At 69.9% G+C, this 173,867-nt stretch carries 137 protein-coding genes and 5 pseudogenes (1 of these 142 cut by a window edge); 56 read left to right on the top strand and 86 right to left on the bottom strand.

Translation table 11 applies throughout. The annotated features are described in order from the left end of the window. Positions 1-649: 649 nt before the first annotated feature. Positions 650-1,669 (top strand): hypothetical protein, encoded by a 1,020-nt coding sequence (locus WMF39_RS12110; protein ID WP_437745687.1) that lies wholly within the window; start codon positions 650-652, stop codon positions 1,667-1,669. Between the two features lie 119 nt (positions 1,670-1,788). Further along, on the top strand, positions 1,789-3,069 hold the full coding sequence (locus WMF39_RS12105; RefSeq protein WP_437745686.1) for a sigma 54-interacting transcriptional regulator: 1,281 nt from the start codon (positions 1,789-1,791) through the stop codon (positions 3,067-3,069). Between the two features lie 68 nt (positions 3,070-3,137). On the opposite strand, the gene WMF39_RS12100 is transcribed toward WMF39_RS12105, so the two are convergent. From WMF39_RS12100 to WMF39_RS12090, 3 genes are all read right to left on the bottom strand, one after another. Beyond that, positions 3,138-4,217, bottom strand: a complete 1,080-nt coding sequence (locus tag WMF39_RS12100; protein ID WP_437745685.1) for a hypothetical protein — start codon at positions 4,215-4,217, stop codon at positions 3,138-3,140. Positions 4,218-4,236: 19 nt separating this feature from the next. Continuing rightward, positions 4,237-5,520: a glucuronyl esterase domain-containing protein gene (locus tag WMF39_RS12095; RefSeq protein ID WP_437745684.1), complete on the bottom strand. Its 1,284-nt coding sequence runs from the start codon at positions 5,518-5,520 to the stop codon at positions 4,237-4,239. A 639-nt stretch (positions 5,521-6,159) separates the two neighbouring features. Beyond that, complete coding sequence (locus WMF39_RS12090; RefSeq protein WP_437747968.1) at positions 6,160-7,668, bottom strand: FAD-dependent monooxygenase; 1,509 nt, start codon at positions 7,666-7,668, stop codon at positions 6,160-6,162. A 370-nt stretch (positions 7,669-8,038) separates the two neighbouring features. Here WMF39_RS12090 and WMF39_RS12085 point away from each other — a divergent pair, with 370 nt between their 5' ends. Next, positions 8,039-8,494: a GNAT family N-acetyltransferase gene (locus WMF39_RS12085; protein WP_437745683.1), complete on the top strand. Its 456-nt coding sequence runs from the start codon at positions 8,039-8,041 to the stop codon at positions 8,492-8,494. Positions 8,495-8,681: 187 nt separating this feature from the next. On the opposite strand, the gene WMF39_RS12080 is transcribed toward WMF39_RS12085, so the two are convergent. Together WMF39_RS12080 and WMF39_RS12075 are read right to left on the bottom strand one after the other, a co-directional pair. Next, complete coding sequence (locus tag WMF39_RS12080) at positions 8,682-9,749, bottom strand: glycoside hydrolase family 16 protein (protein ID WP_437745682.1); 1,068 nt, start codon at positions 9,747-9,749, stop codon at positions 8,682-8,684. Positions 9,750-10,118: 369 nt separating this feature from the next. Next, the gene (locus WMF39_RS12075; protein ID WP_437745681.1) at positions 10,119-11,027 is read right to left on the bottom strand and encodes a LysR family transcriptional regulator; all 909 of its coding nucleotides are present in this window, start codon (positions 11,025-11,027) and stop codon (positions 10,119-10,121) included. Between the two features lie 105 nt (positions 11,028-11,132). Here WMF39_RS12075 and WMF39_RS12070 point away from each other — a divergent pair, with 105 nt between their 5' ends. After that, entirely contained in the window at positions 11,133-11,330 is a 198-nt protein-coding gene (locus WMF39_RS12070) for a hypothetical protein (RefSeq protein ID WP_437745680.1), read from the top strand. Further along, positions 11,327-12,190 (top strand): NAD(P)-dependent oxidoreductase, encoded by an 864-nt coding sequence (locus WMF39_RS12065; protein ID WP_437745679.1) that lies wholly within the window; start codon positions 11,327-11,329, stop codon positions 12,188-12,190. The genes WMF39_RS12070 and WMF39_RS12065 overlap by 4 nt, the downstream gene beginning before the upstream one ends. Positions 12,191-12,319: 129 nt before the next feature. Here the strand turns inward: WMF39_RS12065 and WMF39_RS12060 are convergent, their stop codons facing one another. Further along, entirely contained in the window at positions 12,320-13,288 is a 969-nt protein-coding gene (locus tag WMF39_RS12060; protein ID WP_437745678.1) for a LysR family transcriptional regulator, read from the bottom strand. Positions 13,289-13,345: 57 nt separating this feature from the next. On the opposite strand from WMF39_RS12060, the gene WMF39_RS12055 reads away from it, so the two are divergent. After that, the gene (locus WMF39_RS12055) at positions 13,346-13,885 is read left to right on the top strand and encodes a peroxiredoxin-like family protein (protein WP_437745677.1); all 540 of its coding nucleotides are present in this window, start codon (positions 13,346-13,348) and stop codon (positions 13,883-13,885) included. 42 nt (positions 13,886-13,927) lie between these two features. Here the strand turns inward: WMF39_RS12055 and WMF39_RS12050 are convergent, their stop codons facing one another. After that, positions 13,928-14,329, bottom strand: coding sequence for a YciI family protein (locus WMF39_RS12050; protein ID WP_437745676.1), 402 nt, complete (start codon positions 14,327-14,329; stop codon positions 13,928-13,930). A gap of 238 nt (positions 14,330-14,567) precedes the next feature. Beyond that, entirely contained in the window at positions 14,568-15,482 is a 915-nt protein-coding gene (locus WMF39_RS12045) for a helix-turn-helix domain-containing protein (RefSeq protein ID WP_437745675.1), read from the bottom strand. Positions 15,483-15,605: 123 nt separating this feature from the next. On the opposite strand from WMF39_RS12045, the gene WMF39_RS12040 reads away from it, so the two are divergent. Next, positions 15,606-16,211, top strand: coding sequence for an ATP-dependent Clp protease proteolytic subunit (locus WMF39_RS12040; RefSeq protein WP_437745674.1), 606 nt, complete (start codon positions 15,606-15,608; stop codon positions 16,209-16,211). A gap of 84 nt (positions 16,212-16,295) precedes the next feature. Here the strand turns inward: WMF39_RS12040 and WMF39_RS12035 are convergent, their stop codons facing one another. The 5 genes and pseudogenes from WMF39_RS12035 to WMF39_RS12015 form a co-directional block, all read right to left on the bottom strand. Further along, positions 16,296-17,933: a basic secretory protein-like protein gene (locus tag WMF39_RS12035; RefSeq protein ID WP_437745673.1), complete on the bottom strand. Its 1,638-nt coding sequence runs from the start codon at positions 17,931-17,933 to the stop codon at positions 16,296-16,298. 755 nt (positions 17,934-18,688) lie between these two features. Then, a pseudogene (locus WMF39_RS12030) lies at positions 18,689-18,769 on the bottom strand (DUF899 domain-containing protein); the annotation flags it as partial. A gap of 94 nt (positions 18,770-18,863) precedes the next feature. After that, positions 18,864-19,355, bottom strand: coding sequence for an SRPBCC family protein (locus WMF39_RS12025; protein WP_437745672.1), 492 nt, complete (start codon positions 19,353-19,355; stop codon positions 18,864-18,866). Further along, complete coding sequence (locus WMF39_RS12020) at positions 19,352-19,681, bottom strand: ArsR/SmtB family transcription factor (RefSeq protein WP_437745671.1); 330 nt, start codon at positions 19,679-19,681, stop codon at positions 19,352-19,354. Before WMF39_RS12020 ends, WMF39_RS12025 begins: the two co-directional genes overlap by 4 nt. A gap of 125 nt (positions 19,682-19,806) precedes the next feature. Continuing rightward, positions 19,807-20,799, bottom strand: a complete 993-nt coding sequence (locus WMF39_RS12015) for a quinone oxidoreductase family protein (RefSeq protein WP_437745670.1) — start codon at positions 20,797-20,799, stop codon at positions 19,807-19,809. 91 nt (positions 20,800-20,890) lie between these two features. Here WMF39_RS12015 and WMF39_RS12010 point away from each other — a divergent pair, with 91 nt between their 5' ends. Beyond that, the gene (locus tag WMF39_RS12010; RefSeq protein ID WP_437745669.1) at positions 20,891-21,829 is read left to right on the top strand and encodes a LysR family transcriptional regulator; all 939 of its coding nucleotides are present in this window, start codon (positions 20,891-20,893) and stop codon (positions 21,827-21,829) included. Between the two features lie 118 nt (positions 21,830-21,947). Here WMF39_RS12010 and WMF39_RS12005 read toward each other — a convergent pair whose 3' ends face one another. The 3 genes from WMF39_RS12005 to WMF39_RS11995 form a co-directional block, all read right to left on the bottom strand. Then, positions 21,948-22,325 carry a hypothetical protein gene (locus tag WMF39_RS12005; protein WP_437745668.1) on the bottom strand — a complete coding sequence of 126 codons (378 nt, stop codon included), beginning with the start codon at positions 22,323-22,325 and terminating at the stop codon, positions 21,948-21,950. 314 nt (positions 22,326-22,639) lie between these two features. Next, positions 22,640-23,737: a DUF1552 domain-containing protein gene (locus WMF39_RS12000; RefSeq protein ID WP_437745667.1), complete on the bottom strand. Its 1,098-nt coding sequence runs from the start codon at positions 23,735-23,737 to the stop codon at positions 22,640-22,642. Positions 23,738-23,781: 44 nt separating this feature from the next. Beyond that, positions 23,782-24,183 (bottom strand): DUF1585 domain-containing protein, encoded by a 402-nt coding sequence (locus WMF39_RS11995; protein ID WP_437745666.1) that lies wholly within the window; start codon positions 24,181-24,183, stop codon positions 23,782-23,784. 584 nt (positions 24,184-24,767) lie between these two features. Between WMF39_RS11995 and WMF39_RS11990 the strand changes: the two genes are divergently transcribed. Further along, a complete protein-coding gene (locus tag WMF39_RS11990; RefSeq protein WP_437745665.1) occupies positions 24,768-26,543 on the top strand; it encodes a rhamnogalacturonan lyase in 1,776 nt (591 codons plus the stop codon). Positions 26,544-26,787: 244 nt separating this feature from the next. Here the strand turns inward: WMF39_RS11990 and WMF39_RS11985 are convergent, their stop codons facing one another. Further along, complete coding sequence (locus tag WMF39_RS11985) at positions 26,788-28,812, bottom strand: bifunctional serine/threonine-protein kinase/formylglycine-generating enzyme family protein (protein ID WP_437745664.1); 2,025 nt, start codon at positions 28,810-28,812, stop codon at positions 26,788-26,790. Positions 28,813-29,017: 205 nt separating this feature from the next. Beyond that, complete coding sequence (locus WMF39_RS11980) at positions 29,018-31,408, bottom strand: glycoside hydrolase family 9 protein (protein ID WP_437745663.1); 2,391 nt, start codon at positions 31,406-31,408, stop codon at positions 29,018-29,020. 331 nt (positions 31,409-31,739) lie between these two features. Between WMF39_RS11980 and WMF39_RS11975 the strand changes: the two genes are divergently transcribed. After that, positions 31,740-32,006: a hypothetical protein gene (locus tag WMF39_RS11975; RefSeq protein WP_012234867.1), complete on the top strand. Its 267-nt coding sequence runs from the start codon at positions 31,740-31,742 to the stop codon at positions 32,004-32,006. Positions 32,007-32,128: 122 nt separating this feature from the next. Here the strand turns inward: WMF39_RS11975 and WMF39_RS11970 are convergent, their stop codons facing one another. Continuing rightward, positions 32,129-33,445 (bottom strand): metallophosphoesterase, encoded by a 1,317-nt coding sequence (locus WMF39_RS11970; protein ID WP_437745662.1) that lies wholly within the window; start codon positions 33,443-33,445, stop codon positions 32,129-32,131. 258 nt (positions 33,446-33,703) lie between these two features. On the opposite strand from WMF39_RS11970, the gene WMF39_RS11965 reads away from it, so the two are divergent. From WMF39_RS11965 to galK, 3 genes are all read left to right on the top strand, one after another. Beyond that, the gene (locus WMF39_RS11965; protein WP_437745661.1) at positions 33,704-34,606 is read left to right on the top strand and encodes a bestrophin family protein; all 903 of its coding nucleotides are present in this window, start codon (positions 33,704-33,706) and stop codon (positions 34,604-34,606) included. A 176-nt stretch (positions 34,607-34,782) separates the two neighbouring features. Beyond that, on the top strand, positions 34,783-35,607 hold the full coding sequence (gene aroE, locus WMF39_RS11960) for a shikimate dehydrogenase (RefSeq protein WP_437745660.1): 825 nt from the start codon (positions 34,783-34,785) through the stop codon (positions 35,605-35,607). Between the two features lie 134 nt (positions 35,608-35,741). After that, complete coding sequence (gene galK, locus WMF39_RS11955; protein ID WP_437745659.1) at positions 35,742-36,854, top strand: galactokinase; 1,113 nt, start codon at positions 35,742-35,744, stop codon at positions 36,852-36,854. A gap of 76 nt (positions 36,855-36,930) precedes the next feature. Here the strand turns inward: galK and WMF39_RS11950 are convergent, their stop codons facing one another. Genes WMF39_RS11950 through WMF39_RS11930 form a run of 5 tightly spaced genes read right to left on the bottom strand, consistent with a single transcriptional unit; the run spans position 36,931 to position 42,588 of the window. Continuing rightward, positions 36,931-37,923 (bottom strand): NAD-dependent epimerase/dehydratase family protein, encoded by a 993-nt coding sequence (locus WMF39_RS11950; protein WP_437745658.1) that lies wholly within the window; start codon positions 37,921-37,923, stop codon positions 36,931-36,933. 27 nt (positions 37,924-37,950) lie between these two features. Next, positions 37,951-38,952: an ABC transporter permease subunit gene (locus WMF39_RS11945; RefSeq protein WP_437745657.1), complete on the bottom strand. Its 1,002-nt coding sequence runs from the start codon at positions 38,950-38,952 to the stop codon at positions 37,951-37,953. Positions 38,953-38,954: 2 nt separating this feature from the next. Next, a complete protein-coding gene (locus WMF39_RS11940) occupies positions 38,955-40,037 on the bottom strand; it encodes an ABC transporter permease (RefSeq protein WP_437745656.1) in 1,083 nt (360 codons plus the stop codon). Further along, positions 40,030-41,550 (bottom strand): sugar ABC transporter ATP-binding protein, encoded by a 1,521-nt coding sequence (locus WMF39_RS11935; RefSeq protein ID WP_437745655.1) that lies wholly within the window; start codon positions 41,548-41,550, stop codon positions 40,030-40,032. Before WMF39_RS11935 ends, WMF39_RS11940 begins: the two co-directional genes overlap by 8 nt. Positions 41,551-41,559: 9 nt before the next feature. Further along, positions 41,560-42,588: an ABC transporter substrate-binding protein gene (locus WMF39_RS11930; protein WP_437745654.1), complete on the bottom strand. Its 1,029-nt coding sequence runs from the start codon at positions 42,586-42,588 to the stop codon at positions 41,560-41,562. A gap of 611 nt (positions 42,589-43,199) precedes the next feature. Here WMF39_RS11930 and WMF39_RS11925 point away from each other — a divergent pair. Continuing rightward, on the top strand, positions 43,200-43,331 hold the full coding sequence (locus WMF39_RS11925) for a hypothetical protein (RefSeq protein WP_437745653.1): 132 nt from the start codon (positions 43,200-43,202) through the stop codon (positions 43,329-43,331). A gap of 80 nt (positions 43,332-43,411) precedes the next feature. Here WMF39_RS11925 and WMF39_RS11920 read toward each other — a convergent pair whose 3' ends face one another. Continuing rightward, positions 43,412-43,552, bottom strand: a complete 141-nt coding sequence (locus WMF39_RS11920; RefSeq protein WP_437745652.1) for a hypothetical protein — start codon at positions 43,550-43,552, stop codon at positions 43,412-43,414. Between the two features lie 280 nt (positions 43,553-43,832). On the opposite strand from WMF39_RS11920, the gene WMF39_RS11915 reads away from it, so the two are divergent. After that, positions 43,833-44,837 carry a vWA domain-containing protein gene (locus tag WMF39_RS11915; RefSeq protein WP_437745651.1) on the top strand — a complete coding sequence of 335 codons (1,005 nt, stop codon included), beginning with the start codon at positions 43,833-43,835 and terminating at the stop codon, positions 44,835-44,837. A gap of 92 nt (positions 44,838-44,929) precedes the next feature. On the opposite strand, the gene WMF39_RS11910 is transcribed toward WMF39_RS11915, so the two are convergent. Then, positions 44,930-45,457, bottom strand: a complete 528-nt coding sequence (locus WMF39_RS11910) for a hypothetical protein (protein WP_437745650.1) — start codon at positions 45,455-45,457, stop codon at positions 44,930-44,932. Positions 45,458-45,566: 109 nt separating this feature from the next. Continuing rightward, positions 45,567-48,092: a DUF3656 domain-containing U32 family peptidase gene (locus WMF39_RS11905; RefSeq protein ID WP_437745649.1), complete on the bottom strand. Its 2,526-nt coding sequence runs from the start codon at positions 48,090-48,092 to the stop codon at positions 45,567-45,569. Positions 48,093-48,409: 317 nt separating this feature from the next. Between WMF39_RS11905 and WMF39_RS11900 the strand changes: the two genes are divergently transcribed. Together WMF39_RS11900 and WMF39_RS11895 are read left to right on the top strand one after the other, a co-directional pair. Then, positions 48,410-51,178 carry an MXAN_6577-like cysteine-rich protein gene (locus WMF39_RS11900; RefSeq protein WP_437745648.1) on the top strand — a complete coding sequence of 923 codons (2,769 nt, stop codon included), beginning with the start codon at positions 48,410-48,412 and terminating at the stop codon, positions 51,176-51,178. Positions 51,179-51,427: 249 nt separating this feature from the next. Next, positions 51,428-52,306 carry an alpha/beta fold hydrolase gene (locus WMF39_RS11895; RefSeq protein ID WP_437747967.1) on the top strand — a complete coding sequence of 293 codons (879 nt, stop codon included), beginning with the start codon at positions 51,428-51,430 and terminating at the stop codon, positions 52,304-52,306. A gap of 393 nt (positions 52,307-52,699) precedes the next feature. Here WMF39_RS11895 and WMF39_RS11890 read toward each other — a convergent pair whose 3' ends face one another. From WMF39_RS11890 to WMF39_RS11880, 3 genes are all read right to left on the bottom strand, one after another. Beyond that, positions 52,700-53,803, bottom strand: a complete 1,104-nt coding sequence (locus tag WMF39_RS11890) for a glucuronyl esterase domain-containing protein (RefSeq protein ID WP_437745647.1) — start codon at positions 53,801-53,803, stop codon at positions 52,700-52,702. Between the two features lie 617 nt (positions 53,804-54,420). Then, entirely contained in the window at positions 54,421-55,125 is a 705-nt protein-coding gene (locus WMF39_RS11885) for a glutathione S-transferase family protein (protein WP_437745646.1), read from the bottom strand. After that, a complete protein-coding gene (locus WMF39_RS11880) occupies positions 55,122-56,639 on the bottom strand; it encodes an isochorismatase family protein (RefSeq protein ID WP_437745645.1) in 1,518 nt (505 codons plus the stop codon). Before WMF39_RS11880 ends, WMF39_RS11885 begins: the two co-directional genes overlap by 4 nt. Positions 56,640-57,403: 764 nt before the next feature. Here WMF39_RS11880 and WMF39_RS11875 point away from each other — a divergent pair. From WMF39_RS11875 to WMF39_RS11850, 6 genes are all read left to right on the top strand, one after another. Then, positions 57,404-57,772 (top strand): response regulator, encoded by a 369-nt coding sequence (locus WMF39_RS11875; RefSeq protein ID WP_437299247.1) that lies wholly within the window; start codon positions 57,404-57,406, stop codon positions 57,770-57,772. 85 nt (positions 57,773-57,857) lie between these two features. Then, positions 57,858-58,535: a GAF domain-containing protein gene (locus WMF39_RS11870; protein ID WP_437745644.1), complete on the top strand. Its 678-nt coding sequence runs from the start codon at positions 57,858-57,860 to the stop codon at positions 58,533-58,535. Continuing rightward, positions 58,532-59,056: a chemotaxis protein CheD gene (locus tag WMF39_RS11865; protein ID WP_437745643.1), complete on the top strand. Its 525-nt coding sequence runs from the start codon at positions 58,532-58,534 to the stop codon at positions 59,054-59,056. Before WMF39_RS11870 ends, WMF39_RS11865 begins: the two co-directional genes overlap by 4 nt. A 5-nt stretch (positions 59,057-59,061) precedes the next feature. Then, positions 59,062-60,780, top strand: a complete 1,719-nt coding sequence (locus tag WMF39_RS11860) for a chemotaxis protein CheA (protein WP_437747966.1) — start codon at positions 59,062-59,064, stop codon at positions 60,778-60,780. Next, entirely contained in the window at positions 60,777-62,543 is a 1,767-nt protein-coding gene (locus tag WMF39_RS11855) for a methyl-accepting chemotaxis protein (RefSeq protein ID WP_437745642.1), read from the top strand. The genes WMF39_RS11860 and WMF39_RS11855 overlap by 4 nt, the downstream gene beginning before the upstream one ends. Beyond that, entirely contained in the window at positions 62,540-63,127 is a 588-nt protein-coding gene (locus WMF39_RS11850) for a chemotaxis protein CheW (RefSeq protein WP_437745641.1), read from the top strand. The genes WMF39_RS11855 and WMF39_RS11850 overlap by 4 nt, the downstream gene beginning before the upstream one ends. 93 nt (positions 63,128-63,220) lie before the next feature. On the opposite strand, the gene WMF39_RS11845 is transcribed toward WMF39_RS11850, so the two are convergent. The 7 genes from WMF39_RS11845 to WMF39_RS11815 all read right to left on the bottom strand — a co-directional run bounded on the left by WMF39_RS11845 (position 63,221) and on the right by WMF39_RS11815 (position 67,334). Beyond that, entirely contained in the window at positions 63,221-63,775 is a 555-nt protein-coding gene (locus tag WMF39_RS11845; RefSeq protein ID WP_437745640.1) for a hypothetical protein, read from the bottom strand. Positions 63,776-63,890: 115 nt separating this feature from the next. Then, on the bottom strand, positions 63,891-64,457 hold the full coding sequence (locus WMF39_RS11840) for a hypothetical protein (RefSeq protein WP_437745639.1): 567 nt from the start codon (positions 64,455-64,457) through the stop codon (positions 63,891-63,893). An 11-nt stretch (positions 64,458-64,468) separates the two neighbouring features. Next, positions 64,469-64,672: a hypothetical protein gene (locus WMF39_RS11835; protein ID WP_437745638.1), complete on the bottom strand. Its 204-nt coding sequence runs from the start codon at positions 64,670-64,672 to the stop codon at positions 64,469-64,471. Positions 64,673-65,136: 464 nt separating this feature from the next. Beyond that, positions 65,137-65,514: a hypothetical protein gene (locus WMF39_RS11830; RefSeq protein ID WP_437745637.1), complete on the bottom strand. Its 378-nt coding sequence runs from the start codon at positions 65,512-65,514 to the stop codon at positions 65,137-65,139. 303 nt (positions 65,515-65,817) lie between these two features. Beyond that, the gene (locus WMF39_RS11825; protein ID WP_437745636.1) at positions 65,818-66,177 is read right to left on the bottom strand and encodes an immunity 8 family protein; all 360 of its coding nucleotides are present in this window, start codon (positions 66,175-66,177) and stop codon (positions 65,818-65,820) included. 137 nt (positions 66,178-66,314) lie between these two features. Next, a complete protein-coding gene (locus WMF39_RS11820; protein WP_437745635.1) occupies positions 66,315-66,860 on the bottom strand; it encodes a hypothetical protein in 546 nt (181 codons plus the stop codon). 132 nt (positions 66,861-66,992) lie between these two features. Next, positions 66,993-67,334: a hypothetical protein gene (locus WMF39_RS11815; RefSeq protein WP_437745634.1), complete on the bottom strand. Its 342-nt coding sequence runs from the start codon at positions 67,332-67,334 to the stop codon at positions 66,993-66,995. Positions 67,335-67,965: 631 nt separating this feature from the next. On the opposite strand from WMF39_RS11815, the gene WMF39_RS11810 reads away from it, so the two are divergent. From WMF39_RS11810 to WMF39_RS11760, 11 genes are all read left to right on the top strand, one after another. After that, complete coding sequence (locus WMF39_RS11810; protein ID WP_437745633.1) at positions 67,966-68,586, top strand: glutathione S-transferase family protein; 621 nt, start codon at positions 67,966-67,968, stop codon at positions 68,584-68,586. Between the two features lie 468 nt (positions 68,587-69,054). Further along, complete coding sequence (locus WMF39_RS11805) at positions 69,055-70,002, top strand: hypothetical protein (RefSeq protein WP_437745632.1); 948 nt, start codon at positions 69,055-69,057, stop codon at positions 70,000-70,002. Positions 70,003-70,052: 50 nt separating this feature from the next. After that, positions 70,053-71,522, top strand: coding sequence for a serine/threonine protein kinase (locus WMF39_RS11800; protein WP_437745631.1), 1,470 nt, complete (start codon positions 70,053-70,055; stop codon positions 71,520-71,522). Between the two features lie 19 nt (positions 71,523-71,541). After that, positions 71,542-72,462, top strand: coding sequence for a hypothetical protein (locus WMF39_RS11795; RefSeq protein ID WP_437745630.1), 921 nt, complete (start codon positions 71,542-71,544; stop codon positions 72,460-72,462). A gap of 508 nt (positions 72,463-72,970) precedes the next feature. Further along, positions 72,971-73,357: a hypothetical protein gene (locus WMF39_RS11790; protein ID WP_437745629.1), complete on the top strand. Its 387-nt coding sequence runs from the start codon at positions 72,971-72,973 to the stop codon at positions 73,355-73,357. Between the two features lie 469 nt (positions 73,358-73,826). Then, complete coding sequence (locus tag WMF39_RS11785) at positions 73,827-74,450, top strand: hypothetical protein (RefSeq protein WP_437745628.1); 624 nt, start codon at positions 73,827-73,829, stop codon at positions 74,448-74,450. A gap of 118 nt (positions 74,451-74,568) precedes the next feature. Continuing rightward, a complete protein-coding gene (locus WMF39_RS11780) occupies positions 74,569-75,939 on the top strand; it encodes a DDE-type integrase/transposase/recombinase (protein WP_437745627.1) in 1,371 nt (456 codons plus the stop codon). After that, complete coding sequence (locus WMF39_RS11775; RefSeq protein WP_437745626.1) at positions 75,936-76,751, top strand: ExeA family protein; 816 nt, start codon at positions 75,936-75,938, stop codon at positions 76,749-76,751. Before WMF39_RS11780 ends, WMF39_RS11775 begins: the two co-directional genes overlap by 4 nt. Before the next feature lie 437 nt (positions 76,752-77,188). Next, complete coding sequence (locus WMF39_RS11770; protein WP_437745625.1) at positions 77,189-80,602, top strand: DNA methyltransferase; 3,414 nt, start codon at positions 77,189-77,191, stop codon at positions 80,600-80,602. Beyond that, entirely contained in the window at positions 80,599-81,285 is a 687-nt protein-coding gene (locus WMF39_RS11765; protein WP_437745624.1) for a hypothetical protein, read from the top strand. Before WMF39_RS11770 ends, WMF39_RS11765 begins: the two co-directional genes overlap by 4 nt. 3 nt (positions 81,286-81,288) lie before the next feature. Beyond that, positions 81,289-81,933, top strand: a complete 645-nt coding sequence (locus tag WMF39_RS11760; RefSeq protein ID WP_437745623.1) for a hypothetical protein — start codon at positions 81,289-81,291, stop codon at positions 81,931-81,933. A 10-nt stretch (positions 81,934-81,943) separates the two neighbouring features. On the opposite strand, the gene WMF39_RS11755 is transcribed toward WMF39_RS11760, so the two are convergent. Together WMF39_RS11755 and WMF39_RS11750 are read right to left on the bottom strand one after the other, a co-directional pair. Beyond that, positions 81,944-82,444: a hypothetical protein gene (locus WMF39_RS11755; RefSeq protein WP_437745622.1), complete on the bottom strand. Its 501-nt coding sequence runs from the start codon at positions 82,442-82,444 to the stop codon at positions 81,944-81,946. Positions 82,445-82,814: 370 nt separating this feature from the next. Beyond that, on the bottom strand, positions 82,815-83,312 hold the full coding sequence (locus tag WMF39_RS11750) for a hypothetical protein (RefSeq protein WP_437745621.1): 498 nt from the start codon (positions 83,310-83,312) through the stop codon (positions 82,815-82,817). 879 nt (positions 83,313-84,191) lie between these two features. On the opposite strand from WMF39_RS11750, the gene WMF39_RS11745 reads away from it, so the two are divergent. Continuing rightward, positions 84,192-85,322, top strand: a complete 1,131-nt coding sequence (locus tag WMF39_RS11745) for a hypothetical protein (protein WP_437745620.1) — start codon at positions 84,192-84,194, stop codon at positions 85,320-85,322. 115 nt (positions 85,323-85,437) lie between these two features. On the opposite strand, the gene WMF39_RS11740 is transcribed toward WMF39_RS11745, so the two are convergent. Next, positions 85,438-86,136, bottom strand: a complete 699-nt coding sequence (locus tag WMF39_RS11740; RefSeq protein WP_437745619.1) for an alpha/beta hydrolase family protein — start codon at positions 86,134-86,136, stop codon at positions 85,438-85,440. Between the two features lie 332 nt (positions 86,137-86,468). Between WMF39_RS11740 and WMF39_RS11735 the strand changes: the two genes are divergently transcribed. Both WMF39_RS11735 and WMF39_RS11730 read left to right on the top strand, forming a co-directional pair. Beyond that, a complete protein-coding gene (locus WMF39_RS11735; protein WP_437747965.1) occupies positions 86,469-87,302 on the top strand; it encodes an L-type lectin-domain containing protein in 834 nt (277 codons plus the stop codon). 378 nt (positions 87,303-87,680) lie between these two features. After that, positions 87,681-89,024 carry an endo-1,4-beta-xylanase gene (locus WMF39_RS11730; protein WP_437745618.1) on the top strand — a complete coding sequence of 448 codons (1,344 nt, stop codon included), beginning with the start codon at positions 87,681-87,683 and terminating at the stop codon, positions 89,022-89,024. A 317-nt stretch (positions 89,025-89,341) separates the two neighbouring features. On the opposite strand, the gene WMF39_RS11725 is transcribed toward WMF39_RS11730, so the two are convergent. The 7 genes from WMF39_RS11725 to WMF39_RS11695 all read right to left on the bottom strand — a co-directional run bounded on the left by WMF39_RS11725 (position 89,342) and on the right by WMF39_RS11695 (position 97,094). Continuing rightward, positions 89,342-90,484, bottom strand: a complete 1,143-nt coding sequence (locus WMF39_RS11725) for a hypothetical protein (protein ID WP_437745617.1) — start codon at positions 90,482-90,484, stop codon at positions 89,342-89,344. A 156-nt stretch (positions 90,485-90,640) separates the two neighbouring features. Further along, complete coding sequence (locus WMF39_RS11720) at positions 90,641-91,882, bottom strand: FecR domain-containing protein (RefSeq protein WP_437745616.1); 1,242 nt, start codon at positions 91,880-91,882, stop codon at positions 90,641-90,643. Beyond that, on the bottom strand, positions 91,879-92,577 hold the full coding sequence (locus WMF39_RS11715; RefSeq protein ID WP_437745615.1) for an RNA polymerase sigma factor: 699 nt from the start codon (positions 92,575-92,577) through the stop codon (positions 91,879-91,881). The genes WMF39_RS11720 and WMF39_RS11715 overlap by 4 nt, the downstream gene beginning before the upstream one ends. A 120-nt stretch (positions 92,578-92,697) precedes the next feature. Next, positions 92,698-93,861, bottom strand: a complete 1,164-nt coding sequence (locus WMF39_RS11710; RefSeq protein ID WP_437745614.1) for an NAD(P)/FAD-dependent oxidoreductase — start codon at positions 93,859-93,861, stop codon at positions 92,698-92,700. Next, positions 93,858-94,592, bottom strand: coding sequence for a methyltransferase domain-containing protein (locus tag WMF39_RS11705; RefSeq protein WP_437745613.1), 735 nt, complete (start codon positions 94,590-94,592; stop codon positions 93,858-93,860). The genes WMF39_RS11710 and WMF39_RS11705 overlap by 4 nt, the downstream gene beginning before the upstream one ends. Before the next feature lie 4 nt (positions 94,593-94,596). Next, positions 94,597-95,712 (bottom strand): type III polyketide synthase, encoded by a 1,116-nt coding sequence (locus WMF39_RS11700; protein ID WP_437745612.1) that lies wholly within the window; start codon positions 95,710-95,712, stop codon positions 94,597-94,599. Positions 95,713-95,912: 200 nt separating this feature from the next. After that, positions 95,913-97,094, bottom strand: a complete 1,182-nt coding sequence (locus WMF39_RS11695; RefSeq protein WP_437745611.1) for a hypothetical protein — start codon at positions 97,092-97,094, stop codon at positions 95,913-95,915. A 601-nt stretch (positions 97,095-97,695) separates the two neighbouring features. Here WMF39_RS11695 and WMF39_RS11690 point away from each other — a divergent pair. Next, a complete protein-coding gene (locus tag WMF39_RS11690; RefSeq protein WP_437745610.1) occupies positions 97,696-99,171 on the top strand; it encodes a basic secretory protein-like protein in 1,476 nt (491 codons plus the stop codon). Here WMF39_RS11690 and WMF39_RS11685 read toward each other — a convergent pair. Together WMF39_RS11685 and WMF39_RS11680 are read right to left on the bottom strand one after the other, a co-directional pair. After that, complete coding sequence (locus WMF39_RS11685; protein WP_437745609.1) at positions 99,072-99,746, bottom strand: hypothetical protein; 675 nt, start codon at positions 99,744-99,746, stop codon at positions 99,072-99,074. The two genes, WMF39_RS11690 and WMF39_RS11685, sit on opposite strands and share 100 nt — an antisense overlap. Positions 99,747-100,009: 263 nt before the next feature. Beyond that, positions 100,010-100,732: an SAM-dependent methyltransferase gene (locus WMF39_RS11680; protein ID WP_437745608.1), complete on the bottom strand. Its 723-nt coding sequence runs from the start codon at positions 100,730-100,732 to the stop codon at positions 100,010-100,012. Between the two features lie 362 nt (positions 100,733-101,094). Between WMF39_RS11680 and WMF39_RS11675 the strand changes: the two genes are divergently transcribed. The 3 genes from WMF39_RS11675 to WMF39_RS11665 all read left to right on the top strand — a co-directional run bounded on the left by WMF39_RS11675 (position 101,095) and on the right by WMF39_RS11665 (position 103,183). Further along, positions 101,095-101,451 carry a YciI family protein gene (locus WMF39_RS11675; protein WP_437745607.1) on the top strand — a complete coding sequence of 119 codons (357 nt, stop codon included), beginning with the start codon at positions 101,095-101,097 and terminating at the stop codon, positions 101,449-101,451. A gap of 80 nt (positions 101,452-101,531) precedes the next feature. Next, a complete protein-coding gene (locus tag WMF39_RS11670; protein ID WP_437745606.1) occupies positions 101,532-101,951 on the top strand; it encodes a DoxX family protein in 420 nt (139 codons plus the stop codon). After that, a complete protein-coding gene (locus WMF39_RS11665; RefSeq protein ID WP_437745605.1) occupies positions 101,951-103,183 on the top strand; it encodes an RNA polymerase sigma factor in 1,233 nt (410 codons plus the stop codon). The genes WMF39_RS11670 and WMF39_RS11665 overlap by 1 nt, the downstream gene beginning before the upstream one ends. 173 nt (positions 103,184-103,356) lie before the next feature. On the opposite strand, the pseudogene WMF39_RS11660 reads toward WMF39_RS11665, so the two are convergent. From WMF39_RS11660 to WMF39_RS11650, 3 genes and pseudogenes are all read right to left on the bottom strand, one after another. Continuing rightward, positions 103,357-103,587, bottom strand: a pseudogene (locus WMF39_RS11660) (NAD(P)H-binding protein); the annotation flags it as partial. Between the two features lie 62 nt (positions 103,588-103,649). Further along, positions 103,650-104,123 carry an SRPBCC family protein gene (locus tag WMF39_RS11655; protein WP_437745604.1) on the bottom strand — a complete coding sequence of 158 codons (474 nt, stop codon included), beginning with the start codon at positions 104,121-104,123 and terminating at the stop codon, positions 103,650-103,652. Between the two features lie 44 nt (positions 104,124-104,167). Then, a pseudogene (locus WMF39_RS11650) lies at positions 104,168-104,311 on the bottom strand (NmrA/HSCARG family protein); the annotation flags it as partial. Between the two features lie 140 nt (positions 104,312-104,451). On the opposite strand from WMF39_RS11650, the gene WMF39_RS11645 reads away from it, so the two are divergent. Then, a complete protein-coding gene (locus WMF39_RS11645; protein ID WP_437745603.1) occupies positions 104,452-105,345 on the top strand; it encodes a LysR family transcriptional regulator in 894 nt (297 codons plus the stop codon). 21 nt (positions 105,346-105,366) lie between these two features. Here WMF39_RS11645 and WMF39_RS11640 read toward each other — a convergent pair whose 3' ends face one another. The 3 genes from WMF39_RS11640 to WMF39_RS11630 form a co-directional block, all read right to left on the bottom strand. After that, entirely contained in the window at positions 105,367-105,630 is a 264-nt protein-coding gene (locus WMF39_RS11640; RefSeq protein WP_437745602.1) for a hypothetical protein, read from the bottom strand. Positions 105,631-106,486: 856 nt separating this feature from the next. Next, on the bottom strand, positions 106,487-109,471 hold the full coding sequence (locus WMF39_RS11635; RefSeq protein ID WP_437745601.1) for a penicillin acylase family protein: 2,985 nt from the start codon (positions 109,469-109,471) through the stop codon (positions 106,487-106,489). A gap of 519 nt (positions 109,472-109,990) precedes the next feature. Further along, the gene (locus WMF39_RS11630) at positions 109,991-110,197 is read right to left on the bottom strand and encodes a hypothetical protein (RefSeq protein WP_437745600.1); all 207 of its coding nucleotides are present in this window, start codon (positions 110,195-110,197) and stop codon (positions 109,991-109,993) included. A gap of 72 nt (positions 110,198-110,269) precedes the next feature. On the opposite strand from WMF39_RS11630, the gene WMF39_RS11625 reads away from it, so the two are divergent. Then, the gene (locus WMF39_RS11625) at positions 110,270-110,464 is read left to right on the top strand and encodes a hypothetical protein (protein ID WP_437745599.1); all 195 of its coding nucleotides are present in this window, start codon (positions 110,270-110,272) and stop codon (positions 110,462-110,464) included. 102 nt (positions 110,465-110,566) lie between these two features. Here the strand turns inward: WMF39_RS11625 and WMF39_RS11620 are convergent, their stop codons facing one another. Together WMF39_RS11620 and WMF39_RS11615 are read right to left on the bottom strand one after the other, a co-directional pair. Next, on the bottom strand, positions 110,567-111,469 hold the full coding sequence (locus WMF39_RS11620; protein ID WP_437745598.1) for an SDR family NAD(P)-dependent oxidoreductase: 903 nt from the start codon (positions 111,467-111,469) through the stop codon (positions 110,567-110,569). Positions 111,470-111,500: 31 nt separating this feature from the next. Then, the gene (locus WMF39_RS11615) at positions 111,501-112,490 is read right to left on the bottom strand and encodes an AraC family transcriptional regulator ligand-binding domain-containing protein (protein ID WP_437745597.1); all 990 of its coding nucleotides are present in this window, start codon (positions 112,488-112,490) and stop codon (positions 111,501-111,503) included. Between the two features lie 893 nt (positions 112,491-113,383). Between WMF39_RS11615 and WMF39_RS11610 the strand changes: the two genes are divergently transcribed. Further along, a complete protein-coding gene (locus WMF39_RS11610; RefSeq protein ID WP_437745596.1) occupies positions 113,384-113,602 on the top strand; it encodes a hypothetical protein in 219 nt (72 codons plus the stop codon). 440 nt (positions 113,603-114,042) lie between these two features. On the opposite strand, the gene WMF39_RS11605 is transcribed toward WMF39_RS11610, so the two are convergent. The 3 genes from WMF39_RS11605 to WMF39_RS11595 are packed head-to-tail and all read right to left on the bottom strand — an operon-like array spanning position 114,043 to position 118,570. Then, positions 114,043-115,728, bottom strand: coding sequence for a hypothetical protein (locus WMF39_RS11605; RefSeq protein WP_437745595.1), 1,686 nt, complete (start codon positions 115,726-115,728; stop codon positions 114,043-114,045). Further along, on the bottom strand, positions 115,725-116,579 hold the full coding sequence (locus WMF39_RS11600) for an RNA polymerase sigma factor (RefSeq protein ID WP_437745594.1): 855 nt from the start codon (positions 116,577-116,579) through the stop codon (positions 115,725-115,727). The genes WMF39_RS11605 and WMF39_RS11600 overlap by 4 nt, the downstream gene beginning before the upstream one ends. After that, complete coding sequence (locus tag WMF39_RS11595) at positions 116,576-118,570, bottom strand: CHAT domain-containing protein (protein ID WP_437745593.1); 1,995 nt, start codon at positions 118,568-118,570, stop codon at positions 116,576-116,578. Before WMF39_RS11595 ends, WMF39_RS11600 begins: the two co-directional genes overlap by 4 nt. Positions 118,571-118,794: 224 nt before the next feature. Between WMF39_RS11595 and WMF39_RS11590 the strand changes: the two genes are divergently transcribed. Continuing rightward, positions 118,795-120,042 carry a hypothetical protein gene (locus WMF39_RS11590; protein ID WP_437745592.1) on the top strand — a complete coding sequence of 416 codons (1,248 nt, stop codon included), beginning with the start codon at positions 118,795-118,797 and terminating at the stop codon, positions 120,040-120,042. Between the two features lie 25 nt (positions 120,043-120,067). On the opposite strand, the gene WMF39_RS11585 is transcribed toward WMF39_RS11590, so the two are convergent. The 23 genes from WMF39_RS11585 to WMF39_RS11475 all read right to left on the bottom strand — a co-directional run bounded on the left by WMF39_RS11585 (position 120,068) and on the right by WMF39_RS11475 (position 146,863). Beyond that, the gene (locus tag WMF39_RS11585) at positions 120,068-120,610 is read right to left on the bottom strand and encodes a hypothetical protein (protein ID WP_437745591.1); all 543 of its coding nucleotides are present in this window, start codon (positions 120,608-120,610) and stop codon (positions 120,068-120,070) included. An 8-nt stretch (positions 120,611-120,618) separates the two neighbouring features. Then, positions 120,619-122,304 (bottom strand): hypothetical protein, encoded by a 1,686-nt coding sequence (locus WMF39_RS11580; protein ID WP_437745590.1) that lies wholly within the window; start codon positions 122,302-122,304, stop codon positions 120,619-120,621. Positions 122,305-122,315: 11 nt separating this feature from the next. Next, entirely contained in the window at positions 122,316-123,659 is a 1,344-nt protein-coding gene (locus WMF39_RS11575) for a metallophosphoesterase (protein ID WP_437745589.1), read from the bottom strand. Between the two features lie 17 nt (positions 123,660-123,676). Further along, positions 123,677-124,921, bottom strand: a complete 1,245-nt coding sequence (locus tag WMF39_RS11570; RefSeq protein WP_437745588.1) for a hypothetical protein — start codon at positions 124,919-124,921, stop codon at positions 123,677-123,679. Next, positions 124,918-126,633 carry a peptidoglycan-binding domain-containing protein gene (locus WMF39_RS11565; protein WP_437745587.1) on the bottom strand — a complete coding sequence of 572 codons (1,716 nt, stop codon included), beginning with the start codon at positions 126,631-126,633 and terminating at the stop codon, positions 124,918-124,920. The genes WMF39_RS11570 and WMF39_RS11565 overlap by 4 nt, the downstream gene beginning before the upstream one ends. Before the next feature lie 188 nt (positions 126,634-126,821). Then, a complete protein-coding gene (locus tag WMF39_RS11560; protein WP_437745586.1) occupies positions 126,822-127,901 on the bottom strand; it encodes an eCIS core domain-containing protein in 1,080 nt (359 codons plus the stop codon). 333 nt (positions 127,902-128,234) lie between these two features. Next, positions 128,235-129,782, bottom strand: coding sequence for a contractile injection system tape measure protein (locus WMF39_RS11555; RefSeq protein ID WP_437745585.1), 1,548 nt, complete (start codon positions 129,780-129,782; stop codon positions 128,235-128,237). Beyond that, complete coding sequence (locus WMF39_RS11550) at positions 129,779-131,371, bottom strand: hypothetical protein (protein ID WP_437745584.1); 1,593 nt, start codon at positions 131,369-131,371, stop codon at positions 129,779-129,781. The genes WMF39_RS11555 and WMF39_RS11550 overlap by 4 nt, the downstream gene beginning before the upstream one ends. A 4-nt stretch (positions 131,372-131,375) precedes the next feature. Then, entirely contained in the window at positions 131,376-133,367 is a 1,992-nt protein-coding gene (locus WMF39_RS11545) for a hypothetical protein (RefSeq protein WP_437745583.1), read from the bottom strand. Positions 133,368-133,432: 65 nt separating this feature from the next. Next, the gene (locus WMF39_RS11540; protein WP_437745582.1) at positions 133,433-134,632 is read right to left on the bottom strand and encodes a hypothetical protein; all 1,200 of its coding nucleotides are present in this window, start codon (positions 134,630-134,632) and stop codon (positions 133,433-133,435) included. Between the two features lie 70 nt (positions 134,633-134,702). Beyond that, the gene (locus WMF39_RS11535) at positions 134,703-138,926 is read right to left on the bottom strand and encodes a baseplate J/gp47 family protein (RefSeq protein WP_437745581.1); all 4,224 of its coding nucleotides are present in this window, start codon (positions 138,924-138,926) and stop codon (positions 134,703-134,705) included. 87 nt (positions 138,927-139,013) lie between these two features. Beyond that, positions 139,014-139,451: a hypothetical protein gene (locus tag WMF39_RS11530; protein ID WP_437745580.1), complete on the bottom strand. Its 438-nt coding sequence runs from the start codon at positions 139,449-139,451 to the stop codon at positions 139,014-139,016. Between the two features lie 7 nt (positions 139,452-139,458). Then, positions 139,459-139,875 carry a GPW/gp25 family protein gene (locus WMF39_RS11525; RefSeq protein ID WP_437745579.1) on the bottom strand — a complete coding sequence of 139 codons (417 nt, stop codon included), beginning with the start codon at positions 139,873-139,875 and terminating at the stop codon, positions 139,459-139,461. Next, positions 139,865-140,053, bottom strand: coding sequence for a hypothetical protein (locus WMF39_RS11520; RefSeq protein WP_437745578.1), 189 nt, complete (start codon positions 140,051-140,053; stop codon positions 139,865-139,867). The genes WMF39_RS11525 and WMF39_RS11520 overlap by 11 nt, the downstream gene beginning before the upstream one ends. Then, complete coding sequence (gene vgrG / locus WMF39_RS11515) at positions 140,050-141,702, bottom strand: type VI secretion system tip protein VgrG (RefSeq protein WP_437745577.1); 1,653 nt, start codon at positions 141,700-141,702, stop codon at positions 140,050-140,052. Before vgrG ends, WMF39_RS11520 begins: the two co-directional genes overlap by 4 nt. A gap of 4 nt (positions 141,703-141,706) precedes the next feature. After that, complete coding sequence (locus tag WMF39_RS11510) at positions 141,707-142,426, bottom strand: CIS tube protein (RefSeq protein WP_437745576.1); 720 nt, start codon at positions 142,424-142,426, stop codon at positions 141,707-141,709. Between the two features lie 2 nt (positions 142,427-142,428). Continuing rightward, positions 142,429-142,599: a DUF5908 family protein gene (locus WMF39_RS11505; protein WP_437745575.1), complete on the bottom strand. Its 171-nt coding sequence runs from the start codon at positions 142,597-142,599 to the stop codon at positions 142,429-142,431. A gap of 2 nt (positions 142,600-142,601) precedes the next feature. Continuing rightward, positions 142,602-143,078, bottom strand: a complete 477-nt coding sequence (locus tag WMF39_RS11500) for a phage tail protein (RefSeq protein ID WP_437745574.1) — start codon at positions 143,076-143,078, stop codon at positions 142,602-142,604. A 102-nt stretch (positions 143,079-143,180) separates the two neighbouring features. After that, positions 143,181-143,630, bottom strand: coding sequence for a phage tail protein (locus WMF39_RS11495; protein WP_437745573.1), 450 nt, complete (start codon positions 143,628-143,630; stop codon positions 143,181-143,183). 9 nt (positions 143,631-143,639) lie between these two features. Continuing rightward, positions 143,640-144,113: a phage tail protein gene (locus tag WMF39_RS11490; protein ID WP_437664836.1), complete on the bottom strand. Its 474-nt coding sequence runs from the start codon at positions 144,111-144,113 to the stop codon at positions 143,640-143,642. A 3-nt stretch (positions 144,114-144,116) separates the two neighbouring features. Then, the gene (locus WMF39_RS11485) at positions 144,117-145,463 is read right to left on the bottom strand and encodes a phage tail sheath family protein (protein WP_437745572.1); all 1,347 of its coding nucleotides are present in this window, start codon (positions 145,461-145,463) and stop codon (positions 144,117-144,119) included. 12 nt (positions 145,464-145,475) lie between these two features. Further along, positions 145,476-146,288 (bottom strand): hypothetical protein, encoded by an 813-nt coding sequence (locus WMF39_RS11480; protein WP_437745571.1) that lies wholly within the window; start codon positions 146,286-146,288, stop codon positions 145,476-145,478. Continuing rightward, positions 146,285-146,863 (bottom strand): DUF4255 domain-containing protein, encoded by a 579-nt coding sequence (locus WMF39_RS11475; protein ID WP_437745570.1) that lies wholly within the window; start codon positions 146,861-146,863, stop codon positions 146,285-146,287. The genes WMF39_RS11480 and WMF39_RS11475 overlap by 4 nt, the downstream gene beginning before the upstream one ends. A gap of 337 nt (positions 146,864-147,200) precedes the next feature. On the opposite strand from WMF39_RS11475, the gene WMF39_RS11470 reads away from it, so the two are divergent. Beyond that, entirely contained in the window at positions 147,201-148,544 is a 1,344-nt protein-coding gene (locus tag WMF39_RS11470; protein ID WP_437745569.1) for an ATP-binding protein, read from the top strand. 184 nt (positions 148,545-148,728) lie between these two features. On the opposite strand, the gene WMF39_RS11465 is transcribed toward WMF39_RS11470, so the two are convergent. Beyond that, positions 148,729-150,156: a hypothetical protein gene (locus tag WMF39_RS11465; protein WP_437745568.1), complete on the bottom strand. Its 1,428-nt coding sequence runs from the start codon at positions 150,154-150,156 to the stop codon at positions 148,729-148,731. Further along, on the bottom strand, positions 150,153-159,062 hold the full coding sequence (locus WMF39_RS11460) for a LamG-like jellyroll fold domain-containing protein (RefSeq protein WP_437745567.1): 8,910 nt from the start codon (positions 159,060-159,062) through the stop codon (positions 150,153-150,155). The genes WMF39_RS11465 and WMF39_RS11460 overlap by 4 nt, the downstream gene beginning before the upstream one ends. A gap of 332 nt (positions 159,063-159,394) precedes the next feature. Here WMF39_RS11460 and WMF39_RS11455 point away from each other — a divergent pair, with 332 nt between their 5' ends. From WMF39_RS11455 to WMF39_RS11430, 6 genes are all read left to right on the top strand, one after another. Continuing rightward, the gene (locus WMF39_RS11455; protein WP_437745566.1) at positions 159,395-159,838 is read left to right on the top strand and encodes a hypothetical protein; all 444 of its coding nucleotides are present in this window, start codon (positions 159,395-159,397) and stop codon (positions 159,836-159,838) included. Positions 159,839-159,895: 57 nt separating this feature from the next. Next, on the top strand, positions 159,896-160,882 hold the full coding sequence (locus WMF39_RS11450; RefSeq protein ID WP_437745565.1) for a hypothetical protein: 987 nt from the start codon (positions 159,896-159,898) through the stop codon (positions 160,880-160,882). A 25-nt stretch (positions 160,883-160,907) separates the two neighbouring features. Beyond that, on the top strand, positions 160,908-164,468 hold the full coding sequence (locus WMF39_RS11445; protein WP_437745564.1) for an nSTAND1 domain-containing NTPase: 3,561 nt from the start codon (positions 160,908-160,910) through the stop codon (positions 164,466-164,468). After that, a complete protein-coding gene (locus WMF39_RS11440; RefSeq protein ID WP_437745563.1) occupies positions 164,465-165,214 on the top strand; it encodes a hypothetical protein in 750 nt (249 codons plus the stop codon). Before WMF39_RS11445 ends, WMF39_RS11440 begins: the two co-directional genes overlap by 4 nt. Positions 165,215-165,279: 65 nt before the next feature. Further along, positions 165,280-166,647 carry a PEGA domain-containing protein gene (locus tag WMF39_RS11435; RefSeq protein ID WP_437745562.1) on the top strand — a complete coding sequence of 456 codons (1,368 nt, stop codon included), beginning with the start codon at positions 165,280-165,282 and terminating at the stop codon, positions 166,645-166,647. 526 nt (positions 166,648-167,173) lie between these two features. Further along, the gene (locus WMF39_RS11430; RefSeq protein WP_437740889.1) at positions 167,174-169,297 is read left to right on the top strand and encodes a recombinase family protein; all 2,124 of its coding nucleotides are present in this window, start codon (positions 167,174-167,176) and stop codon (positions 169,295-169,297) included. 314 nt (positions 169,298-169,611) lie between these two features. Here the strand turns inward: WMF39_RS11430 and WMF39_RS11425 are convergent, their stop codons facing one another. Then, a complete protein-coding gene (locus WMF39_RS11425) occupies positions 169,612-170,550 on the bottom strand; it encodes a hypothetical protein (RefSeq protein ID WP_437745561.1) in 939 nt (312 codons plus the stop codon). Positions 170,551-170,706: 156 nt separating this feature from the next. Between WMF39_RS11425 and WMF39_RS11420 the strand changes: the two genes are divergently transcribed. From WMF39_RS11420 to WMF39_RS11405, 4 genes and pseudogenes are all read left to right on the top strand, one after another. Further along, positions 170,707-170,919, top strand: a complete 213-nt coding sequence (locus WMF39_RS11420; protein WP_437748165.1) for a hypothetical protein — start codon at positions 170,707-170,709, stop codon at positions 170,917-170,919. Positions 170,920-172,129: 1,210 nt separating this feature from the next. Continuing rightward, positions 172,130-173,095: pseudogene (locus WMF39_RS11415) on the top strand (arabinofuranosidase catalytic domain-containing protein); the annotation flags it as partial. Positions 173,096-173,139: 44 nt separating this feature from the next. Continuing rightward, positions 173,140-173,253: pseudogene (locus tag WMF39_RS11410) on the top strand (DUF6194 family protein); the annotation flags it as partial. Positions 173,254-173,372: 119 nt separating this feature from the next. After that, positions 173,373-173,867, top strand: partial view of an AraC family transcriptional regulator gene (locus tag WMF39_RS11405; protein ID WP_437745560.1) — the 5' portion only. It continues 354 nt past the right edge of the window; 495 of the gene's 849 nt are visible here — the first part of the coding sequence; the start codon lies at positions 173,373-173,375; its stop codon lies off the right edge, out of view.

The following is a 173,867-nucleotide window of genomic DNA, read 5'->3' as shown; positions in this document are numbered from 1 at the left end:
CACGGCCGTCGACTCGATCGAGGAGCGCCCGTCGAGCGGCTAGGAGATGCGCGAGCTTCGCTCGCCGACTCTCCGCCTCCGCCGACGCGGGGGGCCCTATCTAGAGCCCCTTCGCGAACCTGTCAACCTTCTCTTTCGACTCTTTTTGGGAGTGTTCGGCGCGTGTTCTTCGCCGAGCTGATCGAGGAGGTCACGGTGCCAGAGGGCTGTCGGCCGAGGTGGCCGACTGTTCCGCCGGTTCGCGAGGGGCGGACCCTATACGGGCACCTCATGGCTGTCAACGCTAATGGTCGAGCGCAATTGCGGTCGGGGAATGGCTGGGACGAGGCGGGCGAACTGAAGAGGAGTTCCTCGTCGCGCAGGGCGCGCTCGGTTCGGCGGGTCGGCGCGGGGGAGGTGGTTCCGGGCTGCCCTCCCCTCGGGCCTACCGTGGGAGCCGGCCGCGCGGACCGTGAAGAGGCCCAGCGACGCCCCGTGGTCGCGGGTCCACCTGGAGCGCGCGGACGTCGCGCGATCGCGATCGCGATCGGGAGCGCCGGGCGCGATCGCGATCGCCCGCTCGGGCCGAATCGTGGGCCTAAGTTGCCGAATTTACATTGGATATCGTCGGCACGCGGGCTGCTACGGGGGCGCTCGGAGAGGAGCCCCGATGCCGATGATGAGCCGAGATACCTCCGATACGTCCGTCACGTTCTCCCTCGCGGAGCTCGCGAAGCTCGAGGAGGCGCGCGTGCGGGAGGAGCACGTCCAGCGCGCGAGAACACGCGAGAAGGAAGCCCGCGAGCAGCGCGAGGAGGAAGCGCGCCGGCGCGCCGCGGATGCGGCTCGGGCCGCGGCCGAGGCAGAGACGCAGGCGCGGCGCGAGCGGGAGCAGGCCGAGGCGGAGGCGCGCGCGGAAGCGCGGGCGCGGGCGGCGCTCGAGGTGGCACGCATCGAGGCCGAGGCGAAGGCGCGCCTCGAGGCGGATAACGCGGCGCGCGCGCACGAGCTGGCCGTCACCCGCGCGCGCGCCGAGGGACGACGCCGCAGCCTGACGCACGCGCTCGCCGCCGCGCTCGGCCTGGCGCTGTGCGGCGGCGCAGCGGCCGCCTACGGGGTCGCGCAGCACGTGGCAGGCCTGGAGCAAGAGGCCCAGCGGCTCCGTGATGCACAGGCGGCGCTGGCAGACGAACGCGAGAGCGCGAGGGCGGCCGAGCTCGCGGCCCTCGACAGGCGCCACGCGGCGCTGCGCGGCAGGCCCCTCGCCCGCGACGCCGAGGAGGCAACCGCGACCGCGGAGGCGGCGCGGAGCGCCCTCGATCCGCGGGCGCTGGACCACAACCGGCTGCGGGCGTTCGGGGACGCGCTCGACGCGCTGGAGACACGGCTCGACGCGCTCGAGAGGATCGCGGCGCTCGATCGGCGCCACGCCGACCTCGCCGCATGGGCCGCGGAGCGGCGGCGGCCCGAGGCCACGGCGGCGGCCCAGGTCGCCGCGGCGCGCGCGAGGACGCCCGGCGCCGACGAGGGCGCGCTCCGCGCTTACGAGGGCGCGCTCACCCACCTGCGGGAGGCGCTCGCCCGACCTGCGGCGTCGGGACCGCGACCGCAGGTGGGGGTGGGGCCCCAGCAGCCCAGGTGCACGAACCCGGGCGACCCGATGTGCGGGTTCGACGGGCGGTCTCTCTGAAGCGCTGAAGCCGCGCTTCTCTGCGGGAAGCTCGGCGGAGCTCCGGGCGAACGACACAACCGTCGCCCCCCAGCGCCGCGCTTCCACGCTCCGGAGGTGCATGGCACCCTGCGAGGAGAATGGCCAAGGACGTGTCGAGCACCGTCGAGCACCGGAGCCCGGTGCGGCCCGAGGCCGGGAGGCGGCGGCCAGCGCTTGTGTGCGCGTTCCCGCGGCCCATGGCGTTCGCGCTGCCCGACTCCGGGACCGTCATCGGCCGCGCCTGGCTCGCCGAACGCGGCCTCGCCGACGCGGAGGTGTCAGGCAAGCACCTGCGGATCGATCGCGCCGGCGGCGCGCTGCGCGTCGCGGACGTCGGGTCGCGCAACGGCACGTGGGTGAACGGGTCGAGGCTCGCGCCACGCGACCTCACGCCGCTCGACGACGGGGCGGTGCTGAGGCTCGGGCGCGTCCTGTTCGTCTTCCGCGAGGAGCTCCTCGGCCCGCTCGATCCGGCGCCGCCCGTGGGCGGGCTCGTCGGGCCGTACGGCCTGCGCACCGTGGCGCAGCCCCTCGAGGGCCTGCCGCGGAGCCGCCCCGGCAACGTGCTCATCGAAGGGGAGACGGGCGTGGGCAAGGAGCTCGTCGCGCGCGCCACGGCGGCGGCCCTGGGGCGCGCAGCGCCCTTCGCGGCGGTGAACGTGGCCGGCGTCGCCCGCGGCGTGTTCGAGTCCCAGATGTTCGGCCACGTGGCGGGGGCGTTCTCGGACGCGCGCAGCGCCGCGCCCGGGATCGTCGTGGCCCACGACGGCGGGACGCTGTTCCTCGACGAGATCGGCGAGCTGGATCCCGATCTCCAGGCGAAGCTGCTGCGGCTCCTGGAGAACCGCGAGGTGCTGCCGGTCGGGGCGCAGCGGCCGGTCCACGTGAACGTGCTGGTCGTCGCCGCGACCCACAGGGACCTCGAGGAGATGGTGGAGCGCGGGGCGTTCCGGCGCGACCTGTTCGCGCGGCTCGCGATGGCGCGCATCCACGTGCCGGCGCTCCGCGAGCGGCGCGAGGACCTCTTCAGCGTGGCGGGCGAGCTCGCGCGGCGCGCGGGCGTCGCGCTCCCGGCCGAAGCGGTCGAGGTCGAGGCCATGGAGCGGCTGCTGCTCGATCCCTGGCCGAGCAACGTGCGCGGGCTCGACGCGGCCCTCGCGGAGGTGCGCCGCCTCGATCACGAGCCCGGGCTGCGGCTGTGGCCGGTCGAGGAGGTGCTCGGGAAGGCGCCGGACGACCAGAAGACCGCGCTCACGCAGGAGCGCGTCGAGTCCGCCCTCGCGGCCGCCGGGGGCAACGTGACGTCGGCCGCGGAGCGGCTCGGCGTCTCGCGCGGGAAGCTGCTGCGCTTCCGAAAGCGCACACAGCAAGGGGAGTGATCAAGCCTGGTTCGGTGCGTCGGAAATCCCGCCAGGCGGTTCGACGCGAGCGGCGAGGGAGGTCGCCATCACTCCCAGCCGGACACGCCGTTCGTGTCGCGCAGGATGGCGTGGACGGCGTGCACCTGACCGCCGGACATCTTGATCATATGCATGTCCAGATGCCCGTCCGTCATGAAGTCGAAGATGGTGAGACCGATGGCGATGCCACGCACCTCGTCGGCCAGGATGACGCGCGGGACGAAGGTGCCGCCGGACCCAGGATCGCTGGCGCTGCAGGATGCTCCGGTGCGGCAAGAGAAGTTGCCGCCCCCGTTCTCCAGGCGCTTGCAGGCTCCCGTGACGTCGCAGACGCCGGAGGGGAACGAGCGGAAGTACTTGTCGATCCAGCTCGTCAGCTCTTCCCGGGTGGCCCGCTCGGCCTCCGGGACCTCGTCGTGCCAGCCGATGTCGTCCGAGATGGCGATGATCGCGGCGGGATCCGAGGCGACCGCGAAGGATGCCGTGTAGTCGCCCGGGCGGACGACGATCGTCTCGATCTCCGTGATCTCCGAACCTTCCACCTTGATGCGGAGGGCGACGGGAAGATCCCTCCCGCCTTCCGGAATCACCGCCTGAGCGCCGGCGCTGCACGCCTCGGTATCCAGGGCACGCTGCGAATGCTTCACCTCGCCAGCGTCCCTCCAGAAGGCCGTCGTGCCGATCTCGGCCTGCATGCCGTTTTCGGTGAACTTCACGCCTTCTGCCAGGGGTAGGCTGGAAGGATCCCCGGCGGCGAGGGCGGCGAAGTAGTCGTCCAGGAGGCCATCCAAGAGCTCGCGCGTGCAGTCGCCACCCGGAGCGCCGCCCGCCCCCGTCGCTCCGCCGGTGGCCGCTCCGGGCCCACCGCCGGTGGAGGTGCCGCCGCTCGGCCCCGCGCCGCTGCTCGGCCCCGCGCCGCCGCTGGCGCCGCCCGATGAGGCGCTGCTGGTCTCTTGCGGCGTGCCGCCGGCGCCTCCCGCGGGGCTCTGGCCGCCAGAGCCCGCCGCGCTGCCCGAGGCTCCACCACCTCCGGTGCCGCCCGTGGCGTCATCGTTTTGGCCAGGGTCGCAAGCGCCCAGCGTCAGCGCCAGGGCGACCCCGAGAGAGAGGAACGAGCTAGGATTCATACGTTACCTCTGCGCTGGATCAAAGCTCGCCGGTGAGCGTCGGCGGTGTCCAGTCGATGTGGTCCAGGTGGTTGGGCTTGTTGGGCAGGTCCGTAGCGAAATTGCCCGTCGCCGTGGCGGCGTTGCCCTTCAGGAACTTGTCGACCATGGCGTTGAGGGATGCAGTGTACTGCGAGCGCCAGCTGCAGTGGCTCCCACCTGCGCCCGTGTAGGCGATGTGGTCTCCGACGCCGAGCGCCTCGAAGATCATCTTGCCGACGTTGGCGGTGACCCACGCCGAGTTCCGATCGAGCCCGTTGTACATGGTGCTCGGGTTGTCCACGATGTAGAGGCCGCGCGGAGCGATGAGGCCCATCATCTCGTGCATGTCGACGGGCAGCTTGTTCGTGTTGTCGGCCCCAGCGTTGTTGCCCGTGGTGAACTGACCGAGCGCCACCTCCGAAAGCCAGCGGACGTAGCTGATGCCATGATAGGGCCATTCGGAGCCGCTGTAGCTATCGAGCACCTCGACGAGGCGCAGGCCGATCGTGCCCCCGAGACCCGACTCCACCGGGATGGTCAAGGCGATGCGGTTGTCGAGCACGCCGGCGACGAAGGCACCCTTGCCCCAGCGTGAGCAACCCGTCACACCCACCCGGCGCGGATCGATGACGCCGGGGTTCTGCTCCAGGACGTCGAGGACGCGACTGATCTGCCAGGCCTGTGCCGTGAGGTAACCCGCAGGATGGTCCGAACCGTACGCGCTGTAGAACGGCCCGTTCTTCGCGCCGCTGGTGCCTTGCGACTCGACCGCGGTGAAGGTGATCGTCGCGACGCCGCTCGGAACTGGCATGCCGCTCAGGCCGCCGTAGCCGATGATGGCCGGGGCGGGCGCCGTCGCCCCGTTCATGTTCACGGTGAGGTTGAACGAGGCGGTGCCGCCGCCATCCTTGACCTCGACGGTGATCCTGCTGTTGCTCACGGTGCCGGACACGGCGCCCTTTGCCGGGACGGGCTTGTCGCCGTAGATGAACTTGTAGGCTTGCTGGAGGATCTCTTCGCGCCGGCAGGCCCACTCGCTCTTGCTGGCGATGCGGCTGCCGTCCATCTTCTTGAAGGGGTCCGGCAGCTTCGAGTTCGCCGTGAGCGAAGCGACGCTCGGCATCGCTCCGACGGTGCACCCGGCACCAGGGTTCTCCACCTCACCCCACTCGGCGCTCACGGCGTTGCCGCCGTCGCCGTTGCCTCCGGCACCACCGGTTCCCGGCGCTCCGCCCGTTCCGGCCGGGCCCCCGCCACCGGCGCTGGCTTCGCCCGTCGTCACGTCGCCGCCCGTCCCGGTCGGGGTACCGCTCGAAGAGGACGGTCCACCAGTGCCCGTCGGCGTCCCTCCGGTGCCGCTGCCGCCGACGCCCCCCGTGCTGGCTGCAGGGCTTCCTCCTGAACCGCTGGGATCCTCCGATCCGCCTTCGCTGCCGCAGGCGGCGAGCACCCAAGGCAGCACTGCGAACAAAGCCAAAGAGATCGTGGGACGTGCAGTGCGTAGACGCATGTTGAGCGCTCCTCGTGAGGGGTCGTGAAACAGGATCCCGCTGGGGTCGGGCGATGGGATGGCGGACGAGGGCCCGACCCGCGAGTGCCGCAGAAGTTATTCCCCACTTTGCCGGTCGTCTTCAAGCTGATTTTGTGCTACTTTTCGTAACGTTCGTGCGCCGCGCGTACCGCTCAGGTGGACTGTTCTCGGCTCTTGCAAAATGTCGATTCTTGCGAGATGCGCACGGGCGTGCAGCCGGTGCGCTGCTTTGACGGCCTGCCGCCGAACGAGCTCTTGCGTGCTTTTCGATGGCCTCGATCCGTCCGGCCGCAGCTGGTAATCGTCCCCTTCGCCCACGCCAGGGCCAGGAGCAGGCCGAAGCCGATTTCCTGTTTGCCCCTCGACGGCACGTCCTCCCCCGCTGAGCGCCTACGCGGAGGCAGTGTGCCGGGAGAGCAGGTGTGCCGCGGCGCTCCGCTGGGTGGGCGGTCCGAACCAGGTGGTGAGGGCGTCGCGAAGGCCGTGGTCCGTCCCTTCTCCGACCCACGCGACGTGTCCGTCGGGTCGAATCAAGACGGCAGTCGGCGCAGGTACCGCGCCGAGCACCGGGAGCTCCCACACACCAGCGGGGCGAGCTTCGAGCAGCCGAACACGAGCGGCCCAGGGAGCGATGTCGAAGGCACCCGGCTCGCCGAGGTTGAGCAAGACCGGTCTTGCCTCGTGCAGCAGCGTGAATACGCGCAGCGGTCCGCTCTCGGTGACCAGGTCGAGATCGGGCATCCGGCGTCCGAGCAGCGGGTGTCCTTCACCGAGGTCATAGCGAATGTCAAGACCAGACATCATCGCGGCGTAGCGCTTGCGGGGCTCGTCGATCTTGAGCAGCTCGGTCACGGTCTCGCGCAGGGCCTCCGTTCGATCGTCGCCGCGACCGAGCGCGGTTTGTGCCATGGTCAGGCGCAGCACGCGGGCAGCGATGGGGTGCCGCTCGGCGTGATAGGTATCGAGCAGGCTGTCGGGCGATGTGCCGCTCACCACCTGGGCGAGCTTCCATCCCAGGTTCACGGCGTCCTGGACGCCGATGTTGAGCCCCTGTCCACCTGCCGGCGCGTGCACGTGCGCCGCGTCGCCCGCCAGGAGGACACGCCGGTCTCGGTAGGACGCCGCTTGCCGAGCCATGTCGCTGAATCGGGATAGCCAGGTCGGGTTGTGAACACCGAAGTCGGTGCCGTAGACCGCGACGAGCGCATCGCGCAGGTCCTGGAGCGTCGGCTTGTCGGCTTTGCCGACGTGCGGCTCCACGAGCACGACGCCAACACGCTTTCCGTCTTCCAGCTTACCCAGCGCGTTGACGCCCTTTTCGCCGCGGCGGACGCCCCACGCGGGCTCGTCCACCATGTCCACCTCCGCGATCAGGTAGCTCGTCGACGCGTCCCATCCGGCGAAGTCGATGCCCGCCTCCTTGCGGACCAGGCTGCGACCGCCGTCGCACCCGACGAGGTACTTCGCTCGTAGCGTCGCGCCGTCAGACAGCTCGACGTCGACGCCCGTGTCGTCCTGCGCAAACCCCGTCACGTCACGCCCGCGATAGAACTTCACCGGCAGCTCGGAGACCCAGTCGGCCAGGATGCGCTCGATCCGGTTCTGGCGGAGCGCGAGCCCGTGGTTGTGGCGAACCGGGAAGTCGCTGATGTCGAGAGGGATGAACGAGAAGCCCGCGACCTGCATCACCTGCCCTTGTGAGAGAAAGCGCTCCGCGACGCCACGCTGATCGAAGACCTCGATCGTGCGTGCGTGCAGACCGCCCGCGCGCGAGCCGGCGAGGTCCTGGTTTTCGCGCCGCTCGACGACGGCGACGTCGATCCGCGCCAGCGCTAGCTCGGCCGCCAACATGAGCCCCGTCGGACCTCCACCCGCGATCACCACGGCGTGCTTCGGCATCTTCATGGTGCAGCATGGTGCGGCACGCCTGGGGGCTTCCGGCAAGCCCCCATGTCTGGTATACGCTGGGGCTGGAGATGAGCGGGAGGCTCGCTCGTTTCCTCGCTGCACGCGCGCCTCGCGGCGCACGGCGGCGCGCCGAATTTTTTCGCTCGTCCGACGTTCGTTGGTGATCCTCTGAGACCCCTCGATGGAGGCCGGCCTGCCATGACCCGCAGCGAGGACGAGCGCGCCATCGACGCCGTCGTGCGTGCGTTCTTTCAGGCCTTTGGACCGGAGCCATGCCCTTGCGCCAGCAGACACCGCCCGGCGGAGACCGGCGCGCCGCCGTCCCCGGCGCGCCCGGTCGGCTCGCCTGCCCGAGGTCCCCGTGATCCGGGCCGCTCGCCCCGAGGAGGCTGAGCTCCTCGGCGCGCTCGCCCTTCGTTCCAAGGCGCACTGGGGCTACACGCGCGAGTTCATGGAGGCGTGCCGCGCGGAGCTCTCGATCTCGCCGGCGTACGTGGCGCGGCATCCGACCTTCGTCCTGGTGCGCGGAGACGAGGCGCTCGGGTTCTACACGCTCGAGGCCCTGAGCCCGACCCGGGTGGAGCTCGGCCACCTCTTCGTCGAGCCGGAGGAGATCGGGCGCGGTCATGGCCGCGCGCTCCTGGCGCACGCGCGCAACGAAGCGCGGCGACGCGGGTACCGCGTCCTCGTGATCCAGGGCGATCCGAACGCCGCGCGGTTCTACGAGGCCTGCGGCGCGCGACGCGTGGGCAAGAAGGGCTCTGCCAGCATCCCTGGCCGGCTGCTCCCGCTCTTCGAGCTCGACCTGTCTCGTTGACGCGCCGCCGCTCGCGCTGGCCGAGCGTCCACGATATCGGCCCGCCTGTTTCGCCGCCGAGGGTGGCTCCGGTGTGGCCCAACGGGGCGCCCTCCGCCGCCGCGTCCAGGTCCGCCTGTGCCTTGCCGGGAAGAATGGAAATACAGAGGAGGAAAAGTAAAACAATCCCTCGCCCTGAGCGGGAGTGCTAGGGCAGGGTGTCCACGAGGGCGAGCGAGGACGCCCGGAAACCGGCCACCTGCGCGTCCACCTCGGCCTGCGACAAGAGCACGTCCTTCGCGAAGTAAACCCAGTCGACGTCCTCGGCGTACGTCCGCGAGCCGGTCTGTCCAGCGGCGAGCTCGTCGAACCATAGGTTGAAGTCGAGGTGCTGGTCCGTCTCGGGGACGTACGTGGCGTCGTGCGTGCAGAGCCGCGCGCCGTCGACGTAGTAATGGATACCGGACGCGTCGATCTGGAGGAGGAGCCTCTTCCAGCCCGACTGGTCCCCCGCGACCTGGTTCGACTGCGTATTCTCGAGCGTGGCCGTCTCCCACGAGGTCAGCCACAGCGTGCTGTTATCGCCCTGCCCCCACCCGCCGTTGGGCATGTACTCGAAATCCTGCTCCGAGTAGTTGGGATCGGCCTCGGGGTCGTTGATCCATGGGCTGATCGTGAAGAACGTCTCGACCAGCTTGTCGCCGAGGTGCCGGGTCCCGGTCAGGGGCGTGTTGCGGAATCTCACCCTGGCGGAGTAGGTCCCGAGGCGGAACCTGTCGTCGTTGGACTGGATCTCCGCGTGCGAGGTGCTCGCTCCCGATCCGCGCGAGGTCGCTTCGAGCCGCAGCAGCCTGTTCGAGGCGAGATCGGGATCTTCGATGAACGACACATTGGACGAGAGCCATTGTGCGCCGGCGACTCCGGGCGCTCCGTCGGTCGTCCGTACCCACCACCGGCTCTTGAGACCGTCGTCGGCGATGCCGCTGTAGCTGAAGTCGTCGAAGAACTCGGCCGACACCGCGACCCCGCCGCCGCCCTCGCCGCCAGCGCCGCCGCTCTCGCCGCCAGCGCCGCCGCCCTCGCCGCTGCCGCCCTCACCGCCGCTCCCTCCGCCAGCGCCGCTGCCGCCATGGCCGGCAGGGACGTCGAGCTCGTTCGAGCAACCCACCAGCGCATGCACCGCAAGCAGCGCCGCCCCCGCGGCGTGGATGAAGCGCGCGCCGCGGGGCGCCTCGTTCGAAGCAGCGATCCTCTGGCCTTCGCGATCCGTTTTCATCGAGACTGTTCCTTTCGGGATGAGCGTCCCATCGCGGGCAGCTCCGAGGAGACCATGATGATGCTCCGCCCCCGGTTCGCGAGGTCGGCTCGAGGATCACGGCCTCCAAGGCGTAGCCCTACCCGACCACGAAGTACGGGAAGGCGTGCCGCATGGTCCAGAGCCTCGCGAGCCCGGGTCGAGCCCTCCGCAGGCTGTGGAGTGAAAGCGGCCCGTGACGAACACACGGAGGAGCGCACCTCCTGCATTTCCGCCGCTGCCACCCTTCAGCGAGGCAGCAGTAGAAGCGTTCGTGCTGGTCGGGAGCCTGAAGGACGCTGACAGCTTGAGCAGCGCCAAGAAGATGGAGGCCCTGCGCGCCACCCTGATTCAACCCGTTTTTCGCTCCAGTCGCGCGGCGAGCCCTGCGGCGAGGTGCTCGGTCAGCGCGCGGACCGTCGTCGATGAAAACCGTCCAGGTGGGCTCAGCGCAAAGACGGGAGCCGGCGGCGTCACGAAGTCCTCGAGCAGCGGGACGAGTCGGCCGCGCTTGATATCGTCGCGCACGAGCCAGTCGGCGAGCAGCGCCACCCCGAGGCCCTGTCGCGCCATGAGCGCCACTGCCTCGCTGTTGTTGGCGGCGAAGCGACCACGGACCGGCACCGGGACGCCTTTGCCAGGCTCCCTCCCAAAGCGCCAAACGGTCGGCGCGTTCGCCTCGCCGTGAACGAGGCACTCGTGGGTCCGTAGGTCGCTCGGGGCGTTCGGGCGGCCGCGCGCTCCGAGGTACGACGGCGCGGCGACGAGCACGCGACCGCTGTCGGCGAGCTTCCGCCCGCGGGCGCTGGTGTCAGCGGGGAAGCCGACGCGAATCGCCAGGTCGAACCCCTCGTCGACGAGGCTCACGTACCTGTCGGTCATCACGAGCTCTGCGCTCACCGCGGGGTGGCGTCTCAGGAAGTCGCCGACCGAAGGGACGATGAAGAGCCGACCAAAGACGACGGGGATGCTCACGCGGACACGGCCGCGCGGCTCCCGGTCGCTCTCGTTGAACTCGCCGCTCAGCTCGTCGAACGCCGCGAGCAGCTCCCGTGCGCGGGCCATCAGACGCTGACCGGCCTCCGTGACGCGAACCGATCGCGTCGTGCGCTCGACGAGGCTCGCGCCGAACTGCGCCTCGAGCTCGGCGACCCACTTGCTCGCGGTCGACTGCTTGATCTTGAGGTCCCGGGCGGCGGCCGAAAAGCTGCCTCGCTCGGCGAGTCGCGAGAACAACCGCAGCGCTTCAAGTCGATCCATCATGCCCCTTTCGGAATAATTCCTAGCACGAATGCGACATTTCGTCCCCTCCTGGAATGAGTCATTCCTGCCCCTCGATGACGGCGACCCACCAGGAGGCAATCCGTGACGACCACTGTTGACGAGCTCGACCCCACGCACACCTACGTCGACCTCAGCGTCCGGCGCATGACGGTCACCGGCCTCGCGCGGAGCACGACGCTCGAGACCGGTGTCGTCGCCGTCGGCGACGAGGTGAAAATCACGACCTGCGGTTCCAGCGAAAGGGGCGAGCGGCGGAGGACCCTATGTGCAAGCGCATGAGGGTGGCGTTCCTCGGCCTCGGTGCGATGGGCGGGCGGATGGCCTCTTGCCTCGTGAACGACGACATCGAGCTGAAGGTCTGGAGCCGTTCGGGAGTACCGTCGTGGGCGCCGTCGCTGGGCGCGTTCGCCGCGCGAACGCCGGCCGATGCCTCCAGAGACGCCGATGCCGTCTTCGCGATGGTCACGGACGACGAAGCGTCGCGCTCCGTGTGGCTCGACGACGACGTCGGCGCTCTGCGCGGGATGCGCAGCGGAGCGGTCATCGTCGAGTGCAGCACGCTGAGTCCAGGTTGGGTGTCGACGCTCGCCGGGCGCGCGAAGGACGCTGGGCTCGAGTTCATCGACGCGCCCGTCGTCGGCTCTCGCCCACATGCCGAGAGGGGTCACCTGATCTTCCTCGTCGGCGGAGACGCCGCGGTGCTGGAGCCGCTCCGTCCGATCCTCGGTCGCATGGGCGGCGCGGTAAAGCACGTCGGCGCCTCGCCCGCGGGAGCGTACGCGAAGCTCATCGTGAACACCTTGTTCGGCGTCCAGGTCGCGGCGCTCGCCGAGATCCTCGGGTTCGCGGCGCGAGCGCGGCTCGACACGGCGGCGCTGATGCACGCGCTGGAGGGGCTCCCGGTCCTGAGCCCCGCCGCCAGCAGCGCCGCGACGGGGATGCTGGGTCGTCGATTCGAGCCGATGTTCCCGGTGTCGCTCGCCGCCAAGGACCTGCGATACGCGCTCGAGGCAGCGGAGCGCGCCGGCGGCGAGCTGCCGGTGAGCCGGGGCGCGAGCGAGGTGTTCGAACGCGGCCTCGCGGGCGGACTCCGCGACGAGAACCTGACGGCCGTCGCCAAGCTCTACGACGAGGAGTGAACCTCGCGCCGAGCTCTCCGTGTCCGACAAGGTCCATCGCTGCTCCTCACCTGCAGGTGGAGCCCCCGCGACAGCACGAGCTCCAGCATCATCGGCGCGTGGTCGAGAGGGTCGCCGCGTCGCGCGTGATCACCGGGCGCGGCGCGACCGGGGAGCGGCGCGCCCCGCCGCGTCGTCGAGCCCGAGGCGACGACGCATCGCCGCGGCGACCCGCTCGCGTGCCCAGCGGTGCGCGGGATCGGCCTGGAACCGCTCGTGCCACAGCAGCGCGAAGGGGACCGGCGGCAGGGCGATCGGCGCCTCGCGGACGACAAGCCCCAGGACCCCGGCCACCGCGTGCACGAGGGGCATCGGCGCGTTCATCAGGAGATCCGAGCTGGCGACGATCATCAGGCCGGCGAGGAACGACGGCACCTCGACGCTCACCCGGCGGACCAGCCCACGCCGCGCGAGCTCGTCGCTGATGACGTTCGGGCGCTCGTTGCCGATCCGCACGACCACGTGGGCGTGCGCCAGCCAGCGCGCGACCGTGAGCGGGCGGTCGAGCGCCGGGTGTCCGCGCCGGGCCGCCACGCCGAAGCGCAGATCGCCGAGCGGGCGGGCGATGGCGCTGTCGTCGACGAATCCCGCCGGGGCGAGCGCGAGCGGCGGATCACCCGCCGCGAGCGCCCGCCCGAGATCGGGCGTGACGCTGGAGACCCGTAGGTCGACGCCGGGTGCGTCGGCGGCGAGGTCGGCGAGCAGCCCCGGCACGAGCGGGATGAGCAGGTCCGGCATCGCCAGCGCCAACGTGTGGCGGCTCGTGGCCGGGTCGAAGCACGACGGCGGCGCGACGGCGGCGTCCAGCGCCCGCAGGGCCGCCGCGAGCGGCCCGGCGATCGCCTCGGCGCGCGGCGTGGGCACCAGCCCTTCGTCGCCGCGCACCAGCAGCGGGTCGGAGAGCGCCTCGCGCAGCCGCCGGAGCCGATGGCTCATCGACGACTGCGTGAGGCCCATGCGCTGGGCGGCCCGGGTCACGTGGCGCTCCTCCAGGAGAACGTGCAGCGCGTGCAGATGGCTGGGGTCGAGCCCGTCGAACATCTCATCGAGTACTACCATGATTGAGATGAAAATCATCGATGAGCACCATGACGCCGGCCCGCTAGAGTCGAGTCCATGGCCGAAAACGTTCGCTCTCATCGCCTGCGCCCCGGAGACCACCTCGCCCCGTCGACCCTCGAGACGCTGTGCCACGGGCCGCTCCGGATCCCGTCGGGGGGCCTCCTCCACCTCCAGTTTCGCCGCTTCGCCGGCTGCCCGGTGTGCAACCTCCACCTCCGCTCGTTCGCCCGGGGGCGCGAGCAGCTCGCGGCGGCGGCGGTGCAGACCGTCGCCTTCTTTCACTCCTCCGCGGAGACGATGCGGCCCTACCACGCCGATCTGCCGTTCCCCGTCGTCCCCGATCCGGAGCGCCGCTGGTACCGGCAATTTGGCGTCGAGCGCTCCGCGCTGGCGGCCGCGCATCCGAAGGTCGCGTGGTCGGCGATCCGGGGCATGGTGAGCGCGCGGTCCAACCCGTTCCACGGAGAAGGGGGCAAGGATGGGCTGCCCGCCGACTTCCTCGTCGGCCCCGACGGCGCGCTCCTCGATGTGCACTACGGAGCTCACGCCGCCGATCACTGGGAGCTCGAGCAGGTGATCGCCCTCGCGCGCTGAAGCGGCGGAACCGCCCGATCAGCGCGCCGAGCGAGGGTGAGCTCACAGGAGCTCTTTGGGGAGCTCGCTCCCGCTCATCACCTGCCGCACCTCGATGGCCATGTTGAGCGGCTCGCCGCCGAGCCCGGGCGCGGCGGACGCCTGCGCGGCGAGCTCGTAGGCGCGCTCGGGGCTCCCGACGTCGACTACCCAGAAGCCGGCGAGGAACTCCTTGGCCTCGGGGAACACGCCGTCGGTGATGGGCCTGCCGTCCTTGCCGGCGCGCACGAGCCTGGCCTGGTCGGGCGCGGTCAGCGCCTCGATCCCCACGAGCTCGCCCGACTCGCGGAGCTTCTGGTTGAAGCTGTTCAGGAACGCGAGGTGCGCCTGCAGGTCCTTCGACGGCCAGCTCATCAACTCGTAGGGCTCTCGGGTCGGCACGTGCATCATCAGGAGGTATTTCATCGTCAGCTCCCTTTCAGCGTGCGCGCCCCGCGTCGGGCGCGCGTTCACAGAGGAGTCGAAGCCCAGGCGGCGTTCTCGACATCGCGGAGGACGATATTCGAAACAATCTCTTGGCGGCCGGCAGACGACGCGGGCGAGAGGAAGGCGTGCCCCCCCACATCGGAACAGCCCTCCACGCCGCTCGGGAACCGCGGCCGTTCGCCATGTCCTGGGCTCGCGCTCCGCCCAGGCGGAGCGCTCACGCCGCCGCGCGGACCGGCGGCAGGCGGAACGCGGCCCCCTCGGAGCGGCTGCGCCGGCGGAACGCGCCCGGCGCCTCGCCCGTGTGCCGCTTGAACGCGCGGCTGAACGCGAACTCCGAGTCGTACCCGACCTCGGCCGCCACGGCGGCCAGCGAGCCGTCGCCCTCGGCGAGCAGCTCGGCCGCCCGCTGCATGCGGAGCTCGGCGAGGTAGCGGAGCGGCGGGACCCCCAGCTCGGCGAGGAACCGCCGCGCCAGCGCGGCGCGGGAGAGGCCCGCCGCCTTCGCGAGCGCCTCGACGCTCCAGCGCTCGGCCGGCTTCTCCTGCATGAGCCGCAGCACGCGCGCGACGCGACGGTCGAAGGCGCGCGCGCCGCGCCGGTCGAGCGCGCGCGACGCGCGCCCTTCGCGCGCATGCTCGTGGCAGTGCAGCGCATAGGCGAGCAGCGGCTCGAGGAGCGAGCGCGCCAGCTGGGCCTGCCCCGGGGAAGCCTCCGCGAGCGCGGCGCGCAGCAGGCCCACGACCGCAGAGAGCCCCGGCGCGCGCCGCACCTCGCCGGCAGGCAGGTGGACCACGGGCGCGAGCGACGCGAGCGCCCCGCCGGGCGCGGCGGCGTAGGTCGCCGAGATCAGCTCCGCCTCGGCGGGAGCGCGCCCGGGCGGCGGCGCGACGCAGCGGAGGCTCTGCTCGCGGGGCCCCGCGCCGCGCGGGCCGAACCCGAGGAGCACGACGTCGCCGGCGTCGAGCTCCAGCGCGCATACGCCGTCCTGCGAGAGGCGAAAGGCGCCCTGCACGACGACGTGGAGGCTCGGCGGATCACCCGCGCCCGCGCGCCAGGGCGCGCCAGGATGGCCGTGATGCCGGGAGACCACCACGCCGCGGGGAAGCAGCCGCTCCAACTCGTCCGCCATGCCCCATGGTTGCCCGCGCCGAGGCCGCTCGTCCAGCGCTCGCTCGCGGATCGAGACGCGCGAGCATGACTCCGCGCCTCGCGGTCATGGCGCGCGGGCGAGGGCCGCCGGAAGCTCGGGGCCATGACACGCCTCGATTCCACGCCGGATTCCACGCCGAACGAAGAGCCGCACCCGCGCGCGCTGTCCGAGAAGGTCCAGAGCAGCCTGCTGAGGAGCCGGACCGTCCTGATCTTCGGGGAGATCACCAGCGAGCTGGCGCAGGCGACCACCGCGCAGCTCCTCGCCCTCGCGAGCGATGATGGCGAAAAGCCGATCCGGATCCTGATCCACTCGCCGGGCGGGCACGTGGAGTCGGGGGACACGATCCACGACGTGATTCGCTTCATCCGGCCCGAGGTCAAGGTGATCGGCACCGGCTGGGTCGCCAGCGCGGGCGCGCTGATCTTCGTCGCCGCGCGGCGGGAGAACCGGTTCGCGCTCCCGAACACGCGCTTCCTCCTGCACCAGCCGCTCGGCGGCGTGCGCGGCCCCGCGTCGGACATCGAGATCGAGGCGGCCCAGATCATGGCCGCGCGCGAGCGGCTCAACCGCATCTTCGCGGAGGCGACGGGGCAGCCGGCCGCGAAGATCGCGCGAGAGACCGAGCGCAACCTGTGGATGACGGCGCCCGAGGCCCAGGAGTACGGCCTCGTGCATCGCATCGTCGAGAGCGCGCTGGAGGTCTGAGCGCGCCGACGTGCTGGTCGCGGAGGATGGGTATGCTGCGCCTCGCGCCGCGAGGGCGCGCGGCGCGGTCAGGGGCGGTATCCCTCAGAGGCTGCCGGGGCCGGGGAAGTCCACGCCCCACCAGTAATGGTCACGGAACTCGTTCCAGAGCGCCGCGCGCGTCTGCCCGGTCTCCGTGACGAAGACGCTCTCGTCGTACGGGAGCGCGTCGTAGGGCGCGAGGCTCCTGTTGAAGGCCGGGATGAACCCGGGCTTCTTGAACTGCTCGATCCAGAGGAGGAACGTCGCCATCTCGCCGTCGTTCTGCATGAAGTTCCCGGCGGTCCGGACGGTGAGGTCGTGATGCCCGGCGCGCAGGCGCAGCGAGTCTGCGAGGCCCTCGATGATGTATCCGTTGCCGGTCCCCACGTCGTCGAGCTGATAAACGTGCGCGAGCTCGTGGTAGAGCGTGCCGATGATGACGCGCCGCACGTCGTCGCCGCTGTTGTACACATCGTTGATCCAGAACGCGCTGAACGACACCGTGGCCACATCGCCGCTGTACTCCGCCCAGGCGTACCCCGACTGGTCGACCACCCTGATGTTCAGGGTGTTCCTCCGCTTCCAGAAGGCGCCGGGCTGTGTATAGAGCCCCTCGACCACCTCGCGCGAGATCTCGCGCACGTCCCGCACGAGGGTGCTGCCGATCGCGTCGTTGAAGCGCTGTCCGCCCGTGGTCGTGGACTGGTTCTGGTACTGGACCGTCTGCGGGAGGACGGCGCGGTACGGATCGTCGGTCCGGAGGAGCTCGATCTCGCTGAGTTGCAGGACGGAGGTGTCGCTGGTGAAGTTGAACCGGTAGTTCTTGTACGCCGTGGCGTTGTTGATGAAGTAATGGTTGCGCTGGAACCTGTTCGTGAAGCTCTGGCCCGCGCGGGTGTCGAGCGTTGTCCAGGTGACGCCGTCGTTGGAGCCCTGGAGCGTCCAGGACCTCGGGTCGCGCGCCGGGGAGTCGTTCGCAGAGGAGATGGCGTACCCGTCGATCGTGAACGCGGTGGGCAGCTCGTAGCGGATCCAGCCGGTGCTGCTGAACGTGAGCCACTTGCTGATGGGGCGGCCGTCGAAGGCCCTCGCCGCGGTCTCCTGCGGGCCGTTCTCCCCGCTCGCGGTGATCACGGGCGGCATCGGCAGGATCGGCGTGCCCGGCGACCCGAAGAGCGCGAACTCGGAGAGCTGGATCTGGGCCCAGCCCCCGAGATTCTGCTGGATCTCGAGGCGGAACTTCCTGTACGCCTGCGCGCCGGCGACCGTGTACGATTTCGTCTGGAAACGCGCCGAGAAGCTCTCGTTCGAGCGCGTGTCGAGCACCGTCCACGTCATGCCGTCGTTCGAGCCGAGGAGCCGCCAGGCGCGCGGATCGCGCTCCGGGAAATCGTTCGCCGAGGAGATGCTGTACGAGCCGAGCACGTACGCCTCATTGTTCGGCGAGTCGTACTGGAGGAAGCCCTGGCCCGCGAAGATGAGCCATTTCGTCCCGACATCCTCGTCGAAGGCGTTGTCGAGCCGCTCGCCCGCGGGAGAGTCGTAGGTGCTTGCATAGAAGGTGCCGCCCTCGAGCCGCGCATCCACGAGCGCCTGCTCGGCGGCCTCGATATCGCCGTCGCCGAGCTCCTCGCCGAGGGCGCACGCCGAGAGCGCCGCCATGGCTACCAGGGCCGCGGTGTGTTGAAGAATCTTCGTCATCGCGTTTGCCTTCCTTTCCTGTTCGGATCGCTCGGGGCCAGGACGAGCGACGTCGTCGCACGCCAGGCCAAGAGCGCCGGGCTGCCTCAGGTCAGCCAGACACGCCCCGCGGGCCGCGCCGCCTCGACGAGGCTCGCAGATCCCTGGGATTGTCCCGTGGATGCATGCCCACCGGGCGCGACGAGCTTCAGCCGTCCCGTGTTCTCCCGGAGACGCCTCTCGAGCTAACGAGATGATCGCCGCGCTGCGCGAAGCGCGCTGTCCAACCTGGCAGGGCGGCAATATGGCACCTCTTGTCGGGGGCGCAAGGCGGCACCGGCGCGAGGCCCGTTGAGCTACACGATCTCGGCGTGAACGCGCGCCGATCCCCACGTCTCATACAGCTCTCAACAAACCCGCTTCACACTTCTTAACGCGAGCGCCAGATATAGAGAGTAGAAGTCCCCCGCCAATCGGCAATACCCGGCGCCCTCATGACGCCGCTTCCTGGAAGGGAGTACCGCGCTCGACGAGATGTACGGAATCCGGGATCGGGGGAGGGCTGGACTCCGGCGCTCGCGGCGAGGCGTCGTGGAGGAGCAGCTCGCAGGGGCGAGACCCCTCCCGCCATGGCGGAGAGCCCTGGCGGGAGCGTCCGGCTCACCAGCCCGTGGTACTCGTGGATCGCTGCATATCCCCGCTGTGGCCGCCGGCGCCTTGGCGACGCTCGATCTCGAGGCGTGCCACGTGTGGATTCACGTGGACCGGCCACCGGCTCAGCCCTTGTCGTACTCGTCGTGGCGGCGAGACCAGGCACCCGTCTCGTTGCGTCCCTTGGGGGCGCGGTCGAGCCCCTGCGCGGGAGCCTCAGGGCCGTTTGGACGCGGCCCTCACCGAGGCCAGGCTCAGGCGGCGAACGGCGGGGCCCAGCGGAACCCCGTGACGGTGATCCTATCCATTCGAGGCCTCCGCCGGCGCGGCGCCGTTCTCGCCGGTGATGGCGTCGATCTTCTGGAGGACCTTCGGCCATCCCTCGCTCATGTTGCGGAACGCATGGTCGTTCTTCGGGGTCTGGAAGCCGGAGTGCACGAGGCGCAGCCGGGTGCCGCCGCTGACCTTGGTGAGCGTCCAGGTAACGACCGTCTCCAGACGCGAGCCATAGCCGGCGTTGGCGACGTGTCCGCCCTTCCAGGAGTAGACCAGGCGCTCGTTCGGCGTGACCTCCAGCACTTCGCACTGGATGACGCCATCCCACTCGCCGGCCGGCGTGGTCTGGTAGGTGAAGCGGGCGCCCTTGGTCGGCTCGAAGCCGATCGGCTTCATCAGCCAGCGGCCCATCAACGCGGGCGTGGTCAGCGACTTCCACACCATTTCGGGCGTGTGGGGAAACACCTCGTCAACGACTATCTCTCGGCTGTCGGCCACGATGGCGGCACTGTTCATGGATCAATCTCCTTCAGGAGGGTTCTGAGGTCGGCGAACCGGTCGCGCCAAAAGACGCCGTAGTGGCTCATCCAGTCGACCAGCGGCGCCAGCCCCTCCGGCTGGGCGCGGTAGTAGACCTTGCGCCCCTCGGGGCGCTCGGCGACCAGGCCGGCCTGCTTCAGCGACTTCAGGTGCTGGGAAATGGCGCCCTGGGTCACGCCGCTGCCCCGCGTCAGCTCCACCACGGTGATCTCGTCGGAGCTGACGATCCGCTCGAACACGGCCCGCCGAGTGGGATCGGCAAGCGCGCGCATGACGGCGTCGATCGCAGCGGCTTCAGCCATGCCCCATACATTAGTCACTACTAATCAATTAGCAAGTGCTAATTGATTCTGTCACACCTCAGGCGCGGCCTGAGCCGGCACCTCTGCGCCCCGGCCCCCGGCGCGGAGCCTCCGTCGCCGCGTCCTCAGGCAGCGCAGCGCAGCAGGATCTTCCCCTGAACAACGCGCGCCCGCAGCGCATCGAGCGCGTCGCCGACGCGCTCGAGCGGCCATGTCGCGTGAACGACCGGCTCGAGCGCTCCGCTCTCGACGAGCGAGAGCACCTCTTCCATCGTGCGCGAGAACCGCTCCGGCGCCTCATTGACCACCGTGAACAGGTCGCTCATCGCGAGCGATACGCTGCGTCCGAAGCCGTCCGCGAGCGCGGCGCCGAGCTCGGCGCCTGGCGGCCCTTCGAGGAAGCCAAAGGACACGAGGCGGCCGAAGGGCGCGAGCAAGCCGAGATCGCGCGCAAGCGTCACGCCGCCGGTCGCGTTGAGCGCCGCATCGACGCCGCGCCCATCGGTCTGCGCGCGCACCCGCGCCGCGACGTCCTCGCGGCCGTGGACGATCGCAGCGACGGCGCCGTTGCGCGCCGCATGATCCACCTTGGAGGCGTCGCCGACGAGCGCCACCGCGCGCACGCCGAGGTGCCGCGCGAGCTGCAGAGCGGCGGTCCCAACGCCGCCGGCCCCGCCGTGCACGAGCACCGTCTCGCCGGGGGCGATCCGGGCGCGCTCGCGCAGGAGCACCCACGCCGTCGCGTAATTGACGATCGACGCGGCGGCGCGGTCGAGCGGCACACCGTCGGGCACGATCGCGGCGCGGCGCGCCTCGACGTCGGCGAGCTCGGCGAACGCGCCGGTGTGCGGCGTGCCCATCGCGACGACGCGCGCGCCCACCGCCGGCCCGCGCGCGCCCTCGCCGAGCGCCTCGACCGTGCCCGCGAGCTCGAGGCCGAGCCCCACGGGCCTCGGCGTGAGGGGGAGCTTCCCGTCGGCGAGGAGCAGATCGATGTGGTTCACCCCGGCGAACGCGACGCGCACGCGCACGTGCCCGCGTGGAACGGGGCCGAGCTCCCGCTCGCCGATCACAGCGCCGCCCGCGCCCGGGCCCGGCCCCAACAATGCAGCTCTCATCCGTGCTGTCCCTCCGCGTTGAACAGGCCCGAGCGTGCGGGTGCGCGGTCCGCCAGTCCAATGGATGCACCGGATGCTATGCATTCACGCAGTGAATCTCTCTGCGCTCGACCTCAATCTTCTCGTCGTCCTGGAGGCGCTGCTCGAGGAGCGCAGCGTGACCGCCGCCGGCAAGCGCGTGGGCCTGAGCCAGCCCGCGACGAGCAACGCCCTCGGCCGGCTCCGCGCACTGCTCGGCGATCGCCTGCTCGTCCGGCGCGGCCGCGCGCTCTTCCTGACGCCCCGCGGGGAGCAGCTCCGGCGCGACGTGCGCCCGGCCCTGGACCGCCTGCGGGCGGCGCTCGCCCGCCGCCCGGCGTTCGACCCCGCGGCGCTCTGCGACGAGCTGCGGGTGGGCATGAACGACTACGCCGCGTACGTGCTGCTGCCGCGGCTCGTCCGGCGGCTCCGGGCGCGCGCGCCGAGGGCCAGGCTCGCGGTGCTGCCGTTCGAGACGCGCGACGCCGCCCGGGCGCTCGACGCGGGCGAGGTCCACGTCGGCCTCGCGGTGGAGGGGCCCGGGCTGACCGGGCTCGAGTCCCGGCCGCTCCTGCGCGACGACTTCGCCCTCGTCTGCCAGCCTCCCGCGCCGCGCACGCTGCGCTCGTTCCTCGCGCGGCCGCACCTGCTCGTCTCACCGCACGGCGGGCGCGTCGGGGTGGTCGATCGCGCGCTCGCCGCCCAGCAGCTCGAGCGCGACGTCCACGTCACGCTGCCGCACTTCCTGATGGCGCCGCACCTGCTTTCGGGCACCGACCTCATCGGCGTCCTGGCTGGCGAGGTCGCGCGGGACATCGCCCCCGCGCTGAAGCTCGTCGTCGCGCCGCCGCCGCTCGCGCTCCCGGGTTTCACGCTCTCGGCCGTCTGGCACCCCAGGCTCACGGACGATCCGGCGCACGCTTGGCTGCGCGAGCAGCTCGCGGAGGCCGCGGCGGAGCAGCAGGCGTCGCGGCCGGCCTCCGCGCCCGCCCGGCGGTCGCGCGACGCCTGACGTGGCCCTCCATGGATCGACGATGAGGCAGCCTTCGCTCCACGGCCTGCGGGTACATCTTCTCGGCGCGCCGGGGCGGCCCGCCTCGGCGCGGTGACGCCGGGTCGCGCGACGTCGCCTACAGAGGGGCGAACGTGCACGCACCGCCGGCGCAGACGGGCCTGGACGCGAGGCACGCAGGCGTGCCGTAGGGGCAGCCCATCCTCCGATGCTCGCGACATACGGTCGCGTCGAGGTGGGAGATGACGCGCCTCATCTGCTGGACGCCCGCCCGGTTGACCACCTCACCACAGGTGCCGCCGCAGTCGGTGCTCGTATCGACGATGGCGCAATCGTTGTCGGTACCGCATGCCCGGTAAGCGGCCCGGACACGCTCCACCTGGCCGGAGGCGCGGGCATGCAGCTGCTGACAGGCCCTCCAGTCCACCTCTCTCTCGTCCTCCGTGCGTTCCATCGTGTCGGTGAAGCCCGCGATCGCGAGCCCGAATGAAGCCATGGCAAAGAGCGCAGAGATCCCCAGACGAGTCCGGTTCGTTTTCATGCTGCCTCCATCGCGCGCGTGCTCGTGTTCGCCGGCGACGCGGGCGCGTCGCGCGGCGACTCGCCTGTCATGAGGCTCCACCCGCGGGAACGGAAGGCGCTCGACGGCGTGTGCCCCGGCGCAACCTGGGCGGGCAGGAAGTCCAAGCGCTTTTGTGGATGTCAGGAAACGTCAGTCTTTCCAGCCCACGAGCTCGTACTCGTCGATCCATCCCGGCTCCGCCGAGGCGAGCCAGCAGCGGTGCTCGGCCTGCCTCGGCGTCCGGCGCATCACACGAGGCCGGAGAGCGGGCCGGAATCGCGCTTGCGGTTCCCGATGCTGCTGGTCTCGAGGCCCATGAGCTGGGTGTGGTGATCGCTGGTGTGTCCGAGCCACGAGTGCAGGATATGGCTGAAGGCGTAGCTGAGCTGGAGGCTCATGACGCGCGTGACGTCGCAGGAGAACGCGGCCACCGCGATGTCCATCATGCTCCTGATCTCCGCCGGATAGTCCGAGCCGCGGCCGCTGGTCTCCACCGGTGCCTCCGGGACCGTGCAGCTCAGCGCCGGGTCGGCAGGCCCCGCCGGCTGGTTCAGCCTGCGCTCCATGGCCAGCAGCCCCTCGAGGTGCGCGTCGAGCTTGTGGTAGTCCTCCTTGCCCACCCGCCTGCGGATCCTGGTGAGATCGCTCTTGAGCAGATCGACGATCGCCTTGCGCTCCGTCCGCTCCTGCTCCGCCCCCTGATCGATCGCGGGCGCCTCGCCGGTCGGCGTCACCCCGGCGAACAGCCGATTGAACGCGGCCCTCGGGTTCGTCTCGGGGTGAATCGGAGAGTTCTCGCCGGCGTAGATCATCCGGTTCAGGCTGTTCGGATTCAGGCACTGGACACCGAGCTCGACGGTGCGGTACGGCGTCTCCTGCATGGGGTCGTCCGGAGCGCGCTCGTACGGCATGCCGCTGCCGTGGGCGCCGGCGATGATCTGGTCGATGGACGCGCCGCTCCCCCAGCCCGTGCGGCTTCCGTTGCCGCCGTCGAAGTTCGCTCCGGAGGACGGACCGTTCAGCGTCGATGCCGTCCAGAGCCCCGCCATGCCGTAGGCGTGCGCCTCGCCGGCCCCGCCGGCCGTCATCGTGAGCCCCCACGGGATCACCAGCTTCGACTTCCAGGGTTCGAGCGGCGCGTGAATGGCGTGCAGCGAGAAGCTGCTCTCCGAGCCCTGCGGCCTCCAGTCGATCACGTTGTTCCAGTCCCGCGCCGGCGCGCCGTCGGGCTGGAAGATGAGCAGGAGGCGCCTCGGGCGCACCTTCTCCTGCCCGGAGGCGTTCATCAGCGGAAGCAGCGATCCCATCGCCGCCGCCCCGGCGCCGAGGCCGAGGGCCTGAAGCATGCTGCGGCGTGAAGCTCCGAGTTGCGTTCGACGATTCATCACGGTCACTCCTCGCTGGCGGTGAGCCGCACGTGGCGGAAGGCGTCGCTCAGCGCCACCTGAGACAACAGGGTCCGAATGCTCCCACCCGACGCCTTGAATTCGTCGTGGAGGGTCTGGATCGAGCAAGCGTCGTCCAGGCTCTCGATCCGGCCGAGGGCGAAGCGGAACCACTGGTTCGCGACGCATTCGGCCACCTCCGAGCTCCCCGCGAGCTTCTTCGCGAGCTCCACGCCGCCGTAGTACGGACCCGCGAGGTCCTCGCGTGCGCCCGTGATCTCGCCCGCCGCGTTCACCTCGCCGAGGCCGTCCATGGCGCGGTACTTGCCGATGGCGTCGTAATGCTCGAAGCCGAGGCCGATCGGATCGATGAACCGGTGGCAGCTAGAAACACAGCAGCAGTACACTCGAGTTCCCGAGGCGCGCCAGGCCACAAAGTTGCACTCCTGTGGTTCTTCCGGGATGCGCCATCGAAAAAAAACGGGTGGACGCCTCAGAGTGGTGACCGAAAGCCAGCACCTCGTCCCACATACCCGTCGAGCTCTGGAAACGGTGATCTCGGACGTTCCGTAGCGGCGGCTCCGCGGCCGCTCGGTTGCGGGGTGATCCGCGACCCGCTCACGCACGCCACGTCCGGCAGTGCCGGCGTCGGCGTTCGGCTTATTCTCGATTGGCTTGAAAGGCGAACACTATAATGAGAGACATTGCGTATGGGACCATGGCTCTGGTCGTGGCGGGAGCCCTGAGTGCGTGCAGCGGGTCCGAGTCGGGCGATGACGGCTCCGGTGGCGCTCCGAATGCAAGCGGCGCGGCGGGGCAGACTTCCAGCGGCGCTTCGGGGCAGACTTCCAGCGGCGCTTCGGGGCAGACTTCCAGCGGCGCGGCGGGGCAGACTTCCAGCGGCGCTTCGGGGCAGACTTCCAGCGGCGCTTCGGGCGGTGGAGCCTCCGGCACGGGCGGCACCGACAATCCAGGCGAGTCGATCTGCGGAGTGACGCCGGCCGCCGCGGCTGGCCACGTCACGCTGGAGAACCTGTGCCGCGGCGTGGTGGCCGTGCGCTCGGGCGAAGGCAACTTCATCAGCTGGCGGTTGATGGGCTACGAGGATCCCGAGATCGGGTTCAACGTCTACCGCGACGGCGCCAAGGTGAACGAAACGCCCATCACCGACTCGACCAACTACTTCGACCCGGGGGCCCCCGGAGACGCGAAGTACACCGTCCGCGCCGTGATCGATGGCGCCGAGCAGGGCGACTCGGCCAACACGCGCGACGGGGACATGGGCACACCCACGTGGGAGCGAAACTACCTGACCATCCCGCTCAAGACGCCCGACAACTACGAAGCCGGTGATGCCTCTCCCGGCGATCTCGACGGCGACGGCGATTACGAGCTCGTGGTCAAGGAGCAGGACACCCCGCGCGATCCGTCGCAAGACGGCCGCACCGGCCAGCCCAAATTCGCGGCCTACGACACCGACGGCACCTTCTTGTGGCGCATCGACCTGGGCATCAACATCCGCGAGAGCGAGCACACCACGCCCTTCGTCGTGTACGATCTGGACGGCGATGGTCGCGCCGAGATCGCCATCAAGACCGCTCCTGGCACCCGCGACGGGAAGGGAGCGTTCCTGCACACCGGTCCCGCCGCCGACGATGACGACTCCCGAGACTATCGCAACGGCGCGGGCAAGATCTTGAGTGGGCCGGAATATCTCACGATCTTCAGCGGCGTCGACGGCTCGGAGCTCGCGACCATCGCGTACCACGCCCCCATCACGAGCGGCAGCTTCGGCGACAACAACGGCAACCGCTCGGATCGCTACAACGCCACGCTGGCGTTCCTCGACGACTCCGGCCAGCCGAGCGTCGTCATGCAGCGGGGCTACTACGCCCGAACGACGTTCGGAGCGTACAACTACCGCGACGGCAAGCTGAGCCTGATGTGGAGCTTCGATTCGTCCGCGAACGGCAACGGTGCCTACGCCAGCAAGGGCACTCACAGCGTCATGGCAGCGGATACGGACGGCGACTTGAGACAGGAGATCATTCCTGGTGGCGCGACGATCGGCCCCGACGGCAAGGGCAAGTGCGCCGTCAACTTCGGCGCGCACGGCGACGCGCTTCACATCACCGACCTGGTCCCCTCACGCCCAGGGCTCGAGGTGTTCCAGCCGACCGAATCGAACGGCGTGCCCTCCTACTTCCTCCGAGACGCGGAGACCTGCGAGATCCTGTGGCGCGGCCCCAACAGCGACGGCGAGGGACCGGGCCGCGGCGCCGCCGACGACATCTCTCCCGACAACCCCGGAGGTGAGGCCTGGACCAACACCGCCGGCCTGTTCAACGCGGCCGACGGTCGCAACATCGGCTCCCGTCCCCGCCAGGTGAATTTCCTGATCTGGTGGGACGGCGACGAGAGCCGCGAGCTGCTCGACGGCAACACCGTCACGAACTTCGACGGCGAAGGTCGGGGCTTCACCGCGAACGGTTGCACCTCCATCAACGGCACCAAATCGGTGCCGACGCTCAGCGCGGATCTGTTCGGCGACTGGCGCGAGGAGGTCGTGTTCCTGTGTGGCGACAGCCTGCGCATCTACACCACCGATCAGATCACCGAACGCCGCATCTACACGCTGATGCACGATCCGCAGTACCGCGCGAACGTGTCGGCGCAAAACGCGACTTACAACCAGCCGCCGCACACGAGCTTCCACATCGGCGACGGCATGAGGGAGCCCCCCAGACCCGACATCACGGTGCGGTGATGCCCGAGCGCCGTCGTGCGGCCGGACCAGCCTGAGGCGTTCGCCGCCCTCAGTGGCGACGAGAAACACGGCATCACTGGCCAGGGGAGCAAGGACTCCACGATCATGCAGAAGCTCCTGGTACGCCCGCGGGCGACCGTCGAGGTCACGCCGGCTGCGAGCGCTGGGCGCATCGAGATCGATGACGTGAGGTCGAGCGGCGGCTCCGCCAGGTCGCGCTCGGCAGGAGCTCTGACCCGCGGACCTACGGTGCCTTGGCGCAGCGGAAGCCGATGCTCCAGCCGCGCGCCGTGGAAGCGCTCGGGCGGCGGTGCGCGGAGCGCACATACTGGCTCTCGACCGTATCCCACCCGCCGCCGCGGAGCACACGGCGGGAGTCGTCGCAATCGTCCCTGTCGTAAGGGCAATAATGGCTCTCGGTCCACTCCCAGACGTTGCCGGCCAGGTCCAGGGCGCCGGCGGGCGATTTCCCGGCCGGCGATCGTCCGACGGGGGCGGTCGCCGGGGCCGCGTCGCCGTCGTTGTACATGCGAGGCCACGGCCCCTTCCCCACCTTCTCCAGCCGCTCCGTCAGCATCCGGCTGCACTCGGGCCCGCAGGCGTTCAGGCGCTCGCCCGAGGGAGGCGCGTGGCCCCAGGGGTAGGTCCGAGCGTCCTTGCCGCGCGCCGCGAGCTCCCACTCCGCCTCGGTGGGCAACCGCTTGCCGGAGGCGGCGCAATACGCCTTTGCCTGGTACCAATCGACGCAGTTGATGGGGTGGTCCGGCGCCTCGGGGCCGTTGCAGAACTGGCTCCAGAAGGAGCGGCCGCTGGGCGTGAGCCCCTCCGACTCGACGGTTTGCCGCGGCCGCTCGCAGGCCTTGCAGTCCGAGTAGGCCTTCACCGTCACCTCGGTGACGTCGAGGCAAAACCGACCCACGGTCACGCCATGTCGCGGCGTCTCGTCGCTGGGCGTCTCCGCGTCCGCGTCGGAGCCCATCTGGAACTCGGTGTCTTCGATGAGCACCATGCCGGCCGGGCAGCCGCCCGATCCGGCCGACGGCTCGCGCAGGAAGAGGTACACCCCCGCGCCCGCGGCGCACGCGGCGGCGGCGAGCGGCACGGCGCGGCGGAGGCGCCTTTCGCGCGCGCGCGAGCCGCCCCCGCGGCCCCGCGCCGCGGGCCGCTCCGCGGCGCGCTGGTGGAGCACGGTGTGGCCGGCCGCGGTGTCAGGGACAGGGGCCGCCGTCACAGGGTCACCCGCGAGCGCGCCTGAGCTCGCGAGCGCGCCTGAGGTGACAGGCTCTCTCGCGAGCTCGCCGGCGCCGTGGGCCGCGCCCAGAAGAGCGACAGGCGCGGCCACGGTCGTGGCGAACGCGGTCGGGTGATGGCGGCCCGCGGGGGCGTCGACATCCGCCGTCCGGACCTCCAGGCTCAGAAACGCATCGACCATCTCGCGCGCCGACTGGAATCGGCAGGTCGGATCGACGGAGAGCGCCTTGGAGAACCAGTCGTCGATCGACGCTGGCAGGCCTTTCCTCTGCTCGCTGGCGGGGCGGAACCTCCCCCTCAGGACCGCCGCGCCGACGGCGACGAACGAGCTGCCCTGGAACGGCTGCGCGCCGGTCAACGCCTCGTAGAGGATGACGCCGAGCGACCAGAGATCGGAGCGGAGATCGACGTCCTTGCTCCCCTCGAGCTGCTCGGGGCTCATGTACGGAGCCGATCCGATCACCATCCCGGTCTCGGTGAGCGCGGGGTTCGCCGCCGGCGCCGCCGCGTCGCCCGCCACCTTCGCGACGCCGAAGTCGAGCACCTTGACGAAGAGCGGGTATCCCTGGCCCCCCTCCGTGATGAAGACGTTGTGGGGCTTGATGTCGCGGTGCACGATGCCGAGCTCGTGGGCGCTCTCGAGCGCGCTCCCCACCTGCCGCGCGAGCGACCTCGCTGTGGCGAAGCTGAGGCGGCCGCCGCGCTCGAGGAGCTCGGCCAGCGAGAAGCCGCGCAGGAGCTCCATCACGAGGTACGGCACGGCGCCGTCGACGACGCCGTAGTCCATGACCTGCACCACGTGCGGGTGCGCGATCCGCGCCGTGGCCCTCGCCTCGCGCTGGAAGCGCGCGACGAGGGCAGGACGCTCCGCCGCCCGCTCGGGGCGGATGAACTTCACCGCGACGTCGGTGTCGAGGGCGAGGTGCCGCGCCGCCCACACGACGCCCATCCCGCCCTGCCCGAGAGGCCTCAGCAGGTGCAGCTTGTCCGCGATGACGGCGTCGGGTCGGAGCTCCACGAGGTGACCGGGCGATGGTACCACCGGCGCGCCAGCGGCCGCATCGTGGCCGGCGGGAGCCTGCCCTCAGGCGGTGGGGGAACTCCCCCACCCTGCCGGAAGGTTGGAACCGCCAGGGCGCCATGAGACGCCACTATTCTTGTGGTTTACCTGGCGTCCTTGGCGCGCTTGGCGGTTCAAACGACCCCGCCTTCGGCCAACGCGGCTACGGCTTCGCCTTCTCGTCGAGGAAGCCGGTCACCCACGCGAACGGCGCGTTCCAGTTGATCGTGATCTCGTTCACGCTCCAGGCCTCGATGTTGTCCACGAAGCACCGCTGCGCGACGCACCCCTTGAGGCCGGCGCTCTGGACGTGAGGATCCTGGAGCGAGGAGTTCGGGCCGCCGGAGACGGCGCCGGGCGGCGCCTTCGGGTACTTGCTGTTCGCCTGGTGCGACCAGAACCGATGGTGCGGGTTCTCGAGCGGCTTGTCGCCGTAGCCGGTCACGTACGACTGCCCTAGCGGGTTGCGCCCGAGGAGGTAGTCCATGCCCAGCACCACGCCGTCGAGGTACTTCGGCTGCTTGGTGAAGTCGTGGGCGAGCGCCACCACGAGCATGTTGTTCAGCACGCCCGAGTTCGAGCCCCAGTCGTACTTGCCTTCACGCGTCCGAGCGATGAGCGTCCGGTACCCCTCCTTGTCGGCGATGGCGAGGTACTGGTCGGCCGCCTTCGCGATGCGGCCGCGGATCTCCTTCTGCCACGCCGCGTCCACGTGGCCGGGCACGATCGCCATCGAGATCTGGCCGAGCCCGTCCGTGACCCGCCAGTTCATCGACGCCGCGCCCCCTTCGATCTCCGTCGGGAACCGGGCGTTGAGCGGCGAGGCCTGCAGGAACTGCTTGTACTCCGGCTTCCCCGTCGTGACGAACAGCTCCGCCGCGGCCCAGTAGAACTCGTCCTTGGCGTCGGTGTCGTCGTAGGGCCCGCCGCCCTTGTCGCCGCCGGGCGGCGCGTAGAGGGCCGGGTTCTGCTTCGCCGCCGCCCAGGCGCGCTCGGCGGCCTTCAGGCACTTGGCCGAGAACGCCGCGTCCACCGTCTTCCAGATGCGCGCGCACTGCGCCCCCGTGGCCGCGACGTTGAGCGTCGCCGCGGTGCTCGGCTTGTGGAGGAAGCGCGCGAGCTTGTCCTCGTGCGGCGCGAGGCCGAGGCCCGTCCACGACTCGTCGTGCATCTTGTGGTGGACCATGCCGGCGAGCGGCTTGCCTTCCGGCACCTGCATGCCCATCAGGAACTCGAGCTCCCAGCGCGCCTCGTCGAGGATGTCGGGCACGCCGTTCTTGCCCTCGGGGATGTTGAGCTTGCCGTCCGCGAAGTCGGCGCTCGAGGCGCCGACGTGCTTCGTGCGCTCGTACCAGTTGAGCAGCGTCCACACCGAGATGCCGCCGTTGACCACGTACTTGCCGTGGTCGCCGGCGTCGTACCAGCCGCGGGACGCGTCGAGCGCATAGTCGCAGCCGCTGTCCTTCAGGCAGCGCGTGCTCTTGTCGTGGAGGTGCCCCGCCGGGCGCGCCAGCTCGGGTTTGCCGGCGAACGGCATCTTGATCTCGATGCCGCTCCGGTTGTGGTAGAAATACGCGAGCGCGTCGTACTTGAGCTTCTGGTAAAGGCCCGTTCCAATGTCGAACGGGAAGCTCTTCTCCTCCCCCACCTTGAGCACGTAGCCCTGGCCAGGCGCCTTGAAGGCCGTGAAGTCGACGAGGTGGACGTGATCGCCGGAGGCGCCGTCCTTCCCGAAGACCTTGGTCTGGCCGCGGGCGACCGACTTGCCGGAGGCGTCGAGCAGCTCCCAGGCGACCGGCGCGGTCGCGGCGCTGTTCACGCTGGCGATCTTGATGGCGCCGGGCAGATACCCGACCTGGTTCACGGCGACCTTCGGCGCCGCCGCCTCGGTCACGGGCGCGGCGGCCTCGAACTGCGGGTCGTCCAGGCGGATGTCGTCGATGCAGACCTCGAACGGCTCCTTGGCCGACGCCATGGCGCCGCCGATGTGGAACGCGAGCTCCGCCGTGGCGTCATCGGCCTTCCCCATCGTGAACTTGCCGGAGAAGGTCTTGGGCTCGGTCCCGAGGATCACGGTGTCCGACCAGTACTCCTCGTAAGGCGGCCCCGACATGCCGACCTTCGGGCGCGCCTTCGTGGGCGAGGAAGCCCAGGCCTTGTACTGAAGGGTGTAGCTGTGCCCCTTCTGGATCACCATCTCCCGGTGGCGGAACTGGGCGTCCCAGTTGTTTGACCCCTTGTTCGTCACCGTGACGCAATAGGCCCCCTTCTTCACCTCGGCGCTGCCAGCGCCAGGCGCGGTGAACGAGGTGGTCCAGGGCAGGCTCTTGTTGTCGTCGAAGTTGGATGCCTTGAGCAGGTTGGTCTGCGCGGGCCCTTCGCCCCCCGCCGCGCTCGCGTCAGCGCCCGCGCCGGGGCTCGCGCCGGCAGGAGCGGCCCCCGCTCCGGGGCCCTGCGTGACCACGCATCCAGCGCTCAGCCCGAGCGCGAGCGCGAGCACGGAAACCCGCCCCGCTCGGCGGAGGATCGACTGCTTGAGAAAAAGGTCGTTCATAAGTCCTCGGTTCACGGCTGGGAGCAATCGGCGCATAGAAAGCGGCGATTCCGTCCGTCTTGTCAAGCGCAATCCTTACGGACGCGCGGGTTCGAGCCGTCGCGGCGGCCGTCCCGTCGACCTTCGCCAGCCAGCGACGCGCGACCAGCCATCACCCGCCATCCCGCGCGCCGCTGCGGCGCGACCCTGCGTCGCGCAGCGATCCCGCGTGATCTGCGGCGCGCGGAAGGCCCAGCAAGTTCGCGCTGGTACCCGTCGCGAGGCCGCACTAACCTCCGCCGCACCTCGCGCCGTACCAGGATGGCGATCGAGCACCCCACCAGGAGACGACATGGCAAAGCACAGCTTCTCAGTCCCCTTCAACGGTCCCTCTCAAGACATCGTCGCGAAGGCCAAGGCGGCGATCGAGAAGGCCGGCGGCAAGTTCACGGGCAACGAGGGCAAGGGCGACTTCTCGGTGCCGACGCCGGCGGGGACCGTGAAGGGGACGTATGCCGTCTCGGCTCAGAGCTTCTCCGTGGACATCACGGACAAGCCCTTCATCGTGCCCGGCAGCGCGATCGAGTCCCAGGTGCGCAAGTTCCTCGAGACGGCCTGAGCCCTCTCGGAGCGCACGCCGGCGAGCGCGCCCGCCCCGGATTTTGCGTCTTTGCGTTTTCGCGTCTTTGCGTTGAAATCCGCCCCGTGACCGCCGCGTTCAAGGCGGCGGCGCCTGGCCCGTCAGACGCCGTCGCCGGCGAGGTGGACCTTGAGAACGCTCTCTTCCGCCGGCACGCCGAGCCGAAGGGGGAACCCGTAGTGTCCTGTCCCGCGGTGCACGTAGAGCCGATCGGGGCCGCGGGCCCACAGGCCATGATCGGGCATCTTCACGAAGAGCTGGAGGGCGGTCCAGGAGCCTCCGAGGCTGACCAGGCCGAGCTGCCCGCCGTGGGTGTGGCCCGAGAGCACGAGATCACCCTCCCCCTCGCCGAGGTGGCGGAACGCGCCCGGATCGTGGAGCAGGACGAGCCGTAGCGCGCCCTTGATGCGCGGGTGACGGGCGCAGACGGCCGCCATGCGCTCGGCGCGATCGCGGTAATGGAAGTCCATCCCGAGGACCTGGACCGGCCCGGCGGCGGTCTCGACGAGCGCCGCGTCGTCCACGAGCAGGCGCGCCCCTGCGCGCTCCAGCGCGGTCGCTACGTGGCGGGGCGACTCGTGATCATGGTTGCCGTGGCACGCGAACACACGCCCCTCCAGGGCGCGGAGCGGGGACAGGGCCTCGGCGAGGTGATCCGCGGTGTCCTGCGATTCCATCGTCAGGTAATCGCCGGTGAGCACGACGAGATCGGGATCGCGCTCCACCGCGCGCTCGCAGATGCCGCGGAGCCGAGCGACCGACATGAACGGACCGAGGTGCGGATCGGTGATCTGGACGATGCGGAGGGCCCGGCGCGCGCCGGGCGCCCCCTCGCGCGGGAGCGGGTGGCGGCGCAGCCCGTCGACGGGGGCGCGGTCGACGACGAGCTCGATCTCCTCGCGGCGGGCGGTGAGCGACTGGAGGATACCGACGACGGCGAGCGCGAAGGGCACCCAGAGGCCGTACGGCGTGGCCCCGAGCCCGCTCGCGATGGCCCACGGGAACGACAGGAAGATCGCCGCCACGAAGTAGGACGCGGGGATGCTCACGAGCGCGCGGTAGGCGAGCGGCCGCATCCGGGGGCGCGAGAGCAGGAGGAAATGCAGGTACACCGCGCCCTGGAGGTAGGCGAACCCCGGCGCGAGCGGGCCGACATGGCGGAAGAGCGCGCACGAGATCAGGGTGTGGATGCCGAGCAGCACGCCGACGAAACGCGCGTAGAGCCCGCCCCGGCGGCGCCTCGCCGCTGCCACGACGACGAGCCAGGCCAGGGCGGAGGCCGCCCAGAACAGGACGATGGGGGACACGAACTTCAATCGACGGCTCCAGGCGATCCAGGCGCACAGGACCACCGTGGTCTGCTCTGCCTGGACGGACGCGGAGTGTCCCGCGTCCAGCGCGTCCGCGCCAGGCGCCACCGGAGGCCGACCGCCTGGCGTGTGACGCGCGTGCGCCCGCGCCGCCCGGCGGCGTTGCGGCACAGGCACCTCGCTGGTAGGGAGGCGCGATGCTCCTCTTCGTGAGCCACGCGCTGCGCGCGCTGGATCCCGGCGATCAGGGCGGCGATCCTGACAGGGCCACACGAGGATTGGCACGTTCGATGACAGGCTGAAGCCTCTTCACGTCCATGGCTCCTTCCGGTGCTCCGGGAGGGCATCGCCACGAGGGTCGCCCCGATGATCCCCTACACCAGGCGCACTTGGCTTCAGATGCTCGTCTCGCCGCGGGGCTCCCTGTCGCCGGGCGTGATGCGTCGCGTGCTGGCCTTCGGGGTCATCGCCGCCGCGCTCTGGCTCGCGCACAGGCACATCCCCCGCGTGTCGCTCTCGATCGGCATTCACGAGGTCGCCGGCGCGGTGATCGCGCTCATCCTCGCGTTCCGGACGAACACCGCCTATAACCGCTTCTGGGAGGGTCGCACCCTCTGGGGCTCGATCGTGAACGCGAGCCGCAACATCACGCGCATCGTGAACGCGCACGCCGCGGTGGACCCGGGCGCGGCGCGCGAGGTCGCCGTCTGGGTGGTGGTGTTCGTCCACGCCGCGCGGCGCTCGCTGCGCGGGCAGGCCGAGCGCCCGGAGATCGAACGGCTGCTCCCGGCGGAGCAGATCGAGGCCCTCGCGGCGCACCCTCACCCGCCGCTCCGCGCGGCGCAGCAGGTCTCCGAGCGCCTCGCGGCCTTCGTCCGGGCGGGGAGCCTCGAGCGCAACATGGCGGTGTGCGCCGAGGAGCAGCTGAGCGTCCTGGTCAACTGCCTGGGGGGCTGCGAGCGCATCCTCAAGACCCCCACGCCGCTCGGCTACATCCTGCTCCTCCAGCGGGGCGTGGCGCTCTACCTGGCCACGCTGCCCCTCGCCCTCGTCGAGGCGCTCGGGGTGCTGACGCCCGTCGTGACGATGATGGTGGCGTATCCCGTCCTGATGATCGAGGCGCTCGGCGGGGAGCTCGACGACCCGTTCGGCCACGAGCCGAACGACCTGCCCCTCACGCGCATCTGCGACACCATCGAGCGCGACCTCCTGGGGTCGTCGCCGCTCAATCTGGTGATGGCGTCGAAGGCCGAGAGCTACCAGGACTGAGCGCGGCGCGCCGATGGCGGCGCCTTGCTCGCCTCTTCCCGGGGAGGGCGGTGGAAGGCGCTCTGCACCTCGGCCGCCATGGCGCCGCCGCGCGCTCCTGGCAATTGGCTGGACACCATCGTAGATCTGCGGCGCTCGCGGGCGTGGCCCCGCGTCGCTGAGGCCTGGACGCACCCATGACCGATCGCTACGCCATCATCGGCAATCCCATCTCCCAGACCAAGTCGCCGGCGCTGCAGACCGCCTTTGCCAGGCAGTGCGGGCAGGACATGGTGTACGGCGCGATCCTCGGCGAGCTGGATGGCTTCGCCGCCGCCGTGCGCGAGTTCCAGAAGAGCGGCGGCAAGGGCATGAACATCACCATGCCCTTCAAGCTCGAGGCCTTTGCGCTGGCCGACGAGCTGACGCCGCGCGGCCGAGCCGCCGGGGCGATCAACATGTTCACCTTGCGCGCCGACGGCACCGTCCTCGGCGACAACACCGACGGCTTCGGCATCGTGCGCGACATCACCCATAACCTCGGCCGCCGCCTCGAGGGCGCGCGCGTGCTGCTCCTCGGCGCGGGCGGCGCGGTGCGCGGCACGTTGTTGCCGCTCTTCGATGAGCAGCCGGCCGAGATCTTCGTCGCCAACCGCACCGCCAGCAAGGCCGTGGAGCTCGCCGCCGAGTTCGGCCCGCATGCCGGCGCCGTCCGGCTCGCCGGCGGCGGCTTCGCCGACATCGCCGGGCGCTTCGACGTGATCATCAACGGCTCCGCCTCCTCCATGACCAACGAGGTGCCGCCCCTGCCCGCCGGCGTGTGGAGCGAGGGCTCGCTGGCCTACGACATGGCCTACAAGAAGGAACCGACCGCCTTCGTGCAGGCCGCGCGCGCGGCCGGCGTGGGTCAGACAGCCGACGGCCTCGGCATGGTGGTCGAGCAGGGCGCCGAGTGCTTCACCCTGTGGCGCGGCCTGCGGCCCGACACCGCGCCCGTCATCGCTGCGCTGCGGGCAGCCTGAGCGACGCGCCCGGCATGGATGAGCGATGAGCGAGCCCCTCGAGCTCAACCAAGGACGGCGATCTCCCGCAGTTGTGGCTTGACGTCTCCGAACCATTTGGGTTCCCTGTGCCCCGTGAACATGGGTGCGCCGCGATGACGGTGAAGGAGAATGGCTTCGAGGTCGTCTTCGGCCGTCCGGCGAAGGTCCTGGCCGAGGCGCCGGGGCGCGTGAACCTGATCGGCGAACACACCGATTACAGCGGCGGCTACGTGCTGCCGACGGCGATCCCGCAGAAGACGCGCGTCGAGCTCGCGCCCCGGGAAGACAGGCTCATCCAGGTCGCGACGGCGAACGTGGACGGCGGCGCCCGGCTCTCGTTCCGCGCCGGCGAGGAGGCGCGCCGCGGACTGTGGCTCGACTACGTGCAGGGCATCACCGCGGTCCTCCGCAGCCGTGGCGCATCGATCCCCGGCTTCGACGCGAGGATCAAGTCGACAGTACCGCTCGGAAGCGGCCTGTCATCGAGCGCCTCGCTGCTCGTGGCGCTCGCCCGCGCCCTGCGGTCGATGCTCGGCCTGTCCATCGACGACGTGGAGATCGCCCGCATCGCGCACGCCGCGGAGCACGACTTCGTGGGCGCGCCGGTCGGGACGATGGATCAGATGGCCGCGAGCCTCGCCGACGAGAGCACGGCGCTCTTCATCGACACGAGGACGCTCGCGTTCGAGCGCATCCCGCTGCCCGCGGAGGCCGAGCTGCTCGTCGTCGACTCCGGGGTGGCTCACCAGCACGCGAGCGGCGACTACAAGACGCGGCGCGCGGAGTGCGAGCGGGCGGCCGCGGCGCTCGGCGTCCCGGAGCTCCGGGACGTCGACGCGACCGTGGAGCCGCGCATCGCGTCGCTGCCGGCGCCGCTCGACCGGCGCGCGCGCCACGTCGTGACCGAGAACGCCCGGGTGCTCGCCGCCGTGGCCGCGCTCCGCGCCGGGGATCTGGGCCGCCTGGGCGAGCTCTTCGACGCGTCCCACCGGTCGATGCGCGACGATTTCGAGGTGTCCGTGCCGGCGGTCGACGATCTGGTGGAGAGCGCTCGGGCGCAGCCGGACGTCTTCGGCGCCCGGCTGACCGGCGGCGGCTTCGGCGGCGCGATCGTGGCCCTGGTGAAGCGCGGGCGCGCGGCGAGCGTGGGGCGGGCCGTCGTGGAGGCCTACGCGCGCACGCCGGGCCGCCGGGCGACGGTGCTTGTAGGCGGGCCCGTCCCCTAGCAGCGAAGCTCGGCGTCGGCGTGATCGCCAGGCTCGCCCGCCACGGGAACGGGCCGCCGCGGGGAGGCAGGGCCCATCAACCAGGGTACCAGGTGACGCGCGGGTCATCGGGCGCGCGCACGTGGTCGAAGGCGGCGTCCGTGAGCCGCGCCAAATCGTACTGCGGCCGCCAGCCGAGCAGAAACTTCGCCTTCGAGTTGTCCAGCCAAGTCGAATGGAACGGCGTCTTCACCCTCACGCTCGGCAGGCCCCGCGTCGCCTCCAGGTAACGCGCCAGCTCCCCGTAGTCCACCGGCTCGTCCATGCAGATGTTGAAGGTCTGCTGGCGAGCCTTCTCATGATTGATGGCCTTCTGGATCGCGGTGACCAGATCGTCCACATGCACGAAGTTACGCTTCACCGGCTCGCCGCGGCGGTCGAGCATCACCGGCACGGCGCCCGAGCGGACGTACCCCTCTGCCGCCTCGGCGCCGACCAGATCGCGCCACCTCGGCCCTCCGAACACGTCGTCACCGAAGGATAGCTGCGCCTTGAAGTCGTCTTTCTCCATGATCCACGGCGCGCGCAGGCAGCATCCGTTGAGCTCATATTGAATATAGTACTGCTCGAGCATGACCTCCTCGAGCACCTTGGACAGCGCGTAACAGCCCGGGTAGGCGCTGTGCCGCTGCGCCTCCGTGACGGGGACGGGGTGCGGATAAAAGAAGTGGCCCATCCCGGCGTCGCCCCCGACCAGGATGAATTGCTCGAACGCAGGGCTGGCGCGGCAGGCCTCCAGCAGCCAGAACATGCCTTTGACGGCCACGTCCATGATGCTCTCGGGGGTCTCCTTGCTGGTCGCCAGGTGCAGCACGTGGCTCACCCCCTCCATCGCCTCGTTGACGACGGTCCTGTCCTCGATGGCCCCACGCAGCACCTCGACGCGCGCCGACCGCTCCAGCATGCGGTTGTGGCACAGCGCACGGACCTTCCACCCCTCGAACGCGGGGTTCGACAGGAACCTGCGGATGAATGCCTGGCCGACCTTGCCCGCCGCCCCGGTGACCAGAATTCGCTTGGTCTCGTTCATTCTATCGCTCCTCGCTCTCCACATTCATCAATGACGACCGTACTCCCCCCCCCTGGCTGCGGGGGCCGAGCGGATCAGTACCTGCTGCATGACGATGAAGACGAGCAGCAGCAGCCCGATGCTGATGTGGTGCCAGGGCGACGGCAGCCGTCCATCCAGGTTGATCACCGCCCGCACGATGCCCGTGATCATCACGCCCATCACGGTGCCGACGACGCTGCCAGCCCCCCCGGTCAGCAGCGTTCCGCCGATCACCACCGAGGCGATGGCCTCGAGCTCCAGGCCGGCGCCGATGTTCGGCTTTCCGGCGCTGTCGATCAGCGCCGTCGTGACCCCGCCGAGGCCCGCGCACAAGCCGCACAACGCGTACAGACCCACCGTCGTGGCGCCCAGCGGCACCCCCATGAGCAGCGCCGCCTGCCTGTCCCCGCCGATGGCCAGGACGTTCCGGCCGAAGCTCGTGCTACGGCCGAGGATCACGCCGAGCACGAGGACGACCAGGAACAAGAGCGCCGTCGCCGGGACCCAGGTTCGGTCCAGGCCCGGGATCGTCAGCGCGAAGCCGAGCTCATCGACGATCCAGTCCAGCACAGGGTGATCGATGCCGATCGGCTGCATGCTGACGAGGAACGCCGCGCCGCGGGCGAAGAACATGCCCGCGAGCGTCACCAGGAACGGGGGCAGAGAGAAACGATGGATCAGGTGCCCCGTCATGGCGCCGAACGCGACCGACACCGCGAGGCCGATACAGAACGCCAGCAGCGGGTGGCAACCACCGGCCACCAGCGTACCGACGAGCACGGTCGTGAGCGCGACGACGGAGCCGACCGAGAGGTCGATCCCCCCCGACAGGATGACGAAGGTCATGCCCACCGCGCAGAGGCCCATCGCCGCGTTCCCCTTGATCAGGTCGACAAGGAAACGCAGGCTACGCGCCGTGTCGTAACAGACCAGCACCCCCGAGTAGAGCGCGATCAGGAGGACCGCGGTCACCATGAGCGGCAGATCCCGCCGATCCCAGCTGAGCATCGCTACTGCCACCGCTTGAGCCCGAGCAGCTCGACGAGCCGCCGGCGCGACTCCTCCGAAACCAGCAGACAGCTGAGCAGCATCACGCCGGCCTTGGGCATCGGCTCGATCTCCGAGGGGACATGCTGGATGTACATCGTGGTGGAGAGCGTTTGGATCAACAACGCTCCTATCAGGGTGCCCCCCAGATAGAAGCGCCCGCCGGTGAGCGCCGTACCGCCGATCACCGCGGCGAAAATGGCGTCCAGCTCCCGCAGGCGCCCCACGCGATCGGGGTCGGCCGTGGAGATGTACGAGGCGGCCACGAGCCCGGCGATGCCGGCGCACAGGCCCGAAAAGCCGTACAACCAGAGCTTGATGCGGCGGTCGCCGACGCCTGCGAGCCGGCTCGCCCGCTCGTTGTCGCCGATCGCTTCCATGAACAGACCGAGCGCCGTCCTCCGGCAGAGCAGCGCGGCGACGACGAACACGGCGGCCACAAGCACCATGGAGAAGGGCAAGCCACCGACGTGACCGTTGCCGATGAACGCAAACGTCGCATCCGTGTGCGTCACGGGCTCGGCGCGGGTGATGAGCATGGCGACGCCGCGGACACCGACCATGCTGATCAAGGTCACGATGATGGGCTGGATGTTCAGCGCCGTCACCAGCGCGCCGTTGAACAGACCGACGCCGCCGGCGACGGCGAGGGACAAGAACGCAGCCAGGAGCGGCCCGCAGTGAGCCTCCTTCATCAGGATCACGCAGGTGGCCCCGGACAGCGCCATGACCGAGCCGACCGACAGGTCGATGCCCCTGACGGCGATCACCAGGGTCAGGCCGATCGCGAGGAGCATCACCTCCGAGCCCTGGTTGAGCAGGTTGATGGGCGTCCCGTAATAAGCCCCGTCGCGCTCGACGATGGAGAAGAAATTCTTGGACAGGACGGAATTGAACAGAAGGAGCGCCAGGAGGCCGAGCAAAGGCCAGGCCTCGCGGCGCCCGCGCATGAGCAGCAGAGCGCCCGCGCACCCGATGAAGAGGAGGATCCCGATGCCCGTGGGGGTGGCGTTCGTGCGCGCCGCTTCCGTGATCTTCTCAAGCATCGGGCGGCGTCTCCTTCTGATGGGCGATAGCCTGGATGATGGACGAAGGCGTCACGGAGTCTCCCGCGAGCTCGCCCTGCTGCTTGCGGTCTCTCAAGACCACCACCCTGGAGCAGTTGCGCGCGATCTCCTCGAGCTCCGACGAGATCAAGACCGTGGCGACCCCCTTCTCGCTGAGCGACCTCACCAGCGCCTCGATCTCCAGCTTGGCGCCGATGTCCACGCCGCGCGTGGGCTCGTCGAGCAGCATGATCCGTGGCTGCATGGCCATCCAGCGCGCGAGCAGCACCTTCTGCTGATTGCCGCCCGACAGCAGCTTGACGGGCGTCTCGGGGGACGGCGTCTTGATGCTCAGGGCCTTGATGTAGTGCTGGACCAGACGATCCCGCTCGTGGCGCGGGAGCACCCGCAGCGCCCCCTGGGAGGCCTGCAAGGCGAGCACGAGGTTCTCTCGCACGGAGAGGTTCGGGATGATGCCATCCACCTTGCGGTCTTCCGGGCAGTACGCGAGGCCGGCCCGGATCGCGTGCCGTGGCGTCTTGATCTCGGTCGCACGTCCGTTCACCGCGAGCTCACCGCGATCGGCGGGCTCGATCCCGAAGAGCATCCTGGCGGTCTCGCTCCGGCCAGAGCCGAGCAGCCCCGCCAGCCCCACCACCTCGCCGGGCCGCAGCGCGAGCTCGATCGGCCCGATGACCCCCGTTCTCTCGAGGCCGCGCGCGGCGAGCGCCGGCTCCGCGGCGCTCGCCGCCCCTCCCGGACCGGCGGAGCCGCCTGGCGCGGCGCTGCCTTTCGCGCCGAGCTCGACGCCCAGCATCGCCTGAACGAGCTCCAGGCGAGGCAGCGCGCTGCTCGCGTACTGCCCGACCAAGCAGCCATTCCTGAGCACCGTGATCGTATCGCTGACCGCGTAGACTTGATCCAGGAAGTGAGTCACGAAGAGGATCGCCAACCCCTGGGCCTTCAGCCTCTGCATCACGTCGAAGAGCCGCAGCGTCTCCGCTTCATCCAGGCTGGAGGTGGGTTCATCCAGGATCAGGATCCGCGCGTCCACGGCGAGCGCGCGGGCGATCGCGACCATCTGCTGCAGCGCGGTGGGCAGCGCCGCCACCGATCGCGACACGTCGAGGTCCAGCGAGAGGCGCGCGAGGGCCTGACGAGCCTTCGCGCGGACAGCGCGCCCGTCGATCAGGCCGAAGCGCCGAGGCTGCCGGCCCAGCATGATGTTGTCCGCGATCGAAAGGTGCGGGATCAGGCTGATTTCCTGGTGCACCGCGCTGATCCCCAGCGATTCCGCGTGGCGGGGAGAGGTCGGCCGGATCACCGCACCGCCGAGGCGCAAGGTCCCGGCGTCGGGAGGATAGACGCCGGTGAGCAGCTTGATCAGCGTCGACTTGCCGGCTCCGTTCTCCCCCATCAACGCCTGGATCTCGCCGGCGCGCGCTTCGACGTGCACGTCGTGCAGCGCGCGAACGCCGGGGAAGGACTTGCTGAGGCCCTCGACAGAGAGCAAGGCCTTCCCTCAGTAGGGCCGCGAGCCGATGGCCGTCGCTGCCTGCTCGCGTTCGAAGATCTGGCCAGGGACGATCGTGCGCTTCGGCACCTTCTCACCACGCACGATCTTGTCGATCGTGTCGAAGAGCAGGGGGCCGTGCATGGGGTTGCACTCGACCGTCGCGTTCAGCTTCCCCTCCATCATGGCCTCGAACGCCGGCTTCACGGCGTCGATCGATATCACCAGGATGTCCTGCCCGGGCTTCAACCCTGCCGCCTGGATCGCCTGAATCGCCCCGAGCGCCATGTCGTCGTTGTGAGCGTAGACGGCGTTGATCTCGCCCTTGTGGGCCGAGAGCAGCGTCTCCATCACCGTTTTTCCCTTGGTGCGCGTGAAGTCACCGCTCTGGCTCGCGATGATCTTCATGTCCGGATGCTTCGCGATGGCCTCGGCGAAGCCGGTCTTGCGCATCACCGCCACGTCCGCCGCCGGCGTGCCCACGAGCTCGATGATCCGCGCCTTGCCGTTCGTCTGCTTTGCGAGCCACTCCCCTGCCCGGCGCCCCTCCCAGACGAAATCCGCGACCATCACCGTCTCGTACAGATCTTCCTCCGCGTCCACGCCCCGGCTCGTGAGCACCACCGGGATCCCGGCGCGCTTGGCCTCCTTCAATGTGGGCTTCCAGCCCACGGATTCTTGCGGCGCAATGACGATGACGTCGACGCCCTTGGTGATGAACCCGTTGACGGCGTTGACCTGGTTGTTGTGCACGTTCTGACCGTCTGCGAAGAGGAGCTGCACGTGGCGCTTCTCCGCCTCCGCCTGGATCGACTTGCTGTGCGCGATCCTCCAGGAGCTCTCGGCGCCCGTCTGCGAGAAGCCGACAACGATCTCGGTCAGCTTCTTCGGCTTCCGCCCCGCGGTATCGGCGCCAGGCGCCGGCGTCTGGGCGGCGCGCGCGGCGTCGCTCTCCTCGCGGGAGCAGCCGGCGACGACGGACGCCGAGCCCAGGATGGCCAGGAACATCCTCCGTGACACGTGGTTTTGTGGGTTCATGCTCTTCAACATAGATCACGCCGCCCCCGGTTGTCATCCGGCAGCGTCGCCAGCACCGCCGGATCTTTGAAGGAATCATCTCCGGTGAACAGCACTCGAGATTTCACGACAGCCGCCGAACAAGCGCGGGATGCGGTGTTCTCTGGTGGAGCCCCCTCGGCCAGATGCCAATCCCCATCGTTCGGCGATCGCTTCCGCGACGACCGAGCGAACGGAGCTGGTGCAAAAATCGATCAGACGAAGAATGCCTCGGTACGCGTGGTGACCCGAGCAAGGCGTAGCAACAAGGATACCCCTGGGCGGTAATGTGAACGATCACATGGGCAGCGTCAATTCCAATCGACCGGTCCGCAAGGTTCCCGAGCCCGAGGGAGCACGAGGCTGGCGGGGCTCCTCCGGAGCGCCGCGGCAAGAGGCGCGGGCGCCTTGCCGCGATCATCGCCGACGGCGGCCCGATGCCCGCCCCCGTTGACGCGGCGCTCCGGAGGAGACCTGTCTGCCATGGGGGCACAAGGACGGTCGCTGGCGGTCGTTTCGAGTTGACATCGGTTATGTGAACGTTCACACGTCGTCTTCGGGGCCCCGCCTCGACCCGTTCTGCCAGGAGCCGGATGGCCGACCGCCACGCCATCATCGGCAATCCCATCTCCCAGACCAAGTCGCCGACGCTGCACGCCGCTGCTGCCTGGGAAGCAGCAGATCAGCAACTCCGCTGCTCAAGGCGCAAGACGGTCATGGAGTGATCGGTCATCTGGACCGAGAAGGGTTCAGCCGAGATCCGGAGTTCCGCAAGCCGTGGCAGCAGAAGTAGTTTCTGCGGGGTCTACAGCGGGGAGCAGGTCCCCGGCGTGGCGACATCACCCACAACCTCGGCGGCGATCCCGAGGGCGCGCGCCTGCTGCTCCTCGGCGCGCTCCGGCGCGCCTTGGCACAGAACGCACCACGTGTAGCCACGTAAGTACATGAAATCACGTGGTTCTGACCCGGTACGCGCCGTGCATCGCAGCCTCCCCGGCCGCGTCCGACGTCGGCGCGTGACGACCCTGGCGGCCGAGGAGATCCCGATGCACACCCGTTTTCGCTTCGCTTTCATGGTGGGAGGCCTTCTCGCGCTGGGAGCGTGCTCGGGCGGATCGAGCTCAGCAGAGGGCGGTGACGGGGAGATCCCGGGGAGGGGCGCCGGCGCTGACCCCGATACGAGCTTCGGCTCAGGCCCTGCGGTCGGCTCAGCCGCTTCGGGAGGTGTGTCGGATGGAAGCGGGCCTCCGAGCGAAGGCTCCCCCGGTGGAAGCCTGGGCACAGGAGGCGGCGGAGGCGCAGGCGGCGGAGGCGGCGCAGGCGGCGGAGCCAGCATCGATCCTGGCACGCTCACCGCGGGCGTCTGGGACGACAATCGCAACTTCGACTTCTTCCTCTCTTACCGGAGCACGCTCTATTCGCAGCAGCTCCCGGGCGTCTTGCCCTTCACCGAGGCCGACCACCAGGCCGCGCACAGCCTCTTCGCGGCGCCTCCAGGAAAAAAGGAGACGCTCGACGTCTCGCTCATCATCGACACCACCGGCAGCATGGGCGACGAGATCACGTATCTACAGACGGAGTTCATCGCGCTTTCCGACTCCATCTTCGCCAGGTACCCGAACGCCCAGCAGCGCTGGTCGCTCGTCCTGTACAGAGACACCGAGGACGACTACATCGTCCGTTGGTTCGACTTCCGCACCGATCCCGACGAGTTCCAGGAGAAGCTCGCCGAGCAGGCAGCCGACGGCGGCGGCGACTTCCCGGAGGCGCCGGACATGGCGCTCTCCAAGACGGCCGACCTCTCCTGGCGCACGGGCGACGACACCGCGCGCCTCGCCTTCTGGGTCGCGGACGCGCCCCATCACGGGGACAACGCCGCGGCGATGGCAGGCGGGATACGAGCCCTGAAGGACCTTGGGGTGGCTGTCTATCCCGTCGCGTCGAGCGGCGTGGATGAGCTCACCGAGCTCAGCATGCGCTCTGCCGCACAGCTGACGGGCGGCCGATACCTCTTCCTGACGGACGACTCCGGGGTTGGCGGGGCGCACAAGGAGCCGACGATCCCCTGCTATTTCGTCACCAAGCTCGATCGCGCGATCCTGCGCATGGTCGACATCGCGCTCTCCGGCGTCTACCGCGAGCCGGAGCCGTCCGAGATCCTCCGCACCGGCGGTGATCCCCAGGACGGCGCGTGCCAGCTCGCGTCAGGCGGCGAGGTGCTCGTGTTCTGATCGGACCGCCGCTCGTCGCCCGCGCTGGTAGAGCGCAGGGCGGGCGACGAGCGGCGCGCCCCGGGTGTCGATCGTCGCGCTGCTCGCCGCGCTCACTCCGCGCAGCGCGTCACGTCGCTCGTGTCGGCCTGGAAGCAGGTGACTTCCTCGCCGCCCCCTTCTTCACCGCAGTCCCGATAATAGTCCGCCACATAGCCGTAGCGATCATCGAAGAGAACGCTGTCGAGCTCGCAGTCATCGCTCTCGCGCGCGGCTCGGTCGAACAGGGCTTCTACCGGATCCGCTTGTTCGGGCGCCTCAGCGAACGTCCAATCGCCGCGCGGAGTGTCGATCCCGCTGTGGGCGGTGGCGACGACGGTATCGCCGGAGACCGCGGCGAGCGTACACCCACCGTCGAAGCCCGTGCCGCAGATCGAGATGACATACTCCGCCGGGCGGTCGGAACGCCACTTCTCGCGGTTTGCGTCGAAATCAGGGCCGCTGCAGCCAGCGAGCAGCCAACACCCCACCGCCATCAAACCCCATGTTTTCATGCCGACGAAGCTCAGCAACTCACATGCCAGCTCACATGCCAGCGCGAAATGCGAGTGGGAGTGGCCGGCGACGAGGGCGCCATGCATGACACTCCGGTCATGGCCGCTGGCCACCGTGCAGGGCCTGCCGTCCCGGAGGTTGGGTGTCCTTCCCCCCTCAAGCGATGATCAGATCGACGGCCCATGGCCGTTCCGCTCACGCCTGCAGCACGCGCAGCGACCCCCGCACCACCCCGTAGCTCCCCTCGGCCCGCAGCCCGCGCGCGACCTCGGCCGGCGCCACCTCCCCGGCGAGCAGCCGCCGGTATGCCTCCACCACCCGCCGCGCCCCCTCGGCGTCCTCCCGCACCAGCTCGATCCGGAACCGCCGCACGCCGCAGCTCGCGAGCCTCGGCACGAGGTGCGCCGCGCTCTGCGGCGCCGCGTGGAACACCGTGTTCCGACACCCCACGTCCGCCTCGAGCGGGTGATCCATGCCCGCCCGGTCCCGCAGCGACAGCGCGTGCTGCTCGCACGGGCGGCCGCAGGTGAGGTGATCCTTGCCCTCGGACAGCGTCGCCGCGATCACGCAGTGCTCCATGTGGAAGAGCGGCATCGGGTGGTGCACCACCACCTCGGCGAACGGCCCGAACGGCGAGTCCAGCAGCGACTCGAGCTGGGCGGCGTCGAGGTCGAACGACGGCGTGAACGCGGCGAGCCCCCGCGAGAGCACCTCGCGCGCGGCCAGCTTGTTCGTGACGTTCAGCGAGAAATCGCCGATCCGGGGCACGCCCGGCGTGGCGTCGAGCAGCGCGCCGAGGCTGCGGACCAGGATCGCCGCCGGCCCGAGCGAGAGCAGGTACCGGTCGATCTTCTCCTCGCCCGGCTTGCGGATCCGCGGCGGCGCCACCCCGACGGAGGCCCCGGCCGCCATCAGCTCGCGCGCTGCGGCGCCGAGGCCGACCATCTCCAGGAAATCGAGGTAGACGCCGCTCGCGCCGGCGTCGAGCGCCGCCCGCGCCTGCGCCACGTTGCGGCACAGCACGAAGAGGCCCGGCGCCGGCGGCGGCGCGTCCGGCGGAGCGACCCCGGCGACGAGCCCCTCGGCCGAGAGCGGCGCCGACGGATGGGGGCGGTGCGACGCCTCGATCAGCGCCGCGACGAGCGCCCGGCGCGCGCGGTTGAGCGCCGACGGCGGCACGAGCGCAGGCCCGTCGAGCGACAGTTCGACGCCGCGCAGGGCGAACGGCGTGTCGCCCAGCCGATCCAGCTGCTTCCGCAGCGTGGCCTCGTCGAGCGGCGATCGATCGGCGCGGCCGAGCGGGGCGTCGACCTCGACCGAGGCCGACGCCCCGCCCTCCGTCGCCGCCGAGAGCCGCGGGCGCTCGCCGAGGCGGCCCTCGAGGCGGACGTCGATCGCCACCCGGCGCGGGGCGCGGTCGAGCGCCTCGCGGACCGCGCGCGTGGCGACGGGGTCGCTCGTGCGAAAGACCCGGCGCCCGCGCAGCCCCCGCGCGCCGCTCAGCACGTCCTCCGGCAGCCGCCGGTCCGGGCCGAGCCACACCTCGACGTCGCCCCCCGCCGGCGCGCGCTCGACCTCGCGGCCAGCGACCCACAGGCCCCAGATGCGGCCGCCGATCTCGCCCTCGCCGGCGAACCCGCCCTCCACGAGGATCCCCTCGCCGCGCGCGAGCGGCCGGGCGGCGCGGACGACCACGACCTCGTGGCCGCGCCGGCGCGCGGCGCCGCGCGCCTCGCCGACCTCGATGCCGCGGTGATCGCAGGTGCGGCCGTCGACCAGGCGCTGGTGGTCGACGCCGCGCAGGAAGCCGGGGCCCGAGCCCCGCGAGAACGCCTGGAGCGCCGCCTCCCGGTCCGTGGCCCCGGGGCCCGCCCCCTCGCCCAGCGCCGCGTCGATCGCGGCGCGGTAGAGCCGCGCGGTCGCGCCGACGTACTCCGGGCCCTTGAGGCGCCCCTCGATCTTCACCGAGGCGACGCCCAGCGAGATGAGGTCGGGGATGACGTCGGTGGCGTCGAGGTCCTCCGGCGACAGGAGGTAGGCCGCGTCGCCGAGGTCGCGCAGCGCGCCGTCGACGACGAGGCGGTACGGCAGGCGGCAGGCCTGGGCGCAGGCGCCGCGGTTGGCGCTGCGGCCGCCGATGGCCTCGCTCGTCAGGCACTGCCCCGAGTAGGCGATGCAGAGCGCGCCGTGGACGAACACCTCGAGCTCGACGTCGGTCGCCCGGCGGATGGCGGCGATGTCGTCGAGCGAGAGCTCCCGGGCGAGGATGACGCGCGCGGCGCCGAGCGATCGCGCGAGCTCGACGCCGGCCGCGTCGGTGCAGGTCATCTGCGTGGAGGCGTGGATCGGGAGCCCGGGCGCGAGCGCCCGCGCGAGGCGCATCACCCCGAGGTCCTGGACGATGACCGCGTCGACGCCGGCCGCGGCGCACGCCTCGATCGCGCCGCGGACCGCCGGGAGCTCGTCGTCGAACACCAGCGTGTTCAGGGTGACGTAGCCCTTCACGCCGTGGGCGTGGAGGAAGCGCACCGCCTCCTCGAGCTCCGCCGCGTCGAAGTTCGCGGCCCGCGCGCGGGCGTTGAAGGGCGACGCCGCGCCGCCGCCCGCGGCTCCCCCCCGGAGGCCGAAGTAGACGGCATCGGCCCCGCCGCGCACGGCGGCTTCCATGGCGGCGCGATCACCGGCGGGAGCGAGGACCTCAGGGCGCGCGGGCCGCGACATGCGGGCGGTTCTAGCAAGGGGTGGCGCGGTTGTCGCTCTCTACCTGGCGCGGGCTCGCCCTCCCGAAGAGCCTGCCGGACGGCGCGCCTTGACCTCGCTTCGCGACGTGAGGCACGATCGTGCAGCGGCCCACCCGGCCGAGGTGCCGTCGGGTCGCCGGCCGGCGCAGCGAGGCCTCGATGGCAGGGTCGGATGAGCGGAGCGGCCACGTCAGCCATTAACGACCAGCGCGGAGCCCGGGAGCCGAACGTCGGAGAGGCGCTCGCATTCTCCGCCGGCTCGCGCGCGTCGACGGCGCGTGCCGCAGGGGGATGTCGATGAACAGACACGGATTTCGCTTCGGGCGCGCGCTCTCGAGGGGCGCGCTCTGGCTGCCTGCCGCGCTCCTCTCGGCGGCGTCTGCGTGCGGCGGCGACGACGACGCCCCGGCGCCGCGCTGCGAGGCTCCCTACTCGGTCTGCGGCGGGGCCTGCGTGGCGCTGCACGCCGATCCGGAGCACTGCGGCGCGTGCGGCCAGCAATGTCCGGCCGGGGAGGCGTGCTTGCAGGGCGCCTGCGAGCCGCTGGGGACCGGCGGTGAGGGTGGCGGCGGCGGTGGCGGCGGGGGTGACGGCGGTGGCGGTGACGGAGGCGGGCCATCGGAGTGCCGCGAGGGCCGCTACGTGAAGCGCTGCGGCGACGAGTGCGTCGACACGCGCACCGACCCGGACCATTGCGGCAAGTGCGGCGCGCCGTGCCCGCCTGGCCGCGCGTGCTCCGGATCCGTCTGCCGGCAGACCTGCCTCCCGGGCCTCACCGACTGCGCCGGCAGCTGCGTGGACCTCGCCGCAGATCCGCAGCACTGCGGCCGGTGCGATCGCGCCTGCGACCCCGGGCGCCCCTGCGAGGGCGGCACCTGCGCGTGCAGCGCGGAGCCCTCCCAGGACATCGGCTCCGCCGTCCCGCAGCGGGTGAGCGGCACGACGATCGGCGCCGACGACGGCCGCTGGCTGACCTGCTCGGAGCCTGGCGCGGTCGATCAGGCGTTCCTGTTCACGGCGCCTCACGCGGGGACATACCTGTTCGACACCTTCGAGGCCTCGTACGACACGGCGCTCGGCGCGCTGCGGGCGGACACGTGCGAGGAGCTGGCCTGCAACGACAACGCGGGGAGCGTCCAGTCGCAGATCTCCGTCGATCTCGCCGAGGGCGAGCGCATCCTCGTGGTGGTGAGCGGCGCGCGCGGCGCGCAGGGCGACTTCACGCTCCGCGTGGCCGAGCCCGGGCCGGTCCAGTGCGCGCCGACCGCCCTCGATCCCGTCGTCCCGCAGACGGTGACGGGCACGACTGTCTTGCGCGAGGACACGGTGTCCGCCGACTGCGACATCAGCGCGACCCCGGACGCCACGTACACGTTCACGGCCCCGTCGGACGGCACGTACGTGTTCAGCGGGCGCGCCCCGTCGGACCTGATCGTCGAGGTCCGCGACGGCGGCACGTGCACGGGCCGCTCGCTCTACTGCCGCTACGGCGCCGGCGAGTCGAACGCGTTCGCGACGCTCGAGGCCGGTCAGACGGTGCTCGTCGCGGTGGCGGATCCGGCCGGCCCGCTGGCGAGCTTCACGCTGGAGATCGTCGAGGCCCCTCCGTGCCCGGGCGTCCAGATCGGCGCGACCCTGCCGCAGACGGTGACCGGGAACAACGAGCACCTCCGCAACCTGATCTCGGCCTGCGCGACCTTCTCGACCGGGGGCGAGGCGACCTACGGCTTCACCGCGCCGCGCGAGGGCATCTACACGTTCGACGCGACCGGCTCGAGCTTCCCCGTCCTCATGGAGGCGCGCCACGCCTCGTGCGCCGGCGATCTCATCGCGTGCGTCGACGGCCTGTTCGAGCCGGCGCTCATCACGCTCTCGCTCGCGGCCGGCGAGACGGTCATCCTCGTGGTGGACACCGCTGGCCCGACGGGCGACTACCGGCTCGAGGTCGACGAGGTGCGGTGCCCGCTCATCGATCTCGGCTCGACGGTGCCGCAGACGGTCACGGGCACGACCGCGGATCTCGCCGATCACCTCGCGCCGGACTGCGCCTCTCGCGGGGCCCCCGAGGCGACCTATCGCTTCACCGCCCCGGCCGACGCGCTCTACATCTTCGACACGGACGGCTCGGCGCTCGATACGGTCCTGGAGGTGCTGGACGGCTCGTGCTCTGGCCCCTCGCTCAGGTGCAATGACAACGTGGACCCGGCGGGGGTCGTCACCCACTCGCGGGCGAGCCTGTTCCTCTCCGCCGGCCAGACGGTGATCGTCTCCGTGGACAGCGCGTCGACGAGCGGCGATTACACGCTCAACATCACCCAGCGGGAGGCGCCGCAGTGCCCTCTCTTCGCGCTCGACGCCGTGGTCCCGCAGTCGGTCACGGGCAGCACCGAGGGGTATCCCGATCTCCTGGCGCCCTCCTGCGCCTCGGTGCCCGGCGGCGAGGCGACGTACAGCTTCACCGCGCCTGCAGATGGCTTCTACCGCATGAACACCGTGGGTTCCACGATCGATACGATCCTGTCCGTGCGCGACGGCGGGTGCGAAGGCGACGAGATGGCCTGCGTCAACGATAGCAGGGACTCGAGCAAGCTCGTGTGGCTCGACGCCGGCCAGACCGCCCTGATCAGCGTCGACAGCCACGGCGCGGAGGGCGACTACATGCTCAACGTGGACCTGTTCGACGGCACCGGCACGTGCGATAAGCCCATCGAGCTCGCGCCCCTCGCCTCCCAGACCGCGACGGGGACGACCAAGGGGAGCCTCGCCAAGGTGGACGCGAGCTGCGGCGGCATCGACGCGCCTGAGGTGGCCTACCTGTTCACCGCGCCGGAGGCGGGGACGTACACGATCGATACGGTCGGCTCCGACTACGACACCGTGCTCGCCGTCTTCGACGGGGACTGTTATGGCGAGGAGATCGCGTGCAGCGACGACGTGCTCGGGGAGGACCTGCACCTGTTCACGTCGGAGGTCACGGTGTCGCTCGACGCAGGGCAGAGCATCGTCATCGTGGTCGACGGCGCGATCGATGAATCCGGCGTTTACGAGCTCAACATCCACCCCTGACCGCGCACCGTCGAGCAGCGTCGCGAGTCTCCTCGTGAGAGGGAGGCTCCGCCGGACGAGCTGCTGTTCAGGAGCAACGTTCCGCAGGAGCGCTGCTGGTTCCGGCGTCCCTTGAGCCCCGCCGGGGGCTGGAGCCGATAAACGGATGGGGCGACGCATCGCACGCGGGTATCCGTCCTCGATCTCGGCGCCTTCCCGACACGCGTGGAGCGCCTGGCATCCTCGGTGCAGGTCAACTACCTTGGGGCCATGATCAGCGGCGTGGTGGAGCCGGTCCGGCTCGGGGAGACGGCGCTTCCAGACGGCCGGCGGCTGGGCTGGGCGGAGTGGGGACCGGAGGGCGGCATCCCCGTGCTGCTCTGCCCTGGCGGCGCCACGAGCCGGTCGATGGGGTTCGGGGGCGATGTCGTCGACGGGCTCGGCGTGCGGCTGATCTCCGTGGATCGCCCGGGGCTCGGGGCGTCGGACCAGGCCCCGGGCCGCACGCTCGGCGACTGGGCGCAGGACATACGGCGCTTCCTCGAGGCGCGGCAGCTGTCCGGCGTGGCGGCCGTCGGGTTCTCGGCGGGCGCGCCGTTCGCCCTGGCCTGCGCGGCGGCCAGCGTCGTGGCTGGCGTGGCCGTTGTCGCGGGGACCGATGAGCTGGCGAATCCGGTGTTCGCCGATGCGCTGGCGCCCGACGTGCGGCGGCTCGTGGAGCTGGTGGCGACCGACCCTGCGCGCGCGGAGGCGTTCTTCGGCGGGTTCAGCGCCGAGGCGATGTGGAGCTTCGTCCTCTCGACGCTCGCGGACGTCGACCGCGCGGTGTACACCGCCCCGGTGTTCGAGCGCGCTTACCGGCGCGCGATGGATGAGGCGTTCTCTCAGGGGCCGGCCGGCTACGCGCGCGACACGGTGCTGACGATGAGCCCGTGGCCGTTCGATCCGGGGAGCATCCGCGCGCCGGTCGACCTGTGGTACGGCGCGCGGGACACGAGCACGGTGCACTCACCGGACTTCGGGGCGTCGCTCGCCGGGCGGCTGCGCGCGGCAGAGAGGCGCGTGCTCCCGGAGGCGGGAGGCTCGCTGCTGTGGACGCATACAGAGGAGATCCTGCGCTCGCTGCTCGGGCGCACGCGCGGGCGGTGAGCCCCACGCGGGATGCCCTTGGGGAGGAGGGCTACTTTGGCCGAAGGTGGGGTCTTTTGAACCGCCAAGCCGCCACGGACGCCAATAGAGTCACGAAATCTTGGCGCTATATGGCGACTTCGCGGTTCCATCATTTGACCCGGCTGGTTCGCCCGATGGGTGAAGCGGGGACGACCCCGCGCTGCCCGGCCGCGGCCACGGGGAACATCCTGCGCGCGCCGCTGTCCCGCCGGTCCATGCCTCGTCCGGTGGCCCGGTTCTTCCTCCTCGCGTACGCCATCAAGATCTCCTCGAGGGGCGTCCGCCTTCATGAGATCCAGGAGCGCGGGCCAGAACGCAGCCTCCGCGTCGATGCCGGCGTCTCCTATCGCCGCGCTCCCCGAAACAGCGCCATCATTCCAGCGCTGGGGCTTGCCAGTCCACCCAGTCCGCCATGCTGAGGGAGCCGCCCGAGCCCACGACGAATTCTCCGGGCGCCTCGCCCTCGTGCTTCAGAAACCTGGCGATATTCTTGGCGAGGAGATCGGTGTATTCGTTCTTGTAAGAGCAATGCGCCGTCTCGGCGACCTTCGAGTGGTAGCTGACATTCTTCTCGACGCCCAGCGCCTTGTAGACCTCTGCTCCGGCCGCTGTCGCCGTATGACCGGCGGGGGCGCCCATCTGAGCCTGGTGCGGGTTCTCGAGGACGAGCAGGCCGCGCGGCGCCATCATCGCGATCAGGGCGTGGGTGTCGATCGGGAGCTTGACGGCGTTCGAGGCATTGTTCTTGAAGACGAACGGCTCGAAATTGTTGCTGAGCCAGTTCAGCCCGAAGTAGTTGTGGTCCGTCCGCTCCTTGCCCAGCACGTCGGCGATGCGGTAGGCCGGGACACCGGCGGTGCTCGTCTCGTGGGGGATCGTCAAGGCGATCCGATCATCGAAGACGCCGATGGCAAATGCTCCCTTGCCGTTGCGCGAGCACCCCGTGACGCCGATCCCGGTCGGATCGATGATGTCGCCTCCCGACGCCTGGATGACGTCGAGGATCCGACTGGCGCCCCAGGCCCATGCCATCAAGAGGCCTGCGGAGTGATTTCCGCCGTAGATATCATAGAACTTTCCTGGGTTGGGCTTTCCTCTGGATTGCTCCGCGGTGCCCTCCCTGCCGATCTCGTTGTGGTTGTAGTAGATGACGGCGACACCTTGATCCAGGATGCGGCTTTCACCTAGCGTGATGCCGCCGAACCCGCCTTTCCCGCCCACGTTGATGATCGCGGGAAAGGGCGCTTCCCCCTTCGAGGGCAGCACGATGTCGGCGCTGAAGTCGATTTTCTTGCCCTGGGCCTCGACGTGGACAGAGACCTTGTTCTCGGTGACGGTGCCGGTCACCACGTCGGGCGTCGGCTTCTCGCCGTAGATGTACTTCTCAGCCTGCTTGCGTATCTCCTGCCTTCGGCAGTGCCATTCTGCTTTCGTGAAAACGCTGGTTCCGTCGAGCTTCGTGAACGGGTTGGGCAACTTGGAGACCTTGGGTAGAGCGCTCGCTTCCGGCAGGGCGGCGACCTCGCAATCGGCGCTCGCGTTCTCGACAGGGGTGTCGTCCGGACCCGTGCCCGAGCTGGAGCTCGACGTCGTATCGACGCCCGAGCTGGAGCTCGATGTCGTGCCGCCGATCGAGCTGGAGCTCGACGCCGTGCCGCTGCCCGAGCTGGAGCTCGACGTCGTGTCGCCGCTGCTGGTCGCGCTCTCGCCGCCCGCACCTCCTTGCCCGGAGTTGTTCGGCTCAGACTGCCCGCAGGCAGCGGCTGTGAGGCAAAGACCGAGGGCAGCGCGGGCGGCTCGAGTGGCAAGCGTTCGCATGGATGGACCTCCTGGAGCGAGCATAATCAACGTTCATCGGTTGGATTTGCACTCACCGGAACGGCAGCTGGGATCGCGGCGCAATGAGACGTCCAAAGGCGCTTTCATGTCAAGCACAGGGTGGTGCAACTATTCAGCTCACCGCGCAACGGACGGCGGTCGATCCTGTCCGATGAGTCCCGGTCGAATGACGGCTCTGGAAGGTTCAGTGATAATGGCCAACTTCAGCCCGGATGACGTGCCGCGTTCACACAACGGCCAGCGGGGCGGCCGCGTTACGTCGCGGCGGCGAGCGCACGCGCCTGCGCGAACAGGTCGGGGCGCGCCCGGTCGTGGGACCAGCCCTCGGGGTACGAGGCAACCGCCGCGGGGCGACCGCGCACGCGGCGCTCGTAGGCGTCGAGCGCCGGATAACCGGCGAGCGACAGCCCGCGCCGCTGCATGTAGGCGAGCACCGGGTAGAGCGCGCAGTCCGCAAGCGTGAAGGCGTCCGACGCGATGAACCGCGTCTTCTGGGCCCGCGCATCCCACAGCGCGAGCTCTCGCTCCACGCCAGAGAGCGCGCCCAGGATGGCTGCTCGCCGGTCCGGCGACACGGCCTCCGGGCCGGCCTCGAAGAGGCCCTCCAGCGGGTCGTAGACACACGCCGTGGCCTCGGACTCCTGCGCGAAGGCGAGCGCGCGGGCGAGCGCGCCGGGCTCGGCGAGCGGCGGGAGGAGCGGCGGGTCGGGATACCGCAGCTCGAGGTACGTCAGGATGGCCAGCGACTCGTTCATGACGGTGCCGTCGGGCTCCACGAGCACCGGGGCCTGGCCGCGCGGGTTGAGGGCCAGGAACTCCGGGGTGCGCGTCTCGCGGGGCTCCCGCATCACGCGCAGGCGGCGCGGCTCGAAGGCGAGTCCCTTCTCGTGAGCCGCCATCAGGACGCGCCAGCTCGAGATCGAGCCGTTCACGAAATACACCGCGCGCCGCGCGCTCATCGGTCGCCCCCGGGCTCCTGCGACGCGCGGAGCGTGCGAAAATTGAGCGCCTCGAAGCCGGGGCGGTACGCGGCGACATCGAAGGTGGGGTCGATGTTCTCGGCGCGGAAGAGCTGCAACATCCGCTCTGCCTCGCCGCGCTCCTCCGCCTCGCGCTCCGGCTCGGGGACCGCGGATCGGGCTCGGGCGCGCGCCTCGGCGTCGGCGCGCTCGGACGCGGGCGCGCCGACGCCCCAGACAGCCCCGGTCGCCGGATCGTGAAACGTGCCGATGTGCCGGAACGTCAGCGAGATGCGCGATGGCGGCGTCGGGCCGCCGCCCTCACCCTCCGTGTCCCCCTCCTGGCGAATGGCGTGATAGAATCGGCGGTTCGTCTCCAGGTCCATGACGAGCAGCGAGCCGTGCGGCAGAGGGACCTTCTGGATGGCATCCCCGTCCTCGGCGCGCTTGGGCCGGAGCACCATGGTGCGCTGTCGTCCGAGCGAGACATTGACGATGAACGACGGGCGCACGAGGTCGAGCGTCTTGTCGGAGTGCTCGCTGATCCAGTCGCGCCCCGTGCGGTAGAGCTGGAGCAGGCAATGGTTGAGCGGATGTCCGACGCGGCGCTCGACCTCCCTGCGAATGCGGTCGACGGCGGGGGTGAAGGGGCAGAGCTCGGGCTGCTCGTCGACCGGGTGTCGATAGAGCGGCATCGCGCCGTCGGGCGAGCGCTCGCCCTGGATGGCGACCAGGCGGGGCACCTCCCCTCCGCGGTGGCGCATCGTCGTCCAGGCGACCTCGCGCTCGACGGCGGCGAAGGCGCCGGCGTCCCCGGCGAGGCGCTCGTCGAGGGCGCCGCACCACAGCGCCGTCTCGCCCGCGCCGATGCCGGCGATGTGCACGGGCCCGGGTCCGTCGGAGAGCAGGTCGGCCCAGCTGCGGCGCCGGCCGCCGAGACCCTCGATCTCGCGCAGCGCCACGGCGTGTTTGCCCGCGGTCCCCGCCGCTGTCGCGTCCCCGAGGATGTCGACGTCATAGCCGAGCCGGCGCGCGTCGCGGGCCGCGGCGAGGACACACACGTTGGTCGCGACGCCGCACAGGACCACGGCGGTCACGCCCGCCTGCGCCAGCCGGGCGTGCAGCTCGGTGTCGCGAAACGCCGAATACCAGCGCTTCTCGACGTGCCATTCCGCGGTCCCCGCGGGGCGCTCGGCGCGCACCGGGACGAGCGCGGGGAACAGCTCGGCGCCCCACGTGCCGCGGGCGCAGCACGCGCTGCCGGTGTGCGTCTGCCCGCGGAGCGCGTCCGGCGCCGCGTCGATCTCGCCGTAGGCCGAGGTCACCCACACCACGACCCGCCCCTGCGCTCGCGCCGCGCGCGCGAGCCAGGCCACGGTCTGCGCGAGCTGGTGCGGATCGCAGTGGCGCTTCGAGAACGCGCCGCCCTCCGCGAGGAAGTCGTTCTGCATGTCGATGATCAGCAGCGCCGTGCGCGCAGGATCCCGGGAGGGCGCCCCAGCTCTCACGTCCATCGTGCCCTGGTACCACCGGCCGGTCGCTCGGCCAAGCTCCGGGGCCGCGACGCGGGGCGCGGAACAGAGCGCGCCAGGCCGAGCTCACCCGGGATCACCGAGGTTCCAACGTCGAACAGGGTAGCGTGGGCCTCCATGACGATCGAAGAGGTCGACGCTGCGACGATCGAAGAGGTCGACGCTGCGACTCGACAGCTCGTCGAGAGAGCCAACGCTGCCAGGCCACTGCCCTGAGGCGACGCAAAGCGCGCCTGCTCTATCGCCTCCGCCCCTGACGGCTCGCCGCGCTTCGATCTGGCCACGGCGCACGTGCGCCGCGCGGGCACGTCCACGTCGAACACCACAACTGACCGCCTGCGCTCACCAGAGAACACCGTCTCCCGACCCATGGGAGCCCGGAGCTCTGGCGTGTCCGCCCACGTCGTAAGCGGCCGTACAACACGATGGCTTTGTTGCGTCCCCTTCCAAAGGGTCTCTGCACCTCCGCCAGACACAGACGCTCGCGCCGTGGCGTCCGGCCCTCGCACCCGCGCTGTCGAGAAGGTCGAGGCCGGCGGGCCGATCTGCCGGCCCGTTGGCCCGCCGGCCCGCCAGCCCAATAGAAAGATGCTGTATGTCCGAGTGTTCTTGCCTCGATTGATGTTTACTTGGGGCGTGACCCGAGCGTACCTTGGGCAAAGGCGACGCCCCTTGGGGAGAGCGGGCGTTCGAGCCGCGCGGGCGAGCGCTCGAGTGGCCTTCGTTGCCTGCGAGGGGAGGCGGTGGTGTCTCGAAAGAAGATCCTGCTGGTGGACGACTCGGAGACCGTCCTGATGATGGAGCAGATGATCCTCCGGAAGAGCTATGACGTGGTCACTGCCAAGGACGGCAGCGCGGCGGTGGCCAGGGCGCTCGCCGAGCGACCTGATCTGATCCTGCTCGACGTGATCATGCCGGCCATGGATGGATTCGAGGCCTGCCGGAGGCTGCGATCGGAGGAGGCGACGCGGGAGACGCCCATTGTCCTCGTCACGAGCCGAGGCGAGGTCTCGCACAGGGAAGAGGGGTTTCGCTGTGGCTGCTCCGACTACATCACGAAGCCCATCGACTCCCTGGAGCTCCTCGAGAAGGTCAAGAGCTGTCTCGGCGAATGAGGTGAAGACCGACATGTCGCGTGATGGACAAGCGGAACGCGGGGTGGAGCGCGCGGTGCGCCGCGAGCGATCGTCACGAGCGCACGTGAGCGCGCTCGAAGGGCAGAAGAAGCGGCTCGCGCGGCGCGCCCGCGCGCTCGGCCGGCTGCTCGTCCGGGTTCGGAGGGCCCGCGGGCGCCTCGAGGCCCGCGCCGTCTGCGCCGAGGCGGCGCTCGCGCTCGCCGCCGCTCGATGCGCCGAGGAGGAACAGCAGCGCTCGCAGCTCGCGAGCCTCTATGTCGCGAGCCGCCGGCTCCTGCCGCTCCGGACCCGTGAGGAGGCGTGCCGCGCCCTCCAGGACATCATCGCGAACCTCGTCGGCTCCGAGGAGATCGCCGTCTTCGAGATCGACGGCAGCGGGGCGGTGAGGGTCGTCGCGGCCTACGGCGTCGCGCCGTCGTCCGCCGTCCTCTTGGCGCCGGAAGAGGGCATCGTGGGGCGCGTGGCGCGGCGGATCGAGCCGTATTTCCGGCAGGGCGCCGCGCTCGGCAGCGACCCGGCCACCCCCCAGGCCCCCTGCGCGCGCGGCGAGGGCGACGTCATGGCCTGTGTCCCGCTCACGATGGACGAGCGCGTGGTCGGCGTCATCGCCGTCTTCCACCTGCTCTCGCAGAAACCCGAGCTCGGGCCGATCGACAAGGCTCTTCTCGAAGCGCTCGGCACGCTGGCGGCCGGGCCGTTCTGCGCGGGGCGGGAGCGCTGCGGCGCCCTGGAGATGCGATGACGATGCTCAAGCCCCCGTCGCAGCGGTACGGCGCTGGAGGAGCGCGGCTGAGCGCGCCCCCCCCGCGCAGCCCGCAGCCCCACTACCTCACGCCGGGCAACGTCTTCGCGTCGGGCGAGCCGACGATCATCACCACGATCGTCGGCTCGTGCGTCGCGATCTGCCTCTGGGAGCCGGCGCTCGGCGTGGGCGGCATGAACCACTACGTGCTCCCCAGCTGCCCCAACCTCAAGCTGCCGCTCGGGCGCTTCGGAGACACCGCCTTTCAGCAGCTCCTCGATCGTCTGGCGGCCCTCGGCGCCACGCCCCGCTCGCTCCAGGCCCGGATCGTCGGCGGCGCCTGCATGATCTCCGCCTTCCGGGAGCGGGACTCGCACCTCGGACACCAGAACGTGACGGTCGGGGTCATGGTGCTGCGCGCCGCCGGGATCCGGGTCGTCCAGCAGGACACGGGCGGCAGCCAGGGCCGGAAGCTCATCTTCCGCACCGACGACGGCAGCGCCGCCATCCAGCCCTTGTGACCGCGATGGATGCCGAGCGGGCCGCGCTCATGCAGATGTTCGCCGCCGAGACGGCCGAGCACCTCGACGAGCTCGAGAGCGCGCTCCTCGAGCTCGAGCGGCGTCCCGACGCCGGCCACCTCCTGGAGCGCATCTTCCGCGTCGCCCACACGATGAAGGGCAACGCCAGCTCCGTCGGCGCCCACGGGCTGAGCGAGCTCACCCACGCCGCCGAGGACGTGATCGAGGATCTGCACCGGGGCACGCTGCCGGTGACCGGCATGGTGGTCTCGCTGCTCCTCGAGACGGTCGACTCGGCGCGCCGCCAGCTCGCGGAGATGGACGCCGGAGAGGAGCCGCCGGGGTCGACCTCGCTGCCCGCGAGCGTGCTCGAGCGGCTCAAGAGCGCCCGGCGCACCGAGCGCGAGGGCACCCCCTCGACGCCGAAGGGGGCCACCGCGAGCGCCGCGGACGAGGGCGACCGGAGCTCGGGCGCGAAGACCGTCCGCATCACCGTCGAGAAGCTCGATTGCATGGTCGATCTCATCGGCGAGGTCGCGATCACCCGGAACCGGATCGCGCGCGAGGTCCAGCTGGCGGGCGGCGCCGTCGGCGCGGCGCTGCGGGACGGCCTCGAGGAGCTCGACCGGCTGAACACCAAGCTCGAGGAGGCGATCCGCCGCGCGCGGATGGTGCCTGTCGGCCCCTGGTTCCGGCAGTACGAGCGCGCCGTGCGCGATCTCGCCCGGTCGCACGGCAAGCTCGCGCGCCTCGTGGTCGTGCACGGCGACGTCGAGGTGGACACCGCGGTGATCGAGCGCCTCCGCGACGTGCTGACGCACCTCATCCGCAACGGCATCGATCACGGCCTCGAGCCGCCCGAGGTGCGGAAGGCGTGCGGCAAGGACGCGCGCGGGACGATCACCCTGCGCGCGACGCACGAGGGCGGCGGCATCGCGCTCCGCGTCTCCGACGACGGCGCCGGGATGAACCGCGCCCAGATCGCGGCGCGGGCCAGCGCGCAGGGCAGGTGCACGGACGCCGACGCGCTCTCCGACAGCGAGCTCTATGACCTGGTGTTCGAGCCGGGCTTCTCCACCGCCACGACCGTCTCCGATCTGTCCGGCCGGGGGATGGGCATGGACGTGGTGCGGCGCCGCGTCGAGTCGCTGGAGGGCTCGATCGGGATCGAGAGCGCCGCGGGGGTCGGCACCACGCTGATCCTCCGGCTCCCGCTCACCCTCGCGACGATCGAGGGCTTCTCGGTGAGCGCCGCCGGCGAGCGTTATGTCATCCCGCTCGGCGCGGTCGTCGCCTGCGTCGGGCTCCCGCGCGGCGCCCTCGCCGCGGGCCCGGGCGGCGTCCTTCACGTGCACGGGCGCGCGCTGCCGTGCGTGCGGCTCCGCGACCTCTTCGGGCTCTCCGGGCCTGCGCCGGCCCGCGAGAGCGTGGTCGTGGTGGCCCACGAGGGGGGCCAGGCCGGCCTCGTCGTCGACTCGCTCGACGGCGAGGGCAGGACGGTCATCAAGCCGCTCGGCCGGCTCTTCCGCCGCACCCGGGGCATCACCGGATCCACGGTCCTCGCCGACGGCAGGCTCGCGCTGATCCTCGATGTGGACGCGCTGATGCACGACCTCACCCGCGGCCGCGCCAGCGGCGGCGAGCTCGCGCCCAGGGCTCGATGGCGGGCTCCCCCCTCGGAGGCGCGGGGAGGGGCGATGGATTCGGAGGGGAGGACACGATGAACCGGCTCAGGATTGCGCTGCGTCTCTCGCTCTCGCTCGCGTTCATGGCGATGCTCATGGTCGCCATCGCGATCTCGGGGCACCTCGGCCTGACCTCCGTCGCGGAGAAGACGCACGAGATCCTGGTGTCGGACGTCCGGGAGCTCGCGATCGCGATGCAGCTCGAGCGGGACCTCCTGGAGCTCCGCCGCTACGAGAAAGACTGCTTCCTCAGCATGGGCGATCGCCCGATCCAGCAGGGGTATCAGGAGAAATGGAACGAGGCCGAGGCGCAGATCCAGCGCCGGCTGAACGAGCTCGACCGCCTCGTGACGCTGCCCCACGAGCGGGAGTCGGTCGCCGCGATGCGGCGCGATCTGGCGAGCTACATCGTCGGCTTTCGCCGCGTGATGCAGGACGTGCTTTCCGGGCAGCTGCCCACGTCCCAGGCGGCGAACAACGTGATGACCGGCTTCAAGGACGAGATCCATCGGTTCGAGGAATCGGCCGAGGGCTTCGCCCAGGCGAGCACGAGGCACATGAAGGCGATGCAGGCGTCCCTGAGCGGCGACGCGCAGCGCGCCTCGCGGGACATGGGCCTCATCGCCTTCGTGGCGCTGGCGGTCGGCGTGCTCGTCAGCGTCCTCCTCTCGCGCAGCATCACGGGTCCGCTGAGCTCGGCCGTGGGGCTCGCCAGGCGGATCGCCGACGGCGATCTGCGGCACCGGGGCGTGGCCGCGGGCCGCGACGAGCTCGGGCAGCTGGAGGAGGCGATGGGGGAGATGGCGGACAAGCTCTCGACCGTCCTCCTGGAGATCCGCACGGGCGCCGAGTCGCTCGCCGCGGCCTCGACGCAGATCTCGGCCACCTCGCAGAACCTGTCGCAGGGCACGAGCGAGCAGGCGGCCGCGGTGGAGGAGACGTCGGCGAGCCTCTCGGAGGTGAGCGGCTCGATCCAGAAGAACGCCGAGAGCAGCCAGCAGACCGGCGAGCTCGCCACCGGCGCCGCGGCCGCCGCGGAGCAGAGCCTCACGGCGGTCCAGCGCACCGTGGCCGCGATGCGCGACATCGCCGAGAAGGTCTCGATCGTGCAGGAGATCGCGTACCAGACCAACCTGCTCGCGCTGAACGCGTCGATCGAGGCGGCCCGGGCCGGCGAGCACGGCCGCGGCTTCGCCGTGGTCGCGAGCGAGGTCCGCCGCCTTGCGGAGCGGAGCCAGGCCGCCGCCAAGGAGATCGGCGCGCTCGCGTCGACGAGCGTGCAGGTCGCCGATCGCTCGGGGCGGCTGCTCGAGGAGATGGCGCCCTCGATCCGGCGGACCTCGGCGCTCACGCAGGAGGTGGCGACCGCTTCGCTCAGCCAGGCCGACGCGGTCGGCCAGGTGAACAGCGCCATGCGCCGCGTCGACGAGGTGACGCAGCGCAACGCCGCGATCAGCGAGGAGCTCGCCAGCACGGCCGAGGAGCTCGCGGCCCAAGCGGACGCGCTCTCGGGCATGCTGCGCTTCTTCCAGGTGGGCGACGAGCACGCGTTCCCCGAGCGCACCCGCGTGCCGCGCGCCCCCGGCGCGGGCGACGCGCGGCGCCTCCCGCCGCCGTCCCGGGAGGGCTCTCCGGCCTCGCCGGGCGCCTCGAACGGCGCCGCCATGCTCGCGACGCTCGCCCGGGCCAGGACGAACGGGGCCCTGCGCTCCCCCGCGGCGCTGCACGAGGACGCCGAGTTCGAGCGCTTTCCGCCGCGGGGCGCGGATCGGGCCGCCTCTGCGCGCGCAGAGGTCCCGTGAGCGCCGCGCCGGAGCCTCGATCGTCGCAGTACATCTCGTTCTTCGTGGGCGGCGACGAGCTCGCGGTGGACATCCTCCGCGCGCGGGAGATCGTCGAGATCACCGCGATCACGCGGGTGCCGAGGATGCCGCAGGCCGTGCTCGGCGTGCTCAACCTGAGGGGGCGCGTGATCCCGGTCATCGACCTCGCCGTCCGGCTCGGGCTCCCGGCGTCGGTGATCACGCGGCGGAGCTGCATCCTCATCGTCGAGACGGAGTTCGACGGCGAGCTCACCCGGATGGGCCTCTTCATCGACGCGGTGGGCGACGTCGTGGACCTCGACGCGGCGGCGATCGAGCCGCCGCCCCCGTTCGGCACGCGGGCCCGCCAGGGCCACCTCGTCGGCCTCGGCAAGGTGGGCGACAGGCTCCTCTTGCTGCTCGACATCGACCGGATCCTCTCGCCGGAGGAGCTCTTCGCGGCCGCGTCGCTCGAGGCCGAAGGCGGCGCCCGCGCGGCGCTGCCGGGCGCGCCGCCGCGGGGCGAGCCCGCGGGGGCCGGCGCGCTCGGCGCCGGCGAGGGCAGGCCGCGGCCTTCCCCGTAGGCGTCCGCTGCCAGAGGGGGAGAGCAGCCGTGGCTGCTCAGTTGCCGAAGCCGTGGCATGCGCGCCGCTCATCGCGAGCGACAACGTTCGCGCTCAGCGGCGAGGGCGGTGCAGAGCCCCGGCCTCGTCCGCCGCAGCAGGTTGTCCGGCCACGCCGGCCGCCGCGGCGCGCAGCTCGGACATCGCTTCGTTGTATGCCGGACTGCCGGGGGCGAAGGGCGCTACATTCCGCGGCCCCGACAACGGATTGCTCTCCAGCGCGCGGATGGCGCTGTCGATCGTGTCGAAGTGAGAGAACCACCGCTTTGCGGCCGCCACGACCCGAGGGGCGAGTAGCCGAAGGACCTCGACCTGCTCCGATTCCGACAGGCGAAACGACCAGGGTAGTTCCTCCCAGTTGAACGAATGCGCCGGCTGCGTGCGGAGCTGGCAATGCCAGGGAGCCGGATTGTTTCGGACGGCTTTGCGCAGCCCACAGCCAAACTCGACCTGGAAGATGCCGGCGCGAGGGCAGTGAAACCAGACGACGTCGACGAAGTACGGGCGAAGCCGCCACATGGCACGGCCTGGGTTGTGGAACCCGAGATCGGCAAGTCGCGGGCCGACGATCTGCGAGATCAGAGGCTTCACTTCAGCCCATGAAAGCATCGCCTCCCCTTTGCTGCCGAACGGGGCCTCTGCCGCGAGCGGGGACGCGTGCTCACCCTCTCATCGGCAGCAGACCCAGGTCGGCCAGCGTCGGCGACACCGAGAGCCACCGCGATCACGGGTCGTCTCCGGGCTGGAGCGGAAACTCAAGCCAATCGAAGCGAGCGAGCAGCGCTGCCTCCGTATCGTCATACTCGGGATTGAAGCAGTGATGGTGCGGGACAGGGATCTCGATCGCGCGCCGTGCCAGGCCGCGCGCCTCAGCATGGCCGACAAACTGCTCGAGCGGGCCGTAGGCGTAGACAATGTTGTGGTTGTCGTAGACGATCGTGCTCTGCGAGGGCAACGATGTGACCCAGACGTGATGGCGGCCATCGCGCTCGAAGAACTCTTCGAATTCGCGAAGAAAGCCGGCCACATCTCGCAACTGCATCGGGGCTGGTTCCTGCCGCCGAGCAGCCGCGTTGCCGCAGCGGGACACCACGAGCACGTGGAGAACACCGAACGGCGCCGGCAACGGTCGCAGGAGATCGAGGATGAGGTCGATCTGGCGTTCGGCCGGCGCGAGCACCAGGCGATCGGGGCCCGTGGTGCGCTGGAGATCCCACGCGTCCGGGTATCGATGCTCGACCCAGCGGCTATCGGGTGCCAGCGAACCGAGCTTGTAGGGTTGTACCTTCATGGCGAACGGCCTCAATCGAGCACCGCCGGGGCGCTCACGTAGACGTGCTCGACCGGGATGCCGCGCGCCTCCAGCTCGACCAGCAGCCCACCGAGGTCGGCTGCCGACCCGGGCAGGCGCTCGATCTCGCGTCCATCCAGCGCGAAGAGCCCCAGCGCATCCTCCAGCATCTTCGACTCCGTCCAGTTGTCGTTCCGCGCGAAGCGCGCGCGCACGATGATCCCCAGCGCATGGATCGAGCACGTGTCGCCTCGCCTGACATGGAGGGCCCCGTCCGAGAGCGACACCCCGCACGGGACACGACTCCGGGGAATGAGACCACGACGCCTGGCGATGAAATGCCATGGGATGAGGGCCAGCAGAGGCAGGAACGGTCCTACAACCGCAAGGACGTAGACGCCCGCGCGGAGCCAGCCCGGTGAGCGATCATGCAGGACGATGGCGAGCGCAGCCACGCTGATCGTCAAAGCGGCAAGCACCTCCTTCCAGCGCCACCAGGACCCTCTGGCCATTCGCACGTCTCCCCGGGCACCTCTACGTTCCCCGTCCTCCTACCGTGGGTCCTCTCGCTCGCGCCACGTCGCGTTCGAGCGCACGTCACGTTGGTCCGCCCGGCGCTCGGCTTCAGCGGCGGCGCGAAGCGCCGTCCGCCGCAGACCGTCGTCAGGCGCTCCACCCGTCAAGTCTGTGGCTTCTGGCATCGCGGATCCCATCTTCGATCCTCTGTTCCGTCGAGGTCGGCTCTGACCTCCCCGGACTCGTCGAATTGCCAGGCTGAATATCCATAGAAGAACCACTTCTTGATCGGGATCGGTCGCATCTCGCGAAGCTCCTCCGGCGTGTGATGCCAGTGAGGTGGAATCACCGAGAAGAAGAGGTCGTTCGCGATTCGCCTTGTTCGAAGGGACATCGACAAGAAACAGTGCTTGACCGTCCCTCGCGGCGCGACATCATCACAGTCCGGATGGGAGTAGAAGTACCGGACGCCCTGCATCACTTGCCCGACGTTGAGCGCCGTGTGCTTCGCGTACTCCTCCAGAAAGACTGTCAGCCTCATTTCTCTATCCTCGGACAAGCGGCGCAAAGGTCAGCAGATTCGACCGAAGCCGCGGGACCAGCGCTGTCCAGTTCGTCACCTTCTGGGACCTCCCCCACACAAAATCTCACGGACCGGCTCTGCGCCGCAAGGCCCAAAGGGTGTCCAGCGCGGTGGCGTAGATGCGCCTGACACTGGCCGCGATCGCCGCCTTTCCGGGGGCCTCGAGCGCCGGCTGGGCCGCCGGGCCGGAGGAGCCGCCGCACGCGCCGAACGCCGGCGCTGCGGCGCGCAGCGGGGGCGAACAGGAGAGCGCGCGCCGTGTCACGGCTCCCGGTAGTTCTCGTACTCCCAGGCGAAGTAGCGCCGGAGGTTCTCGACGCAGGCGGGCCAGGTCTCGGCCTCGCAGGACGCGACGGTCTGCTCGAGCCAGCGCCAGAGATCGTCGACGTCGTACCGGCGCATCACGAGCAGGGGGCGGGTGGCCAGGATGCCATCGCGAGCCTCCAGCCGGTCCAGCCCGGCGGGCGTGGCCACCCTGAGGGTGAAGGAATCCGCGCCCGCCCCCTTTCTGGGCCCGATGTCCAGCATCACGAGCTCGGCGAACGCGTCGGGATCGTCGGGCGCCCACGTCCGGAGATTGGGATGCCCCCAGACGCCAGCGGAGCGGATGACGAGCTTCATGGTCGGGGAAAACGAAGAGCAAACCGGCCCTCTGGTCAAGGGCGTCCACGGCGTCACGCGTGTTTCGCCGCTGAGGCGCTCGACTCGACCTGCGCGCGAGGCGTGGAGCGCGGAGCCACGACGGGTTCATCCGGGAGTCAGCCCGCATCGATCCAGCCGCGCGCGTCGCACTCGTTGCAGGGGAGCTCGACTCCGAATCCGGGGGCCGGTTCAGCTACGCGTTTGCCGTTGCACTTCGAGCAGACCGACGACCCCGGAGGTGGCCGCGGGATCAGCTCGAGGAGCTCGACGATGCCCGTCTTCCGGGCGCCGACGATCAGCGCCGAATGTGCGTGCAAACCGCCGACCTCGACGATCTCATCGCCGTCCCAGCCACGGAGGTCCTCGAGAACGCGGCCGTCGGAGGTCAGGTAGGTCATCGGTCCCATGCCGGGGTCGAGCAGGAACGCGTCGTACTTCTCTTCAACCTCGTCCTGCCAGGAGCTCATGGCCGCGACGTACCGCCCGGCCGCCTGATCGACGGAAGAAGCGCCGGAGAAGAGGTGTCGAATGGAATCGATGAAGTTGCCGCCCGCCTGCTCGCGCGGCGCGCCGGCAGCACTGCGGGTCGCCCGCAGCTGACGTTGTTCAAGACGTCGAGCGCGCAGGCGTTCGAGCAGGGGCGGTGGGATTTCGAAGGGCATTCGAGAACCTCCTGCGGGGTTGCCGTGTCTGCCTGACGACTGGCGTTCTGCTGCGCGGTCCCGAGCGGAGCGAGGGCCACATCAGCAGCGACGACCTGGTTAGCCAGCTTCTCGCCTTCCGATCGTGCGTGTTCAAAGCTCACCGCGCTGACGCCGAGCAGCGGCTCCGTCGAATCGATTGACTGCGCAACTGCGCGACACCGTGCTTCGGCGCCATTGCAATCTCCTCCTCGATCGCCCGCGCGGCGACAACGAGGACCATCCCGTCGAGGCGTCGATGCCCGGAACCTCATGCGCGCCGTGCGCGATCAGATGGCGCCCGAGATACCCCTCGCCGCAGCATAGATCACAGACGCGCGCGCCGTTCAGATCGGTCATGAGCGTGAGCAGCGGCAGATAACGATTCGACTTCAGCCCGCGATCGACGAAGTCGATGTAGAAATCGACGTTTCGGTCATAGACGGTCGCGCTCATGTGCTCGCCTGACACTCCTTTTCGTTGATCGACCGAAGACGCGGGGCCAGGTCTGTCTGGTTCGTTGCCTTTGGGGCCTCCTTCACAAAAAAAAATCTCACAGACCGGCTCTGCGCCGCAAGGGCCAAATGCTGCCCAGCGACGTAGGCTAGATCCGTCTAGCCGGGCGCAATCGCTGCCTTTCCGGGGACCTGGGTCGCCTGGAGGGGGCGCGGCGGACGTGCGGCCGGAGGCGCCGCTCCGCGTCGCGCCTGGCTGACACGGCGCGGCCGCCTGATCGGGAGGTTGCCGACACCTACCGGTCCGTTCACAACCTCGGACCGAAGGGGCATCGAGGGGCTGCGGGCGCCCAGGCCGCCGCGGTCGGAAAGACCCTTCTCGGGTGGGTTCGCTCGGGTGTAATCGATGTGCTGCGCGATGGGGAGCGCGAGGACATCGGCGTCGACGAAGAAGTGGGCGCATCCCACGTGACATGCGGGCGTATGTCCCGAGTTTATCCAGACGTCGACACTACGTGGCGCTCGGCCGTGCCGTTCAGCCCTCGCTTGACCTTCGCGGGTCACCCGGGGAGCATCCCCCTGCAGATACCGGGACAGGTGCCGGGGGCACCGCGGATGGGAGGGAGCACCAGATGATCGACCTGTACACGTGGACCACGCCGAACGGCTACAAGCCCGTGATTCTCCTCGAGGAGTTCGGGCTCGCCTACCAGATCAAGCCCATCGACATCGGGTCCGGCGCGCAGAAAAAGCCGGAGTACCTGCGCATCAACCCCAACGGGAAGATCCCCGCGTTGCAGGATCACGACCACCCGAACGGGCCGGTCACCGTCTTCGAGTCGGGCGCGATCCTCATCTACCTCGCCGAGAAGACGGGCAAGCTCTTGCCCGCGAGCGAGCCGGGCCGGTCGCGCGTCATCGAGTGGCTGATGTTCCAGATGGGCGCGGTGGGGCCGATGCTCGGCCAGCTCGGCCATTTTCGCAGCGCCGCGCCCGAGAAGATCCCTTACGCGATCGAGCGCTATCAGCAGGAGCAGGACCGCATCTACAAGGTGCTCGACGGCCGCCTCGCCGAGTCCGAGTACCTCGCCGACGAGTACTCGATCGCGGACATCGCCACGTTTCCGTGGATCTCCGGGGCCGCGCGCATGGGGGTAGCGATCGAGCCCTATCCGAACCTCGCGCGCTGGGAGAAGGCGATCAAGGCGAGGCCGGCGGTCACGCGAGCGTTCGCGGCGAAGATCAAGCCCTGAACGCCGCGCGCAGGTAGAACCTGCAGCAAAGCACGCCGCGTTCGCGTACACTCCGGGCGCTCGGCATGGATCAGCCCGTCCCCTGGGACAGCAGGGCGCAGCAGGCAGACGTCGCGGGCGCGCTCGCGGAGCGGGCCTTCGACGCGCTCGGCGTCCTGCTCCGCGGCTTCGAGGACGCGGCCGAGCGCGACGGGGCGGGCGCGCTCGAGGACGCGCTGCGCTGGCTGCCCCTGGGCGGGGCTGGCAGCGATTCCCGGCGACCGTTGGAGTTGCACAGAGGTGCGGCGGTCTCTTTTTTATGGCGATCCATGAGAATTTTTTGCGCACGCAGGCAATGCGACGACTGGGGTCGTGCGCGGAGGCAGGCAACATCCGCGTTCGCTCGTGTTGCAACATGGTGTAGAAGAGCCCCCCGCGCTGGTGCTGTAAGCGCCGCGTCGTGGTCCCTTCATGCCGGCACGGTGAACGGTGGGTGATCGTCTCCTCTTCGTCCATGCAGCGCGAGCCGCCACCCTGTCCGTGGTCCTTGCCGGCGCCGTCCCTCTCGCGGCAGCGGAGCCTCCCCCGCGGTCCCGCGAGGTCCAGGAGCTCATCGATGAGGCGGAGAGGGCCGCCAAGCGGCTCGAGCTCGCTCGCGCTCGCGAGCTCTGGGCGCGGGTCAACGCCATCGCTCCATCGACGATGGCCGTGTGTCAGCTCGGGCAATTCGATCTGCGCCTCGATCGCCTTGAGGAGGCCGCGGCCGAGCTCGAGGAGTGCGTCGAGAAGATGCCAGCGCCGACCGATGACGTCGAGCGCCGCCGCTACGAGGTGAGGCACGCCGATCTCGCAGCGGTGCGGCAGCGCGTGGCGGAGCTCCATGTGAGCCCCCCGCCGGGCACGGCACGGCTGCTCGTGGACGGTCGCGAGGTGAGCGCGGGCGGCCCTGTCTTCGTCGCGCCTGGACTGCACGAGGTCACGGCGATGGACGAGCAGGGGCAGGTCGTCCGTGCGCTCGTGAAGGTCGCGGCGGGGCAGTCGCGCCGCGTCCCCCTGCCCCTCTTCGAGGCGCCCAAGGCTCCCGTCACAAGCGCCCGCGCCCCCTGGATCATCACCGCCGGCGCCGCCGCCACGATGACCCTGCTCCTCACCGCCGTCGAGCTTCGCGAGGCCGGCGACTTCGCCGAGCACGAGACGTCCGCCAAGGTGGCCCGCCTGTCGGACGGCTCGATGGCCCCGAGCAGCGCGCAGTTCCGCGAGGTCTACGGCGAAGCCAGCGCCGCCGACTCACGAGCAAGCCTGTTCCATGGCTTCGGCACGGCAGCGCTCGTCGCCGGCGCAGCGCTCGGCGCCGCGACGGTCGCGTACGTCGTCTGGCCGCGGAAAGCCGAGATCCGCCCTCGATGCGCCGGCGCGGAAGTCAGGCTCGTATGGTAGCCGCCGGCGAGATCTGGGAAGGCCACGAGCTGCTCAGAGAGGAGCGCGGCATGGTCCGTCACTTCCTCGCTCGGCAGCTCGGCGACACGGGAGCCCTCGTCTGGTTGCACGTCCGCGAGGGATCGAGCCTCGATGAAGGCGCGTTCACCGAAGAAATGGCGCGCCTTCAACGCCTCTCCGACGACGTCCCGGAGGTCGTCCGCGTGCTCTACGGCGGGGTGAACGGCTCGGTGGCGTGGGCAGCGACCCCGGTGCTCGGCGGCGCGGTCCCGCTCATCGACGCCGTGCGCGGGAACGACCTCGGGCCCGCTGCGCTCAAGGTGCTGATCGACATCGGCCGTTGCCTCGTGCGCGCGCATGAGCGCTCTGTCATCCACGGCGCCATGAGCCCGGACCGGGTCTTCGTCGTGGACGGTGACCGGTACGCGATAACGCACTTCGGCTTCGTTCGTCTCTTTCAGCTCGGCGCGGAGGAAGCCAATCAAGATCCGTACGGGTATGCGCCGCCGGAGCTCATCGGCGGTGGACGCGTGGGACGCCGGACCGACGTCTACGGCTTCGGCACCATCCTGTACGAGCTCTTGTGCCAGCGCCCCCTCTCGACGTGGACCTGGCCCCCGAGCCTTCCCGCCGGGATGCCTCCGCTGCTTCAGTGGATGATCAAGTTCTCCCTCGCGGAGAACCCCGAGCGACGGCACCCGAGCATCGACGAGATGCTCGCTGCGCTGACTCCCTTCGCCCGAGCGTGGGAAGAGCTCGGCGAGCCTCCGCGGCCTGCCCGTGACGTCCCCGCGGAGCCGTCCGGCGCCCGGTGCGAGCCGGACGAGGGCGCGCCGATCCCCGTGGAGGACGAGGCGGAGGCGTTCGCCTCGGGTGAGGAGGGGGGACGAGCCGTCACGCCACCCACACCGCGCCCTTCCGACGCGCCCGATACGGTCAAGAGCGCGATACCGCGGGACGCGCGGGCCGGCGTCACCCACGCGCCTCCGGTCGCCACGCCGCGCTCTTCGGAGGCGCCCGACACGCTCCAGAGCGCGGTGCCACCACGGCACGCGCGGGGTGACGTCGCCCACGCGCCTCCGGTCGCACCGCCGTCGCCCCCGGCGCCCGACCTGCCGGACCTCGATCCGATGCTGCCGGTACCGCCGCCGCCCTCGATCCCTACGCGTCCGAGCGGCACGCCAGCGCGGCGCTCCAGCCCACGCTCGATCGGCCCGGTGCTCGCGCTCTTGCTGGGCAGCGCGGCGGCGGTCCTCCTCTGGTGGAGGCAGCCCCCCCGCGCAGCCGCGCTGCACCTGGCACGGGGCGTCCTGGTAGCCACCCTCCGAGCCAGCCAACTGCCGTCTCCTCCGCCTCCCGAGCGGCGCCCCGAGCCGCCACCACCGGCTGCCGCGCCGCCCGTCGCGCCGCGGCCCCGCACAACCCGCCCCGCCGCTCCCCCACCGCAGGCCATGACGCCGCCGGAGCGGGAGTTCGATCCCTGCGACGGCATCATCCCTTGTCAGAAGGTCGATTACTGAGCAGCGGAAGGGCTTCACGATGCGATCAACCTCTTGTCTCGTTCTCAGCGCGGCGGCGCTGCTCGGCTGCGGGGATGGCATCGAGATCCCCAGGCCCCGGGCCAATGCTAACCCGGTGATGTTGTGGGTAGGTGACACGCCGGATTTCCCCATCTGTCCCGATGGCCGACTCGACTATTGGGATGGCTGGGCCGATGTGTCCATGAATCCTCAGTACCAGAACGTATGCGGGCCGTGCGCCTGCGGCCCTGCCGCGTGCGCGCTGCCGGACAGGATGCTGGTGCACGAGGCGCCTCTCTGCGCAGGCGAAGGGATGAAGATCGACCTCGCCGGTGCAGCCGACCCGCCAGGGCACTGCGCCGAGATCTCGTCACCTGTCCCGGGCGACGCGTTCACCGCGGTCACCCTCAAGCCACCTACGATGGCTGACAAGTGCCACCCCTCGAAGGACCTTAATCCGCCGCCCCTCAGCGGGAAGTTTGCACGAGCTTGCCCGTGGACCGATGAGTATGTGACAGACTTCAAAGGGCTCGCGTGTATTACCCCTGAAGACGATGGCTCGTGCCGCTTGGGCTTCGACACGCGCTTCGAGTTTCAGGAGAAGCTCCGAGACGCGCGCACCTGCACGCCCTGCGAGTGCGGTAAACCCGTTGGCGGAAGCTGCATAGCGGACGTGCTGCTCTTCAGCGACGCGAGCTGCTCGAACATGCTGGCCTCGATCAACGAAGTCCGTACAGAAGAGGAAATCTGCCGTGAAGCACACGAAGCTTTGCCTCTGGCAGCGGTGCGTGTGGTGTTCGCACAGGACGAGCCGGGGACGTGCTCGCCAACAACCGCTGTCTCCCTGGTGGACGGCACGATCGAGAGCGGCGAGACCCGAATTTTCTGCTGCTCCAGCGTGGAGCTTGTGGAGGTGATTCATGCCAGTGCTGATAATTGACCAAGGCCGTGAGGTAGCCGCCGCGATGCGCTCGGTTGCGCTCTCCATGCTGGCCACGTGGGTGCTCATCGGCTGCTCCTCGCCGGTCCCCGCCGACAACCTGCCAGAGCCAGATCCGAGCCAGCTCATCCTGCTCTATAGCGGTCACCCCGAGTATGCTCCGCGATGCGACCCGCACGGCGACGGCAACCTCTTGTGGGAAGGGTGGATGGGGACGCCCGGGCAGGAAGAATGCGAGCCCTGCACGTGTGGACCGTCGCGGTGCGTGCTCCCTCACACAGTGCGCGTACACTCCTCGTCCGTTTGCGCCCTCAGCGACGCCGTAGCCACGATCGATCCGGGCAGCGCCTGGAATGGGACCTGTTTTCCTCTTCCCGAGTCCATTCCCAGCGATTCCTATGCCTTTGTGAGCTTCGACTATCCTATTGCGACGGACTGCCAACCTATCCCCGAGGTTCCTGCGTTGCGGCACACAAACATGCACTTCGTCCGGGCTTGTGGTCCAGACATGGAAGTCGTGTTCACGTCGTTCAGCCGTTGTTATCCGCCGCAGCCGAACGGAGAGTGCTGGGCCGGCCACGAGATACAGTGGGAGTTCCCCATCTACAACGACACGCGCAAGTGCAGCCCGTGCTCCTGTGGCGAGCCGAGCCTCGGCGATTGCCGCGTGCAGACCACGTTGCACCGGCAGGTAGACTGCTCCGAAGATCTCGGATCCGTTCTCATCTCCGGGCTGGATAAGCCGCTCTGCACGAACACCATTCAGGGGCGAATCGGCGCGGTACGGTCGATCTTCACAAAGGACGAGCCTACCTGCGCCCCCTCGACCGATTCCACGGTGGTGAGCGGGGAAATCGTACCCGGTGACACGCACGTGCTCTGCTGCAACCGTTGAGGCGAGCGTCGTTCCATCCTTACGTCGCGCGCCGCCGGCGGCTCACGCCCTCCTGTTAGCGCCCAGCCTCAATAGGGCTTCAGGCCGACATCTCGCTCAAGCTCCTTGATGGAGGAGGGTACGCATCCCCGCACGAGGCATCGTCCACCGTGAGTGCAGGGGCGCCTCCTCGTGCCCGCCGGATGCATTCCCGTGACCTATCTCAAATTCTCACGCCGTCTGCTCCTCCCTGCGCTTTTTCTCAGATCATGGGTAACGCGGACGTTCGCGTCGCCGCCCCGGCTTGCCACGCCGAGATGCATTGCTTCGTGCCGACCGAAATTGTCATGCTCATCGTCGCTTTTCCCGCCGCCCACGGGTGTAGGAGCGGCCGCGGAGTGGGAGCGGAGCATCGGCGCGGTGCCAGCCACAAAAGGCGACGAGGAGGCCCAGTCTTGGCGGACAACCTCCTCGTCGTGCTCCGGTTCGCGTGTCGAGGAATCGAAGCGGTCACAGTCTCGTCCACAGCGCGCTCGATATCAAGAGCTGGCAGCAGCAGGTGCCCACGGTCGAGGCGGTGCGCCCCGCTCGCTGCCCTGCGTGCGGAGCGGCGAGCCAGCCCGTCGGGGGACCTCTTGGCCTCCACGGCCATGGCCTTCGCGAGCGGCAGGTGCGTGGCCCGGCCGGCCCGAACGCGCCCGCCGTTCTTCTCGTGCTCCAGCTGCGCCGCTACCGCTGCCTGCCCTGCGGGGCGGTGATCCTCGTCGGTCCACGCGAGCTGCTGCCGCGGCGGCACTACAGCGCCGCGGCGATCGGCTTCGCTCTTGCGCTCTACGGGCTCGTGCTGGCGACCGCCCGCGAGGTGCGCCGGCGGATCAGCCCGCAGACGATCCTGGGCGCCACGGCCTTCACCGGCTGGGCCACGCTCCGCCGCTGGACGCGCGACGTCGCGCATCGACGCCTCTTTCCCGCACTGCCGTCGTCTGATCCCGGCGCGATGCTGCGCCGCGTGGCAGCGAGCGCGGCGGCCTCGCTCGCCGCCTACGCGGATCCGACCTCCCGGGGCGAAGCGCTGGAGCACCGAGCGTTCCTCGGCGCCGCGCACGCAGCGTGAGAGCGGCTGTCAGCGACGAGCCCAGAGAACAAGGCCCACCCGAGAGGATCCCTCCCTCGACGAGCCTCGGTGGCGCACAAGGGCCCCGCGCCGCAGGGCGCAGAAAGGACCCTTCGATATGGATCTCGGACCTGCCGATCACGCCGAGGCCGTCGCGATCTTTCGCGCTTCGGTCATCGGCCCCGTCATGCACCGCGAGCTCGGCCGCGGACGGCTCGCCGCCGAGCTGCGCGCCTTGAGCGCCCAGCGCTTCCGGCCGCCGGGCGCCGACAGCACGCGCACCTATTCGGTCCCCACGCTCGAGCGCTGGCTGTACGCGTACCGCGCCGCAGGCCTCGCCGGCCTTCGTCCCGAGCCGCGCTCCGATCGCGGCTTCGCGCAGGAGCTGCGCGCCGAGCTGCGCGAGCTCTTGCTCGACATCCGGCGCGAGCATCCCGCCGCCTCGGTGTCGCTCATCCTGAGCACGCTCGTCGACGAGGGGCGCATCGATCCGGCCCAGGTCTCGGCGCCGACAGTGCGACGGTTGTATGCGGCGGCGGGTCTGTCGCGTCGGGCGGAGCGCTCGGAGCAACAGCCGAGGACACGGCTGCGCTGGCAGGCCGAGCGGCCCGGAGCGCTCTGGCACGGTGACGTCTGCCACCTGCCGCAGTGCAACATGGGCGGTCGGACGGTGCCTGTCCGCATCCATGGCTTGCTCGACGATGCCTCTCGCTACGTCGTCGCGCTCGAGGCGCACTCGACCGAGAGGGAGGTCGACATGCTCGGGCTGCTCGTGGACGCGCTTCGCCGTCACGGCAAACCGGATGCCCTTTACCTGGACAATGGCTCCACCTACCGGGGCGAAGTCCTCCGGACGGCGTGCTCGCGACTCGGTATCACCCTGCTGCATGCGAAGCCCTATGACCCGCAGGCGCGCGGCAAGATGGAGCGCTTCTGGCGGACGTTGCGCGAGGGGTGCCTGAGCTTCCTCGGCGAGGTCGCGTCGCTCAAGGACATCGACGCACGGCTCAAGGCCTTCCTCGAACGGCGTTATCACGCGGCGCCGCACGCCGGGCTCATGGGCAAGAGCCCCGCGAAGCTGTACGCGCAAAAGCCCGCCGGCGAGGGCGCGGTCGAGGAGCGGGCGCTGCGCGCCGCGCTGACCGAGCGCAGCCGGCGGCGCGTGTCCAGCGACAATGTGATCTCCATCGACGGCGAAGCGTGGGAGCTCGACCAGGGCTACCTGGCTGGCCAGCTCGTCACAGTGGCTCATTGTCACGTCGCCCCGGACGCGACCCCGTGGGTCGAGCACGAGGGCAAGCGCCTGCCGCTCCGCCGCCTCGATCCGGCGAAGAACGCGCGGCGCCGGCGGCCGCCACGCAGCGGTCCGCTCTCACAAGGGCCGAGCCGCCCCACCGACTTCGCTCCGACGAGGGCGCTGCTGCGGGCTGGAAGCGAAAGGCCGGAGGCCTCGGATCCCGACGACAGCTCCGAGGGAGGTGCTCGATGAGCGAGTCTTTCATCCGATTCTTCGGGCTCTCCGAGTCGCCCTTCTCCAAGGAGATCCCGGACAGCGACCTCTGGCTGCCGCCCTCGAAACATGAGCTCGTCGAGGAGCTGTGCGACGCGGTCCACGAGCGCTCCCAGGTGCTGCTCGTCGGCGAGCCGGGCGCCGGCAAGACGTGCGTGCTGCGCGCGCTGCGCCATCGCTTGCCGCAGGCCGGATTCCGCCTGACCTACTGCCACAACGCCACGCTCGGACGCCGCGACTTCTACCGGCAGCTCTGCCAGGCCCTCGGCCTGACCCCTGCTGCGACCGCGGCCGCCGTCTTCTACGCGATCAGCGCGCACGTCGAGAACCTCGGACGAGAACGGATTCACCCGGTCTTTCTGCTCGACGAGGCGCACCTACTTCATCAGGACACGTTGGACCATCTTCACATCTTGGCAAATTACGAATGGGACAGCCGGGCGCTGCTGAGTCTGATTCTGGTGGGGCTGCCCGACCTCAAGGACCGGCTTGAGCTGCGCAAGAACCGCTCCCTGTACTCGCGGATCGACCGGCGCCTGTCGATCGGACCGATGACGGCGGATGATACGAGCGAGTATGTCCGCCTGCGGCTCGGCCGTGCCGGCTGCGATCGCGATCTCTTTACCTCCGAGGCGCTGACCTCGCTGCACGAGGCCGCCGGCTCGAGCCTGCGCGAGATCGACCGCGTGGCCACCGCCGCGCTGCGCGAGTCGGCTCGGCGGAAAAAGAAGCTCGTCGAGCGGGACGTCATGGCCCGGGTGATCGGCGACGTGAAAAGTGACGCCGACTGAACGGCGTCTACGCTCACGCGTGGCAGGCGCCGGCAGCCATCGCGCCGTCGGCGCCTACGGGTCATCCGACGCGATGGCCATCGCGCGTTGCGGGCCCCCGTGCGCCGGAGATGGCCATCGCCCAGCGGCGCGGCCCGTGCAGGCGGGTGATGGCCATCGCCCTCCTCAACCTCGCCCGCGCAGGCTCGTGATGGCCATCAACCAGGCGGCGCGCAACGCCATCAATCAGCCTGAGCGTCAACACCGTGGATCTCCGGGGCCGCGCGCATGGGGGTAGCGATCGAGCCCTATCCGAACCTCGCGCGCTGGGAGCAGGCGATCAAGGCGAGGCCGGCGGTCACACGAGCGTTCGCGGCGAAGATCAAGCCCTGAACGCCGCGCGCAGGTAAAACCTGCAGCGGACCGCGCGGCGCTCGCGTACACTCCGGGCGCTCGGCATGGATCAGCCCGTCCCCGGGGACAGCAGGGCGCAGCAGGCAGACGTCGCGGGCGCGCTCGCGGAGCGGGCCTTCGACGCGCTCGGCGTCCTGCTCCGCGGCTTCGAGGACGCGGCCGAGCGCGACGGGGCGGGCGCGCTCGAGGACGCGCTCGCCCGCGGCCCGGAGCACCTCCACGGCGGCCTGCTCACCGCGATCCTCCGGCTCGTGTTCCTGCTGCACGCCGAGGACCGCGGGCTCCTGCCGGCCTCGGACCCGTACTACGCGGCGCACCTCGGCGTGCGCCCGCTCTTCCAGGAGCTCGCGGCGGAGCGCGGCGCGCGCCCGGGCGCGTTGCGGCGGCGCTTCGGGGCGTGGCCACGGCTCGTCGCGCTCTTCCGCGCCGTGTTCCACGGGCTCCGCCGCCCCGAGCTGACCCTGCCAGCGCGAGGAGGGCAGCTCTTCGACCCCGAGCGATACCCGTTCCTGGAGCACGCGGGGCCGGCGGCACACGCGGGGCCGGGGGAGCGCGCGAGGCCGCCGGAGGACCGCGCGAGGCCGCGGATACACGCGGCCCCGGACGACCCCGCGGCGCCGCGCGCGCCGTCGGTGGACGACGGCACGGTGCACGCGGTGCTCGAGCGGCTCCTCGTGCTCGATGGGCGCCCGCTGTCGTACCGGGCGATCGACGTCGAGCAGCTCGGCGGCCTCTACGAGGCGCTCATGGGCTACCGGGTCGAGCGCGCCGCCGGACCGACGGTGTGCCTCCGGCCCGACAGGGTCTGGGTGGGCGCGGCCGAGGCGCTCGCGCAGCCGACGGCGCGACGGGCGGCGTGGCTCGCCGAGCGGGCGGGCATCTCGCGGCGGGAGGCGGGAAAGCTCGGGGAGGCGCTCGTCGCCGCGGAGACCGCGGCCGGCGTCCTCGAGGCGCTCGGACCGCTGCGCGCGAGGGACACCGACGTGCTCGGGGCGGGGCGGCTGTTCCTCCAGCCGATCGCCGAGCGGCGGCGGACGAGCTCGCATTACACCCCGAGGAGCCTGTCCGCGCCGATCGTCGCGCGGACGCTCGAGCCGCTGCTCCGGCAGCTGGGCGAGGAGCCCGCGTCCGAGGCGCTCCTCCGGCTCGCGATCTGCGATCCGGCGATGGGCTCCGGCGCGTTCCTCATGGAGGCGTGCCGGTACCTGGCCGACCAGGTGGTGGCCGCCTGGACGCGCGAGGCCGCGCGCGGCGACGCGGCGGCGGCGGCGCGGCTCGCCCTGCAGGGCGAGGGCGCCGTGAGCCACGCGCGGCGGCTCGTCGCGCGGCGCTGCCTCTACGGCGCCGACAAGAACCCCTTCGCGGTGAGCCTGGCGAGGCTGTCGCTCTGGCTCGTGACGCGCGCGCAGGACGAGCCGTTCACGTTCGTCGATCACGCCCTCCGGCACGGCGACTCGCTCGTCGGCCTCGACCTTGCCCAGCTGCGCGGCTTCCACTGGAAGCCCGCGGCGCCGGCGCCGCCGTTCTGCGAGGCGATAGACGCCGCGCTGGCGCGGGCGCTCGAGCTGCGGCGGCGGCTCGCCGAGGAGGCGGAGCATCCGGCGAGGCTGCGAGACCCGGGAGGGTCGGACGTCCCGGAAGGCGACGAAGCGCAGCTCCCGGCGAGCCTGCGAAACCCGGGAGGGCCGGGCGTCCCGGAAGGCGACGACGCCGACGCCGCGCGCCGGCGAGCGCGGCTCGCCGAGGAGGCGGACGAGGCGATCGCCCGGGCGCGGCTGCTCGGCGACCTCGTCGTGGGGGCGTTCTTCGCGCACGAGAAGGACCGTGACCGGCTGAAGGAGCGCGATCGGCGGGCCGAGCTCGCGATCGCATGGCTCCGCGGCGGCGGGCCGCCTTCGGAAGAGCTCCTGTCGATGCAGCGGGCGCTCCGCGAGGGGACGCCCGGGGGGCCGCCGCCGCTGCCCGCGTTCCACTGGCCGCTGGAGCTCCCGGAGGTGTTCGAGGAGCCGCGCCCGGACGGGCCGCGCGGCGCCCGCGAGCCGCGGCCGGCGCGGCTCGGCGCGTTCGTCGGGAACCCGCCGTTCCTGGGCGGGAAGCGGATCTCGACGGATCACGGCGAGCTCTACGCCGCGTGGCTCGAGCAGCTGCACGGCGCCACGAAGAACACCGATCTGGCGGCCCACTTCTTCCGCCGCGCGGCCGCGCTGCTCGGGCGCCGCGGGACGGTGGGGCTCATCGCCACGAACACGATAGCTCAGGGCGACACCCGGCGTTCGGGCCTCAGGCCGCTCGTCGAGGCGGGGGGCGCGATCATCTACCACGCCGTGCGCAGCGTCCCGTGGCCTGGAGACGCCGCGGTCCACGTCGCCGTCGTCCACCTCGCGCTGGGCATGTCGCCGGGCGACGGCGTGCCGCCGCCGCGGCTCGACGGCGTGCCCGTGGGCCACATCAACTCGCACCTGCGCGCGATGCCCGAGCGCCCCGACCCGCGCCCGCTCGGGGCCAGCCGGGATCTGTGCTTCATCGGCTGCTTCCTCCGGGGCGACGGCTTCGTCCTGACCGAGGGCGAGGCGCGGGCGCTCTCCGCGGGTGATCCTGCGGCCGGCGAGGTGCTCCGCCCGTTCCTCGGCGGCGAGGAGGTCAACTCGTCCCCTTCGCACAGCCCGCACCGTCACGTGATCGACTTCGGCGAGCGCGGGCTCGAGGAGGCCGGCCGGTGGCCCGCGCTGCTCTCGATCGTGCGGAGCCGGGTGAAGCCGGCGCGGGATCGCCTGAAGGGCACCGGGATCGACGCCGGCCACCGGGCGCGCTGGTGGCAGTTCGCCAACACGCGGCCTGAGCTCCGGCGCAGGATCGCGCCGCTCGAGCGGTGCCTCGTCGCGGCGCGGGTGACGAAGCACCTGTGCTTCGCCTTCCAGCCCGCGGGCCGGACGTTCTCGGACCAGCTGTGTGTGTTCGCGATCGACGACCATGCGCGCTTCGCCGTCCTCCAGTCGCGCGCGCACGAGACGTGGGCACGGCTGCTCTCCTCGACGATGGGAGAGGGCCTCCGGTACGCGCCGTCGGACTGCGTGGAGACGTTCCCCTTCCCTCGCCCGGACCACCTCGCCGAGGGCGGCCGCGTCGAGGCCGCCGGCGAGCGCCTCTACGCGGCCCGCGCGCGGTGGATGCTGGCGTCGCGGCTGGGGCTGACGGAGACGTACAACCTCATCAAGGACCCAAGGTGCAACGAGCCGAGCATCGTCGAGCTGCGCGGCCTCCACGAGGAGATGGACCGGGCCGTCCTGGCGGCCTACGGGTTCGACGGCGTGGAGGTCCCCCCGTACGCGGCGCCCGCGAGCCCGGGAGAGCGGCAGGCGCGGAGCGCGTTCGAGGACGCGCTGATCGACCGGCTGTTCGCGCTGAACGAGGCGCGCGCCGCGGAGGAAAAGCAGGCTGGAGCAGAGGGCGGGTCGTGACGGAGAACGCCAAGAAAACGGGTCACGTCATTCGTGTTCTCGCAGCGACGCTTTTGCTCGTCCCTGCCTTCGGCTCTGGCGTACTGGTCGGCAGATCCCTCCTGGACCGGAGGCCGCCAGCGAAGGAGAAGAGAGCGGAGCCTCCTTCGGATCCCTGGGTGCGGAGAGACCGGAGAGCGCTCGCTGCATGTCGAGAAGAGCTGGCAGCGCGTTCGGAGCCGCGAGCGACCGCCTCGGCGGCCGAGGCTCCTCCGGGGGAAGAGAGACAAGGTACTCCCGAACGAGCGGCCACCGTGGATGAGCTCGAGGTGGAGCTGAAACGGTGCAGGAAAAGCGAGTTCCTGGTCGACGCTGAGCTTTGCAGCGCCGCGGCTCGCCAGTTCAAAGCGCTGATGGCTTTGCCCAAGGATGGATTGATGTGCGGGCCGAAGTCCAGGTCTGCCGATCTCATCGAGAAGAACTTCGAGAGCTGCGCGGCGCTTTCGGATGTTCCCGCGTATTTTCGCGCGAACGAGCTCACGAAGAAAGAATCGAGCCTCGTCGCCGAGGCGATCCGGGTTCGTGAGACGCTCACCGAAGACGATCTGCTCCGCAGCCTGAAAGAGTTCGTCTGGACGTGCACGGAGACGCCCCCGAAGCTCCCTCCGATGCCGAAGCAGGCCCCGAAGCCTCAGGGAGATTGACGCATGAGCGAACGCCCCAAGAGCGCTGGCCTCATGGTTCGTCTCCTCATCGCGGTGGCCGTGCTCGGCCTCGTCTTTGGTGGTGGCGTGCTGGTCGGCTGGGCGACGAGGGAGCGCAGACCTCCAGCCATGGACAAGAGCGCGGCGTCCATCCCTGATGCGGAGGTGAAGCGAGCGCTCGCTGCGTGCCGACGAGAATTGAGAGCGCGCGCGAAACCGACAGCCATCCCGCCGGCCACGGCGGCGTCTCCTCCGGGAGAATCGGACGACGCCGGATCGGAGAAGACCGCCAAGGTCGAGGCGCTGCAAAAGGAGGTAAAGGAATGCATAACACGAGAGACCTTGGCCAATGCCCATGTTTGCGGCACCATCACAGATCACAGCAACTTGCTGTTCGTCTTGACATACAGCGCGTCATGCGTGGACGAGGCGGGGGTTGGAGAGTTTCTCGTCAATAGCCTCGAAAAGTGCTCAAAATTCGAGGGCTTTCCAGAACATCTGAACGAAGACGAGCTAACGCAAGAAGAAAAATTCAGAATCTCACAGTCACAACAAAACCGCGCAATTAAGACAAAGAACAACTTGACCAACGAGGTGCAAGAGACATTCCGCAGATGCCGCAAAAGATTCGGACTGTCTGCCGAATGAACGGAGGTGATCACAATGTCATCTCCCAGGCCGTCTGGGTGGGTGGGGCGGCTTCGACGGGTGAACGGACCAGGTCGAAGGAAGGCCGGTGCGTTTGCGTGTCGCGCGCGTGGTCTTCCAGCTTGTCGAGCGCGAAGGTCAAGGCGCCCCAGAGCCGCCACCGAACGGGTATCGGGCCACCAGAGAACTCGATGGGTGAGCGGAGCTCTAATCCGATCGCAACCTTATGACTCCATATCGCCAGCTCGCTGCCCCGGACCGCGAGCGAGGGGACAGCGTTGACAACAGCATTCTTGCCGCCGACCATGATCCCCAAGTTCGCTTGCGCGTGCTTGTTATGAAGAGCGTAGAACCGCACACCGCCCAAATACGCAATCGACAGGGGAACGTCTGAGGACTGCGGCATGATGGCCGCCGACACAGCCCCCGTGAGCTGGATCAACGGCAGCGAGGTCTCCCAAAGGTTGATGTGGCCCGCGGTGGCGGGTGCGCCCGTGATGACACCGCTCACGGGTTCGTTCGACCTCTGCGAGCCCTGCCCCCGGGCGGCCATTTGCAGAAGCAACCCGCCGCGCCGGTTGTCGAAGAGAGGGACCCCCACGCTGATGCTCGCTTCGCCGACCCCAGGAGGGAACACGGGAATCCCGCTGGCGCAGGGAGAGTATCGTATCTGCCTGTACCATAAGCGTGTCGTGGCGAGGAGCGGAATTCCCGCCACGCGCTCTCTCACTTGAACCTGCCCACCGCCCCAGAACCCGTTGAAGGGCTCGGGGGCCGTGCAGGGGCCCTCGTGGGCAAAGACCTTCGAGGGTCGGACGAAGGCGGAGGCGACGATGATGGCGGTCGCGAGGATGCGCGCAGGCATGACCATCACTACCCCCTCACTCCTCGGGGATGATCTCCACATCCTCCATCGGGTGCGCCGCTGGCTGTCCCCTCGGCGGGCAGACCAAGAAGCTCAACCCCGCATACACGGGCTGTCCATCGGGGCCGAACTCTTTGACGACGTCGGGGGGCTCAACGACTGCACAGTATCCCGACTCGAAGTAGGTAAAGTCCTCAGTGCACCAATTCTGGACGTCCAACATCAGAGAAACGTACTCCGAATAGGCAGCATTTTTACTCCGAACGTTCTCGCACTGAGTGCCATACCACTGTCCTCCGTGGAGGAGCGGCTTTCTAGAATAACTCCACCCCTGGCAACATTCGAGCAAGCACTCCGCGGGGATGCAGTGCTGATCGAACCAGTTCCCGACGATGGGCTGCGCCCTCTGCGGGTCATCGCCGAACGTACAGCCCGCAGCGGCGAACGCCGCGGCAGCAGCGGCGATGACCATCGATGCCGGCCGAACCGCCGTCCGGGTGATCCAGGCAGCCACCCAGTTCCTCAATTCATGGCGCCACATGAGAAAATCTCCTCGAGGGGACGACACTCTGGACCTTGGCGTGCGTCGCGAAGGGCCTCTCAACGCATCCGGCAAGCGCCGGCCCTCCCAGAGAGGCCCCTCCCAGACATAAACGACTGGCTCGGTCGCGGCAACGTTTGCGGCAGTCTCGTCGAGCTCCGCAGCGACATTGCTGTCGAATCCGAGGCACATTTCGGGACGAGCTCGCGTCGTCGCGCGCTGCCGCGTCGACCGCCGCGCTCTCGGCAGCGCCGCCCTACCTCGCAGCCTGTGAAACACAGACGGGGGTCAGGCATCACAGCCGCTCGTCTCAAGGATTTCGCCCAAATGGAATCCTTCATTGCGTATTCCGGCGTATCCGTCCGCCCGTACCGACCTGACCCGGCCACCGCCTTGTCGACACCCTCCAGATCGAATTTCAACTCTCCGGCAAGGTATCGACCCCCTCCGGGAGAGCTTCAATTCTCCCGGCCGACCCGGGGCGTCGACGTCTGACGCTGTGTGCCAAACGCAAGCCCTGCGAGAGCTCACGAAACCGCGTAGCACGCTTCCGGCGCCCGCACTCCCGACCGTTCCTCTAACACCGCCTTCTTTCGCCCACACCACACGCACCCTCAGCCACACGTGCGCATGGCTGCCCCCAAGACACCGCGAGGGTCGATCGCCACGCTCGTGTCGTTGCTCGCGCCTGTCCGGCCGGTCGAGCATGGGCGACTCTCACGCCGGAGCTATCGCGCAGGGAGCTCGCGCGGCTGGAGCTGGAAATCAAGCAGCCTGCAGCGCTTCGGGTGGAGAGCCTCCGCATGATTTTGGATCTCCAGCCAGGCGCGGGGAGTGGTAGTCTCATGGATCATGACAAGACTTCATTTCGCGACGCGTTGCTGCGCTGTGCTCGCAGCGCTCTGGCTGCCCGTCATCGCCTGTTCATCAAGCGGCAACGGCAACACCACGGGGAATGGCGCGGTCGGCCAGGGCGCCGGCGGCGCCGGCGGCAGCAGCACCAGCAGCGTCAGCAGCACCAGCACCGGCGACGATATCGGCGGCGAGATCGGGCTGACGAGCACGGGGCCGGGCGGCGACCCGCCGCCCGACGCCGGTCACCAGACGACCTGCGACGACGCGGGCAACTGCACCTGCATCAACATCGCGTCGATCGGCCGCGAAGGCGTCTGGGGCCCGTGCAGCAGCGACAGCACCACGGCGCTCCAGGATTGGCTCAACACGCAGAGCACGGCCCAGGTCGACAACTACAACCGAGAGAAGCCCACGCTCACGGCGGAGTTTCTCGCCAAGTACGACGTGATCCTCCTCCAGTGGATGGTGACGAAGGGCGCCCAGAACGACGACGGGGCGCCGTGGCAGTTCTCGCCGGACGAGGTGAACGCGCTCAAGGACTGGGTCAACAACGGCGGCGGCCTCATCGCGCTGAGCGGTTATCAGTGCAATGGGCAGGGATGCACCATCCACGACATCACGGCGACCAACCAGCTCCTCTCGTTCACCGACATCCAGTTCAATGCCGACGGCCTCCTGGATCCTGCGCGGAGCGGCTGCGCGAACTGCAACTGCTGGGGCGGCTCGCTGCCGCTCGGCGGCGACCTCCCCACGAGCGTGGGCACCTGGAACCAGGACACGCCGCTCGGCAGGAACATCCAGAGCGTGGGCGCCTACATCGCGCGCTCGATCAAATCGACGACCGCGACCGTCGACAGCACCGACGGCAGGAACAATTTCGCGGTGCACGAGGAGATCGGCAAGGGCCATGTCGTCGCGTTCGGCGACGAGTGGGTGACTTACTCGGGCCAGTGGCGCGGGACGGCCGCGTGCCTCAATCCGCAGATGTACACGGACCCGAACAGCCCATGCTACGAGAGATCAGCGGGGCAGGTCTTCCAGATCTCGCAGTTCTGGTACAACGCGATCAAATACGCGGCGTCGTCGGTCGAGTGCTTCACGATCGAGGACCCGGCGATCATCAATTGACGCCGCGCCGCGCCGCGAGCGCGACGACGGCGGCGGCTCATCGGCTCCCCAGCACATAGATGCGAAAGCTCATGCCCTCCAGAGATCCGGCGCGCCGTGCGGCGGGCCCTCGCCGTCACGGCGCCTTCGGGCGCGCGGCGAGGACCCGCGCCTTCAGCCAACCGTCGATCGCCAGGTCGATCTCCTCGAGCACGCTCTCCCTGGTCCGCCCCGCGGACTTGAGGAGATCGAGCGAGTGGTCACCCCCCTCGATCACGTGCAGGCTGGCCCGCTGCCCGAGGCGCTTCAGGACGGGCCGGAGGAGCGCGAGATCACACAGCGGGTCGCGCGTGCCCTGAAGGAACAGGAGCGGCGCGGGGATCGCGGGCAGGTGCGCGTCCCGGAGCGGGGAGCGCTTGCCCGCGGGGTGGAGCGGATAGCCGAGGAACAGCAGCCCGTCCGCGCGGACGCCGCGGGCCGCGAGGAGCGACGCGATCCGCCCGCCCATCGATTTGCCGCCGATCACGAGGCGCTCCGGCGCGTCCTCGCGCGCCCTCTCGATCGCCGCCTCGAACGCCTTCTCGAGGAGCGGCTGCCGATCGGGCGCCTTCCGGCCGAGCTCCTTGTAGACGAAATTGAAGCGGAGCACGGTGTGCCCGCGCGCCAAAAGCCGCCCGGCGACGTCGACAACGAGGGGCGCGTTCATGTCGTTGCCGGCGCCATGGCCGAGGACGACCGCCACGCCGGAGCGCTTCGCCCGCGTCCTCGGGACGTGGATCACGCCCGAGACAGGGCTGCTATCGACGATCGGGATCGAGATGGAGCGCTCGGCCATGAGGCCCATCCATGCCATGGACCGGCGCCGCTCGTCGAGACGCACGCCGGTCGAACGCCCGGAGAGGGCGCGGCCGCGTCGTGCTCGGCAAGATCCCGACCTTCAACCCCCCGGATTCCTGGAGGTGCGCTCGCCTCGATCTGGTAGGCTGCCGCGCAGGCGTGCTGGCGCGAGGGTGTTGCATCATCCACGGGCTCCGCGGTCGCGCTGAGGATCGAGAGCACATGCAATCTTCACAGCCACTCCGCGCTTCACACGCGGCGGCAGGCGCAGGCCGTCGAGCGCGCACAAAGGCACTCTTCCTGCTTCCGGCGCTCGCCGCCGCCGTGTCCATGTGCGGCGGTCGGAGCGACATCCTCGAGGAGCCAGGCCTCGAGGAGCCAGGCCCGGAAGCGCCAGGCCCGGAAGCGCCAGGCCCCGACGAGCCGGGCCCCGGGTGTGTCCCGGCGCCGGAAGTGTGCGACCTCGCCGACAACGATTGTGATGGGCAGCGCGACGAGGGCACGTGCCCCGCTGGAACCGCCTGCGGCGTGAGCCTCGCCGCGGACATGGCCTCACCGCCGGACAGGTGGTCCTTCAATGGGGACGCCTTCTGGGATGCCGACACGCTAACTGGCGTGCTCACCGAGGCCAGACACGGCCAGGCTGGCACCATCATTTACCGGAATGCCCTCGTCGCCGACGTCTTCACCGCGACGTTCGAGTTCCGCCTCGGCAGCGGCGACGGGATGGGCTTCATGCTCCAGACGACAGGAGAGACGGCCGTCGGCGAGCCCGGCGGCGGCCTCGGTATGGCCGGGCTCGCCGGCTACGGCGTCGAGATCGACACCTACCACAACCTCGGTTGCACGGATTCCAACAAGAACCACGTGGGCGTGGACGATCTCACGCAGCCTTGCGACGGAGGCGTCCTCGGCTCGCTGGGCCAGGGGACGAGCGGCGTCGCGCTCGGCGACGGCGCGTTCCATACGGCGCAGGTCGAGCTCAACCAAGGCAAGGTGAGCCTGATCATCGACGGCAAAAGCCAGTTCCAGGGGTTCTCCATCCCCGGCTTCCCCGTCGGGTCGAAGTTCTTTTATGGCTTCGCCGCCGGCACGGGAGACGCCACCGCGCGCCAGGAGATCCGGAATGTGAAGATCACTTTCCCCTCTCCCCGCTGCCTCTGAACGCCGGCGCCAAAGGACGTTTCGTCGCGCGATCGTCGAGGTCTGCGGCGACCTCCTGCTCGTTCCGGGGAGCAGGTGCGCCCCAGCAGCAGGTGCACCCCAGGAGCACGGCGAGCCGCGTGTGGGGCGCCCTACCGACTCGGTCTCGGGCGCACATTATCCCCATGTCAAAATTCTCGAACGGCCCTGGAATTCCCTTCCGGAGCCCCTTATCCTTCGGGTCCACCTCGTGAAGCTGTATGCTTGGGAGACAGCGGCCGATATACTGCCGGTTCGGCACCACCTCGGGTGCCGCCCGCGCGCGACGTGGACCCGCGGATGATCAAGGCACCAGGTCGCGTGAGTTTGTAAATACATTTTACTTTGGAGCATGCGAGCATGAGATCAGCACCCTTTACGCTTCTCCTCTCGGCATTCCTGTGTGCAGCCGGCTGCTCGGACAGCGGTGACGGCGATGGAGGGGAGACGACCGGCACCGGCGGCGCGACGGGCGGCACCACCAGCGGCGGCACGACGAGCGGCACCCCCAGCGGCGCGACGACCGGCAGCGGCGAGACGAGCGCCAGCAGCGGCGCGACGACCGGCAGCGGCGACACGACGAGCGCCAGCAACGGCGCGACGAGCGGCAGCGGCGGCGGCGCGACGACCGGCAGCGGCGCCGGCGGCGAGGGCACGGGCGGCAGCGATGGTACAGGCGGCGGCGCCAGCGCCAGAGTCCCCGCGGCGAGCGCCAGCACGTTGAGGGAGGCCGGTGAGAAGGCGAACCCCCCGCTGCTGATCGGAGCGGCCATCTCCGGCGGTGGTCTCGGTAACAACGACTACAAGCGCGTCGCCGCCGCTGAGCACAACTACGTGACGGCGGAGAACGAGATGAAGTGGGACGCGCTCGAGCCCAGCGCGGGGAATTTCAGCTGGGGCTCCGCGGACAACATCGTGAACTGGGCGCGCCAGAACAACATGAAGGTCAAGGGCCACACCCTGGTGTGGCACAGCCAGCTGCCCGGCTGGATGAGCTCCATGACCGGGAAGGCCAACGTCGAGGCGGCCATGCGCAGGCACATCACCCAGGTCATGGGGCACTTCAAGGACCGGCTCGACCACTGGGACGTCGTCAACGAGGCCGTCCAGACCGACAGCGACACCGGGGTCGGCAATCCCCGCATGAGGCCCACGGTGTTCTACAACCAGATCGGGGAATCGTACATCGACCTCGCCTTCCAGATCGCGAGAGAGCAGGATCCGAAGGCCAAGCTCTATTACAACGATTACAGCATCGACGCGCGCAACGACAAGGTCGAGTTCGTCTACAACATGGTCAAGGGGATGGTCGATCGGGGGGTCCCGATCGACGGCGTCGGGTTCCAGATGCACATCGGGCCGCCGAACAACGAGGCCGGTGGAGCGGACGTGGCGGCGAACATGAAGCGCTTCACCGACCTGGGCCTGGAGGTGCTGATCTCCGAGATGGACATCAACCGCTGCGGCGGCGTGGTCACGGCGGAGGAGCAGCTCACGTACTACCACGACATTGTCGCGGCCTGCTTCAAGGAGCCCAAGTGCACCGCCGTCACCTTCTGGGGGATCAACGACGGCAGGTCGTGGCTCAACGGCTGGAGCGGGGCGCTGTGCAACGGGCAAAGCTCTCAGTCGCTGCTCTTCAACGACCAGTACGGGAAGAAGGAGACCTACAACAGGGTGATGAACGCCCTGCTGGGCAAGTAGCATCCTCCGCGCGCCGCGGCGGCCACGGCGCCGGGGGCCACCAGGTCACATTCTTAGATAATAATTGAACAGGGAGGCGGGGAGACGGGGAGATTGATGGGATTTTGCTCCCCGTCTCCCCGCCTCCCTGTGAATCTTCCCGAATGACTCGGGGGAGATCGCGAGCCCGATCGCCGCCCTGTACCAGGTGCTCGATACCGAGCTGACCGAGCGGCAGCGCCGGGCGTTGATCGCCGAGCTCAAGGGCATGCCTCAGGCCGAGGCGCTCGTCAGCACCTCCCCGGCGCTGGCGCGCCGGCGCCGGGGAGTTCACCGGCTCACTGCGGGATCACGATCGGCTCGCACACCCCGCTCACGCACACGTCGCTGTCCGAGCAGCAGTCCGCGTTGGCCGTGCACTCCCCACCCGACTCCTTGCATTCCCCGCCTCCACCCGGATCCTCACCTGCATCGCTGCCCCCGCCGCCGCCGGCGGGCGGGTCGTCGCCCTCACACGTCGGCGTGGGGCACGGCCCCGGCGTCACGGTGACCGTGTCCGACGGGTACTTGCTCGGAGAGGCGTGCACATAGCTGATGGTCGCGTCGCCGAAGCCCGCCGAGCCGAACGCCGAGGCGCTCACCCACACGTCGTAAACAACGCGGTAATCCCAGTCCGGCGTCTCCGAATTGGGGGTGTAGTTCTCGTCCGTCTCCGGGGAGTCGACGAGGTACGCGCCGTACCCGCACGCGTTGAGATCGCGGTCGAGCGAGGTGGTCGCCGCGACGACGGCGCCGGCGTCTCCGAGGAGCATCTTGCCCTCTCCGCCGAGCACGCCGAGCGACGCATAACCCGAGGGGCTCGCCTCGTCGGCCGAGATATAGTCGACGTAGAAGTCGAGCACGAGCTCTCCCTTCCCGTTCGTCAGCTGGAACTGGGCCTTGTCGCTGCCCACGAGATCCTTGAACGTGTGGCCCCCGTGCCCCTTCGGCTTCGGCCCGTCGCCGGGCTTCGGGCCGCCGGGCTGCGGGCCGCCGGGCTCCTCGCCGCCGCCCCACCCGATGGCCGTCTCGCCATACGTGTTGTCGACGAACGCGGGGTTGAGCGTCAGCCGCACGTGCACGAGCTCCTCGCTCTCGGCGATCTCGACGACCCGCTCGACGAAGGCCATCGGGGTCGTCGGGTCGCTGTTCGTGTAATAACAGTCGACCTGGGCGGTCCCGTCCACGGGGACCCCCCGGGCGCTCGCGCCGCACGACAGCGGATCGAGATCCGCGGTGATGGGATCGCCGGCGCCCGACATGCCGGATCCCGGGAAGCTCGGCGCCGGCGCGCTGCCCTCGTCGTCCGAAGGGACGCAGTCTTCCCCGGAGACGATGCGGCCGTCTGCGCCTCCTGTGCCCGATAGGGAACAGCCCGAGCCGAAGGCCGCGAGCGACAACAGCCCACCACAGAACCACCCTGTCAACGCGAATGAACGCATCGGGATCCTCCCAATTCGAAAGCAAGCACGACATGGAGCGCGGCCGGCGAACCCGATCGCCGGCGCGATGATCTCCTCGATGAAGTGAAGGTCGCCGGAGGCGCCGGGAGCAGGCAGGGTTTCGTCAAAAATCGAGACGGGCTCGCGCGCGGGCGCTCAGGGGCGAGCGCCGCCGGGGCGGGAGGCGGACGTGGCCTCCTCGCGCCCGAAGCCCTGCGGGTAGTCCTTGAGGTACCGGCGCGCCTCGGCCGCCGTCCGGTCCTTGTCGCCGAGCATCTCGATCGCGCGCAGGCGCTCCACGCGGGCGATCTCGGCGAGCGGCGAGTCCGGGTAGCGGCCGAGGAGGAGGTCGAGCCGCTCGATCGCCCGCCTCGGCTGCCCGCGCCTCCGCGCCGCCATCGCGCCCTGGAGCAGCTCGTTCTCGGCCGTGAGCGAGGCGCGCGACGAGGCCTGGCGCGCGTCGCGCGGCGCGCGCGGCTCCCCCGCGCCGCCCTCGCCGGCCCCGTCGCCCCTGCCGCCCTCGCCGGCGGCGCTGTCCTGACCGAGGTCGCGAGGCGGCGCCGGCGCGTCGCCCGGGCGTCCCTCGGCGGGCCGGTCCGACCGGCGCTCCTCGTCGCGGGAGGACCACGTCTCGCCTGGGCTCAGGAAGCGCTCGACCTCGCCGCGGTGCACGGCGACCCGCCCTTCCACGACCGACACGCGCGTCTCGGCGGGCTCTCCCGCTGTATCGGGCCGCCGCTCGACGGAGAAGCGCGTCCCGTGCACCGTGACCACGGCGTCCGACGTGCGCACCGACAGGCTCGTGCCTGCCGGCAGCGGCGGCACGTCGACGGCGATCCTGCCCTGCTCGAGGGCGACGACGTCACCCGCGCGGTCGCGCCCGGCGCCCGCCGGCGCGAACCTCACGCGCGTCGAGGGCCCGACCTCGACGGTGGCGCCCGTCGCGAGCGACGCCTTCGCCCGCGCGCCCTCGCCGGTCCGGAGCTCCTCGTCGCTCGCGAGCGGCACGAGGGCGAGCGACGGCGGCGAGCGGGTCGCGCCCCCGGCCGCGATCTCGACCGAGCCCTGGAGCGCCGTCACCTGCGCCGCGGCGGGCGGGGCGTCGCGCGCCCGGACCACGATGAAGACGCCGGCGGCCGCCGCGGCCAGGACGGCCGCCAGCGCCGCCGCGGCCACGGCGGCCCGCTTCCGCCGGGCGGCGCGGGCGCGCCGCTCCGCCGCGTCGGCGACGAGCTGGTCGATGCGGCCGGCGATCCGCTGCTGGAGGTACCTCGCCTGGATCCTGGGCAGCGGCGGCACCGGCTGCTCGACCAGCGCCCGCAGCGAGGCCTCCACGCCGTCCACGCCGGCCGCCGCGGCGCGATCCTCCGGGGTGGTGTCAACGTCGTCCTGCTTCATCGTGGCTCCTCGGGTCGAGCGGGGTCGCGTCGCGCCGCCGCCTCGGGTTCACAGCGCGCCTGGAGCTCCCGCCGCCCCCGCGACAGCCGCGACTGGGCCGCGGCCACGGAAACACCGGTCAAGTCAGCGATTTCCTTGAGAGAATAGCCCATGGCGTGGAGCAGCAGCGCGGTCGCGCGGTCGCCGTCCATCGCCGCGATGTGCTGGCGCAGGGCCTCGAGATCGCGCTGCGCGCTCACCTCGCGCTCGGGGTCGGCGCCCTGCGAGGGCGGCTCGGGCCCGGCGCCAGGCTCCGGCGACCCCGGCGTGCGATCGATGACCTTCCGCTCGCGCCGGCGGGCGCGCAGCGCGCTCAGCCCGACATGGCAGGCGATGACGGACGCCCAGCCCGCCAGGCTGCACTCCCCCGCGTACCGGTGTTTGGTAAGTGTGCTCACGATCTGCTCGAACGCGCCCTGCACGAGGTCGGCGTGGTCCTGCTCGCGGCAACCCAGGATCCGGTACAGGGTCCGGTCGACGACCGGCAGCAGGTGCTCGTAGAGCCGCAGGCCGATCCCTCGTTCGCCGCGCTGGAAGGCGAGCAGGATCTCCTCGTCGCTGGCGGGCGCGGGCGCGGGCGACGGCTGGCCCCCGGCGCCCTGGGCGGAGACGAGCCTGAGCCGGCGGCTGGCGGGGTGTGGCTCGGCGGTTCCCATGCTCATGCACAGTAGCCGGTCCGCCCGAAAGCAGGCTGAACGGCGGAGGATCTTCCTCGATCCCGCCGCGCCGCCTCCCTGGTTTCGCCAGCGAGGAGTCCGGCCGGGATCCTTGTCGCTCTAGCGTGTCGCGCAGAGCGGCCCGAGCCCGCCCTCCAACGCGGCGACCGGCAGCCCTCCGCGCACGAGCGCCGCCTCGGACACGCGCGTGCGCCCGGCCACGGCCGCCATGAGGCCCGGGCAAAGGCGCGCCGCCGCGCCGAGCGCCGCCTGGCCGGGCCGCCGCACGAGGCCGTGAGAGAGGCCGGTCGCGAGCAGCACCTGCCCGAGCACGTCGCGCGAGAGCCGGCGCTGGAACGCCTCCGCGCTCGCCCCTTCGAGGTACGCCGTGGTCGCGAGCCGCGCGCTGTGCAGCGCGATCGACATGCCGTCTCCAGAGAAGGAGGGGATGACCGCCGCCTGATCGCCGAGGCGCCATATCCCGTCCGCGCGGCGCTGGACATGGCCGTACGGGATCGCCGAGAGCGCGAGCGGCCGCGCCCGGCACGGCTCCGCGCCCGCGAGCCGCGCGTCGAGGTGCGGCGACCCCTCGCGCATCGCGCAAAGGAGGCGGTCCCAGCGCTGCCCGAGCGCGGCGAAGCGGCTCTTGCGGACGAGGAGGCAGAGGTTCGCCCGGCCGCCCTCGACCGGCTGCAGACCGGCATAACCGCCCTCGAACAGCACGAGCTCCACGTGCCTGTCGAGCTCCGCCGCCTGCCGAGGCGACAGCCGCCAGTGCAGCTTGAAGGCGACGAGATCGTCCTGCAGCCCGGAAGGCCGCCTCAGGCCCCGGACGTCGTGCTTGCCGGTCGCGAGGAACGCGGCGCGCGCCTCGATCGCGCTGCCGTCCTCGAGCCGCGCCCCCCAGCCCGCGCCCGCCCGCGTGAGCGCCTGGACCCGGACGCCCCGCCGGATCGACGCGCCCGCCGCTGCGGCGCGCGCGAGCAGCGCCTCGTCGAGCACGCGGCGCGACAGGCTGAGCGCGGAGAACGGCAGCGCGGCGGCCGCGACCCGATCGCGCTCGACCAGGCGCACGGCCTCGATAGGCACCGCGCCGAGCGCCGGCAGATCGAGCCCGAACGACGCAAGGTAGAGCGCGGCCTCGCGCGACAGGAACTCGCCGCAGACCTTGTCCGCCGGGCAGGCCTCGCGCTCGATCAGCGCGACCTCGCGCCCCGCCTGCGAAAGGAGCAGCGCGACCGCCGCCCCGGCCAGGCCTCCTCCGACGACCACAGCGTCGTTCACGGGACCTTGAGCCTCCCGGCGGTGAGCCGGAACGGCATCCACCATCGAACCTCGACGGCGCGCGGATCGAGCCCGGCCTCGGCGATGAGACGCCGCCAGTCGCTCGCCGAGAAGGCGCGGGCGATCGACACCGGGCCATCGTGCTGCACGAAGCGGTGCCAGCCTGCGAGGCGCGAGAGGTGGCGGAAGAAGTGATAGGGCAGCGGGTGGCGGTGCAGATCGTTGATGAACCAGCCGAGCCGCGCCTTCGCCTCCATCCAGGCCAGGAAACGGACGACCACCGGATCGGGGAGATGGTGCGTGAAGAGCGAGCTCAACACGACGTCGATGCCGCCGGGCGGCTCGTAGGCGAAGGCGTCGGCGGTGACCCAGGTGATCGGCCGGCCCGGCGGAGTCGCCTCGACGGCCGACCGGCGCGACCACGGGTTGAGGTCGACGCCGGTGAGCGAGACGGCGATGCCGCGCTCTCTGGCCCACGCGTCGATCCCCCGCAGCATGTCGCCGTAGCCGCTGCCGACGTCGATCACCTCCAGCGGCCGGTTCTCGGGCAGGCCGCGCAGGCCGCGCGCGACGAGGCGATCGAGGAACGCGAACGTCGGCCGGTGAGCGAGGGTCAGCCGGTTGACCTGCGCCAGATCGACGAGGCAAGCGCGGAAGTCCTCGAAGTCCACGGGCTGGGTATCCATCAGCTCGTCGAGCGTGGATCGACGCGAGAAGTCGAGGGCGCCCATCGGTCTAGTCCGTATGAAACAGCATCGTCTCGGCGGTCAAGCCTGGACCGAACGACATGGCGCATCCGCGCATGCCCGGCCGCGCGTCAGCGACGATCGACTGCAGCACGAACATGAGGGTCGCCGAGGACATGTTGCCGAAGCGCGCGAGCACGTCGCGCGACGCCGCGAGCGCCGCCGGCCCGAGCTCGAGCGCGCGCTCGACCGCGTCGAGCACCGACCGCCCGCCGGGGTGCACCGCCCAGAGGTCGATCTCGCCTGGCGCGGCGCCGTCCAGGATCGCGCCCGCGGCGGCCTTGAGCCCCCGGTCGATCGCGCCCGGCACGCGGCCGGACAGGAACATCTCGAAGCCGAGGTCGCGGATGCTCCACGTGATGAGCTCGCGCGTCCCGGGCACCACGACGGCGTGGAGCCGGTCGAGCGCGAGCCCGATCGGCTCGGCGCTGACCACGGCCGCGGCGCAGCCGTCGCCGAACAGGAGGAACGACAGCATCTGATCCATGGCGATGGCCTCCTGCAGGTGCAGCGTGCACAGCTCGACGTTCACCACGAGCACGCGCGCCTCGGGCGCTGACCGCACGATATGCCGCGCGAGCTTCAGCGCGTTGATCGCCGCATAACACCCCATGAAGCCGATCGTCGTGCGCTCGACCGATGGATCGAGGCCGAAGCGCTCGACGAGCTCGAGGTCGATGCCCGGCGCGGAAAAGCCCGTACACGACGTCACGATGACATGGGTGATCCGGCGCGCCGCGCTCCCGAGGTCGAGGCCGGAGACGGCCTGCGCGGCCAGCTCCGGCGCGTGCTTCTCGTACAAACGCATGCGGTCCGCGGTCGTCGGGAAGCTGCCGCGCAGGTAGAACCGCCCCGCGTCGACCGAGGCGCCGCCCACCTCGACGCTCGGGGCCAGCACGGAGAACCGGTGTGAAATCTGCGCCTTGTCCGCCATCCGCCCGAACAGCACGCGGCTGCGCTCGTCGCTGAACAGCGTGCTCGCGAAGCGGACAAAAGAGGAGTGCACGTCGTGCGGCGGCACGGCCGTGGCAATGCGGTTGATGTAGGCGGTTGCCGGCGGCCGTCCCTTCGCGTCCGGGCCTCGGCAGGCATCATCGCCGTGCACTAGGCCTCTTCGTGAGTCGTTAAAATTGGTCACGCTCGCAAGAAGCAGGCACGGAGCATGCCACCTGCGGCGTTGCGCCGCCGACCGACGGAGGGAGAACGTGGCGTCCGCGACGTCGACCCAGCTGGTTCCCGCAGCTGCCGACTGCGGTTTCGCCCGCTTTCCGGGAGGCGGCCGCCAAACGGCCGCCTCCCGGCAGGTCAGCAGGCGTGGAACAGGTTCGCGAAGTAGGTCTGCGTGAACTGCGTGTCCACGAGAGACCCGCTCGCGTTGAAGCACCGGACACCGACGTCGAGCAGGTCCGGATCCGAGGCGGGAGTGCTCCAGCCGGTCACGTTGCAGTATTCGGGACCCGTCCCGTACGCGGTGGCCAGGGCCGCCCCGCTCGGGACCGCTGTGCCGCTGCCCATCTCCGGATATTTGATCAGATAACGCCCGGTCGAGAGCCGCTGCGCGGTGAGGATCTCCGTGATGTCGTTGCACTCGGACGTGATGCGGTGGTGCTGGAACGTGAGCGAGGGCGTGTAGCTCGCCGCGGTCGGCTCGTGCGCCCACACGAAGCCGCCGCTCTCGGTCGCCGCGTCACGCACGTCGCGGATGTACCTGAGCGAGAAGCGCGAGTCCGCCGGCGCGCCGCCCGGACCGAAGCAGCGCACCTCGACGTCCGTGTCCGTCCCCACCCGCTGCCATTCCGCCGTCTTGCAGTACTCGGCCCCGGTCCCATACGCCGTCACGAGCATGGAGCCGCCGTCCGACGCCTGCCCGGCGAGCGTGACGATGTAGCGGCCCGTGCGGGTCCGGTTGACGGTCGACGGCGCGCCCCACTGATACGTCGGCGAGGGGGTGAACACATCGGTGCTGGGCCGATCCACCCACACATAGGCTCCGTCGCTCGAGACCGCCGTGCCGCCCGCGAAGCGGGCATACGAGACGACGAAGGGGGAGTTCGCCGCCTGGCCAGCCGCCGTGTGGCAACGGATGTTGACCTGGAGCGCCGCCCCGGCGGTCCCCCACGAGGCCACCTTGCACCGCTGGCCGTCTCCACCCGCCGCGTTCACCTGGACGTTGCCGCCGCTTCCGCTCAGGCCATCGAACGTGGCCGTGTACACCCCGACGCCGGAGCTCGCAACACGCGTCGCGCCCCCGGACGAGTTGAACGATCGCACCGGGACGAGCCCGGATCCGTTGTAGAAAGCCCAGCCGGCGGCGTCGCCCGAGCGCAACGCTTCTTCGCTCGCGTCAACGCTCTCGCCCGCGGGATCTTCCACCATGGGCTCCTCCGCCGGCACGGCGGCGCACGCCGGCGCGGCCGCCACGACGAGCAGCGCGAGAACGGACCGGGGACCACGGCGGAGCGATTCGATCTTCAGATTCGTCTTCATGTGTTTCTCCATGGCTGCCATCGCGGCCTTCTCTGGCCGCACGACCCGAGGGCGGAGCTCCGCTGTCGAGGCGACAGCGGCTCTCCCCTCCCCTGCGTCGGGCGCCGTCCAGACCATTGGCAACGGGTGTGCCAGCGCGATCGGGCCGAAAAGCCTGGGCATCGCGCCGGCCGTGGAGCGCCGTTGCGCGCGCGGCTGCGCAACTGCGCGGGCGCTCGCTCAACGCGCTCGATGTCGTTGCTCTCCCCGCCGCCCTGGCTGCCTGCAGCCACGTCGAGATCCCCCGCACGACCCTCCGGACGTCACGTTCGTAGGATGCTTTCCCCCCTATTTCGTGCTGAGCCATGGGCGCCTTCCTTTCGCCGAGCCTCGGGCTCGCCGGGAACGTAGGCGTCGCCGCAGCGCCGCGGGAGTAACAAAGCTGTCGCGATTCGCGATGTAAAGTAATGTAAAGGGTGCTTGAATCGATGGACCTCGGAAGCATTGATGGGCTGGCGGGAGCCTATCGCGATGGCTCCCGTCCTGGCGTGCTCGCGGCGAGCGCATGAATCCGACGATTCGCTCGCGCGGGTACGCCCTCCAGACGCGCACAACGAGGAACATGACACGATCGATTCATCACAGTACACGCAAGCTGCTGAGCCGAGCGAGTCTGCTGCTGACGTGCTGGGCGCTGAGCGCCTGCGCCGTCGCCGGGGAGCCCCATGAAGAGGCCCCGGTCGAGACAGCCGAGCTCGCGCTGACGCAGCAGGACTCGGTCTTCGGGTTCGAGAACGTGGCCGACTGGACGGCCTCGGACGGGATCCTCGAATCCTCGACGCACCACACGGAGGGCGCGGCCGCGCTCGGGCTGCGCGACTTCTCGTACGCGGAGCTGACCTCTTCGGCGCTCTCCACCCTGTCGGGCGTCACGGACGAGCTCGCGCTCGACATCCGGGTCCCCGTGAGCTCGGTCTGGGGTCAGGTGCACATGTACGTGAGCAGCCCGACGCTCGGCTTGAACAGGGCCTGGGTGGGCCTGGCCTCGCTGGAGAACGTGCCGGAAAACACGTGGAGCACGCTCTCGTTTTCGGTGCCGGCTCACCTCGAGAGCGCGTTTCAGCAGCAAGTCTCGGATCTCCGGATCACGCTGGCGCTGAACGTGCCCGAGTCCAGCACGGCCACCGTGCTCGACAACCTCCGCTTCGAGGGGGGCACGCCAACTCCGGCTTGCGGCGACGGCAGCCCCTATACCCTCGACGTCACCACCGTCCCAAACTTCAATGACGTCATCCTCGAGGACATGATTTGCACGTTCTACACCGTGTACCCGCAGCTCGTGCAGCGCTTCAACCCGGCCGCGGCCACCACGGTGGGGCTGCACATCACCGACCAGCCCGGCATCGCCTGGGCGAGCGGCACCAACACCTTCTACAACAGGCAGTTCATGCTCGACAACCCGCTGGGCGCGGACGTGGTCGTGCACGAGACGATGCATGTCGTCCAGCTCGGGTACTGGGGCGAGGTCCCCGGCTGGATCATCGAGGGGGGCGCCGACTATGTGCGTGACGCCTACGGCCTCAAGAACGAGGAGGCCGGCTGGTCCATCCCGAGCGGGTGGACGTACGGGTCGCATTACCTCTTCGGCTACGGTGATGCGGCCGCCTTCTTCAAATGGATGGACGCGACGTACCGCGTGGGCCTGCCGCCAGTGGTCGACGCGCTCGACGACATCCTGCGTCAAGGGGAGTACTCGAGCGAGACGTGGGTCGGCTTGACGGGCTACGATCTGGAGACCCTGTGGCAACAGTACTCGAACTACAACGCCCCGCCGCCTGCCACCTCGGGCATCACCGTGTACGAGCACGACGCCTTCGGCGGCAGGGCGGTCGTGCTCGACCGCGGGCAGTACGACGTTCTCGACATCCGCGCTCGCGCGATCGCAAACGACTGGATCTCCTCGATCCAGGTGCCCCCCGGCTACACGGTCACGGCGTACTACGACGCGGGGTACACCGGCACCTCGGTGCAGTACACCTCCGATGCGCCAACCCTGGGAGCCATGAACGACAAGATCTCCTCCATCGTCGTCGAGTGATGGCTTAGGGCGTTATCGCCGAAGCGCTCGCCTGAGGCTCCGCCCCGGAGCTCATCAGCGTTAACCGCGCTCGCTCGGTCACGCGCGAGCGCGGGGAACGCCGTGAGCGACTGGTCCACGAGGACGTCGCCGCCGAGCTCCACCCAGTTCGTGTGTGCGTAGAAGTCCTGCACCGCGTGAAGCGAACGGGAGAACGCCAGCAATGCCAGCGCATCACCATCCAGCTGCGCGATGCCCGGGCCCAGCGCCGCCACCGCCTCGGCTTGCTTCTCGGCGATGAAGGCGGCTCCTCCGCTGAAGTTGCAGTCATCGAAGTGAGCAGCATTGCTGAAGTAGAACTCGGCGTCCGTCGACACGTTGCCGATCTTCAGAGCGCTGATCACTGCAGGCTTCAGGAACGCCAGCGCGGTGCTGGTGATCTCTTCGTGGTTCGGCTCACCCGGCGCCGTTGAAAACGCATCGGCGCTCTCTCCGAGCGCCTCGGCTGTTCCAGGCTCGCCGGCGCAGCCGAGCGTCAGCGAGACACCCAGGACTCCCACGATGAACGCAGCGTGCTGATGCATGTCTTGCAGCATGTCTTGTGTAACTGCAAAGCCCGGTCCAGGCGTGCGGGCTGAGCGTTCGTTGAGAGAGACGCGCGGAAGGAGCTTGCGTGAACGCGCTCGCGCCCGATGAGCGCACCTCATCGCCTGTCATTCCCTTCCACGCGCGAACCGCACGCGTGCCTCACTGCGGCATTCCGCCACGCGCTTCCCCTTCTCCCTTACCGCAGCGTCGAGCCCTGCCAGGTTGACCAGGAGCGACATCGGGCGGAGCCGCGGCCCCGCGTGTCGCCGCGTCACGCGCCGAGCGTGGACGGGTCGTGGCGCGTCACCCAGGTCTTGATTTGCAGCTCGCAGAAGATGAGGCGAGGCGCAATGAAGCCTGCCTGGGCCAGGAGCGCGAAGACCTCGGCGTCCGAGGCCGGCATCTTCAACGACGCCATGGCCTTCCGTCGTTGCTCCGCCGCTTCGGGCGGCCGCCCCTCCGCGAGGGCCCGCCGGTCCTCGACGGCGCTCAGCAGCGGATCGTCTCCAGTCCGACAGCCGATCACGAAGGGCGCCCCCGCCTTCAGGCGCCCGGCGACCTCCCGCAAGAGCTCGACGCGCGCCTCATCGCCCGGGACGTGGTGCAGGACGCCGATCATCTGGGCGCCGTCGAACAAGGGCCCGCGCGCGAGATCGCGCAGCTCGCAGGCATGCAGGCTCGTCCGCTCGAGGAGGCCTTCCGCCGCGAGCTTCTCTCTCGCGACGGCGACCATCTCCGGCGAGGGGTCGACGCCCGTGAAACGAACGCCGGCCCCCGCGTAGCGCGCGAGCGGCTTCACCTCGCTCCCGGTCCCGACGCCGACGATCAGCAGCGACGCCGCCTCCTCGTCGGGGAGCGCAGCGGCGATCACCTCGGCGATGACCTGCTGCATGACGCCATAACCCGCCCAGAAGCGGCGCACCTGGTCGTCGTAGCTCAAGGCTCGCTCGCGCCCGAAGTTCACTGCGTGTTTCCCGTGCTCGTCCGTCTTCATCACGCCTTCTCCTCGGCGGACGGTCGCCCGGACCGCCTCCAGCAGGGGAGTATCACCCTTGGTGCAGCCTCGACAGGGCGGGGGTTTCGATCCGATTGGCGGGGCTTTCTGTCGCGACCCCCGCCGAACCACGTCGGGCGGACAGGGCCGAGGTCGCAGCGCCGACCACATAGACCGTTCGCCCGAACCCTGCGTCGGCCGATCCGCCCGGGCGAAGGACGGCCCCGATCCCACGCGTCGGCTTCGCGCTCTTCTGCGCGCCGCCGCTGTGGAGTAGATTCTTCGGGAGCCGGTAGAAATCCGTGAGGCTCGCCCGTCATTGTCACAGCGGGACATGCGGTTCCGCTGGAGGAGCCAACGACATGCGATTCATGATGCTGATCCACCACGACGAACCCGCCCTCGCCGCGGCCCCGCAGAAGGAGCTCTGGGCCGAATACGCGGCCTTCAACGAGGCGCTGGCCAAGGCCGCCGGCTCTGCTCCGGGTGAACGTCTGCAGCCGAGCTCGGCGGCGACCACCGTGCGCCAGCACGACGGCAAGACCGATGTGCTCGATGGCCCCTATGCGGACACGAAGGAGCAATTCGCCGGCTACTTCTTCGTCGAAGCCCCGAGCCTCGACGAGGCGATCGCCTGGGCCAAGCGCTGCCCGTCGAGCAAATACGGGTCGATCGAGATCCGTCCCGTCATGGATCCCCAGGCGGGTGGGAAGCGCTGATGGTGTCGGGCGAGGCCATCCGTGCTGCCGAAGCGCGCGGTGTCCCCGACAGCGGCAGCAGCCCACACGAGAGGCAAACCATGAAGCTGACCGCGAGGTCGGTCGGGTACTGGATGACGACGGGGATCGTCGTGTTCGCGATGACCAGCGGAGGTATCGCTGAGCTCGCGCAGCGACCGGAGACGATCGACGGCATGAAGCATCTGGGTTATCCCGTGTACTTCGTGATGATCATCGGCGTGTGGAAGCTGCTCGGCTCGCTGGCGCTCCTGGCCCCAGGATTCCCGAGGGTCAAGGAGTGGGCCTACGCCGGCATCTTCTTCAACATGACGGGCGCAGCAGTGTCCCACCTGGTTTGCCACAGTCCCGCGTGGCACGTCCCCGTGACGCTGGGCTTCGCCGCGCTCGCCGTCGCTTCGTGGGCGCTTCGGCCGGCAAGCCGGACTCTCGGCCGCCGGTCGATCGTGGCCCCCCCAGGTAGGCCAGCGGGAGTGATGTGATGGACGAGGCCGGTCGTGCTGCCGAGCGCGTGGCGCGCGAGAGCTACGGCCGCCTCGTCGCCTTCCTGAGCGCGCGCACCCGCGACGTGGCGGGCGCGGAGGACGCGCTCGGCGAAGCCTTCACGTCCGCCCTGCGCGTGTGGCCGGCGGAGGGCGTACCGGACAATCCGGACGCTTGGCTGCTGACCGCGGCGCGCCGACGGCAGACCGACACGGTTCGCCGAACGCAGACCCGCAAGGCCGGGGAGGAGCACCTGCAGCTGATCGGCGACGAGATCGAAGCGGTGGCAGACGAGCAGGACGTGATCCCGGACCGCCGACTCGCCCTGATGTTCGCCTGCGCCCATCCGGCGATCGAGCGCGCCGTTCGTGCGCCGCTGGTCCTCCAGACCATCCTCGGCCTGAGCGCCGAGGATATCGCCGCTGCCTTCATGATTCCGCCCAAGACCATGGGGCAGCGGTTGGTCCGGGCCAAGACCCGCATTCGCGACGCAGGCATTCCCTTTCGCGTGCCCGACCCGGAAGAGCTGCCCGAACGCCTCGACGCCGTTCTTGACGCGATCTATGCCGCTTACTCCAAAGGCTGGAACGAGGTGGGCGACGACGCCGTCCCCGAGCTCGCCGACGAGGCGATCTGGCTCGGCCGCATGGTCGTCTCCCTGCTCCCCGACGAACCCGAGGCGAAGGGCATGCTGGCGCTGATGTTCTACACCGCCGCCCGCCGCGCGGCCCGGCGCGACGCGGCCGGCGCCTATGTGCCGCTCGAACAACAGGACACAGGTCTCTGGAACAACTCACTGATCGCGCTCGCCGAAGACCTGCTACATCAGGCGAACGCTGCGGGGCCGAGCGGTCGCTACCAGATCGAGGCGGCGATCCAGTCCGCGCATGTCGCCCGCCGCCTGGCCGGCGTCTCCAGCTGGCCGGCGGTGGTTGCGCTCTACGACCATCTGCTGGCGCTCACCGGCTCGCCGGTGGTCATCCTCAACCGGGCAGTCGCGCGCGCCGAGGTGGACGGCCCGCGCGCCGCACTTGCCGATCTGACGCCGCTTGAGGCCGACAAACGCATGCTCTCCTACCAGCCCTACTGGGCCGCGAAGGGTCACCTGCTCGCCCGCGCCGGCGACACGGCCCCGGCCGTCGAGGCGCTGACCATCGCCGTCGGACTCACGACCGACGAGGCCCTGAAGGCATACCTCCTGAAACGGTTGGCGTCGCTGCGAGCGACCTGAGGCTCCTCGGCATCAGGTAGGCGACGATTGTCGGGCGTGTGGCGCCCGCCGCCGTCGCTTGAGCTTCGGCGCTGCGGCGAACATGGCACGCATCGCCTGCATGGCCTGCGTCCGACGAGCTGATTTCGTGCTTCATCACGGACGACGACAGGTCTGATCGCGCTGAGTTGCTTTCACCAGGTGATCAACGGGGAACGACGCACCCAGGCGTCGTCGCGCACCTGGTCCAAGACAAAGCTCGCAACATCTGCTCGCGATATGGTTCCGCCGTGGAAGCTGGAGAGATCCGTGAGAGCCCGGATCGTGTCGCGGCTGGGCTTGTCGTTGAGGACGGAGGGGCGGACGAGGATCCAGTCGAGCCCGCTATCTCTGACGATGGTCTCCTGCCGGTTCTTGTCGGCGTACTACCTCGGAAAGCGGGGCGCCTCCCAGGAGGCAGTCCCGTCGTTCATGTCCCTCGTGGTGCTCAGAGCCGGCCCTCCGCGAGCAGTTCGCGGGTGCGCTTCAGCGTTGACAGCAAGGCGCTCTTGTAGCCCTTATCGCTGTTCATCCACTCCTGCTCGGCCTGCTCCTCGGGGCCGTTCGGCTCTTTGCCGCGCAGGCCGAGGTAGCAGTAGAAGCGGAGCTGGAGCGTGCCGTCGGCGTCCTCGAACAGCTCGTTGATGATCGCGCCCTCGCGGGGACCGGTGGCCTGGAAGAAAGTGACCTTGCTCTGCGGCTCGAACGTGATGATCTCGCGCAGGTCGCCGCCTGCGATCGTGGCTTCACGCACGATGTGAGAACCGCTCTCCTCGACGACGTCGCAACGGGTGCAGAGGCCGGGCGGGAGGAACAGGCGGGCGTCGCGGGCCTTGAGGACCAGGCCCTCCCATGCCTGCGCGCGGGTCAGCTCGGTCTCGCCTTCCGGGTTCACAGGGACGGTGGCGGTCGAATAGATCATGATGATATTCCTTGTCGTGAGTGTCGAGCATCGCTCGGCCGTCAGTGCGGCACGTTCACGTACCGGTCGCTGTGGATCACCGACAGGTAGACGATCCGCTCGATGCTGGCCTCGCGGGCGAGGTTGAGCGCGATCAGGGCCTGGGTGAATTCGTCAGGCACCACGGCGTTGAGCAGGAAGAGTGTGGCCGACCGTGCCGCTCGCGCCGGTAACGAGGATGGACATGGGGATCACTCTGGTTGGGGTCTAAAGACACCCTGTAAATTAGTGGTTTACATTCGCGCCGATAGACGTTATTCTGGGACAGACCGTCTCACCGGTGGAACGCATGGATCTGCTTGCTCTCGCTGATTTCAGCCTCGTCGCCCGACACGGAGGCTTCGGACGAGCCGCACGCGCCGCGGGGCGCCCGAAAGCGACCCTGTCCCGCCGGGTCGCGGAGCTGGAGGCCGCCCTCGACCTGCGTCTCTTCGAGCGCGGGGGGCGCACGCTGAAGCTCACCGAGGAAGGACGGGCGCTCTTTGAGCGAACGGGGGCATTGCTTACCGAGCTCGACGAGACTGCGGCAGCGATCGCCTCGGGTGGGGATCGGCCGCGAGGCAAGTTACGAATCAGCGCGCCTTTGCTCTTCTCGCAGGCCGCGATGGGCAAGCTTGCGGCCGGGTTCGCGCTGAAATATCCGGAGGTCCGGCTTGAGGTCACGACGGAAGATCGGACCGTCGACATGGTGGAGGAAGGTTACGACCTGGTGATCCGGGTCAATCCGGATCCGGATGAGAGCCTTGTCGGACGAATCTTGCTGCGCGATCGGCTGGTGGTCGTCGCGAGCCCGGGCCTCGCTCGACCGGCGGACAACCTCGCTGTTCCGGCTGTAGTGCGGGGGGCAGGCGACCGGACTGCAGCCTGGGATGTCGTGGCGCCAGCCGGAAGATCGCGCATCGTGGTTGATCCAGTCATGCGCCTATCGTCGCTCTTCATGGTCCGCGATGCTGTCCGAGCGGGCGTCGGCGCCGGACGCCTCCCCATTTCACTTGTAAGTCGCGATCTGGCCGCTGGAACTCTGGTGCACTGGGGCGATGTGGACGGCCCAGACATCGCCGTGTGGACGCTCTATCCGTCCCGGCGGCTGCTGAGCGCTCGTGTGTCCGCCTTCCTCGACTATTTGAAGGAAGCCTTTCCCATGGGAAAGCCTGACGAGCTGGCGGCCTATATCGGGGCATAAGGCGGCTAACCCCGCCGCCTTCTACGCTACGGCACGTACTTCCACTGCGATCCACGGCAGCCTCTTTTCCAGAGCGAGGCGCCCGCGCCAGATCGACTTGCCGGAGGGTGAGCATGGCGCGGGCGAGAAGCGCTGGAGCAGCCGCCGGAGGCCGGTCTCGTCGAGCTGCCCGAGGGCGCCCTCGATCGGCATGCGCGCTCGTACGAGCGCGTCCTCCCGCCGGGCGATGCGCTCCGGGTGCAGCCGGGCCCGCGTCTGGCGCCACACCTGCTGGCGATCGAGCATGGGCGGCGACGATACCCCGGCGCGGCTCCTGTCGACCGCCTCACGCGAACGGGCGTCACCCTGGCCGGGCGAGGCCCTCTGAGCGATCATGCCCTCGTGGAAGCCCTGCTCCTCTCCGCGCTGGGGGTCGCGCTGACGCTCGGCCTCGGCGGGGCCGGGCTTCGATGGGCGCTGCGGCGCGCCGGGCGAGAGCGCCTGCGCCGGGCGTGCGTCGAATCGATCGCGCAGCTGCGGCCAGCCCGCTTTGCCGCCGTGAGGGGCCGAGCGATGCCCGTCGGCGAGCCGCTCGTTTCGCCCTTCAGCGGGCGCCCGTGCGTCGCCTTCCGGGTCGTACGCTGGCGGCAGGAGCGCAAGGGCGGCTTAGGCCTCAACAACCTGGGCTTCATCTGGGTCCGTCTCGATCGGGCTCGACGCGAACGACGAGCGGGACGGCCATCGCGCGTCGCCGCCGCCGATCGAGCTTCGGCCCGACGACGAGCCGCTCTACATCGGCGACGGCCGACGACCGGACGCGTGATCCCCGATGTCCACCGCGGTGGACGACCTCGCGCAGGGGAGCGCCCGCGTCACGCGCGCAGGTCGACGGCTTCCCCGTCCGCCTCCACCTCGGCGCGGCGACCGTTGACGACGGGCAGGACCGATACAGATAGCCCGCGCAAAGGCACGCCGATCTGTCAAGAGTTTCCCGCCAACGACCGGCAGTTGACATAACGTACAACAGCGGCTCCAACGCCGTGGCGCTCGCGACCGGCGACGTGAACGATGATCGACGACACCCGAGGCATCGCTTCGATCGCGTGCTCGGATCGTCACGTGACAGATACCGGCCCGGGGTGGACCTCGGAGGACGCGCCGGCTACGGCGCCTCGACCACCGTGCGCGACTCCTTCGCCTGGATCACGTCGGGGAGCAGGAACGGCACCGGGCGCGTCTGGTTCTTTCGCCAGAGCTCCGCCTGATCGCGGAAATGTGGGCTCTCGGCGTCCCAGACATTGCCTCCGGGAATGGCGTTCCACGCCTTCGGCCCCGCCGGGTCGAGCTCCACGACGAGCCGTTGCGACGGGCCGTGGACGTACCGGAAATCCGGTGATTCGTCGAGCGCCCACGAGAGGCGATAATCCGAGGAGTCCACCGCGAACTCGTCGCCGCCGCGCGGAAAGCCGCCGCTCCAGAGGGGATCGCTCGACGGAGGGATGCTGAGGCTGCTGAAGAGGGGGACGAGCGCGTCGAAGGTGACCGTGTGAAAGGCGCCCCAGCGGGGCGCCGCAGCCCCGGAGCCGCCCTGTCGATCGAGCCAGGCGAGGACGTCGAGCAGGGCGCGCAGCACGCGCTCGTCCCTGGACTCGACCGCTGGCGTGCCCATTTCGTCCCACAGCGTGCTGTCCTGCACGGCCGGATCGAAGGTGGCGAGCTGCTCCCGATCGGCGGAGAACAGGTGGAGGAGCGCCTTCGCCGACAGCTCCCGGGAGAACGACGAGAAGCCCATCTGGCCGAGCTCGTCGCCCAGCACCCGGCGCACCACCCGGACGAGCCAGAGGTTGAAGACCAAGGTCGCCTCCGAGGCGCGGGCGTCGATCGCGCCGGGGCCATCGCCCTCGTCCGCGAGCGGCATGGCGGTATCGAGATCGATGCCGGCGGCCGCCTTGTAGTCCGCCTCCCTGCCCCAGCCGTCGAGGAGCGCCCGCAGGGCGGCGAGGCGCTGCAGGTCGTCGGCTGTGGCGTCCGCGACGAGCGCGCTCAGATCGGCGTGAGTACCGGGCGTCGCGCGCTCCTCGTCGGCGCGGTCCACGGCGCGGAGGAGGTGAGGCACGAGCCTCGCGCCGAGCGCAGACTTGATGTCGCCCTGGATCGCCGCGCAATCCTCCGGCGACAGAGGTCCCTCGTGGGCATCGATCCGCTCCTGGATGCGGCCCTCGCGAAACCCGATGTCGAAGCTGCACCCCAGGTACATGGGGGTGCCGTCGGGGAGCGCGCCGTTCGATGGATCGTTGTCCAGGGAGTCCCCGATGGGGTCGTTGTTCGCCGTGGCGATGTATCCCGCCGGCGGGTTCTTCGCCCGGGGGATGAGGTGCTCGGGGAGCGTCCCGGTCCACTCCGCCGTCCCGTCGCCGGGGAGCACCATGCAGGGGAGGACGCCCGTATAGGTGGCCGCGTCCCAGGCGAACGCCTCGCGAGACCGCGTCGGGATCGCCGCGTGCGTCGTCCAGAGGATGTCGCCCGCGGCGTCGCCCATCACCCAGTTCTGCGCGCCGACGCTGAATTTCGAGAGCGACTCCTGCGCATCATCGACCGAGCGAGCGCGCAGCAGGCCGAAGATGGCCTCCAGCTCCTTCGTCGGCTCCAGCCCCGTCCAGCGGACGCTGAGCGCCCCCACGGCCGGGTCCGGATCCACCACCGCGTGGTCGACGATGGTCGGCAGGAGCGGGCCGTGATGGGGCACGATCGGGACACGGTAGGTATAGGGCTCGCTGCCAGCGATCGCGATGACCTCCTCGACCGTCTGGAGGGGCACTGGATTGCCCTTGAAGAGCACGGCCTTGCCGTCGGGCGTGAGCTTCTCGGCATAGACATCGGTGACATCGTACATCGCGACCGTCGCTCCCCACCCGACGTGCTCGTTGTGGCCCAGGATGATCCCCGGAATCCCGGGGAAGGTGACGCCCCCGACGTGAACATCGCGGCTCGCGTCCTTGCCCTCGGGCGCGGTGACATGGATCGAGACGGCATACCAGACGGCCGGCGCGCTCAGCGACAGGTGGGGATCGCTGGCCACGAGCGCGTGCCCCGTCGCGCTCCGGCTCGCGTGGATGGCCCAGTTGTTCGAGCCGAAGCCCTCCGGGGCGACCTTGCTCCTGGCGCGCTGGACCGCGCTCAGGTAGCCGGTCAGCGACGAAATGAGCTTCGCGCGGCCCGGCGCGGCGCGGCCCGGTCGTCGCGCGCGAGACGCTCTCTTCGCCGCCTTGCCCTCCGCCGTTTGTGCCTTCTCCCGCGCCGGGGAGGCGGGATAGCCGCTGCTGGTCACCGCGGGCTCGGAGGGGGCGAACCTCAGGAAGTCCCGCTCGAAGCCGGCGCGCTTCTGCGCGAGCGGATCGGCGCTGCTCGACGCGAACGTCGTCCGGGCGGCGTCGAAGAACTGCTGCATGGTGATGTCCAGCTCGGCGTCGAACGACAGGAGGTAGCTCTGGAAGCGGCTGATCACGAGCGAGTCGACGCCGCTCCAGTCGGTGAACGCCTTGACGGGTATCCCCGTCGCGCCTCCGGGGAGGAGGATGTCCCCGGAGCGGATCTTCCTGAACACCTGGGTCACCCCGTCCGCGTACGCGTCGAGCATCTGGCGGAGCTCCCCCTCGGGGAGCGCGTCGTACTGGGCCCTGGCGATCCGACCGAGCCCTACATGGCGAAGAGCGATGTCCTGATCGATGGTGGTGGGATCGAGGTCGCCGAAGAGCTCTGCGAGCCTCCCCTGGGCGGTGCGCCGCAAGATCTCGAGCTGAAGCGCGCGGTCGCGCGCCGTCAGATACCCTTCGACGCGCATCGCGTCCACGAGGTCCTCGGCATAGATATGGGGCCTACCGTCCCTGTCCTGGACGACATCGACGGCAGAGAGCAGGCCGTCGATGGTGAGCCGCCCGTCGACGGGCAGATCCGGCCGATCGCCGAGTGGACCGAACGTCGCGGAGGAGGGCGGGCTGCCGTCGGGCGCGCCGGCGTCGGGATCGCTGGGCGCGCCCGCGTCGGGCGCGCTGCTGCCGGGACCACGGTCGTCCGAGCACCCGAGCATGCCCGTGAGCCCGGTGACCAAGGCGAGGACGCAATGTGCCGAAGACAATGACAGTCGCATGAACGCTCCTTGGTGGGATGGAAGCGAGCCACCGCGGCGGTGTCGCCGCGCGACGCGGTGGCTGGAACAGCACGTCGTCAAGCGAGGTAGGGTTCGGAGCTCCTTTCGCGGCAACATGGGCCTGGGCACGACCGGCAAGAGGGAGCGTACCTTGGCGCGGTGTCTGGGCCAGCATGACACGCAGACGCCGCCGCGGCCCGTACCGGACCGCCGCCGCGCCAAGCCGTCTGAATCTTACCTTGGTCCCCCGGGTCGCTGGAGCCGTCCGATCTCGATCTCGAGCGCGGCGCCGTGGTGCTCGACGAAAACAAGACGGATGACCGACGCGCATGGGCACTTTCACCCGACGTCGTGCGCGCGCTTCACGGGCGCTCCGCTCCGGGCCGGCGGCGGCCCCGATCGCAGATCAGGCGACGGAGGACGCCGGCCGGCGGCCGGGCGCATTCCCGGGTGTGGCGCCGAAGCGCGTCGTCACCAGGTAGTCGCACCAGCGCTCCACGCTGGTGTGGATCGGCGGCATCACCAGGCCGACCGCGCGGGCGTGGGCGTCGGCCGCGCTGCGCGGCTCGTCCTCGGCACGATCCCGAGCAGCGTCGCCCAGCGCGCCCGCGAGCTCTTCGGGCTTCGGGTGTTCGCGCCCCCTTCGAGCTGCCCGCCGCCCAGGTCGTCGCCGTGTGGTCGCAGCGCCACGACGACGACCCGGCGCAGCGCTGGTTCCGCGACCACTTCTTCTCGGGCCGCGCCCTCTCGCCGCGCCTGCGGGCCCTGGTCCGAAGGGGCGCGGCTTGATCCGGGGATGTGCCGGCCTCCGTCTGCTTTCCGGAGCGGGAGTTCATGCCGCCGCAGCTCCGCGCCTTCATCGACGCGGTGATGGCGTGGGGAGGGGAAAATCTCCTCCCGCGAGCGGACGCGCCGAAGCCGAAGCGGGCGGCGAAGAGCGGCCTGCGCTCGCGCTCGAGCTCGCCCGGCGGCGCCCGGCGCGCCTCCGGATAGCCTCGCCCCGCAGGCTGTGGAGGGAACGCGGTCCTTCGATATAGCCGCTCACGACATCCGGGGGTGAGTGAAGTTCCATGGTGTCCTCGCTTTGCGCTCTCGTCAGTTGTGGTGCAGCTTCAGCATCGCTCGCCCCACGTCGGTGTCGGCGAAGTCGGGTATGCCGTCGGCGTCGGTGCTCGCGCTGAGGGCCCGGTGGGCATCATCGCTGGCACCGAGCTCTTGCAGCGTCAGCTTGGCGAGCACGTACGCGTCGCTCCCCAGCAGCAGGCGCCGCGGCTGCCTGTCCAGCGACGCGAGCTCGAGCAGCGCCTTCGCGGCCTTCTCGGGCACCCCGCGCGCCGCGCCGGGGTTGCCCCGGAGCCGCTTGTTGGTCGCGCCCACGGTGGCTTCGTAGTCGAGCTGCGACGGGTAGATCGTCATCGAGCTGCCAGCCCAGTCGGTGCCAAAGCCGCCCGGTTCGACGATGGTGACCTGGATGCCGAGCGGCGCGACCTCGTTGAGGACGACCTCGCTGAAGCCCGCGACGGCGAACTTCGCCGCCTGGTACGCGCTCAGACCCGGCGTGCCGCCACGCCGTCCGCCGATGGAGCTGATCTGCAGGATACGCCCGCTGCGCTGCTCGCGCATCACGGGCAGCACCGCGCGCGTGACATGTACGACGCCGTAGAAATTGGTGTCGATCTGCGCGCGGAAATCGTCGAGCGGGATATCTTCAGCCGAGTCGACGTTCGCGTAGCCCGCATTGTTGACGAGCACGTCGATGCGACCGAAGGCGTCGACCGCTTCCTTGACCGCGCTCACGGCCTGCTCGGGCTGCGTGACGTCGAGCGCCACTGTCTTCACGCGGTCGCCGTGCTGTTTCACGAGGTCATCGAGATCGGCGGGCTTGCGCGCCGAGGCGACGACGCGGTGCCCGGCGGCGAGCGCGGCGAGGGCGATGGCGCGGCCGAGCCCCCGCGAGCTTCCGGTGATGAACCATACTTGCGAGTTGTTCTCCGTCATGCACGAAACATCGTGCGCAGGGCGTCAGCGATCAAATCCGATCGCGCCACAGATGAATCGAATCGCGCCAGCGGTTCGGGGTCGTCCCCTCCCAGGCTCGGAACGCCCGCGTGAAGGAGTTGACCTCGTCGAAGCCGAGCAGGAAGGCGATCTCGTTGACGTCGACGTCGTCGGTGCGCAGGAGGCGCAGCGCGGCGCGGTGCCGGACCTCGTCGAGCACGCGCTGATAGCTGACCCCCAGCTCGCCCAGGCGCCGCTGTAACGTGCGCGTGCTGAGCGACAGCTCGCGCGCCACCTTCGCGATGCTCGGCCGCTCGCCCGCCATGCGGCGAGCGACCACCGCGCGGACCTGCTCGACGAACGAACCATGCTCGAGAGGCGCGAGCTTCTGGTCGAGGCTGGGGACGAGCACCTGCAACAGGTCGGCGTTGTGCGTGATGAACGGCGTCGTCAGGAGGCGCTCCTCGAGGACGAGCGCGTCGCGCTTCGCGCGGAACCGCAGCGGACAGCCGAAGAAACGCAGCAGCATCGGCTCGTCGCTGCGCGCGCGAGAGAGCTCGACGCGCTTCGGCGCGAGCGCGAGCCCGCTGCCTCGCTGCAAGAGCACGAGGAGCGAGGCGAGCGATGCGTCGACCAGACGCGGGGGCATGGGGCCTGGCGCGTGCAGGTAGGTCGTGTGGATCACCACCCCTTTCCCCGCCGTGTCGATGGCCATGTCCTTCGGCCCGCAAAGCCGCTTGTAGCGGGCGAGCTTGGTCAAGGCGGTGCCGAGGTCGGGAGAGTGCAGCGCCGCGAGCGACGAGATGTCGTACTCGTGCACCTGCGTCTCCATCGCCAGACGAAGCCCGACGTCGTGCGGCGACGACGCGCCGAGCGCTTCCCAGAAGGTGAAAAACTGCGCGGTGCTCAGCTCGCCGCTGGACGGCGCCCGCGCGGCGGCGGTCGCGTGGGGCACGTTCGCGCCGAGGCGCGCGAGCCGAGCGCGCACCGCTGACGAGAGGCGGACGACGTCACCGTTCATCGCGAAGAACCTACCGAGATCGAGCCGTCACGACCAGTCCGATCGCGCCAACCCGAGGGCGACGGCGCGGCTCAAGGTGCCAGCAAGCCCGCCGTCAGGGGTCGCGCGTCCGTCGGACGTTGTAGAGTTTGCCCCCGAACATGATGCTGCCGTTCGCCTCCTGCTCGTCGACGGCGACATCGAAGCTGAACCCATTTTTCTCAGATTGACGGTGCCCCCGGACGCATCGCAATCGCAAATGCGGTGTCGACACAGCTCGATGAATCCACAGTCGGTGGGCTGGTCGCCCAGCATGCACTCCCCTCGGGCCCAATTTGTAGTTCTCGACGTATCCCTCCCAGCGCGCGAGGAGCAGCGCGGCCGCGCTGGATTCCTCGTTTTCGGGGCCGGGTTCACCGCTGCCGATGGGCCGGTCCTGCGACTGACAGCCGGTGTTCCCGAGCGAGGCAGCCGTGACGAGCCCCGCAGGCTGTGGAGTGAAGGCGGCGCCTTCGATGCATAGATAAACTATTGATATGGCGTCGGTTTTTCAGGAGGGCCGCATCGCATGGAAGTTGTTAATACAGCGTCACTTTTCCAGGAGGGGAGCGGATGGCGGAAGGTGTTTTATGTGAACCAGCGCGTGCAGCGTGGCCGTACGGTGGGACCGGTGATGCCGCGAGCCCTTGACCGCGGGCGACGCGGCGGCGGAGGGCGCCCCGTTGGGCCACACCGGAGCCACCCTCGGCGGCGAAACAGGCGGGAATTATGGAAGTCGCTTCTGTTTCCGGCGACCGCTCGTCATCGACCGGTATTTCTGGCGGGACCGTTCCGCGGTGGCGAACCGTCGCGATCCGTCGCTTTCCCCGGAGTTTCAGGGGAGCGTGACGACGGATCACACCTCCTCGAAAGGCATGGGCCCAACCCCGGTCCAACCGGCGAGCGTGGGGCTCGGCGAGCTCGCCGTGACCGATCCGTCGCCTCAGGCGGCCGTGGTCACCTCGCTCGCGGGCCGCCTGAGCCGTGCCGTCGCCCTCGGGGATGAGGAGGCGGCCCGCGTCGTTCACGAGGCGATCGGACAGCTGCTCGGTCTGGCGCCAGCACCGCAGGGGCGAGCAAGCTCGCGCCGATAGCGTCATGCCCACCGCCGCCGGGAGGTGGCCTTCGAGGACCCGCACCGCATCGCGGAGCAGCACGCGCCGTCCCCCCACGGGCCTGTCGAGGCAACGCGATGGCACCTTCCAGTCCGCCGTCCTCTTCTCTATCGGCGCGAACCCCCTCAGCTTCGCCGGTGCGGACTCAACGGCGACGACAAGCGCGACCTGGTGGTCGCCAACCTTCGCTCCAGCAACCTGAGCGTGCTCATCGACATGACGCGCTGGCCGCCGCGGAGATGTGGCGCGTCATGGGGCTGGTCGATGAGGCCATCCACGCTGCGCTGCTCCCCATCTCGCCACCTGACCTGCCCGGTGGGCCCGACGTCTTCCTCGAGCACGAAGATCAGTGCGACGTACACACGCCGGCGGGCACCGCCGGAGCGATGGTGTGGATCTCACGACCCCGCGGAGGTCCCTCACCCCCCGAGTCGCTCGCGCCCGCCCGCACGATAGGCGTCGACCCAGGTCCACAACGTCTCCAGCGACACCATGACGCGCGCCGCGATCGCGCGCGGTGCCTCGTCTCCGCGGATCATCGCCAGCACGGCCGCCTCCCGCGCCGGCGCCGAGGCCGCGGACGCAGCGCCTTTGGCCGGCTCTTCCGCCTGTGTCGAGCGCACTTCGACGGGCGCGGGCGCAGGCGCCTCGGCTCGCAGCGCGAGCTGCTGGAGCGGCAGCCGCACCGCCGGATCGCCGAGCAGCACGTAGCCGCGGAGATCGTTGCGCAGCATCCACAGGTGGGCGCGTTCGGCGCGATCGGTGGGGTCGGCCCGGCCCGCCGCGCGCGCGTCGGCCTCGATCTGGTAGCTCTGCGCGAGCTCGTCGTTCGCGCCGCGGTAGAGCTCCATCAGCGCCTCCAGCGCGATCCCCGCGCGACTGCCGCGGACCAGCACCTCGAGGGGGCGATAGATACGGGACTTCTTGCCCTCCGACAGGCTCGTCGTGCCCGAGAAGCTGTAGGTCCACGCAAGGTCGACGTGACCGATGATCGCGAGCGGCCCCGCCGGGTTGGCGAGCGCGGTCTGCGGCAGGGCCGCGACGAAGGGGCGCTGGCCGGACGCGGGGAGACTGCGCAACACGGCCTTCAGGCTGCCACCATAACGATCCTCCTGCGCGAGCTGCGAGAGCCACGTGTGATAGACGCTCGCCGCCGGCGTGCCCGCGCCCAGGCAGGCCAGGTAGAACCACATCCCTCCCGGCAAGAACGTCTGGCCCCGCAGCCGCTCGGCGTCGAGGATCTCGTCGTGGCCGATCACGAGCGCACCCTGGCGTCGCCAGGAGTCCTCCTCCCTGCGCCAGCCACGCCGGGGCGCGCCCAGCCCGTGGCTCACCGAGAGCAGCACCGAGGGCCGCGCGCCGCCGCCCCCGGCGAGCAGGTCGTCCACGCTGCCGGCGGAGACCTCGCGCACCGAGGCTGCGGGGAGCTTGCCTCTCTCGCTCGCTTCGGTCGATGTGGCCAGGCTCGGGCCGACGAGCCTGGCCTTGCCCGTGACCGTGGCCGCCGAGCCGTCGGGCGTGACATAGAAGAGCAGATCCGGCGAGGCCTCGGGCGTGCCGCGCCGCGCATAGCGAACGACCTTCTCGGCATAGGCGGCATAGCCGGCAAGATCGGTGTCTCCCGCGCTGTCCGCGAAATGGATGCGCCCCGCGAGCGCGTCGTTGGCGAGCGCGTGCTGGAGCTCCAGCGAGGTGTGATGGAGGTCGCCGAGCATCATCAGGTAAAGGGGCCTGTCCTCCTCCGCCACCTCCTCGGACCAGTAGATCTCTCTCCGGAAGTCCGCCGATCGCTTCGCGTCCATCCCTTGCGGCACGCGATATACGCGCGCGGGCGCGCCCTGCTCGCCTTCGCGCAGCGCGACGAGCGGCTGGACGGCCTCCATCATCCGGTCGCCCTCCCGGCCCTCGGGCGCGATCACGGCCCATCTCTGGAGGGTCAGGTCGTTGCGATCGGCGTCGGTGCGCCGCCAGTGGTTGGCGTCGCGGCCCTTCCTGGGCCTCGGCGCGCTCTGGGCGGTGTCGCCAGGCAGCCCCTCGTCGAGCACGGGGCGGCGCTCGTCGGCGTCGGCGAGCAGGAGGTCGAGCCGGTTTTCGTGGGCGTTCATGGTCGCTGGCTGCTGGATGGCGACGGCTCGGCGCTCGGGTCGACAGGATCCGTGTCCGCCGCGGCGCCCGCTCTGCCCCGGCGCAGGCCGGGGCGGCCGGCGCGAGCGGCGGGCTGGTTCCGGCTGGAGCGCGGCTCCTGCTCTCGCTGGAGGAGGACCGAACGCCGCACGCTCTGCCGGGCGAGCTGGACGCGCTTGCGCAGGTTCTCCTCCGATTCGAGCAGGAGCGCAGCCATCTCCGCGTACGACAGCTCTTCCTCGACGCGCAGCAAGAGAGGATCCCGCAGCGTCGGAGCCAGGGCGCGAACGGCCCTCTCCAGCCGGGCGAGCGTCTCCCGTTCAAGGAGGGTCCGCTCGGGATCGCCCGCAGCGGCGTGGGGGGCCGCCGCGAGCTCGCCGAGATCCTTGTCCACGAGCAGCAGGAGTCTTCCGCGCCGCGTCCGCTCGCGATGGAGGTCGACGCAGGCATGGCGCACGATCGCCTGAAGCCACGCCGCCGGCCTTCGGACGCCCTCTGCGGGGGCGGTGGCCCGAAGCATCGACACCGTCGCTCGGCTGAACGCTTCCTCACCGTCCTCTCGGCCGAGAGAGCGCCGGCAGGCGCGGAGGAGCTCCTCCCGCTGCTCGACCCAGCAGCGCAGGAGCGCGCCGACGGAGGGATCGCGGAGGGGTTTCGCCTGGAATGCCCGGTCGAGCGCGGGCCGTCGCTCGGCCGCGCCGTGAGAGAGGCCGGAGGGCGACGGCGCTACCACCTCGTCACCGCCGGAACCACCCAGAAGCGGAGATTCGATATCACGCCGGTACTCGCTATCGCGGTGCCGCTGGTGTCCGGGGAAGGGGGCGTGTGTCACGAGGCATCCTCCACCGCGAAGGCGTCGAGCTGAGCCGCGAGCTCCTCCAGATCTCCGGTGGTGGCCGCGATGTGGCCCGTGCCGGGCAGCCCGCCGCCGTTGCCCCAGATCTCGATCTCGCTACTCTCGACCCCGGCCGCGAGGACTGCCAGGCTGTCCGGGGGCGCCGGGCGTTGATCGTAGAGCCAGCGCAGCAGCATGCGGTGGCGGAAGTCGAGGCTCGAGAGGGCGACGAAGAGGCCGGGCTGGACGCGCGGCCGCGCCAGGAGCTCCTCCATCCAGAGCGGCGGCCGGGCGCCGTCAGCGCCGAGGGGGCCGTGGATGTGATCGTCCTCGGTGAGCAGCGGCGGCGAGAAGATGGGGCGCGGCTCCGCCGAGTAGCCGCCATAGAGTCGGAGCACGACGATCTCGCTCTCGAGATCGAAGCGCCTCGGCATGACGGGCTCCATCTTCCACGCGGTCGCCCCCGCGGCGCGCTTGACGATGCGCGGCTTGCCGCCGGCGCCGAGGAGCGACGGCTGGATGGCGTAGACGGTCCGCTGCGGCAGCTTCTGCGCGATCGCGTGCTCGAGGCAGGGCCGCCAGAGGAGCGTGATGTGGACCCCCGGCCGGACGAAGCGCGCGAGCGCGTCGACGAGCGGCGGGGCCGTCGCCCCGGGCGAAGCGGTCAGCGCCTGCTGGAAGAGCGAATGCAGCACATCCTGCCCGAACCGGAGCACGCAGCGCTGCGTGAGCGCGCTCAGCGACATACCCCGCGTCGCCGGCTCACCGCTCTCCTGCATGAACTGCTCGAGCTCCCTCTGGAGCGCCGCGCGATCGTCCTCGAGATCGCCGAGCACCATCGTGAACGGCCGCTCGAGCAGGCTCTGGAGCGCGGGCGCGAGGGCCTTCGACCTGCTCTTCTTCCCCGGCCTCGCCACGCGGCGGCCCTGGAAGTTGAAGACCACCGAGTCCGAGCCGCGGAGGTACAGGACCGGCGAGAACGCCTCTGCGCTCTGGGAGAGCAGCGTCCGCCGCGCCGCCGCCACGCTCGCGCCTATGTCGCCCTGGTTCAGCGAAGCGCCTGTCAGCGCGCGGTAGAGCTCGGTCGAGCAAGCGCGCGCCACGTCGGCCCTCACCGGCCAGAGGTGCGCCACGACGGCATCCGCGCCCGCCCTGGCCAGGATCTCCGCCGCGCTGCCGAGCGCCCCGGCCCTGGCGCCCTCGCAGGCCTCGAGGATCACGAGGCGCAGCTCCTCGCAGAACGCCGCGGAGAGCTCGCGCCCCAGCGCCTCGGCGGTGATCCATGTCTCCTCACCGTCCTCGTCGTCTGCCAGGCGCAGGACGGGCTTGCCCGACAGATCCACGCCGCCGTGACCGAGCCAGTGCACGACGTGCGGGCTCTTGCCGCGCCGGAGCCTGTCGAAGAGCACCCGCGCGCTGATCTCCTGCCCGGCGATCGGATCGAGCCACTCCACCTCGCCGGTGTCGATCGCCGGGGCGAGCGCCTCGCGCAGCACGTCGAGGGCCCGCTCGCCGGTCCCCGGCGCGATCCCGAGCACCCGGACGGCGCCCTTGACCTCACGCGGCTCCCAGGGCTCCGACGAGGTGACGCCGCGCGCGAAGAGCACCCTGGGGTCGGTCCCCAGAAACCCTTCGGACGTCCCCGGCCTGCAGAGCGCCTCCCAGGGGATGGTCTGGAGCGCTTGATCGCGGACGAAGAGCCGCACCAGGAGCGGCCCACCCTTCGACGCCTCGCCGAGCCGCACGAGGACGTCGCGCAGCTCCCCCTTGAAGACCTCCTCGTGGAGCACCTGGGAGTCGCTCACCGCCGCTGGATCGAGCGATTTACCGCCGCGGACCGCCCTCCCCACCTTGCTCGCGAACGTCTGCAGGGCATCGAAGCCCTGCTCGGGAGATATCGCGTGCGCCGGGGGGCGCTCTCCCCGGCTGCCACGCGCGCTGACGCGCACCTCAGTACCGCTGATGTCGAGCTCGATCTCCAGCCACATCGAAGGACAAGCCTCGCTACGTTGCGCTCCCTGCCGTGTCTGACTCCTTGGTCTTTTAGAACGTAGCGGACGAGATTCTCATCTGAAAAATAATTAAGGACGCATCAGCGGGCTCGGCCATGGGACGTGATTAAGGATGTCCACCGGCAGGCGTGCGCGCGTGGAGAACGGATACGATCATGGGATTCATCAGCGATTCTCGTTCACGATGGCTCGGCAGATACATGAACCCGCGTCCCATCCGTTGTCGTGACGGCTTCCACGTCGTCTCGGCGACGCGCGCCGGAGACGCGAGAGCCTGCGTTGTCATCGTGCCCGGCCCGGCCGCCAGCGCGGCGTGGGCGGACGCTGCGTTTGCCGAGATCGAGCGGGTCCACGCGCTCCTCGACCATCCGCTCATCCCGAAGGTCGCGGCGCGCGGGGTCGCCGACGGGACGCCGTACATCGAGCTCGCCTGTGACGCCGTGATCGATGGCGTCGACCTCACCAGCCTCCTGAACGACGCCGGATGGAAGGTGCCGCCCGGGAGCGCGGCTGGCCTGATCGCGAGCCTCCATAAGGCGATGCAGGCGGCCCACGCTGTGACCGACCCGGAGCGCGGGCGGCCCGTCTGCATCGGTCGTGTCTCATGCGCTGACGTCCTCTTCTCGCGCGAAGGGCACTGGTACCTTATCGGCTATGGGAGGGATGCTCCGCTCGAAGGAGCCGGACAGGAGCAGGTCGACAGGGTCCTTGAGTTCCAGGCGCCCGAGGTGGCCGCAGGCGGCGCGCCGACCCCGGCGGGCGACGACACCGCGCTGTCGCTCCTCGCGCTGTCGCTCCGCCACGCGGTCCAGGGCAGCGCGGCGAGCGCGCGCGATGTCGCCCGGGACACCCGCGCCATGGACCTCGATCCCGCCGAGCGTCTGGAGGGGCGCGAGCGGCGCGTCCGCCGCGCGCCGGCGCAGGCGCGAGGGAGCGCCGAGGGCGCGGACGCCGCGTCGGACTTTCTCCGTCTCGTCGTGCCCTGCGGCGAGGCGCCTGATCCTGAGGGGTTCGCGTCGCTCGTCGCCAGCCTGCTCACCGGTCGGGCGCTGCCGCTCCTCTCGAGCGACGCCGCGCCGGCGCGCCCCCCCACGCTGTTCCTCGGCTTCGAGGTGCGCTGGATCGCGACGGAGGACGGCGTGAAACACACGCTCGGGCACGCGCTCAGCCGCATCGTGACGGCCCTCGTCGACCGGCACGACGAGGCGCCGGACGCCTCGCTCTCACTCCAGGAGCTGCTCGACGCCGGCTGGCCCGGCGAGCGGCCGGTGGCGGACGCGGGGGCCAACCGCGTCTACGTGGCGCTGACCCAGCTCCGCCGCATGGGGCTCAGGGACGTCATCCAGCGCAGCGAGCACGGGTATCGCCTCGCGCCGCGCGCCGTCATCCGGTTCGTCTCGCCGAGGACCGAGCGCGCGCGATCTCAGGTCACGCGCTCTGCCCCGTGATGGAGGCGGCGCGTCGCTGGCGCCGCTACTTCGCCTTCGGCCCGGCGAACGTCTCCGCCACCTTGAGCACGAGCCGCTCGCTGAAGCCGGCGATGAACGCGATCGCGAAGGCCTTGCTGTTGTCGGCATCGCCGAGGTTCAGCACCTTCGACTGGAGGAACGCATAGGCGGCGAGCCCGGGCAGCGCCCCGAGGACGGCGCGAGAGAGGGTGACCCGCTCGTCCGAAACCTGAGCGTGGATCCTGGCCCGGAGGGAGGAGCTCTTGAGCGATCGAGCAGCGCTGAAGATCGCTCCCAGGGCGCCAAAGGAGAAGACACCGAGGAGGGTCCGGTACCCCCAGGCAGGCCATTCTTGGACGGGAGCGCGCGTCGTGGCCGTGAGCGCCACGAGCAGCAGCAGGATGAGCAGGGCGAGCAGCGCGAGCGTCCAGAGCTGGTCCCTGAGGAGCCGGCTCCTGAGGTCGACGCGACCGTGGCGGCGTGGCCGCAGGCCGAGGAGCCGCCGGGCCGTGCGTGGCGGCTCGGCGGAGCGTCGGGCCGGCGGGGCGTCGAGCTCCTCTTCGGCCATGCGTACCGCTACGGCAGCTCGCCGAGCGCCTCGAGCCCTGCCTTGCAGTAGGCCTCGTACAAGCGCTGGAGCTCTTCGCGCGTGATACCGTATCTCTCGGCGATCTTCTTGTCGCCCTCCTCCCCGACGATCTTCTCGTGGACGGCGCGCTGCATGCGCGCCGCGTCCCGCGCGCGGGACGGCGCGGGCGGAGCGGCGGGCACCGGCGGGAGGCCCGCGTGCACCTCCGCCGGCGCGGGCGCGGCCCTGACGGCTCCCCTGTCGCGGTGGATCGCGAGCCGCGCCGCCGGATCGCCCAGGAGGACGTACCCCGCGAGATCCTCGCGCAGCATCCACAGGTTCGCCCGCCGCTTCGCGCGGCCCTGGTCGGGGGCGAGGGGCTTACCCGCCATCTCGGCCCTGGCCTCCTGGTTGTACATCGCGGCGAGCTCGTGGTTGGCGTTCCCCAGGTAACGGAGGAGCTCGTTGGTCGAGTTGCCCGCGCGCGCGCCCTTCACCAGCGAGCTGAAGACGCCCTCGAAGCGCGACGCCCGGTCCTTGCCGTCGGGCCCCATGTCCTGGAAGCTGTAGGTCCAGGCCAGATCGATGTGGGCCATGACGGCGAGCGGGCCCCGCGGGTTCGCGAGCGCGGCCTGCGGCAGCGCGGCGATGAAGGGCCGATCGCCCGGCCTGGGCAGGCCGGCGAGCACGCCGTCGACGCGCCCGCCGAAGCCGCCCGCGTCGCGCAGGCTGGCGAGCCAGTGGTGGTAGGCGCTCGCCGCCGGCGTCCCGCCGCCGTAGCACGCGAGGAAGAACCAGATGCCGCCGGGCAGAAAGGGCCTGTCGCCGAGGTCCTCGGCCGCGATCCGCACGCCGCAGCCCAGGCTCATCGCCCCTTGCACGGCGCGCTGCTCGTCCCCCGACGACCATCCCCTGCGGGGCGCGCCCAGGCCGTGGCTCATGGTGAACAGCACCGACGGCTCCGGCCTCTCGATCTGCTCGAGGAGCGCGCTCCTCGCCGCGTCGGCGCCTTCATAGCCGATCTCCTCGATGTCCCTCGCCTTGAAGCCGCCCCTCCGCTGGGTGTCGCGGCACCGCTGAACGCTGGGCGCGACGAGCGCTCTGTGGCCGATGGAGGTCGCCGCGGTGCCGTCCTGCGCGGTGAAGAACAGCGCCCGCGCCTGCGCCTCCACCGAGGGGGCCCGCTCCGAGGAGAGGAGCTTGTCCACGTACGCCGCGTAGCCCGCGGCGGACCGGGACACCAGGCGACCGACCAGCGCCTCGCTCGCCATGGCCTGCTGGAGCTCGAGCGAGACCTCATCGAGGTCGCCGAGCACGAGGAGATACCGCGGCAGATCCTCGAGCGCGACCGACTCGTCATGATAGACGCTCTTGCTCCACCGGATCGCCGCGTCCGCGTCCATGCCGGCGGGGACGCGATAGGGCACGACGGGCGCGCCCTGGTCCTGTTCCCGCTTCCGGATCAGGGGCTCGACGAGCGCGAGCAGGGCGTCGCCCGCGGGCCCCTCGGGCGCGATGACGGACCAGCGCTGGAGCGAGAGATCGTTGGGATCGTCCGAGAAGTCGGCGAAATCGTGGACCAGGTCCTCACCCCCGGGCTGCGCCTCGTCCGCGGCGGACTCGAGCGGCAGCCCCTCTTCGAGGACGGGGCGTTGATCGTCGGCATGGCAGAGGAGCAGCTCGATGTCGGACATGGCTTCTCCTCTCAGCGCGCCGCGCTCTCGGGGGGCACGCGCGCGGATCCCAGCGAGCGGAGCTCTCCATGGTCCCAGTGCACGAGCCACATCGCCGCGCCGCCGTCCTCGTGCGCGTCGAGGAGCACGGCGGTGAAGCGCTGGAGGGTCCTCGCCGCCCTCTGCTTCTCGGGCAGGAGCCTGGGGTTCTGGCGCAGCTCGTCGATGAACTCGGCCCAGGCCTCGTCGCCGGCGTCGGAGCGCGGGAGCTGCATCAACCAGATCCACGTGCCCGTGTTGGCGAAGACGAGCCCGTCGGCCGCCTTCCAGCGGGCCGCGTGGGTGTGGCCGATCACCACCGCGCCGGCGTCGAACTTCCTCGCCAGGCGCTGGGCGTCGGCCCACTCGGCCTCGTCGGGCTCGAGGTGGAAGTACTCGTCGCCGAGGGTGCCGGCGAGCCTCCTCTGCACGCCCGCGTAGAGCTTCAGGCCGGCGCGCGCGAGCTTGAGGCTCGCTGTCGACATCGCCTCTTCGTCGGCGAACGCGGCGGGCCCGTCGCCGAGCGTGGCCTCGACCGCCGCCGCCTCCTCGGCCCCGAGGCCGGCCTCCGCGAACCTCTCGGCGAGCCCGAGATCCTCCTCCTCCTCGGCGAAGGAGGCCGCCGACCCCGCCTTCTTGAAGAGCTGCCAGGCGATGTCGAGCGAGGCCGCGCTGAAGAGCTGCTTCACGATCCCGGGCGCGACCGCGAGCGCGGCGAGCGCCGCGCCCTGGAAATCGGGCTTGAGCAGGCTCACGAAGCGGAGACCGTGGCGGCGCGCTATCGGGTTCATGAGCTGCTTCACGAGGACCGAGCCGGCCGCGTACCTGAACCGGTCGAGCCGGGCCAGGCGCCCGTAGTCGACCTTGTTCCAGTTGTCGCTGTGCTCGCCGTGGGTGACGAGGATCCGGGCGCCGCCCACGTCGAGGATCGCAGGGGCGTCGCCCAGCTGGAAGGCGAGGCGCGCGGCGACCGCGGGCGGCTGCTCCATCGCCGCGCGCAGGATCTCCTGCACCTCCGGGACGGCGAGCTCCACGTCGTGGTTGCCGAGGCGGATGATGACCTCGCCGCCTCGCGCGAGGACGCGCCCGAGCGCCCTGAGCACGGCGGCGCTCTCGGGCGCGGCGACGATCGCGCGGGCCTGCGCGGCGGCGCGCGCCCGATCGAGCTCCAGCGGGTCTTCGTTCATGAGGAAGTCGATGCCGTCGCCGTTGACCACGACCCGCGCGGGCTCGCGCGCGATCACGTCGAGGAGCGCGGGCAGCGCCTCGCCCCCGGCGAAGACGTCGTAGTCACCCCCGTTGCCGAGGTGCAGATCACTGAGGATGAGGGTACGCATGGCGTTGTCTCCCGGGTTCATCGAGCGCCCTTGAGCGCGGCCAGGCGGATCGCCGCGGGCGGCGCCCAGTCCGCCGGGTGCGGGCGGTTGTGCAGGCCCTGGGCCGGGCTCCACGACATCCTCGCGTTGCCCTTCGGGTCGCAGAAGACGTCGAGCAGCGGCCGGTTGTCCGGGGCGTTCGGGGTCGGCGCGTCGGACTTCGAGTTGATGCACCACGTGGGCTCGATCCGATCGTGGAAGGGCGCCCCGCGCAGGGAGCGGAGCAACCAGGAGATGGGGAGTCCCTCGTCCTCCATCGACATCCACGCCGAGCGGTGGAGGAGCTTGCCGTCGCCGCGGCTCCGGAGGAGCAGCCGGGCGCGCCCGCGCGGCTTCACGTCGCTCTTGACCGTCCCGAGGCCGTCGATCCTGGCGATGCCGCGGAACAACCATTGACCTTTGGAGAGCGCCGGCGGGATGAAGGGCCACCAGTGCGACTCCCAGAGCATGCGCGCGCCCCTGGCGGAGGTGGGGTGCACGACGGGATCGTTGAACGAGGTGGTGGTGTCCCAGAGCTGCCATTTGCGCTCGATCGGGTGCTTGCGGAGCACCATCGCCACGTGCCCGCTCCCGGCCCCGGCGGCTCCGGACGCCGACCAGAAGAGGCACGAGCCGACAGTGACCTTCTCCCAGAGATCGTCGGGCCAGTCGGCGAGCACCCTGGGGACGTCGGTCCAGCCGTCGCCGAGCCTGGCCGCGGCCGGCTGCGCGTCGGTCCCGCAGCCGATGTCGCCGTACGGGCCGCCGTCCCAGCCGCCGAGGCAGAGCGCGGTGGTCACCGACTGCTGGCACTGCCCCACGATCGGGTAGCGGCCGCCGTCCTTGATGGCCCCGGCGACCCTCTTCTGCGCACCGTAGAAGTACGCTGGCATCGTGTAGGGGATGCCGGTCTGGTGCTCGGCGATGGCCCGCGCCCAGTCCTCGCCGTCGCCCGCGGCGGTGTCGTAATCCTCGTGCGAGAAGATGTCGTCGATACCCTCCCTCGCGCGGTAGACGAGGAATTCGGCGAGGCCCTCCGCGTCCTCCGGTCCGCGGAGATCGTGCTCGGGGGCCTCCAGCAGGTTCACGGTGCGGACGAGCTGCGGTGGCGGCTCGTCGTCGGCGAACGCGACCGGGCGAGCCAGCCACTCCTCGGGCGGCTCGGCGGGCGCCGGGTCCATGTCCACCCACGCGGGGACGCCCGCCTGCGGCGGGACGCCTTCATCGCTCTTCTCTGCGGTCATCGGTGCTCCTCCTCTTCTGTTCGATTCGATGTCTCCGCGCCTGCCGCCCGGGTCGCCGCGCCCGCGACGAAGGCCGCGTCGAGGGCCGCGAGCGTCGCCGCGCCGATCACGCCGTCGGCGGCGAGGCCGCGCTCGGCCTGGAACTGCTTGACGGCCGCCTCGAGGCCCGGACCGAACGCGCCGTCAGCGCCGCCAGGCACGCTCTCGCCCAGCGCGATCAACGCCTCCTGCAGCGCCTTCACCCCTGGTCCCCTCGCCCCTCTCCGGAGCGCGCCCCGGCCCGAGGCGACGCTCTCCAGATCGGGTTGCCCGGCGAGGGGGGCGCGCGTGAGGCGCGGATCCTTCGGCGGGCTCGGCGCCTCTGGCGGGGGCGCCGCCGCGGGCGCGTCCGCCGCGGCGGCGAACGGGTCATCCGCCGGAGGCCCCGCGGCCTGGAGGAAGGGCTCGTGCAGGCAATCGAGCCCGTCGTCCTTCAGGTGCTGGAAGTAGAGCCGGAACTGCCTGAAGTCCGGGATCCACCTGTGCTTGCGCGCCTTGCCGTAGAAGTAGCGGCCCACGAGCGCGGCGAGGCGCCGGTCGCGCTCCTCGGACGGCGACCCGGGGCCGAGCTGCGGTACGGCCCACTCGAGACACCCGATCACGTACCCGGGCGCCCAGTGCTTGAGGTGCGCGATCAGGTTGAACAGCGCCTGCGTCGCGATCGCGTCGGCGCCGCAGATGTTGCCCGAGCCATCCATGAACGTGCGGAGCTGGGCCTCGGTCACCGCGTCGCGCGTGGCTGGGTTCCTGGCCAGGTCGATCAGCCGGTGGAGGAGCGGGACGGAGCGGCGCAGGATCTCGAGCGCTTCCTTGCCTCCGGTGACGACCATGCCGGAGTCGAGATCGACGACGTCGTACACGTTGCTGCCGCGGTAGCGGACGCCGGCGGCGCCCAGCGCCTCGCGCACGGCGTCGTTCGCGGTCGCCCGCTCCATCACCTTGCCCAGCCAGCCGCGGCCGCCCCAGCCCGTCCCCCAGGTGACGATCTGGTTATCGTAGGTGTTGATGGCGGCCGTGCTGCCCTCGCGCGCCTGGAACGCGCGAAAGGCGAGGATCTTCCGCCGATCGGCGGGGCTCGCCTTCGCCGCCCGGGCGTCGAGATACCTGTGCAGGTAGGCGAGGTGATCCTTGTCCGCGCTGCCCGTGTACACGTGCCCTGCGCCCCAGGGCTTGAGCCCCGGCTCGACCGGCACGGCGGCGCGGCTCTGCGCGATCTCGGCGGTGAGATCCTCGGGCAGCGCGCTCCCTGCCTCCACCGCGCCCGAGCCGCGCGCGTGATCCTCCCAGACCGGGAGATCGCCGTCCGCGAACGAGAGGGCCCCGCCCCGGCCCCCCCTGGCGCGGGCGGGATCGAGGCCGGGCGCGGGGAGCGACAGGTCGGCGTACGCGGCGGACGATCGGAGCTCGGCCACGCCCGCGAGCGAGGTCTGGATCTGCTCCAGCAGCGCGGCGTGGAGCTCTCCGCGCCGGGCCTCCTCGATCTCGTCGAGCCCGATCTCCCAGGTGTACGACGCGCCCTTCCCGCGCAGGATCCGGTGCGCGAAGAGCGCCGGATCGAGCGTGGGAAAGTCTCCGAGCGCGAAGGCCGAGGTGCGTGAGAGCAGGGCTCGCTCGACCTCCTCCGCGTCGCCCCGCGCGGCGGCGATTTCGAACAGGAAGACGTTCCGTGACATAACAGGTCCCTTTCGGCGGTGACGTCTCCCTATGAAACCGACGAGACCGAGCGTCGTCATCTTAAGAGAAATTAAACTTGTGTTCCTTCAAGCTATCCTGCGATCAACGAAGCCGCGGGCGCGCCTCTGCGAAGATGGCATCGTGAGCAACTCGGACCCACCAGCCTCGACCGTACGCGCGCGAAGAATCACATCTGGTAATCAGGACCATAGAGCCAGCGCTTGGTTTCATGCTGGGTTTCCCAGGCTGCCGCCGCGCTCCTCTTCATCCCCGTGGCCGGACGCGGCAGCCCTCTGATGCCCTTCGCGCCGCTGCCTTTCTCCGTGTTATTGCGCCAAAACCAGTTGTGATCGTGTGTGTCCACGTCGGAGAACTGCCATCCATGCGGCGCCTGATTTGGTATTGGCGTTGGCCTCGAGTAGATCGTCTTGTACACCACCAGAGGAGAGCCTCCGTCCGTCGTTTCGGCATAGCACTCGAGTCTTCCGCCCGCATTTCTCAGGGGGCCTACATTGCCCCTATCCTGGTATGCCTTCACACTGTAGCGGCAAGGCCTCTTTGCCGACACCCATGCTTTTACATGACTCTCTACCTCGCGCTCGTGCTCGCCATTGGCATGACCGGTGATCGGGAAGAGGTTGGTATCGACGTCAGGGCCGCCGAGGTTGTCGTTCAGCAGGTGGCCGCGCACCCAGCGCTTTGATCCCGGGTCCCAGTGGGCCTTCAGGCCATCGAACAGGTCCTCCATCTCCCGGCTGGTCGTGTGGTTTCCTGTCCTCAGATCGGCCGGGTCGAGGTCCGCTTCCATTTTTTTGCCGACGACCTGGCTGGCCAGGTTCCCGCTGGCGTCGTTGTATTCAAAATCCTGCGTCGTCCACTTCACGACCGTCTTCCGCTGGATGACGTGGACTCCGCTATTGTCGAGACCTACCGGACTGCCGTCATGAATCGCGACCGCCCCTGCGGCCGCCCTGGCTCCCAGCGTGTCCGCCTCCGCCTCCAGCGCCGGCGCGTCGTTGAGCCCTATCCCCTTGTACTGCGCCGTCGCCTGCACGCGCCCCGCCCGCTGCTGCACCACGTGCGCGAGCTCGTGCCCGAGCAGCTCCTGCCCCTGCCTCGTCTCCGGCGCCCACCGCCCCGGCGCCACGTGGATCTCGCTCCCCTGCGTGTACGCGAGCGCTCCCAGCGCCGCCGCGCGCGACGATCTCGGGTGCACCCGCACGCCGGAGAAGTCGGTCCCGAACGCCGCCTCCATCTTGGCCTTCACCGGCGACGGGATCCCCGTGGAATTGACGGCGCGGTCCGGTCCGCTCCCGCCCCCCACGCTGGGCCCAGTGGCCGCGCCCGCAAAGAACTCAGCCCCGAACGCGCGCTCCAGCGCCGCGCGCGCCGGCTCGGTCGGCGGTCGCGCCGACGTCATCGTCCTCCTCTGCATGGGCAGCGGCGCCGGAGCGCGGGCCCGCGACGTGCGAGCGGCGCTCTGCGAGATCTTCGGAGTGGACCGGTCAACAGCGATTTGCATGAGACTCTCCTCGGCGCGGGCTGAGAGACGAGGCGGCCCCGCGCGTCACCGCCAATCGTGCGATCAACGAAGCCGCGGTCACCACTCCACGCAGAGCGGCGCCTCCATCCAGGGCAGCTTCACCCAGCTCATCCCCCAGGGAAACCGATCCAGCACCACGTCGTGAGAGGCCCGCTCCACGCGCAGGAACCACGCGCCGTCGCGGACGCCGAGCGCGCCCTTGCGAATCAAGAACGAGCCACGGAATCCGGCGATCGACATGTCCCTCAGGATCGGGGCGCGCTCGATCGCCGCCGTGAGCAGGTGGATGCACTCCTCGGTCTCCGCCTCGGTGACCGGAGGACCGAAGTCGAAGACCTCGGTCCTTCGCATGCCGCAGAGCACCCGCGCGAGGGGAAGCTGGTGCTCGGTCGGCTCGAGATCCCCCGTGCAGAGGTGCTGGAGCAGGCCGGCCGCGCGGTGGAGAGCGCGCTGATCGGCTATCTGCCCGTCTGCCATCAACCCCAGGCGCTCGAACAGGTGCCCGAGGAAGGGCCAGAGCACCACCAGCCCGGCGTTGTCCACGTAGGCCTCATCGGAGTCGCCGTACGCCGGATCGACGGACAGCTCCTCGTCCGCGGCCCTGGCCCCCGGATCGCGCGACGGAGCCTCTCCCTGCGTCTGCCGGACCGGCCTCTCTACGACCGCGCCGGGGCTCTGCCCGACCGCCCCCAGCGCGCCTACGCCGGGGCTCTGCCCGACCGCCCCCAGCGCGCCTACGCCGAGGCTCTGCCCGACCGCCCCCAGCGCGCCCGGCCAGACCGATGGGCTCGGCCCCAGGGGCGCGTGGAGCCCCGCGAGGAGAGACTTGAGGGTCACGCCGGCCTCCAGCGCGATCCGGGCCAGCGCGTCGCGCCAGAAGCCCACGCGCCCGTCGCTCGGGCTCTCCTCGACGCACGCCGTCCGCAGCGCGCCCGTCCAGACGCACGTCCGGAAGCCGACCGGCGTGGCCCCAGCGACCGCCCGGTGCGCGCGCAGCAGGGCTCCGAGCTCCACCGGCATCGAAGAGAGGTCGGCCTGCGAGGACGCCACGAGAGCGTCGAAGAGCGCCCAGAGCCGCGCGTCGTGGCCGTGGCGGACGATCCTCGTCAGCGCGCCGGGCTCGCGCTCGAGCGCCCGTATCAGCGCCGCGAACGGGCGCGCCGCGCGCTGGAGGAGCAGCCCCAGAGTCTCGTCCAGCAGCCGCGGTCGCGTGGTGTCCGCCCACCAGGGGAGGGCGCCGGTGCGGGCGAAGAACGCCACGAGCTCCAGCCGGGAGATCACCTCGGGATCGCTGCCCCGGAGGGCGCTCTTCTCGTCTTCCTCGCGGATCCGCGCGGCCAGCGCCTCCTGCAGCAGCGGACCGAGCTTGTCGACCAGATCGCGCTCCAGGTGGTCGGGATCGAGCCGCCCGAGATCCACCTCGACCAGCGCGATCCGCTGGAGGCGGTCCGGCGCGCCGAGTTCGGTGCAACACCGATCGATGAGCGCCTCGAGGCGCTCAGCGTGGATGCGGCCGAGCTCGGTTTGCAGCCGCCACGCTGCCTCGTGATCCTGGACGGTCACCTCCAGGATCTGCCGGCGGATCTGGTGGCGCGGCGCGGTCACGGCGCCGTGGCCGGGGGTTCGGGGGCAGAGCCCAGCTCGCTGGACGAGCCCCCATCGGTGACCGATGTGATCGCGACCGATCGCTTGACGGGCCACCCGATCCCGGTGCGAGCCTTGATGGCCATCACGTCCACCGCGCCGCCGACGGGCAGCGGCGCGATGTCCACCAGGGGATCGAGCGGGCGCTTGTGCGCCGGGTCCCCGCCCGCGGGCGCAGCCGGATCGCGCGTGATCACGAGATCCATCTCGACCCGGAGCCCCCGGCGAGGAACCTGCTCCGACCCTTCCGGCTCGGTGGCCGCAATACCCTTGTTCAACGACGGGTTGTGCTCGTCGAGCCGGTGGAAGTACGCCGGTAGGCCCAGCTCGCTGGCCTCGTTGCTCGGGTAGAAGTGGTAGAAGACCCCGGGCTGGCCGCCCGAGACGAGCAGCGTGCCGCGGGTGCCGTCGGCGCTCGCTGACAGCGCGAGCTCGAGCGCGGGCACCGACTCCGGCCTCACCAGGACGACCACCGCCTGCTCGAGCTGCACCGCGGACTCGAGCGGCGCGCCGGCCTCCGTGTGGATCTTGCGCGCCTGCACCACGACGATGCTGTCGTCCTCCAGCGGCCCCACGCCGAGCTCGAGGACGCCGCCGTTGCCCGGCATCGCGTCCCCGTGCTGCACGGAGCCGGCCGGCGCCTGCCAGAGCGCGGGAGGACGCGGGGTGTACACCTCGACGCCAGACGTGCCGGGGACGGCGATCGCCCTCTGGGTGGGCCCCGCGCCGGGCACGAAGTCCACGGTGGAGAGCGCGCGGACGTGGGCGCTGTAAAGCACGCTCGGCTGGCTCGCGGCGATGGTGATGGTGGCGCTGCCCTGCGGCAGGACCGGTGCTCCGACCGCCGACACCACGAGATCCCGATCGGCGCGGACCGCGATCGGCAGCTCCGTGGTGAGCACCGCGTTCAGCGGCTCGCGCCCTTCGCTCGCGTCGAACGTCCTCTGGACGTCGACCCGGATCACCGTGTCTTCGGTCACCCGACTGGCCGTCAGCGTGATGGCGCCGTCCTTGTTCCCGCTCACCCGCTCGGGGGGCGTCATGGGGATCGGGCGCCCCGCGCCGTCGATCAGCCCGTACGTCGCGCCCGCCTGGCTGTCCGAGATGCTCACCACCACGCGGCTCCCGTGGTCGACGAGGCGAGGCACCGGGGCGATCTCGGGCGTCGAGACGGGGAGCCCCGTGGCCAGCCCGACCTTCACCGTCGCGGTCTGGAGCAGGAAGGTCGCGCGCGTCAGGGGATCGAGCTTCCTCGCGTGGACCCTGAAGGTCTTGTCCTCCTTGTCGATGATCGGCCCCTTGAGGACCGCCGTCTCCCCGGTCCCGTCGACGGAGCAGGCGGGCGCCACCGCCGCGTCGCCGTCGAACAGCTCGTACCTGACGCCTGCCTGGGCGGGATCGATGTCGATCTCGCAGGGAGCGCCCACGTCCACGGTGAGCTGCGCTTCTTGAACGTTCACGTCCCGGATCGGCGTGGTCTCCCCGATCTCCAGGAGGTCAATGAGCCGGTCCCGGGCGCAGCGCACATCGATAGGTCTCGCGATGGTCATGGTTTTACGAGCTCTGCCCCTCCAGGTTCACGCCCAACGTCGCGGCGAGGACCTCCCGCCGCTTCTGCAACCACTGCCCGTGAGCCGTCCGGAACGCCGCCCAGGCGTCGGCCGCCATCCAGAGCACATACGGTGTCAGGTGCGCCGGCGTCTCCGCGCGGAGGGCCTGCTCGACGAGCTGCTTGAACGCTGGATCGCTGAAGCGCCCCACCCCGTCGGGGAGGACGAACGTCAATCGCAGCGAGTAGGGATCCTTCTCCCGCGCGGCCGAGAGCAGCGCGGGCGGCACCTCCGTGGGCGCGTCCGTCGGCGCCGGGCGCTCCTGCGTCTCGTCGCCCGACATCGGACGGAGCAGGATGTGCTCGACGACGGTGATCTCCTCGTCTCCGGCAAGACCGAGCGAGATGCGGAGCCGCTCCTCTAGCCCCGACATGTTGGCGAGGCCGCCGGGCGCGAGGCAATCGAACCCCGTCCCCCGCGCGCTGCTGATCCGGGGATATCGCTGCAAGAGGCGCTGCTTGCGCCGCGCGCGCTCCGCCTGAGAGCTCGGCGTGGAGGCCGCCTCGTGATCGCCGATCGGCTCGGCGAAGCGGGCCAGGAGGTGATTCAAGAAGCGGTTCTTCCGCTCCAGGGAGGCGACCTCGGCCGGGCTCTCCACGAGGTCTCTGAGCCGGGCCCGGTGCCCGTCGTCGAGCGCGCAGATCTCCTCGAGCCGGAGGCCGGGCTGGTCCAGCGCCTGCGTGAAATACGTCCGCGTGTCGCCGCCGTGGGAGAACAGATCCTTGACGTGGGCGAGCTGCGCGAACGAGCTGGCGAGGAGCTGATCGAAGAACATCAGGTACGCCGCGAGCTGCCTCGCCTGCGCCTTGCGCGCGGGCGTCGCCGAGTCCGGGAGCCCCATCTCGCCGATCCCGTAGAGCATCGGGAGGTGCTGCTGCACCGAGGTGTACGCGCCGGCGTTCCGGTCGCGCCCCGCGGGCACCGCGAGCGCGCTGTCGCCCGCGCCCCGGGGGGCGTCCGGCGCGCCCTCCGGCTTCGATTGGGCGATCACCCTCCCGGCGCTCATCAGGGTGATCATCGATGCATCGAAGTTCATCCTCGGGACACGAGCCGGGTCGACCGGCAGGGACCAATCCTCCTTGGCGCCGCCCGTGGAGACGCGGATCCGGCTCACCGCCCGCACCGCCGCGACGCTGGTGACCGCGCGCATCAGATCGGAGGTGTGGATCACGGTCCGCAGCGTCGCGCTCGCCAGTGCCTCGTCGGAGATGAACCCGCGCTCGAGCCGGGGCCCCTCGAACGTCGCGTCGACGCTGATGCCCGCGTCCAGCGTCTGCGAGAGCGTCGCGAAGGGGACGGGCGGCGAGATCTCGTCGGCGATCGCGCGGCCGATCTCGTTCAGCAGCGCCGCGGGGTTGTCCACCGGCGTGATCTCCACGATGGCCTCGACCTGGATGAGCTGCGGCTCCAGGACCGAGATCTCCGCGAAGTCCTCGCACAGAGGGCGGCTCTGATAGAGCCTTCGAGCGACCCTGGCCCTGACCTGGGTGCTCTGGCTGCGCTCCGACGCCTCGATGAGGACGCGGTAGAGGCCGCGCAGGCGGACCGGCTCGGAGGCGCCGTCCTTGGGCGCGAGGCGGAGCTCCTGCTCCACGGGAAGATAGTAGAGCTGGAGCGCTTCCGCCGTGGCCGGCTCGACCCACGCGTTCTTGACGCCGTCCACGTCGAGGACGAGCCGGCGGAGATCGGCCGGCGTCACCGGGTGAGAGGTGAGGATCTCCGCCGGCAGGTGGAGGCTCCGGTACGGATCGCCTCCGCCGTCGGCGAGCAGATCCGGGATCTCGTACCCGGTGCGGTAGCCGAGATCCGAGAGAGCATAACAGAGCTGCTCCAGGATAGTGATCCCCGGATCGTGGGCGTTGAAGTCCGTCCATTGCCCGCCTGTCATCCGCTCGAGCTGGCGGATCCCTTCCCTGCGCAGAAATTCGTAGTCCATCGTCCCGGCTCCAGTCCTCTCCCCCGTTCACCACGTCGTCGGCTGGCGAGCGCCTCCTCGCCCGGTCAGAACGGGAGCTCCAGCACCGTCACGGAGTAGAAATCATTGCCGTCCGTAGCGGTGTCCCCCGTTCCGGCAGCGAGCCTGATCGTGTGGATGCCCGCCGCGATGTTTTTGACCACCCGCGGCTCGGCGATGAACCCGTAGTGGGTCCACGTGTTGGACGCCCACCCTAACGCGGTGCCGACCAGGTTGCCGTCGATGCTGAAGTCCATCTGGATCCTCCCCCCCCCATTCGTCCGGAACGCCGATCCGGACACGAGCAGGAGCAGCGTGCCGCCGCTCGACTGGAACTTGTCCGAGACGGGCAGCGCTCCAGGCCTCTGTGTGATGATTTGGGAGACGTTCCACATCGTGCTCCGGAGAGTCCCATTCACCTCCACCTTGCCCGTGAACTTCGAACCTCCCTCCGCGAAGAAGGTGATCTGCCGCTTGGCCACGTCGGTACCGTCCCCGGCCCCCACGATGTCGAGCCCGCGGGACCAGCGCTTATAGGCAATCGTGCCACTACTGGTCTCCCTGTTGGTATCATCCGCGCCGAACACCAGCGCCAACCCGCTCGCCAGCGAGAGGCCGTCCAGTGGGGTCGTCATCCCGATCCCCACTTTGCCGTCCTTGATCACGAGCATCGCGGTGCCGCCGGTGCCGGGATCGAGCAAATTTCCGCTGTGCGTGCCGCCCTTATAAAAGGCAAAATTCGAGTAGCTGCGGAAGTACACGGTGTTGGACTGGACGCCGATTCCGTACGTTTCATCATAGAGGTTGAGCACCTGGCCAGTGCTGGAGCCGAAGCTCAGGCGCGCCTTGCCGTCGGCGCCGTCGACGAGGACGCTTCCCGCTACCCGGAGCTTGTAGCCGGCCGGATCGGCCGTGCCGATACCCACGCCGCCGGTCGCGCCATCGATGAAGAGGCGGTTCTTGCCGTCGCCGTCGCCGATGCCAAGGCCCTTCTTGCCGCCGGCTTGCAGGCCCAGCACCCAGGCGGGCTTGGTGTCCGTCGCGAAGCTCTCGTAGAGGTGGATCGCCGGCTTGTCGCCGACCGTCGACGCCGCGATCTGCACCGGCTGATCGGCCGACTTGACGAGCCCGTCGTCCTTCTGGTTCAGCGCGGCGTCGATGAGATCACTGAAGTTGCCCGCCGTCGGCAGGGCGTTCTTGACGAAGTACGCCTTCAGCTCCGTACGGCTCTTCTTGTTGATTTCCATGGTGTGCGATTGCCTCTCTCAACGATCGGTCAACACGTCGTGTCAAGTGCCTGAGCGTGATCCCAGGCTTCTAGTGGATGAAGAAATCGAGCTCCAGCTTCATGAAGTTGATGCCCGTGAACAGCGCCTCTTCGAACAAACCCTCGCGGAGGATGTCGATCAGGTGCTCCCGCGCTGTGGTGAGGACCGCGTCGGGCCTCGTCGTTCCAACGAAGGCTCCGCTCCCGTCGGCCGGGGGCGGCACCCTCTGGAAGCTCTCTCCGTCGTCGCTACGAAAGAGCTTGATGCCCGCGACGAAGTCCACATAAGGGCGGCGCTCGACGAAATCGACGATGCTGTTGGCGTAGATCCTCCCGCCGATGGCGAGATCGGCGCCCTCGGCGTAGGCCCAGGGGGCGAGGAACCGGTTGAGATCGTCGTTGAGCCGCTGGGTGTAGTAGGCGTCGTTGCCGTCGGCCCGGAAGCGCACGCCGAGGCGGACGCGGACGGCCACGTAGTGGGCGTTCACGACCGCGATCGAGGCGGAGGCGGGGGCCCGCGCCGAGAGGTGCTCCCGCACGTCCGCGAGCAGGTTCGCCGGCGCCTTGGGCTCGAAGGGATCGGCCGGCAGCTTGTTCCGGACATCAGGGATGACGACGACCTGGACCCTCCCGGGCTCGCCGAGCGTCGCAGGGACGCACTTGGCGCGGTAGATCTCCGGAAACCGATCGAGGACCAGCCGCTCGTAGTCCCACACCGTGAGCGCGCGCTGCTTGTGGCGGAGGCGCTCGCTGACGCGCGTGGCCCAGGTGTCAGCGCCCTCCGCCGTCCGGCCCCCGTAGGAGGTGTCGGGCTGGCGCACGCCCGCGATCTGCGGGATCGCCGAGCTGAGCTTGGTGATGGTCCCGGCGGGGAGGGGCTCGCCGAAGTGATCCGGCGCATTGTCGTGGTCGACGAAGGTGGCGGACACCGCCTGGGTGTGGACCGCGATGGTGTCACAGAGGCTCCGTGTGTCCCGCTCCACGGCGGCGCGGATCCAGTAGAGATCGCCGCGCAGGCGGGTGCTGGGCTCCACCGGAGCGAGGGCGAGCTCGACGATCCCGGAGTTGATCAGGCCGCGCGTCGTATCCGAGATGAGCTGGTGCTCCAGCGCAATCCAGCGGTCGCCGCTCAGGTAGCTGAAGCGGACGGGCTGCGGCGGCAGATCCAGATTGGCGCTGCCCTCCGCCATCTGGAAGAGGATGGAGACGGTCTGGGGCGGGGAGAGGTCGCGCAGGCCGAGGTAGAGCTCGCCGTCGTTCTCGTACTCGGGCAGGAAGGGAAGGCCGGCGCTCGATCGCTCTCTCTCCCCGTCACAGGTGCCGAAGGGATGAACGTGGAACACCCGATCGACGGGTGTTCCGCCCGCGGCGCGCGGCGCGCCGTCGAAGCGGAGCTCCAGCGAAGACGCGTAGTCGAGCGTCAGGCTCTTCAGCTTCGGCGTGTAAGGCGGGTTCACCTGGTACGCCGCAGCGTCGACCTTCGCCGGGTCCTTGGCGACGGCGACCGACAGGGCGAGCGCCTTGCTCGAAGCCACGCCAGGGTAGCTCCCGTGCTGGAAATCCGGGGTGTTCAGCTCCCATTGCAGGTAGCGCCGAGAGGTCGACAGGTCCTGATCGAGCGAGCCCTCGACGAGCGCCTGGGGGTCGGCCGCGCCGGCCGCGGCGAGGGCGGTGGTGACGGCGATCGAGGTCGGATCGGAGCTCTTGGCGCCGAAGAGCGGCGCTGCCTTGGCGAGCTCCGTCGCCCCGCGCCCGTCGATCAAGCTGACCCTGGTGGTGAAGGTGAAGGGGGCAGACGGATAGTTGGCGTAATGGGCTGCGAGGTCCGCCGGCACCCCCATCCACTGGAAGTTGAAGGCCAGGCTGTCGAGCTTCTTGCCGGCGACCTCGGGGTGTCCGAGCAGGAGGCGTGAGCCGACGTCCGGCGCGCTGCCGAACGGCTCGAAGGGCTTCTTCGCGTCCAGCGTCGTCTCGTCGTTCTGGAGCTGGATGGACTTCAGCCCTTGGACCTCCACCTTGACGTGCGCGGACACCATCAGGAGCTCGCCGAGCTCCCGGTAGCGGATCACGTATTTTTTGTCCGCCTCGCTCCAGATCGGCCGGAGCATCAGCCGCAAGACGGGCCACGGGCTGTCCATCCCCGCGAGTCCCGAAGGCGGCGCCGCGATCGGGTCGACGCTGGCCCCCAGGGTCAGCGTGAATCGAACCCCGAGGGGATTGTCCTTGGGAGTCGTGCCGGTCAGATCCTTGTACGAACCGGTCTGCACCCCGACCGAAGAGCACTCGACCCAGCCCTTTTCGGTGCTGAGCTGGAAGAGCAGCGGGAGCTCTCCGCTCTGCGGAAAGAGGCCCTCCAGCGGAGAATGTGCGGGGCTGAATCCCAGGGTGAGCGTGATGACGCGCTGGCCTTCGCCGAGCACCAGCAGCGGAGAGCAGAGGGCCCAGCCGAGGACGGGCGCGGGAGCGGGGCCCGCGCTCGAGGAGGGCTGCGCCACCCCGAAGGTGACCCATGCGGGAGCGCCTCCCGCGGTGCCCTTCGGGCGGCTTGACACCGTGGTGGCGTCCTCCGCCGGAAACAGGTTGAACCACTCCTCCTTCTCTGCAGGCGGCTCGCCAAGCCGATTGCGCTGGGCGATCTCCAGGAGGACATAGATCTCCTCCCAGTCGTTCGACGTCGCGGACGACTGGAGCTTGGCGAGCTCCGTCTTGCCGAGATAGGGCTCGAGGCGGTCCATCGCGGCGGGGTCGTCCTCCGGGCTCGGGGCCTCGCCCAGCACGTACCGGATCAGGTCCACGAGCCGCGCCGGCGGAGCGCCCTCGAGGAGCCGCCGGAGCTCATCCCTGCGGTCCTTGCGGAGCTTCTCCCGGTGGGCCTCTTCGAGGATCGAAAATACCTGGTTCCACTCATTCTCCGGCGTGTCGAGGATCTCGCCCATGGCGATGGCGAAGCGCTCCGCCGGCACGTGGACGTACGCCTCGAGCACCAGCACGCCGCTCCAGTACTGCTCGATACCGTCCGTGCCGACGGCGGCCTTGGCGTTGTCGGCAAAGGCCGTGACGTCCGTGGGCGTGAGCCGGTAGGTCGGATCGTTTCTCTTCTTCTGCCCGGCGCTCTCGAGGATGCGGTTGATCTCGCCCCACGCGGCGTCGAACTGCCTCTTCCGCTGCATCATCTGCTCGAAGTCGGCGGGCACGAAGCCCAGCGTCTCCTGGATGAACGCCTGGACGTCGTCGCGCGTCCGGTGCTCGTAGAGATCGTCGACGGTGCTCACCTGGGGGAGCGTGCCGTACGTGAAGGGCCCCACGGCCTCCTGGAGGTTCGCCTCCAGGTCCCGCGAGTTCCGGGCGAGCGTGAACGGAGCGCCCCTCTTCTTCGTGCCGGCGAGCTCCAGCGCGGCGTAGATCTCGATCCACTCGGAGGGCGTCTCGGCGCGCAGCTTCTTCCGGTTCATCAGGTCGCGCAGCGTGGGGGGCGACATGAAGAAGTCGCTGTCCGAGCGCTTCACGAGGGCGAGAAGGCTCGTCAGCTTGGCGTAGTCGACCAGCGCCCCGTCGCCGGGATAGGGCGGCAGCGGATCTCCGATCGCGAGAGCGAACATCGCCTCGCACGCCCGCGGCTTGTCGTTCGCGTAGCGGCTCGTGACCTGGCGGAGCCCCATGCGCCGTCGATCGATGAAGAGAGAGCTGATCTTTTCGACCTGCGCCCGGTTGACGATGAGATCCCGATCGGTCGTGTAGATCCGGGCTCGTCCCAGGCTGTCCGGGCCGGCGTCGAGGAGCGCTCCGCCGGGCAAGAGGACCTCCCGGCCGCCAGGGGCGAGATCGACGATCAGGTTCACCCGATCCGGGATGGGCGGCCTCCGGGCCATCCGCAGGACCTGGCGATAGTAGAAGTCGAGGTGCCGTCCGGTCAGCGTGTTGAGCTCGGCCCGGGATTTCTCGAGCAACTGCAGGAACGCGAGGAAGAGGACGAAATGCGGCCGATAGAGCTCGGGGGCGGCCTCGGGGGTGAACTTCTCGGGGTTCTGGAGGAACGCCGCGACGTCCTCGGGCCGGAGCTTCGAGCCGACGAATCCGCTCCAGTCGCCATCCGGCTCGCCGCTGGCATTGTAGTACGTGAGCTCTTTGCCGTAGGCGCGCGCGAACGCCAGGAGATCTTCGGACGTGCGCTCGTCCACCGAGACGTAGCTGGGATCGAGCGCGGCGAGCGCGCGCCCCGCCTGGCTCGTACCGTCGCGCTCTGCGCCCTCAGGCTCTTTCGACGTGCTCGACATGACTGGCTCTGCCCTTCAACGTGAGTCGGGGATCCGCGTTCGCGGTCCCCTTTAACGTGGGTCGGGGATCCGCGTTCGCGGTCCCCTTCAGGTTCCCTTGAAGATCTTGTTGGTCGTGGTGAACATGCCTTTGCCCTGGTACTTCAGGGTCGCATCCGGGATCGGCGGCCCCGGCCCCTTCGGCGGCTGCTTCGCCGGGTTCTGGACCTCGAACGTCGCGTCAAATTGGGTCCCTTTCAGGAGGACAGCCTTGTTACCGGTCTTGGTCTTCTTCGCCTTCTGGTCGCTCCCGAGGGCGGCGATCTTCAGCGTCCCTTTGCCCGGGATGGAGTACCCCGGAATCACGTAGGAGCAGTTGGCGACCGAGACCTTGCCCTCGTCGCCCTCGACGCAGAGCTTCTTCCCGTTCAGCGTCGCCGGGCCGCTCCCCTCGAGCTTTCCGGGCCTGGGCAGGACGAGCGCGGCCCCGAAGGTGAACTCGAAGATCGCCTTGTCACCGTCGACGAGGATGAGCTTTTTTGTCATGGCGCTCTCACCCCCCGGGGAGGGTCGCCTCCGTGAGATAGAACGGGAAGACCATGTTGAAGCGTGAGTTCGTATCCCTGACGGTGTAGTTGACCCCGATGAGCACGCAGCCCGGCTGGGTGTCGCTCTCCGCGACGTCGATCCGATCGACCTGGATCCGGGGCTCGTGCTCGAGGATCGCGTCCGTGAGGAGCCGCTCGATGGTGTTGATGAGCCCCTGATCCAGCTCCTCGAATACCAGGCTCGCGAGGTCGCAGCCGAACGTCTCCTGCAGGACCCGCTCGCCCGGCGAGGTCCCGATCAGGATCTGCAGGCTCTGCTGGACGTCGGGGGCGCCGGAGACCATCTCCACGTCTGCGCCGCCGCGGCTCCACGAGGGCGGGAACGCCCAGCCTCGACCGAGGAAAGAGCTCTCAGGTAGCATCCGGCTCCTCCGGGGCGGGCTTGCCGCCGAGCTGCTCTCTTGCCTGCTGCTGGAGCTTGCCGACCAGCGCGTAGACCCTGGCGAACGGGAGCAGACCCACCCCTTCCAGGATCAGGTTCACCTCGTCCACCGTCACCGAGAGGTGGAGCTCTCTCGCCTCTTCTCCTGACCTCGTCATTTGACGTCGACCTCCTTGCCCGTGATCGTGACCTTCTTCTTGCCCTCGATCGTGAGGCTCAGATCCTTGCCGCTCGTGATCTCGATGCCGTCCTTGCCCATGGTGATGGAATTGCCGTGCTGGTCGGCGAGGAGGATGCTCTTGGCGTCGTCGTCGATGACCAGCTTGTTCTTGTTGGCCGTCTCGATGGACACCGACGCCTTGTTCTCGTCGGGGTCGAGGAGCGTTATCTTCGTCCCGAACTTGGTGACGATCCCGCTCTTGTCGTTCTTTTCGCTGGGATCTCCCATCACGTCCGGGGGCGCGTTCTTCGACCCGAAGAGGGCCCCCAGGATCACCGGGCGGCGCGGATCGTCGTTGAAGAAGCCCACCACCACCTCGTCCTTGGGCTCCGGCCGGAAGAAGTACCCGCGCGCCTTGCCTGCGTCGGGCGAGGCGAGCCGGGCCCAGACAGCCTTGTCCTGCTTGGCGTCGACGCCCGGGAGGATGACCTTGACCCGGAGCTCCTTGTCGGGATCGTCCTCGAAACCGGCGACGACGCCGATCTGCAGGCCGCTCACCGCGGGCAGGAGCCCGGCCGCCGGCGTGTCGCGGATTTCCTCCTTGCGGGAGAACCCCTCGGGCGAGACCCCGAACTGCACGTCGGTCCGCCAGCCCGACGCGTCGACCCGGTGGCGGAGCCCCGTCACCAGCGTCTCGCCGTTGAATCGCTTGCCGATCCCCGCGACCGCCATCACGTCGAGCGGCTTGATATCGGCGAAGCCCGGCACCGCGATCCGCCCGCGGAGCAGCGCCATCCGGCTCCTCGCCATGTGGGCGTCAGCCCAGGCCTGGAGCTCCTCTGCGGCGACGGGGACCGGGTGGGAGAGCGAGCAGGTGCCGTTGCCGACCGCGTCGCCGAGCTTGCCCCCGTCGAGGTTCCCCTGGGTGGCGCGGACGCTCTTCGCCTTGCTGACCGCGGTGGGCTTCTGCTCCTTGGGATCCCAGGCGACGCTCTCCACGGCTCGGTACTGGTGCTCGGCGTCGGCCTCGATCTCGACGTCGAAGATCTCGGTGATGCCATAAGCGAAGCGGTGCTTGGGCGCGCCTTCGATCGCCGTCTTCCGGAGCGAGACCTTGCCGTCCTCGACGACCACGAGGAGGCCGAGCGCGCCGGCCCGCAAGAGGATGAAGTCCCAGGGCGTGGAGTTGTATTGCACCATCTCCGCGTGCTCCGGCTTGGTCTCGGCGATGGTGCCGACCTCGACGCTGGCCGCCGCGAGGAGCTCCTTGACGATCGCGCCGTCGGTCATCTTCCGGAAGACGGCGCTCCGCCGCGCGGTGGTCAGCTTGACGGCGGCGTCCTTGATCCCGATCACCAGGACGGAGCCGTCGTCGCCCGCCTCCACCCCGTGCCGCACCACCATGCCCTTGAAGACGCACTGGTCTGCTTCGCCCTCGTACCGGAGCTTGATCTCGATCTTCGCCCCCGGCTCGAAGAAGCCCGTATCGCTGATGTCGAACGCCTGCTTCGCGGCGTCGCCGTCGCGCACGCGCAGCTCCGCCTGGGGGATCCGGTCGACCTCTCTCCGGATGTCGAGGGAGAGCAGCTCGTAGGCCGGGTCCATCGGCTTACCGTTGCTGAGGATGGTGGGAGTCACCGCGGGCATGGCGTCATCTATCCTTGCTGGAGGCGTCGGCGACCAGGTTGGCGAGCGGTGGAAAGAGGATCTGCTGGCCGGGGGTAAGGCTCCTGAAGTCGTCCAGGCGGTTCCACCGCGCGACGTCCAGGTAGGCGGCGGACGAGCCGTAGATGTCCCTGGTCAGGAGCGGCAGCGTGTCCCCGCTGCGCACGATCCGGCTGTGGGTCAGATCCGGCGACGTCTTGCCCTCCTCCCTGGCGCGTGCCTTGGCGGCCTTGTCGGAGATCAGCGTCACCTGGAGCTCGGCCCGGAGCGGGGTGCCGTCCCGCTCGAACGCGGTGTACTTGATCTCGGCCGCGGAGAGGCGACAGGAGAAGATCAGCGATCCCCACTCCACGAGAAGATAATTGGGCTCGTGGATGACCCCGTTGTACCGGAAGGCGACGTCGAGGAACGTCTTGACGCGATCCTTCACGCTCTTCCGCATCGGCGCGAGGAGCCCTATCGACTCCACGCCGGTGCCGTCGACCACCAGGGTGAGCGTGAGCGTGCGCGGCTTGCTCCCGCTATACGAGAGCTGCGGCCCGCTGGTGCCCACCCCCTGCCTGGCCCCCCAGGTGATCGCGTAGCTGTCCGAGAAAGACGCCGGGTTGAACATCGCCTCGAACGGCGCCGCGCTCGGCTGCCGGCGCGCGGCGTCCTTGAAGGCCTTGATCTTGAGCTTCTCGAGCTTGAAGAGGTTCAGTCCCACGATCATCTCTCCTTTGACGCCCTGAGGACCCGGAGGACCTCCTTGACCGCCGCCTCGATCACGGCCTCCTGCCCGGCGGCCGTGATGTCGGGCGCGGCGGCGCGCGCGCGCGGCGCCCCCTCCGGGGGCGCGACGACGGCGCGGATCACCAGCTCTTTGATCTCCACAGGCATGTTCATACCCTCATGATCTGCATCCGGGCGTAGGCGAGCTCGAGCGACTCGATGAGCAGGTCCTTCGGCTCGGCGTCGAGGTCGGAGGTCGACCACTTGACCGGATAGGCTCTGAAGAAGAACCACGCCGACACCGGGATGTATGCCTCGTTGAAGAGGGTCACGAGGACGTTCGAGGTGGCGAATTTGAAGAGGGACATCGCGGCGTCGAACTCGAGGCGCAGCGGCGAACCCACCACCATGCCGCGCTCGAGGACGAGGTTGCCGAACTCGACCCCAGAGGGCAGCGGCTGGGTGTAGAGGTTCTGTCCGCCCTCCGCGAGCGGCGTCGTCTTCACCGTCGCCGAGAGCCCTTTCACCTTCTTGAAGCGGATGTCGAGCGGGTTTGGCACCACGCCGCCGGCGAAGAAGGAGACGCCGAAACGGAAGCTGGCGAACATCTCGCTCTGCGGAGCGAGCTTCGGTATAGCAGCGCTCATGATCCTGACCTCCACCCCTTCGGCCCGGGGCCCGGGGCGCCGCGCGGCGGATCCGCGCAGCGCCCCGGATCTCGGCCGGGGGAACCGCCGTTGTCGCGAACGTCAGAGCCTGACAACGGAGATCTCCCTGACCTGCAGCTCGAGCGTGTCCACGACGACGTCGTTCGTGGCGGCGCTGAATGTCGGCGCCTTGAGGCTGACGGGGACCGCGACGGCGACCTTCCAGGCGAGCACCGCCGCGCCCGTCGCGTCACAGAGGCTTACCTCCATGCTCCGGCTGTCGTGCTTCTCCAGCCACCTGTAGAGGAACAGCGGATCTGCCCCGAGGACGGTGCCGCGCTTGCAGGTGACTGGCGTGAACCGCTTGGAGTTGAACGTCTGGATCACGTGGCCCTCCTGGAAGCTCAGGCCGTGCGCGTACGTCACGTGCTGGCGCTCGACCGCGAGACCCGAGACCTCGGTGAAGCTCATCGAGGTCTCGTCCACCTTCACGCGGAAGTTGTACGCGGCGAGCGGGTAGCTCGTCCGCTGCGTGTCCGTCGACTGGGCCATCGCGCCGCTCTACGCCTCTTCGATCAGGATCGAGTCCGCCATCAGCTCCATGCTCTCGATGGCAGCGTCGTTGGACGTGGCCGTGAAGGTGGGCGCGTCGAGCTTGGTGGGGAAGGCGTTCTGCACCTTCCAGCTGATCACCGCCTCGCCCTTCTCGTCGCAGAGGCGGACGTAGATGTCCTTCTTCTCGACCTGGTTCACCTGGATCGCGCTGATCCAGGCGTAGAGCGTGGCGACGCTGGTCTTCTTGACGATGCCCTTCTTCAGGGTGAGCGTCGGCGCGGTGCGCTGCGCCGGCATGTTCATCACCACCGGGCCGGGCGCCGCCCCGGCGATGGGGCTCTCCTTGTAGGTCGTCGTCTCGCGCTTGATGCTGAGCCCGGAGATCTCCGAGAAGCCAACCGCGGTGCCCGCGATCTCGACCCTGTAGTTGTATGACGGGAGAGGATACGCGGTGATGATCTCGCTCTTGGTCAGTGCCATGGTCTAGGCCTCCTGCAGCTTGTGAGAGAAGCGAAGAACGACGAACTCGGCAGGTCGCACGGCCGCGATCCCGATCTCGACGATCATCCGCCCCTCGAGGATGTCCTGGCTGGTCATCGTCTTGCCCAGGCCCACGTTGACGAAGTAGGCCGCCGCCGGGGAGGCCCCGGCCAGGGCGCCGCGCTCCCAGAGGCCGTAGAGGAAGCTCTCGATCATCCCCTTGACCTTGAGCCATGTCGTCAGGTCGTTGGGCTCGAAGACCGCGAAGGAGGAGGCCTTTCGGGCCGACTCCTCGATCATGATGAAGAGCCGCCGGACCGAGACGTACCGCCACTCGTTGTCGTTGCCGGCCAGGGTCCTCGCCCCCCACACGATGGTCCCCTTGCCGGTGAACGCGCGCACGGCGTTGATCGATTTACCCGCCGTCGGGTCGACGTTGAGGGCGTCCTGATCGTCGTTGGTGACCTTCAGCACCGGCCCGATGACGGCCGAGATGCTGACGTTGGCGGGCGCCTTCCACACGCCGCGATCCCGGTCCACGCTGGCGTAGATGCCCGCGACCGCAGCGCTCGGCGGGAGGACGATCCGCTCGGCCGTCAGCCTGGTCCTGACCTGCTGATAGGTCGCCGTCTGGCTCGCCTTGACTGTGTCGAGAGCGACGCCGTCCGCCGCCCCGATCTTGATGGAGACGTCCGCGTCCGCGTACGCGTAGCTCAGGGAGGTCTGGAGGTACGGGTAGTAGGCGGCGCCGTAGGCCAGGTTGCTCATCCCGATCCCGTCGCGGAACACGTCGATGTCCTCCTTGCCCGTGTCCGCGTCCTTCTTGACGTCGAAGATCGCAAAGCGGTCACCCAGCTTATGGCACTGGGCGAGGGCCGCCTCGCACAGCTCGTGGTAGTCCGCGGCGGCGAGGCTCACGGCGTCGGTCAAGACGATCAGCGTCGGCTCGTCCTCCTTCTCGAGCAGCGTGAGGCCGGCGGCGATGTCGTCCTTGGCGGGCGGCGACGTGTAATCTCCGACGGAGACGACATAGCAGCTCCCGCCCCCGTTCTTGAAGTAGTGACTCAAAGCGTAGTACAGCAAGAACCCGGAAGCGGGGCCCCGCGTCACGCCGGTCACCTGGGACTCGGCGTCCACCGTGACCGTGAAGCTCGCGAGCTTGGGCCCTCCGAAGAGCTGCTCGTACTCGAGCAGCGTGTTCACTCGGGCGATCGATGGGCCCTTCTCGGTAGATGGGCTCTTCTCGGTATATCCGATGAAGGCGGGGACCGCGGTGGAGACCTCCGCCACCGAGGGCGGCAGAGTCGATACCTCTTCCACGTAGACACCGGGAGTCTTATAGGCAAACATCGTTCCTCAATCTCAGGGGGTTTGAAAGGGTTGCGCTCGATACGTGACGATCTGAAGCAGCAGATCCTCCTTTGCAGGGCTCTGCATCGATGGATTGGGCAGGGGACCCGCTACGCGGTCGGGGCCGAGCCGGAGCTCTATGCTCTTCCTCGGCTCCTCGCGCGCGGCGACGGGCTCGTCGGAGACGAAGTACACGCAGCGCATCCCGGGATACCGACCGGCGATCTGCGCCGCGATCGGGTCCACCGGATCGAGGGTCGCGGCGCTGAAGCGCAGCGCGCCATCGGCCCCGGCGGGCGAGGCGTCCACCACGGTGAGCTCGCCCCCGGCCGGCGCCAGGTCGGTGACGCAGTAGTAGGCCCATCGCGCCCGCCTGGCCTGGAAGCTGACCTGGAAAGGGGCGGGCCGCGGCGCGCTCCCGGGGCGGATCTCGACGGCGGCGAAGATGCCTGGCGGGAGCCGCGGCCGGGCCGGATCGGCGGGGGCTAGCCCGAGCTCGCCGTCGGTCCCCGCGCCGGCGTCGGTGAAGACCGGCGCCGCGTGCCCGCTGACGCCGGTGAGGTCGGTGACGACGGCGAAGTCGCCGCCCCGGACCTCGATGTAGAAGAGCAGCGCCGCGTCCCCCGGGAGCGGGAGGAAGGGCTGCCCCGCGGCGTCAAGCGGTGAGAGGACGCGGACGCCCTCGGGGCCCGATCGCACGATACAGCGATGATTGCGGAGCAGGCGCGCCGTGTCGTCGCTCGGCTCGATCGCGAAGTCCGGGCACCTCTGGTCCGCGTAGAACGCGTGCTTCAAGAGCACCTCGATGATCGCGACGTGCTTCACTGGTGGATCCTCTGCATCGGCTCGCTGATCTGCGGTGCGACGAGGCCGTCCTCGTCCCGGAAGACGACCATCCGGACCTTGTAGAGGAGCGAAGGCTGATAAGAGCTCCGGAGGACGCCCCAGAGCTGGTTCTGCTCGGAGAGGGGGAGCGTCAGCAGCTCCATGGTGAGCTTCTCGATCCTGTCGCTCATCGCCGGTGTGCTCACGTGGTCGAGGACCCGATGGCCCTGGAAGAACTGCAGGATCAGCGAGATGCACCGCAGGCCTTGCTCGTAGTCCTTGAAGCGAGCGGCGAAGAGGACGTAAGCGTTCATCTGGATCGCCGGCTGGACGCGCTGCGTGGTGCCGTCCGCCAGCGTCGACCGGAACGGGTCGGCCGGCCTCAGCGTGTGATCTTCCTCGAGGTTGACCAGGAGGAGCGTGACGGCGCCGAGCTTGAGATCGAGGCTGTCCACCTTCTCGCTGTCGAGGAAGACGACTGGCCCCTGGTCGGGCACCGGGCCGCGCCAGCCCGAGCTCGCGGTCAGGTGCTCGTTCACCGTGTTCTTGAGCAGGACGAGGAGGTCGCTGATCACGGCTGACGCCCCCTGGAGCTCTGATATTGTCCCGCTTCCATTGGCTCTCATCCTTGAAGATCTTGGGTCATGGCATTCGCGACGCGGGGCCTGAACGTCAGCCTCCGTCGGAGCGGATCGCCCCGTTGGAACGGCGCTTCGAGGCCCCGCGGACGACGCCGTGGTCTTCCGTCGGTGCTTGTCTCGACATCGGTAATAGCCAGGGTCAATCGGGCTGACAACTTAAGGTATTTTAAAGGTGCCTCATTCAGCGGCGTGACCGGGCCGTGTCGTGCCACCATTCGCGCAGCGGATCTGGAGCGAGGAGGAGCGCCGCGGCTCGACGGGTATGGAGAGGATGACCAAGATCATGGAGAACGCCGCCGACCTCGAGCGGGAGCTGACCTGGTTTCGCAGCGTCCTGGAGGCGCGGATCAAGATCCATTTCGGCGAGGGCGCGACCGAGGGGAGCGTGCTCGACCTCGCGCCGCCTGATCTCGGCGGGTCGAGCTCGGAGTACGCCGGCTTCGTGCGGCGCCATCAGCTCTCCTTCGTCGAGCGCCTCGCCCTGGTGCTCGCCCTGGTCCCGCACCTGCGGCCCCAGCTCCTCGACGTCTGCTTCACCCGCGAACCCACCGTGGATCGGAGGCTGACCGAGCTCGGTGGCGTCCAGCTCAGATCCGACGGCGAGCTCCTGCCCACGGGCGAGACGCTGGCGTTCATCGTCGGAGGTGACGACCTCGCGCTCCGGTTCTCCGTGCGGCTCATCCTGGATCCTCAGCACCTCTTCATCAGGCACGGCGTCCTCAGGCTCGGGGGCGGCGACGAGGTGACGCCGATGAAGGCCCCCCTCCGGATCTCGGAGGAGCTGCTCTGTCTCTTCACCACCGGCGAGCCGCGGCGGCAGAGCCACGGGCCCGGCTTTCCCGCCCAGCAGATCGAGACGCGCGTCGGCTGGGAGGACGTGGTGTTGCACCCCGGCACCCGCAAGAGCCTCGAGGAGATCCAGACCTGGATCGAGCACGGAGGGACGTTGATGGAGGAGTGGGGAATGGCCTCCAAGCTGCGCCCCGGCTACCGCAGCCTCTTCTATGGCCCGCCGGGCACGGGCAAGACCATGACCGCCTGCCTGCTCGGCAAGACCACCGGCCGTGAGGTCTACAAGGTGGATATCTCCCTGGTGGTGTCGAAGTACCTCGGGGAGACGGAGAAGAACCTCGGCCGGGTCTTCGACCAGGCCGAGCACCAGGGCTGGATATTGTTCTTCGACGAGGCCGACGCGCTCTTCGGCAAGCGCAGTGAGACGCGGGACGCGCACGACCGCTACGCCAACCAGCAGGTCTCCTTCCTCCTGCAGCGCATCGAGACCTTCGACGGGCTCGCGGTCCTGGCGTCCAACCTGCGCGACAACCTCGACGACGCCTTTGCGCGGCGGTTCGAGTCGATCATCTACTTTCCGATGCCGCGCGCCGAGGAGCGCGCGCGGCTGTGGCGGCAGGGATTCTCACCCAGGGCGAGGCTCGACGGCTCCGTGGACCTGGAGAAGATCGCGCGCGAGCACGAGCTCGCGGGGGGCGCGATCATGAACGTGATCCGCTACGCCTCGCTGCAGGCCTTGAGAGAGGGCGGCCGTCCCCTCACGGTAGAGGACCTCCTGCAGGGCATCCGGAAGGAGTATGCCAAGCAGGGGAAGGCGGGTTGAGCGGACGCTCGCGTTCAGCGTCGCTTACCAGAAGAGGGACTGCGCCGACGCGGCCGTGGGGCCGGGCAACACCTGCGAGATCCTCGGTCAGCGCGCTTCCGGCCTCCGCCGCGCCCGAGTCGCGCGCATGATCCTGCCAGGCCGGACGACCGTCGTCCGCGAACGAGACGTTCCGCGACACGGCTCACTCCCCCGAAGCGCGCTTGCGCGTGCTCTCTTGGCGGTCATCCGAGCCGTCGACGTTCTTCTTCTTTTTCTTCTTGTTCCTGTCCTTGTTCTTGTCCTTGTCGCTGTTCATGAACCGCAGCGCGGCGACCACGCTCCCCAGCGTCTTCCTCACGATGCTGCGCTTCGCTGCCTTTGTGTGATCCTTGAGCCCTTTCTTCGTCTCCGGCTTGGACGCCACGCCCGCTGGCGCATTGGCCAGGCCTTCCTTGTTGGCGGCCATCATCGCGCCGTGGGCGACCATCGACTTCTGGAGGCCTGCCTTCACTTCGTCGGAGTATCCGGCGACCGCGCGCTCGTAGCCCCGGTCGACCTCCTCCTTGCTCGCTGTCACGTTCCAATCACGGTCCCACGCGGCTATCCTGATCCTGTCCTGCCCCCACGGCAGCGTGGGATCGCGCGTGCCTGTGCTCGCCGGCTTCGGCACCAGCAGATCGATGTAGGTGCCTTTGCCGCCGACAGGCGTCTCCCCGTCGCTGGGCGCAGCCATCGTCTCCAGCCCCATTTCCGGGTGGAAGTCCTGGCCTTCGAGCGTCGCGCCGTGCTGCGAGCTGCCGAGGCCAGTGTAGGGTGGCTCCGCGCTCTTCTTCCTGACGGAGTATCCCCGATCCTTGTATTTCTGGGTCCTGGCCTTCATCTCGTCGTCGGACAAGGCGCCGCGTACCGCGATGGCGGCCACGTCCGGCCTGGTCATCAGGGAGCCCATCTCCCTCAGGATAGGGTCCTCCTCGGTATCGTTGGCGATCCCCTCCATGGCATCGAAAATGAGCGGGTCTAACGGAACCCGGAACTGTTTCTTCAACGCTTCGGTCATCGGCGTCACCATGATGAACAAGAAGGGCACCGGTCTGGAGATATCACCGTCCTTGATCACGTAGTCCGATCCCGTGTAATCGAGCCCGAACTGGGGCACGATCTGGACCGGCGAGAGGTTCTCCGAGCGCCCCCGAGACGCGCCGAACCCGAAGAACGCGGGCGGGTTGTTGTTCTTCAGGAGACCGATGACAGTCTCGCCGGGCACGACCTTGGCGTAGGGCTCGTCGCTGCGCTGAAAGTTCACGTAGTTCGTTGCGTCGATGGCGGTGACGATCTGCTTGTCGAGACGGCTGAGGTCCTTCAGCTCGGTGCGGCGCATGTCCGTCACGAAGTGATCGACGAGCCGGACCGCGTTCTCCTCGTAATTCTTGAGCTCTTCCGGCGTGGCCTTGTTCTCGAAGACGCGTTCCACGAGCTCCTTCGAGATGCCGTGAAGCGTGCCGTACTTTTCGAGGATCTTCGTCTGCGCGTAGGCGGCGTACAGGTGTTCGTACATGGTCTCCTCCGTGGTGACGCCGCCGCGGCCGGCCCGTGCCCCCCCGGCCGGCCGCGGCGGCGTCGATCGCGTCACGCGCCGAGCTTGGCGATGATCGCCGCGAGCCTGTCCTCGATGCCGCCGAGCCGGACGTCGATCACCTGGTGCTTGCGCTCCAGATCGGCGAAGTAGTCGGTCACCACCTCGTCCACATCGCCCATCGCCAGCGCGCGCATGTCGCGGCCGAAGCCCATGAGCACAGGCCGCTCCACGTACGTCACCCGGTGCAGCACTCGCCAGCACTTGTTCGGCTTGGCGGCGCGCGCCTGGCGCAGCGCGCGCGCCTCTTCGTCGTTGCTCATCAGCCACTCCGGATCCACCACGTAGCCGAAGAAGTCGCTGAAGTGGTCCGTGCTGCCCTCCAGGTAGAACGTCATGAACCGATAACGATCCACCTTCTCCCCGGGGACGAGCGGGTTGTCCCGCGGATCGGTCAGGCCTCTCTTCTCGACGCCCGAGAGGTCCACGCCGAGCTCGAGGCTCTTGCTCGTGCTGAGCCTCTTGCTGTTCGCGTCCACCTTGCCTCCCGAGCCCACCAGCGACAGCGAGAACTTGAACCCGCAGACCGCCGCGTCGGCATTGCCGCCGATGCCGCCGCTGTGGCTCATCTCCGTGCTGACCGAATGCTCGATCGTGCCGGCGAAGCTCTGCTCCTCCGCGCGGAGCCCGCCGTCGCCGTCCCACACGTAGGTGTTGACGATGTTGCGCTTGCCCGCCCTGGACTGGATGCCTTCCATGCGGATCTGCCAGTCGGCGAAGGCCGCGCCCGCGCGCACCCGTCCCTCGAGGCTCTTGTACTTGCCCTTGATCTCCGCCTGCCGCTTCTCGCCCTCGTTCTTGAGCTCCTTCTTCTTCTCCTCGTTTTGCTCGTTCATCGCGTCCAGCTCTTCCTGGGCGGACTTCTCGGACTTCGACGGCGCCTGCGCGCCCCCTTCGGGGACGCCCGGAGCGCTCGGCTCGCTGAACGCGTGGAGATGGTCGACCTGGTCCGCGCTGAAGTTGTAGAAGAAGCTCTCTCGGTCCTTGTCGTGCCGTTCGATCGCGTCCTTGAGCGCGTACGCCTCCTTGATCCGGAAGTAGCTCGCCGGGTAGAGCGAGCCATACTGCGCGCGCATGTCGGGCACGTGCGGATAGAACGTCGGATCCGCGGGCATCGAGCCGACCATGCCGTCCAGGCTCCCGTTGAGCGTGTAGGTCGGGTTGATCAGGAACGTGATCGTGTTGACGTCGAGCGGCACGCCCTCGACCGGCCGGATATCGTAGCTCACCATGCGGCCGCTCCTCTTGAGCTTGGTGACGAAGACGTCGGCCATGCCCGAGATCACCAGCGCATAGCCCACGTTCTTCGGCACCCAGCGCTTGCCCAGCAGAGGACAAGAGGCCTTGTCCTCGGCCATGCCCGAGAGCTCCAGGCTGTCGCTCATGGCGAGGGTGGACGCCGCGGTGATCGAGGTGTCCTTGTTGTCGGTCTTCTCGAAGGCATAGTTGAAGACCGCGCCTGCCTGGCCCTCCGAGACCTTGCTCGAGATGAACGCGGGGCCCGCCTCGACGCCCCACGCCGCCCCGAGGAAGCCATCCATGCTGATCCCCCCGTGGATCGTCTCGCTGCGCTGCCAGCTATAGCTCGTCTCGTCCGATTGCCTGAGGGTGACCGCCGTGGCCCCGTTGTAGTCCTCGTCGACCGTGAGGTTCTCCGAGGGGACCGGCGGCGCGCCCTCGATGTAGCCGAGCAGCGTCGGGTTGATCTGGGTGTTGCCGACCCACTGCAACGTCAGCTCTTCGACCCGCTGCTCGGGCAGGAGCTGCACCTGGCCTCCGGTGGTGAACCCGAAGAAGCGCCGCATCAAGGCCTGCTTCTGCCCCTCGGGGCCGACCTCGACCGAGCTGTACTCGGTGGTGATCAGGCCCTCCGCTCCCGCCGCAGGCAGCGAGGTGGTGAGGAGCACCGCGGCGCTCCCGCTGAGCTGGCCCTGGTACACGCCTGCCTTCTTGTCCTTGAGCTTCTTGTCTCCGTTCACCTCGTCGAGCGGGTAATAGGCGAGCAGGTTCGGCTCGGTGCCCGCGAGGCGGCGCCGCATGTTCGCGCGGATCTCGGCCTCCGTGCGCGCCCGGTCCCAGAGCCGCACCTCGGCCAGGTCGCCCCTGAAATAGTACTCTCCCGTGTGGGCCTTGCCGATCGAGAGCGCGCCGGACACGGTGATGTCGCCCGTCGCGGTCTGCTCCCCGACCTTCACGCCGTCGCAGTAGATTCGCAGCGTCTTCGTGAGCTGGTCGTACGTGGTGCAGACGTGGTGCCAGTCCGAATCATCCTTGTAGGCCGAAGCCGAAGTCACGCCAGTGCCATTGAACGACACCATGATCTTGCCGGCGTCGCTGAACCCGAAAAAGAAAGCCCCGGTGCCGCTCTGGCCGGGCGCGCCGGCGATGAACTGGATCTGGCCCGCGTCCGCGCCGCTGCGCCGCGCCCAGCACTCGAACGTGAAGCCGGTGGCGGCCGGCGTGACCGCCGGGCACTGCACGTACGTCTTGCCCCGATCGGGCAGGCTCAGCACCTTGCTGCCCGGGTTGCCGAGGTTCGCCGTGCGGCCCATCCACTCCACGCCGACCATCGAGCCGTGCGCCAGGCCGCCGGCCGAGCGGTCGAGCGCGGTCGCGCCCGTGCCTTCATCGAAGGGCCAGTAGCCGACGAGCCCGGGTTCGTTGCCCGAGATCGACGCCCGGGCGTGGGCCGCGACCTCGGCGTCGGTCAAGCCGAGGTCCCAGAGGCGCACCTCGGCGAGCCGGCCGACGGGGCTGCCTCCGGAGGGCGCGTTGCCGAGGACCTTGATATCCATGGCCCGCGCGGTCGTGATCGTCGCGTCCTCCGGCGCGCCCTTCAAGAGGCCATCGCGCTTGTTGGACGTGAGGTCCTTGACCTTGACCACACCTCCCTCCTCGACGTCGTCCATGCGCCAGTAGCCGACGAGATCCGCCTCGTCGCCGTTGAAGGACCGATACATGTCGTCTCGGACGTCGACCAGGGATCGGGCCGATCTCCAGATGGACACCTCCGCGATGTCGCCCTTGAAGTAGGCGCTATTGCCGTTGTCGTAGCCGATGTACATCGGGCCCGAAGCCGCCTGGATGGATCCGGATGCCTCGAGCCGGAGCTCCGCGGCGAGCTCCCCATCGACGTAAAGGCGAATGTAGGTGCCGTCGAACGTGCCAGTGTACAGGTGCCAGGCCTGGATGTCGGCCGGCGTGAAGCTGACAGCTTTCCAGCCCTGGCCGCCGACAAAGACGTAGAACTGGATCTGCCGGCTGCCGCCCACGGGGTGCATGACGAACGCGTCCCGCTTGCTCACCAGGAAGCCATGGCCGTTCCAGCTCGAGGTCGCGCTGCGTGCCCAGATCGACACCGTGATGGCCGTCGTGGGGTTCGCGTGCGCCGGCACCTCCACGTAGTCCGCCGCGCCCTTGAAGCGGATGGCCGGCTGCAAGGTCTTGCGGCTGCCGATCTTCTCGCCGTCCGCGTAAAAGGCGGTGGTGCCTTTGCTCGTCGCCACCGCGACGTGGTGCCAGCCCGCCGCGATCGTCCGCTTGAGGTCGACGCCGCTGTCGAAGAACCAGCCATCGACCATCAGCCCCAGCCGGCTGCCCTTTCGCACCATCAGCGGCACGTCGGGCGTGGTGCCCGCGCTGGCCACCACGTTCGCGTCGTACGCCGCCCCATCGCTCCTGGTGGCCAGGGGGTACTGTACCCACGCCTCGCACCCCCACCCGCTCGCAGGCAGGCTCACGGCCTTTTCCAGCGTGACTTTGTCGCCGCTGTCGCGAATGTCGGCCGAGGCGCGCGCGGCGTCGGGCAGCCACTGCTCGAACGTGGCGTTGCGGCTGTCCGCCGCCGCGTCGTAAGCGGTCGCGCGCATGCGGCCCTGCGGGTCGAAATAGGTGAGCAGCACGTTGCCTTCGCAGCTCTCGGCGAGCCGAACCCTGCCCAGGGGCTGGGCGAAATCGAGCACCGCGCCGGCCGTCACCAGGTCCCGATCGTCCGTCGCGATGGCCGGCATGATCGCCGGCGGGGCCTTGGCGAGCCCGCGCATGACCGCCGTGTTCCTGGTCGCGAGCTCCGTGCGGCTCTGGTTCAGGTCGGCCTGCGCGGCCGCGAGCTGGCTCTGCAGCGCCGCGAGGCTCTCATTGGCCGCGAGCACGTCGTTGAGCCAGTCGATGCGCGCCTGCTTCGCCTTGATGTCCGAATCCTTGTCCGCTATCGTATCGTCCTTGGACTTGAGGGCGCCCTTGGCCTCTCTGGTCATGTCGCTCGTCTTCAGAACATGCCATTTCTGGTTATTGCCGTCGTTCCAGTCCCAGAGCTGAAGCGCCGCTGAGTCTTGCGCCGCCCCCCAGGCGACCTCGACGCAGAGGTTTTCAGCGTGCCTCGGCTTGAGGACATAGTAACTCGCGCTGGAATTCAGGCAGTGGAGCTTCCACTGCATGTTCCACACGCCGGCCAGCGGTGCGACCCAGAGGTCCGCGTCCTTTCCACCGTGGCCCGGCACGCACAGGGAAAGCCCGCTGCGCTGCTGCAGGATATGGAAGTATCCGTCTCCGCGGTCCTCGAACCGCCAGCGCTGATAGTCCAGCTCGTCCTTGCCCCAGGGGCCGTACTGAAGCACGATCTTGTCAGCACCAGCGGTCATGTCCTTGCCGCTGTTCAGGTTGAGCACCCGGTGATAGTAGCTCCACCGGTTGTCGACGATCGCTCTGCGCTCATTCTGCGCCGCGGTCTTCTGCGACTGCAGGGTCGAGACCTTGCTCGTGAGCTCATTCCTCTCGTCGACGTAGCGCTGGTTGTTCTTCGCCACGTCGATCCGCTCCAGGAGATCGCGGATCTGCCCCTCGATGCGGCCCACCTTGGCCTCCGCCCGGCCCATCGTGGTCAGGTCGTCCAGCACCGCCTGCGCCTGCGCGGGCAAGGACGAGAGCACCGTCGCGTCCGTGTATCTGTCGCGCGTCACCGAGTCCGCGATCAGGCGGATGCGGTGCTTGCGGACGTCGATCGACGTCCACTCCGCGGCCGGCGCCGAGCTCTCGGCTCCCCACTTGCCGCGCACGTCCGAGATCTCGAAGGCTCGCATGAGGCTGACCCCATCGGGCACCACCACCCGGCAGGTGGCCTTGTACCAGCCGCCGCCCAGGCTCGCGAAATCGCTCTGCTGCACGCTCCCGGCCGGGAACTCTCTCCTCTCCTTGCTACCGCGGCTGCTCTTGCCCCAGTACGAGAAGGCGAAGAGCTTGAGCCCGGTGCCGCTGGCGTTGCTCGGATCGAACGCTGCGTCGGGCGAGGTCACCCGGAACTCGAAGCTCTCCTCGTAAACGCCGCGCTGGCTGACCGCCAGGAGCTCTTCGCTGCCGTACCTGACCACCTTCTTGCCCGAGCCCGTCGCGCGGTTGAGGCGCCGCGCGCCGGCGTAGGGATCGCCGTACACCACGGCGTTCCTGCCGTGGTGCGAGAAGTCCGGCACGATCGGCGGCTGCTCTTCGTAGACGACCGCGCCCATGCGGTAATAGGCGGCGAGCCCGCTTTCCTTGCCGCTCAGGTTCACGTGCATCGTGGCCTTGACGTCGGCCGCGGACCGCGCCTCGTCCCAGATCTGCACGCCGGAGATCTCGCCGCGGAAGGCCTGGCCGATGGTGTGCGTCGAGCCCGCGCTCACCAGCGCCGGGTTGCCCTTGATCGAACCGTTCCGCTGGTTCGGCGAGAGATCGCCGGCGCCGGCGTCGAGCGGCCAGTAGCCCACGAGGCCGCTCTCCGTGCCGGTGAGCTTGAGCTTGCGGTGCATGTCCGCTTGAATGTCGGCCGGCGAACGCGCGGAGCTCCACACCTGCACGTCGGCGAGCTGCCCGTTGAAATTGCGCTGCTCCGCGCCGAAGTCATCGTGACCGATGCACATCACCCCGGACGCGTCCGCCGCGATGGCTCCGGACGCCGCCGCGTGCGCTACCAGGGCGCCATCGATGTAGAAGCGGACCTCGCTGCCGTCGTAGGTGCCCGTGTACAGGTGCCATCCCTCGATATCCGCCGGCGTGAACGAGGCATCGACCTGTGCTCCATTGATCCAGAGGCTGAAGTCGATCTTTCGGGAGCCCTGCCACGGGTGGAACATGAAGGAGCTCCGCTTGCTCACGAGGCATCCAAAGCTGTTCCACGTCGGCGTCGCGCTGCGCGCCCACACCGACACGGTGATGGCGCCCGTGGGCGTCGCGTAGGCCGGCACCTCGATGAAGTCGTCCACCCCGTCGAGCTTCATGGTCCTGGCGAGCTTCACGCCGGGCGCTGCCGGAAGCGCGATCTGGGGGTGCAAGAAGGTTGAGCGCTGCCAGGTCGCGCCCGTCAAGCTACCGTGCCGCTTGGCGGGCGACATGTCCCTGACCGTGCCATCGTCGAGCGGCCAGTACCCGAGGAGCCCCGCTTCGCGACCGGTGAGCCGCCGGGCCATGTCCTCGGCGATCTCGACCTTCGTGCGCGCACGATTCCATATCCGCACGTCGGCGATGCTGCCCTTGAAGGGGAGGGTACCATCGCTCAGCCGGCCGATGGTCCAGGTGCCGCTGCCCTGAAAGTGGGCGGTGGTCACGTTCTCGATGACGAGCGCGCCGTCGCGGTAGACGCGCTGGGTGCGCGTCGTCGCGTCGTAGGTGCACGCCCAGTGGTGCCATTCCAGATCCGTATACGCCAGCGGTGTATTTGCGTCATTTCCCCAGAAGGCGAACGTGAACGCATTGTTCGCGCGAAAGCCTACGTGCAGGCACAGATTCGTGGTAGGCGTGCCCTGGGCGATCGCGAACTCCAGGATATTGGTACGGTCGCGTTTGATCCAGAGCTCCACGGAGAAGCTTTTGTTCGCGACGTCCGGGGGAGAGCTCGTGATCGCGACCTGATCGTCCACGCCGTCGAACTGCAGCGCCTTGTCGTTCAGGTGGCATGGCACCCCATGGGCGATGACCTGCTGCGCGACCTCGACGCCGTCCCGGCAGAGGGCGATCCGCGTCTCGCCTCCAGTCTCTGTGACGTAATCGACCGTGCCCGCATAGTGCACCCACGCATTGACGGGCACCGCGCTCGGGTCGGTCACGGTCCGCGCCCCGCCGTCGCTCATCCGCACCACGAGCTTCGCCTTGTTGTCGGCGCCGACGGCGAGGTTCATCATCCCGCCGCTGTCCTTCACCAGGCTCTGCTCCAGGTTGCCGGCCGCGTCCACCCGCACCCAGGCCGAGAACGTGCGGCCCAGGTGCCGCTCCGGGCTCGGCGGCGCGAGCTCCAGGTCCGGAGTCTCCACGCAATCATTGCCGTCCATCCGCAGCCCCCGGCGGACGACCTTGCTCAGGTTCGCCGCTTCGCCGGTGAAGTACGGCGCGTTCAGCACGAAGGCCCTCTTGCTCCCTACGAGCGACGTGATCGGGAAGATCCCGTCGTACGTCTGGGTGCCGGAGATCTGCACCTCGTCGCCGACCTTCAGATCGTGCGCCGGGCACACGATCATGAGCTTGTCGTCCGCGGTCTTCTCCGCGCCGACGACCATGTTGTCGAACACGAGCCCGGTCTGCTTGTCCGGCGCGACCTCCCAGAACCCCGCCTCGTTGTTCTCGAACCTGGCCGCGACCTGGAACGTCGCGCCGTTGACGCTGAGCACCTTGTAGTGTCCGTCGTAGCTCTGGGTGCCCCGGATCTTCACCTTGGCTCCGGTCTTGAGATCCGCCGGGAGCGAGTCCTTGGACCGGATCTGGAGCATGTCGTCGCCGCCCCGCTCGGTGGCGACGATGGTCCCGAAGGGCGGCGGCGACTGGTCCGCGATCTCCTTGATCCCGTCGAACAGCGAGATCGGCGTGACGACCTCGCGCTGATCGCTGCGCAGGATCTCGCTCTGGTCCGGCGTGGGGTCGATCTGCGACAGCGTGCCGTCCGCGGCGAGCGCGAAATCGAGCACCGCGGTCTTCACCACCTCGCTGCCGGTCGCCTTCACCGGCACCGCGAGCATCACCCGCATGGTGTCGCGCATGAGCTGCGGGCCCGCGTCGGTGATCACCTCTTTTTGCAGATCGTACGTCGTCGCCGACGGGCCGCCGGCGACGGTCAGCCCCTGCAGATCGATCGTCCGGCGGACGATGCCCGGGACCGACTGGTAGATGGTGTTCTTCGGGTTCGAGGGGTCCTGCCGCGCATAGAGGTAGTCCTTCACGTCGAAGAGGCCGTTGTCGCCGGAGCCCACCGTGTAGAGGACCAGCTTACTCTCCGTCGCGTCGTGGACGAACAGGTGCCAGCGGTTCCGATCGCTCTCGGCGGTCGGCACGAAGACGGGCGAGAACCACCCGCTCGCCACCTTGCCGGCGAAGCCGAGCTCCAGGGCGCCTTCATAGAAGTAATTCCCGTCGATGTCGCGGTAGTCGAGGTTGTCGAAGCTCCCGCCGTCCTTCGAGGTGGCGGACTTCTGTGGCTTGAGCCGCTGCTTGCTGCGCCGGAACCGCACCTCGAGCCTGGGCACGAGCTCGTTGGTCATGCCGTCGAGCACGAAGCGGTTCACGAGGATCTTGCCGCCCGGCGATTGCCGGAACACGAACAGCTGATTCAAGGCCGACACGACCTGTACGGGCGCGTCGACGCTCTTCACGACCTCGTCCGAGCCACCGTACACGCTCTTCACGAGGACGTTGCCGCCGGCGTCCGAGAGGGTGTTCTTTTCGCTCTCGATCACCGACGGGTCGGGGATCGACTCGCCGAGCCGGAGCTTCTTGAAGGCCTCGAAGCCGAACGGGTCGGTTTCGTCGTTCAGGGCCGTGTCCTCGAAGCCGCTGCGCTTGACGGTGTACCAGAGGGTGCCGTCGGGACCGGTGCCGAAGCACACGACCTTGCCATCGTGGGTGATCGTGCTCACGTGCTGGATCTTCTGATCGCTGAGAATCATGCGCGCCTCGCCAGAAGGGTTGCTCGGTACAGACCTCCACCCTCCGGCCGACAGATGAGAGGCGGCCGTCGCGACAGGTGCAGGCTCGACGCAGCGGCCCATCGCCCATCGACGGACAGGGAGGGCGCTGCTTCACCCCTCACGACGTCCGCCGCAGGCGCTCGTGACGGTTGTTTGATCTTAAACGTATTCAAGGTGAGCGACGCGGGGGACGCTCGCCTCGGCACGCGCAGCGCTCACCTTGATTTCTCTTAAGATGACAGGGCTCGGCGTCGTGCGTTTCATGGGGGCATCTCCGTGCGAGAGAGGGGTTCGCCCCGAGGACCGCGACCATGACCATGCAAGAACAAACGAACCAGAACGAGCCTCTCGACTTCGGCGGCTCGTCGTCCGTGACGGTCGGCGTCTCGTTCCGCGCGCGCCTCGAAGGCGACACGCCGAGGGGCGCGATCCAGGCCTTATTGCGGTCCGTGGCCAAGGCCCTGTCAGCCCACTTCGAGGGCCGCGCGACAGCGCGCCTCGACGCCGAGAGCGCAACCGCCACGGTGACCCTGCGGATCCCCGAGCCGGAGGGCAGCACCAAGGTGTGCGATGTCTCGGTGACCTTGCTCGCCGACGAGCTCACCGAGGACGAAGAGCTCGTTGTCGTCCCGCGGATCCGCGCCGAGATCTACCGCCGGAAGGACGATGTCGACTGGCTCGCCCGGGACGCGTCCGCGGACGTCGAGAGGCTCGCCGGGGAGATCGAGGACGTGCTCCTGGCCATCTCGCCGTAGCCGCGCGGCGCACGTTCATCGCGAGCGCGCCATGCACCGCCCGAAGGAGGATCCACCGTGAAAATCGATGATGACAGGAAGCCCTCGCCGGCCCGCCTCGTGATGGCGACGCTTGCCGCGCTCCAGCTCACGGCGTGCGCGAGCGCCGCGACGGTCACGCTCGACCAGGCGATCAAGGAGCTCGCGCCGGACTACCGCGCGCGCACGCCGGCGAGCGGCGCCGCGAGCCTTGGACGCCGTCTGCTCGGGGATCAGCCCGAGACCAACGCCTGCTTCGACGGGGATCAGGGCGCCGCGGCGCCGAGCTGGTCCATGGTGGCGCTGCGCTACGGGGACGTGCTCGACGGCAGGCTCTCCGCCGACTTCGGCGACGCCCTCGCGGTCGCCCCCGCGGCCCGCGCGTCCTCGGAGCGGAGCGCCAGCGTCACGCTGACGGACCTCGTGGAGAGCAGGCTCTCGGCGGTCTACCTGGACGCGAGCGGCGCGTGCGCCGGCCTCTTCGCCGAGGCGGGGACGAGCTACGTGAAGGTGCTGACGCGCGCGATCAGGGCGGGGACGATCGAGGTGGCGGCCGAGCAGTCGACCACCGCGGCCCTCTCGATCGACGCCGCCGCGCTCGGAGGGGCGTCCGTGAGCGCGTCGAGCTCGTCGGGCCGGAAGCTCCAGGGGGCCTCTCTCTTCTTCGCGGACTATCCCGAGTGCTTCAGCGTGGTCTACGACAGGAAAGACTGCGCCGGCTCGGCCGTCGGTCGGGGCAACGCCTGCGACCTCGACGCGTGCTCGTTCGGCGTCGCGGCGCTCGACACCCGCGGCGCGTCCTGGACGGGGAAGCTCTCGTGCGAGGGCGGCGCGGCGGTCGATCTCGGCGGCGCCCTCGGCGCGTGGGGAGAGGCTCAGAAGACGGCGCCTGGCGTGGCCTACAACGTCCGCGTGCTCCCGGGCGCCTGGCTGGGGACGGTGAACATCGACCTCCGGCGCTGGGTGACCCGCTCGGAATCACCCGACAGGTGCGCGGCCCCCGGGAGCGCGCCCCACCCGGGTTGATCGCGACATGGCCCGGAGCCTCACGATGAAGAACCCCTTCCCAGGCCCGCAACCTTACCGCGCCTCCGACCGAGATCGCTTCTATGGGCGCGGCGACCTGGCCCACCAGCTCGAGGGATCCATCCTCGCGAGCCGCTGCGTCACCGTCTTCGGGCCGTCCGGCGCCGGCAAGTCGTCCCTGGTGCAGGCGGCGGTCCTCCCGTCGCTCATCGAGAAGCAGGAGATCCGCGTGGCGCGGGTCGACGGCTGGCCCGAGGATCAAGACCCGACGCGCTGGCTCGCGGACGCGGTGTACAGCGCCCTCGGCCTCGGCGATCGGCCGGCCGGCGCCTCGCCCGCGGACGCGCTGATCGCGGCGGCGCAGCGCGTGGCGCGCGGGTCGCCGCGGCTCGTGGTCGTCTACCTCGATCAGATCGAGCAGCTGCTCTACGCGGCGCGCGCGGCGACCGAGGCCGAGGCGTTCTTCGCCTGCGTGAGCCGCCTCGCCGCGCTGCCCACCCGCAACCTGCGCCTCGTGCTGTCGCTCCGCGAGGACTACCTCGGCCGCTTCCGCGATCGGCTGCGCGAGCACCACCGGCTCCTCGATCACGGCTTCCGCGTCGGTCCTCTGACGGTCGCCGAGCTCTGCGAGGCCGTCTGCCAGGCGGCCGCCGCGGGCGAGCCGCCGCAGGCGTGGACGCCGGCGGAGGTGCGCCCGCTCATGCTCCAGGTGCGCGTGCCCGGCCAGGCCGCGGTCGACGAGGCCGAGGCGCAGGCGGCGTACGCGCAGATCGTGTGCCGCGCGCTCTTCGAGCAGCGCGAGGAGGGCGGCGCGGCGGCCAGCGAGGCCGAGGCCGAGCCGATCCTGCAGCGCTACCTCGATGCGACGCTCGCCGGCCTCGGCGCGCTGCGCGACGGGGCGCGGCGGCTGCTCGAGGACCACCTGGTGACCGCGGACGGCAGCCGCACGCTGCGCACCGAGAAGGAGCTGCTCCGGATCTTCCCCGCGGGCGAGCTCGGGCCGGCGCTGAGGGCGCTCGAGGGCGCGGCCATCCTCCACGCCGCGGAGCACCAGGGGAGCCGGTACTTCGAGATCGGCCACGACTGGCTGGCGCGCAAGGTCTTCGAGCAGCGGCAGCAGCGCCGGCAGCAGGAGGCGCAGCTCCGCGAGCGCGCCGAGGCGGAGGCCAGGCTCGCCGGGGAGCGCGCGCGGCGGCGCCGCTTCGCCGCCGCGGCCGCGGCGTCGCTCCTTGTCGCGGCCGGCGCGGCGTCGCTCGGCGCCGTGGCGTACCACCAGAAGCTCCGCGCGGACCGCCTGCGCGACGAGGAGGCCGAGGCCCGGCGCGAGGCCGACCGGCTGCGGTGGTTCGCCGAGAAGAAGCGCTCCGAGGCGCATGACGCCAGCCTCCTCGCGGGCTTCCGCGAGCTCGCGGTGCGCGCCCGGCTCCCGCTGGCGATGAAGCTCCTGCCCGAGGTGGAGCTGCCCGCGATGCGGCGCGGCTGGGTCGAGCTGGCGAGCGACGCCCTCGCCACGAACGCGCTCCGCGCGACCCTCCACGGGCACGCGGGCCCCCTCGCCGCGGCCGTGTGGAGCCCCGACGGTGAGCGCGTGCTCACGGCCTCCGCCGACGGCGCGGCGCGCGTGTGGCGCGCCGACGGCACCGGCCGGCCGGTGGAGCTGAAGGGCCACGGCGGGGCCATCCTCGCGGCCGCGTGGAGCCCCGACGGCGCGCGCGTGCTCACGGGCTCGGAGGACGGCGCCGCGCGCGTGTGGCGCGCCGACGGCGAGGGCCCGCCGGTGGAGCTGACGGGCCATCGCGGCGGCGTGACGGCGGTTGCCGCGAGCCCCGACGGCGCGCGCGTCGCGACGGCATCGGACGACGGGACCGCGCGCGTGTGGGGCGCCGACGGCAAGGGCGAGCCGATCGTCCTCACCGGCCACCGCGGCCCGATCAACGCGGTCGTGTGGAGCCCCGACGGCGCGCGCGTCGTCACCGCCGGGAGCGACAGGACGGCGCGCGTCTGGACGCCGGACGCGACGGGCAGGAGCCTCGTCCTGCGCGGGCACACAGGCGAGGTGGTCGCCGTGGCGGTGACCCCCGACGGCGCGCGCGTCGTCACCGGCTCACGCGACCGGACGGCGCGCGTCTTCAGGCTCACCGGCGCGGGCGCGCCCGTCGTGCTCGCCGGGCACGAGGACGGCATCACCCACCTGGCCCTGAGCCCCGACGGCCTGCGCGTGGCCACGGCGTCGGCCGATCGGAGCGTGCGCGTCTTCCGCGTCGACGGCGAGGGCGAGCCGGTCGTCCTGACCGGCCACACGCTCGCGGTGAGCTTCGTCTCGTGGAGCCCCGACGGCGAGCACGTCGCCAGCGCCTCCGCGGACAGGACGGCGCGCCTCTGGCCGGCGGACGGGAGCGGCCCGCCGCTCGTCCTGGCCGGGCACCGCGCGCCCCTCCGCTCCGCGGCGTGGAGCCCCGACGGCGCGCGCGTCGTCACCGCCGCGTCCGATCCGAGGGGGCGCTCGTTCGACCGCACGGCGAAGGTGTGGAGCGCCGAGCCGCTCCGATCGATGCCGCACCGGCGCCCTCACCTCGGCTTCTTCCATGCGGCGTCCATCGCCACGGGGGGCGCGCGCGTCGTCGCGGCCTACGAGGACCGGACGGCGCGCGTCTTCCGGGTCGACGGCGAGGGCGAGCCCGTCGTGCTCAGGGGCCACGAGGGGTGGGTGGCGAGCGCGTCGCCGAGCCCCGACGGCGCGCGCGTCGTCACGGCCTCGTTCGACCGGACGGCGCGCGTCTTCCGGGTCGACGGCGAGGGCGAGCCCGTCGTGCTCAGGGGCCACGAGGCCGAGGTGCGCGCCGCCGTCATGAGCCCCGACGGCGCGCGCGTCGTCACGGCGTCGGACGACGGCACGGCGCGCGTGTGGAGCGCCGACGGCAAGGGCGAGCCCGTCGTGCTGCGCGGGCACGAGGACTGGCTCACCGCCGCGGCGTGGAGCCCCGACGGCGCGCGCGTCCTGACCACGTCCCTCGACCACACGGCCCGCGTGTGGAGCGCCGGCGGCGAGGGCGCTCCCGTCGTGCTCGAGGGCCACGGCGGCGACGTCTACGCCGGCGCGTGGAGCCCCGACGGCGCGCGCGTCGTCACCGCCTCGGACGACGGCACCGCGCGGGTGTGGAGCGCCGACGGCAGGGGCGATCCCATCGTGCTGCGCGGGCACGAGGGCGCGGTCCTCTGCGCTCTCTTCAGCCCTGGCGGCGAGCGCGTGGTCACCTCGTCGACCGACGGCACCGTCCGCCTGTGGAGCGCCGACGGCGAGGGCGCGCCCATCGTGCTCGGGGCGCCGGCGCCGGTCATCGCCCTGGCCTTCCTCGACGGAGGGCAACGGCTCATGACCGTCGCCACGGACAACAGCGTCCACACCTGGATGATCGACGTGGACGCGCTGAAGCAGCGCCTGCTCGCCGCGCACACCGACTGCCTGCCGCCGGACGTGCGCGTCACCTACCTGGGCGAGGCCGCGTCCGCCGCCCGGGATCAGTACACCGCGTGCGAGCGCTCGTACGAGCGCGCGCCGCTCCCCCTGGAGGGCTTCCGACAATGACGGCTCGCGACATGGCCGCGACAGCGGCGCTCGTGTTCCTGTCGACCCTGGGCGCGTGCGAGCGGCCCGGCGTCGAGGACGACAGACCCGAGCCGGCGACGGTGGCCGGCGACGCCGCCGAGGTCCCCTCCCCCGCCCTGGCGCGGCCCGGCGTGCATCGGCTCGGCGCCGGCGAGCGCCGGGTGAAGCTGCTCGTCCTGCCCGCCGACGCCGCGGTCGAGGTCGACGGCGTCCCGGCGCGGCGGCGGGACGGCGTCATCGAGCTCTCGGGGAGGGTCGGGCAGACGCGTCGGGTGCGCCTCTCCAGGGACAGGCAGCACGCCGAGACGATCGTGACCGTCATGGACGCCGGCGTCTCGCCGCCCTCGCTGGACCTCGCCGCGCTGGCGCGGGCCGCGCGTCCCTTCGGGCGCGGCCGCCTCCCGACCGCGGCGACCACCGAGCCTGCGGCCGACGAAGCCGACGCCTCCGCCGCGCTGGAGCTCGCCGAGACGCCGGAGCTGGCGCCCGAGCCCATGTTGCCCGGTGTCGCCGCCGGGTACGACGCGCCGGCGGAACGCGCGGCGATGGAGTCGGCGCCCGGATCCGCGCCAGGCGCGGTGCGAGGCGCCGCGCGGGCGAACGAGGGCCCGGCGTGTGTTTGTCCGCCGCCGACGCAGGTCATCTCCAGGTGCCCGCCCGGCGCAGCCGCGGCGGAGCACGGGAAGCAGCGCAGCGGCGTGCTGGCCGGAGACTCCTTCGAATGAGGGCGCGCGCAATGCCGGGCACGAAGCGCCGACGTTCCGCGGTTCTTGGCCTCCTCCTTGCCGCGGTGCTCCTGGCACCGCTGTCCTTCGACTCGCTGGTCGCCGCGCAGCCCGGCGGGCCCGGTGCCGTCCTGCGCCGCGAGGACGCGCGCGCGCACTTCGAGCGCGGGATCGTGCTGCGCGATCAGGAGCGCTGGGCCGAGGCGCTCGCCGAGTTCCAGACGTCGCGCTCGCTGTTCATGACGCTGAACGGGACGACCAATGCCGCCGCGTGCCTCATACGGCTCGAGCGCTACCTGGACGCCCTCGAGCTGTACGAGAGCGCGCTGCACGACTTCTCCGAGCGGCTCAAGGACGAGGAGAAACGCGACATCCTGCTGGTCGTCAGGCTCCTTCACAACGCCGTCGGGACCCTCGGGATCGTGGGCGGCGAGCCGGGCGCGACGGTCCAGCTCGATGGCGTATCGCGCGGCGAGCTCCCGCTCAAAGCGCCCCTTCGCGTGCCTCGCGGCCCCCACGCCCTCCGCGTGGTCAAGGCGGGGTACCAGCCGTTCGAGCAGCGCCTCGACGTGGCCGGCGGGACGGCGGTCCAGGTGACGGCGCGGCTGATCCCGCTTCAGGAGACGGCCGCGCTCGAGATCGCCGGGGCGACGAGGGAGGAGCCGAGCGCACGCGGGATCCGGCCGGAGCGCGACGCCGAGTCCATCGATGGCCGCGGGGGACGCGGGCCGCGCCGCCCGCCCCGCCTGCTCGCCGAGGTGAGCGCCGCGGCGCCGCTCGTGGTGTCGATGGGAGGCGACGGGTCGACGGGGTGCGTGGCGCCTTGCAGCAAGCCCCTCGGGGTTGGCTCCAGCTTGATCGTCCGCGGAGGGTACGGCATCGACGATCTATCGTTTGGCGTCTCGGCGGGCTACCTGAGCGTGCAGCAAGCTGTCCGCGGGCGCAGCGCGAAGGTCGAGGCCGTCGGCGGGGCTTCCTACTCGGTGAGCGTCGACGACGCGATGGCCCTCCGCGGCATGCTCCTCGGCGCCTGGGTTGGATACTCGTCGGGCGAGGGCTTCCTGCTCGACGTGCGGCTGGGCGCCGGCGGCCTGTTTGGCGCGGTGGCGGACGCGCGCACGAGCGCGCAGGTGTCGGCGAGCCGCGTGCTGTCGTTCAGCCCGTCCGAGCAGAGCGCGACGGCGCGCTTCGTTTACGTCGCGCCCGAGGTGCGCGCCGGCGTCAGGCTGGCCGGACGGGTCGATCTCACGCTGGGGATCGAGGTGCCCATGCTCATCGCCGTGCCGAGGCCGGCGTCGAGCCAGCAGGTGTTCGTCGACACCACGACTGGGCTCGATGAAGCCGCCTCCGCCTGGTTTCCGGGCGGGCCCCTCACGGCCCCCCTCTTCCCGCTGTTCATGCCTGTCCTCGGCGCCAGGTACGATTTCTACTGAGGCCGACCTGCCTCCGGCTCACTGCTGCGCGCGCGGGTGGAGATCCCACAATGACGATTGAGTCTTGCGGGTCCTGGTCCTCCTGAGCCTCCTCGCGCCGGCCTCGGCCTCTCACACGGGGGGTCCGCCGATCCGAGGCGCGGACGAGCAGCGCGGAGGCATCGTTCGGCCCGAGCTGTTTGAGACCACGCAGTCGAGGCTGAATATACGCTTGCACGACACCCGTGCGACCTTCATCACCAGCAACCAAACCGAATACAGGTAAAGTCACAAAGGATTCAACCCCCAGCGAGCTGCCGGTCGTTGCCGCAGAGGCGCTGCTGGCGTTGGCACGGTGGCTGCGTACACGGTCGAGCGACGCGCCGTGTGAGCGGCGAGGTCCGGGAGGGACGGTGCCACATGCCCCAGCAGAGGACCACCGAGGAGCATCTGTGGGCGACGCTGACGCCAGAGAGTCAGGCGCAGCTCGTGAGCGTCCTCAGCAGCATGCTGAGCCGTTGCCTGGCGGCGCACCAGGAGGCGGCCGATGACAACCATGGCAGGGTCCTGCACGAGCATCGAGGCGCGCCCGACGAAGCTCAGCAGCCGCCACCTCGATCGGCTTGCAATCGTGTACATACGCCAGTCATCGGTGTACCAAGTTCAGCACAACCAAGAGTCGACACGACTGCAATACAGCCTCGAAGCGATGGCGCGGGGGCTCGGTTGGCAAGCGGAGCGGATCCTGATACTCGACGAGGACCTCGCAACCTCGGGGGCTTCGGCGGCGGGGCGCCACGACTTCCAGCGGCTGTTGGCCGAGGTCGCTCTGGATCACGTCGGGATGATCCTGGGCGTGGAGATGTCGCGAATCGCACGCTCGAACAAGGACTGGCACCAGCTGCTCGAGCTATGCGCTCGCTTCGGCACCCTGATTGCAGATTTAGACGGTCTCTATGACCCGTCGCAATACAACGATCGACTGCTGCTGGGACTGAAGGGGACGATGTCCGAGGCCGAGCTACACATCCTGCGTCAGCGGCTGCTCCAGGGCAAGCTGCAGAAGGCGCGCCGTGGAGAGCTGAGCAAGCCAGTGCCCTCGGGCTACCTGCTGCAGGCCTCCGGCGAAGTGGTCCTCGATCCCGATGAGTCAGTCAGGGCGGTTGTGCGCTTCATTTTCGAGCAGTTTGAACGCCTCGGCAATGTGCGTGCCGTGCTGTGCGCGATGGTCGAGCAGGGGCTCCAGATCGGCGTGCGTCGTCGAACCGGGGCAGACCGCGGTGGCCTTGAATGGCACCGTCCCCATCGTGGCATGGTGGCGAACATGCTTCGCAATCCGATCTATGCGGGAGCCTATGTGTATGGCCGTCGCAAGACGGACCCACGTCGGCAACAACCAGGCCGCCACGCGACGGGGCGCACGCCGTTCGTGGAGCCAGCGGACTGGCAGGCCTGCGTCCGTGATCGCCTTCCGGCGTATATCAGCTGGGAGCAATTCGAGCGTAACCAGCTTCGCCTAAAGACTAACCGTACGCAGGCGGCCTGGGGCGCCGTGCGGCGTGGGAGCGCCTTATTGCAGGGGCTCGTCAAGTGCGGGCGCTGCAACGTGCGAATGTCGGTGCAGTACGTCTCATGCAAAAAGAACGGACGTCTCTACCCGCGTTACGTCTGCAACGACGAATCGGTTCACCATGGTGGTCGGCTTTGCACCAGCATCTCAGGCCCCTGTGTCGATCGGGTGGTTACGGCGTTGGCGCTTTCGGCGTTGACGCCGGTCGCGCTGGAGATCAGTCTGCGGGTTCGCACCGATCTCGAGCAGCAGCGTACGCAGCAGGAAGCCCTCTGGCAGCAGCGCCTCGAGCGTGCACGCTACGAAGCAGAGCGCGCCGCTCGGCAGTATAGGAGCGTGGAGCCAGAGAACCGGCTTGTAGCCCGCACGCTTGAGCGAACCTGGGAGGACGCGCTCCGCTCCGAGCGCGAGTTGCGCGAAGCGTACGAACGGCACTCTCAGCAGGCGCCTCAACACCTGACGACCGAGGACCTCGCTGCTATCCGTGCCCTTGCTACAGATCTGCCTGCGCTTTGGAACGCGCCTACAACGACGGTTATAGAGCACAAGACTGTGTTGAGGCTATTGATCGACCACGTGGTCGTCACGACCGAAAACGACACGTCGTGGATGGATCTAATCGTGCATTGGGTCGGTGGGCATCAAACACATCAGCGCATCCGCCGCCCCGTTCACAACCTGGGCAAGACGGGATACAAGGATGCGCTTATGGCGACGATCTACGACCTGCGGTGCAAGGGGCTCACGGCAGAACGGATCGCCAAGCAGCTTAACGCAGACGGCTGGATCACTCCGACACAGCAAAACCAGTTCAACGGTCGATTGATCTTCGCGATGCTGTCTCGCTACGGCTCCGTCCCCCGGGGGCCCAAGCCGCCGCCGAGGAACGCCGAAAACGCCTGGTGGGTTGCGGACCTGGCTCGCGAGTTGAAGATGCCCGTTGTCACCCTGCATGGGTGGCGCCGCCGTGGCTTGGTGCAAGCTCGCCGGATCGAAGGGCAGTGGGCAGTAATCGTCGACAAGGTGGAGCTACGACGGCTTCGTCGACTCCGTCGTGAACACCCTTTACCGCCGAGCAGGAAGGCCTCGAAAAGAATGTGACAGGAGTTGCATCATGCGTGGTCGATCACAATCGAGCTCGCGAACGGCCGCACGGAGACGTGGGGAGGCGGGCTCGAAGTCGCCGAGCGACGACGCGTCCCTCGCCCGCGCGCTGCATGACGAAGCGCCCGACGCGGTCGATGACGACACCGGCCAGCCCGCAGGGGGCGACGCGACGGCTACCGGCGGCGCGTTGGGTCATGCCGGAGGCTCGCTCGGCCGCGAATCAGCCGGAATCATCTGACATTATTGACATTTCGTCCGATCCCGCCGCGTCGTATCAGGAATCCTGGCGGGGTTTCTGACACGCGGAATCAGCGCAGGCGCAGCTGCACCCCCAGCATCCCCGTGACGCCGCCCTTCGGCAGCGCCGCCTCGGGCTTCGGGTGGACGCGGAGGTCGGTCTGGTGGATCCGCACGAACGCCTCGGCGCTCCCGAGGACGGCCACGCTGCCCTCGGCCGGCCATACGAGGTCGATCGCCGTGCGCGTCCCGAGGGTCAAGCCGTGCCCTGTCTCTTCGGGCTTCTTCGGGTCGCCCGGGGAGGCGATCACCCAGTCGGCGGCGGCCTCGATCCTCGCCCGGACGAGCGCGTCGAGCGGCACGATGGGCGCTGCGATGCCGCCGCCGCCCCCGAGCGCGAGCCACTGGACGGACAGCCCCGGGGCCGGCTCGCGCAGGGCCGTGGCATAGGACGCCGAGAGGGTCCCGAAGAACCCCGAGCGCCGGTCGAGCGCCGTGGCCATGACCCAGGCGCCGGCGCGGGCAGGGCCCGCGGCGCCGGCGGGGCCGCGATCGAGCCCGTTGCCGACGAGCCCGCCGGCGGCGAGGAACCAGCCCAGCGGGCGCGGCGGCGGCGAGGCGGCCGCCGGCTCGATGCCGGCCGCCGCCGCGCCGGTCGGCTCGGGCGGCGCCGGGGCGCCGGCGCGCTCCGACGCCAGGGCCGCGACCAGCAGCCCCGCGGTGCGGTAGCGGTCGGGCAGCGGATCCTCCTCGCGGAACTCGATCTCGCGCGACGACAGCGTGCCTTCCGGAGCGCCGACCGAGGCGACGTCGACCCGCAGGCGGCGGTGGTCCGGGCCGTCCAGCCAGACGACGGCGAGCGCCCGGACCGGGGTCCCGGCGCGCTTCGGGTCGCCGAGCGCGCACCCGCCGCCGCCGGCGGCGCGGGAGCACGCCTCGACGAGGAGCGCCGGGAGCTCGCCATGCACGGCAGGGCCCGACGCGATGTCGACGACGATCGGGGCCGGCACGAGAATCTACCCGGGACCGACGCTACCGAGCGGGAGGGGCGAAGGCAAGCAGGAGGCAGCCGCGGGGCGCTCGCGGCGGTGCCTGGCGTCTCCCCTTCGAACCATCAGCCCTGCGAGGGCGGTCGCGCGCCATCGTGGCGCCCTTCGACGAGCGGCGTGACGATCCGTCGAAGCGAACGAACTGCCGACGCGGATCGAGCGCCCGGCCGGCAGTTCGAAGGGCATTTCAGCCACCCCCAGGACATCCAGCGGCGCCTGGTCGAGGAGGAGCTCCACCTCGTCCAGAGCCGGCCGATCACGACCCTGTATCCCATCCCGAAGCAGGTGATTCAGGCTCGAGACAGCGGCAGGCCAGTCGATTGGAATTGACATTCGGAATGTGAACGCTCACATTTGCCTGGAGGGGCATCCTTCTGCTTCGGCGGTCGACGGCGATCGACGGCGTGCCGCCAGGGTCCCTGGGGCGCATGAAGACCCGTGTACCTTTGCCCCGCCAGCGCCACGGGAGGATGGCAAGGTTGGATCGACATCGACTGTTCCATAACACCGACCGATGGCGTGCACGACTTCTGCTCGCGGTTCGCGGGAAGCCGGTCCGAGCCGCTGTTCGACTTGGCCCACGTTCGCTTCCAGCGAGAGCCGGCATCGTCGCACGTCGGGCTCGGCTGGACCGAGCCTCGTGAGTTGAGGCTTGACGTCTCGGAAACGTTTGGCTTTCGACTTCGAGCTGGGTCTTCTGCCGTCGGCTCAGGCAATCCTGCGCTCGCGCCGCGTCGTGATGATGCGTCGCAGCCTCGTCCGGTCGGCGCCGGGCCGGACGCTACCGCATCCCAGTCGTAATAGAGATCTGTCGTGCGGGTCGGATCGAGGCGACGCCTCGGGTCCCCCCGGCTCGATCAGCGACCCGAATCGCGGAGTGACGCGATTGGGACAACTGTCCTGGTTCGCTCGAGGCAAACTGGCGTCGCTATGAAATGAAAATCGAACCGGGCTTTCACGTGGGCCGCGGTGGGCATGATCGTCGGCGCGAGCTGCCCCTTCTGCAGCGACGGAACCTGGAAGATCTCTTCTGCCGATCCCCCCAAGAACATCGATCATGTTGAACTTGCGAGAATTCTCGGCACTGCGAGGAAAGGGGCTGCGGTCTCCTCGGGCCATGCGCTGGTGCGCGTCCGGAGCTGCGCCCATGGTAAAGATCGGTCGCCGCCGGTGGAGTTTGCGAGCTGCATTCACTCGCCAATAGCGCCCGTTAGGAGAAGAGATGAAAAAGACGCTAATGCTCACGTTCATATTCGCCGCACAGGGCTTGAGCTGCACCGCTGACAACCCCGGCGCCGAGAAGCCCACGGAGACCGGAGACGCTGGCGGGGCAACTGGAGGAGACGGCGGGGGTGGTGGCCGCACAGCAAGCGGAGGAGCGGGGGGGGGCGGCGGCGCAGCAAGCGGAGGAACGGGAGGCGGCGGCGCAGCAAGCGGAGGAACGGGGGGCGGCGGCGCAGCAAGCGGAGGAACGGGGGGTGGCAGCGGCGCAGCAGGCGGGGGAACGGGTGGCACTGGCGGTTCCGGTGACGCGAACGCATCGACCGGGCCGTGCGATCTTTACGCGAGCGGCGGCACGCCGTGTGTTGCCGCCCATAGCACGGTGCGTGCCCTCTTCGGGGCCTACGCCGGGAAGCTCTATCAAGTCCGGCGTGCCTCGGACAACGCGACCAAGGACATCGCCGTGCTCAAAGCCGGGGGGCCCGCCGATTCCGCACCACAGGACGCGTTCTGCTCCGGGACCTCGTGCGTGATCACGGTGCTCTACGACCAATCCGGACACGGGAATGACCTCTGGTACCAAGGCTCGGACGTGGTGCCCGGTTCACCGAGGAGCAGCCCAGCGAAGGCCACCACGGAGTCGCTGAAGGTCAGCGGGAGCAAGGTCTACTCGCTTTACATCAACCCCGGCAACAGCTACTGGCGCGACGGCCATACCACCGGCGTTCCGACGGGCAGCGCGCCGGAAGGCCTGTATATGGTGACGAGCGGCACCCACGTCAACGGCGGGTGCTGCTTCGACTACGGCAACAGCGAGACCACCCGCAAGGCCGACAGAGCTGGTGCCATGGACGCCATCAACTTCAGCAAGCAGTGCTGGTTTGGCGGCTGCTCCGGCACCGGTCCGTGGGTGCAGGCCGACCTGGAGTGGGGTCTGTTTCCGGGCGGCAGCAGCGATTGGAACCCGAATCAGAAGGCGTTTCCGCACAAGTACGTCACTGCGATCCTGAAGAACGACGGGACCACGCGCTTCGCGCTGAAGGGCGGCAACGCTCAGTCGGGCGGTCTGACCAAGCTTTACGAGGGCTCGCTGCCGAACGGCTATAGCCCGATGAAGAAGCAAGGCGCCATCGTGCTCGGCAGTGGTGGTGATTGCTGCAAGCCCGACGGCGGCGCGAACGACAGCGCGGGTACGTTCTACGAGGGCGCGATCGCCGCCGGCTACCCGAACGATGCCACGGAGGACGCGCTCCAGAACAACATCATTGCGGCAGGCTATGAGTGAGCGGGCGCTGATGGAGTGTCTAGCACTGCTGCGGGAGGCAGTCCTGGGTGTGCGTGCTCAACCCCAGCCAGGCGACCTTTGACGCGGTGCGGCCGTCGCTGGCCGAGGCCTATCAGCAGGCTGTCAGCAGGTACGCGAAGCGCGAGAGCCGTGAATGAGGTCGAACAAAGCATTGCTCGACGAGGGCGACGAGGAGCGGCAGAACGGGCTCGCCGAGCCCCGGAAGGCCATGCGATGATCCCGGGCCATGCTCGCGCGCCGCCGGGGTTGAACCGCCGTGACCGACAGCCACTCCGTCTACCGCGCAATCCCGCCGCCGGAGCCGCTGCGCCCGTTCATCCGCAGCCTCTGGGTCTACGACAGCTACCGTCCAGAGCACCTCGTCGATCGGGTGCTGCCCACCGGGACGCTCGAGATCGTCATCCCCCTCGGCGGCAAGCGGCTCTCCTGGACAGAGCCGACCGGCCGCGACGGGACATGCCGCACCGCCCTCGTCTCCGGCCCGCGCCAGTCCGCGTTCGACGTGCCCACGGCTCCCCAGGCGCGGCTCGTGGGCGCGCACTTTCACCCCGGCGGCGCGTGGCCGCTCTTCGGCCTCCCGATGGACGCCCTCACCGACCAGCACCACCCGCTCGACGATCTGCTCGGCGCATCCGCGCGCGATCTCGTGGAGCGCATCGACGGCGCGGCGACGAACATGGAACGGCTGGCGACGCTGAGCGCGTATTTCCTCGATCGCGCCCGGGCGTGCCGCGCGTCGCACGCCGCCGTG

The sequence above is a fragment of the Sorangium sp. So ce1504 genome, assembly GCF_051521635.1.
Classification (GTDB): Bacteria; Myxococcota_A; Polyangia; order Polyangiales; family Polyangiaceae; genus Sorangium; species Sorangium cellulosum_B.
Note: the sequence above shows the minus strand (reverse complement) of the source record. Positions and strands in the feature narration are given on the sequence as shown.

Coding starts and splice junctions, on each gene's coding strand:
- WMF39_RS12110 (WP_437745687.1), top strand. CDS start 650: ATGCCGATGATGAGCCGAGATACCTCCGATACGTCCGTCACGTTCTCC.
- WMF39_RS12105 (WP_437745686.1), top strand. CDS start 1,789: ATGGCCAAGGACGTGTCGAGCACCGTCGAGCACCGGAGCCCGGTGCGG.
- WMF39_RS12100 (WP_437745685.1), bottom strand. CDS start 4,217: ATGAATCCTAGCTCGTTCCTCTCTCTCGGGGTCGCCCTGGCGCTGACG.
- WMF39_RS12090 (WP_437747968.1), bottom strand. CDS start 7,668: ATGCCGAAGCACGCCGTGGTGATCGCGGGTGGAGGTCCGACGGGGCTC.
- WMF39_RS12080 (WP_437745682.1), bottom strand. CDS start 9,749: ATGAAAACGGATCGCGAAGGCCAGAGGATCGCTGCTTCGAACGAGGCG.
- WMF39_RS12075 (WP_437745681.1), bottom strand. CDS start 11,027: ATGGATCGACTTGAAGCGCTGCGGTTGTTCTCGCGACTCGCCGAGCGA.
- WMF39_RS12065 (WP_437745679.1), top strand. CDS start 11,327: ATGAGGGTGGCGTTCCTCGGCCTCGGTGCGATGGGCGGGCGGATGGCC.
- WMF39_RS12060 (WP_437745678.1), bottom strand. CDS start 13,288: ATGGTAGTACTCGATGAGATGTTCGACGGGCTCGACCCCAGCCATCTG.
- WMF39_RS12055 (WP_437745677.1), top strand. CDS start 13,346: ATGGCCGAAAACGTTCGCTCTCATCGCCTGCGCCCCGGAGACCACCTC.
- WMF39_RS12050 (WP_437745676.1), bottom strand. CDS start 14,329: ATGAAATACCTCCTGATGATGCACGTGCCGACCCGAGAGCCCTACGAG.
- WMF39_RS12045 (WP_437745675.1), bottom strand. CDS start 15,482: ATGGCGGACGAGTTGGAGCGGCTGCTTCCCCGCGGCGTGGTGGTCTCC.
- WMF39_RS12040 (WP_437745674.1), top strand. CDS start 15,606: ATGACACGCCTCGATTCCACGCCGGATTCCACGCCGAACGAAGAGCCG.
- WMF39_RS12035 (WP_437745673.1), bottom strand. CDS start 17,933: ATGACGAAGATTCTTCAACACACCGCGGCCCTGGTAGCCATGGCGGCG.
- WMF39_RS12025 (WP_437745672.1), bottom strand. CDS start 19,355: ATGAACAGTGCCGCCATCGTGGCCGACAGCCGAGAGATAGTCGTTGAC.
- WMF39_RS12020 (WP_437745671.1), bottom strand. CDS start 19,681: ATGGCTGAAGCCGCTGCGATCGACGCCGTCATGCGCGCGCTTGCCGAT.
- WMF39_RS12015 (WP_437745670.1), bottom strand. CDS start 20,799: ATGAGAGCTGCATTGTTGGGGCCGGGCCCGGGCGCGGGCGGCGCTGTG.
- WMF39_RS12005 (WP_437745668.1), bottom strand. CDS start 22,325: ATGGCTTCATTCGGGCTCGCGATCGCGGGCTTCACCGACACGATGGAA.
- WMF39_RS12000 (WP_437745667.1), bottom strand. CDS start 23,737: ATGCTTCAGGCCCTCGGCCTCGGCGCCGGGGCGGCGGCGATGGGATCG.
- WMF39_RS11980 (WP_437745663.1), bottom strand. CDS start 31,408: ATGAACGACCTTTTTCTCAAGCAGTCGATCCTCCGCCGAGCGGGGCGG.
- WMF39_RS11975 (WP_012234867.1), top strand. CDS start 31,740: ATGGCAAAGCACAGCTTCTCAGTCCCCTTCAACGGTCCCTCTCAAGAC.
- WMF39_RS11965 (WP_437745661.1), top strand. CDS start 33,704: ATGATCCCCTACACCAGGCGCACTTGGCTTCAGATGCTCGTCTCGCCG.
- aroE (WP_437745660.1), top strand. CDS start 34,783: ATGACCGATCGCTACGCCATCATCGGCAATCCCATCTCCCAGACCAAG.
- galK (WP_437745659.1), top strand. CDS start 35,742: ATGACGGTGAAGGAGAATGGCTTCGAGGTCGTCTTCGGCCGTCCGGCG.
- WMF39_RS11950 (WP_437745658.1), bottom strand. CDS start 37,923: ATGAACGAGACCAAGCGAATTCTGGTCACCGGGGCGGCGGGCAAGGTC.
- WMF39_RS11945 (WP_437745657.1), bottom strand. CDS start 38,952: ATGCTCAGCTGGGATCGGCGGGATCTGCCGCTCATGGTGACCGCGGTC.
- WMF39_RS11940 (WP_437745656.1), bottom strand. CDS start 40,037: ATGCTTGAGAAGATCACGGAAGCGGCGCGCACGAACGCCACCCCCACG.
- WMF39_RS11930 (WP_437745654.1), bottom strand. CDS start 42,588: ATGAACCCACAAAACCACGTGTCACGGAGGATGTTCCTGGCCATCCTG.
- WMF39_RS11925 (WP_437745653.1), top strand. CDS start 43,200: ATGGCCGACCGCCACGCCATCATCGGCAATCCCATCTCCCAGACCAAG.
- WMF39_RS11920 (WP_437745652.1), bottom strand. CDS start 43,552: ATGTACTTACGTGGCTACACGTGGTGCGTTCTGTGCCAAGGCGCGCCG.
- WMF39_RS11910 (WP_437745650.1), bottom strand. CDS start 45,457: ATGCATGGCGCCCTCGTCGCCGGCCACTCCCACTCGCATTTCGCGCTG.
- WMF39_RS11905 (WP_437745649.1), bottom strand. CDS start 48,092: ATGTCGCGGCCCGCGCGCCCTGAGGTCCTCGCTCCCGCCGGTGATCGC.
- WMF39_RS11900 (WP_437745648.1), top strand. CDS start 48,410: ATGAACAGACACGGATTTCGCTTCGGGCGCGCGCTCTCGAGGGGCGCG.
- WMF39_RS11895 (WP_437747967.1), top strand. CDS start 51,428: ATGATCAGCGGCGTGGTGGAGCCGGTCCGGCTCGGGGAGACGGCGCTT.
- WMF39_RS11885 (WP_437745646.1), bottom strand. CDS start 55,125: ATGAGCGCGCGGCGCGCGGTGTATTTCGTGAACGGCTCGATCTCGAGC.
- WMF39_RS11880 (WP_437745645.1), bottom strand. CDS start 56,639: ATGGACGTGAGAGCTGGGGCGCCCTCCCGGGATCCTGCGCGCACGGCG.
- WMF39_RS11865 (WP_437745643.1), top strand. CDS start 58,532: ATGACGATGCTCAAGCCCCCGTCGCAGCGGTACGGCGCTGGAGGAGCG.
- WMF39_RS11860 (WP_437747966.1), top strand. CDS start 59,062: ATGGATGCCGAGCGGGCCGCGCTCATGCAGATGTTCGCCGCCGAGACG.
- WMF39_RS11855 (WP_437745642.1), top strand. CDS start 60,777: ATGAACCGGCTCAGGATTGCGCTGCGTCTCTCGCTCTCGCTCGCGTTC.
- WMF39_RS11845 (WP_437745640.1), bottom strand. CDS start 63,775: ATGCTTTCATGGGCTGAAGTGAAGCCTCTGATCTCGCAGATCGTCGGC.
- WMF39_RS11840 (WP_437745639.1), bottom strand. CDS start 64,457: ATGAAGGTACAACCCTACAAGCTCGGTTCGCTGGCACCCGATAGCCGC.
- WMF39_RS11830 (WP_437745637.1), bottom strand. CDS start 65,514: ATGAGGCTGACAGTCTTTCTGGAGGAGTACGCGAAGCACACGGCGCTC.
- WMF39_RS11825 (WP_437745636.1), bottom strand. CDS start 66,177: ATGAAGCTCGTCATCCGCTCCGCTGGCGTCTGGGGGCATCCCAATCTC.
- WMF39_RS11820 (WP_437745635.1), bottom strand. CDS start 66,860: ATGCCCTTCGAAATCCCACCGCCCCTGCTCGAACGCCTGCGCGCTCGA.
- WMF39_RS11815 (WP_437745634.1), bottom strand. CDS start 67,334: ATGAGCGCGACCGTCTATGACCGAAACGTCGATTTCTACATCGACTTC.
- WMF39_RS11810 (WP_437745633.1), top strand. CDS start 67,966: ATGATCGACCTGTACACGTGGACCACGCCGAACGGCTACAAGCCCGTG.
- WMF39_RS11800 (WP_437745631.1), top strand. CDS start 70,053: ATGGTCCGTCACTTCCTCGCTCGGCAGCTCGGCGACACGGGAGCCCTC.
- WMF39_RS11795 (WP_437745630.1), top strand. CDS start 71,542: ATGCGATCAACCTCTTGTCTCGTTCTCAGCGCGGCGGCGCTGCTCGGC.
- WMF39_RS11790 (WP_437745629.1), top strand. CDS start 72,971: ATGGAAGTCGTGTTCACGTCGTTCAGCCGTTGTTATCCGCCGCAGCCG.
- WMF39_RS11780 (WP_437745627.1), top strand. CDS start 74,569: ATGGATCTCGGACCTGCCGATCACGCCGAGGCCGTCGCGATCTTTCGC.
- WMF39_RS11775 (WP_437745626.1), top strand. CDS start 75,936: ATGAGCGAGTCTTTCATCCGATTCTTCGGGCTCTCCGAGTCGCCCTTC.
- WMF39_RS11770 (WP_437745625.1), top strand. CDS start 77,189: ATGGATCAGCCCGTCCCCGGGGACAGCAGGGCGCAGCAGGCAGACGTC.
- WMF39_RS11760 (WP_437745623.1), top strand. CDS start 81,289: ATGAGCGAACGCCCCAAGAGCGCTGGCCTCATGGTTCGTCTCCTCATC.
- WMF39_RS11745 (WP_437745620.1), top strand. CDS start 84,192: ATGACAAGACTTCATTTCGCGACGCGTTGCTGCGCTGTGCTCGCAGCG.
- WMF39_RS11740 (WP_437745619.1), bottom strand. CDS start 86,136: ATGGCCGAGCGCTCCATCTCGATCCCGATCGTCGATAGCAGCCCTGTC.
- WMF39_RS11735 (WP_437747965.1), top strand. CDS start 86,469: ATGTGCGGCGGTCGGAGCGACATCCTCGAGGAGCCAGGCCTCGAGGAG.
- WMF39_RS11730 (WP_437745618.1), top strand. CDS start 87,681: ATGAGATCAGCACCCTTTACGCTTCTCCTCTCGGCATTCCTGTGTGCA.
- WMF39_RS11725 (WP_437745617.1), bottom strand. CDS start 90,484: ATGCGTTCATTCGCGTTGACAGGGTGGTTCTGTGGTGGGCTGTTGTCG.
- WMF39_RS11720 (WP_437745616.1), bottom strand. CDS start 91,882: ATGAAGCAGGACGACGTTGACACCACCCCGGAGGATCGCGCCGCGGCG.
- WMF39_RS11715 (WP_437745615.1), bottom strand. CDS start 92,577: ATGGGAACCGCCGAGCCACACCCCGCCAGCCGCCGGCTCAGGCTCGTC.
- WMF39_RS11705 (WP_437745613.1), bottom strand. CDS start 94,592: ATGGGCGCCCTCGACTTCTCGCGTCGATCCACGCTCGACGAGCTGATG.
- WMF39_RS11695 (WP_437745611.1), bottom strand. CDS start 97,094: ATGAAGACGAATCTGAAGATCGAATCGCTCCGCCGTGGTCCCCGGTCC.
- WMF39_RS11690 (WP_437745610.1), top strand. CDS start 97,696: ATGACACGATCGATTCATCACAGTACACGCAAGCTGCTGAGCCGAGCG.
- WMF39_RS11685 (WP_437745609.1), bottom strand. CDS start 99,746: ATGCTGCAAGACATGCATCAGCACGCTGCGTTCATCGTGGGAGTCCTG.
- WMF39_RS11680 (WP_437745608.1), bottom strand. CDS start 100,732: ATGAAGACGGACGAGCACGGGAAACACGCAGTGAACTTCGGGCGCGAG.
- WMF39_RS11675 (WP_437745607.1), top strand. CDS start 101,095: ATGCGATTCATGATGCTGATCCACCACGACGAACCCGCCCTCGCCGCG.
- WMF39_RS11670 (WP_437745606.1), top strand. CDS start 101,532: ATGAAGCTGACCGCGAGGTCGGTCGGGTACTGGATGACGACGGGGATC.
- WMF39_RS11665 (WP_437745605.1), top strand. CDS start 101,951: ATGGACGAGGCCGGTCGTGCTGCCGAGCGCGTGGCGCGCGAGAGCTAC.
- WMF39_RS11655 (WP_437745604.1), bottom strand. CDS start 104,123: ATGATCTATTCGACCGCCACCGTCCCTGTGAACCCGGAAGGCGAGACC.
- WMF39_RS11645 (WP_437745603.1), top strand. CDS start 104,452: ATGGATCTGCTTGCTCTCGCTGATTTCAGCCTCGTCGCCCGACACGGA.
- WMF39_RS11640 (WP_437745602.1), bottom strand. CDS start 105,630: ATGCTCGATCGCCAGCAGGTGTGGCGCCAGACGCGGGCCCGGCTGCAC.
- WMF39_RS11635 (WP_437745601.1), bottom strand. CDS start 109,471: ATGCGACTGTCATTGTCTTCGGCACATTGCGTCCTCGCCTTGGTCACC.
- WMF39_RS11620 (WP_437745598.1), bottom strand. CDS start 111,469: ATGACGGAGAACAACTCGCAAGTATGGTTCATCACCGGAAGCTCGCGG.
- WMF39_RS11615 (WP_437745597.1), bottom strand. CDS start 112,490: ATGAACGGTGACGTCGTCCGCCTCTCGTCAGCGGTGCGCGCTCGGCTC.
- WMF39_RS11610 (WP_437745596.1), top strand. CDS start 113,384: ATGGGCCCAACCCCGGTCCAACCGGCGAGCGTGGGGCTCGGCGAGCTC.
- WMF39_RS11605 (WP_437745595.1), bottom strand. CDS start 115,728: ATGAACGCCCACGAAAACCGGCTCGACCTCCTGCTCGCCGACGCCGAC.
- WMF39_RS11595 (WP_437745593.1), bottom strand. CDS start 118,570: ATGTGGCTGGAGATCGAGCTCGACATCAGCGGTACTGAGGTGCGCGTC.
- WMF39_RS11590 (WP_437745592.1), top strand. CDS start 118,795: ATGAACCCGCGTCCCATCCGTTGTCGTGACGGCTTCCACGTCGTCTCG.
- WMF39_RS11585 (WP_437745591.1), bottom strand. CDS start 120,610: ATGGCCGAAGAGGAGCTCGACGCCCCGCCGGCCCGACGCTCCGCCGAG.
- WMF39_RS11580 (WP_437745590.1), bottom strand. CDS start 122,304: ATGTCCGACATCGAGCTGCTCCTCTGCCATGCCGACGATCAACGCCCC.
- WMF39_RS11575 (WP_437745589.1), bottom strand. CDS start 123,659: ATGCGTACCCTCATCCTCAGTGATCTGCACCTCGGCAACGGGGGTGAC.
- WMF39_RS11570 (WP_437745588.1), bottom strand. CDS start 124,921: ATGACCGCAGAGAAGAGCGATGAAGGCGTCCCGCCGCAGGCGGGCGTC.
- WMF39_RS11565 (WP_437745587.1), bottom strand. CDS start 126,633: ATGTCACGGAACGTCTTCCTGTTCGAAATCGCCGCCGCGCGGGGCGAC.
- WMF39_RS11550 (WP_437745584.1), bottom strand. CDS start 131,371: ATGACCATCGCGAGACCTATCGATGTGCGCTGCGCCCGGGACCGGCTC.
- WMF39_RS11545 (WP_437745583.1), bottom strand. CDS start 133,367: ATGGACTACGAATTTCTGCGCAGGGAAGGGATCCGCCAGCTCGAGCGG.
- WMF39_RS11540 (WP_437745582.1), bottom strand. CDS start 134,632: ATGGAAATCAACAAGAAGAGCCGTACGGAGCTGAAGGCGTACTTCGTC.
- WMF39_RS11535 (WP_437745581.1), bottom strand. CDS start 138,926: ATGTCGAGCACGTCGAAAGAGCCTGAGGGCGCAGAGCGCGACGGTACG.
- WMF39_RS11530 (WP_437745580.1), bottom strand. CDS start 139,451: ATGACAAAAAAGCTCATCCTCGTCGACGGTGACAAGGCGATCTTCGAG.
- WMF39_RS11525 (WP_437745579.1), bottom strand. CDS start 139,875: ATGCTACCTGAGAGCTCTTTCCTCGGTCGAGGCTGGGCGTTCCCGCCC.
- WMF39_RS11520 (WP_437745578.1), bottom strand. CDS start 140,053: ATGACGAGGTCAGGAGAAGAGGCGAGAGAGCTCCACCTCTCGGTGACG.
- vgrG (WP_437745577.1), bottom strand. CDS start 141,702: ATGCCCGCGGTGACTCCCACCATCCTCAGCAACGGTAAGCCGATGGAC.
- WMF39_RS11505 (WP_437745575.1), bottom strand. CDS start 142,599: ATGCCTGTGGAGATCAAAGAGCTGGTGATCCGCGCCGTCGTCGCGCCC.
- WMF39_RS11500 (WP_437745574.1), bottom strand. CDS start 143,078: ATGAGCGCTGCTATACCGAAGCTCGCTCCGCAGAGCGAGATGTTCGCC.
- WMF39_RS11495 (WP_437745573.1), bottom strand. CDS start 143,630: ATGGCCCAGTCGACGGACACGCAGCGGACGAGCTACCCGCTCGCCGCG.
- WMF39_RS11490 (WP_437664836.1), bottom strand. CDS start 144,113: ATGGCACTGACCAAGAGCGAGATCATCACCGCGTATCCTCTCCCGTCA.
- WMF39_RS11485 (WP_437745572.1), bottom strand. CDS start 145,463: ATGTTTGCCTATAAGACTCCCGGTGTCTACGTGGAAGAGGTATCGACT.
- WMF39_RS11470 (WP_437745569.1), top strand. CDS start 147,201: ATGACCAAGATCATGGAGAACGCCGCCGACCTCGAGCGGGAGCTGACC.
- WMF39_RS11460 (WP_437745567.1), bottom strand. CDS start 159,062: ATGATTCTCAGCGATCAGAAGATCCAGCACGTGAGCACGATCACCCAC.
- WMF39_RS11455 (WP_437745566.1), top strand. CDS start 159,395: ATGACCATGCAAGAACAAACGAACCAGAACGAGCCTCTCGACTTCGGC.
- WMF39_RS11445 (WP_437745564.1), top strand. CDS start 160,908: ATGAAGAACCCCTTCCCAGGCCCGCAACCTTACCGCGCCTCCGACCGA.
- WMF39_RS11440 (WP_437745563.1), top strand. CDS start 164,465: ATGACGGCTCGCGACATGGCCGCGACAGCGGCGCTCGTGTTCCTGTCG.
- WMF39_RS11430 (WP_437740889.1), top strand. CDS start 167,174: ATGACAACCATGGCAGGGTCCTGCACGAGCATCGAGGCGCGCCCGACG.